At 39.4% G+C, this 230,686-nt stretch carries 205 protein-coding genes, 7 tRNA genes, 2 pseudogenes, 1 riboswitch and 1 other annotated feature (1 of these 216 cut by a window edge); of the genes and pseudogenes, 123 read left to right on the top strand and 91 right to left on the bottom strand.

The window, feature by feature from the left end:
- From fliN to fliF, 9 genes are all read right to left on the bottom strand, one after another.
- On the bottom strand, positions 1–125 hold the 5' end (the start) of the coding sequence (gene fliN, locus PR809_RS01065; protein WP_004255621.1) for a flagellar motor switch protein FliN. The gene continues 292 nt to the left of window position 1, outside the view; 125 of the gene's 417 nt are visible here — the first part of the coding sequence; the start codon lies at positions 123–125; its stop codon lies off the left edge, out of view.
- On the bottom strand, positions 118–1,125 hold the full coding sequence (gene fliM, locus PR809_RS01060; RefSeq protein WP_195698506.1) for a flagellar motor switch protein FliM: 1,008 nt from the start codon (positions 1,123–1,125) through the stop codon (positions 118–120). Before fliM ends, fliN begins: the two co-directional genes overlap by 8 nt.
- Before the next feature lie 5 nt (positions 1,126–1,130).
- Positions 1,131–1,610 carry a flagellar basal body-associated protein FliL gene (fliL, locus tag PR809_RS01055; protein ID WP_206276208.1) on the bottom strand — a complete coding sequence of 160 codons (480 nt, stop codon included), beginning with the start codon at positions 1,608–1,610 and terminating at the stop codon, positions 1,131–1,133.
- Between the two features lie 162 nt (positions 1,611–1,772).
- Entirely contained in the window at positions 1,773–3,140 is a 1,368-nt protein-coding gene (locus PR809_RS01050; RefSeq protein WP_206276207.1) for a flagellar hook-length control protein FliK, read from the bottom strand.
- Complete coding sequence (gene fliJ / locus PR809_RS01045; RefSeq protein ID WP_102139621.1) at positions 3,141–3,584, bottom strand: flagellar export protein FliJ; 444 nt, start codon at positions 3,582–3,584, stop codon at positions 3,141–3,143.
- Positions 3,585–3,595: 11 nt separating this feature from the next.
- Positions 3,596–4,960, bottom strand: coding sequence for a flagellar protein export ATPase FliI (gene fliI, locus PR809_RS01040; protein WP_102139622.1), 1,365 nt, complete (start codon positions 4,958–4,960; stop codon positions 3,596–3,598).
- Positions 4,957–5,685: a flagellar assembly protein FliH gene (fliH, locus tag PR809_RS01035; RefSeq protein WP_102139623.1), complete on the bottom strand. Its 729-nt coding sequence runs from the start codon at positions 5,683–5,685 to the stop codon at positions 4,957–4,959. The genes fliI and fliH overlap by 4 nt, the downstream gene beginning before the upstream one ends.
- A complete protein-coding gene (fliG, locus tag PR809_RS01030; protein ID WP_004255600.1) occupies positions 5,678–6,670 on the bottom strand; it encodes a flagellar motor switch protein FliG in 993 nt (330 codons plus the stop codon). Before fliG ends, fliH begins: the two co-directional genes overlap by 8 nt.
- On the bottom strand, positions 6,667–8,352 hold the full coding sequence (fliF, locus tag PR809_RS01025; protein ID WP_102139624.1) for a flagellar basal-body MS-ring/collar protein FliF: 1,686 nt from the start codon (positions 8,350–8,352) through the stop codon (positions 6,667–6,669). Before fliF ends, fliG begins: the two co-directional genes overlap by 4 nt.
- Before the next feature lie 246 nt (positions 8,353–8,598).
- On the opposite strand from fliF, the gene fliE reads away from it, so the two are divergent.
- From fliE to cspE, 3 genes are all read left to right on the top strand, one after another.
- The gene (gene fliE / locus PR809_RS01020) at positions 8,599–8,910 is read left to right on the top strand and encodes a flagellar hook-basal body complex protein FliE (protein WP_102139625.1); all 312 of its coding nucleotides are present in this window, start codon (positions 8,599–8,601) and stop codon (positions 8,908–8,910) included.
- 454 nt (positions 8,911–9,364) lie between these two features.
- A complete protein-coding gene (locus PR809_RS01015; protein WP_102139631.1) occupies positions 9,365–9,577 on the top strand; it encodes an AAA family ATPase in 213 nt (70 codons plus the stop codon).
- Positions 9,578–9,918: 341 nt separating this feature from the next.
- Positions 9,919–10,131, top strand: a complete 213-nt coding sequence (cspE, locus tag PR809_RS01010) for a transcription antiterminator/RNA stability regulator CspE (protein WP_102139626.1) — start codon at positions 9,919–9,921, stop codon at positions 10,129–10,131.
- 93 nt (positions 10,132–10,224) lie between these two features.
- Here cspE and aes read toward each other — a convergent pair whose 3' ends face one another.
- From aes to PR809_RS00995, 3 genes are all read right to left on the bottom strand, one after another.
- Positions 10,225–11,190, bottom strand: a complete 966-nt coding sequence (gene aes / locus PR809_RS01005; protein ID WP_206276206.1) for an acetyl esterase — start codon at positions 11,188–11,190, stop codon at positions 10,225–10,227.
- A gap of 215 nt (positions 11,191–11,405) precedes the next feature.
- Complete coding sequence (locus PR809_RS01000) at positions 11,406–11,537, bottom strand: entericidin A/B family lipoprotein (protein WP_004255580.1); 132 nt, start codon at positions 11,535–11,537, stop codon at positions 11,406–11,408.
- A gap of 552 nt (positions 11,538–12,089) precedes the next feature.
- Positions 12,090–12,557: a DUF1097 domain-containing protein gene (locus tag PR809_RS00995; protein WP_102139322.1), complete on the bottom strand. Its 468-nt coding sequence runs from the start codon at positions 12,555–12,557 to the stop codon at positions 12,090–12,092.
- A gap of 486 nt (positions 12,558–13,043) precedes the next feature.
- On the opposite strand from PR809_RS00995, the gene PR809_RS00990 reads away from it, so the two are divergent.
- Entirely contained in the window at positions 13,044–13,544 is a 501-nt protein-coding gene (locus tag PR809_RS00990; protein WP_206276205.1) for a hypothetical protein, read from the top strand.
- A 135-nt stretch (positions 13,545–13,679) separates the two neighbouring features.
- On the opposite strand, the gene PR809_RS00985 is transcribed toward PR809_RS00990, so the two are convergent.
- Positions 13,680–14,597 (bottom strand): YadA C-terminal domain-containing protein, encoded by a 918-nt coding sequence (locus tag PR809_RS00985; RefSeq protein WP_241098658.1) that lies wholly within the window; start codon positions 14,595–14,597, stop codon positions 13,680–13,682.
- 735 nt (positions 14,598–15,332) lie between these two features.
- Between PR809_RS00985 and def the strand changes: the two genes are divergently transcribed.
- The gene (def, locus tag PR809_RS00980) at positions 15,333–15,842 is read left to right on the top strand and encodes a peptide deformylase (RefSeq protein ID WP_102139319.1); all 510 of its coding nucleotides are present in this window, start codon (positions 15,333–15,335) and stop codon (positions 15,840–15,842) included.
- A 53-nt stretch (positions 15,843–15,895) separates the two neighbouring features.
- On the opposite strand, the gene fliT is transcribed toward def, so the two are convergent.
- From fliT to fliD, 3 genes are read right to left on the bottom strand one after another with little or no spacing between them, the layout of a single operon-like run.
- Positions 15,896–16,285 (bottom strand): flagellar protein FliT, encoded by a 390-nt coding sequence (gene fliT / locus PR809_RS00975; protein WP_102139318.1) that lies wholly within the window; start codon positions 16,283–16,285, stop codon positions 15,896–15,898.
- Positions 16,275–16,673, bottom strand: coding sequence for a flagellar export chaperone FliS (gene fliS, locus PR809_RS00970; RefSeq protein ID WP_004909969.1), 399 nt, complete (start codon positions 16,671–16,673; stop codon positions 16,275–16,277). The genes fliT and fliS overlap by 11 nt, the downstream gene beginning before the upstream one ends.
- An 18-nt stretch (positions 16,674–16,691) precedes the next feature.
- On the bottom strand, positions 16,692–18,134 hold the full coding sequence (gene fliD / locus PR809_RS00965) for a flagellar filament capping protein FliD (RefSeq protein ID WP_206276204.1): 1,443 nt from the start codon (positions 18,132–18,134) through the stop codon (positions 16,692–16,694).
- Positions 18,135–18,624: 490 nt separating this feature from the next.
- Between fliD and PR809_RS00960 the strand changes: the two genes are divergently transcribed.
- Positions 18,625–19,935 (top strand): FliC/FljB family flagellin, encoded by a 1,311-nt coding sequence (locus PR809_RS00960; RefSeq protein ID WP_195698513.1) that lies wholly within the window; start codon positions 18,625–18,627, stop codon positions 19,933–19,935.
- Between the two features lie 189 nt (positions 19,936–20,124).
- Here PR809_RS00960 and PR809_RS00955 read toward each other — a convergent pair whose 3' ends face one another.
- Positions 20,125–21,303, bottom strand: a complete 1,179-nt coding sequence (locus tag PR809_RS00955) for an MFS transporter (RefSeq protein ID WP_102139315.1) — start codon at positions 21,301–21,303, stop codon at positions 20,125–20,127.
- Between the two features lie 2 nt (positions 21,304–21,305).
- Positions 21,306–22,778 (bottom strand): tetratricopeptide repeat protein, encoded by a 1,473-nt coding sequence (locus PR809_RS00950; RefSeq protein WP_102139314.1) that lies wholly within the window; start codon positions 22,776–22,778, stop codon positions 21,306–21,308.
- Between the two features lie 883 nt (positions 22,779–23,661).
- Between PR809_RS00950 and PR809_RS00945 the strand changes: the two genes are divergently transcribed.
- On the top strand, positions 23,662–24,375 hold the full coding sequence (locus PR809_RS00945; protein WP_272524423.1) for an RNA polymerase sigma factor FliA: 714 nt from the start codon (positions 23,662–23,664) through the stop codon (positions 24,373–24,375).
- A gap of 253 nt (positions 24,376–24,628) precedes the next feature.
- Here PR809_RS00945 and PR809_RS00940 read toward each other — a convergent pair whose 3' ends face one another.
- A complete protein-coding gene (locus PR809_RS00940; protein WP_102139313.1) occupies positions 24,629–25,078 on the bottom strand; it encodes a GNAT family N-acetyltransferase in 450 nt (149 codons plus the stop codon).
- A 209-nt stretch (positions 25,079–25,287) separates the two neighbouring features.
- Between PR809_RS00940 and cbpA the strand changes: the two genes are divergently transcribed.
- The 6 genes from cbpA (at position 25,288) to PR809_RS00910 (ending at position 34,170) form a co-directional block, all read left to right on the top strand.
- Positions 25,288–26,226 (top strand): curved DNA-binding protein, encoded by a 939-nt coding sequence (gene cbpA / locus PR809_RS00935; RefSeq protein WP_094961196.1) that lies wholly within the window; start codon positions 25,288–25,290, stop codon positions 26,224–26,226.
- A complete protein-coding gene (locus tag PR809_RS00930; RefSeq protein WP_004255543.1) occupies positions 26,226–26,519 on the top strand; it encodes a chaperone modulator CbpM in 294 nt (97 codons plus the stop codon). Before cbpA ends, PR809_RS00930 begins: the two co-directional genes overlap by 1 nt.
- Positions 26,520–27,075: 556 nt before the next feature.
- Positions 27,076–32,733, top strand: a complete 5,658-nt coding sequence (locus PR809_RS00925; RefSeq protein ID WP_206276890.1) for a two-partner secretion domain-containing protein — start codon at positions 27,076–27,078, stop codon at positions 32,731–32,733.
- Positions 32,734–33,243, top strand: coding sequence for a contact-dependent growth inhibition system immunity protein (locus tag PR809_RS00920; RefSeq protein ID WP_206276889.1), 510 nt, complete (start codon positions 32,734–32,736; stop codon positions 33,241–33,243).
- Positions 33,222–33,656: a hypothetical protein gene (locus tag PR809_RS00915; protein WP_195698520.1), complete on the top strand. Its 435-nt coding sequence runs from the start codon at positions 33,222–33,224 to the stop codon at positions 33,654–33,656. Before PR809_RS00920 ends, PR809_RS00915 begins: the two co-directional genes overlap by 22 nt.
- A gap of 10 nt (positions 33,657–33,666) precedes the next feature.
- Positions 33,667–34,170 carry a contact-dependent growth inhibition system immunity protein gene (locus tag PR809_RS00910; protein WP_206276888.1) on the top strand — a complete coding sequence of 168 codons (504 nt, stop codon included), beginning with the start codon at positions 33,667–33,669 and terminating at the stop codon, positions 34,168–34,170.
- A 298-nt stretch (positions 34,171–34,468) separates the two neighbouring features.
- Here the strand turns inward: PR809_RS00910 and PR809_RS00905 are convergent, their stop codons facing one another.
- Positions 34,469–35,086: a bifunctional 4-hydroxy-2-oxoglutarate aldolase/2-dehydro-3-deoxy-phosphogluconate aldolase gene (locus PR809_RS00905; RefSeq protein ID WP_206276887.1), complete on the bottom strand. Its 618-nt coding sequence runs from the start codon at positions 35,084–35,086 to the stop codon at positions 34,469–34,471.
- A 12-nt stretch (positions 35,087–35,098) separates the two neighbouring features.
- Positions 35,099–36,058: a sugar kinase gene (locus PR809_RS00900; protein ID WP_206276886.1), complete on the bottom strand. Its 960-nt coding sequence runs from the start codon at positions 36,056–36,058 to the stop codon at positions 35,099–35,101.
- A gap of 209 nt (positions 36,059–36,267) precedes the next feature.
- On the opposite strand from PR809_RS00900, the gene kdgR reads away from it, so the two are divergent.
- Together kdgR and PR809_RS00890 are read left to right on the top strand one after the other, a co-directional pair.
- Positions 36,268–37,050 carry a DNA-binding transcriptional regulator KdgR gene (kdgR, locus tag PR809_RS00895; RefSeq protein WP_206276885.1) on the top strand — a complete coding sequence of 261 codons (783 nt, stop codon included), beginning with the start codon at positions 36,268–36,270 and terminating at the stop codon, positions 37,048–37,050.
- A 175-nt stretch (positions 37,051–37,225) separates the two neighbouring features.
- Positions 37,226–37,585, top strand: coding sequence for a hypothetical protein (locus PR809_RS00890; RefSeq protein WP_206276884.1), 360 nt, complete (start codon positions 37,226–37,228; stop codon positions 37,583–37,585).
- A 52-nt stretch (positions 37,586–37,637) separates the two neighbouring features.
- Here PR809_RS00890 and PR809_RS00885 read toward each other — a convergent pair whose 3' ends face one another.
- Positions 37,638–39,680, bottom strand: coding sequence for a choline transporter (locus tag PR809_RS00885; RefSeq protein ID WP_004255510.1), 2,043 nt, complete (start codon positions 39,678–39,680; stop codon positions 37,638–37,640).
- Positions 39,681–39,889: 209 nt separating this feature from the next.
- Between PR809_RS00885 and betI the strand changes: the two genes are divergently transcribed.
- Genes betI through betA form a run of 3 tightly spaced genes read left to right on the top strand, consistent with a single transcriptional unit; the run spans position 39,890 to position 43,712 of the window.
- Positions 39,890–40,492 (top strand): transcriptional regulator BetI, encoded by a 603-nt coding sequence (gene betI / locus PR809_RS00880; RefSeq protein ID WP_102139328.1) that lies wholly within the window; start codon positions 39,890–39,892, stop codon positions 40,490–40,492.
- Positions 40,493–40,514: 22 nt separating this feature from the next.
- Positions 40,515–41,993 (top strand): betaine-aldehyde dehydrogenase, encoded by a 1,479-nt coding sequence (betB, locus tag PR809_RS00875; protein ID WP_102139304.1) that lies wholly within the window; start codon positions 40,515–40,517, stop codon positions 41,991–41,993.
- 39 nt (positions 41,994–42,032) lie between these two features.
- On the top strand, positions 42,033–43,712 hold the full coding sequence (gene betA / locus PR809_RS00870) for a choline dehydrogenase (RefSeq protein ID WP_206276883.1): 1,680 nt from the start codon (positions 42,033–42,035) through the stop codon (positions 43,710–43,712).
- A 258-nt stretch (positions 43,713–43,970) separates the two neighbouring features.
- Here the strand turns inward: betA and cutA are convergent, their stop codons facing one another.
- Positions 43,971–44,318: a divalent-cation tolerance protein CutA gene (gene cutA / locus PR809_RS00865; RefSeq protein WP_102139302.1), complete on the bottom strand. Its 348-nt coding sequence runs from the start codon at positions 44,316–44,318 to the stop codon at positions 43,971–43,973.
- A gap of 641 nt (positions 44,319–44,959) precedes the next feature.
- Here cutA and PR809_RS00860 point away from each other — a divergent pair.
- From PR809_RS00860 to PR809_RS00850, 3 genes are all read left to right on the top strand, one after another.
- Positions 44,960–46,432 carry an anion permease gene (locus PR809_RS00860; RefSeq protein WP_102139301.1) on the top strand — a complete coding sequence of 491 codons (1,473 nt, stop codon included), beginning with the start codon at positions 44,960–44,962 and terminating at the stop codon, positions 46,430–46,432.
- Positions 46,433–47,071: 639 nt separating this feature from the next.
- Positions 47,072–47,944, top strand: a complete 873-nt coding sequence (locus PR809_RS00855; RefSeq protein ID WP_206276541.1) for a DMT family transporter — start codon at positions 47,072–47,074, stop codon at positions 47,942–47,944.
- A gap of 230 nt (positions 47,945–48,174) precedes the next feature.
- Complete coding sequence (locus PR809_RS00850) at positions 48,175–48,495, top strand: hypothetical protein (protein ID WP_166266955.1); 321 nt, start codon at positions 48,175–48,177, stop codon at positions 48,493–48,495.
- Positions 48,496–48,548: 53 nt separating this feature from the next.
- On the opposite strand, the gene PR809_RS00845 is transcribed toward PR809_RS00850, so the two are convergent.
- On the bottom strand, positions 48,549–49,640 hold the full coding sequence (locus tag PR809_RS00845) for an NADH:flavin oxidoreductase/NADH oxidase (RefSeq protein ID WP_206276542.1): 1,092 nt from the start codon (positions 49,638–49,640) through the stop codon (positions 48,549–48,551).
- A gap of 542 nt (positions 49,641–50,182) precedes the next feature.
- Between PR809_RS00845 and PR809_RS00840 the strand changes: the two genes are divergently transcribed.
- Complete coding sequence (locus PR809_RS00840) at positions 50,183–51,499, top strand: CitMHS family transporter (RefSeq protein ID WP_102139296.1); 1,317 nt, start codon at positions 50,183–50,185, stop codon at positions 51,497–51,499.
- Between the two features lie 108 nt (positions 51,500–51,607).
- Here PR809_RS00840 and PR809_RS00835 read toward each other — a convergent pair whose 3' ends face one another.
- Entirely contained in the window at positions 51,608–52,387 is a 780-nt protein-coding gene (locus PR809_RS00835) for an LEM-3-like GIY-YIG domain-containing protein (RefSeq protein WP_102139295.1), read from the bottom strand.
- Positions 52,388–52,734: 347 nt separating this feature from the next.
- Between PR809_RS00835 and PR809_RS00830 the strand changes: the two genes are divergently transcribed.
- Together PR809_RS00830 and PR809_RS00825 are read left to right on the top strand one after the other, a co-directional pair.
- On the top strand, positions 52,735–53,445 hold the full coding sequence (locus PR809_RS00830; RefSeq protein WP_195698775.1) for an RNA ligase family protein: 711 nt from the start codon (positions 52,735–52,737) through the stop codon (positions 53,443–53,445).
- Complete coding sequence (locus PR809_RS00825) at positions 53,442–54,581, top strand: AAA family ATPase (protein ID WP_206276543.1); 1,140 nt, start codon at positions 53,442–53,444, stop codon at positions 54,579–54,581. The genes PR809_RS00830 and PR809_RS00825 overlap by 4 nt, the downstream gene beginning before the upstream one ends.
- 44 nt (positions 54,582–54,625) lie before the next feature.
- Here the strand turns inward: PR809_RS00825 and PR809_RS00820 are convergent, their stop codons facing one another.
- The 8 genes from PR809_RS00820 to citC form a co-directional block, all read right to left on the bottom strand.
- Positions 54,626–55,678 (bottom strand): 4-oxalomesaconate tautomerase, encoded by a 1,053-nt coding sequence (locus PR809_RS00820; protein WP_206276544.1) that lies wholly within the window; start codon positions 55,676–55,678, stop codon positions 54,626–54,628.
- Positions 55,679–56,132: 454 nt separating this feature from the next.
- On the bottom strand, positions 56,133–57,566 hold the full coding sequence (locus tag PR809_RS00815; protein ID WP_102139292.1) for an anion permease: 1,434 nt from the start codon (positions 57,564–57,566) through the stop codon (positions 56,133–56,135).
- A 250-nt stretch (positions 57,567–57,816) separates the two neighbouring features.
- A complete protein-coding gene (gene citG, locus PR809_RS00810; RefSeq protein WP_206276546.1) occupies positions 57,817–58,707 on the bottom strand; it encodes a triphosphoribosyl-dephospho-CoA synthase CitG in 891 nt (296 codons plus the stop codon).
- Positions 58,694–59,233, bottom strand: a complete 540-nt coding sequence (citX, locus tag PR809_RS00805) for a citrate lyase holo-[acyl-carrier protein] synthase (protein ID WP_206276547.1) — start codon at positions 59,231–59,233, stop codon at positions 58,694–58,696. Before citX ends, citG begins: the two co-directional genes overlap by 14 nt.
- 3 nt (positions 59,234–59,236) lie before the next feature.
- A complete protein-coding gene (gene citF / locus PR809_RS00800) occupies positions 59,237–60,763 on the bottom strand; it encodes a citrate lyase subunit alpha (protein ID WP_102139289.1) in 1,527 nt (508 codons plus the stop codon).
- A gap of 10 nt (positions 60,764–60,773) precedes the next feature.
- Entirely contained in the window at positions 60,774–61,670 is an 897-nt protein-coding gene (gene citE / locus PR809_RS00795) for a citrate (pro-3S)-lyase subunit beta (RefSeq protein WP_102139288.1), read from the bottom strand.
- Complete coding sequence (citD, locus tag PR809_RS00790; RefSeq protein ID WP_102139287.1) at positions 61,670–61,966, bottom strand: citrate lyase acyl carrier protein; 297 nt, start codon at positions 61,964–61,966, stop codon at positions 61,670–61,672. Before citD ends, citE begins: the two co-directional genes overlap by 1 nt.
- Positions 61,963–63,039: a [citrate (pro-3S)-lyase] ligase gene (gene citC / locus PR809_RS00785; protein ID WP_168222830.1), complete on the bottom strand. Its 1,077-nt coding sequence runs from the start codon at positions 63,037–63,039 to the stop codon at positions 61,963–61,965. Before citC ends, citD begins: the two co-directional genes overlap by 4 nt.
- Before the next feature lie 368 nt (positions 63,040–63,407).
- On the opposite strand from citC, the gene dpiB reads away from it, so the two are divergent.
- Both dpiB and dpiA read left to right on the top strand, forming a co-directional pair.
- A complete protein-coding gene (gene dpiB / locus PR809_RS00780) occupies positions 63,408–65,036 on the top strand; it encodes a sensor histidine kinase DpiB (protein WP_210848746.1) in 1,629 nt (542 codons plus the stop codon).
- A 1-nt stretch (position 65,037) separates the two neighbouring features.
- Positions 65,038–65,718, top strand: coding sequence for a two-component response regulator DpiA (gene dpiA, locus PR809_RS00775; protein ID WP_102139284.1), 681 nt, complete (start codon positions 65,038–65,040; stop codon positions 65,716–65,718).
- 113 nt (positions 65,719–65,831) lie between these two features.
- Here the strand turns inward: dpiA and PR809_RS00770 are convergent, their stop codons facing one another.
- On the bottom strand, positions 65,832–66,860 hold the full coding sequence (locus tag PR809_RS00770; RefSeq protein WP_206276549.1) for a tetratricopeptide repeat protein: 1,029 nt from the start codon (positions 66,858–66,860) through the stop codon (positions 65,832–65,834).
- Positions 66,861–67,807: 947 nt separating this feature from the next.
- Here PR809_RS00770 and dtpA point away from each other — a divergent pair.
- Positions 67,808–69,274: a dipeptide/tripeptide permease DtpA gene (gene dtpA / locus PR809_RS00765; RefSeq protein WP_102139282.1), complete on the top strand. Its 1,467-nt coding sequence runs from the start codon at positions 67,808–67,810 to the stop codon at positions 69,272–69,274.
- 75 nt (positions 69,275–69,349) lie between these two features.
- On the opposite strand, the gene glpX is transcribed toward dtpA, so the two are convergent.
- Both glpX and PR809_RS00755 read right to left on the bottom strand, forming a co-directional pair.
- Positions 69,350–70,327, bottom strand: coding sequence for a class II fructose-bisphosphatase (glpX, locus tag PR809_RS00760; protein ID WP_181490166.1), 978 nt, complete (start codon positions 70,325–70,327; stop codon positions 69,350–69,352).
- Positions 70,328–70,488: 161 nt separating this feature from the next.
- Positions 70,489–71,412: an AEC family transporter gene (locus PR809_RS00755; protein WP_102139280.1), complete on the bottom strand. Its 924-nt coding sequence runs from the start codon at positions 71,410–71,412 to the stop codon at positions 70,489–70,491.
- A gap of 595 nt (positions 71,413–72,007) precedes the next feature.
- Here PR809_RS00755 and PR809_RS00750 point away from each other — a divergent pair.
- The 17 genes from PR809_RS00750 to fabV all read left to right on the top strand — a co-directional run bounded on the left by PR809_RS00750 (position 72,008) and on the right by fabV (position 87,545).
- Positions 72,008–74,836 carry a DUF2339 domain-containing protein gene (locus PR809_RS00750; RefSeq protein ID WP_206276550.1) on the top strand — a complete coding sequence of 943 codons (2,829 nt, stop codon included), beginning with the start codon at positions 72,008–72,010 and terminating at the stop codon, positions 74,834–74,836.
- Complete coding sequence (locus PR809_RS00745) at positions 74,833–76,317, top strand: DUF3999 family protein (RefSeq protein ID WP_166266977.1); 1,485 nt, start codon at positions 74,833–74,835, stop codon at positions 76,315–76,317. Before PR809_RS00750 ends, PR809_RS00745 begins: the two co-directional genes overlap by 4 nt.
- Before the next feature lie 167 nt (positions 76,318–76,484).
- Positions 76,485–76,754, top strand: coding sequence for a hypothetical protein (locus PR809_RS00740; RefSeq protein WP_102139277.1), 270 nt, complete (start codon positions 76,485–76,487; stop codon positions 76,752–76,754).
- Between the two features lie 73 nt (positions 76,755–76,827).
- On the top strand, positions 76,828–77,241 hold the full coding sequence (locus PR809_RS00735) for a GFA family protein (RefSeq protein ID WP_166266981.1): 414 nt from the start codon (positions 76,828–76,830) through the stop codon (positions 77,239–77,241).
- 183 nt (positions 77,242–77,424) lie between these two features.
- Positions 77,425–77,832, top strand: a complete 408-nt coding sequence (gene psiE, locus PR809_RS00730) for a phosphate-starvation-inducible protein PsiE (RefSeq protein WP_172412229.1) — start codon at positions 77,425–77,427, stop codon at positions 77,830–77,832.
- Between the two features lie 295 nt (positions 77,833–78,127).
- On the top strand, positions 78,128–79,681 hold the full coding sequence (locus tag PR809_RS00725) for an AbgT family transporter (RefSeq protein ID WP_102139275.1): 1,554 nt from the start codon (positions 78,128–78,130) through the stop codon (positions 79,679–79,681).
- Positions 79,682–79,748: 67 nt separating this feature from the next.
- Entirely contained in the window at positions 79,749–80,981 is a 1,233-nt protein-coding gene (pepT, locus tag PR809_RS00720; protein WP_102139274.1) for a peptidase T, read from the top strand.
- Positions 80,982–81,177: 196 nt separating this feature from the next.
- Positions 81,178–81,864, top strand: a complete 687-nt coding sequence (locus PR809_RS00715; protein ID WP_206276898.1) for a LuxR C-terminal-related transcriptional regulator — start codon at positions 81,178–81,180, stop codon at positions 81,862–81,864.
- Positions 81,831–83,663 (top strand): excinuclease ABC subunit UvrC, encoded by a 1,833-nt coding sequence (uvrC, locus tag PR809_RS00710; protein ID WP_102139272.1) that lies wholly within the window; start codon positions 81,831–81,833, stop codon positions 83,661–83,663. Before PR809_RS00715 ends, uvrC begins: the two co-directional genes overlap by 34 nt.
- 57 nt (positions 83,664–83,720) lie before the next feature.
- Positions 83,721–84,269, top strand: a complete 549-nt coding sequence (pgsA, locus tag PR809_RS00705; protein ID WP_102139271.1) for a CDP-diacylglycerol--glycerol-3-phosphate 3-phosphatidyltransferase — start codon at positions 83,721–83,723, stop codon at positions 84,267–84,269.
- A gap of 166 nt (positions 84,270–84,435) precedes the next feature.
- A tRNA-Gly gene (locus PR809_RS00700) sits at positions 84,436–84,511 on the top strand.
- Between the two features lie 23 nt (positions 84,512–84,534).
- Positions 84,535–84,608: transfer RNA gene (locus PR809_RS00695), tRNA-Cys, on the top strand.
- Between the two features lie 7 nt (positions 84,609–84,615).
- Positions 84,616–84,702: transfer RNA gene (locus PR809_RS00690), tRNA-Leu, on the top strand.
- Between the two features lie 123 nt (positions 84,703–84,825).
- Positions 84,826–84,912, top strand: a tRNA-Leu gene (locus PR809_RS00685).
- Positions 84,913–85,179: 267 nt separating this feature from the next.
- Entirely contained in the window at positions 85,180–85,332 is a 153-nt protein-coding gene (locus PR809_RS00680) for an MbeCy (RefSeq protein ID WP_102139270.1), read from the top strand.
- 125 nt (positions 85,333–85,457) lie between these two features.
- Positions 85,458–86,018: a hypothetical protein gene (locus PR809_RS00675; protein ID WP_206276899.1), complete on the top strand. Its 561-nt coding sequence runs from the start codon at positions 85,458–85,460 to the stop codon at positions 86,016–86,018.
- Between the two features lie 327 nt (positions 86,019–86,345).
- Positions 86,346–87,545 carry an enoyl-ACP reductase FabV gene (gene fabV, locus PR809_RS00670; protein ID WP_195698552.1) on the top strand — a complete coding sequence of 400 codons (1,200 nt, stop codon included), beginning with the start codon at positions 86,346–86,348 and terminating at the stop codon, positions 87,543–87,545.
- Between the two features lie 105 nt (positions 87,546–87,650).
- Here the strand turns inward: fabV and PR809_RS00665 are convergent, their stop codons facing one another.
- Positions 87,651–88,208: a toxin-antitoxin system YwqK family antitoxin gene (locus tag PR809_RS00665; RefSeq protein ID WP_102139267.1), complete on the bottom strand. Its 558-nt coding sequence runs from the start codon at positions 88,206–88,208 to the stop codon at positions 87,651–87,653.
- Positions 88,209–88,428: 220 nt separating this feature from the next.
- Here PR809_RS00665 and PR809_RS00660 point away from each other — a divergent pair, with 220 nt between their 5' ends.
- Both PR809_RS00660 and PR809_RS00655 read left to right on the top strand, forming a co-directional pair.
- Positions 88,429–89,634, top strand: a complete 1,206-nt coding sequence (locus PR809_RS00660; protein ID WP_102139266.1) for a nicotinamide mononucleotide deamidase-related protein YfaY — start codon at positions 88,429–88,431, stop codon at positions 89,632–89,634.
- Positions 89,635–89,640: 6 nt separating this feature from the next.
- The gene (locus PR809_RS00655) at positions 89,641–90,414 is read left to right on the top strand and encodes a nucleotidyltransferase domain-containing protein (RefSeq protein ID WP_195698554.1); all 774 of its coding nucleotides are present in this window, start codon (positions 89,641–89,643) and stop codon (positions 90,412–90,414) included.
- A gap of 5 nt (positions 90,415–90,419) precedes the next feature.
- Here the strand turns inward: PR809_RS00655 and PR809_RS00650 are convergent, their stop codons facing one another.
- Positions 90,420–90,851 (bottom strand): DUF5339 family protein, encoded by a 432-nt coding sequence (locus PR809_RS00650; RefSeq protein ID WP_206276900.1) that lies wholly within the window; start codon positions 90,849–90,851, stop codon positions 90,420–90,422.
- 137 nt (positions 90,852–90,988) lie between these two features.
- Positions 90,989–91,414, bottom strand: a complete 426-nt coding sequence (locus PR809_RS00645; protein ID WP_166265395.1) for a universal stress protein — start codon at positions 91,412–91,414, stop codon at positions 90,989–90,991.
- 326 nt (positions 91,415–91,740) lie between these two features.
- On the opposite strand from PR809_RS00645, the gene PR809_RS00640 reads away from it, so the two are divergent.
- From PR809_RS00640 to PR809_RS00630, 3 genes are all read left to right on the top strand, one after another.
- Positions 91,741–91,947, top strand: coding sequence for a ParD-like family protein (locus tag PR809_RS00640; RefSeq protein ID WP_004910200.1), 207 nt, complete (start codon positions 91,741–91,743; stop codon positions 91,945–91,947).
- Complete coding sequence (gene map / locus PR809_RS00635; protein ID WP_102139261.1) at positions 91,940–92,710, top strand: type I methionyl aminopeptidase; 771 nt, start codon at positions 91,940–91,942, stop codon at positions 92,708–92,710. The genes PR809_RS00640 and map overlap by 8 nt, the downstream gene beginning before the upstream one ends.
- A gap of 810 nt (positions 92,711–93,520) precedes the next feature.
- Positions 93,521–94,807 carry a dicarboxylate/amino acid:cation symporter gene (locus PR809_RS00630; RefSeq protein ID WP_195698558.1) on the top strand — a complete coding sequence of 429 codons (1,287 nt, stop codon included), beginning with the start codon at positions 93,521–93,523 and terminating at the stop codon, positions 94,805–94,807.
- A 78-nt stretch (positions 94,808–94,885) separates the two neighbouring features.
- Here PR809_RS00630 and PR809_RS00625 read toward each other — a convergent pair whose 3' ends face one another.
- Positions 94,886–95,770: a LysR substrate-binding domain-containing protein gene (locus tag PR809_RS00625; RefSeq protein ID WP_206276901.1), complete on the bottom strand. Its 885-nt coding sequence runs from the start codon at positions 95,768–95,770 to the stop codon at positions 94,886–94,888.
- Between the two features lie 120 nt (positions 95,771–95,890).
- On the opposite strand from PR809_RS00625, the gene PR809_RS00620 reads away from it, so the two are divergent.
- Together PR809_RS00620 and PR809_RS00615 are read left to right on the top strand one after the other, a co-directional pair.
- Positions 95,891–96,595, top strand: coding sequence for an aspartate/glutamate racemase family protein (locus PR809_RS00620; protein ID WP_206276902.1), 705 nt, complete (start codon positions 95,891–95,893; stop codon positions 96,593–96,595).
- 282 nt (positions 96,596–96,877) lie between these two features.
- Positions 96,878–97,822, top strand: a complete 945-nt coding sequence (locus tag PR809_RS00615; RefSeq protein ID WP_004263460.1) for an SPFH domain-containing protein — start codon at positions 96,878–96,880, stop codon at positions 97,820–97,822.
- Between the two features lie 164 nt (positions 97,823–97,986).
- On the opposite strand, the gene PR809_RS00610 is transcribed toward PR809_RS00615, so the two are convergent.
- On the bottom strand, positions 97,987–98,730 hold the full coding sequence (locus PR809_RS00610; protein ID WP_206276903.1) for an ankyrin repeat domain-containing protein: 744 nt from the start codon (positions 98,728–98,730) through the stop codon (positions 97,987–97,989).
- Between the two features lie 333 nt (positions 98,731–99,063).
- Here PR809_RS00610 and PR809_RS00605 point away from each other — a divergent pair, with 333 nt between their 5' ends.
- A complete protein-coding gene (locus PR809_RS00605; protein WP_195698562.1) occupies positions 99,064–99,546 on the top strand; it encodes a DUF523 domain-containing protein in 483 nt (160 codons plus the stop codon).
- A 208-nt stretch (positions 99,547–99,754) separates the two neighbouring features.
- Entirely contained in the window at positions 99,755–100,561 is an 807-nt protein-coding gene (locus PR809_RS00600; RefSeq protein ID WP_166265380.1) for a bestrophin-like domain, read from the top strand.
- 52 nt (positions 100,562–100,613) lie between these two features.
- On the opposite strand, the gene PR809_RS00595 is transcribed toward PR809_RS00600, so the two are convergent.
- Genes PR809_RS00595 through PR809_RS00585 form a run of 3 tightly spaced genes read right to left on the bottom strand, consistent with a single transcriptional unit; the run spans position 100,614 to position 102,638 of the window.
- A complete protein-coding gene (locus PR809_RS00595; protein ID WP_036958647.1) occupies positions 100,614–101,870 on the bottom strand; it encodes a PTS ascorbate transporter subunit IIC in 1,257 nt (418 codons plus the stop codon).
- 11 nt (positions 101,871–101,881) lie between these two features.
- Entirely contained in the window at positions 101,882–102,169 is a 288-nt protein-coding gene (locus tag PR809_RS00590; protein WP_102139255.1) for a PTS sugar transporter subunit IIB, read from the bottom strand.
- 22 nt (positions 102,170–102,191) lie between these two features.
- Complete coding sequence (locus PR809_RS00585; RefSeq protein WP_102139254.1) at positions 102,192–102,638, bottom strand: PTS sugar transporter subunit IIA; 447 nt, start codon at positions 102,636–102,638, stop codon at positions 102,192–102,194.
- Positions 102,639–102,997: 359 nt separating this feature from the next.
- Between PR809_RS00585 and PR809_RS00580 the strand changes: the two genes are divergently transcribed.
- Both PR809_RS00580 and PR809_RS00575 read left to right on the top strand, forming a co-directional pair.
- Positions 102,998–104,032: a LacI family DNA-binding transcriptional regulator gene (locus tag PR809_RS00580; RefSeq protein WP_102139253.1), complete on the top strand. Its 1,035-nt coding sequence runs from the start codon at positions 102,998–103,000 to the stop codon at positions 104,030–104,032.
- Between the two features lie 256 nt (positions 104,033–104,288).
- Positions 104,289–105,182 (top strand): endonuclease/exonuclease/phosphatase family protein, encoded by an 894-nt coding sequence (locus tag PR809_RS00575; RefSeq protein ID WP_166265374.1) that lies wholly within the window; start codon positions 104,289–104,291, stop codon positions 105,180–105,182.
- 70 nt (positions 105,183–105,252) lie between these two features.
- Here PR809_RS00575 and PR809_RS00570 read toward each other — a convergent pair whose 3' ends face one another.
- Positions 105,253–105,540 carry a hypothetical protein gene (locus PR809_RS00570; protein WP_102139251.1) on the bottom strand — a complete coding sequence of 96 codons (288 nt, stop codon included), beginning with the start codon at positions 105,538–105,540 and terminating at the stop codon, positions 105,253–105,255.
- Positions 105,541–106,654: 1,114 nt separating this feature from the next.
- On the opposite strand from PR809_RS00570, the gene PR809_RS00565 reads away from it, so the two are divergent.
- The gene (locus tag PR809_RS00565; RefSeq protein WP_229597600.1) at positions 106,655–106,984 is read left to right on the top strand and encodes a hypothetical protein; all 330 of its coding nucleotides are present in this window, start codon (positions 106,655–106,657) and stop codon (positions 106,982–106,984) included.
- 125 nt (positions 106,985–107,109) lie between these two features.
- On the opposite strand, the gene PR809_RS00560 is transcribed toward PR809_RS00565, so the two are convergent.
- Both PR809_RS00560 and PR809_RS00555 read right to left on the bottom strand, forming a co-directional pair.
- On the bottom strand, positions 107,110–108,717 hold the full coding sequence (locus tag PR809_RS00560; protein ID WP_272524433.1) for an FGGY-family carbohydrate kinase: 1,608 nt from the start codon (positions 108,715–108,717) through the stop codon (positions 107,110–107,112).
- 65 nt (positions 108,718–108,782) lie between these two features.
- Positions 108,783–109,511, bottom strand: coding sequence for an SDR family oxidoreductase (locus tag PR809_RS00555; RefSeq protein ID WP_102139248.1), 729 nt, complete (start codon positions 109,509–109,511; stop codon positions 108,783–108,785).
- Between the two features lie 233 nt (positions 109,512–109,744).
- On the opposite strand from PR809_RS00555, the gene PR809_RS00550 reads away from it, so the two are divergent.
- On the top strand, positions 109,745–110,779 hold the full coding sequence (locus tag PR809_RS00550; protein WP_102139247.1) for a LacI family DNA-binding transcriptional regulator: 1,035 nt from the start codon (positions 109,745–109,747) through the stop codon (positions 110,777–110,779).
- Between the two features lie 51 nt (positions 110,780–110,830).
- Here PR809_RS00550 and fetB read toward each other — a convergent pair whose 3' ends face one another.
- Both fetB and fetA read right to left on the bottom strand, forming a co-directional pair.
- The gene (fetB, locus tag PR809_RS00545) at positions 110,831–111,607 is read right to left on the bottom strand and encodes an iron efflux ABC transporter permease subunit FetB (protein ID WP_166265368.1); all 777 of its coding nucleotides are present in this window, start codon (positions 111,605–111,607) and stop codon (positions 110,831–110,833) included.
- A gap of 9 nt (positions 111,608–111,616) precedes the next feature.
- Positions 111,617–112,270, bottom strand: coding sequence for an iron efflux ABC transporter ATP-binding subunit FetA (gene fetA / locus PR809_RS00540; protein WP_102139245.1), 654 nt, complete (start codon positions 112,268–112,270; stop codon positions 111,617–111,619).
- 467 nt (positions 112,271–112,737) lie between these two features.
- On the opposite strand from fetA, the gene PR809_RS00535 reads away from it, so the two are divergent.
- Positions 112,738–113,499: an SDR family oxidoreductase gene (locus PR809_RS00535; protein WP_166265365.1), complete on the top strand. Its 762-nt coding sequence runs from the start codon at positions 112,738–112,740 to the stop codon at positions 113,497–113,499.
- 164 nt (positions 113,500–113,663) lie between these two features.
- Here PR809_RS00535 and tkt read toward each other — a convergent pair whose 3' ends face one another.
- Complete coding sequence (gene tkt / locus PR809_RS00530; RefSeq protein ID WP_272524422.1) at positions 113,664–115,673, bottom strand: transketolase; 2,010 nt, start codon at positions 115,671–115,673, stop codon at positions 113,664–113,666.
- Between the two features lie 36 nt (positions 115,674–115,709).
- Complete coding sequence (rpiB, locus tag PR809_RS00525; RefSeq protein ID WP_102139242.1) at positions 115,710–116,162, bottom strand: ribose 5-phosphate isomerase B; 453 nt, start codon at positions 116,160–116,162, stop codon at positions 115,710–115,712.
- 323 nt (positions 116,163–116,485) lie between these two features.
- Here rpiB and PR809_RS00520 point away from each other — a divergent pair, with 323 nt between their 5' ends.
- The 6 genes from PR809_RS00520 (at position 116,486) to crcB (ending at position 122,751) form a co-directional block, all read left to right on the top strand.
- On the top strand, positions 116,486–117,598 hold the full coding sequence (locus PR809_RS00520) for an MDR/zinc-dependent alcohol dehydrogenase-like family protein (RefSeq protein ID WP_004910265.1): 1,113 nt from the start codon (positions 116,486–116,488) through the stop codon (positions 117,596–117,598).
- A 129-nt stretch (positions 117,599–117,727) separates the two neighbouring features.
- Complete coding sequence (locus PR809_RS00515) at positions 117,728–118,999, top strand: MFS transporter (protein ID WP_206276924.1); 1,272 nt, start codon at positions 117,728–117,730, stop codon at positions 118,997–118,999.
- 11 nt (positions 119,000–119,010) lie between these two features.
- Positions 119,011–120,012 carry a dihydroxyacetone kinase subunit DhaK gene (locus PR809_RS00510; protein WP_102139240.1) on the top strand — a complete coding sequence of 334 codons (1,002 nt, stop codon included), beginning with the start codon at positions 119,011–119,013 and terminating at the stop codon, positions 120,010–120,012.
- Between the two features lie 10 nt (positions 120,013–120,022).
- Entirely contained in the window at positions 120,023–120,676 is a 654-nt protein-coding gene (gene dhaL, locus PR809_RS00505) for a dihydroxyacetone kinase subunit DhaL (protein ID WP_166265359.1), read from the top strand.
- A 158-nt stretch (positions 120,677–120,834) separates the two neighbouring features.
- Positions 120,835–121,797: a sugar-binding transcriptional regulator gene (locus PR809_RS00500; RefSeq protein ID WP_004910275.1), complete on the top strand. Its 963-nt coding sequence runs from the start codon at positions 120,835–120,837 to the stop codon at positions 121,795–121,797.
- 267 nt (positions 121,798–122,064) lie between these two features.
- Positions 122,065–122,134, top strand: a riboswitch (Fluoride riboswitch).
- A gap of 236 nt (positions 122,135–122,370) precedes the next feature.
- Positions 122,371–122,751 (top strand): fluoride efflux transporter CrcB, encoded by a 381-nt coding sequence (crcB, locus tag PR809_RS00495; protein ID WP_102139238.1) that lies wholly within the window; start codon positions 122,371–122,373, stop codon positions 122,749–122,751.
- On the opposite strand, the gene PR809_RS00490 is transcribed toward crcB, so the two are convergent.
- Complete coding sequence (locus PR809_RS00490) at positions 122,737–123,699, bottom strand: sugar-binding transcriptional regulator (protein WP_102139237.1); 963 nt, start codon at positions 123,697–123,699, stop codon at positions 122,737–122,739. The two genes, crcB and PR809_RS00490, sit on opposite strands and share 15 nt — an antisense overlap.
- Before the next feature lie 177 nt (positions 123,700–123,876).
- On the opposite strand from PR809_RS00490, the gene dalD reads away from it, so the two are divergent.
- From dalD to PR809_RS00460, 6 genes are all read left to right on the top strand, one after another.
- Positions 123,877–125,265 (top strand): D-arabinitol 4-dehydrogenase, encoded by a 1,389-nt coding sequence (gene dalD / locus PR809_RS00485; protein ID WP_206276925.1) that lies wholly within the window; start codon positions 123,877–123,879, stop codon positions 125,263–125,265.
- A gap of 11 nt (positions 125,266–125,276) precedes the next feature.
- The gene (xylB, locus tag PR809_RS00480; RefSeq protein ID WP_206276926.1) at positions 125,277–126,746 is read left to right on the top strand and encodes a xylulokinase; all 1,470 of its coding nucleotides are present in this window, start codon (positions 125,277–125,279) and stop codon (positions 126,744–126,746) included.
- A 90-nt stretch (positions 126,747–126,836) separates the two neighbouring features.
- Positions 126,837–128,126 carry an MFS transporter gene (locus PR809_RS00475; RefSeq protein ID WP_102139234.1) on the top strand — a complete coding sequence of 430 codons (1,290 nt, stop codon included), beginning with the start codon at positions 126,837–126,839 and terminating at the stop codon, positions 128,124–128,126.
- A 640-nt stretch (positions 128,127–128,766) separates the two neighbouring features.
- Complete coding sequence (locus PR809_RS00470; RefSeq protein ID WP_206275867.1) at positions 128,767–129,990, top strand: hypothetical protein; 1,224 nt, start codon at positions 128,767–128,769, stop codon at positions 129,988–129,990.
- A 5-nt stretch (positions 129,991–129,995) separates the two neighbouring features.
- Positions 129,996–131,231 carry a Zn-dependent hydrolase gene (locus PR809_RS00465; RefSeq protein ID WP_206275866.1) on the top strand — a complete coding sequence of 412 codons (1,236 nt, stop codon included), beginning with the start codon at positions 129,996–129,998 and terminating at the stop codon, positions 131,229–131,231.
- A gap of 56 nt (positions 131,232–131,287) precedes the next feature.
- A complete protein-coding gene (locus PR809_RS00460; RefSeq protein WP_102139231.1) occupies positions 131,288–132,472 on the top strand; it encodes an amidohydrolase in 1,185 nt (394 codons plus the stop codon).
- 130 nt (positions 132,473–132,602) lie between these two features.
- Here the strand turns inward: PR809_RS00460 and PR809_RS00455 are convergent, their stop codons facing one another.
- Together PR809_RS00455 and PR809_RS00450 are read right to left on the bottom strand one after the other, a co-directional pair.
- A complete protein-coding gene (locus PR809_RS00455) occupies positions 132,603–132,776 on the bottom strand; it encodes a DUF2526 family protein (protein WP_102139230.1) in 174 nt (57 codons plus the stop codon).
- A gap of 67 nt (positions 132,777–132,843) precedes the next feature.
- Positions 132,844–133,449 (bottom strand): helix-turn-helix domain-containing protein, encoded by a 606-nt coding sequence (locus tag PR809_RS00450; protein ID WP_395350123.1) that lies wholly within the window; start codon positions 133,447–133,449, stop codon positions 132,844–132,846.
- A 36-nt stretch (positions 133,450–133,485) separates the two neighbouring features.
- Between PR809_RS00450 and PR809_RS00445 the strand changes: the two are divergent.
- Together PR809_RS00445 and PR809_RS00440 are read left to right on the top strand one after the other, a co-directional pair.
- A pseudogene (locus PR809_RS00445) lies at positions 133,486–134,149 on the top strand (AzlC family ABC transporter permease).
- Between the two features lie 3 nt (positions 134,150–134,152).
- Positions 134,153–134,470: an AzlD domain-containing protein gene (locus PR809_RS00440; protein WP_166265341.1), complete on the top strand. Its 318-nt coding sequence runs from the start codon at positions 134,153–134,155 to the stop codon at positions 134,468–134,470.
- A gap of 200 nt (positions 134,471–134,670) precedes the next feature.
- On the opposite strand, the gene PR809_RS00435 is transcribed toward PR809_RS00440, so the two are convergent.
- Entirely contained in the window at positions 134,671–134,859 is a 189-nt protein-coding gene (locus PR809_RS00435; protein ID WP_004263611.1) for a YegP family protein, read from the bottom strand.
- A gap of 300 nt (positions 134,860–135,159) precedes the next feature.
- Entirely contained in the window at positions 135,160–135,558 is a 399-nt protein-coding gene (locus tag PR809_RS00430; protein ID WP_229597568.1) for a hypothetical protein, read from the bottom strand.
- 179 nt (positions 135,559–135,737) lie between these two features.
- Here PR809_RS00430 and PR809_RS00425 point away from each other — a divergent pair, with 179 nt between their 5' ends.
- Positions 135,738–136,742 carry a luciferase-like monooxygenase gene (locus PR809_RS00425; RefSeq protein WP_102139227.1) on the top strand — a complete coding sequence of 335 codons (1,005 nt, stop codon included), beginning with the start codon at positions 135,738–135,740 and terminating at the stop codon, positions 136,740–136,742.
- Between the two features lie 94 nt (positions 136,743–136,836).
- Here PR809_RS00425 and PR809_RS00420 read toward each other — a convergent pair whose 3' ends face one another.
- The 4 genes from PR809_RS00420 to hxpB all read right to left on the bottom strand — a co-directional run bounded on the left by PR809_RS00420 (position 136,837) and on the right by hxpB (position 140,480).
- Entirely contained in the window at positions 136,837–137,226 is a 390-nt protein-coding gene (locus PR809_RS00420) for a YkgJ family cysteine cluster protein (RefSeq protein ID WP_206275865.1), read from the bottom strand.
- A gap of 247 nt (positions 137,227–137,473) precedes the next feature.
- Positions 137,474–138,865 (bottom strand): L-cystine transporter, encoded by a 1,392-nt coding sequence (locus PR809_RS00415; RefSeq protein WP_125890927.1) that lies wholly within the window; start codon positions 138,863–138,865, stop codon positions 137,474–137,476.
- A 181-nt stretch (positions 138,866–139,046) separates the two neighbouring features.
- Complete coding sequence (locus PR809_RS00410; protein WP_166265338.1) at positions 139,047–139,622, bottom strand: metal-dependent hydrolase; 576 nt, start codon at positions 139,620–139,622, stop codon at positions 139,047–139,049.
- Positions 139,623–139,814: 192 nt separating this feature from the next.
- Complete coding sequence (gene hxpB, locus PR809_RS00405; RefSeq protein ID WP_166265335.1) at positions 139,815–140,480, bottom strand: hexitol phosphatase HxpB; 666 nt, start codon at positions 140,478–140,480, stop codon at positions 139,815–139,817.
- A gap of 294 nt (positions 140,481–140,774) precedes the next feature.
- On the opposite strand from hxpB, the gene PR809_RS00400 reads away from it, so the two are divergent.
- Complete coding sequence (locus PR809_RS00400; RefSeq protein ID WP_206275864.1) at positions 140,775–141,314, top strand: YniB family protein; 540 nt, start codon at positions 140,775–140,777, stop codon at positions 141,312–141,314.
- Between the two features lie 169 nt (positions 141,315–141,483).
- On the opposite strand, the gene PR809_RS00395 is transcribed toward PR809_RS00400, so the two are convergent.
- Positions 141,484–142,353: a fructosamine kinase family protein gene (locus PR809_RS00395; RefSeq protein ID WP_206275863.1), complete on the bottom strand. Its 870-nt coding sequence runs from the start codon at positions 142,351–142,353 to the stop codon at positions 141,484–141,486.
- A 262-nt stretch (positions 142,354–142,615) separates the two neighbouring features.
- On the opposite strand from PR809_RS00395, the gene PR809_RS00390 reads away from it, so the two are divergent.
- Genes PR809_RS00390 through PR809_RS00375 form a run of 4 tightly spaced genes read left to right on the top strand, consistent with a single transcriptional unit; the run spans position 142,616 to position 152,747 of the window.
- Entirely contained in the window at positions 142,616–144,448 is a 1,833-nt protein-coding gene (locus tag PR809_RS00390; RefSeq protein ID WP_229597569.1) for an AAA family ATPase, read from the top strand.
- A gap of 1 nt (position 144,449) precedes the next feature.
- Positions 144,450–145,082, top strand: coding sequence for a 4Fe-4S single cluster domain-containing protein (locus PR809_RS00385; RefSeq protein WP_204162588.1), 633 nt, complete (start codon positions 144,450–144,452; stop codon positions 145,080–145,082).
- Positions 145,083–145,098: 16 nt separating this feature from the next.
- Complete coding sequence (locus PR809_RS00380) at positions 145,099–151,398, top strand: AAA domain-containing protein (RefSeq protein WP_206275862.1); 6,300 nt, start codon at positions 145,099–145,101, stop codon at positions 151,396–151,398.
- A complete protein-coding gene (locus PR809_RS00375) occupies positions 151,395–152,747 on the top strand; it encodes a hypothetical protein (protein ID WP_206275861.1) in 1,353 nt (450 codons plus the stop codon). The genes PR809_RS00380 and PR809_RS00375 overlap by 4 nt, the downstream gene beginning before the upstream one ends.
- A gap of 102 nt (positions 152,748–152,849) precedes the next feature.
- Here the strand turns inward: PR809_RS00375 and PR809_RS00370 are convergent, their stop codons facing one another.
- The 4 genes from PR809_RS00370 to PR809_RS00355 are packed head-to-tail and all read right to left on the bottom strand — an operon-like array spanning position 152,850 to position 156,399.
- Positions 152,850–153,716, bottom strand: a complete 867-nt coding sequence (locus PR809_RS00370; protein ID WP_096863947.1) for a metal ABC transporter permease — start codon at positions 153,714–153,716, stop codon at positions 152,850–152,852.
- On the bottom strand, positions 153,709–154,599 hold the full coding sequence (locus PR809_RS00365; RefSeq protein ID WP_102139219.1) for a metal ABC transporter permease: 891 nt from the start codon (positions 154,597–154,599) through the stop codon (positions 153,709–153,711). The genes PR809_RS00370 and PR809_RS00365 overlap by 8 nt, the downstream gene beginning before the upstream one ends.
- Positions 154,596–155,486 carry a manganese/iron ABC transporter ATP-binding protein gene (locus tag PR809_RS00360; RefSeq protein ID WP_102139218.1) on the bottom strand — a complete coding sequence of 297 codons (891 nt, stop codon included), beginning with the start codon at positions 155,484–155,486 and terminating at the stop codon, positions 154,596–154,598. The genes PR809_RS00365 and PR809_RS00360 overlap by 4 nt, the downstream gene beginning before the upstream one ends.
- A 1-nt stretch (position 155,487) precedes the next feature.
- Positions 155,488–156,399, bottom strand: a complete 912-nt coding sequence (locus tag PR809_RS00355) for a metal ABC transporter substrate-binding protein (RefSeq protein ID WP_206275860.1) — start codon at positions 156,397–156,399, stop codon at positions 155,488–155,490.
- 283 nt (positions 156,400–156,682) lie between these two features.
- Between PR809_RS00355 and PR809_RS00350 the strand changes: the two genes are divergently transcribed.
- On the top strand, positions 156,683–157,336 hold the full coding sequence (locus tag PR809_RS00350) for a transglycosylase SLT domain-containing protein (protein WP_102139216.1): 654 nt from the start codon (positions 156,683–156,685) through the stop codon (positions 157,334–157,336).
- On the opposite strand, the gene PR809_RS00345 is transcribed toward PR809_RS00350, so the two are convergent.
- Positions 157,330–158,034 (bottom strand): MarC family NAAT transporter, encoded by a 705-nt coding sequence (locus tag PR809_RS00345; RefSeq protein WP_102139215.1) that lies wholly within the window; start codon positions 158,032–158,034, stop codon positions 157,330–157,332. The two genes, PR809_RS00350 and PR809_RS00345, sit on opposite strands and share 7 nt — an antisense overlap.
- Positions 158,035–158,501: 467 nt before the next feature.
- Here PR809_RS00345 and fos point away from each other — a divergent pair, with 467 nt between their 5' ends.
- From fos to ihfA, 12 genes are all read left to right on the top strand, one after another.
- Positions 158,502–158,915, top strand: a complete 414-nt coding sequence (gene fos, locus PR809_RS00340) for a fosfomycin resistance glutathione transferase (protein WP_206275859.1) — start codon at positions 158,502–158,504, stop codon at positions 158,913–158,915.
- Between the two features lie 102 nt (positions 158,916–159,017).
- On the top strand, positions 159,018–159,416 hold the full coding sequence (locus PR809_RS00335; protein ID WP_102139213.1) for a hypothetical protein: 399 nt from the start codon (positions 159,018–159,020) through the stop codon (positions 159,414–159,416).
- A 103-nt stretch (positions 159,417–159,519) separates the two neighbouring features.
- A complete protein-coding gene (locus tag PR809_RS00330) occupies positions 159,520–159,969 on the top strand; it encodes a methyltransferase family protein (protein WP_102139212.1) in 450 nt (149 codons plus the stop codon).
- Positions 159,970–160,329: 360 nt separating this feature from the next.
- A complete protein-coding gene (thrS, locus tag PR809_RS00325; protein ID WP_102139211.1) occupies positions 160,330–162,258 on the top strand; it encodes a threonine--tRNA ligase in 1,929 nt (642 codons plus the stop codon).
- A 3-nt stretch (positions 162,259–162,261) separates the two neighbouring features.
- Positions 162,262–162,801, top strand: a complete 540-nt coding sequence (gene infC, locus PR809_RS00320; RefSeq protein ID WP_102139210.1) for a translation initiation factor IF-3 — start codon at positions 162,262–162,264, stop codon at positions 162,799–162,801.
- Positions 162,802–163,222: 421 nt separating this feature from the next.
- A complete protein-coding gene (infC, locus tag PR809_RS00315; RefSeq protein ID WP_071524539.1) occupies positions 163,223–163,762 on the top strand; it encodes a translation initiation factor IF-3 in 540 nt (179 codons plus the stop codon).
- A gap of 95 nt (positions 163,763–163,857) precedes the next feature.
- Positions 163,858–164,055 (top strand): 50S ribosomal protein L35, encoded by a 198-nt coding sequence (gene rpmI / locus PR809_RS00310; RefSeq protein ID WP_004263702.1) that lies wholly within the window; start codon positions 163,858–163,860, stop codon positions 164,053–164,055.
- A gap of 45 nt (positions 164,056–164,100) precedes the next feature.
- Positions 164,101–164,457, top strand: a complete 357-nt coding sequence (gene rplT / locus PR809_RS00305; RefSeq protein WP_004263714.1) for a 50S ribosomal protein L20 — start codon at positions 164,101–164,103, stop codon at positions 164,455–164,457.
- Between the two features lie 89 nt (positions 164,458–164,546).
- Positions 164,547–164,676, top strand: a sequence feature (Phe leader region).
- Positions 164,553–164,597, top strand: a complete 45-nt coding sequence (gene pheM / locus PR809_RS20100) for a pheST operon leader peptide PheM (RefSeq protein WP_136134757.1) — start codon at positions 164,553–164,555, stop codon at positions 164,595–164,597. (Overlaps the previous feature by 45 nt.)
- A gap of 123 nt (positions 164,677–164,799) precedes the next feature.
- Positions 164,800–165,783 (top strand): phenylalanine--tRNA ligase subunit alpha, encoded by a 984-nt coding sequence (gene pheS / locus PR809_RS00300; RefSeq protein ID WP_102139209.1) that lies wholly within the window; start codon positions 164,800–164,802, stop codon positions 165,781–165,783.
- A 14-nt stretch (positions 165,784–165,797) separates the two neighbouring features.
- Complete coding sequence (gene pheT / locus PR809_RS00295; protein WP_102139208.1) at positions 165,798–168,185, top strand: phenylalanine--tRNA ligase subunit beta; 2,388 nt, start codon at positions 165,798–165,800, stop codon at positions 168,183–168,185.
- A gap of 4 nt (positions 168,186–168,189) precedes the next feature.
- Positions 168,190–168,486: an integration host factor subunit alpha gene (ihfA, locus tag PR809_RS00290; protein ID WP_004263721.1), complete on the top strand. Its 297-nt coding sequence runs from the start codon at positions 168,190–168,192 to the stop codon at positions 168,484–168,486.
- A 52-nt stretch (positions 168,487–168,538) separates the two neighbouring features.
- On the opposite strand, the gene PR809_RS00285 is transcribed toward ihfA, so the two are convergent.
- A complete protein-coding gene (locus tag PR809_RS00285) occupies positions 168,539–169,651 on the bottom strand; it encodes a RhoGAP domain-containing protein (RefSeq protein ID WP_206275858.1) in 1,113 nt (370 codons plus the stop codon).
- A 113-nt stretch (positions 169,652–169,764) separates the two neighbouring features.
- Between PR809_RS00285 and btuC the strand changes: the two genes are divergently transcribed.
- The 11 genes from btuC (at position 169,765) to PR809_RS00230 (ending at position 180,745) form a co-directional block, all read left to right on the top strand.
- Complete coding sequence (gene btuC / locus PR809_RS00280) at positions 169,765–170,766, top strand: vitamin B12 ABC transporter permease BtuC (protein ID WP_272524432.1); 1,002 nt, start codon at positions 169,765–169,767, stop codon at positions 170,764–170,766.
- Positions 170,767–170,771: 5 nt separating this feature from the next.
- Positions 170,772–171,545, top strand: coding sequence for a vitamin B12 ABC transporter ATP-binding protein BtuD (locus tag PR809_RS00275; protein WP_229597570.1), 774 nt, complete (start codon positions 170,772–170,774; stop codon positions 171,543–171,545).
- 119 nt (positions 171,546–171,664) lie between these two features.
- Complete coding sequence (gene arnB, locus PR809_RS00270) at positions 171,665–172,810, top strand: UDP-4-amino-4-deoxy-L-arabinose aminotransferase (RefSeq protein ID WP_102140635.1); 1,146 nt, start codon at positions 171,665–171,667, stop codon at positions 172,808–172,810.
- Complete coding sequence (arnC, locus tag PR809_RS00265; RefSeq protein ID WP_102140636.1) at positions 172,810–173,802, top strand: undecaprenyl-phosphate 4-deoxy-4-formamido-L-arabinose transferase; 993 nt, start codon at positions 172,810–172,812, stop codon at positions 173,800–173,802. The genes arnB and arnC overlap by 1 nt, the downstream gene beginning before the upstream one ends.
- Positions 173,802–175,787: a bifunctional UDP-4-amino-4-deoxy-L-arabinose formyltransferase/UDP-glucuronic acid oxidase ArnA gene (gene arnA, locus PR809_RS00260; RefSeq protein ID WP_102140637.1), complete on the top strand. Its 1,986-nt coding sequence runs from the start codon at positions 173,802–173,804 to the stop codon at positions 175,785–175,787. The genes arnC and arnA overlap by 1 nt, the downstream gene beginning before the upstream one ends.
- The gene (gene arnD, locus PR809_RS00255; RefSeq protein WP_166265307.1) at positions 175,787–176,680 is read left to right on the top strand and encodes a 4-deoxy-4-formamido-L-arabinose-phosphoundecaprenol deformylase; all 894 of its coding nucleotides are present in this window, start codon (positions 175,787–175,789) and stop codon (positions 176,678–176,680) included. The genes arnA and arnD overlap by 1 nt, the downstream gene beginning before the upstream one ends.
- A 7-nt stretch (positions 176,681–176,687) precedes the next feature.
- A complete protein-coding gene (arnT, locus tag PR809_RS00250) occupies positions 176,688–178,346 on the top strand; it encodes a lipid IV(A) 4-amino-4-deoxy-L-arabinosyltransferase (protein WP_206275856.1) in 1,659 nt (552 codons plus the stop codon).
- Positions 178,343–178,690, top strand: coding sequence for a 4-amino-4-deoxy-L-arabinose-phosphoundecaprenol flippase subunit ArnE (gene arnE, locus PR809_RS00245; RefSeq protein WP_102140640.1), 348 nt, complete (start codon positions 178,343–178,345; stop codon positions 178,688–178,690). The genes arnT and arnE overlap by 4 nt, the downstream gene beginning before the upstream one ends.
- Positions 178,687–179,094 carry a 4-amino-4-deoxy-L-arabinose-phosphoundecaprenol flippase subunit ArnF gene (gene arnF, locus PR809_RS00240; protein ID WP_102140641.1) on the top strand — a complete coding sequence of 136 codons (408 nt, stop codon included), beginning with the start codon at positions 178,687–178,689 and terminating at the stop codon, positions 179,092–179,094. Before arnE ends, arnF begins: the two co-directional genes overlap by 4 nt.
- An 82-nt stretch (positions 179,095–179,176) precedes the next feature.
- Entirely contained in the window at positions 179,177–179,665 is a 489-nt protein-coding gene (locus tag PR809_RS00235) for a C40 family peptidase (RefSeq protein ID WP_102140642.1), read from the top strand.
- A gap of 63 nt (positions 179,666–179,728) precedes the next feature.
- On the top strand, positions 179,729–180,745 hold the full coding sequence (locus PR809_RS00230) for a lipoate--protein ligase (RefSeq protein WP_102140643.1): 1,017 nt from the start codon (positions 179,729–179,731) through the stop codon (positions 180,743–180,745).
- A gap of 236 nt (positions 180,746–180,981) precedes the next feature.
- On the opposite strand, the gene PR809_RS00225 is transcribed toward PR809_RS00230, so the two are convergent.
- From PR809_RS00225 to ppsR, 5 genes are all read right to left on the bottom strand, one after another.
- Complete coding sequence (locus PR809_RS00225) at positions 180,982–181,353, bottom strand: helix-turn-helix domain-containing protein (RefSeq protein WP_004910390.1); 372 nt, start codon at positions 181,351–181,353, stop codon at positions 180,982–180,984.
- A gap of 757 nt (positions 181,354–182,110) precedes the next feature.
- Positions 182,111–183,160 (bottom strand): hemin-degrading factor, encoded by a 1,050-nt coding sequence (locus PR809_RS00220; protein ID WP_206275855.1) that lies wholly within the window; start codon positions 183,158–183,160, stop codon positions 182,111–182,113.
- A gap of 122 nt (positions 183,161–183,282) precedes the next feature.
- Positions 183,283–185,439 (bottom strand): TonB-dependent receptor domain-containing protein, encoded by a 2,157-nt coding sequence (locus tag PR809_RS00215; protein WP_206275854.1) that lies wholly within the window; start codon positions 185,437–185,439, stop codon positions 183,283–183,285.
- Positions 185,440–185,811: 372 nt separating this feature from the next.
- The gene (locus PR809_RS00210; protein ID WP_102140646.1) at positions 185,812–186,861 is read right to left on the bottom strand and encodes a 3-deoxy-7-phosphoheptulonate synthase; all 1,050 of its coding nucleotides are present in this window, start codon (positions 186,859–186,861) and stop codon (positions 185,812–185,814) included.
- Between the two features lie 123 nt (positions 186,862–186,984).
- Entirely contained in the window at positions 186,985–187,845 is an 861-nt protein-coding gene (gene ppsR / locus PR809_RS00205; RefSeq protein ID WP_272524421.1) for a posphoenolpyruvate synthetase regulatory kinase/phosphorylase PpsR, read from the bottom strand.
- 265 nt (positions 187,846–188,110) lie between these two features.
- Here ppsR and ppsA point away from each other — a divergent pair, with 265 nt between their 5' ends.
- Positions 188,111–190,489, top strand: a complete 2,379-nt coding sequence (gene ppsA, locus PR809_RS00200) for a phosphoenolpyruvate synthase (protein WP_102140648.1) — start codon at positions 188,111–188,113, stop codon at positions 190,487–190,489.
- Between the two features lie 710 nt (positions 190,490–191,199).
- Here ppsA and ydiK read toward each other — a convergent pair.
- The gene (gene ydiK, locus PR809_RS00195; protein ID WP_166265289.1) at positions 191,200–192,315 is read right to left on the bottom strand and encodes an AI-2E family transporter YdiK; all 1,116 of its coding nucleotides are present in this window, start codon (positions 192,313–192,315) and stop codon (positions 191,200–191,202) included.
- A gap of 256 nt (positions 192,316–192,571) precedes the next feature.
- Between ydiK and ydiJ the strand changes: the two genes are divergently transcribed.
- The 9 genes from ydiJ (at position 192,572) to PR809_RS00150 (ending at position 203,416) form a co-directional block, all read left to right on the top strand.
- Positions 192,572–195,625, top strand: coding sequence for a D-2-hydroxyglutarate dehydrogenase YdiJ (ydiJ, locus tag PR809_RS00190; RefSeq protein WP_206275853.1), 3,054 nt, complete (start codon positions 192,572–192,574; stop codon positions 195,623–195,625).
- The gene (gene menI, locus PR809_RS00185) at positions 195,625–196,041 is read left to right on the top strand and encodes a 1,4-dihydroxy-2-naphthoyl-CoA hydrolase (RefSeq protein ID WP_102139710.1); all 417 of its coding nucleotides are present in this window, start codon (positions 195,625–195,627) and stop codon (positions 196,039–196,041) included. The genes ydiJ and menI overlap by 1 nt, the downstream gene beginning before the upstream one ends.
- A gap of 409 nt (positions 196,042–196,450) precedes the next feature.
- A complete protein-coding gene (gene sufA, locus PR809_RS00180) occupies positions 196,451–196,819 on the top strand; it encodes a Fe-S cluster assembly scaffold SufA (protein WP_102139709.1) in 369 nt (122 codons plus the stop codon).
- A gap of 16 nt (positions 196,820–196,835) precedes the next feature.
- Positions 196,836–198,335, top strand: a complete 1,500-nt coding sequence (gene sufB, locus PR809_RS00175) for a Fe-S cluster assembly protein SufB (RefSeq protein WP_102139708.1) — start codon at positions 196,836–196,838, stop codon at positions 198,333–198,335.
- A gap of 45 nt (positions 198,336–198,380) precedes the next feature.
- Positions 198,381–199,127 (top strand): Fe-S cluster assembly ATPase SufC, encoded by a 747-nt coding sequence (gene sufC, locus PR809_RS00170; protein WP_004263776.1) that lies wholly within the window; start codon positions 198,381–198,383, stop codon positions 199,125–199,127.
- Entirely contained in the window at positions 199,102–200,409 is a 1,308-nt protein-coding gene (gene sufD, locus PR809_RS00165) for a Fe-S cluster assembly protein SufD (RefSeq protein WP_206275852.1), read from the top strand. The genes sufC and sufD overlap by 26 nt, the downstream gene beginning before the upstream one ends.
- 5 nt (positions 200,410–200,414) lie before the next feature.
- Complete coding sequence (gene sufS, locus PR809_RS00160; protein ID WP_206275851.1) at positions 200,415–201,653, top strand: cysteine desulfurase SufS; 1,239 nt, start codon at positions 200,415–200,417, stop codon at positions 201,651–201,653.
- A gap of 33 nt (positions 201,654–201,686) precedes the next feature.
- The gene (gene sufE / locus PR809_RS00155) at positions 201,687–202,103 is read left to right on the top strand and encodes a cysteine desulfuration protein SufE (RefSeq protein ID WP_102139705.1); all 417 of its coding nucleotides are present in this window, start codon (positions 201,687–201,689) and stop codon (positions 202,101–202,103) included.
- A gap of 248 nt (positions 202,104–202,351) precedes the next feature.
- A complete protein-coding gene (locus tag PR809_RS00150) occupies positions 202,352–203,416 on the top strand; it encodes a L,D-transpeptidase family protein (RefSeq protein ID WP_206275850.1) in 1,065 nt (354 codons plus the stop codon).
- Positions 203,417–203,512: 96 nt separating this feature from the next.
- Here PR809_RS00150 and PR809_RS00145 read toward each other — a convergent pair whose 3' ends face one another.
- The 6 genes from PR809_RS00145 to PR809_RS00120 form a co-directional block, all read right to left on the bottom strand.
- Positions 203,513–203,749: a major outer membrane lipoprotein gene (locus PR809_RS00145; protein ID WP_004263789.1), complete on the bottom strand. Its 237-nt coding sequence runs from the start codon at positions 203,747–203,749 to the stop codon at positions 203,513–203,515.
- A 411-nt stretch (positions 203,750–204,160) separates the two neighbouring features.
- The gene (pykF, locus tag PR809_RS00140; protein WP_166265271.1) at positions 204,161–205,573 is read right to left on the bottom strand and encodes a pyruvate kinase PykF; all 1,413 of its coding nucleotides are present in this window, start codon (positions 205,571–205,573) and stop codon (positions 204,161–204,163) included.
- A gap of 418 nt (positions 205,574–205,991) precedes the next feature.
- Positions 205,992–206,068: transfer RNA gene (locus tag PR809_RS00135), tRNA-Val, on the bottom strand.
- Positions 206,069–206,099: 31 nt separating this feature from the next.
- Positions 206,100–206,176, bottom strand: a tRNA-Val gene (locus PR809_RS00130).
- Between the two features lie 30 nt (positions 206,177–206,206).
- A tRNA-Val gene (locus PR809_RS00125) sits at positions 206,207–206,283 on the bottom strand.
- Between the two features lie 158 nt (positions 206,284–206,441).
- Entirely contained in the window at positions 206,442–207,815 is a 1,374-nt protein-coding gene (locus PR809_RS00120; protein ID WP_206275849.1) for an MATE family efflux transporter, read from the bottom strand.
- A gap of 276 nt (positions 207,816–208,091) precedes the next feature.
- Here PR809_RS00120 and PR809_RS00115 point away from each other — a divergent pair, with 276 nt between their 5' ends.
- The gene (locus PR809_RS00115) at positions 208,092–208,757 is read left to right on the top strand and encodes a riboflavin synthase subunit alpha (protein WP_102139701.1); all 666 of its coding nucleotides are present in this window, start codon (positions 208,092–208,094) and stop codon (positions 208,755–208,757) included.
- Positions 208,758–208,971: 214 nt separating this feature from the next.
- On the opposite strand, the gene PR809_RS00110 is transcribed toward PR809_RS00115, so the two are convergent.
- The 3 genes from PR809_RS00110 to punC all read right to left on the bottom strand — a co-directional run bounded on the left by PR809_RS00110 (position 208,972) and on the right by punC (position 211,563).
- On the bottom strand, positions 208,972–209,244 hold the full coding sequence (locus tag PR809_RS00110; RefSeq protein WP_102139700.1) for a putative quinol monooxygenase: 273 nt from the start codon (positions 209,242–209,244) through the stop codon (positions 208,972–208,974).
- Between the two features lie 24 nt (positions 209,245–209,268).
- Entirely contained in the window at positions 209,269–210,027 is a 759-nt protein-coding gene (locus tag PR809_RS00105) for a helix-turn-helix transcriptional regulator (protein ID WP_241098593.1), read from the bottom strand.
- A gap of 309 nt (positions 210,028–210,336) precedes the next feature.
- Positions 210,337–211,563 carry a purine nucleoside transporter PunC gene (gene punC, locus PR809_RS00100; RefSeq protein ID WP_272524420.1) on the bottom strand — a complete coding sequence of 409 codons (1,227 nt, stop codon included), beginning with the start codon at positions 211,561–211,563 and terminating at the stop codon, positions 210,337–210,339.
- Between the two features lie 122 nt (positions 211,564–211,685).
- Here punC and punR point away from each other — a divergent pair, with 122 nt between their 5' ends.
- On the top strand, positions 211,686–212,591 hold the full coding sequence (punR, locus tag PR809_RS00095) for a DNA-binding transcriptional activator PunR (RefSeq protein WP_102139698.1): 906 nt from the start codon (positions 211,686–211,688) through the stop codon (positions 212,589–212,591).
- Between the two features lie 9 nt (positions 212,592–212,600).
- Here punR and purR read toward each other — a convergent pair whose 3' ends face one another.
- Positions 212,601–213,626 (bottom strand): HTH-type transcriptional repressor PurR, encoded by a 1,026-nt coding sequence (purR, locus tag PR809_RS00090; RefSeq protein WP_102139697.1) that lies wholly within the window; start codon positions 213,624–213,626, stop codon positions 212,601–212,603.
- 442 nt (positions 213,627–214,068) lie between these two features.
- Complete coding sequence (gene sodB / locus PR809_RS00085; protein ID WP_102139696.1) at positions 214,069–214,647, bottom strand: superoxide dismutase [Fe]; 579 nt, start codon at positions 214,645–214,647, stop codon at positions 214,069–214,071.
- A gap of 488 nt (positions 214,648–215,135) precedes the next feature.
- On the opposite strand from sodB, the gene PR809_RS00080 reads away from it, so the two are divergent.
- On the top strand, positions 215,136–215,483 hold the full coding sequence (locus tag PR809_RS00080) for a Grx4 family monothiol glutaredoxin (protein ID WP_102139695.1): 348 nt from the start codon (positions 215,136–215,138) through the stop codon (positions 215,481–215,483).
- Positions 215,484–215,584: 101 nt separating this feature from the next.
- Here PR809_RS00080 and rnt read toward each other — a convergent pair whose 3' ends face one another.
- Positions 215,585–216,229, bottom strand: coding sequence for a ribonuclease T (rnt, locus tag PR809_RS00075; protein WP_102139694.1), 645 nt, complete (start codon positions 216,227–216,229; stop codon positions 215,585–215,587).
- A 127-nt stretch (positions 216,230–216,356) separates the two neighbouring features.
- Complete coding sequence (gene gloA, locus PR809_RS00070; RefSeq protein ID WP_036958666.1) at positions 216,357–216,764, bottom strand: lactoylglutathione lyase; 408 nt, start codon at positions 216,762–216,764, stop codon at positions 216,357–216,359.
- A 167-nt stretch (positions 216,765–216,931) separates the two neighbouring features.
- On the opposite strand from gloA, the gene PR809_RS00065 reads away from it, so the two are divergent.
- Both PR809_RS00065 and slyA read left to right on the top strand, forming a co-directional pair.
- Entirely contained in the window at positions 216,932–217,171 is a 240-nt protein-coding gene (locus tag PR809_RS00065) for a DUF1289 domain-containing protein (protein WP_102139693.1), read from the top strand.
- A gap of 532 nt (positions 217,172–217,703) precedes the next feature.
- Positions 217,704–218,138, top strand: coding sequence for a transcriptional regulator SlyA (gene slyA / locus PR809_RS00060; RefSeq protein ID WP_094961765.1), 435 nt, complete (start codon positions 217,704–217,706; stop codon positions 218,136–218,138).
- Positions 218,139–218,595: 457 nt separating this feature from the next.
- Here the strand turns inward: slyA and PR809_RS00055 are convergent, their stop codons facing one another.
- A complete protein-coding gene (locus tag PR809_RS00055) occupies positions 218,596–219,063 on the bottom strand; it encodes a glycine zipper 2TM domain-containing protein (RefSeq protein WP_036958672.1) in 468 nt (155 codons plus the stop codon).
- Positions 219,064–219,595: 532 nt separating this feature from the next.
- Between PR809_RS00055 and anmK the strand changes: the two genes are divergently transcribed.
- The 4 genes from anmK to pdxY all read left to right on the top strand — a co-directional run bounded on the left by anmK (position 219,596) and on the right by pdxY (position 223,925).
- Positions 219,596–220,717, top strand: coding sequence for an anhydro-N-acetylmuramic acid kinase (gene anmK / locus PR809_RS00050; RefSeq protein ID WP_181489844.1), 1,122 nt, complete (start codon positions 219,596–219,598; stop codon positions 220,715–220,717).
- A gap of 20 nt (positions 220,718–220,737) precedes the next feature.
- A complete protein-coding gene (gene pdxH / locus PR809_RS00045; RefSeq protein WP_102139692.1) occupies positions 220,738–221,391 on the top strand; it encodes a pyridoxamine 5'-phosphate oxidase in 654 nt (217 codons plus the stop codon).
- Positions 221,392–221,552: 161 nt separating this feature from the next.
- The gene (tyrS, locus tag PR809_RS00040; protein ID WP_102139691.1) at positions 221,553–222,827 is read left to right on the top strand and encodes a tyrosine--tRNA ligase; all 1,275 of its coding nucleotides are present in this window, start codon (positions 221,553–221,555) and stop codon (positions 222,825–222,827) included.
- Between the two features lie 234 nt (positions 222,828–223,061).
- Entirely contained in the window at positions 223,062–223,925 is an 864-nt protein-coding gene (gene pdxY, locus PR809_RS00035; protein WP_102139690.1) for a pyridoxal kinase PdxY, read from the top strand.
- Positions 223,926–223,979: 54 nt separating this feature from the next.
- Here pdxY and gstA read toward each other — a convergent pair whose 3' ends face one another.
- Positions 223,980–224,585 carry a glutathione transferase GstA gene (gene gstA, locus PR809_RS00030; protein WP_166265428.1) on the bottom strand — a complete coding sequence of 202 codons (606 nt, stop codon included), beginning with the start codon at positions 224,583–224,585 and terminating at the stop codon, positions 223,980–223,982.
- Positions 224,586–224,889: 304 nt separating this feature from the next.
- On the opposite strand from gstA, the gene PR809_RS00025 reads away from it, so the two are divergent.
- Positions 224,890–225,756 (top strand): DUF817 domain-containing protein, encoded by an 867-nt coding sequence (locus PR809_RS00025; protein WP_166265259.1) that lies wholly within the window; start codon positions 224,890–224,892, stop codon positions 225,754–225,756.
- Here PR809_RS00025 and PR809_RS00020 read toward each other — a convergent pair.
- Positions 225,753–225,923, bottom strand: coding sequence for a hypothetical protein (locus PR809_RS00020; RefSeq protein WP_195698595.1), 171 nt, complete (start codon positions 225,921–225,923; stop codon positions 225,753–225,755). The genes PR809_RS00025 and PR809_RS00020 overlap by 4 nt on opposite strands.
- 59 nt (positions 225,924–225,982) lie before the next feature.
- Here PR809_RS00020 and PR809_RS00015 point away from each other — a divergent pair.
- Positions 225,983–226,862 (top strand): annotated as a pseudogene (locus tag PR809_RS00015) (IS3 family transposase); the annotation flags it as partial.
- Between the two features lie 180 nt (positions 226,863–227,042).
- Here the strand turns inward: PR809_RS00015 and leuS are convergent.
- Both leuS and PR809_RS00005 read right to left on the bottom strand, forming a co-directional pair.
- On the bottom strand, positions 227,043–229,763 hold the full coding sequence (leuS, locus tag PR809_RS00010) for a leucine--tRNA ligase (RefSeq protein ID WP_206276956.1): 2,721 nt from the start codon (positions 229,761–229,763) through the stop codon (positions 227,043–227,045).
- A 21-nt stretch (positions 229,764–229,784) separates the two neighbouring features.
- Positions 229,785–230,686: hypothetical protein (locus PR809_RS00005; protein WP_272524419.1), on the bottom strand; the 902-nt coding region annotated here is incomplete at its 5' end.

The following is a 230,686-nucleotide window of genomic DNA, read 5'->3' as shown; positions in this document are numbered from 1 at the left end:
TTATCAAAAGCCTGTGCACCAGCTGAGGCGGATTCCGCTTTTTTTTGCTGTTCCAGCGCTTCAGCCCATAGGTCTTCACTGTCGTGATTGGTTGATGCATCAGGAGAGTTCTTCGCCTCACTCATTGGTACTTTCCTCATCTAGAGTGTTTAATACAGGGTTAATCAAATGTTCTACACGCAATGCATACTGGCCATTTTGAGTACCGTATTGACTGGTTAATACGGGAACACCATCAACATTAACGATGAGGCGGTCAGGCTTCTCAATTGGGAGCACATCCCCTTTTTGCAGTTGCAGTAAGCGAGAAATTCGCATTGGAATGTCAACAAAGTTGGCGACCAATTCAAGTTCGGAGCGTTTTACTTGGGTAACAAGATTGGTTACCCAAGTTTCGTTTTCTTGGTGACCTTGTTCCATTGGTGGGTTAATTAAGCGCTCACGCAATGGCTCAATCATAGCGATTGGAATACAAATACTGAATTCACCAACGGTATTGCCTATCTCCACTAAAAACGGTGTGGTGACTACGATGTCATTTGGGGACGTCGTGATATTGGTGAATTTGACTTGGATTTCAGAACGCACATATTCCACTTCAATATCAGCAATGGGTTTCCAAGCATCGCGATATGCCCCTAAAGCGAGCTTGAGCATGCGATTGATAATACGTTGCTCAGTATTGGTAAACTCTTTACCTTCTTGCCGTACAGGAAAACGGCCATCTCCACCAAACAGATTGTCGACAGCGATATAAACTAACGCAGGCTCAAAGGTAAACAATGCTGTGCCCCGTAATGGCGGCATATGAATTAAGTTTAAGTTAGTTGGGACAGGTAAATTACGTGCAAATTCGTGATAAGGTTCGATTTTAATCCCACCCACCGTAATATCTGGGCTGCGACGTAACATATTGAACAAACCCATACGGAATTGGCGAGCAAAACGTTCATTGATGATTTCGAGAGACTGCATTCGTTCTCGAATAACTCGACGTTGAGTATTCGGGTCGTAAGGGCGAACATTATCTTTCCCTTGCGTCTCTGGTACAGGCGTACTGCTTGATGGTGCATCGTCATTAAGCAGCGCATCAATTTCGGCCTGAGATAAAATATTATCGCTCATGAATATTACCGCAGAATAAAAGTAGTGAATAACACATCAGAAATATCCTGATCGGTATCCCCCGGGATCAGGGTAGGGGTGAGGGTTTGCTTAATATCTTTCATTAACTGCAACTTACCTTCATGTGTCTCGATATTTTTTGCTTTTTGCTCTGAAAGCAGCAGTAACAAACGGCTACGTACTTCAGGGAGGTATTCATGAAGCTGTTTACGCGATTTTTCATTCGCGAGTCGTAAAGTCACATGGATATAGAGCACGCGATCAGGCGTATCAGCAGCACCGGTTAAATTGACGGTAAATGGCTCTAATTCCATAAAAATAGGCTGTGGCATATTCGGGCGCTTTTCTTCTTCACTATCCGTTTGTGCGCCTTGTTGTGTCGTCCACCAGGTATAACCCCCAAACCCTGCACTAGCAAGGGCAAGAAGGGCAAATAGAATAATCAACCCTTTGTTGGAACTGTTTGATTTTTTGCTCGACGACATTTAGCTGAATTCCTGTTTCTTGGGTGCTAAACCCAGATGGGTTTTTACGTTATGATCTCTAGCATTATGGCTTGGTTGCCAAGAGTTAAAGGAGTGAAAAACGAAACAAAAAGGCGGTAACTCGGCGCTTTAGCTAGGAAATTACCGCAATTTGTTTATTTTTTACGCAAAAGTGTTAATGCCACCTTGTCGTGATGCTGCTGTTATTGGTGAAACAGTTGTATTCGCTTCGCTAATACCAACAGCTCCCATGGATGGATGTGTTGCTTGAATTTGTCCATCGTGTTGGTGGGTACTTTGTTGCGGGTTATCTGACTGATGGTTCAAATTATCTTGACCGACAGAGCCTTGAGCTAGGTGAATGCCACTTTCTTGTAGTGCGCTACGTAGCACAGGCATCATGGACTCCATTGCGGCTCGCACATGACTATGCGGGGAGACAAAGTGCATCACGGCTTGGTTATCTTCGATACGTAAATGCACATTGAGCGAGCCTAACTCTTCTGGGTGCAAACGAATTTGTGCCTGAGACACCCCTTGGCGAGAGAAAAATAACATATGTTGGCTTAATTGCTGCTGCCACGCTTCGCTGCCTAATTGGCTAGCTAAATGCATAGTTGGTGTTGCCGTGGGCGCATTCATTGCAGCGGCCTGTGCGGTCGTTGCCGTTGGCATCATACTAACTGGCATAGTTGTTGTGTGCTGTGAGGATGTGGTAGTAAAAGCGCCAGTTTCAGTTTGTAGTGTAAATGCGCTTTTCGTGGTTTGGTTTAGGGCCTCGCTGGAAACATTTTGTAGGTTTAATACTGGGTCTTTATCACTCACTTTTTTATTCAATGGCATAAAATCAGCAGTTAAATTTTTGCCACGTATATCGCGTTGGTTATCAAGGGGAAAAAGAGACTGGTCACGGCGTTCTTCTTTTTCATTCTTAATAAATACCCCAAGTTCAGGGCTGTCTTCTTCGCCTGCGATTTGTTGCTGTGAGCTTTCAAGGTGTTTGCCATCATCTTCATTAATGATGCCATTTGTATTATCCGTTAGATGCTGCATTTTTTGAGTAAATGCGCCTAAAACTGGATGGGATTCAGTTTTGATTGCCGTACTCGCCACCGTTTGCACTTGGCCAGTTAATGACTGTTTCAAGTTATTTAGCCATGCTTGTTTGTTGGTATCTTTGCCTGTCAATAACTCTGTATTAAGTGCAGTTTGCACGCTATCGGCACGCAAGTTACGGCTAAAGTTCAGTTGTTCAATTGTGTTTTCAGCATTTTTTTGCCCAACTTGGGTTTGTTCAACAGTTTCTTTACTCGCTATTGCCAGTTTGTTGTCAACAATGTCTTTGTTAAGCGCTTCTTCATTGACTGGTTGATTGGCGGCATTTTGTTTTTCAATCGGTTGCTGGTTATCAAGCATGGCTTGAAAGGGGAGTGCAGGGGCTTGATTTTCATCAGTGCGCGATTCATTTTGTTGTATATTGCCATTTTTAGTCGATGATGCGGCTGGCACATTCAGGGCATTGATGTCCATTTATTGAGGTCTCCGTAAAGTCGCTCGCTGAGCAAACTCGTCCATTTGTTTTTGTTCTAAGCGGTTTTGACGTTGGTATTCAGTATGTTCAGCACGTTGAATTAATGTGTCGAACGCATTGACACGCTGTTGTTTTTCTTGCCAATGACGGTTAGCTTCGCTAACGCGTTGTTCCCATAAATTTAGTTGCTGTTGCTGTTGTTCGATGGTCAGTTCCAATGTGACCAAAAATTGCTGATAATTCTGCCACTTATCCGATTCCATACCCGTATGTAAGGTTTGGTTGAGTTTTTGACGATACTCGGATTGGTAGTTTTCCAACATATTCAGTTGCTGCGCCATTTGTGTATGGGTTTGGCGCACTTGAGCTAACACCTTAGCCGCTTCTTCTGAGGCTTCGACGGCTAAGGTGAGTAATGTTGTTAAGGCATTATTTTTGGCCATTTATCCCCTCGTTATTCGTTGGGAACTACTTGAGTGAGCTGATCACATGCGGTTTGATAGTCACATCGCTCATCAATATCCTGCTGTAAAAAAGTCGACATTCGCGGATAATATTGAATTGCCGTATCTAACATGGGGTCACTGCCCATGGCGTACGCACCCACGTTAATTAAGTCTCGGTTACGTTGGTAACTGGAGGTTAACTGTTTGAAACGTTGAATTTTTCGGTAATGCTCTTTAGGAATGAGCTCCGTCATTGCTCGGCTAATGGATGCCTCGATATCAATCGCAGGGTAGTGCCCTGACTCAGCCAGTGACCGTGAAAGGACAATATGACCATCCAAAATCGCACGAGCCGAGTCGGCGATCGGGTCTTGTTGGTCATCTCCCTCAGTTAAAACGGTATAGAAGGCCGTAATTGACCCACCATTTTTCCCATTCCCCGCACGTTCAACTAAAGCAGGTAATTTGGCGAAAACAGAAGGTGGGTAGCCTTTAGTTGCTGGCGGTTCACCGACGGCTAAAGCAATTTCACGTTGTGCCATACTGTACCGGGTAAGTGAGTCCATAATCAGCAACACACTTAAGCCTTTATCGCGAAAATATTCTGCGATACGAGTGGCATAAGAGGCGCCTTGCATGCGCAATAGAGGGGACACATCGGCGGGTGCAGCAACGACAACAGCACGTTTTAAGCCATCAGCCCCTAAAATATTTTCAATGAAATCTTTAACTTCACGACCACGTTCACCGATCAACCCAACCACGATAATATCGGCTTGAGTAAAGCGCGCCATCATGCCGAGTAATACACTTTTACCTACACCAGAGCCAGCGAATAGGCCCATACGTTGGCCTCGGCCAACTGTTAATAACGCATTGATTGCCCGAACACCGACATCCAATACACTGCTAATAGGTGTTCGCTCCAATGGGTTAATTGGTGGGGTAATTAAGGGGGCGCGTGTTTTTACCTCTAATGGGCCTTTTCCGTCTAATGGGTTGCCTTGGGCATCAAGCACTCTGCCTAATAATTCATTACCAATGGGGAGTAAGCGGCTGGTTTGCCCGTCATCTCCGGTTGATTGTGCATAAACACGCGCACCAGGAGCGATCCCTTCGAGGTCAGCTAATGGCATAAGTAGCATTCTTGGGCCGTTAAAACCGACGACTTCACAGACTACTTCGTCTGAGCCGCCATTAATTGAGCGCTCAATAAAACAAGTTGCCCCTAAAGGCATTTTAATGCCTTCGGCTTCCATCACTAAGCCGGTGATTTTTGTGAGGCGGCCATAACGACGCACCATCGGGATCCCTTTCATCCGCGACTCTAAATCGTCCAACGAGGCAATCCAGCGTCCCAATCGTGCAGTCATGAAAAGCTCTCCGGTGCATATAAACGGCACAACTCTTGCCAGCGTGTCGCTACTGTCATATCAATTTCACCGTCTTCTGCGACGACACGGCAACCACCGAGATGCAATTTAGGATCTGCCACTAAGCGCCAACCATTTAAGTTGAGCAGGGAACCGAGATGCTGTTCAATCAATTCAAAATGATTTGGGTTGACGTGCAGTTCAGGCTGCCCTGCAAAAATTGGCTTTTGCTGCAGTAAGTGGCTGATTTCTTCCAGCAAAGCAGTGCCATCACAAACGGTAGATTGTCCTAACACTTGCTTCGCTGCGGTTAAAGCTATCTGCAGCAGCTTTGTGGTCACCACCGTATCAAAGGTATCGAGTGAATAATTAAATTCAGACAGCAATTTTTGCCATGTTTCAATCACGGGTTGTTGCATAGCGAGCGCTTGCTCACGCCCTTGTTCTTCTCCAGCTCGCAAGCCTTGCTCAAAGCCCGCTTGGTAACCTTCTTGCTGGCCTTTTTCATGCCCTTGTTGGAAACCAGTGCGCTGAGCATCTTCTTTTATGTTATCGAGCAAGTTAATTTGCTCTAACACTTCTTTTGGCTCAAGGCACGGGACTTTTGGCGCATCAGGCTCAGGGACATCGCTTAGTGCGGGGATACCTGAGTTGAGGTCCCATTGATTAAGCTCACGCAGTTGCCAAGGTTGCCATTGGTCATTTGGAATTGTTGACTTAGACATAGACATCGTCTCCACCACCTATAGCGATTTCGCCTTTTTCGACTAAACGGCGAACGATAAGCAAAATGGCTTTTTGTTCGTTTTCCACTTGAGACATACGTACAGGAGAGCGCGATTCCAAATCGTCGCGCACGATTTCTGCAGCACGAGCGGCCATATTGTTGAGGAAGTGGTCGCGCAGAGCTTGGTTGCTGCCTTTGAGGGCAATAACCAGTGAGTCTGTCGAAACATCCTGCAAAATACGTTGAATGCTGCGGTTGTCCACCTCGATAAGGTTTTCGAATAGGAACATTTCGTCAATAATGCGTTGAGCCAGTTCACCATCGTAATCACGCATTGCATCGATAACGCTTTCTTCTTGCTGGCTTTTCATCAGGTTGATGATTTCTGCCGCAGTTCTCACGCCACCCATTTTGCTGCGTTTGAGGTTTTGGCCATCCAGTAAGTTGTTCAATACCTCGGTTAATTCCGCTAATGCAGCAGGTTGGACACCCCCAAAGGTGGCGATACGTAACATAATATCGTTGCGTTGGCGCTCTTCGAATAATTCGAGGACATCCGCTGCAAGGTTGCGTTTCAAATGAACCAAAATGGTGGCGATAATTTGTGGATGTTCATCACGGATAATATCGGCAACGGTTTGGGGTTCCATATAGTTGAGGCTTTCGATCCCTGAAGTCGTTTCTTGTTTTTCAAAGATATCCTCAAGTAAGCTTGCAGCGCGTTCTTCGCCAAGTGCTTTCACCAATACAGAGCGCAGATAGTCATTCGTGTTGATATTGAGAGCCGCGAATTGGATCGCTGACTCTTCAAATTCCGTTAATACTTCTGCCAGTTCGTTATTTGAAATTTGGCGCATGTTTGACACTGCCATACTCAATTGTTGAACTTCTTTAGGATTCAGGTGCTTAAAGACTTCTGCAGCCTGATCTTCACCGAGCGTCATTAACATCACGGCACTTTTTTCTGTTCCACTTAAACTCATTGGGATTTTCCTAACCACTGACGGATAACCATTGCCACGATTTGTGGGTCTTTTTCTGCCATTTCACGTATGCGTTGGCTTTGGATTTCAGCACTAACACGTTGACGAGTCAGGCGACGGCGTGTTTGCTCATCCATTTCTTCATCAATCGCTTCATCAACCACGAGCGGAGTTTTCAGTTGCGTGGCAACAAAAACCTCAGCTTCGGCTTGGGCTTGCTGTGTCTTACGGTATTTAACCCATTGTGGTTTGATACCAAAACGCCACATAAACCAAGCAATAATGGCAATAAGCAGTATTTTTCCGTAATCCAGAAGCTGGGCAATAAATTGTGGGCTTTCAAGTAACGAAGGCACTTCTTCAATAGGTGTCTCATTGGTAAACAATGAATTCGTAATATTGAGAGAATCACCTCGTGCAGTGGAAAAACCCATTGCTTCGCGTGTTAATGCTTCAATTTGTTGCAGCATCTCTGGCGGTAATGGTTTCATTTCTGGGCCATTTTCACTGTCTTGTGAATGGTAATTGACAATAACTGCGACCGAGAGCCTATCGACGACACCAATTTGCCGTTGGGTATGACTAATTTTGCGATCTACCTCGTAATTCGTCGTTTCATCGCTTTGTGAGTTCGAAACGCTATTACGGTTATTTGCAGTTTGAGCGCCATCTTTATTGTCTTTATTGGTTTCAATTGGTGCATTTGGTGCACTAACGGGTTGATTAGAAAGCGCACCAGGCACTCCACCTGTTCCGCCATTGTTATTTTGCATACTTTGGCTGTTTTGGCGGGAACGAATAGCGGCGCTATCTGGTGTTTGGTTGGGTTTATATTCCTCTGAAGTTTGTTCAACTTTTGAGAAATCCATTTGTGCGGTGACTTGTGCGTGGATATTAGCGCGCCCTACGAGAGGGGATAGAATATCTTCGATGCGCTGTTTAAGATGGGATTCCATCTCTTTGGTCATTTTAATTTGTGCGCTGTTCGCCGATTGCTGGCTATTATCGTTATTGGTGAGTAAGCGACCCGCTTGGTCAACAATAATGACATTACTGGCTGTTAGGCCTGTTACGCTACTCGATACCATATGGACAATGGCGCTAATTTGTCCCTCATCAAGCATTCTTCCCGGTAATAAGCCAACCGTCACTGAAGCGGTTGGTAGCTTTTGCTCTCGTACAAATAATGTTGGTTTAGGAATGGCTAAATGCACCCGAGCACTTTGTACTGGGCTTAGTGATTCAATAGTTCGAGAGAGTTCACCCTCTAATGCGCGTTGGTAGTTGATTTGCTCACTAAATTGGCTGATACCAAATTGTTCTTTATCTAATAATTCAAAACCGGTATTGCCGCCTTTGGGTAAACCTGATTGAGCGAGTTTTAAACGTAATTCATGCACTTTATCTGCAGGAACTAAAATAGCGCTACCATTATCAGCAATTTGATAAGGCACATTCATCTGAGTTAGCTGGCCAACAATATCGCCACCATCTTTAGCACTTAAATTGCTAAGAAGTACACGGTAGTCAGGGCTGCGTAACCAGAGGAGAAGGGCGACAATAATTGAAACAGCCGCAGCTGCCGCAATCATTAACGGTATTTTAGGATCAGCTTTAATCCTTTCAACTATAGAGGCAAAACCCTTTTTGGCCTCCCCCGTGTCTTTAGATGCGGCACTCATAAATATTCCCTGCTTGGCAGACTACTAGACGGATGAAAATACTTTTGGTGAAACAATGTTATTTCCCTCTTCGTAACGTCACTTTTTCACTTTGCTATTATTTCTTGTTTTTGAGGGTTCTAATGACGGAATCAGCCTATAAAATTGGTGTTATTTATCGGCTTCAAGTTAAAAAGGGTGTGATAGGGTAAGCTGGCCAATATAGGTTAGTGAAAAATTCACAGTAATTAATAAGAAGAGAATCGAATGACAGTTCAAGCGATTGAAGGGGTTATTTCACAATTAAATGTCGTGGCAACCCAAGCCACTAACCCAATTAAACCAGCAATTGAGCCAGTTGGATTTGCTGACCATCTGGTTGCTTCGGTAAATCAAATTAATAAAACGCGTAATGATTCAGCGAAGCAAGTTGAAAACTTCACTTTAGGAAAGCAAGATATTTCCTTGAATGACGTGATGGTTGATATGCAAAAAGCGAGTTTAAGTTTGCAAATGGGAATTCAGGTACGTAATAAGCTGGTGGCAGCGTATCAAGAGATTATGTCTATGCCTGTGTGATTTAGCTATCAGTTTGAATATGATAAATTGATTGCCTTGCTATTACTCTTTTGGGGAAGTGGTGGGGCATTTTTATTGCCAATAATAATCAGTTCGCATATTGTAATTAGGTACTAAAGCATAGGAAGAACAGTATGAAACAAATTATTGATAAGTGTTTTGTTATGGTTTCATTCGTGATTGTTGGGTTATCATTTGTATTTGCTGGCGGGCTTCCGTTTGATCCAACTGAGAAAAACAGTCAATTATAACTATAATGGATTACAAAATTTGCAAGCTGCGTAATGCGGCTTTTTTGTTATCTTAAATCCTACTTTATATATTGTTGTGAGTCATCAATACTCATTTTATCAACGAAATATCAAAATAATAATTTAGAACACTGAAAAGTATTGGTATGATCAATAAGTACATATACTTAATATTTTATGCGAGAAAAACACAAGCAATCATTATGAAATTAATTACCGCACTATTTTGCCTTTTTTTAATTACAGGCTGTACATTCACGCCTTCCTTTGAACCTAATAAATCAACATGGCCTAAACCACATAAAGACACCCGTTCATCGGAACAAATAAAAGCCGATAGAGAAGCGGTTCATGAACAACAGCGAGCTGTAATGAGAGGTGAAAGACCGGATTACGGTGTTTTTGATAGGTACTAAGCATGACAACGCATATTATAGCGAGGTAACTAACTGCTTGATATTTGTAATATTATTGGATTAAGTGATATCTGTATTATTTACAATTAATGCGTGAAGTATTGGTGTGGCAAATGGATTGCAAAAATAATATTTGCCATTTAGTTATAAGTGTGGCTTAATATGCTCACTGGTTTGGAAGTACAGGCCTATTTATGTTAGTCAGTTTTAAGATGTTCACCATTAAGCGTTATCTCAGATACCACTTCATTGCGAATTCCTTCTAATTAATTCCCATAAGTACCACAAGAAACAAACCGCAACATGCCTTATGGCAATTTTAAAAAATTAAAGGAAATTCTATGTCTAATACAATGACTGGTTCAGTAAAATGGTTTAACGATGATAAAGGTTTTGGCTTCATTACACCTGCAGATGGCAGCAAAGATGTATTTGTTCATTTCTCTGCAATTCAAAGCGAAAGCTTCAAAACTTTAGCAGAAGGCCAACAAGTTACATTCACCATTGAAAATGGTGCGAAAGGCCCTGCAGCAGCTAACGTTATCGTAAAATAACGATAAACTAAAAGCTAAGAATTCAAAACCTCGCCAAGTGCGAGGTTTTTTCGTTTTAACTCTGTGCTATTTTCAATAAATACTGTATGAATATCATAAAAGTTGTTTGATAAAATAATTTGCGCCATCACGAATTGCTTCATCTGAAATTTGCATCATGCGTGAGTAATGTAAGAAGGCATGCAAAGTACCTGGGTACATTTTATATTCACAAGGCATATTGTTAGCGTCGAGTGTTCGGAATAAAGCCAAGCTATCATCTAATAGCGGGTCAAATTCCGCACTAGCAATAAAGCAAGGTGGGATGCCGTAGGTTAAGTTATTATTGAATAAGCAGTAATAAGGGGCACTTCTATCACCATTTTCCCCGAGATAGGCATTATCATAATTTTCTAAATCTTCTTTTTGTAACCCATCCCATTCCCCACCATATAGCTGTCGGCTGATTGAATCCTGCAAGCCATAAAGCCCATACCACAATAAAACGGATTTAATATTAGCATTTTCTATAATGTTATCTCGTAACCAAAGGACAGATGCAAGAGATAACATTGCGCCAGCTGAGTCACCTGCAAAGCCAGTTTGTTGCATATTGATATTATGCTGTGCGGCATTTTGTTGATAATACTGATAAACGGTGGATATTTCTTCAATGGCTTGGGGGTAGCGAGCTTCAGGGGATAATGAATAATCAACTCCAATAACTGTACAGCCCGAATATCGTGCCAGTAAGCGCATAATACGTTCGTGAGTCTGTAAATTACCTAAAATAAACCCACCGCCATGGAGATAAAATAAGGTGGCTGATGGGGATTTAATCGGCTGAAATAGTCGAGTCAAAATATTGCCATATTGAGTTGGTACTTGAATATCGTAAATATTGTGCATCATTGGTGCTTCTGCATTCCAATATTTTCTATCTTCTATATACGCTTGTCGCATTCCGTAATAGCTGGTGTCAATAGGGGAAGGGGATGGGTTTTCTGCATAAAATTGCATTACAGACTGCATTTCAGGTGAAATGTGGTCTAACACATTAATTTTATTTTTCGGGTTCATTATGCTCTCCTAGCTGGATGGTTTCCATTGTAAAAGAGAGATATAATTAAGTTGTGATCCTGTTAGCCAATATTAAAATGTCCTACGTTTTAATAGAGTCGGGTTTAGGAATTTATTGGTACTTCAATTTATATACCAAGCGGTGAAACAGTCACCGGTTGGTATATATACCAGTTTTAGTCGAGGTAGCTAATATTTAAGGATGGCGGTAATCATCATTTGGCTGCTCTTTGTATGGCTTCGCCACCTGCTTCGATATCCTCACCAACACCTTTGGTGGTATTGCATGCGCTTAAAGAGAATACGACAGCTAATGAACATGCTAAAAAACAAATTTTTTTAATCATATCTTCTTCCTTTCGTTATATTCAATTGCAGGTCATAAGATATTTCTTGTTTAAGTATAACAGAAAAATAAGAATACACTTTTAAGCCCCCATAATTTTATGGTTTGATAATGCAAATTCCATTAGCCTATCATTCTATTTTGCCTGTATTTTCAGATTAACAGGCTGGGTTATTGATCATTAAAAGTGAATTACACTGAATTTTAAAGGGTAGGGTTTTAGATATCTTTGATAAAAGCGGAATGCAGAAAAATCCGAATTACATTATATAATTAAATTAATGAATATAGGAGGGGTCGATATTTGACCAGTTACATAAGCTTGGTTAATATAAAATAGAGTTTAATCTTAGGATATTATCATTTTATTAACAATATTGTCGTTATTATATTTGTAAATGTAAGTAAGAATACTTAAAGTGCTGTCTGATTAATTATTATTTAAATCAAAATGTTATATCTTGCCGCTGGGGAAATTTAATGTAATATCGAATTCGTTTGAAATTCCCTTGGTTTCATTGATTTATTTAAACCGCCACATTGGCGGTTTTTTTTAGCCTTTATCCGATGAGAACTTTTCAAATAGCCAAAGTCCACTCTTCTTCATTGCAAAACCAAATAACACACCGATGAGTAATGATTGAATAGTCACCAACCAAGCACCTTCCGTGGCAAAAATAGTACAGGTACCGACAAACGTACCGGGTATATAAGAAAGCCACTGTTTTTTCGCTTGTATACACATCAAAAAGGCAACTATACCGGTAACAAAGTACCCTACAAAGTGAGGTAATTGTTGCAGGTAGTCACCGCTATGCAGGATCACTAAACCCCAAAATACGCCGCTACAAACAGTTAATGTGGTCACACCTAGGCCTTTAAGCCCATTTTTAGGGTAAGCGAAATAAGCCGTACAGCCTAAAAAGCCTGCCCAGCCGATTAACCCTAAGCTATCTGCAACCCAAGCCCATACTCCAGAGAGAATGGCGGTTGTTAAAGAAAGACAAAATAGTAATTTCACAATATATACTTTACGTTATGGTTATTTATTAATAATGCTGTTAATAAATGATTATCTGTAGCCTGTTCATCAGTGACAAAACCATCAGTGACAAAAACCGAGCTGCTACAAAATCAATTCATCATAAAGTGAAGTTGTAACGATTCAGCTATATTATTATTCGAGAGCCTTCTAGGGGTTTTAGGTATTGCTAGAGGGGTAACTGATTAATAATATGATGGTTATCTGTAACTGTCGTGACTCTGGGGCTGTATAAAGCAGAGCATTGTATAGAGCCAGCGGAAATCTGGCAATGAGTATACGCTGAATTATATGTTTTAACTTTATCTTATTGATAATGATTAATTATATGTGAATCTCGTGTTAAACAAATCACTTGAAATTTGAAAATCAATTTGTGAGTGAGTTACTGGTTGACGGTTTTTTTACTTTAATTTAACCCCTTCCCCCTGTAGCATAAAGTAAATTGGCGAGTGAGGTGAGAGTATGAAATGGATGATAGCTGGGACTGCTGCGCTGTTGTTGATTGGGTGTGATGATACATCGACCGCACCATTTGGCTTAAACTGGGGTCAAAGTATGGATAGCATCAGCTTTATTAAGGCGGGGGATTGCCAAGTAAGTGGCAGTAAAACTGTTTGCACTTTTGGGCAACAAAAGCCGTTTAATGATTGGAGCTATGAAAACCAACTCACTTTTGATGGCGGTGTACTCATTCAAGTTGCAACCACACTTGTTGGGGTCGAGGATTATGCTTCACCCAAACCCGATTTTGCTAACTTTCAACAAAAGCTAGAAAATGAAATGGGCTATTTGACAAAACTGGGCTTTAACTCGCAAATTACCAGTGAAGTTCTCACTCAATGCCAGTCTGAAACCAGCTGTAATAAAGTGAGTGAGTCATCGAACACGCGTATCGGCATGTCTAACCTTTGGGTTACTATTAACTCAACACCAATCGCGATTGTGACTTATCACCAAGGTTAATTTTAACTCAGAGATTGTTAATTTAGATATTGGCCGATTAAGGCAATTAAAAATAGTACCAATATATCATTGGTACTATTGGTTAATGTTATATAAATAATTTATAAGGTTATATGAAAAATAGGCGTTAGAGAGTTACCAACCGAAGGCGACACCTGCTCCGATAACGGCAGCATCTGAATTATTCCAAGAAACAGAACTGCGTAAGTTGATATTTTCTTTTAGTTGATATTGAGCCCCGGCAGCGATCGCTGAGCCATTTTTGTAATTCCCCACGCCAACCCCGGCACTAAAGCGGGTATTTGTTGCGTAAGGGATATTGCTCATTGCAGCAACGGATGCAATACCCGCATTTGCTTCTTGGGCACGCTTATCTATTTTGCTATCAAGCTGGCTGACCCCATGGTCAAATTTATTTTCTAACTTTGTGAATTTAAGTTCGTTCGCTTTTTGCGTTTTTGCGGCATCACTTTTTAGGGTCTTGATTGACGAGATATTTCCAACGACTTTTTTATCGAGATCCTGAATGTTAGTATTTAATTGTTCAGTGACTTGGTCGGCTGCATTTACACCAATTAATGCACCTTGCACATATAATTCGACTTCTTTTAATTTTGAGTCAAATGCATGGTGTTTTTTTTCTCTATCTTTGTTTATTGAGGTAACTTGGTCATTAATTAAATCAGTGTTACTTTGTATTTTTTCAGCGTTTACATTGTAATAATCAAGTATAGAATTATCTACGGTATCTCGTAAATTTGCTAACTCGTTTCGTATATTCGTAGTTTCTGATTTAAGCCTATTGTTATTATTTTTCTTTAATCTATTAATGCTATTATTAAAACTTGAATCCATCTGGCTTATTTGGTTATCAATATTATTGATTCTTTCATTAATACCAACAATGCTTTTAACGTTGTTTTTGATGTCATATGCGTTGATATCACTTAATGTTGGTGCGGGCTTTGAAAATGAAGTGTTGGCTGCTGCATTATAAGACAAACCGCTGAGTAATATAGCCACTAAGTGACGAGCTAATGCTTTCTTTTCCATGTGTTAATTTCCGTATTATTTAAATTGTTATCTAAAGAAGAGTGAAGAGGGGATTTGTTTTTCTCAACTTATTTATAATAGGGGCATTTCTCTGGCGGGTAAAATCGATTTTTTAAATTATATTTGTTCGGAATATTCGTGTTTGACTGGAATAAATACAGTGCTATCTATTTTACATATGGAATATAGGGTTGCTTATTTGAATGAATTATAAAATGCAATGCTTATTATTTTTTATGTATTAATTCAATTGAAAATAACTTCAATGTGGCCTAAATATATTCTGATGAGGAAACTGTAAAATGCAAAAATAGTAAAACGTTAAAATAGTATAAGCAAAGAAATGCCATCAGAGGGTGAAGCTAAAAATGGCAGGAAGCCTACAAAGAAGCACCATTTTTTCTATTTTAGATGTTTTTTTTCAAATAACGTGTTATTTTTCTGTAAAATTTTATGTGTCTTGTGTTGCTTAAGCAGATAAGTTAAGTAGGCTAGCGCTAATTTATTGATGTTTAAAGTAAAATTATCTATCTGGTTAATAATGCCACTTTTTGCATGTTGTTGATGAAATAGAAAGACGATAATATTTTGTCTGTTCGCCATACTTTACTGGCAGGGCTGTGACGGCAGTTAACGGCTTTAAAACCGTGGTTATTGCATGTCGTCACTGTAGTTTAAAGTATTTTGAATTATTGATATTTGAATAAAAGCAATCGAATTTATAGGGTTTAAATTATGGCAGTAAGAGAAATTATTGAAATTCCAGATGAACGACTGCGCATTAAATGCAGCCCAGTGACAGATTTCGCTGCAGTACAAACCTTAATCGACGATTTGTTAGATACCATGTACAGCACCGATAACGGCATTGGCCTCGCTGCTACGCAAATTGCTGAAACTAAATCCATTATGGTGATTGATATTTCAGAAAACCGTGATGAGCCGATGGTATTTGTTAACCCTGAGATTGTCGAAAGTGAAGGGGAAACCAGCTACCAAGAAGGCTGCTTGTCAGTACCGGAAATCTACGCGGATGTAGAGCGTTTCCTGCGCGTTAAAGTGAAAGCGTTCGATAGGCACGGTAAAGCGTTTGAAGTGGATAGCGACGAGTTCTTAGCGATTGTCATGCAACATGAAATCGACCACCTACACGGTAAAGTGTTTCTTGACCATTTGTCTCCATTAAAACGCAATATGCTGTTGAAAAAACTGAAAAAGCAGCAACGTTTAAAACAGCAACAGTAGGCTGTGATCCGAAAGGGAAGAGGGTGTCAGGTTTGTTGGCCTGACACTTAAATTCATTCCATGGGACGAACGACTAACGGGGTGTCTGGCTCATCAAATTGGCCATAGCTATTATTGAGTACCCGTTTTTGGTCTAATTGCTTAATTTCTTTGCTTAAAAAGTTTAAATGCTGTTGTAAATATTCTTTAGTAACACGTTCATTTTCGATAATTTTATGCAGTAACTGAATAAACTCTTCAGTGATGGGCTGCTGTTGTTCGAACGCTTGCGTTAACTCGGTGAGGTTTTCCACCGCAAGGACATATTCTGTCTCTCGGGAGACCAACGTCTCCCATTCCCCGGATTGCGCTAAGGCAACTAAATTTTCACTTAATACTAAGACATTACGGTATATTTCTTGTAAATCGATAGGATTTTTATTGTCCACCTGATTATCTTTCATCCACATTTGCACCGATTTGTTGCCACGCAGAGGCGATATCGGAGAGTAACTGGTAAACTTCTTGGACATAAGCCACGTTGTTTTCGAGGTTGGCGCGAAGTAACTGCATTGTCATGTACTCATACAAACTTGCTAAATTTTCTGCAAGTTCGCCGCCAGCTTCATAATTTAACGACTGCTTTAACCCTGTGTCAATGATGTCGATAGCTTTTGAGATTTCTTTACCTTTTTCCGCCACCTTACCCTGCTGCATAAAAATTTCCCCGCGTTTTAGGGCACTTAGCGCCCCTTTAAACAGGATTTGGATCAGTTGGTATGGGGTCGCGTTGGTGATTTCACTCTCCAAGTCGACCTGCTGATAGGCTTGCTGTGCGTGTCGTTGATACATGTTTTTAACCTAAAAGTATTAGCCTAATAATCGGCCTAATGAATTACTGGTGCTGTTCAGTGACGTCATCATTTTGTCCAAGTTTTGGAACTGACGGCGGTGTAAATCCATGGTGTTTTCGATTTGTTTATTGGTCTGCTCAATACGTTTGTCTAAGCTTTTCTTTTTCTTTTGGATACCATCGGTGGCGTTGTGCAGGGTGCCTTCTTTGCTGTCCAAGGTGTCTTTCAAGTAGTTAAAGTTTTCAGTACCAAAACCGGTTTCTTTACCGTCACCAGCAAAAAATACTTTGACGCTCGATGGGTTTTCTTTGAGCACTTTATCCAGCACTTTATTATCAATTTCTAAGGTGCCATCCAGTTTTTGCTTAATCCCCATTTTGCTCAGAGTGTCGATGTCCCCGCTTGCTTGAGGAGCCCGAACTTGCGTGCGCAGGGTGCTTTGGATCATGCGTAAAGTGGAATCACCAATCAGTGGACCATTGGTTTTATCTGGCGCGGTGCCTTTTTCCGTTGGCGTGTATTTGGTGAGTTCTTTGGCTAATGTTTGGAATTCGTTATAGGCATCCACCCACGCTTTAATTTTACCTTTGGCGGGTTCGATATCTTCAGAAACGATTAGGTGGTCAGCTTTACCGTCTTCACTTTCTTTTTTCAGCGTTAAGGTTAAACCGGGAAACAGGTCTTTGGCTTCATTGGTTTGTGACTCTAATTTGAAACCATCGATTTCCAGTAAGGCGGTTTGTGGGGCTACTTTTTGCACCATACCATTATCTGCATCGGTATTTAAGGTAACCACACCTTTATCATCAATAACTGACTCAACATTAAGAATAGCAGCCAGTTTGTCATCGCCATCCACATTGATGCTAATACGGTTTTCACTACCTTCTTTTTTAGAAGTGACAACAAGGTGGTAAATATTGTCTTTGTCTTTAATGACCGATGCGGAAACACCTTTATCGGTTTTATTGATGGCATCCGCAATTTCTATCAATGAAGTGTGCTCGTTATCCAGCTTGATAACGATTTTATCTTTCTCTTCTTTTTGTGACGGTTGCGTGATGGTAATGGTTCGCTCAGGTGCACCATTGCCCAGCAATTCTTTATTGCTATTGTTTGGTGTGCCTTTGGTGGCGATAGTTTGTGCTTTTGCTAACTGAGTGACTAACACATCATGTACACCCGCTACCGCTTTACCATCGGTTTTCACATCAAAGGCTTTATATTCACCATTGACTTTAGTGGTACTGATATCGCCGTATTTCTTTAAATCTTCAGCCGCTTTTTTGAGTTTTTCTAAGGACGATTGCATTTTGCCAAAGGCGCTAATTTGCGCATCATAACTGGCTTTTTGCGTGGTCAGTGGCTCTAAACGACGGCGCTCCATCGCTTCTAACTGGTCCATTTGGACGTTTAAATCTAAGTTTGACCCGATACCGAGTGTGGATATTCCTGCCATGTTTTCTCCTACGCTATTCTCGTCATCCTTCAAGCTGCAGGGGTGTTGACTTCGTTCAGCTAGCCGAATCACATACTTGTGTATGCTCATCGGTCTATCTTCACTTGTCGCCTACCTGCAACCCGAATGATTTAGAGCCTATGCCTGTGTTATTAACTCTGAAATAAAATTTATTTACAGTCTTATCGGCAAAACGGAGCAAAATTTTAGACTATTCTGAAAAAGAGTGATGGTGAGAGCTGACACTGGAAAGGTAGGTAATTATCCCTATTGAAATTAAATAATAAGAAAATTAATAAAAATAAATGGATGTGTTAAAAATAATGGCATTAAAAGCGGGCTGTAAAGCCATTTCTAACCTTGCAGATAAAAATTTTCATCAAAAAGCCTAAAGGGGACTTTTTTGTAGCCGATAACCTAGTTGCTGACGAAATTCATCAAGTTAAGCATTTTGGCTTAACGCATTAATTTGAATAATAAGGATCACATCATGGCACAAGTTATCAACACTAACATTCTGTCTCTGACCACTCAGAACAACTTAAACCGTTCACAAGGCGTACTGGGTACGGCAATTGAGCGTTTATCATCTGGTTCACGTATCAACAGCGCAAAAGACGATGCAGCAGGCCAAGCAATTGCTAACCGTTTCACTGCAAACGTTAAAGGTTTAACCCAAGCTGCACGTAACGCCAACGACGGTATCTCTATCGCACAAACCGCGGAAGGCGCGGTTAACGAAATCAACGATAACTTACAACGTATTCGTGAGCTGACTGTACAGGCAAGAACGGGTTCAAACTCAGACTCTGACATTCAATCAATTAAAGATGAAGTTAAGTTACGAATGGATGAAATTAACCGTATTTCGGAACAAACTCAATTTAATGGTGTTAAAGTCTTGCAAGATACAAGCACATTAAATATTCAAGTTGGTGCTAATGATGGAGAAACAATAGGTATAAACTTGCAAAAAATCGATAGCTCGACATTAAATATTGATAAATTAGATTTAAGCGTGAAAAGCCGCCTTGGTGAACAAGTTAAAGACCTTGCTACAACAGCAGTTAAAATTGATGGTGCTCCAGCTGCAGCTGTGAAATATGACGACACAGGTTCTACTGGTAAGGTGTTTGCAGATAATAATGGTGATTTATATTATGAAGAAAGCACTGGTAAGTTTAAAAAATTATCTGAAGATAATTTCAAAGATAATGGCCAATTAGATATAGCAACGACAACAAACCTTAAATATTCTTCTCCAGTAGGAACTCCAGTGGCAGCAACGAATGCAACTGAAGTTATAGCTGAAAAGAAAGACATGAATGCTATCAAATTGGGGGCCGGTGAAGAACTCATTCAAAAAATGGATGAAAAAACAGGACAAGCTATTAAAGGTGAGTTTTATCTGAAAAAAGATGATAAATATTATGAAGTTAAACGAACTGATTTTGATTCAAGTACAGGAAAGTTAGATCCTGCTAAAGTAGATTTATCAACCGCTACTGACGTTAAAATGGGAATTTCCGATGAGCCTCTAGCTGCTATTGATGATGCTTTAAAACAAGTTGACTCATTCCGTTCTTCTTTAGGTGCTATCCAAAACCGTATGCAGTCTACTATCAATAACCTGAACAACTCTGTTAACAACCTGAGTGCAGCACGTAGCCGTATTCAAGATGCTGACTTTGCGACAGAAGTTTCTAACATGAGCCGTGGTCAGATCCTGCAACAAGCGGGTACTGCTGTGTTAGCACAAGCTAACCAAGTTCCACAAGGTGTTTTAAGTCTGTTACGTTAATTTAGACTTGTATTCCTGATTAAAGGCCAGCAATGCTGGCCTTTTCTTTATCGAACGGTCGTCATACTTCAAGTTGTAGATGCGTTGGCTTCACAAGGTCACCCGAATCACATACTTTAGTATGCTCATCGGGATAACCTTGATTGCCGCCTTCCTACAACTCGAATTATTTAGACCTTGCTTTAGCATTCAGTTAAAGTCTGCATGTATTTTAGTGTTAATTTTGACACAGCTGTAAATTAATATATTTGATAACAGAATAAAAATAATAATAGCGAGAGGGGTGTTGACCAGAAAACCAGACTCATAAGCATAGGGTAGGGCAATTGCACCAAAGATATCCCCTGTCAAAAATGCGGTTTGTATTAAACCAAAAATATGCTCGGCATTTCCTTTGCGGGCGATCTCCATCTCAACCAAATTAATTAATAGTGAGCAAACGGTTCTAAACATATACATGGCAATAACCGAGATGGCGAAAACAATCGGGGAACTAAATTTTATTGACCAAAACATACCATAGAGCATCAGCATACATAAACCAGAAAAAACGAGTAATGAGATAGGTTTATCTTTGTCAGAAAAAATAAACATAAAAAGGTTCTTGAGTACTAGCCCGGTGATCACACCTAATGATAGCACTAGGCCAACATTTGTATCTGAAAAGTGCATGTTTTTTAAATACACCGGAATAATGGGTAAGATCAGTGCCCAACTGGCGCCACTGATAATAAATGCAATAAATAAAATTAAATCTGCTTTACTGAAAAAAGGGAAAAATGAAGTGGTTTTTTGGGGGGGATTCTTAGCTAATGGTGTTTTATTCAGTGGTATTTTTAATGACGGGATGGCAATTATGGCGATTAGTACCATACCTCCACTAATTAACAAAGCCGAACGATAGGGGGATTGATCTATAATCGATAAAATTGTGACTAGCCCCCCAGCAATAAAAGCCCCAAGGCTTTGTGCTACTGTGCTTAAATTATCAGTGTGCAGCAGGACTTTATTTTGTTCCTGTTTATCAATATTAAAAATCAGTGATTTTAGCGCAATAGCGATAATACTCGCACCCATCCCTGCCATCAAACCTGAAGTCACGGCGATAGCCATCCCTGTGGGATAGGCTCTAAGAACAAGGCCACATCCATACAGTAAAAAGCCCACAATTAAACCAGTCTTAGTACCAAATCGGGATAGCCCTTTGGCATAAAGTAGTGAGCACGCCCCCGCAACCGCCATCATTACGTATGAAATTGAAAATAACTTCAATTGCGCTTGCTGTTCCCAATAGATGGGTTGTAGTGTTTTGGATATCCACATCGGGAAAAGAAAGAAAAAATAAAAGAAATATATTTTGTATGTCATGCTTACATACTCAACATTTTAATATTTTCCTTTACTAAAGGATTGTTTGGAAAAATATGTTGGCATTTTAAGAGATAATTGTAGGCAGCTTTCTCTGAACTTTGAGCAATTTTTTCAGCTTGTAAAATTAACCATTCCGGGGTCATAAAAATACCTGTTCTTTGCATAAGATGATCCAGGATTTTATAATTGCTATTTAATGAAAGAATATAAGCATAATTATAGGCTGTAAGATTATCTCCTGAAATTTCCCAAGCAAGGCGAGCATGCTTTTCTGCTGAAATATAATCCTCAGATGATAAAAATGCTATGCTCATATGATAGTGGCTATCGCTATGCATTGGACTAACAGATAATGCTCTTTGAATATTTTTTATATAGCTTGTTATATTTCCTTTATCATAAAAACATATTGCTAATTCAAGATGATATTCAGGAAAAGCATAATCAATTTCAATTAATTGATTGAGATATGTTATCGCATCATCATATTTACCTAATTGTTTATAGCACAGGCATATATTATAAATAATTACGGAACGATGCATGTAGTGCATACTATGTTTGTCTGATAACTGTTGAAGTCCCCAATTAAGTAACCTTATTGCTTCATCAGCATTTCCTTCTCTAAAAAGAATAAGTCCATATCCATTTCGGTTGAACACGGTGAAAAAATTCTTTTTATCTTGTTCTAAATAATCCAACTTACCTGTCTGAATAATGTTATAAGCTTCTTGTAAGAATTGACGTCCTTTTTCGATATTACGCTTATTCGATTTATGGTGGCGAAGATATAGCATTGATAATGTATAATTCGCCTTAATAATGCTTAACGGGTTTTCCGACTCTTTACTTTTAATGTAGTAATATTCTGCCTCAATAGGTTTATTGATACAGTTTTTGATTGTGCCGATTATAAGTGCTTGTGATTTTTCGTAATTATCAAAGTACTCTAAACAGTGTTCTATCAGGTGATCTGCACTGTATATATCACCAGAATTTATAATCATCAGAATATAGGGCTGAATAATATCAATATCACCAAATTTTTCTTTTATTAATTCATTAATTAGTTTGGTTTCATTTTCAGTTAAATATATTTCTTCATTTTTAGCACAATCTACAATCAGGTTAACAGAAATGTTCATTCGATATAATGCTTGAATGAAACAATTAATCAGTGGGTATGATGAGAATTTAGCTGTAATATTGATTGTTTTAATTTCCGATGTGGCTATTTTTTTAGCTAACTCTGCAACTTTCCTAAACACCTTATCACTTAGATAGTATCTAATTTGGTCATCAGGGCTAATTCTATCTGTTAAGGACAGTTTACTCTTATCAAAATTTTCTAAGGGATAAAGAAATTTTTTATCATTGATAGTTAGTTGCTCTTGTGAAATATATCTAAGTAATATATTCCGAATGATAAGATATTCCAAAGGAATGCTTGCTGCTAGTTTGAAGTAATCCATATAATATAACCCCCTAATAAAAGGAGGTTATAACCTCCTTTTTATCAAATTACTTAGCGTTGTACATTACAGAGAAATCTATGCGTTTAGTACTTGGTTTATGTTTGATCATTTTCATAATTAACCTCTTTAATAAAAAATTTAATTTGTGATTAAACTAATGCACCGTTGCATCAGTAAATTTAAAATTACATTTGTTAAACAATTTCGTCAAATGTAAAATAGTTTGGTTTATTTCTATGAGGTTACTGCATTAACATGCTTATGGGGAAATATTAAGCTAGAATGACAATGTATGGAAAAATAAATAACTAAGAATTGGTTTGTTTTTTTGAATAAAATAAGTTTTAAACTTTTATATATTCTAATTTTTTTCATATCAGTGAGTTAATATTAAATGATCAATTAACTGAATTATTGATTTTTTAATTTAATATTTTAATATTTAATTAATGTTGAACTAGCTTGATAATTATATTCTTTAAATATAATTTATTGGACGGATTATTTTTATCACTATTATTATCCATGTCCCATACTATGTTCACATTTAAGGCTAAGCTAGCTTGTTGATAACTTCATTTTCTTTAAGGGAAATTTAACGTTTTCTAACTAAAGCTACAATCAATAACAAAGTCTAAAGCCCAAATCTGCAATTTAATGACAAAATCACCTTTCAATAAAACAACTTCTCTCACTTGTATTACCAGTAAAACTCCCTAAAAATTGTGTTAAAACAATCATTAACGTTGTGGTTATTCAAATTTTACCTATTTAGGATAAGGCAAATAAAGCTATATTTAGTGCCTTACTCTACGGATTGAATTCAAAACCAACACAGATAATGAATACCTTTTATAGAGCTTGAAGGGTGATTCAGGTTGTGAGTGATTTGTATACTGCCGAAGGTGTGATTAATAAAAATAGCCTATGGGAGCGTTATTACCCTCTAATACGCCATGAAGCCCTGAAACTGCAAGTCAGACTACCCGCCAGTGTTGATATCGACGACTTAATTCAAGCGGGGGGCATCGGTTTACTGCATGCATTGGAACGTTTCGATGTGACCCAAGGGGCGTCATTTGCCACTTATGCGGTGCAAAGAATTCGGGGTTCGATGCTAGATGAACTGCGTAGCCGTGACTGGGTGCCGCGCAGTGTGCGCCGCCAAGCGCGTGAAATGACCAAAGCCATTGGTGCGCTGGAACAATCGTTAGGGAGAAGTGCGACTGAGCCGGAAATCGCCAAAGCGCTGGATATTCACCTTGCGGAGTATCGCCAAGCATTACTGGACACCAATAATAGCCAACTGTTTTCTTATGATGAGTGGCATGAAATTCATGGGGAAAGCTGTGAGCCGCAAATGGATGAGGACGATGGCGGTAACCCGTTGAGTCTGTTGTTAGATTCCAGCTTGCGTGACCAAATTGCGGCGGCAATCAATCAGTTACCAGAACGCGAAAAAATGGTGCTGACGCTGTATTACCAAGAAGAGCTGAACCTGAAGGAGATTGGGGCGGTGCTGGAGGTGGGGGAGTCGAGGGTGAGTCAGCTTCATAGTCAGGCTGTAAAACGCCTCCGCGGCAAATTGAAGTGATGCTCGTCATACTTCGCACCACAGCGTTGTTGGCTTCACTAGTTCACCCTAGTCACATACTGATGTATGCTCCTAGGGCTAAACTAGCTAGCCGCCTAGCTGTAGCACGAATTATTTAGAGCATCAGTATTGAGATATTTTAATACTCATTTAAATTAAATTTGTTTTTATGTGTCTATGTCAGTCTTTTACTAACGAGATGAGTTGCTTATCACTCTATCATTTTCTACGTTTTTAGTAATTTTACTTTCTATTATTCATCCAGTTCTGCCGATCTAACCAAAAAATTCTCTGCCGTGGTGTGCCATGCTCTTGGGGATTGGGTGAAGCCCAGTTTTAAATATTCGGTGAGGTTGCTGTCGGTGGAGAAAAATAAAATCTGGCAATCAGCGGGGAGCTCTTCAGCGACGAGGCGCATTAATTGGCGGTCGATGCCGTGTTTTTGATACTGAGTATCAACGGCCAGTTCGCAGATATAACAGCAAGAACTAAAATCCGTTACCGTGCGGACAAAACCGACCACCTGTTCCTCATCCCATGCACTAACTAATAAATCCGCGTTATTCAGCATTGCATCTAATTGAGTAAGATTATCGGTTGTCACCATTTCTTTAAATGGTGATTGGCGAATCAATCGAACAAAATCCTCAATAGAGATGGCAAAGTTGACTTTATAGTTCAGGCGATTGGCAAGCGCATCCATAGAGTTCCCCTATTAATCAAACGACACTCTTATAGGTTTAGCCTGAAATAGCGTAAATTTCCTGTTTTTTGTGGAATTTTATCATGGCCTAGCTATTCCAATTACTGCGTAAATGTCCTAAGTTAAATTCAAGGTCGTTGTGATGTTTAACCCAATTGGGTAAATACCATAAGAATTCTATTCAACAGATAAGTGAACGAGATATGACTATGGAACTAAAGGATTATTACAGCATCATGGGTGTTAAGCGCACCGATGATTTAAAAACCATTAAGACCGCGTATCGCCGTTTAGCGCGAAAATATCACCCCGATGTCAGTAAAGAGCCAAATGCAGAAGCGCGATTTAAAGAAATTGCAGAGGCGTGGGCGGTACTCAGCGACAAAGAAAAACGCGCGGAATACGATGAAATGTGGGAGCACAGAAATGATCCCTATTTTAACCAAGCCAACCAAGGTCAACAAAGCCACACATATTCTCAGCAAGGGTTTGATGCGGGTGGTTTTGATGACATTTTTTCATCGATGTTTTCCCAACGTGCACGTGGTGGCACAAGGCAAGCACATAGTCACCGCGGACAGGACTTAGAAGTTGAACTGGCTGTTTTCCTTGAAGAAACCCAAGAACCCCATAAACGTACCATTAGCTATAACTTACCTGTCTATAACGCTTTTGGTTTTATCGAAAACGAAGTCCCTAAAACACTTAACGTGACTATCCCTGCAGGGGTGATTGACGGGCAACGTATTCGCTTAAAAGGGCAAGGCACTGCGGGGGAGAATGGCGGTGAAAATGGCGACCTATGGATAACTATCCGCATTGCACCGCATCCATTATTTGATATCAAAGGCCATGATTTAGAAGTGGTCGTGCCGCTTGCGCCATGGGAGGCAGCCCTCGGAACTAAAGTCACCATTCCAACATTAAAAGACCCGATTGTGATCACCGTTCCTGCTAATAGCCAAGCTGGCCAAAAATTACGCCTTAAAGGCAAAGGGCTGAAACATAAAGGCACAGCTGGGGATCTGTATGCGATTATAAAAATCGTGATGCCGAATAGCAGTAATGCAGAGTCGGATGCACTATGGCAGAAGTTGGCTGAGAGCCATACGCACTTTGACCCGCGTAAAAATTGGGGAGGAAAATAATGGAACAGTTAACCACATTAACCGTTATTGATTTTTGCGTTCATACCGGTATTGCTGAAGATGAATTACAGGAAATTGTCGGCCTTGGGATAATTCAACCTATTGAAACGACTAATGAATGGTTGTTTGACGACCAAGCGGTAGTCATTGTGAGAAGAGCCGTGCGTCTTTACCATGAATTAGAAATTGACTGGCCGGGCATCGCAATGGCGATGAGCCTAATGGATCAAAATGAAATACTCCGACGCGAAAATGAGATGTTGCGTTTACAGTTAAAACGTTTTATTGGTTAGTTAGCCAATAATTTAATTATTCACCACCACAAGCCTTAATAAGTAAATTAGGTTTGTGGTGGTTATAGTTGCTATTTGTTTTTTAAACTAATCATGTTTTTAATTTTTATAAGACATATAATAAATTTGATGCTTGTTTGATATATATGTCACTGTTATTTTTTCATGTTGGAACACATAGGGATATATACATGAGAAAATACTATTATCATTTTTATGAAAATAATAAGCTTGATATTCACTTTTAATAAATATGCTTATTCTTTTTTGACGTCACTATCAATTTTCAGGGATATCCATGCTCAAGATAAAAATCCAAGATTGATATCAGAATTAAATCAAAGAAAAGAATTATAAAACCAGCCGTTAAAAAAGAAGGAAGAAATGAAAATAGTATTAAAAAAATGGAATTAAACTCATCATATTTTTTAGTTAATGAAGTTAGAACACAAGGAATTCTAGCACTCCCTTGTATTATCCATCGAAATTAAAGGTAAATAATTGGTCATTACATTGGAATATTCAAGTTAACTCATAATCTATGTAGGAGAAGTTTATGGTTGAACATAAAATACCACGTTTGAAGCGTTTTATTATCTACTATCTGATGTGTTTTTTTATATTATTTCCGATTAATCCATCTTGGGGTGGTAATATTTTAGTTTCAGGGAATGACTCTTCAGTTTATCAAAAAAACAGCACCACTATTGTTAATATAGCTACTCCAAATGAAAATGGTATTTCGCATAATAAATACCAACAATTTAATGTCCTTGAAAAAGGTATTATATTAAATAATTCAAAGAATACAGTAAAAACTCAACTCGCAGGGGACATAAATGGAAACAATAGGTTAAGAGAAATTAATGCAGAACTGATTATTAATGAAGTTGTAGGAAATAGTCAGTCCCAGTTACTTGGAAAATTGGAAGTGGCGGGAAAATCTGCGAATGTGATTATAGCAAACCCAAATGGAATAACGTGCAATGGATGTAGCTTTATCAATGTTCCCGCGCTCACCCTAACAACAGGAAAACCATTTCTTGGTAGCGACGGTCAATTATCTGCTATTGAAGTAAAAAAAGGGACGATCACCATTGGCAATAAAGGAATGAATACCGAAACCCCAAATTATACGGATATTATTAGCCAAGCAATGGTTCTTAATGGACAAATTAAAGGGAAAAATGTCTCATTGATGCATGGGAATAATCGTATTGATTTCCAAAAAGGAACTGTAACATCAATTAATGGCGAAATACAAAGCCCTATTATTGCTATTGATACAAAAGCACTTGGAGTCATGTATGCTGGCCAAATAAAATTAACGAGTACAGCATCAGGTATAGGAGTCAATTTAAATAACATTCACACCACACATGGAAGCTTAATACTAACTACTGATGGAAAAATTACAACAAACGGTAATATTCAATCAAAAAATGAAATTAATGTTAGTAGTAAAGAACTCTATATTAATAAAAATTCAAAACTAAATGCGAAAAATGATATTACCCTTGCGACAAATTCTTTAGTCAATGAAGGCGAGATTATAGCAGGTAAGGATATGCGTATTTTTTCTGAAACAATTAAAAATACGGGTGAAAAAGCACTTATTCAAGCGAAAGAAAACTTGTGGATACAGAAAAATGCAATTGGAGATTTAAGTCAATCTATCGTAAACAAGTCCGCAACGATTAAAACAGAAAAGGGAGACTTGGTTGTTAGAGCGAAAGAGGTTGCAAATAACCGAAGCTTAGAGGGACTATATTTTACCGCTCAAGGTAGTGATGATAAAAAATCTGTTTTTTCCAATGATGCAGTGGGTAAGGAATTTAAAAATCCCATTATTTTAAACCCGATAAAAGAAGGAATAATAGATGATGGAGTTCTTTATTTTCTGACACATAATTATGATGTGCCCGCCTATGATTTTAGAGACTGGCAAAATAGTTATTTTGTCAATTCTGGGATTAGTGACCCAAAAAGAAACTTGGAGTTTTTAAATAGATTGCTTGGTGGTACAGTTCCCATTTCTTCCCTACCTGTTATTAACCTAGGAAATTATAAATATGCCTATAAAACCATTGGTAAAACAGGTGATATCTTGGCTGGTAAGAACTTATATATATCCGCTAATGAATTATTAAACTATGGTAGTAATATAAAATCAAAAGAAAATATGATATTGACAGGGAGGAGCTTCATAAATAGTAGTTTATTAGTTCAAAACGAACATGAGCGTTATTATAGGTTTACACCAAATGCCATGCGGAATGAATTAACATTCACAGATAGCCCTGCCATTAGCAATCAATTTATAGATTATAGTATTACTGGGTATAGACTACCTGATGAGACTTTTGCATTACGCCAAATAGACTACCCTATTTATGCTCCTGCCAGTATTTTCGCAGGTAATAATTTTATGAGTGATTTCTTAGAGGATGTGGATTTTAGATATACATCCAATGATAGAATATCACTAGGTAATGGCTTTGTTAAAGGCATTATTAATAAACCTGATTATGGCAACTCAAAAGCAAGTAAGCTATATCCATCTAATCGCTATTCTCACCTTGATTATTATGATGATGAACCTTTCATCGTTCTACCAAAAGATAAAGAAATCATTCAGGATGTACCTAATATTGTTACTGCTAAAAATGTTTTTATCAAGGGGGGGAATGTTAAAATTAATCATGGGTTAAAATCCGAACAGGATGTATATATATTTTCTAATACAAATGTTGATTTAGAAAATGCAGAAATAGATACAAAACACGATTTTATTCTTTCAGCTGATAGAAATATCGAAGTAAGGAAAAATAGCCAAGTAAATGCAAATAATGCGTTTATAAAATCTTTGCAAGGCAGTGTGTTGATTTCAAATGACACGCCTGAAAGATATTACAATAAAAATGGGAAAGCATATGAAGGAAATATTTCAGTTAAAAATGATATCTTAGTGCAAGCAAAAGGAAATGTAATTTTCCTCGATTCAGTGATAAAACCTCTAAATAATTTCTCTGTAAATGCAGGTGAAAATATATTGTTTTTGGAAAACGATATAAATACCCCTAAGATACGAGTTAAAGAGTTATGGGATAGTGAAAAATATAAAACTAACTTTAATAACTTTCTTAACAATAGAGGGAAAATACAAACAAATAAAGACTTATTGCTTCAAGCGGGTGGTAATTTATTTTCATCAGGTTATGGTTTTTATTCTAATAATAACATTAATTTTATAAATGGCTCTGAGCTTTCAATTAGACCTCGATTCTCGTCTGGTGAATATGATGCTGTTCTTACGGACACACTAGATGCATATTTTTTACCAGAAAAAGCGAATGAATTAACGCGAGTATTATCTCATTCACAAATACAGAAACTAATTGCTCCCATTTCCGCTAAAAAAGATCTCACTATGATGAGTGGTGAAGATATGGGGATTATTTCAGCTAACCTTTCGAGTGGGGGAAACATCACACTATCAGCGGGCAAACAACTTACTCTTGATTCTACATCATATTCCTTGACTGACTTTCCAACTAGGAATTTTTATGAAAGGAAAAATTTAGTCACTTCAATAGAGAGTGGTAAAGATATTGTTTTAAGTTCTGCTGGAGATTTTGTCAGTCGAGGCGCTAAGTTAGAAGCAGGTAAAAATATCACAATTACAAGTGATAATAATATCAAGTTTGAAGCATTAACAGAGGAAAGTCGAAAAAATAATACAGATAAAAGGGAACAACGTAGATCAGAAATTCATAGCGGGAAAAATATCACTTTATTGTCAAATGGTAGTACATTATTTCAAGCAACAAAACTTGCAGCGAAAGGCTTTATTGATATTGCAGCTAAGGGGGGGATCCTTTACGCACAATCTATGATTGAAACGACTAAGTGGGAGGAAGAGCGCAAATATTGCAATCGTTTTTTAGGTATAAAATCATGCTTCTGGGGTTCGACCCATGAAATAAAAAACTTTCAATCTGCTACGAATAAAGTCTCTGAATTTGTCGCAAATAAAGATATCAACTTATTTGCCAAAGACGATATCACATTAGAAGCTACAAAACTCAACACCAGACAAAATGCAAAGATAACTAGCCAGACTGGTAAGGTGAATTTTAAAGCAGTTAAAAATAGTAAGTTTGAGCAAGTCATTTCTAATTCAACTGGCTTTTATATTACTCACCGGGATAAGGGATATAAAGAGGACTCATGGGTATTACCCTCATTACATATTGGTGGTGCGTTGACTGTTGGTGCCGCGAATGGTGTGAGTGCAGATGTTAAAGCTAAAAATGCTCAAAATTTAGAAAGTGTCCTTAATGAATTAGGGAAAAGGGATGAAACTAAATGGCTAGCCAGTTTAAAAGATCGTAAAGATATCCAATGGGATATTGTTAAAGATGCTTATGAGCAATGGGATTATGAAAGTCAGCATTTAAACCCTGTAGTGTCAGCATTGATTATGATTTCAGTTGCAGCAATGACTCATGGAACGGCAACCGAGTTTGCAGCTTGGGCATCATCCGGATCTAGTGGTGTGACAGGAGGTGCAATATCCGGAGCGGCTTATAGTGGCGTGATGGCTTTATCAGCTCAAACAGCTAATGCATTGGTTGAAAATAAAGGAGATTTAACAAAAACATTTAATGCATTAGGCCGGAGCGAAACGGTTAAATCGATTATTACCCAGATGGCTGTTTCCGGCGCACTCAGTGGTTTAGATGTTCATATGGAGTGGGGAGCAGGAACTGGGGCTGAAGCGAAGCTACCTTTATTGAGTGATGGTGATTGGAGTAATGTGGCACAACGTGTTGCGGCACAATCTGTTGTTAGTTCAAGCATTAATACATCAATTCAAGGTGGCAGTTTTACTCAAAATTTAAAAAATGCATTTTTAGGTAATGTCGCTAATCAACTGAATGCAGAGGGTGCTAGGCTAATTGGCGATAATGGGCAAATTTTAGGTCAATCAGGGAAAATGCTCAGTCACGCTGCTGTGAGCGGGCTTGCTGCTGAGCTTTCAGGTAACAATACAAAAGGTGCTGTTGTTGGTGCTCTCGCTGCGGAATTTGCAGCGATTGCTCTAGATGATAATTTAATTCAGGCGCATGAATGGAAAAAGAAAGCAGAACAAAAAGCTCAAATGGCGAAAGCTTTTGGCGGATTTGCAGGTGCGATATTTACTGGCGAACCTGGAGGGGTTTATAGCGCAGCAAATAGTGCTGAGAATACTTTTCGTTATAACTATTTATCTCACAAGCAACGTGAGTTAATGGAAAAAGAGCTAGCTGCTGAGCCTAATCTTTTTAAGCGTGCTGGGATCCATATCAAATGGGGATTAGCCAGTAGTCATCAGGATGGTATTTTTGCTGCCGGTTTCGTTGCGGGAGTTCCAGCAGAGTTATGGGATACATTAAAAGATGTTGTAAATGGAACAATAAATTATGAAGAAACATGGGATGGGATACGTGCTTTATTAACAAGTGAAACAATGTTCAGTGATATAGCTGAGGGTGAAAAACAAGATATTCTAAATCGAATTAATAAAATTGAAATCGAATATCAGAAAGCTGGAGCTGATGGTGCGTTTAATGCGGGTTTAGAAACTGGTCAACTATTTACTAAGGTAGCAGGATATATTGTTACTGTTAAAAGTGCTGCTAGCATATCAGCGAATTCAGGCCGATATGTTGATGCGCTATTGAATGGTAAAAAATCTTGGCCTATTATAGATATCAAAGAAATATATAGAATTGAGCCGGACGGTAGAAAAACCTATATGGCTTTTGGAGAAGGCGTTTACAAGCAAGGCTATCCATTTGAAGATTATATTGGTGTACATAGAAATTTTAAGAAAGCAGAAAGAATGCCATATGGGTTTGAAACTTTCGATTATTTTTCAAAGGGAGAAGCTGTAAGTGTGAAAACCTTAAATACCAGTGCCAAGACATACCAAAAGCAGAATGAAATAAATCGAGTACTTAACAGCTACATTAATAAAGTAAATGATTTTAAAGGTGCTAGTAAGTCCGGCGTTGAATTGAAAAGCTCAGATATAAAAACTAAAACAATAGAGCTAGGAGTTCCAGATAAAACAACAGCATCACAATGGCTGGAAATCAATCAGTCAATAATATATGCAGCAGAAAAGAATATAAGTCTTAGAGTAATAATTGTAAAGCAAGGAGGATAGGTGAGTAATTCTTCTACTAAAGAGTCTTGGGTAAGCATTTACTTTAATGAGGAGTGTTATTTTATACATACCATTTCGCGTTATAATCTCCGTGTTTTGGACTATAAAATGCCTATTTATCATTTTTCGAAAGAGGTTGACACGCGGGAGTTAGGCAAAACAATATTTTTAGCGCTGGATAATAGTAGAATAATTGATATAAATACGCCCGAGGATATTTTTAGTCGTGATGGTGTATCTTTGGCCTATCAAAAATGGATTGATGATGGAAAAAAAATATGCAAGTCGAAAAACCGTAAAAGTTTTTTATTAAAAATGATGTTATGCCACATTTGTCGAGAGGGTGATCATATAATAATTACGCCAACACTCCATAAAAAACTAGAAACATGGACGGGGGATGGGTTTACTGAGGATGACTATATTGTTTTGTCGGATAGTGTTTCTGATGAAGAACTCGGTGAGGCCATAAAGGAAGTACTTTCTCGTTGCCGAAGTGTGGTCAAGTAAAATGTCTAGGCTGTAGTGAAGGTGTTAACAAGCAAGGCTATCCATTTGAAGATTATATTAGTAAATCTAGAAAACTAGCGGATAGTGAAAGGTTACCTGCGGGGACGGAAACATTTGACTATTTTACAAAAAATAAAGAAGCGATAAGTGTAAAAACATTAGATACGGGAGCTAAAACATATCAAAACCCAGTTAAGATCAGTTCAAAAATAAACGGATATATAAATGATGTGGTTAATTTCAAAGGAATAAACAGCATTAAATTTAAGCTTGAAAAGTCAAGTGTAAAAAATAAAACGATAGAGTTAGCTATACCGTGTAAAACTACTCCAGCACAATGGATTGAAATTAATAAATCAATAATTTACGCTAATGATAAAAACATAAAACTTAATATAACGGTTGTTAAGTAAGGAAAAATATATGTTTGATTATGATTCCGGGGATAATGTATCAATCCGAGTTAACGAACGATTTTATTTTATATTTGTTCTTTCGGGATATCATTTTTTTGTTAGAGATAATGAGACGCCCGTTTATTGTTTGGAAAAAGATACTACTGAAGAAAAGTTAGGTGAAATGTTAAAGTTAGCATTAAGTCAGTGTCGAATTATAGATCCGTATGAAAATTCTGATTTTTTTGATAGAAAGAGGATTGATGAAGACTATAAAGAGTGGGTTGGTGATGTGTTAATTAGATGTAAGTTTAAAAGTATAAAATCACTTTTTTTAAATATGATGTCATGCAGTATTAAACGAATTAATGGTAACATTATATTGCAACCTAGTTTGCATAAAAAACTAAAAGATTGGACGAGAGATGGATATAGTGATGATGATGATATTATTTTACCGGATACAGTAACAAACGCAGAATTAGGTGAAGCCATAAAGGAAGTACTTTCTCGTTGCCGAAGTGTTATTTGAATTTTATATTATTAGATAGTTAATAAGATTTTTAATGGGGTATATAAGTAGTATTAATAAAATAAACTTTATTGGTTTTCTTCTGCGAAAATAAAATGTATGCAGTTTCATTCAACTCTTATTTATTTGTAAATTATTTAAATAAATCTAAAAGCTAAGTTATTAGTAAATTGTATTATATTCTTTGACTAATTTGATAAAGCTAATAATTAAACAATATTTTAATGAACACGAACAACAAAAAAGCCCTTACCATCCAGTAAGGGCGCAATAACAACAACGAGATTTTTATTGTTAATTAAATAGTTGCGGCTTCGGCAATGAGTTTGCCGAGCTCTTGCCAGTTTTCACTGTCAATTAATTCATTCGGTACCATCCATGAACCGCCGCACACTAATACAGAAGGTAATGCGGTGTATTCTTTAATGTTTTTCACACCGATACCGCCAGTTGGCATAAATTTAACCGGGTAAACCGCGCTGAGGGCTTTGAGCATGGCAACTCCGCCAGAGGCTTCAGCTGGGAAGAATTTTAATGTGGTGAGGTTAAATTCAAGGGCTTGCTCTACTAAGCTTGGACTATTGACCCCAGGAATGATAATCACGTTCTTTTGTTGGCAATAAGCCACAATTTTCGGGTTAAAGCCCGGGCTGACGATAAAATCCACACCCGCTTCAATGGCTTGGTCAACTTGCGCTGTGGTTAATACCGTACCTGCGGCAATCAGTAATTCAGGGTAGGCCGCGCGCATATTTTTAATTGCTTGTACCGCTGCAGGGGTGCGGAAGGTGACCTCTGCACATGGCAGTCCATTTTCCACTAAAGCTTTTGCTAATGGCGCACCATGCTCTGCATTATTAATGGTGATAACAGGAACAACATTGAGTTTCTTAATTCTTTCAAGTAATTGATTCATGGTTAAAGCCTCTTAACATTTTACTAAAGCAGTGGTTGGCATGGCCTCGGATGGAATAATCGCTCCCCGGTGTTGGATGACGGTTCCAGCCAGTAAATGACCTGTTTTTGCTGCTTCACATGGGCTGCCACCGACGATGCGACAAGCAAGGTAGCCGGCACTAAAGGAATCCCCTGCGGCAGTGGTATCAACAACATGGCTTATTTTATTCGCAGGGACTTCAATACGTTCGTTATCAATAACGACGAAGCAAGCCTCAGCACCGCGCTTGATCACTATTTCGTTCACGCCATATTGTTGGGTACGTGCAATTGCATCATTTTCATGAATGTCACCATAAAGCAACTGTTCGTCATCAAAGGTCAAAAAAGCGATGTCGGTTAAAGTGAGAATTTGCTGATAAGCTTGTTGAGCGGCTTGTTTTGAAGGCCAAAGCGCAGGGCGATAGTTATTATCGAAGACAATTTTAGCGCCGTGTTGTTTAGCATGTTGTAACATTTCAAATAACAACTGACGTGAGGCGTCAGGTAAAATGGCTAAGCTAATGCCACTTAAGTAGATAAATTGTTGTGAATTAAGTACTTGCTGTGTGTGGGCTTTGCTATTGCTATCAAGACAGACGGCATCAAGCCAAAATTTTGCCGCGGCATTATCTCGCCAATAGAAAAAGCGACGTTCGCCATCAGCGGAGGTTTCGATTAAATACATCCCAGGCAAATGTTTGTCCGAAATAAAGACTTCTTCAGTATTGATGCCTTCTTGTTGCCAACTGCTTAGCATTTGCTGGCTGAATGGGTCTTTACCTAAACCGGTGATGTAACGGGTTGTCACGCCATGGTCTTTTGTTAAACGAGACAGGTATAGTGCGGTATTGAGTGTATCCCCACCAAACGTTTGTCTATAAAGTTCACCCGATTTTTGCAACTCAACCATGCATTCACCAATAACGGCAACTTGCGGATGTGTATTCATTTTCACCACCTGCGCGATTACGACTTAATAAACTATTGCTGACTTAATGATGCTATTAAAACCCATTTCAAATAGAACTTCAATGAAAATGAAACGCCGTTTTAAAAATATTAAATCACCGTTCTTGTTTTTATCATGATAGCCACTTATGCTATCCGCTGGGGTGTAATGTCGATATCAATTTATAGTTATAGGATGATGGAAAAGTAATGGATAAAACGACTCAAACGGATGCTGTTTCAGCAGTGGTTAAGGTATTTAGCATTCTTAGCGCCCTTGGTGAGCAAAAAGAGATTGGTGTATCTGAGCTTTCACAGCGTTTATTGATGTCAAAAGCCACGACATTTCGTTTTCTGCAAACGATGAAACAGCTAGGCTATGTGGATCAAGAAGGTGAAGCGGATAAGTATTCCCTAACATTGAAATTATTCGAGTTGGGAGCGAAATCCCTTGAGTATGTGGATTTAATTGAAATTGCAGATACAGAAATGCGTCGTATTGGCCAATTAACCCATGAAGCGGTGCATTTGGGCGCTTTAGATGAAGATGCCATTATTTATATCCATAAAATCGACTCGAGTTATAATTTACGCATGTATTCACGGGTTGGGCGTCGTAACCCATTGTATTGCACAGCAATCGGTAAGATTTTACTCGCTTGGCAAGATGAAGGAGCCATTCGTTTAGCATTGAAAAACGAAACTTTTAGCCAAAAAACGGCAACAACGATTTTAACGTTAGAAGACCTGCTGGTGGAATTAGCCACAGTTCGTGAATGCCATTATGCGCAAGACAGAGAAGAGCAAGAGCTAGGTCTGCGCTGTATTGCTGTGCCAGTGTATGACCGGTTAGGCCATGTGGTTGCAGGGCTATCGATTTCGTTCCCAACGATTCGTTTTGATGAGCAGCGTATTGGTGACTACGTCCAATTACTGAAAACAGCGGGTCGTAATATTTCAGAGAAAATGGGCTATCACCAATATCCATTATAGGGGTGATATAACAGGATTAAGCCAGTTTTAATGATGTATCAATCAATTGATTTAATAACCTATGTAAATTATTTATTTGAATATTAAGGTGTTATAAATTTCACTTATTATTATCCAACACCATGTGTTGCTGCTGACATATAATATTTACTTATGAACACAGTAGGAAATAGATATGTTTAAAAAGGTTATTGTTGTTATTTTTCTTTGTTTCACTTCTTATGGCTTTGCCAGCGACTTTACATTTAAAGAAAAGTCACCCGCTGATCGCGAGTTTAGTCAAGACTACCAAGGAATTAAAAAATTACAGACACAACAAAAGTTTGTCTTTGATCCCAAAAAGAAACTTCCACAAGGAGAACAAAGTTATCAAGCTTTGTTAGAACAGCGAAATGCAGATGAAAATGCGTTTTCAAAACATTTTAATGTGTGTGATGTTAACCCGACGGGAGCAGGGTGCCCTAATTCAATGGCTTGGATGAATGACCGCCAGCAAATGAAAAAAATGCTAGAGCAAGCGGGCCGCCCATATTGATGCGTTGTTCATCTGTTGACTCTAAGGGAGCATCGCCCCCTTAGAGTTCAAACTAGACAGATTCAGGGAATGTTAAGGTTGCACCGGGGGCTTCACGGCTTAAATGAATGAAATTCATATGTTTTTCATATTGGTCTAGAATATCGCTAATCACTTGTTCTTTGGTGTAATCCATTAAATCATTCCCTTGTGAGCCTTCCCATAAGAAGGTTTCTAAGCGGTAATAATGGGATTTCCCTGAACGTGCGCGATAGGTAAAACCGGGAACTGAATAGCGCTGTGGCCACACTTGGTAAATAAAGCTTTGTTCTTCACCTAGGTCGACTGTTAATTCTAAATGGTCTAATCGCTCATCAGCAATGGGTGGTAAGGTGTTAAATTCCACTTTTGCTCCCCTTAAACTGAGCTCTTTTGCCACTTCTTGCATGGCAGGAATGCAGACCAAATCAAGCATCCGCTGGGTATAAGTCGTTCCCGGGAAATTCATCACTCGTCCCAAACGCTGTTTCCAATTCAGTGTTCCGTTACCATATAGTGGTGCAGGGGCATTGGTATTTAGCGAACTAACGCGTCTAAAGTCCTCAACTTTTAATGACTTATATAGCCCAGCCATAATAAAGAAGATAACAAAACTAAAGGGCAAGCCCATGATCACCGTCGTATTTTGTAACGCAGCGACGCCATCCGTCATTAACATCCCTAAGGTAAGTAAGCCAATTGCGACAGACCAGAAAATTCGCAACCAATTAGGGGCGTCATTGTTAATATCACTGAGTTTTGAGGTGAAATTGCCTAATACTAATGAGCCGGAGTCAGCAGAGGTGACATAGAACAACAGCCCAGTAATGGTTGCAACAGAAGCGGTTAGGCCAAAGCCGGGGTAAAGTTCAAGTAGTGAATAGAAGCCTTTTTCGGGGGCGTCGAGGACGGTTTTTGCAAGTTCACTATTGCCGTGAATGATTTCATACAATGCACTATTACCAAAAATAGATAGCCATAATAGTGTGAAAACAAATGGAATAATTAATGTGCCAATCACAAATTGTCGAATAGTCCGGCCGCGAGAAATACGAGCAAGGAATAACCCAACAAATGGTGACCATGCTACCCACCATGCCCAGAAAAACAGCGTCCAGCTATTCATCCAATCCGTTGGGCGGTCAAAGGCAAAGCTATTGAGGGTCATACCCATAAAGCGGTTGATATAGTCCCCCACATTCAGCACTAAGGCATTGAGTAAGAACTCAGTATCGCCGACAAATAAGATAAATAAAATCAAACCAAATGCTAACAGCACATTGAGCTCGGATAACACCCGAATGCCTTTATTTACCCCTGATGTGGCGGAGATCACGGCCATAATCACCGATAGCAGGATCAACCCACTTTGCACGGGGAGCCCTTGAGGTAAGTCGAATAATACTTTGAGGCCATAATTCAGCTGAACAACCCCAATCCCCAACGTTGTTGCGATACCAAAAATCGTCCCTAATACCGCAGCAATATCCACAGTATGGCCAATTGGGCCGTCAATTCGTTTACCAAATATTGGATAAAGTGCAGAGCGAATGGTCAGCGGCAAGTTATAACGATAACTGAAATAACCCAGTGCAATTCCCATTAAGGCATACATAGACCAGCCCGTTAGGCCATAGTGGAACAGTGTCCACACCATCGCCTGACGAGCTGCTTCTAAGGTTTCGCCTTCGCCTGTTGGCGGCAGCATATATTGGGTGACCGGCTCAGCGACGGAGAAAAACATTAAATCGATACCAATTCCTGCGGCGAATAGCATCGCAGACCAACTGAGTACGCTAAATTCAGGTTTAGATTGTTCAGGGCCGAGTTTGATATTACCAAAGCGTGAGGTAGCAACGAAAATGACAAAAACAATATAAAGCGTTGCTGCTAGCAGGTAATACCAACCAAAGGTTTTAGATACCCAGCCAAGGGCGGCAACGATCCACTGATTTGCTGTTTCGGTCATCAAGATGGTGAAAAAAGAAAACGCCAGAATAAGACCGGCGGAAGTAAAAAAAACCACAGAATTCAGTTTATCCTTCTGCTTATTCTTTGGACTATTTTGAGTTGTCATTGGACATTCCACATTTTTATTTATTTAACAGGTTAAAATTACTTTCTAAGCTAATTGATTGATTTATTAGCCAAGATTTGGTTTTTGTTATCTTCTCTCTTATGTTAATTGTGAATGAATTGTTGTAAACAATAGTTAATATTGATTGAACATTCAATCAAAAAAACGTTTAATACAAGGGATCAATGTATTTTTTAGGTTCAAATACCATGCCGAAGATAGGAATGCAGTCGATACGTAAACAACAGTTAATTCAAGCCACATTGGCTGTGATTAATGAAGTTGGAATGCAGGAAGCTAGTTTTGTGTTAATTGCCCGTAAAGCCGGGGTCTCTACAGGGATCATTAGCCATTATTTCCGTGATAAAAATGGCTTGCTTGAAGCCACTATGCGCCATATTCAATACCAACTAGGGTTTGCGGTTGCAATACGTTTACGGATGTTGACCGGAGCGGAGCCAAAACTACGAATTCAGGCAATTGTTGAGGGCAACTTCGACCCAACGCAAACCAGTGAGGCCGCGATGAAAACGTGGCTAGCCTTTTGGGCGAGTAGTATGCATCAACCGAATTTAAACCGTTTACAGCAGGTTAATGACCGACGCTTGTATTCAAACTTAAGCTATGAGTTTGGGCGGGTGTTAAACAAGGCGGATGCGCGGATGGCAGCGAAGGGGCTGGCGGCTTTAATTGATGGCCTATGGCTACGTAGTGCTTTGAGTAATGAACAATTCCCTGTTAAGGATGCACTCAAAATCACTAACGAATATATCGATATGCAACTACAACGTGCTGAGGTTTTAGAAACCTAATAACCAATTCAGAGGAGATAATATGCAACATCCACCGATACATAAGCTTTATATTCATGGTGGTTATGTCGACAGTTCACAACCTGAATGCGGGCAATTTCCTGCAATCAACCCTGCAAATGGCGAAACTATCGCAAATCTGCAATCTGCGACCCTTGAAGATATTCAATGGGCGGTAGAAAGCGCCAAACAAGGCCAGAAAGTTTGGGCGGCAATGACCGCGATGGAACGCTCACGTATTTTACGCCGTGCGGTGGATATTTTACGGGAACGTAACGACGAGTTGGCTTATCTCGAAACTCTTGATACGGGCAAACCGCTTTCTGAAACTCGTTATGTGGATATCGTCACAGGGGCAGATGTCCTTGAATACTATGCAGGTTTAATCCCTATGCTGGAAGGGCAGCAGATCCCTTTGCGTGACAGCGCATTTGCTTATACCCGCCGTGAACCGCTGGGTGTTGTGGCAGGGATTGGCGCATGGAATTACCCTATCCAAATTGCGCTATGGAAATCAGCACCTGCTCTGGCTGCGGGTAATGCCATGGTGTTCAAACCCAGTGAAGTCACGTCGTTAACCGCATTAAAGTTAGCTGAAATTTATACTGAAGCGGGTGTGCCAGCCGGGGTGTTTAACGTGGTGACAGGCCAAGGCGGTGAAGTGGGGCAATGGTTAACGGAGCACCCTGATATTGCCAAAGTTTCATTCACTGGGGGGATCGCAACGGGTAAAAAAGTGATGGCGAATGCGTCAGCCTCTTCTTTAAAAGAGGTGACGATGGAACTAGGCGGTAAATCACCTCTAATTATTTTTGATGATGCAGATTTAGATAAAGCTGCAGATATCGCCATGATGGCGAATTTTTATAGTTCCGGCCAAGTGTGTACCAATGGAACACGGGTTTTTGTGCCAGGATCGCTCAAATCACAGTTTGAAGACAAGATCACTGAACGTGTGGCGCGCATTAAAATAGGTTCCCCCATTGACGATAATACTAACTTTGGGCCATTAGTCAGTTTTGCTCATATGGAAAATGTGTTGCGTTATATTGCGTTAGGCAAACAGCAAGGTGCGAAATTATTGTGCGGAGGTGAACGCTTGATGGATGGCGATTTCGCTCAGGGAGCGTATGTTGCACCAACGGTATTTACTGATTGCAATGATGAAATGCAAATCACGCAGGAAGAAATTTTTGGTCCTGTCATGAGTATTTTAAGTTATCAATCGGAAGATGAAGTGATTGCCCGTGCAAACAACAGTGTATATGGGCTTGCTGCAGGGGTTGTGACACAGGATCTAACGCGTGCGCATCGTGTTATCCATCAATTAGAAGCTGGGATTTGCTGGATCAATACATGGGGTGAATCACCCGCTCAAATGCCAGTAGGGGGATATAAGCATTCCGGTGTTGGCCGTGAAAATGGCGTAATGACATTGCAAAATTATACACAAGTGAAATCTATTCAAGTGGAATTGGGGGAATTTGCATCCGTTTTTTAATCACATCATTTTAATTTGACTGAAACAGAGGAGATAACAATGGTCTATGACTATATTATTATCGGTGCTGGTTCAGCCGGTAACGTTCTTGCTACCCGCCTGACAGAAGATCCAGATGTTACTGTGCTGCTCCTTGAAGCAGGAGGACCGGACTACCGGTTCGACTTTCGCACACAAATGCCAGCGGCATTAGCCTACCCGTTACAGGGGCGACGTTATAATTGGGCTTATGAAACTGATCCTGAACCGCATATGAATAACCGACGAATGGAGTGTGGTAGAGGGAAGGGGCTCGGAGGCTCATCATTAATTAATGGGATGTGTTATATCCGAGGGAATGCCCTAGACTTTGACGGCTGGGCTGAAGCACCTGGCTTAGAAGACTGGCGTTATCTCGATTGCTTACCTTATTTTAGAAAAGCAGAAACGCGTGATATTGGCCCTAATGATTACCATGGTGGAGATGGCCCAGTCAGTGTGACAACACCGAAGAATGGCAATAATGTGCTATTTCATGCGATGGTGGAAGCCGGTGTACAAGCAGGGTATCCACAAACAGATGATTTAAATGGGATCCAACAAGAGGGTTTTGGCCCGATGGATCGCACAGTCACTCCTCAAGGGCGACGAGCAAGTACAGCAAGAGGGTATTTGGACCAAGCGAAAAAGCGCCACAATTTAACTATTCTTACGCATGCCACTACGGATACCATTGAGTTTGAAGGGAAAAAAGCGGTTGGTGTTAAATATTATCAAGGTAATAGCACTACGCCTACGGTAGTGAAGGCGCGCAAAGAGGTTCTTTTATGTGCAGGCGCGATCGCATCTCCACAAATTTTACAGCGTTCTGGTGTTGGGCCTGCGGATGTTTTGGCTGAGTTCAATATTCCAGCTGTGCACGTTTTACCTGGTGTAGGGCAAAACTTGCAAGATCACCTTGAAATGTATTTGCAATATGAATGCAAACAACCAGTTTCACTATATCCAGCCTTAAAATGGATAAATCAACCCAAAATAGGCGCTGAATGGCTATTTAAAGGGACAGGAATTGGCGCAAGCAACCAATTTGAAGCCGGCGGGTTTATCCGCACCAGTGAAAAATTTGCTTGGCCAAATATTCAATTTCACTTTTTGCCTGTGGCGATTAACTATAACGGTAGTAATGCCGTTAATCAGCATGGTTTTCAAGCCCATGTAGGTTCAATGCGTTCGCCGAGCCGAGGGCGAGTTCGTTTGAAATCATTAGACCCAAGGCAGCATCCGAGTATTTTATTTAATTACATGTCATCGGAGCAGGATTGGGAAGAGTTTCGTGCTGCTATTCGTATTACCCGTGAAATTATGGCTCAGCCAGCACTTGACCCATATCGTGGGGAAGAAATCAGCCCCGGTAAACAGATTAGTACTGATGAAGAGCTAGATACATTTGTCCGTGAGAGAGCAGAAACCGCTTTTCACCCCTGTGGATCCTGTAAAATGGGGCACGATGATATGGCGGTAGTGGATGGTGCAGGGCGAGTTCATGGTATTGAAAATTTACGAGTTATCGACGCATCAATTATGCCGCTGATTATTACGGGGAATTTAAATGCAACGACTATCATGATCGCGGAGAAAATCGCCGATAAAATTCGAAATCGGTCTCCGTTGCCCACAAGCGATGCAGATTATTATGTCGCAGGTGGTAGGCCAGTGAGAAATCAGCCCTTAAGGGGCTAGTTTTTCCACGAAGATTTCACGTACAAAGCGATTGATATTTATATCAGTCGCTTTTTTAGCTAGACAGAATATGTGTTAGCTAATTTTTAGACAAAAAAAACCTCCAAATATTAAGGAGGGAAAATAAATATAAAGCGAGCTTATTTATATAGCATTAATTTACGGTAAACCATAGCCGACCAGTTGAATTTATTTATACAAAATGATTCTAGCTCACAATTTATAACGTTATAGTTATTAAATTCAGATTAATACCTATTATTTAACGGAGCTAATCAGCCATTGTAGATAATTATCTTCAATTTGGCTTGGGTCTAAGCGAATGAGTTCTGGAGTTTTATATGGGTGTACTTCTTTTATTGCATTAAACAAATTGAGTTGATTCCCTTGGGTTGTTTTGATCAAGAGTAAGATCTCCTTATCTTGCGTGATATTACCATGCCATAGATAAACAGATGTTATTTCAGGGAGTAAAGAAACACATGCAGCTAAACGATTGGCTAGTAAATGTTGGGTAATTTTAATTGCACTTTCATGGCTATTAGTCGTGCATAACACAATACATGGGCGTTGAGCATTTGTGGAGTAAATTTGTTCAGTAGACATTTCATTTCCTTCTTAGTCATATTTGGATGTGTTTTATTGCTCATATTTATAGATTAGGAATAAAAATTGTATTGGGAAAAAGCATAATCACTATAAGTGTTTTTTAGCATGATCAGATTAGATAATAACTAATGATAATTAAGTAGAAGGTATTGCTTCAATAGTGGGTTGCTCGTTTTTTAAGCAAAAATTACCATTGTTATAATTTTTTATATATTCAATATAATTTAGAATATTTCTTGGTTTTATTTTATTAATTCGATTCAGCAAGCATAAATTGAGGGTAAACTATAAAAATAATTGAAATTTTAGTATATTAAGAAACAAATTAGATTATGTGATAAATGTGAGTGTATGTGTTGCTAGCCTAGTAATAGAACAAATAATAAGCCCAGTTTTATTTTTACCCTTATTAATATAAGTGTAGGCTTACCTTTTTGTGCGAAAAATATGAAAGGTTAATCACTGAAATAATATATTACGTTTAGTTACAAAATAAATTACATTTTTTTATAAAAGAATCTACGTACTGATAAATATCAAGGTTTTTGAGCTATATATTGTTAATCTAAAGATAAAATTAGAATATATAACTGAAATTACTCTGTATTTCCATCTTTAAACGTGTATGGATGAACCCTATGAATAAGCTGACACCTTTAAAACCTGTTCCAACGTTAATCGCAGTTGCAATAACATTAATTATTTGGTTTTTAATTCCTGTTCCTGAAGGTGTTAATCCAAATGCGTGGCATCTTTTAGCATTATTTGTAGGCACAATCGCTGCGATTATTGGTAAGGCTTTACCAATAGGTGGTGTTTCTATTGTCGCTATCTCATTAGTTGCAGTTACCGGGGTGACTAATCCTGAATCAACTAAAGGGGCAATTGCGGATGCATTAAGTGGTTTTTCTAATGACTTAATTTGGTTAATTGGTATTTCTATCATGGTTTCCATGAGCTTGAACAAAACAGGTTTAGGGGCAAGGATAGGTTATTATGTCATTTCTTTATTTGGTAAAAAAACATTGGGTATTGCTTATTCATTGGCAATAGCAGAAACAATATTGGCTCCTGTGACACCAAGTAATACTGCACGAGGTGGGGGAATTATTCACCCAATTATGCGTTCTATCGCTGATAGTTTCGGGTCTAAGGCAGATGATGGTACTGCTGGGAAAATCGGTCGTTACTTGGCTTTGGTCAATTACAATATTAACCCGATTACGTCTGCAATGTTTATTACGGCAACAGCCCCCAACCCACTGATAGTCAGCCTGATTGTAAGTGAATTAGGGCAAAAAGGGGAGCTAACTTGGGGAATGTGGGCTATTGCAGCATTTGTGCCTGCCATTATCTCCTTGATTTTAATGCCTCTGGTCATTTATTTGATGTACAAGCCTGAAATCACCTCTACGCCGGATGCGCCTAATTTTGCCAAAGAACGTTTACAGCAATTAGGGCCAGTTTCATTACCTGAAAAATTAACATTAGCTGTTTTTGGGTTGTTATTACTGATGTGGGCAGGTGTACCTGCAATGATTTTTGGACCTGCATACAGTGTGAATGCAACAACAGCAGCATTTATTGGCTTAAGTATTTTATTAGCAACAGGTGTCATCAATTGGGATGATGTCTTAAAAAATAAAGGGGCTTGGGATACGGTAGTTTGGTTCTCCGCTTTGGTGATGATGGCATCTTTCTTAGGAAAATTAGGCCTAATTAAATGGATGTCAGTTTCAGTCGAAGGTGCCATTGCGAGTATGGGAATTAGCTGGGTATGGGGGATGTTGATCCTTGTTCTTATCTATGTTTATTCCCACTATTTCTTTGCTAGTACAACTGCACATATTACCGCAATGTATGCTGCATTTTTAGCCGCGGGCTTATCTCTTGGTGCACCGCCAATGTTGTTAGCTTTAACGCTTGCTTTCTCATCATCATTAATGATGTCATTAACTCATTATGGAACAGGTACTGCACCCATTATTTTTGGTTCTGGCTATGCCACATTAGGCGAGTGGTGGAAAACCGGTTTTGTTATGAGTGTCGTTAACTTAGCCATCTGGTTCTTTATTGGTAGCGTTTGGTGGAAGTTCTTAGGTTACTGGTAATTAGCTAAATTAGAGATTGAAGATATTTAATAGAAATCGGGCTAACAGCTCGATTTCTTCTTTTAAAACCCCATGCTATAAATAAGTGGCTATTGTCACAACCAAACCACTAATTATCGAAATCAGCATCACTTTTCCCCAACTGAAGACTGACGACGATTTTAATGCGTGTTGCCATAACAAACTTATCTCATCCGCATGCGCATATTTTCTCTTATTGATCGCAATCTTAATTTTTTTGATTGTATCGTTATCTATCGGTAATGTTTTTTGAATAACCATGCTATGACCTTCCATTAAGTTGAAGATGCAACTTCAATCAGTAAGACTGGTACTTGTTTGCCTACCTTGATTATCTCAGGTCATGTAAAAAGAAAAATTGATGAGCTTGTATGCAAACTTCCTCATTTATCGTATTTGAAATGAGACTTAATCTATTTAATAAGAAAAAAGGCGGCTTGGAAGTAAACTTATCGTTATTAAGAGGAAATGGCTCTTAATTTAAGGTCATATTTATCATTTTTTACGAAACATTATTATTTGGAGCGGTTGGAGATAAAGGCCATAAATGTGATTGGTTTAGATGAAAAAGCCAGTATGATGTAGCAGAGAGTCTTTTTAATTTATCCAGAGGAACACATGTATTCGCAAAGAAAGGCAGAATTTTTCTTGGTGCTTACCACGATAATTGCAGCTTGGGGATGGGTATTTTCCCGAGAAGCAGTGCAGGGAATGCCAATATTTGCCTTCCTAGGTAGCCGTTTTTTATTCGCGGCCATCATTTTAGCCCCTTTTTGTCGGGGGAAAAAAAATAGAATAGCGGTGAAGCAATTACCCAAAATATTAATGACAGGCGGTTGGATGTCATTAAATATGGTGCTTTGGATCCACGCAGTTGCGATAACAGACTCAATTGGCGAAGGGGCTTTTATCATGAGCCTGGCGATGTTGTTTGTTCCCTTAGTCGCATGGGTGATTTTAAAAAATAAACCTGTACGTTATTTCTGGGAGGCACTTCCTGTCGCTGTATTAGGGCTGGCATGTTTAACACTATTCAAGGCTCAGCTTGAGTTTAAAGCAAGCCAACTTTGGTTTCTTGGCGCCGCAATTGTTCAGGCTATCTATTTTTGTTATACCAGTTTATATACTCGAACAATTCCTCTTTTACCGTTAACGACCATTCAACTTGCCTGTACTGGAATTACAGGACTAATTTTGTCACTTTTTTTAGAAGAGTGGCCAAGTAGCATCACGATACCCACTATGATGTGGTTTATTGCTAGTGTGGTGATAGCAACGAGTTTACGGTTTGTATTACAGCTTATCGGCCAAAAAAATACCACCGCAGGAAATGCCGCAATTATTATGATCCTTGAACCTGTTATGACCGTATTTGTAGCGGCTATTTGGTATAGTGAAAGAATGCCTTTTATCCAAATTGTTGGCTGTGTGCTAATTTTATCATCATTATTCTATTATCGATGGCGTTGTTCTAATTCATTACCTAAGTAAAATACAGATAATAAAAGATGGGGCAATACAGATTTTTTATAAGAAAACAGCTATGATTAATATGAATAGTCAGTGATAGGGATATTAATCTTAATAAGAACGTCTTATTTGGTGAATTAAGATTAATGGTATTGAAAACATAAACGAGATATCCAAAATAGCGTGAACTAGGAATAATAGGGGTTTATTATTATCATCTTAGTTAAAGCTAAATAGGAAATGGGCATAAAATGAAAAAATTAGCATTAATATTAGGTATGGCGGGAGCGATGGCTGTGCTGTCTGCATGTTCTGATGAAAAATCAGAAATTGCTGAATACAAAGAAAATTTTGTAAATACTTGTGTGGTTGCATCTGGTAATCCTCAAGGTGAAACGGCAAAAGCAGTGACTGCAATTTGTGGTTGCGCCTACGACAAAACAATTGAAAAATATGGTTTGGCCGAGTTTAAACGTATGGATGCGGAGCTAGAAAAATCAGGTACTGCAGAACCTGAATTCCAAAAAACGATGATTGAATTTGTGCAACAGTGTTCGACTAACGCGCGTTAATTATTTATTACTCGCAGCTATTATCAATTAGCAATAGCTGCGAGTTTATTACCTTACTTAAATAAGTGCTTAAATTGATGTGGGGCACAGCGCCGGTATTGTGGCGCAACGTCTATTTGTTCATTCAATTCACTCGCTGCTCGCCAAGGCCATCGTGGCTCAAATAAAATCCCCCTACCAATAGCGACAAAATCAGCTTGATGGGTTGCAACAATGGCTTCTGCTTGTAAAGGTTCGGTAATAAGGCCTACTGCAATAACAGGCACCATGGTGTTTTCATGAATAGCTTGGGCTAAAGGGACTTGATAATTTGGACTTAATGGTATCTGTTGCTCAGTTGATAAGCCACCTGACGAAACGTGGACATAATCACAACCCAAATCCTCTAATAATTCTGTTAGCTCAATTGATTCTGGTACATTCCAACCCGATTCAAGCCAATCTGTTGCGGAGATCCGCACGCCAATTGCAACATTAGGGTTAATTATTTCTCTCATCTCATGAAAAATATTAGTAAGTAAGCGGGTACGCCCTTTAAAGCACCCACCATATTCATCTTGTCGTAAGTTTGATGCCGGTGATAAGAATTCATGCAGTAAATATCCGTGAGCAGCATGGATCTCAATAACGTCAAAACCGGCTTTTTCAGCACGAATTGCAGCGTCAATAAATTGCTGTTTGACCTGTAGAATTTCATCAATAGTTAATGCATGTGGGATTGCATTCTCACCAAAAGCGATTGCTGATGGTGCAACGGTTTGCCAACCATTTGGTTGTGTAGGATGGATACTTTTACCCCCTAACCAAGGTAACTCGGTTGATGCTTTTCTACCTGCGTGGGCGATTTGTACCCCTAAATGCGCATCTGAAAAATGTCTGATATCGCTGAGCATTTTCTGCATGGCTACCATTTGTTCGTCATTCCATAAGCCTAAGTCTTTGTGGGTAATACGTCCTTCAGGAACAACGGCACTGGCTTCTACAATCACTAAGGAGGCCCCTGACAAGGCAAGGTTCATATAGTGGGCGTTATGCCACGCTGTTGGCATGCCATTTTCTGCAGAATATTGACACATAGGGGGAACAATAATTCTATTTTTCAGCGAAACTTGGCCTATTGATGCAGGTGAAAAAAGGCGGCTCATTGGAACATTCCTTATTAGCAAACTTAAATTACTTTAATATTATACTTAGTTCTCTAAATTTTTTTTGTGAGATGGTGTGGTATTACGGGCTAAATTTTGTTTTTACAGCGGATCGGTGATAGAAAATCAAGTAAATTTTTGCATATTTGGCCAAAAGCATAAAAAGTATATTTCCCTAGCAACATGATGAAAAAAGAGGGAAAAAATATAAAAAAATAAGATAAAAAATAAAATATTATAATAGTTATTAATTTTTGATTGTTATAATTCTGTAACTTATAAATAAAATTAATATTCACCATTGTGGAGTGGCGTTAATTTCCTCTTATGGTTTTAATGGTTCTAATAGAGAATAAAGCTATTTTTTTATTTTAAATGATAATTTAAATAAGAATTAATGCATTGTTTGTGAAGCAAAATTATAAAATATTCCTTGCGGTTATATTAAATGGTTTATATAAGAAACATGCTTATTAAGCTAATGCGAGCCAAGCTGAATTTTGTGTTCACCTGAAAAATATAATTCTAAGAAGGAAGTTGATGTGCTGACAATTATTGGTATTTTAATCATTATATCGATAGTAACATTATTGATGATGGGGAAAGTTAGCCCAATTATCGCAATGTCTTGTATTCCCTTTATTGGTGCTTTATTTGCTGGTTACTCTGTTGCTGAAATTTCAGTATTCTTTGAAAGCGGAATTAATAAAGTTTCAAAAGTCGCAGCTATGTTTTTATTTGCGATTTTATTTTTTAGCTTAATGAAAGACCTGCATATTTTTGATCCGTTGATCCGTTTAATGGTTAAAATGACGCGTGGGAATATTATTGTTGTTTGTATTATGACAACGTTAATTGCAGGAGTTGTCCATTTAGATGGTTCAGGCGCAGCGACATTCTTAATTATCATTCCTGCACTATTACCTTTATACCGCCAATTGGGGATGAGTCCATACCTTATGTTGCTGCTGATGTGTGCCAGCATGGGGGTTATGAATATGGTACCTTGGGGCGGGCCATTAGGCCGTGCTTCGGCTGTCACTGGAATTGATGCTTCTACCTTATGGCAGCATTTGATCCCAGTACAACTCATTGGTATGGGTGGAGCAGTGGTATTTGCTATCTTGATGGGATTACGTGAGAAAAGACGTATTGCCGCAGCAAGTTTGAAAGGAACAACGCCATATGAAATGGATTCTTTGTTACCTGTCAGTGACGACACTGCAGATATAGCGGAAACGGTTCATAAGCCTAAAAAACCACTCATTAATGGTGGGTTAATTGTTGCCTCCGTTGTGTGTTTAGCATTTGGTTTATTATCTGCACCTTATGTTTTTATGATTGCCCTTTCCATTGCCTTGATGGTTAACTTCCCTAACCCTAGAGACCAAATGAAAGTTTTGGCAGCCCATGCTCCGCAAGCATTGGGAATGGTTGCCATTATCTTAGCGGCGGGAGCATTTTTAGGTATTTTATCTGAAGGTGGCATGCTTGAGTCAATCGCAACAGACTTAACCGCTATTTTACCAACAGAATGGGTTTCTAAAGTTCATATTTTTGTTGGTATTTTAGGTGTGCCAATGGATATTTTTACCAGTACCGATGCTTATTATTTTGCACTATTACCAATAATTCAACAAATTGCAGGCACAGTTGGTGTTGACCCATCTTCCGTTGTTTATGCCATGGCGATAGGTAACAATGCAGGAACCTTCGTGAGCCCGTTCTCTCCAGCAGCATGGTTAGCAATGGGATTAGCTGGAATTGATATGGGGCGCCACTTACGTTATTCGTTCGGTTGGATTTGGTTGTTTAGTTTCTTTTTATTAGCGGCTGGGGCGGTACTCGGCTTGTATTAAATACTCTTAATCTGAAGTGCTTGGGAATATTGAAGGTGTTCTCAAGCACTATCAAAAGATGATTATTGCTTTTTCATCTTGAAGACTATTCGTGATATCTGTAATAGATTAATATCCAACCTTAACGAAAGGTGTTCCATAGCTCCTATCTCTATTAATTACTTTTCCTACATAAAGTTTACGAACAGAATCGTCAGCTTTACGTCCGATAAATTCCCACCTATCACTATCACGTTTAATATTGTCTCGAGTAAAATATTGCTGTGTACCTGCTTTTACCCATCCATGCACTTCATAAACTTCTTTAATGATATTGTTATATGTTGCATAGGCGTATTTGATATTACTGTCATTTCTTGGGATATTAGCCCAAACCCCACGGGTTACTTCAAATAAAGAAAGTTCATCCATACCTGATTTATAGAGTTTGTTCAAAAGAAAGGCCAAACCGGAATGTTCTTTTTTAATGTCAACTTGTTGTTCAGTATGTAGATCATGTATCTCGTTTAAACTCAATCGTCCTAGTTTAGTTGTTTTGCCTCTCACTTTATTTGTTAAGCTGTCGACACCCAGTAGATCGATACAAGTAGCTTCCACAACAAATGCGGTATCTTCATCCATGCCATGTCGTAAAATATCAATGCCTAGTTTATTTTGCTTGTGTAATTTCTCTATTTTTTCTTTTTTCTCATTTAATTCTTCAACTAGATCTTTATCTATTTCTTCTGAGTTTATATCAATAGCTTGGTATATGTGTTGTAAGCAACGATCATTCACTCCTTTTCCTATATAAAAAGGGCGACGCTCTTCATCTGTTAGCTCGCATAATGCGTATACGTAGTATTTTAACTTTTTCAAGGTTGTTTTATATTTATCAAAATCAGTCATTAAGTTACTCCAATATTTTTGAAAACCACGTTATACAGGTTAATAAGTGGTTTCAATTCACTGATAAACTAAACAAATAGGCTTATTTGGGCTTCTAGATTAATAGGGAGTAGGTGATTTTTGTGTGTAGAGCTAAATTAGGAATAAATTGATAGCCTTTTTCTTGACAAATAGACTAAAATTCAATTGTTTTCCTGCAATTTCGCTAATTTTAACCATTAGCCAAGTAAAAATGAGGCCGTCACTCGGAATAGATATGTAATACCTACACTTGATTTCTCAACAATTAAAGACGCAAATCTAGCAAAAAGATTTGTGGTTATTTCTATTTCTTTAGAGAAAGCATGATGAATATGCAATCAAGAAAGTATGGTAGAACGTATCACTATCCGTTCTCCCCGGGTACGACGAGTGATGATCGCATCAATAGCGATTGGTGGTCGCACATCCAAAATATAGACAAACTGGTTCATACAGAAAAACTGGATGGTGAAAATAATTGTTTAAACCGTCACGGGGTTTTTGCACGCTCTCATGGAGCGCCAACCCAATCAGCATGGAGCCAGCAAATTCGCCAACGTTGGCAGCTGATTAAAGATGATTTAGGGGATATTGAACTATTCGGTGAGAACCTTTACGCAATACATTCCATTGAATATCAACATATTGAAGATTACTTCTATGTATTTGCGGTGAGGCAGGGGGAGTATTGGCTCAGTTGGGAAGAGGTGCAATTTTATGCGGCTCTATTTGATTTTCCAACCGTCCCTCAATTAGATTTATCACTCAGTAAACACATGAGCAAGCAAGAATATGCAAGTTCATTAATTACTGCAGCATCATTAGATAGCCAATTTATTGCGCGTGATACTCACACGGGTAAATCTTGTAGCATGGAAGGTATTGTGAGCCGCGATAGCCAAGGCTTTCATGTGGATGATTTTATGGCGCATGTTTTCAAATATGTGCGTAAAAACCATGTTAAAACGGATATCCACTGGAAGCGGCATTGGCAGAGAGCCAAGCTGGCCTTTGAATTACAAGGAGAACAACCATGAGTTGGCAATTAACCCAATGTCGTGATTGGACACAGCTTGAAAAACAGTTCGATTTTGTGCGTGATATGCAGTATGTGCCGCAAGACCGCTTGCACCATGCGGAAGGTAACGTGGCTATTCACACCCAAATGGTGTTAGCTGCTTTAGAAGGTTTGTCTGAATATCAACAGCTTCCTGAGCTTAAACAACAAATCGTTTGGGCTGCAGCCTTGCTGCATGACATCGAAAAACGCAGTACGACAAAAGAAGATGAAGAGGGGCGGATCCATTCACCTGGACATGCCAAAAAAGGTGAGTTATCTGTACGAAATATATTATTTCGACAAATAGAAACTCCTTTTGCTATTCGCGAACAAATTGCGGCTTTAGTTCGATTCCATGGTTTACCGCTTTGGTTAATGGAAAAGCCAGATCCTGAACGCACGTTATTTGCCGCATCTTTACGGGTTGAAATGTCTTTATTGTGCATGTTAGCGAAAGCTGATGCGATAGGGCGTACGTGTGAAGATAAAGCAGAATTATTGGTCAGAATCGAGCTATTTGAGTTGTTCTGCCGTGAGCAGGGCTGCTGGAACCAACCTAAATTATTTGCGTCAGCGGCTGGGCGCTTCCAGTATTTTCATCATCAAAAAGGCACCACGGATTACCAGCCTTTTGAAGAGGATGGAAGCGAAGTGATTATGTTATGTGGTTTACCGGGGATGGGAAAAGACCATTTCATCAAACGGTTTTACCCACAAACGGCAGTAGTTTGTTTAGATGATATTCGCCGAGAACATAAAATCAACCCAGCAGATAAAAATGCACAAGGGTGGGTCGCTCAGCAAGCGAAAGAACAAGCGAAACAGTTATTACGCACGAAAACCCATTTTATTTGGAATGCGACGTCACTGAGTGCCTCATTACGGGGAACAATGATCAGTTTATTTGAACGCTATCAAGCAAAAATCCATTTAGTTTACTTGGAAGTACCATTTAAACAGTGGCGGCAACAAAATCAACAGCGTCAATATGCGGTACCGGAACAAGTGATGGAAAAAATGGCCGGGAAGTTGGAATTGCCGACGCCAGATGAAGCTCATCAAGTTTCCTATTACATTGATGGCAATTTTGAACCGTTACTTGCAGAAAAATAAAATTCATCACCTGCCTCTAGATAAGAGGCAGGCTATTATTAGTTTTAAGGAACGTATACGTTGCCTTCAAACAGTTTTCTTGCCGTACGAACAATTGAAGCTTGAAGCCCTTCCGGTGAGTTGCCTTGCGGGCTTAATGATACCTCAAATTTACCACTTAAATGCTCAATGGAAATGTTGCTCATATCAACAGGCTGAATGTATTGCTGAGTAATACTGTCCGGGATCATAGTGCTTGTGGCAATGGCAATAGCACCCGTTACGGCAAGCGCACCATGGCATTTATGTGGCATAAAATAGCGGACATTAATTGTTCCACCGTGAATGGCAGGTGAAATCAATATGGGTTTAGGAATGACTTTTTTACTTACATCACCAAGCCCCATCATTGCACCCGCTTTTATACGAATAGCCTCTAGCTTTTGCATAAACTCGGTATCTGCTTCAAGTTGTTCCGCGGTTTCATAACCTGTTTTGTTAAGCTGAGGGGCATCAATTAATACCACTGGCGTCGCCATATCAATGCAGCTGACATCAATACCTTCAATAGTATCAATCGCATGGCCTGTAGGGAGCAATTTCCCTGTTTTTGTTCCACAAGCATTTAAAAATGTCAGTGCAACAGGCGCTGCATGGCCGGGTACGCTAGCAATTTCGGTATTACCATCATAAGTTACATGGCCATCAGGGGTTTGTACTCTAGAGTTGATGAAAGTATTCGTATTTACATTGCGGATCCTAACCGTGGTTGTTTCACCCGTGATGGGCACCAATCCTTTTTCAATAGCAAAAGAACCCACTGCACAAAGAATATTGCCGCAATTCGGTGCTGTATCAACAAGACGTTCAGTAATAGAAACCTGAGCAAATAGGTAATCAATATCGGCATCAGGGTGGGAGGAAGGGCTAATAATAGCGACTTTACTGGTCTGTGGGCTGCCTCCACCAATGCCATCAATTTGCAAAGCATGGCCAGAACCCATAATAGCGAGGATCAGTTCATCACGTTGTTGAATATCAGTGGGAAGGTCATCGGCTAATAGAAATACGCCTTTTGAAGTTCCGCCACGCATTAGTGTGCAAGGGATTTTTTTCATCTGTTTACCCGTCATATTTCGCGCTGTAGCTGTGTTGGCTACACTCAGCCACCCAAGTCACATACTGATGTATGCTCCTTGGGATGTCTTTGTTTTGCCGCCTTGCTACAACGTGAACTATTTAGGGTAAACCCGTGAATACAATGAGGGTGAACCAACCCGTTAAGTATTACGCTGTAGCTGTGTTGGCTACACTCAGCCACCCAAGTTACATACTGATGTATGCTCCTTGGGATGTCTTTGTTTTGCCGCCTTGCTACAACGTGAACTATTTAGGGTAAGCTGGGCTAATATTATTAGGTAAATCTAAGAAAAAATTAAGCTTGCTCCAATAAAATTCACGTTATAGCGCCAAGACTGCAAATAACTCTGGAACAGCGAGAAATTAATCATTTTGTTGTTAAGTAGGGCACAATCATGATGGTGCCCGTCGTGTCGATTTATTGACTAAGAATTAAATTAATCCAGTACTGATTAAAATTTCCCACCAACCTAAACCGATAGTCATGTGAACGAATAAACTAATGAAGGCAACTAACCCACCGATGATCCACCAGGAACGGATATCGTTATAACCTGCACCGAATACGATAGGTGCTGCCGCGCCGCCATAGTGAGTAACGCTTCCGCCGTAGGCATTTGAGAACAATAATCCCAGTGCGAGCAACATCGGAGGAGCCCCAGCAACCATACCCACAGTGGCAAATACCGGAACCATGGCTGCAACGTAGGCACCACCAGAGGCGAATAAGTAGCGAATGGCAACACTGATGAACATGATGACAAAGAACGCTAGCATTGCTTGGTCACCGAAAGAAAGGTATTGGCTCATGGTATCTGCGAGCCACTTGAAGAAACCTGCTTTTGTGAGTACGCCTGACATACTGATAATACCACCGTACCAAATCAGGGTATTCCAGCCGCCTTTATTCTTCAGCACGTCATCCCAAGTTACAACACCGAGGATCAGAGTTAATGCCATAACCGCAATCGCGACGCTAGAAGCGCTGACCCCGATAAGATCAGAGAAAATCCAGCCGCACAGCGCGATAATGAAGACAATACCTAGCAATTTTTCACGCATAGTCATTGGGCCTAAATCTTCAAGGCCTTTGGCTGCGATCTCTTTATTGTTCACCTTTTTCAACTCAGGTGGATACAGTTTGTAGATCATTAATGGCGTCAAAATCAGCATAATTAAACCAGGTACAGAGGCTGCAAGCGCCCATCCGCCCCAACTTAAATGGATGCCCATAATGTCACTCATCATGGCAAGGGCGAGTGCATTCGGTGCCATTGCGGTTAAGAACATATAGCTGGTGGTTTTGGTCACCATATAGACGTTGACGAGGAGGTAGTGACCCGCTTTTCGTGGGCTTTTCTCTGGATCAGACCCTAAAGCAACGGCCACACTATTGATGATTGGGAAAACAATCCCTCCAGCACGTGCGGTATTAGATGGCGTCGCAGGCGCGATAATTAAATCAAGGATTGCGGTTACATAACCGAGCCCTAATGTTGTACCGCCTAACTTGCCAATCAAAATATAAGAAAGACGTTTACCTAAACCAGTAATAACAAAGGCAGCACTCAGAGTAAATGCAGCAAATACAAGCCATGTCGTACCGGATGCATATCCGCTTAAAACTTCACTTGCTTTGACATCTTTAGTCCCTGTTACCCCAATAATTACCGCACTGGCAGCAATAGTGGCTAATAAAATAACAGGCTCTGAATAGGGTTTAAGTACCAATCCAACAATAGCGGCAAGGTAAAGACCAAATAGCAACCATGCAATATGTGGTAGCCCCGCAGGTGTTGGTATTAAAGCAATAATAATTGGAATGGCTATTAAGACTAATAGCTTCCATATTTTTTCTTTTTGCATAAGCCAATTTCCTTGATTAAATCAATATTAAATTTATTTAATATTAAATTGAATGAACTTTAATATTAGGAATTTGTTAAAATGACAATGTTTTTAATATGGCTGTATCTTGAATGAATATAATGAATCTTATTTTCATTACTCATTCATTCTAAGGTATATAATTTATTTAAATAATTAATTGGTTTTTATTTGGTTAATTTGTTTTTTATTTTTTAAATTATTCCTGTGTTAATTGATATTAAAATAATTACTTCATGTTAATTAAAGACTGGCTGGGTAATCGGGCAAAAAACCAAGTCAAAATTAATAAATCCGCACTTCCTCCTGGACTCATGTTTAGTTGAATACATTCACTGTCGAATTGTTTAACCTTAACTAAGTCATCATGGGTATTAATACCAGTGACTAATAGCTGTTCTGCGCGTTGCTTTACCCATGTTAATCCGTTGACGCCACCACGATTAACAATATTTGTATCATCATTCAGGCTCATGAGTAGAATTAAGGTATCGAGTAGGGCGATATCGGCTAGTTTACCTTTAGCAAGTTGTTGCAAATAATAAGGAAGTGAATGTTTGATTACTAACGAATAACCGCCTTCCGCTTCACCTCTTGCGCCTGTTAACCCATGTTCCTGATATAAGCGGCGGCCTGCGGTAGGGTTTTCGGTTTTTTGTTTAAGTTCATTGGTAATTCCCTTACACATACTGGCAACCAATAAGCTTACACTTTCAGGTGAAACAAATTGTTGTTGTGCAATCAAACGGCCTATTGCGGTTAAAACTAAACCCAAGGAAAAAATACTGCCTTTATGGGTGTTAACCCCTTTAGTCGCGCGGAACATCGACTTCTCGCAATCTATGCCGATAGGACGAATGAGGGGTAATAGTTGATCGATAAGACAATTTTTATATTGAGCACCTGCCTGTAAAAATCGAGGAAAATGTACCGCGATGGCATTGGCACTTAAATGAAAGTCAGTGAGTGCCATATCTTTATGAGCGCCGGTATTGTGTTTATCAACTAATCCAGGTTTAGGTGTCAAATTCACTTCGGCTAACATCGCTTGCCATGCTAATTGGCTGTAATAGCGAGTTAATTTCTCACTTATATGGCTGAGCTGTTTAATAGGTTGCATTCGCTAGCTCCTCAATACGATTAAGTATCTCTACCAATGAATGTGTCCGTTGACGAGCACAAATTTTCGCTTCATTTTCACAAACTAAGCATTGCCTTGGTGGTAAATTTAACTGGGAGCGCGAATATTGCTGCCCATTCGCATCAAATACATCAAAATCCCATAATCGACCAACGGGGGACGACTCTTCTAGGTGAATTAACGCCTTTTTAATCTCGATAGCATCGCCATCAACAGCGACCAAACATTCCGGCCCAGTTTTTAGCGACCACGATTGTTGTGATAAAAACACCCACTGCCCGCATGAAGCAATTTGTTTAAGCGCATTTAGGCCCTGATTAAACACATGTCTAACAAGAGAGTTGTCTTTGACAGCTCCTGGAAAAACGACAGTAAATGAAATCAAGGTTACCTGATGGAGACCAATCCATGCTTGTTGACGAGCCAGACGGGCATCTCGGCTATCCAACAGTTCAGGTAAAGAAATTTCAAATTGCTCTTGAGTATCAGGCAGTGGGCAAAACATAGTTTACTCCTTCACTTGATGTACAACATCAATGACTGAGCCATCACGATAACGCACAACAGCAACGACTTTATCTGTAAATTCAATTGGGTTAGGCGTTCCAGTGAGTAATTGTGCACGCTCTCTTAACCAGCTCATTGAAACGGTTTTGATACCTTGGTTTTCAAGTTGCTGTTTTAATTCAGGGCGAGCAGGGTTAACGGTGATCCCATGGTCAGTGACCAAAATATCCACACTTGATCCCGGCGTTACGCAAGTGAGCACTTCGTCCACTAAAGTTGGAATGCGTCCACGCACTAGAGGGGCAACAATAATAGACAGTTTAGAGGCAACGGCAGTATCGCTATGGCCACCAGATGCACCACGAATAACACCATCAGAACCCGTTAATACATTGACATTAAAGCGTGTATCGATTTCTAACGCACTCAACACAACGACATCAAGCATATCAACAGATGCACCTTTTGAATCAAAACAAGCGTATTGATTTGCACTGATTTCAATGTGATTTGGGTTGCGAGCGAGCGACTCAGCCGCTGCTTTATCGAAGCTTTGAACGTCTAATAATTTGCGAATTAAGCCTTTTTCATGCAAGTCGACAATGGTTGATGTGATGCCACCTAAGGCAAATCCTGCAGTAATATTATGGCGTCTCATTTTATCTTCAAGGAAACGAGTAACGGCAAGAGAAGCACCACCCGTACCGGTTTGTAGTGAAAAACCCTCTTTGAAGTAGCCCGACTTTTCGATAACATCAGCAGCAGTACGAGCAATCAGAAGCTCACGAGGGTTTGACGTCATACGAGTCGCATCTGCCCCGATTTTATCCGCATCACCCACACGTTTAACTTTGACGATATAATCGACTTCATCCTGTTTAATACTGGATGGGTTGTGGGGGTAATCGAGTATTTCTTCCGTTAACATCACCACTTTTTTTGCAGTTTCTGCATCAATTTTGGCGTAACCTAAAGAACCACAGCAAGCCGTTCCGGTATATCCGTTTGCATTACCGTATTCATCACATGATGGTACGCCAATAAATGCCACATCAATAACGAGTTCACCGCTATGAATCAAATTAGCTCTTCCACCATGTGAATGAATTTGTACAGGTTCTTCTAATTCGCCGCGTGAAATGGCTTCAGCGAGTGGGCCTCGGATACCAGAGGTATAAATCTTACGAATAACGCCATGACGAATATGTTCAACAAGTGGTGAATGGCAAGCACTCAATGAACTGGATGCAAGTGTTAAGTTGCGAAAGCCCATCTCTGCAATAACTTGCATTACCATGTTGACGGTAAGATCTCCACCACGGAAGGCGTGATGGAAAGAAATTGTCATACCGTCTTTAAGGCCAGAACGACGAATAGCGACTTGCAAATCATCACACAATTTGCGATTTCTCGGTTTTTGCACCTGCTGCTGTACTTTACCGATATCTTTAAATTCACGTAGAACATCGTCAATATTTGGTTGTAAGTAGGCTGATACGCGAGCCTGGCGCTGAGTATTATTTGTCATTTTTATTGCCTCACTCTTCCCTAATTCCTGATAATGCTGCTCGTGATAACACGAGGCGAGCTCTGTCAATAACTGGGCCATCGACCATTTTTCCGTTCAATGAAACTACGCCTTTACCTTCAAGGGCTGCAGCATCAGCGGCTTCAACAACACGCTGTGCATGGTCGACTTCTTTTTGAGTTGGTGCATATAAATTATGAAGTAACTCAATTTGTCTTGGGTTAATTAATGATTTGCCATCAAAGCCGAGTTGTTTAATGTGAGCGGCTTCGCGTAGGAAACCTTCTTCATTATTCGCATCAGAATAAACGGTATCAAATGCTTGAATACCTGCTGAGCGAGCGGCTTGTAAAATGGCGCACCGAGCATAGAGGAGTTCTACGCCGTCTGGAGACCGCTCGGTGCGCAAATTGCGGACATAGTCCTCGGCACCTAATGCGATGCCTATAAGTCTTGGTGATGAATGAGCAATATTCACTGCTTGAGTGATGCCCATTGGTGATTCGATAGCCGCTAACAAACCTGTACTACCTTCTTCACGGCCACAACTTTTTTCTATACGTAAGATTTCACTTTCAATATCAATCACATCTTGCGCAGTATCCGTTTTAGGAAGACGGACGACTTTCGCACCACCGCGAACAACCGCTTCAAGGTCAGCAACACCAAAAGCGGAATCTAATGCATTGACCCGTACAATGGTTTCAATATCTTGATAAAGTGGATGTTGCAATGCATGGTAAACTAAGCGACGAGCGGTATCTTTTTCGCGTAAAGTGACTGAGTCCTCAAGGTCGAACATCAAAGCGTCGGCTTTATAAATAAAGGAATTGCTCAACATCGCTGCATTGGAACCGGGAACAAATAGCATACTTCTGCGTGTACGTGATTTTTGTTCTGGAGTCATTATTTATCCTCCCAAGGCAGGTAGTCGATATCACAGGCGCGAGCCAGTAAAGCTTCTAAACGGGCTTTAAGTACACATTCCAGAGCACCTTTATCATCTACAATGATTTGTGCCCCTTGGATATCATGTTGTTGGATAACGTCTTGTACGATTTTTGCGATAGCATCTCCAAACTGTTTTTCAACGCTACTGGTAATTTGTATTGAGACCTCTTGAGTGTCTTCTAGCGGTTCTATGCGAACCATGACATCACTTGATTCAAGTGTGCCAGCTACTGCTGCGTGCTTTATCTTCATATTTCACCTATGGCTAATTCAGAACTTTCGGTGTGGCTTTGAGCTGATGCGATTTGGTTGGCAACCATTTCTTGCAAATATTGATAGGTTGCCTCAGGCACAATCGGCTTAATTGCCGCAAGATCTTTTTTAACGAGCAATCGTCTCACTTGTGAGGCAGAAACTGCCGTTCCATTGATGATTGTTCGCGGAAATTCAACGAGTTCTATAGGTGGAAAATTCATAGCATCGGTTTTTAACCAAAAGCGCATGTCTTGGTTATATTGGTTGGTGACTTGGCAAAAAGGTTCCGAGCCTACGAATCGATGGGTTATCCCCAGAGCAGGGGCGATATATTGGCGAAATATCTTAATGTCTATTTCGGTATAACAGTTATTAGCAACCGTTTTGTCTTTAATAAAGTAGCAAGGAAAAGTCGCCCGAGAAATAATATATTCGGAGCCTTTATGAATAGTGAGGTTTTCTATTCCTTTGGTTCCTGCTTCGATTAAATTTAATCTTACTTTATAAGGAAAACGCGATGTGTCTTCTTTGACAACAAATAGGTGTAGCCAATCACAGGCTTTCGCAGCTTGCTCTATTAAATAGCGGTGGCCTAGGGTGAAGGGATTGGCATTCATGACGATTGCACCAATCTTTTTTCCTTCTTTACGTTGTGCTTTTAAACTTTCGATATAACGCTTTAGATAACAACAACTGTTTTCCATCAACACCATAATATCAGGAACAGTGGCAATGGTATGAAAACCACATTGTTGAAATAGGTTTTCATTTTGAAATTTGGTATAAATAAATAAATGAGTTGTATTATTTTCGTAAGCAAGATTAACCAGTTCTGTTGCTAATTTTAATGCAAGGCCTTCACCTCGAGCTTCATCACTAATAGCAACGCACTTAATAACATTTTTGGCTAACCCCCCACACGCAATTAATTTTTCATTGCGAGAAATCGTAATGAAAACGTCAATGCTTGAATCAAGCTCTAAATCGTTTTCCTTTAAAAACTGAGTTATTTCAGCAAGTTTCCTGTTCTCATGACGTTTTACTTGGTTAAACGTTATGTTTTCGAACATAATAGTATCCTGCATCTCATTTAGAGATGTTTTTAAAATGTTGCTAATGTTAAAGTTAATTAAATAAATTCTCTTTTGCTTTTCTTATAATAACAAATAGATTTTCTTATTTAATTACCCTCTTTGATATTTATATTAAAGGTACTGTATTTAATATATTTGACCTATTTCATGTTTCTCAAATGAGATTGTATTTGTTTAATGGTTTTAAAGTTTTTAATTACTTGATAAGTTTTTTATTGCTTGGTTTTAATGTGTTTAATTATTAATATGTGTATTATACCTTTGGCTTGAATCTGATTTATCGGTTATCCTATCATTATTGAGTTAACAAAATTTTTACTTTTCAGCCAGTAACGAGATATAACATGAAAAAAGAATATGCGCTCTCTTCATTGAAAAAAGTAAATTCAGTTTCATTTTCAGTACGAGTATTTTTTCTGTTATTGATAGTTTCTGTTTTTTTAACTCTCGGGTTGGGTAAATATTTTACGGATACAGCTGAAAATCGATTGATTGCGAACATTCAATCATTGGCGATGAGCCAAGCAAAGCTGATTGCTTCTATTGATGGTGTTGTGCAATCAGTAAAGAATAGAGATATTCCGAGGCTGAAGGTTATTGCTGACAAACTAAACCAAGATTCTAACTACGATTATGTGGTTATTGGTGATGAAAAATCAATTCGCTTATATCATCCAAATAGCCAAAAAATTGGTTTTCAAATGCAGTGGAACAAGCCAGGAGCCTTAGAGAAAGGGGAAAGCTATTTCATTAATGGTGAAGGATCGATGGGAAATGCGGTTAGAGCAAAGACGCCTATTTTTGATGAACAAGGCAAAGTGATTGGCGTTGTGTCCATTGGTTACCTATCCAACAAAATAGACACATCACGTAGTGAATTGTTCGTACAAACAGGTGCTACCTTTTTAGGGATACTGATTATATTGCTCTTCTTATCGTGGGCATTTTCACGTTTAATTCAAAAACAAATGCTGGGTATGGAGCCTGAAGAAATAACGCAATTAGTCTTAGTGCAAAAAGGGATATTTGATGCTGTTTTTGAAGGTATTATCGCAGTAAATATTCAAGGGAAAATAATTAATATTAACTCTAATGCTCGGAAAATGTTATCTCTAAGCAAGCCATTGGGCCAGTTAACGGGCACTTTTGTGTCGGAGCATATTTCGCCAGTTGATTTTTTTATTACTGATATTGAAACGACCAAGCATGATGTAATTTGTGAGTTTAATGGCCTAAATGTGATTGCAAGCCGTGTGGCAATTCGTGATGAAGAACATCTTGTGGGGGCGGTTATTAGCTTTCGTAGCCAAAATGATATTGAATCGTTAAACTCTCAGTTGACCCAAGTTCGTCAATATATAGAGAGTTTACGGACTTTACGGCACGAACACCTTAATTGGATGTCAACACTTAGCGGGTTATTGCAAATGAAAGAGTATGACCAAGCGTTGGCACTGATTAAAGGAGAATCAGAATCTCAGCAACAATTAATTGATACACTCCGTGGGCAGTTTTTTGATAAGCAAGTCGCTGGTTTATTATTTGGTAAGCACCATCGAGCCAAAGAGTTAGGGTTACAATTAAAATTTACTGCAGGTAGCCAGTTACATGAATTACCTAATTCATTAAATAGTACTGAATTTTGTGCCATATTGGGGAATCTACTTGATAATGCATTTGAAGCAAGTTTGCAAAATAATCAGGGTAATAAACAAGTGGAATTATACCTTTCTGATGAAGGAAGGGAGATTGTCATTGAAGTCGCGGATCAGGGGTGTGGTTTCCCGCCAGAAATTCAAAGTAAATGGTTCGAGCGCGGTGTGACAACCAAAACTGATGTGGCAGATAACCATGGTATCGGGCTCTATCTTGTTGCGTCTTATGTTAAACGCTGTAATGGTGCGGTTCTTATTGAAGAAAACCAACCGCATGGTACAGTATTTTCAATATTTATTCCGAAAGTGAAGATATAAAATGATTAAGATAAAAATCCTCATTGTGGAAGATGAGTTGCTGCTTGCCGAAATGCACAGTGAATATATAAAAGCCTATCCTGCATGTGACAAAGTTTGGCTTGCTGGTAACCTTGCAGAAGCAAGAAAAATGGTTGAATACATGAAACCAGACCTGATCTTGTTAGATAACTATTTACCTGATGGAAAAGGCATTGATCTGGTTCACGAATTAATACAAGAAAGAAATAATGCAGACATTGTATTTACTACGGCTGCAAGTGATATGGATACAGTCTCTGAAGCGATTCGTTTAGGCGTTTTTGATTATTTGGTGAAGCCAATTGCCTACGAGCGCTTAGGTCAAACGTTGGATAGATATATTCAACGTAAATCTGTTTTACAAGACAGCAGCAAAACGAATCAAAGTAAAATTGATGATATGTTTAATACCTATGCACGTGGGGAATCTAAGGAAGAACTTCCAACAGGTATTGATATTATTACACTCGAAAAAATACTCGCTTTATTCACAGAGCCTGATGTGCAGTTTACGGCAGAAAGTATTGCTGAAACAATCAAGCTCAGTCGTACCACAGCAAGACGTTATTTGGAGTATTGTTTAGCGAAGGATAAAATCGAAGCTGAAATTGAGTATGGTAAAGTTGGCCGGCCGCAGCGGATTTACCGTAGCAAATTGTGAGTGTTTGTATTCATAGTATATGTCGATAGACGCCCTGCATTGGTTATTACCAATGCAGATTTTCTTTACCTTGTTTATATTGGTGTTACAACAGTAAGCTTGAGAAATAGAATTTATTGCTGTTGATGCTCTAAAATTAACACTTTCTTTTCAGCTCTTTCATGGCCTTTAGCCGCTGCAAGCTGATACCAGCGTAGGGCTTTTTTATCATCAGTTTCAACACCCATGCCATATTGATAACAAGCTCCTGCTGCATATTGCGCATCGGCACTATTTTGCTGGGCAGCTTTTATAAACCAATGGCATGCTTTCGCTTGGTCAGCTTTGATACCATCACCGCGTGCATAGATAAGTGCAACATTAAATTGAGCTGACATTTCACCTTGTTCAGCCGCTTGGGTTAGCCATTTTATGGCGGATTGGATATCTTTTTTAGTGCCTTGTCCAGTTAAGTACAACATACCTAAGCTATTTTGGGCGGGTGAAAACCCTAATTCTGCGGCGCGGGTAAAATATTGAAAGGCGAGGGGGTAGTTTGTTTTATCATACATACCTACTGCAGCTTGATAACCCAATAAATAGAGTGCTTGAGGGTGGTTTTTCTCAGCGAGAGCAAGGTATATTTTTTGTGCCTTTTGTGGGTCTTTTGTGATGGCCTTTCCTTCTTCATACCAATAGGCTAGGGTGAGCATCGCAGGTTGAAAATGTTGCTCAGCCGCTTTTTTTAGCCACTGTTCGGCTTCTTCTGGGTTTTTCTCTAATAAATTATCAAGGCCGTATAAGGTGTATTCGGCCATATTCATCTGGCCAATAGGGTCACCATTTTCGGCTGCAGTTTGCATCCAATGCAGCATTTGTTTTTCATCGAGTGCAACACCGGTTCCTTGCTGGTACATTAAGCCAAGGTTAATTTGAGCTTTTGTAAACCCTTGATTGGCAGAGAGAAGGTACCAGTGTAAAGCCTGGTCAAACTGTTGATGAGACTGATAAAACATTCCTAAATTAAATTGAGCTTCAGCTTGCCCTTGTTCTGCAAGTGCGATTAGCGCTTCTTCATTGATGAGTGGAGCGGTCTCTTCTGCGAAAGCCTGGGGGGAAAATACGTTAATAAAGATAAAAAATAATAAAAATATTTTTTTCACATGACATCCTTTCGACTAAGCGCTCAATGGCTAAGTTATCTTGTTAGGTAAGTTCCTGCAACGATTGATAGATATTTTATATTAATTCTACTAAATCAAATGGTTAATTGTTGCTATTAGCACATTGGGCAAAAAACACATAAAAAACTTTAAAAAAAGATGAACTTTTTTCCGTTATAACCACTCTTAGTAGTATCTATATACTGTTTGCTTGCGTAAACATTCATATATTTACCCTCATCATTCATTTCTTTACATGAAGTAATGTAATAATGCATCTACGTAGTGATAGTTTGAATTTAGCAAAAGATCCTTGAGTAGAATGCATTATGCCCAGTTTACTACTGGGCTTTTTTTTATCCAAAATTCCAATCTGCATGTACCTTTCACCGCACTCCTTTAAAGTTTTTCCTACCAGTAAAATAAAAAGCGTCTGGTTGATATGGATGATTTTTGTTTCACATAATACTTACAGCAATAAATCATAAGGTTATAAATCGCGACATTATAGTTTCAATGCAGAATAATGTTCTTAACATTTAATGAACAAATGACTAATTAGTAATCGATAATAATTTGGTAATTTTGTAAAAAATTGAAGTTAATCACGATTAAATTCAATTGATGTAGTAATTAATACTAGCTAATTCTTTAATTTTGGTGCATAAATACCGTATATGGCTCAATTGATTATTGGGTTCTTGGCGGGTTATCTACCGGTTAATGTTGAATAAATAATCAAATGTGCTTTAACTCATTGAATTTATGTTTGAGATCCATAAACAAGCCTACACACAGTTTTGTTTATTTTGAGGTCAGGGAATGATACTCCTCCTACCAAAAGTGAATCTTTTCAACTTTGAATTCTTGAGATCATAACAATGCGAGAGCGTATAGAGCGTTCCGTGGTTTTTTTGCATATGTACAGGTTGTACTAGAGGTAACTTGTGTCCACAACAAATAACAAAGAGGAAGTTAGTCTTAACGCGTTTAAGCAACCTCGCTCATTCTATCTTATTTTTTCTATCGAACTCTGGGAACGTTTTGGTTACTACGGTCTTCAAGGGATCCTTCCAATATACCTAAGCCAAGTGCTGGGTATGTCAGAAAAAGAATCAATTACACTTTTCTCAGCGTTCGCAGCGTTAGTTTATGGCTTTGTTGCGGTAGGTGGCTGGTTAGGGGATAAAGTCCTTGGCACAAAACGTGTGATTGTTCTTGGAACAATCACTCTGATTGCAGGGTATGCATTTGTTGCTTTCTCAGGGCATGATGTGTCGATGGTCTATGTTGGCTTGGCGACTATTGCGGTTGGTAATGGTTTATTTAAAGCGAATCCATCATCACTCTTATCGACTTGCTATGAAAAAGATGACCCACGGTTAGATGGCGCATTTACCATGTACTATATGTCCGTGAATATTGGTTCATTTTTCTCAATGATTGCAACGCCATGGTTAGCGAAACATTATGGTTGGGATGTTGCGTTCTCTCTTAGTGTTGTGGGCCTGATTATCACATTGATTAACTTCTATATGTGTAAAAAATGGGTTTCTCAACATGGCTCAAAGCCTGACTTTGCACCTGTCGTTATTTCAAGGTTAGTTGCTACAGTTGCAGGCGTTATTGCATTAATTGCGATTTCTACATGGTTATTGCATAACCTTGGTATCGCACGTGCAGCATTAGCGATTATTTCTTTGGGTATTTTAGTTATCTTTATCAAAGAAACATTAGCACTAAAAGGTACGGCTCGTCGCCGCATGATTGTTGCATTGATTTTAATGCTTGAAGCGATAGTATTCTTCGTTCTTTATAGCCAAATGCCTACCTCATTAAACTTCTTTGCATTACATAACGTAGAACATGAAGTTCTTGGTTTTTCTATTGAACCTGCGCAATATCAAGCTCTGAACCCATTATGGATTATGATTGGAAGCCCAATTTTAGCCGCGATTTATAATAAAATGGGGGATAACTTACCAATGCCACATAAGTTTGCGATTGGTATGTTGCTATGTTCAGCTGCATTCTTAGTTTTACCACTAGGCGCTAAATTTGCAAATGAAGCCGGTATTGTTTCCGTTGAATGGCTGATTATTTGTTACGGCTTCCAAAGCATTGGTGAGCTGATGATCTCTGGCCTTGGGCTTGCGATGGTGGCTCAGTTAGTTCCGCAACGCTTAATGGGCTTCATTATGGGCGCATGGTTCCTAACCAACTCAGCAGCTGCATTTATTGCGGGATATGTTGCCTCAATGGCGGCGGCACCAGAAGGTGAACTTACCAGCAAAGTCGAATCTTTGGCTGTGTATAGTGACGTATTCTTGAAGATTGGTTTAGTGACTGGTGTGATTGCAATTTTGATGGTTTTAACCGCTCCGATGTTAAATCGTATGACTCTTGAGCGTTAATTTTCATCTTAAGTTGCAGTAATCAAAAGGGCTAAGAAGCCCTTTTGATATATGTGACATACGGTAATAGACGTATTAATTAAAATAGCGGTTATTAATCAGTTTTAGCGAGCGGTCACGGCCATTAACCAAAATGGTATTCGAAATACGGCTGTACGCATCTATTGATACGCCATCCATCAAGATTGTTGGTGTGATGGCTGTGGCGGCAAAGATAACATCAGAAGTGCTGACCATCTGGTCTAAAGATAAAACCTCACCAATTTCTAACCCCATTTGTTGGCAACGCAAAACTTCTTGTGCCGCGAGTTGTTTGTTTTCTTCGCTATCTCCTTTAGCTTTATCTCGAGAAACTAGCCTTGCTTGCATGTCACCACCTAAAGCGCGTGCGATGGCTGCACTGATAATACCTTCAGGAGCACCGCCAGTTCCATACATCATATCAATTGGGTGCTCAGGAAGGATAGTCAGTAATGAGGCGAGTACATCACCATCAGGAATGGTAATCACATTTGCACCAAAATTACGGATAGTCTTAATAATATGTTGATGGCGAGGTTTATCAAGCACTGCGATTGAAAGACTTGAGATTGGTTTATTCAATGCAGAGGAAAGGAACTCTAAATTTTTCTCTAGGGGATTGGCAAGGTGTACGGCCCCTTTAGCTGCGGCCCCAACAACAAGTTTTTCCATATACATATCAGGTGCTTGAAGTAGTGTTCCTGTTGGTGCCGCCGCCAGTACGGCAATGGCATTTTTTTCATTGCAAGCGACCATGCGAGTTCCATCGATAGGATCTACCGCAATATCTAATCCAACAGAACCAGATTGTTTACCAACTTGTTCACCAATATATAGCATGGGAGCATCGTCGATTTCACCTTCACCAATGACAATTTTGCCATGAAAATCAATTTCATTTAGGCGATTTCTCATCGCTTCTACCGCGGCTTTATCTGCAGCATTTTTATCTTGTTTACCCACCCAATCGAAGGCAGCAACTGCAGCGACCTCGGTAACGGAAGCGATAGCAGAAGCTAACTCATCACTAATTTTCATTTTTTGTTTGTATCCCAGATGTATAAAAGAAAAGTATTTATCACTATGATACGTTTTTTGTGATCTATCTGGCAAATAATGGGTGATTAAATCGACAGAGAATTTGGCGGCAGAATGTAATGGTAGCCTAAACATCGGCTACCATTAATTGAAAATTAAAGCATCTCGACGATAGTGATACCGCCAATAATCGAAATTAAGGCAGCTAATGTACTTAATAACACGGTTCCTGCTGAGGTTTCAGTATAGGCTTGGTTGCTAATGGCCAATGCGGGCACTGCGGTCGCGGTGGGTAATACACCAATAATAAATGCAGCTTTCAGTAAATCATCTTGTAAACCTAAAGCGAGTCCAGTTCCTAAAATTAGGGCTGCTTGAACAAAGTTTTTAATAAAAACGTTAAATACAATTTCCTTACTAATTGTCAGTTTGATCCCAGAAAGGAGTAATCCAAGGAAGAATAGGGCGACTCCGCCTGCTGTTTTCCCTAATTCATTGACTGAATTTTGTAATATCTCCGGTAATTTAACGCCCAAAATAGCCAGTATTGCCCCTAGAATAGGAAGAAAAACTAAGGGTTGGGCAATGGCTTTACCAACAGATTTTAAGATACTGTTTCCTTGTTGTGACCCGCTGATCATTAAGAGAGTAAATGGAATAATAATAACGGTATAAATAAGGTTACCTAATACCATTGCTATTAAGCCTGATGACCCGACAGTTGCAAGTAATACAGGTGGCCCACAGTAGGCCATATCAGGAAAAGATACCGACAAGGCTTGCATAGCTGCATCTTTTTTATTATGGCGAAAAATAAATTTACCAAAAATAAAACCAATCACGTATGTTGCAATTAATCCTACGGCCAATGCTAATAAATAGTCAATATTGAGTAATACCGAGGGTGGTGCTTGTGCAGCAGCAAGAAATAGTGCAAACGGTAATGCTATTTTAACAACAAAGTCAGCAAAAGCTTGGGAATACTCTCGTTTGATGAACCCATATTTACCCGATAGCCAACCAACGGCTAATCCAAGAACAATGGGCCCTAAAGCAGCAAGTATAATGTGAGTTAGCATTAAAAAATTCTCCCGATAATATGCGGTAGGCCTTATTTCATAAAAATTCAGTTAAATGACAGTTAACACTTTCCCTTGCGATTAATCTCAGTCTAATTAAAAAATTTATACATTTCATCAATGTGTAATAAAGAAAATAATTAATATTATCTTTAAGTGGCTATAGTCATTTAAGGATAATAAATATTAGAGTAAATATTTTAAAATAAATATATTATATAAATAACATAATAAAAATAATTGTACTAATAAAATTTTCATTATTAATTAGTTAAGTATCTGAAAATGAATATCGAAAAATAGACACTCAATCACTTATCTATTTTCCATGAATTAAACTATCATTAAATGATGATTAAGGGTTTTCTTAGTTACTAAAATAACGAATGAGAGTATTAATAAGTCATAAAAAACGGGTGAGGGTATTGCTTCTTTTTTGTTCAGAGTATAGCTAAAAGTAGAGTGTAATGAATTATTTTGTAACAGTTTATTACATTTGGTTGGCAAGGGGATCAATGCTATCTACACTAGCAGTAATCGTGGTCTTTATTTTCCAGATTCTAAATTGTGAATTTTATTATGAGGAAACCTATTTGTGGATACTTGGATACTAGTAGGACTCGTATTAGTTTTTCTGCTAGTGCTAGCTCCGATACTTGCTATCATTGCCATCAATCGAACTGGTCGGTTGCAGTATCAAATTTCGCTATTAAATCAGAAGGTTTCCTCATTAGAAGCTCTCCTTTCTAACTCTAAACCCTCACAAAGTGTATCTGTTGATGATGTAACGGCTCCCCAACCAAGCTTCGATGAAAAACAAGATGTCTTCTCAATGAGCCATGCTACTTATCAGCAGGCTGAAAAAGAACATGGTTTATCTGATCATGCTTTATCTAGTAATGCGAGCTCGGTTCCCATTACGGAACAAACTGTTTATGAAGATCCTCTCGAACGCTCTCCAATTAATGAAAACATCAACTCAAATAGGTTTGATAACTCGACAGCACCGCAAATAGACCCAAATCGGTTTAATCATAATGAACGTAAAACAGATCAAAATAATCAAAATGCGGTTAGTCATGATAAATCAATATTCAGCCATTTCTTTAGCTGGTTAATAAAAGGAAATCCTGTTGCGAAAATAGGTATTCTGTTGTTATTCCTAGGTGTGGCGTATTTACTGAATTATAGCGTGCAAAATGACATTATTTCACCACAAATGCGTTTAATTTTCAGTGCAGTAGGGTGCTTAGGCTTACTTGGCGTTGGCTGGTGGTTACGGAATAAAAAGGCATTATTTGGGTTGATTTTACAAGGGGGAGCAATAGGCTGCTTGTATATCACTATTTTTGCTGCCTTTAAATTATATACGATGGTGCCATATGGAATGGCATTTGCATTTATGTTGCTTATTTGTGCTGCAAGTATTGCTTTGGCCTTATTGCAGCGAACGATTAGCTTAGCGGTTTTGGCATCAATAGGCGGGTATTTAGCACCTGTATTACTATCGACTGGTGGTGGAAGCCATGTTGTTTTATTTTCTTATTACCTGATGCTATCTATTGGTATTTTAGTTATTAGTGTGTGGCAGGCTTGGCGCCCTTTAAATTTAGTCGGTATGGTGATGACTTATGGCGTTGCCGTTTTATGGGGGGTAGATAATTACCAGCCAGACTATTATTTATCCTGCCAACTCTTTATTATTGCTAATTTAGTCGTATTTAATGCTTTAACTCAACTATTTTCACTACGTTTTGAACATAGCAAGCAACTTATTGTTGATAATACGCTTCTGTTTGTTCCTCCCTTTGTCAGTATTGCTCTTCAATTCTTTATTTCACAAGGGGAAGGTTTGCTGCCGGCCTTTATTTCTCTGATGATAGGCTTGTTATATCTGGTTACTGGTTTGCAAGTGCATAAACGCTATAAATCTGCTGGCAAGAATATGGCATTAGCAAATATTATTATTGGTGCTGGATTTATCACGTTAGCTATTCCACTAGCGTTAACATTTGAGTGGACCTCCATTATTTGGTCATTAGAAGGTCTGTTAATCCTTTGGTTTGGTTTACAGCAAAACCAGAAAAAAATGGCGGCGATTGGCTCTTTATTGATAGTTATTAGCGCAATTACTTTATTAAGTGATTATCCTTATCTATATTGGAGTCGCAGTAGTACTTATATGGTTCCAGTGCTATTAGTCGCATGTTTTATGGCGGGTGGGCTTTTCCATACTCGCCGTAAAGAAGATAGTAACTTTACTTTATTTAGTTATGGTTTCTTAATTATAGGGTTGGTAACGTGGTTTTGTTGGTTACCTTTATTTACCGATATTTTATCGTGGAGCCGTGAATCTGAAGGCTTTATTATTTTAGTCTTGGTTGTTATTTCTGTTTGGTTTTGGCGTTTATATGCTATCCATATTAATTGGGTGCCGTTGTTACTGTGCCAATCTATCTTGTGGATTGCGGGCTATTATTATCTTAGTTTAGATTTCGTTAACGACCAAAACCCAATGGGACGTGGCGAAGGTTCTCTTATATGGCCAGTTGTTTTGGGCAGTTCTGTTTTATTTGTTATTCATGCATATAAGCTTCGTGACCCCTGGATGCAAAGATGTCTCCATAGCGCTAATTTATGGTTAATTCTTGCGTTTATTGGTACTCAAGTAAATTGGTTCGTTTCTATTTTACCTTGGGGAATGCACGAAGTCGGGTATTTTATGTATATCATGGCCATAACACTAACCATTATTGTTCTGTATTGGCTACAACAAAGTAGAATGCCACCGATGAAACGAAATGGTCTGATTTATTGGTATTCGATGCTTCCTGTCGCTGTCGGGCTAATTATATTGTCTAGCTATGCTAATTTAGAAGATGGCAAACTGACGTTTTGGAGTTATATACCATTAATCAATCCATTAGATGAAGCTGGGTTATTTAGTATAGCGGCGCTAGTTTTGATACGTAGAGGGTTCACGCAGAAAATACGTAAAGTGACAGCGGTTAATTTTTGGGTTCTGCGTAGTTTATTAGTGGCCACTATTGCACTTTCTGCTTATTGGTTTAACGGTATTTTAATTCGTGCAACAGCAGATTTCGCAGCACTGAGCTGGAATTATGAAACCCTCTATGATTCGCGCTTAGTACAAACTGTACTTTCTATCAGTTGGGCATTGGCTGCATTAGCCTGCATTATTGTTGCCGCTCTCAAGAAAAACCGTATTTGCTGGTTTATAGGGGCAGGTATTTTTGCATGTGTTATTGCCAAGTTATTCTTAATTGATATTTATGGGCAAGGTGGTATTTCTCGTGCAATTTCCTTTATTGGTGTTGCATTGTTAATTTTAATTGTTGGGTATTTTTCGCCATTACCACCAAAAGAAGCAAAAGGGAAAGTCGAACAGGAGATGCAACCATGAGTTTAATAAAAAACACAAGACTAGGAAAGTTTATTGCTGTCCTCTCTTTATCATTATTTTCTAGTTACATGAATGCAGAGACAGTAGAAGAGACGACACCTTATAGTTTTTATCAAGGCTCAGAAATAAATGTGCTTGATACATCGACCCCTTTTTATTGGTTAGAGCTTCCCGCAAATGCGTATATTAATTCAGCGTACCCTAAAACGTTGCAAGATGTTCGAGTTTTTAATGGCACTGGTAATGAAATGCCTTCCGTATTATTTTCTGATACTGAAAAATCCGTCTCTAATGAAAAAGTGGTTTTTACACCACAACGTTTAGTGACCCAAGTTGACAGCGTTAATTCCGATGATGATGTGCGTAGAGAAAGGCAACATCTACTAGTCGAATCTATCCCAGGTAAAGTGAATAGAATTGAGTTGCCTAGTATGCAAGTGAAAGATAATGTTGCTTATCAGGCTTATTTATTAACGAGAAATCAAAACCAAACTAAAGATGCCCCCGTTAAGAGCCTGACATTAGACTGGGCTAAAAGTGAGAAAGAGTGGCAGGCAAAGGTATCTATTTTTGCTAGCGATGATAAAGAAAATTGGTTAAATGTAGCATCGAACCAGCCAATTATGAATTTAAAATTAAATTCTGAAACTATTGTAAGTAATAATATTGAATTATTGAATGGTAATTCAAAAGCATTAAATGCACCTTATCTTATGGCTGTAATTGTAAGTGCTCCAGATATTGTTATACCCGATTTATTAAAAGTAGATGCAACTTCTAGCGTATTCAATTCAACTCACCGTCAAGAACTATTTCATTTTGAGATGACGAACGATGGAGTTTCAAAAGATCATATAATCTATCAGTTACCTAGAGCACTGCCGTTAAGTGAATTACAAATACAGTTGCAACAACCAAACCGCGTGATCCCCTTAAAAATCGAGTATTCATCTGATCGCGGTGAAAGCTGGAAATTACTCACTAATATTGTCGCCTATAATCAAACAATAGATGGTGATTTAGTCAGTAATCCAAGCACTGCACTTTATGGCGAAATGGTAGGGAAAGTAAAAATTTCTGCGCTCAAAGGCAGTTGGGAGGATCAACCGCCAAGATTAACGGGAAAACGAGATGCTTATAACCTTATTTTTAATTTACAAGGTCCCTCGCCATATTTGCTTGTTTGGGGAAATAAACAAGCAAGCTTTGATAAATTAACCACAAGTCAGCTTGTAGGAAAACCAGATAGTATTGATGAATTAATGACGAATTACCCCCAGTTATTTCTTGATAACACAATCATTGAGTTGGGAGGGGTAGATAGATTAACTTCAGTAGAAGAGGCTGATGATAATTTTAACTGGTTGACAATTACTTTATGGATACTGTTATTTATTGGTATCTTAGTATTGATCTATTTTTGCTGGTATTTATTAAGAGAAGTTAATTCTTCAGATAAAGCTAATCATGAAGAGTTATAACTAGATATTTTTATTAGCCAAATAGGGAATAGTACCCTATTTGGTTCCAATTTACGTCTTTGACAATTCTGACATCTCTTTACTCAAGCATGAGCACACTTACCTTTAGTCTGTTTTTTCTGACAAGGATTTGCGCTAAAACAATCATAACGAAATAGGAGATAATGATGGAAAGAACATTACTGGCTCGTATATTTATTGTGATTGTTATTTTGACCGGTTCTTCAATAGTAGCTCAAGCTGCAAATAATACCGTATTAACAGAATTTATAGCACATAATCAAGTGACGTATGAGTATGTGTTACAAAATACAAACCAAAGTGAAGCAGACATAGAGTTTGAACGAGAAACAAAAGAGCTTGATAGTTCTCAACTGCGTAATATTATTAATGATAAACGTTTTACTGGTCGGCAATTTAGAATAGATACAAAGTAAGTAATAACTAAATTTTTACTGTGGTTATATTCATATTGAGTAATAAATCAGCTATCTAAATAAAGGAAATTCTATGCATCAAGGCCAATGTTTATGTGGTTCTGTAAAAATCACAACAGCAAAAGATATTAGCCATGTCAGTGTATGCCATTGCGGAATGTGTCAAAAATGGAATGGTGGCCCAGGTTTTAGTGTTGATTGTGGTAACGATTTAATAGTAGAGGGGCAAGAAGCTGTGACGATCTTTGCATCATCCGAATGGGGAGAGCGTGCATTCTGTAAGAATTGTGGTTCACACCTTTTTTACCATTTACTTTCACCGTCAACATACTATGTATCAGCAACCTTATTTAAAGAGAGTAAAGATGCGCAAATGAGTATGCAGATTTACATAGATAGTAAGCCCCAATATTATAATTTTGTAGAAAAAACGCCCATGTTGACAGAGAAAGACATTATGGAAATGATGTCACCGTCATCGGATTAAAATTTCTAATTATTACGTTAATAGTAAGCCATAAGGGGTTTAACGGTAGCTGTTCAGACTGTATTTTTTGATACTATTCGTTAAATTAATTTCTTGTTTGTCATGCGAGTGATTTAAATTTGTTTTACAATTAAGAAAATAACTAGGTTTAAACGTTGTTCAGAGGGATAACAAATGAATAGTATGAAAGGAATGCGTCATGCGAGTAATATTGCGTGGGTACTACAATGGATACTAAATATTGGCTTGATCTCACTCGCTGCTGTACTTGTATTCTTTTTAGCTAAAGAAACGGTAACAATGGCCTCATTAATGTTTGGTAGCTCAAAAGGGGCAACGGCCTATGAATTATTAGAAGGCATTGTCATTTATTTTCTGTATTTTGAGTTTATTGCCTTGATTATAAAGTATTTTATGTCAGGGTATCACTTCCCATTAAGGTACTTTATATATATAGGTATAACGGCAATAATTCGTTTAATTATTGTTGACCATAGTGACCCAATGACAACGCTTTTGCATGCAGGAGCAATTTTAGTACTTGTTGTTGCACTTTATATTGCAAACACTGAAAAATTAAAGCGTGAATAGCATACATTAATATAATTTACTGGCATGCAAAAAAAGGTGTAATTATTATTCCTTTTTTTGTATGTGTGACATCGAAGGCAAATACTTAAGCTATATATTCTGCATCTAAATCTATAAATTAATAAAATTTAAGATATGTGATATTTGGTAATTAAAATTAATATAAAAATTTCTAATATTTTATTTTGAAACTGGTTTATCCTGTTAAAACTAATCACAAAAGTATTTTACTTTTATATATAGGTTATTTACTGTTATAAAGTTTCTATTCTAATAACATAAGTAGCTTGTAAATATGACAACAAAAACACTCCCCAAGAAGAAAGGGTTTTTAAACCGTGTTGAGCGCATTGGTAATGTTATGCCTGATGTGACTATGCTGTTTGTTTATGCCCTGATTATATGTTGGTTTTTATCTTATCTGCTTTCTTTCGTAGATTTTAGTTATTACCATCCTATTTCAAAAGATAAAATCGCTATAGTTAATATGTTTCAGTATGAGGAAATAATATTATTTATTACTGCGGCAGTTAAAAATTTTATTAACTTCCCTCCTCTTGGTATAACGATAGTGGCAACGTTAGGTATTGGTATTGCGGAAAGTAGTGGTTTTATTAATACTGCATTGAAAAAAATGCTGTCGTTTATTTCACCTAGAATGCTAACGCCTACAGTAGTATTTGTCGGGATCGTTTCTCATATTGCTTCGGATTCTGCCTATGTCATTTTAATGCCAGTTGCAGCGATGATGTTTTATGCGAGTGGTCGTCACCCGTTAGCTGGGATTGCTGCTGCATTTGCAGGTTTAGCAGGTGGATTTACTGCAAGCTATACACCATCAATTATTGACCCAATAATGCAAAGTTTTACGCAAGATGCTGCGCAAATGCTAGCGCCAGGTTATAGCGTGAATGTTCTATGTAACTATTTCTTTAGTTTGGGCGGAACATTTGGTGTTATTTTTACTTGCTGGTTTATCACTGAAAAAATTGTTGAGCCATGGCTGAATAAAAACTGCCCGATCAGTTTAAATGAAGTTGACACTGATTCTGAAAAAGATTTAGGTAAAATTACTGTTGCTGAAAATCGTGCTTTTCGAATTGCAGGTTTAGTGCTAATTGCTTTAGGTATCGGGTTATTTGCATTGTTATGGCCAGAAAATTCACCATTACGTGGGCCTGACGGTAGCTTAACTAGCCCGAAAGCACCTATTATGCAAATTGTTGTGCCTTTACTGTTTATTTTCTTTGCTTTGCCAGGCATTGTTTATGGCTACATGACGAGATCTTTTACATCAACAAAAGATGTTGTTAAAGCAATGGAGAATATTACTAAATCACTTATCCCATTTATTGTTTTCGCTTTTTTTGCTGCCCAATTTTTATATTCATTTCAACATTCTAATTTAGGCACATTATTGGCGCTTTCAGGGGCTGAGTTATTACGTACACTCGATATGCCATCTGGAATGACTGTTTTTGGAGTAATTCTATTAACCGCTATTTTAAATATTATGATTACTTCAGCGACGTCTAAATGGGCAATTATGGCGCCAGTATTGGTACCTATGCTAATGGCTGTGGGAATTTCACCTGAATTAACACAAGCAGCATTTCGTGTCAGTGACTCTGCGATGAACGTGAGCACACCGATGTTTCCGTTTTATCCGTTAATTCTGATGTATTGTCAAAAATATTATAAAAATGCAGGAATAGGAACATTGTGCTCAATGATGATCCCATTCACTGTTGGGTTATTAATTATTTTGACTTCAACATTATATTTGTTCTGGGCTTTTGATATCCCAATTGGTTTCGATAGCGGTTACACGTGGCATCCTGCACAATAGGTAGAGCCAATACCCTGTCTATTAAATAAATAGATAGGGTAAGTATAGTTAATGCAAGGAATATAAAATGAACGAATTAGGTAAACAATTAGAGCAGCGTTTTTACCGCTACCTCGCGATTGAGAGCCAAAGTGACGCAGCAAGCACGATTGTTCCAAGTACAGAGGGGCAACGTGAACTAGCAAAATTATTAGCGCAAGAGCTTGAAAGTTATGGTCTCAAAGATGTTTATATTGATGACCATGCCATCTTATATGCAATGCGCCCAGGAAATAAACCTTCAGCACCAAAAATAGGTTTTGTAACTCATTTAGATACGGTCGATGTTGGTTTATCTCCCATCATTAAGCCTCAAACCTTGAAGTATGAAGGTCATGACTTATGTTTAAATGAAAAAGAAAATATTTGGTTTAAGGTAGCAGAGCATCCAGAAGCAGCTCCTTATGTTGGTGAAGATATTATTTTTAGTGATGGAACCAGCGTTCTGGGTGCCGATAATAAAGCCGCTGTAACGGTTGTTATGGAATTAATGAATAAGCTGCAGCATGCTGATTTTGATTGTGGCGATATCTACGTTGCGTTTGTACCGGATGAAGAAATTGGCCTGCGTGGCTCTAAAATTATGGATTTATCCCGCTTTAACGTTGATTTTGCTTATACCATTGATTGTTGCGCACTTGGTGAGGTTGTGTATGAAACGTTTAATGCCGCTTCTATCGAGGTTTCAATTAAAGGTATTACCGCACATCCCATGTCAGCTAAGAATGTATTGTTGAATCCTATTCGTGTTGCACATGATTTTATTGGTTGTTTTGACCGCTTTGATACCCCAGAACACACAGAGCATCGCGAAGGCTATTTTTATGTCACAGATTTAATCGCAAACCCAGATAACGCTAAAATTAAAATGGCGATCCGTGATTTTGACCGCCATAGCTTTGCGGCACGGAAACGTTTTATAGAACAAGCGATTGATTTAATAAAAGCTCGTCATCCGCGTGCAAAAATTGAGTGTAATATTGTTGATGTGTATAGCAATATTAGTGACTCATTGGGAGATGACCGTACAGCGATCGATTTAATTTTTGAAGCACTGAAAATCCAAGAGGTTGAGCCTAAGGTAATTCCGATGCGTGGTGGTACTGATGGTTCTGCTTTATCGGCAAGAGGCATTTTAACTCCCAATTATTTTACGGGAGCACTTAATTTCCACTCATGCTTTGAGTTTCTACCTGTCCGTTCTTTTGAGAAAAGCTATTTAGTATCAGAAACCATCTGTCGTTTAGTTGGAAAAAAATAGCGTATCATTTTATTTTTAATATTAAGACCACTCAATAAGGTGGTCTTTAATTATTAATCACCACGAATCATTCCTTTAAATTATAATTTAATGTTATTTTTAATAAAACAAAGATAAACAAAAAAGTGTATATAATTTTTTTATTTATTCATTTATTATTTTTGCAATTAATTTAAAAGTCCAATAGGGGAATTAATTGATTAATATAATAATAATTGACGATAATAATATTGCAATTCGTGGTTTTGAAGCGTTTTTTTCACGTCATATACGCTATAAAGTTGTTGCTTCTTTTCCATCAGTGGAACATGTGGTTACATGGAATAGATGCCAAAAAGCAAATATGATTTTAATCAGCAGTGATAGTTTCCGCTATGACTCACTAAAAACCATACAAACACTCCGTCGAACTCAGCCGGATGTCGGGATCATTATTTACAATGTCAGAAATAATCCTTCGTTTTTTTTAAAAGCGTTAGATCTCGGTATTTTCGGTTTACTAAGTATCAATGTGACAGAAGAGGATATCATTGAAGCTATCCAAGTTGTGAGTGTTAAACGACGGATTATATCTCCAGATATTGCCCAAGACCTTGCTCTTCAGCGGTTAATCTATAGTAATCAACAAGATTTATATGATTTATTATCAGGGCGTGAATTAGAAATTATGTTGATGATCACTCAGGGAATGCCTATCAAGCAGGTGGCAGAGTCACTTTCCTTGAGCCCTAAAACAGTCAATACCTATCGATATCGAATGTTTAGTAAACTTAATATCTGTAGTGATGTAGAATTAACTCATATAGCCATCAGTTATGGTTTAATTACAGCAAAACAGGGTTTATTCGAGTGTCAGAACAGTTCGAGCCAAAGGCTTTTTTAAAAACAGTGACTAATCAACCTGGTGTATACCGTATGTATGACGCTGGGGAAACGGTTATTTATGTAGGAAAAGCAAAGGATCTTAAAAAGCGCTTATCAAGTTATTTTCGTGAAAATGTGGGGAGCCGCAAAACAGAGCAGCTGGTTAAGCAGATAGCCTCTATTGATGTGACGGTGACTCATACTGAAACAGAAGCACTATTACTTGAACACAACTATATTAAGTTGTACCAACCACGTTATAACGTATTGTTACGCGACGATAAATCATATCCTTATCTATTTTTAAGCAGCGAAGCTCACCCTAGAATTTCGATGCACCGAGGGGCGAAACATGCTAAAGGTGAGTACTTTGGTCCTTTCCCAAGCTCTTATGCAGTAAGGGAAACATTGGCATTAATGCAGAAGTTATTTCCAATACGTCAATGTGAAGATAGCATGTATCGAAATCGCTCAAGGCCTTGTTTACAATATCAAATTGGCCGTTGCCTAGGCCCTTGTGTCAAAGGTTTAGTTTCCGATGAAGACTATAACCAACAAGTTGAATATGTCCGTTTATTTTTGACCGGAAAAGATAAACAAGTTTTGGCTGGCTTAGTTGACCGTATGGAAAAGGCAAGTTTAGAGCTACGTTTTGAAGATGCAGCGCGTTTTAGAGATCAAATTCAAGCAGTCAGGGCAGTCACTGAGGAGCAATATGTATCGGGTGACAGCGATGATCTGGACGTTATTGGTGTTTCTTTTGAATCTGGCCTTGCTTGTGTGCATGTACTTTTTATTCGCCAAGGGAAAGTGCTTGGAAGTCGCAGCTATTTCCCCAAAATTCCAACAGATACACAGCTTGAGGAAGTGGTTCAAACCTTTTTAGGTCAGTTTTATTTGCAAGGTAGTGAAAATAGAACGTTACCTGGCGAAATATTATTAGATTTTGCATTAACAGAAAAAGAATTATTAGCGGAGTCTCTTTCAGAGGTCGCTGGGCGCAAAATTAATATTCAAAGTCAGCCTCGTGGTGTGAGAGCTCGTTACTTAAAACTAGCGAGAACGAATGCATCGATTGCACTTTCAACTAAACTTGCACAACACTCGACGGTGCAACAGCGCATGGAAGCGCTTGCAAAAGTGGTTAATTTAGAAAATATCAACCGTATGGAGTGTTTTGATATCTCGCATACGATGGGGGAGCAAACCGTCGCTTCTTGTGTTGTGTTTGATAAATCGGGTCCAGTGAAATCTGAATATCGTCGTTATAACATTACTGGTATCACTCCTGGTGATGATTACGCAGCAATGCACCAAGTTTTAACGCGCCGATATGGTAAACACATTGATGAAAGCAAAGTTCCTGACATTATCTTTATCGATGGCGGTAAAGGGCAACTAGGGCAGGCAAAGGATGTATTTAATTCACTTGAGGTTGATTGGGATAAAAAACACCCATTGTTAATTGGTGTTGCTAAAGGTAGTGACCGCAAAGCAGGGCTTGAAACGTTATTTTTAAAGCCTGAGGGCGAAGGTTTTTCACTACCACCTGATTCTCCCGCTTTGCATGTTATCCAACATATCCGAGATGAGTCACATAATCATGCGATTACGGGGCACCGGCAACGAAGAGCAAAAGTCAAAAGTACGAGTGCATTAGAGTCAATCGAGGGAGTTGGGCCAAAACGTCGGCAGATGTTGCTAAAATATATGGGTGGGTTACAACCTTTACGTAATGCAAGTATAGAAGAAATCGCAAAAGTGCCCTCGATCTCATACGCCCTTGCAGAAAAGATTTATAATGCATTGAAACAGTGAGTGTCTTAGGGCAACATATTCATAATATCCAACTTGGTCAAAAAGTTAGTGAGCGTGATGAAATTAAACATACCAACGTGGTTGACATTATTTCGCGTCATCCTAATACCGTTTTTTGTATTAGCCTTTTATCTCCCTGTCGCTTGGGGGCCGTTTGCATGTGCGCTTATTTTTGTTATTGCAGCGGTAACTGATTGGTTTGATGGTTTTTTAGCAAGGTTGTGGAAGCAAACTACAAAGTTTGGTGCTTTTTTAGATCCTGTTGCCGATAAAGTTATGGTTGCAACGGCGTTAGTATTAGTTACAGAAAGTTATGATGTTTGGTATGTAACTTTGCCTGCAGCAACGATGATTGCACGTGAAATCATTATTTCGTCTTTACGTGAATGGATGGCAGAGATTGGTAAACGCAGCAGTGTGGCCGTTTCTTGGATTGGTAAATTTAAAACAACTGCTCAGATGATGTCATTAGTCGGTCTATTGTGGCGTCCAACGCCATTAATTGAAAATCTTTCAATTGCACTAATGTATGTTGCGGCTATCTTAACATTTTGGTCAATGTTCCAATATTTAAAGGCTGCATGGGCCGATTTGAGCGAAGCGTGATCGAAATGATTGAAAAAACAGCGAACGATCCAATTATTTAAATAATTGTATTGACTCGATAGGTGAAATCAGTAGAATGCAACGCATCGAACGGCAACATGGTTTACGAAAATAAATAAGTAAATCAGCCAGTTTGAAAAGCATAAGCTGAAAAGTGAAGCTTTATGCGGGAATAGCTCAGTTGGTAGAGCACGACCTTGCCAAGGTCGGGGTCGCGAGTTCGAGTCTCGTTTCCCGCTCCAAATTTCGAAAGAAATTCGGATAAGGCGCGTTAGCAAAGCGGTTATGCACCGGATTGCAAATCCGTGTAGCTCGGTTCGACTCCGGGACGCGCCTCCAAAATTTAGCCCAGGTGGTGAAATCGGTAGACACAAGGGATTTAAAATCCCTCGGCCTTTAGGCTGTGCGGGTTCAAGTCCCGCCCTGGGCACCATCTTAAAGTAATCTAAACACGATTAAGTGTTTTATTTTAAGTTTAGCTGACTACAATATATCAAATATATGGGTTAGCCGGGTAAGTTAATAATTTATCCAAGTTTTTGAGAACGAAAATTTAGCCCAGGTGGTGAAATCGGTAGACACAAGGGATTTAAAATCCCTCGGCCTTTAGGCTGTGCGGGTTCAAGTCCCGCCCTGGGCACCATCTAAATTTAAATCAGTTATGGTTTGAAATTAGCAATTAACCACCTCTAGGTGGTTTTTTTGTATTTACTTCCTTTCAAGTATTTTATACCAGCTCAATTAATATCGATTCTTTGTAATGTTTCCTATTTATATTCAATGGTTTATTAAAAAATGAAGCTGTTGTTTCATTGTGTCAATTAACTCGCTATTCGTGTAAAAAACCGTAAGTCAGACCGTTCCGTTAGTATTTTATGTCACTATTCTGATCCTTGAAGAGGAACGAGCTATGTCTAACATGAAAACTGAAGTTGTAGTTGTACGATTAACCAAACACGAACGAGCATTATTAGATACAGTGAAAACAAAACCTTTATTAGCCGACTGGTTGAAGGAAATTGCCATGGCAGAGGTTAAGCAGCAGGAAAATAAGAAAGAGTAAGGCAGATTTAATTATGCAGAAATCAATCGAGTCATTTAATGTGCTTATAGAAAAGTTAATTTTTTGATTAATTATTCGTTTTTGATAGTATCAAATTAGATGACTTAATTGGAATTTGAGAAGTGATGATAAAAGGAATTTTGTTTACGTTAATACTCGTACTCGTTTCTGGTTGTACAACGAAAAAACTAGATGCCCCTTATGGTTTTAAGTGGGGGCAAACCCCCGAGCAGATACGAAAACTGCATTTAAAAGGATTGCAATGTACTGAATTTCAAGAAGGAGGTGCATTATGTTCATCAACAGACTCCCCTCAAATAGTAAATAAGCTGTTTTTATTGATGTTTTCTCGGGAGAATAATACGTTAATGCTAGTTTCTTCCCAAGGAAAAGATAGTCGAGACCAATCAGCCATTTTGGCTGAGTATGATGCAATTAACCAGAAAATGTTTGAAGTTTATGGTTTACCAATGCAAACCATTGAACGCTATAAACGGGATGTTTATTTCTTAGATAAAATATCGGATGACGAAACAACGCCATTTAAGCGGGTTTATGAAAAAAGTGGCATGCAGATTATGGTCGGTATTGTTAGTAATGCCCATTTTCGTAAAATCCACGATAAAAAAGACATTGTTTACTCAGTGATGGTTATCCATAATTTAATACCAACTATGCCACAATAAGCAGCTATTAAGCTATTTCATACTCGTTAATGCTATTTTTTCTTTCGTTTGGCAATGCGTTTTCATCTATGGTTTTGTCTCTAGATGCACTCTTCAATGGCTGTCGAGTAGGCGGAAATACGCGTCGATGTTGGACAGGTACAATAGCGCGGGAATTAGATCCGTTACGACGTGCTATTAAAGTTCTACTGGTTTTAAATGAGCAATTAATGGGAAAGTCATCAGTAAACTGGTCTGTTCTCCTTATTTATTGTCACTCTGTCTTAAGTAAATGGATAATATCAGGTATATTAGAGCCTGATTGTTAGCTACCAAGAAAAAATTACTATGATTATCAAACCTAAAATTCGTGGTTTTATCTGCACTACAGCTCATCCAGCAGGATGTGAAGCCAATGTGCGTGAGCAAATTGCCTACGTGAAATCACGTGGCGAACTGAAAAATGGCCCTAAGAAAGTTTTAGTTATTGGTGCATCCACCGGTTACGGTCTTGCCTCTCGTATCAATGCTGCATTTGGCAGTGGTGCGGCTACCATCGGCGTATTTTTTGAAAAGCCAGGCAGTGAAGGTAAAACAGGCTCTGCGGGTTGGTACAATTCTGCAGGTTTTGACAAAGCAGCAAAAGAAGAAGGCCTGTATGCGAAAAGCATTAATGGTGATGCTTTCTCTGATGAATGCCGTCAAACTGTCATTGATTTAATTAAACAAGATTTAGGCCAAATTGATTTAGTTGTTTATTCACTGGCCTCTCCAGTGCGTAAAATGCCTGAAACGGGCGAAATTGTACGCTCAGCATTGAAACCTATTGGCGAGCCGTATAAATCTGTTGCGTTAGATACCAACAAAGATGTACTGATTGAAGCGGTTGTTGAACCTGCAAATGAACAAGAAATCGCAGACACAGTAAAAGTCATGGGCGGCCAAGACTGGGAACTGTGGATGGACGCATTAGATGAAGCAGGCGTTTTAGCCGATAATGCACAATCCGTGGCTTATTCTTATATTGGTACGGACTTAACATGGCCAATTTACTGGCATGGTACATTAGGCAAAGCGAAAGAAGATTTGGACCGTGCGGCTTATGCAATCAACCAAAAATTGCAAGCTAAGGGTGGAGCCGCTTATGTCGCAGTACTAAAATCTGTTGTAACTCAAGCCTCTTCTGCAATTCCTGTCATGCCTTTATATATCTCTATTGTCTTTAAAATTATGAAAGAGAAAGGGATCCATGAAGGTTGTATTGAACAAATTCAGCGCTTATTTGCTACTAAATTATTCAATGGCTCAGTGCCTGATACTGATGAAAAACATCGTCTACGCTTAGATGATTGGGAATTACGTGATGACGTACAAAATACATGCCGTGAAATTTGGCAGCAGCTGAATGATAATAACATCAATGAGCTAACGGATTATCAAGGCTATAAAGCTGAGTTTCTCCGTTTGTTTGGCTTCGGCTTAAATGGTGTCAATTATGATGCAGATCTCAGCGGTGAAGTAAATTTTGAAGTGAAAGAGCTGATTTAATCATATTGGTCATTATGTAATATTTCTTAGAAACCCGCTATTTGCGGGTTTCTATTTTTAGCTATATTTATAAATCACATATTTTATTTTGTCTTGTTAGCTGAATTATTGTAATACGATAATTTCGCCATCGCGGATCACTGCTTTAGAAATAACAGTTCCATTTTCATCAAATTCGGTGAGTGTGCCAACGAGATCTCCATTTTTAAAAGTGCCAGTAATATTTGGCTTATTACTTGGAGTATTGTGGTAAATTTTAAATGGTCCTGATAATTTGCCTTGTAGCGCGGTTAATTCAACATCAATACGGCCATTTTCATGATAGTTACGGACAGTCCCATCTATCTTGCAGTTTTTTAGTTGAATTAGGGATTCTGGTTTGCCATTTTCATAATAGGTTTTGATGTATTTATCCAAGCATCCTTTAGATACCCATGCTTTGAATTTTGGCTGACCATTGTCATACTCAGTTTCAAATGCCCCTTCAGCAAGGCCTTTCGGTGCCTCTGTGGAAGGAAACTCCATCGTTTTTAACTCACTTAATTCTCCAAATTTTGAATCTGAGTTTGAATTGGAATTTGTAGAGCCTCCAAGTTGGCATCCAGAAACTAATAAAATTAAAGACAGTAATGCAACAGATTTAATTGGTTTTAGCTTGAACATGTAGCCCCTATTATTGCTGTAAAAAAATAATGTATTCAATTGCATATAAAACTATAGCCTTTTTATGACTATATATTGTGAGAATTATCCTAAACTATTTGCTTTAATGAATTATGAGCGATTTTTAGGATGTGGGAGTTGAACAAATATTGATGTTAGTCATCTTGATAATAAGGTAGTTTAGTAAGTTAATACGATTTGTATATTCAGGGAGTCATGAATGTTAGTTGTTGAAATGTTGAGTACTGGTGATGAAGTTTTGCACGGACAAATAGTTGATACAAATGCAGCTTGGTTAGCAGACTGTTTTTTTCAGCAAGGTCTCCCTTTGAGTAGCCGAACCACTGTTGGCGATAATTTAGAAAGTTTAGTAGCTACTTTTCTTGAACGTAGTTTATCTGCAGATGTTCTGATTGTGAATGGAGGGTTAGGGCCAACGAGTGATGATTTAAGTGCTTTGGCTGCGGCTAAAGCTGCGGGAGTCCCATTAGTTGAGCATTCGCAGTGGATTGAAGTTATGGAGCGTTATTTTATTGCTAGAGGGCGAGTTATGCCTGAAACAAATCGTAAACAAGCGCTACTTCCTGCCAATGCTGAATTAATTGACAACCCTGTAGGGACGGCTTGTGGCTTTTCCTTAGTTTTGAATGATTGTCTGATTTTTTTTACTCCAGGGGTACCTTCTGAGTTCAAAGTCATGGTAAATGAGCAAATTTTGCCAAGGTTACGTGCACGTTTTACTTTGCCAGAGCCGCCAATTTGTTTACGCCTAACGAGTTTTGGCCGCAGCGAAAGTAGCCTTGCGAAGCAATTTGATAGCTTACCTTTACCTGAAAATTGTGTTTTAGGTTACCGTTCTTCAATGCCTATTATTGAATTAAAATTAACAGGCCCTGCGTCACAAAAAGAGTTGATGGAGAGGGATTGGCAACTCGTGAAGCAAGGAGTAGGGGATAATTTGATATTTGAAGGTACTGAAGGTTTAGCTCAAAAAATTGGAAAATCCCTAAAAGAAAAGAAATTACATGTAGTCGTCAGTGAACAATTTAGTGCAGGGTTGTTAAGTTGGACATTAAATTCTGCAGGAATAGTCATGTCTTCCAGCCAAATCCTGTCTCTTGATGCGGGACAAACATTAGAAACCCTTGTGCAAAGAGCTCAAAAAATAGCGGCTAATCATCCGTTATCTATTGCTTTAGTCGTTGGTGAATATCATGAGCAATATTTAAACGTTGTATTATCAACACCTGATAAGTGTTATGCGCAAAGAATTCACTATTTACCAAACAACCATTCACAGAAAGAAAAGCAAGAAGTCAGTGTAATGTTAATATTAGATATGCTGTCTCGTTGGTTAAATGGTCGAGAGGTTATTGGCTATTATGAATGGTTAGTACAAACTGAAACACTTATCCTTGAGAGTTAGCAGGTTATGAAGTTAAACGATTATGAGTATATTCCTGTTCTTGAAGAGAAACCGTTTCAATCGGAATTTAAGTTAATTATAACTGAATCTATTAATTGGCTTAGGTGCATATTAAAAGAAAAACTCCATAGCGTTTATGTGTATGGCAGTGTGGCAAAAGGCTGTGCAAAGCCACAACAATCAGATTTAGACCTGTGTATTATACTGTGTGATGGTCTTACTCAATTAGAGGCTACCAAACTTAATGAATTACAAATTCAATTAACGATTAATCACACCGAAGTCAGCAAAATTGATTTTGATATTGGTATTATTACGGATGTGATGAGTGAGGCTAATTTATATAGTTGGGGGTATTGGATTAAGCATCACTGCCGTTGCATTTATGGGGGTGATTTAGCAACATGTTTTAGCCAATTTACCCCTTCACGAGCAATAGCCGAAGCTGTTAATGGTGATTTTGTTGATGTGCTTAATGCTTATGTCGACCAAATCAATAATTGTAATGATGACGCTGAGTTAAAGTTATTATATCGGGCGGCATCGAGAAAGCTTATTCGTTCGACTGATATTTTACGTTGGAAAAATGATAATGACTGGCCAGAAACATTATCTGAATATACACAGAAATTCGTTCAACGTTATCCAGAACGACAAAATGAAATAAATTATTTTTTATGTCAAAGTTTACAGCCTTTTGTTGATGAGCAATTCTTGGAACATTTAGTCCAGTTTATCTGCTGGTTGGATGTTGAACATTCAAATATTATTAATAAATGAGCCAATTATGGCTCATCCGGTTGTAGTGCATTAATGATGTAATTAATACTTGAAACCCCTTTCTTGCAGGCTTTGTCTTTTAAAACTGTCGGAGTTTTATCAATGGCCATTTTTACAGAAGACAATTGATCTGTGTAGGTTTGTGCTCCAATAATCTCAGGATTATTATTTAAGTATTCAATAACCTTATCGACTCTTTGATAAAATTGCTCACATGAGTCACCATCAGTTTCTAAGGCTTTTAGTTCATTAAGTGCGTTTGGAATAAGCTGTTTCGTTTGCAACTGTACTTGTTCGATATACTTCCCAGACTTTACTTGCTCAACTATAGTCATTACCTGATTTTTCATGTTAAAAAACAAAGTAATAGCTATAACTAAAGCAATGGCTAGAATAATATTGATGCTAATACTGATCCAAAGTAAGTATTTTTTCATTACATTCCTTGAGCGAAAAATAAATCTGTAATATCAATATATAGTTTAGTCTTGTGATTAATACTTGTATTTAAGATTAACACGAAAAAAAAGGTAACCGAACAATTGGCTACCTAGATTATTATAGTTGATAGAGGTTATCGAACAGTCAAAACAGAAATTTTTGAATTCTGAATAACCATCGATGCGGTTGAGCCTAAAAAATATGTGGACATGCCAGGGCGCTTTGAGCCAATAACGATTAAATCTGCTGAAATTTCTTCAGCAACACGTAAAATCTCATCCCTTGGTGTTCCCATTAAAACTTGTGCACTGTACTTATTACTAGGAATATTAAATTCTTTAATTATCTCAGCCAGCTGCTTCGTGACATTTTCATGTTCACTATCCGCTTTTTCAGCAAAACCAAACCCCATTGTGGTATAGAAAGGAACAGTAGGAATAACCGCTAGAAAATGAATATGTGCTTTTTCATATTTAGCAAAGTATTGAATATGAGCCATAACTAATTGTGCTAAGCTTTTTTCTGTTATATCAATAGGAACCAAAATATTATTGTACATGTTTTTCTCCGGCTTTTATTTATTGAGTCCATGCAGTAATCGGGGTATTGGTTTATAAGGAGTAACTCAGTTAAATCAGTAAATGGCCTAGTTAATTAAAATAAGGTTAATTTACGTATAGGACTTACATTATTCGGAATTTATGATAGCAGATTAATATGATAAATACTTTGACGGCGGATTCAACTTAGGCAACTTAGTGGTGTTGTTTGTAGGCTGTTTTTCATGCGCTTTGTGCTATGCAAAACTTGAGTACTTTGAATCATCATCTTCCTGTTATATGATCTATACATGGTTTGTATACATATCATATTGTTGAGGTTATTTTGGGTATCGTAAAAATTTCAGATGAACTGCATGATTATCTACGCCATGCGAGCCAGGTTATGTCCCGTTCAATTAATTCACAGGCAGAATTTTGGATTAAAATTGGTATGCAAGCTGAACTAAACCCGAATAAGACATTTACTATGTTAATCAATGAAATGTTAGAGAAAGAGTCAATTGAATTAAAAGGAAAGGTTCATGAATAATATTACAATTAAAACAGCAGAAGAAATTGAACTGATGCGTGAGTCTGGACGACTTTTGGCTAGTGTTTTCAAAATGTTGGATTCATTTATCGTACCGGGTATTTCCACGATGGAAATTAATGATAAAGTTGAAAGCTATATTGTTAATGAGCTAGAAGCAAGGCCTGCGAGTAAAGGCCAATATGGCTACCAATATGTTTTGAATACATCGTTAAATGAAGTTGTTTGCCATGGTGTTCCAAAAACAGATGAAATTTTAAAAACAAAAGACATTATTAATGTTGATATTACGCTAGAAAAAAACGGTTTCATTGCTGATTCAAGTAAAATGTATGTGATGCCTGAAGCTTCACCACTGGCACGTAAATTGGTCAAAGATACTTATGCTGCTATGTGGGAAGGCATAAAGCAAGTTAAACCAGGCGCAACGCTAGGTGATATTGGTTCTGCTATTCAACATTATGCGGAATCTAAAGGTTATAGTGTCGTGCGCGAATATTGTGGGCATGGTATTGGGCGTGAAATGCATGAAGATCCACAAGTTCTTCATTATGGCGTACGAGGAAAAGGGGTTGAATTAAAAGAAGGAATGACATTTACGATAGAGCCAATGATTAACCAAGGTGGAATGAAAATTAAAACAAAGAAAGATGGCTGGACGGTCGTAACTAGAGATAAAAAATTATCTGCACAATCCGAACATACGGTATTAGTCACTAAAGATGGATACGAAGTTTTAACATTACGTGATGAAGAAAAATAGCGTTAAAAATAGACTTTATAAGCTTGTTACCATAAAGGTAACAGGCTTTTTTTAGATTAATTTTTACTATTGTCTCAATGCTACTGCTATACGGTTAAACGCACTCATTAAACCAATAGCAACAGATAGCTAGTCAATTTATTCATGATGGACACTTTTGCGACATTTACGAAAGATGTGCAACTTATATCGTCAAAAAAATACGTTCTAATAGAGAACATTTCAGAGGTGCTACTCAATATATTTGAGGCTCAACCTGAAAATGGAGTAATGTATATTTTAGTTAAGCTAATCAATAGTGAATTAGCAGGGGATTATGTGATATTGGCAAACGAATACGGGCTAAAAATAGAGTATTGAATGAGTGGTGGATAAAAATAAGAGATCACTATTTTTATTATTGGAATTCATCAATGTCAAAAGTAAATTAGAAACCATAAACCTTTGTGGATCAGCTAAAGACAATTGATAGTAAGCTCATCTAATTTAATTATAGAGCTAAGTGTTTTTTATCTGTTGAATTTTATAAGTGTAGGTGATTTATAATTAAATAAATTATAAATATTAAAAAATATTGTAACTTATAAAAAATACATATGGACTAAAATAAGTCATATTTAAGATAAATGATGATATCTTATTGTATTTAAATGAAATAAATGGTTATGCATTTTTTGCATGGCTTTTCGCCCATTTGCATTTCTCTTTAAGTTAAAAAAATGTAACTATCGGCTTCAGGCTCAAGAGTCGCATCCAATAAAGAGTTATAGTTTATTTCTATAACGATAAATAAATAAAATAGGGGTACGAATGAATAGACATAAACTTATGAAACAAATAATGATAGCGATTGTTTTAGGTATCATATTAGGTTGGGGTTGTCATAATTATGCTGCATCGGTAGAAGAAGCGAAAGACATTGCTTCTTATCTAAATATCATTACTGATGTTTTTTTACGTCTAATTAAAATGATAATAGCACCATTAGTATTTGCGACAATTGTTTCTGGAATTGTCTCCATGGGTGGCTCTTCATCGGTGGGCAGTATTACAATTAAAGCTATGGTTTGGTTTATTTCTGCGGCAGTAATTTCATTATTAATAGGTATGATCTTTGTTAATGTATTCCAACTAGGTGTTGGATTAAATTTAACGGCCCCGGCAGTTGCTGTAGATAGTGGCTTAAATACATCTGGTTTTACCTTAAAGGCATTTATTACCCATATTTTCCCGAAAAGTTTTGCGGAAGCGATGGCAAATAATGAGATTCTACAGATATTAGTTTTCTCCATTTTCTTTGGTTCAGCTCTCGCATATATTTGCAAAGATAAAAAAAGTCCAATCGTTACATTAATCGAAGATTTATCACGTATTATGTTCCGTATTACTGACTATGTGATGAGTTTTGCTCCAATCGCAGTATTTGCCGCGATTGCTTCAGCAGTTACCGTCGAAGGTTTAGGGTTGCTTTATGATTATGGCAAACTTATAGGGCTTTTTTATGTTGCATTAGCGGTATTATGGGCGGTGTTATTCTTTGCAGGCTATGTCTTCTTAGGAAAATCTGTATTCAATTTAGGGAAGCTTATTCGTGAACCTGTTGCACTTGCATTTGCGACTGCAAGTAGTGAGTCTGCATATCCAAAAACAATGGAAGCCTTGAATCAGTATGGTGTACCTAAAAAAGTGACCAGTTTTGTACTACCACTTGGATACTCATTTAACCTTGATGGCTCAATGATGTATCAGTCTTTTGCTGTGTTATTTATTGCGAATGCTTATGGTATTGACCTGAGTATTACAGAACAAATTCTTATTCTGTTAACCTTAATGGTGACGAGCAAAGGTATGGCGGGCGTGGCTCGTGCTTCAATTGTAGTTGTTGCAGCAACGTTGCCGATGTTTAGTTTACCGGAAGCAGGTATATTATTATTACTAGCAATTGATCAGTTCTTAGACATGGGAAGAACTGCAACAAATGTCGTTGGAAATAGTATTTCTACCGCTGTAATATCACGTTTAGAAGAAAGGAAAGGGCGTATTAATTCAGAGCCAGAAGTTACACTGAATGATAAAGTAACACCTACACTAGAATAATTCACAGCTATAGTAATTAATACTCGGTATACCCCTTCTTATAGCAATAGAAGGGGTTTCTATACAAAATGAAACATATTAAGTTGTTTGATTACGCATAAATTGCCAAAAACGCTCTGAGGAAATATTTAATCTAGCTTCAGTACGATAAATATAAACTCCCATATTTATCGATAAGCTGGGGTCGAGAATGGCGAGTTCATTCTGCTCAATTTCATTTTTAATTGAGTAATCGGGTAACCAGCCAACACCGCTACCATTTAATACCATACGTTTTAATACATCACTCATCGATGAAACAAATGAGAGTTCAAAGGGCAGATGGGCTGATTTATTCATTAATTGATTAACCTGCCTTCCCATATAACTTTCATCGGTATATTTCATTAAGGGAAGTATTGAACCATCAAGAGTGTAAATGGATTTTTTCTCTTTATCACATAGAGAGACTAAGTGTAATTGACTGTCTAATATTTTTGCATGTAAGAAAGGTGATGACATCAGTTCTTCATTATAAAATGATAAAATAAAATCACTTTGTCCTTCTTTTAGCTTATGAACAGCTTCATCGACATTTATTGACTCAACAAAGAAAATTTTATCAATATTTTTAGAGAACTGAGATATAAAATCAGGGAGTAAAAATACAGAAAGTGAATGAGCTGCCGAAATATTTACCCTCTGTTTTTCATTATCAACCCCTTTAATTCTATTTATTTGGAAGTAAATATCATCAAGTAAATTTCTTGCATAGACAATAAAGCTTTTTCCCTGAAGTGTGAGTTGTAGTGGGTTAGTATTTCTATCGAATATTTCAAAACCAATAGAAGATTCAATGGATTGAATTCTTCGACTAAAAGAAGATTGAGATATATTCCTTTTTTCTGCCGCCAATGTAAAACTGCGACACTCTTCCAGTACAACAATATCGTGCAACCATTTAATTTCAAGATTACTGATCATTGTGTCCTCTTGTATCATAATTATTAATTTTGCTATGCAAATTTAGCATAACTTATAGAAACTCTGCAATTACGAAAGGAAAACATTATGTCATGATATCATCAATTTGAAGGAGGTATTATGAAAAAAATATTAGGTATGTTAGGGGGGATGGGTCCCAGTGCAACCGCAGATGCTTTTTCAAAACTCATTAATAATACAGATGCAAAAAAAGACCAAGAGCATATTCCTGTTATTATTGTATCGATACCTGATATTCCTGATAGAACGGAAAATATTATTCATAATGGCTCTTCACCTTTGCCAGCAATGATAGAATCCCTAAAAATACTGGAAAATGCAGGTGTGTCTTGTATTATAATGCCTTGTAATACGGCTCATTTCTGGTATGAAGATTTAATCAAAGAAACAAAAGTTCATTTTATTAGTATTATAAATGCGGCCTGTAATAAAATTTTAAAAGATAATATAAAGAAAGTTGCTTTATTAGCAACAACAGCAACTATAAAAACAAAATTATATCAGAATAAATTAAGTTTACATGGTGTTGAATGTATCGAACCTGATGAAATGAACCAATATAAAATAATGCAGAGTATTGTTTCCTATAAATCAGGGGATTTTATAAAAGCAAAAGAGCTTATTTACCCTTATATAAATCAATTAAAATCAATAGGGGTTGATAAGTTTGTTATGGGATGTACAGAAATCCCTTTAATATTAGAAGATATATCAAAGGATAGTCCAGAACAATTTATTGATGCGACAGAAGCGTTAATAAATGAAGCTATTGATTGGTATAGTTATAGTAACGGCTTTAAATAAATAGGGAATAATCAGTTAATTTAATTAGATAGTTAAATAAGATCAGCACTAGGGAATTTAATTGTTTTATAACAACTATTCATTAAATTATGAAGGTATAAGCACACATGAAAGTCATATGTGTGCTTTTTACGTTTGCATTAGATAAATGAAGTTTGATGGTATTTTGAACGATTCTTCCATTGAACAGCTAAAATTTAGGAATGTTAGACTTGTAGTTAGAAAATAAGTGGTGACAATAAGGCGCTTTACTATAATTATTAATTTGATAGGGATTAACTCATGCAATTTAAATCAATGATTAAATTGGTTGTTGGCGCTGCATTACTTCTAGTTATTGGTCTCGTAGGCATTAATTCATACACTATTGTACAAGATGGCTCGGTTAAGGTGGGAACATTTTTAGGAAAAGTTGATCCAGTTGCCTATGATGCAGGTTTACATTTTCCAATTAACCCGTTTACAACGTTTGATACATACTCGACAAAAGATATCCGTGTATCACTTAAAGAACTTAGAGTACCTTCTCAAGATAAATTAAAATCTATTGTTGATATTACAGTGATGCTTCAGTTTGATGGTGCTAAAGCTCCGGTATTACGTATTAATGGTGGTACCGAAAGTGAAGCTTTAGATAAATATGTACGCCAAAAATTGATTTCAACTATTTTGGAATTTGGTAAAGATGTCGCTAATGCGCAAGATCTTTATACTGCAGATACACAAAGAAAATTACAAGAATCTATTCGTGATGCTATTCAAGGTTACGCTTCCCCTTATGGCTATACAATAAAAGAAATCATGATCCAAGATATTACTTTGCCTGAAGTTGTTCAAGAGCAAGTGGTTAATACTAAAATGCGTCAAGAGCAAATTAACCAAGCAAAAGCGGAGGCAGAAAAAGAGCGTGAATTAGCTCAGAAGAAGGTTGTTATTGCTGAAGCGGAGAGAGAGTCTGCGGAACAACAAGCCATCGCTAGAGAGCGTAATGCACAAGCAAGCTCATTTGCTATGCGCCAAGAAGCTGATGCAAAATTGTATGCTGCACAGAAAGAAGCTGAAGCTAATGCAATATTGCAACGTACTATCACCCGTGAAATGATCAATTGGAAACAGTTAGAGATTGAACAAATTAAAGCACACAAATATAAAGGTGAGGTACCTAATATTGTTGTTGGTGCAGATTACGATGGTAAAATGATTATGGATATGCGTAATAGCCAGTAATATTAATTAAAATAATTACTGTATTTAAAGCTCGTTCTATTAAGCTTGAAGTGGCACACACAAAGTTGTGTACTGTTAGTCAGCGGGTTGTATGGCCTGATTTCGATATTTAATCGGAATCAGGCCATTTAATTTATAGAATGGTACACCTAATTTTTTATAAATTAATCACAAGATGGTTTACCGGTACGATGATTCAACGCGCCGTTATCAATAAGGAATTTTTGCATTTCTGGAAGATTATTCTTACATGCATAAGTTAATGCACTTTGGTCATAAGAAAACATGGTCACATCATCAGTCGTTGTACTTCGGTTAATATCTGCACCTTGCGATAATAAGTATTTAACCGTTTCCATTCTATTATTACTCGCAGCTATCATGACTAATGTTTCACCATCACTTTCAATTTGTTGATTATTCAAATCTACTTCATTTTTCATTAGCTGATGGACTTTTTTTACAACATTGACATTATTACCAAGCACTGCTGATTTTAGTACGTTATATACGTCACCTGTATCGGTAGCCCAAAGATTTGCATTTTGCGATATAAGATAATCAACCATTGCTTCATCGCCAATAAAAGCAGCCGATCCCAGAGCCGTTTGGTCTAAGCTACCTGTGTCTTTGGCTTCTATATCTTGCCCCTCAGTAACCATTTGTTTTACTTTATCTAAATCTCCCTGCTTTACGGCATCAAACCATTCGGCATTGGCGCCTTCGCTAGGACTTTCATAGAAGACTCTCCAAGGTAAGCGTTCTTTATTCGCGAGTTCAAGCATTGTGGCGTAATCTGTTTTGAACTGCCTATATTTTAAAGGATTATTATTATTAATAACTTGGGCTTGAGATACTGCCCCAAAAGTAATTAATGAAAAAGCAAACATAAATTTTTTAATATACATATTGAAGCCTTATTAATATTTGGTTATGTATTAGTATTGAAAAATAAACGATACAAAGCAATACAAATCATACTCATTATACTTTTATGTGGTTATTCTGGTTTATTTGAATATATTAATTTGTATCTTGATCTCAAGGAACGATGACATAATCTGGATCTGCGATAGCAAATAACCCATTTTTTCTAGCTCAGGTGGATATATCTACTAGGGATTAATTTCTTGTTTTATTTATTTTGCGAGCACTATTAGCGCGAAGTATTTTGTGAACTTATAGTCTAATATAATCGTGCGAAACGCCTTAAAGAGTTAGAACTACTAATAGGATTGGTCATGATTGCGGTAAGCGCTTGTTTATTAGGGTATTGTGTAAGATATGATGGGAAGCATCAATTATATACCCCTTTGAAAAAACTCTATGAGGATGGTCTAGTCATCAGTATTTGCCCTGAAGTTTTTGGTGGGTTACCAACACCAAGAGCATCGGCAGAAATAATGGGGGGAAATGGTGATGATGTACTCGCTGGTCGAGCTAGTGTGGTCGGTAGCGATAATGTCGATGTCACGCAGGAGTTTATTCGCGGTGCGCATATTGCATTAGAAAAAATCCAACTAATGAATGTGCGATTAGTTGTACTTAAAAGCAATAGCCCCTCGTGCGGTAGTCAGCATATCTATAGTGGCCAGTTTGATGGTAATTTAAAAGTTGGCATGGGTGTTTGTGCCGCACTATTTAAACGGCATAATATTGATATATTGGATGAAAACTCACCTGATTTAATCATGAAAATTAACGGTTATTTAGAAATATTGTAATGAAAATATCTATAGATAATCAACTTAGGGTTAATTTAGGGGAGTACTGCATTAGTGAGTTTGTGCTTTATTGTTAGCTAATTGGGTGTCGTATTATGATACCTAATTGCTGTTATTATCTGAAATTTAGTAAAAAAATAGTACTGCCTAGATAATTGTATTGTTCTTGTGCTATATCATTAGTAAATAAACTTTATGAGCTAATGCAATGTTCAATATTTCTGAGTTGATCAATGACTCTCCAATCGATTCCATTCTTTTATTTGTGATCACATTTATCTTGTTAGTTATTTCCGCTTATGTCGGTAAATATATTTTCAAGCGTAAATCAGCCCACGAAGAAGCGACAGATGATGAAGCTAAAATTATTTTAGGGGCGATTTTATCTTTATTGGGTTTATTGATAGGGTTTGTTTTATCAATTTCGATTAATGGTTATAACAACCGCCAACAAACAGAAGAAAATGAAGCTATTGCTATTGGTACAGCATACCAGCGAGCACAGCTATTGAGTACAGATGATAGAAGTAAAGCCTCACAGCTTATTCAACAATATTTGGAAGCTCGGATTGAGTTTTTTAAGTCGGGTATCAGTGACGAAAATAACCAATGGCGGATGACTTCTTTGGAGAAGCAAAGCCAGTTGTGGGAAATAGCAGTAAAGGAAGCCAGCCAAACACCAAACCCGATTGTGGCTTCTGTATTAAGTGCATTTAGTGACCTTTATCTTTCTCAACAAAAGACGATGGCAAGTTGGCGACACCAAATTCCAAATGCCACTTGGTTTTTACTGATCTTTTTTGCTATCTGTTCAAATATCCTTATTGGCTACAATATACGCGGAACAAAAGGGAAAAATTGGTTGATACTCATATTGCCTTCATTAACCACGTTGGCTCTATTTATGATTGCTGAAATTGATGTTCCTGGTGAAGGTATGATCCACGTGACACCGGATGATTTGATTTTATTACAGGAATTCTTATTTAGGGATGGTGTTTGGTTGGGAAAGTAGGGTAGCTGTAAAAAAACTCCCCGCTAGCAAATTTGCCATGGGGAGTTCTGTTTTAGCGGACGATAATACCTAATAGAATTCCGATCGCGCCAAAGTCAGCGTCACTGAATGTAGTATTAGCAATACCAATATCCCCAAGAACAGGTAACAGGAATACGGGTAGGAAGGTAATCAATAGTCCTTGAGCGAATGCACCCAAGATAGCGCCACGACGACCGCCTGTTGCATTACCAAATACACCAGCAGCTGCACCTACGAAGAAATGGGGGACAACGCCTGGAATAATAACCGTCATATTTAATGCATATAGAACGAACATTCCCAAAACACCCGCAGCAAAACTACTTAAAAAGCCGACTAATACTGCGTTTGGTGCATATGGGAAGACCACTGGGCAGTCTAAAGCAGGTTTTGCGTTAGGGACTAATTTGTCAGAAATACCTTTAAATGCAGGGACGATTTCTGCAATAACCATACGCACACCTTGCAGGATAATGTATACGCCCGCAGCAAATGTAATAGATTGCATTAATGAGAACATGAACCAATTCTTACCACCACTGACTTCGCGAACGAAATCACCGCCTGCGAATAAGCATGTAATGATAAAAATAATGAACATGGTGAAAGAGATAGCGACAGGTGTATCTCTCAAAAATAGTAAGCTTTTCGGGACATTCATATCTTCTGTTGAATGTTCTTTATTACCGAATTTGCTTCCAATGAACCCTGCTAGGACATAAGAAATCGTTGAGAAATGGCCAATCGCAACATCATCTGAACCCGTCACTTTTTTCATGTAAGGGTGGGCAATGGCTGGGAAAAATACCATACAAAAGCCAACAATCAGTGAGCCAACAGTGACTAATAGTGTACCTTCCATTCCCGCGGTGGCTAAGATAACCGCAATCATCATGGACATGAATAAAGTATGATGCCCTGTGAGGAAAATAAATTTCCAAGGCGTTAAGCGGGCAATCAAGATATTGATTAGCATCGCAAAGAACATGATCATGGCCATTTCACGACCGAAGCTTTTTTGTGCAATAGAAACAATAGCTTCGTTATTTGGTACCACACCATTAATACCAAAAGCATGTTGGAAAATAGCTGAAAAATCACCTAGCGAGCTGACAACTAATCCAGCACCAGCACCTAAGATCACAAAACCCATGATGGTTTTGATGGTGCCTTTAATACATTCAGTTACTGGTTTTTTCTGCGCGATCAAACCAATAAGTGCGATTAAACCTACAAGAATGGCTGGCTCAGATAAAACATCCTGCATCAGAAAACGAAAAAATGACATAGTGCCTCCGCTTACATTGCACCAAGTTTTTGTAAAGCAACAGTCAGGCGTTCTTTCATTGCTACTTTATCAATCATATTTTCGAGAGCAACGATTTCGCCACCAACTTGTTGTGCAACTAATTGTTCTGCAATATCGCTTGTCCCAACAAAGATGTCACTCACAGTGCCTTTTGCAGATCCTAAATCGACATGGTCAACATCAGCGTTAACTTGCAAGTCTTTCAAGATATTTTTGATGCTCATTTCCATCATCAGACTGGTACCTAAACCATTCCCACAAACAACAGTAATTTTCATAATGTTTACCTTAATATTGAGTTTATTCGTATTTAGCGATGATTTTTAGAATGTCATCGACGTTTTCTGATTGCATGATGTTATCTACATCTTCTTGATTATCAAATAGTTCAGCTAATTTTGCGATAGCACCAATATGGCTATTGCTATCAGTTGCTGCCAATACAATTAATAATCTGATTGGGTCATTGCCTTCGGAACCAAACTCAACGCCTTGCTTAATAACGGTTAGTCCAAGAGATAGTTGGTTTACTCCGTCTTCTGGGCGTGCGTGAGGCATGGCAATACCAGGGCCTAATACATAGTAAGGGCCAATTTTTTCGTGTGATTGAATTATTGCATCAATATATCTCGGTTCGATGAATTTATTATTAATTAATGGATTACAGGCGATTTTTATCGCTTCTTGCCAATTACTGGCACTGTCGACGACTTGAATGACGTTAGGGGTCAGTAATGTCGTTAGCATCGGGTTGCTCCTGGTAGAGTGAAATTATTATCTTTGTAATGGTTGAATGAATAGTAGTGCTCTATGGTAGCGCTATCTAGTTGAATATTTCATTTTCGTGATAGCGCTATCATTTTAAGAAAATATAGCGAACAAATATGAAATGAGTACACTTGTCGGCTGATTAACAAATTCAACCTGTGGTAAGTTAACCCGAGTTGGTGATTTTTACTGTTTCTTTAGATTTAAGACAATCATATTGGCTGTTTTTAATGTATTAGTTTGAAAACACGAGAAAAAGTAAAAGTACAGGGTAAATGGCCACCAAAGATCTGAATATCTTAGGGTTAATAATAGTTTAGGCTAAGTAAAAGTATTACATGCAAAAAATACGAAAAAGAAAAAATACAGGGCGAGTCACATTGCAGGATGTCGCAAAATACGCAGGTGTTGGATCCATGACGGTATCTAGGGCTTTGCGCACACCTGAATTAGTATCCGATAAGTTACGTGAAAAAATTAATGCTGCAGTTGAAGAGCTTGGTTATATACCTAATTCAGCGGCAGGTATTTTAGCTTCAGGCCAAAGCCGTACTGTTGCTGTTTTAATTCCGTCTTTGCGTGATCATGCTAGTTCAGTTTTTCTGCAATCTTTACAAGAAGCGCTGAACAAAAATAGTTATCAAGTCGTTATTGGTAGCCATGATTACCAGCAAAAAAAAGAGTCTGAGGTCTTATCAACACTATTACAGAGCAACCCTGCAGCTTTGATTGTTTTTGGGGCGATAAACTCAGAAAGCGTTTCGAATTATTTGAAGAATTTAGATATCCCTGTGGTCAGTGTTGCGGGGGAATCTAATCATCCAGTCACGTTGAATATCAAAAGTAATGTTGGAGACGCGGTTAATTTTTTAACCAACTATATGTTACAAAAAGGGTATAAGAAGATAGGTTATATTGGTGCTCAAATGGACAGCAAAATGCAAAGTCAGCAACTAAGTGGCTGGAACCGAGCAATGCTGGCGTATAACCAAAGTGCAGACCAAAGTATTACAACTCCGTATGTTGCAACGATGGACTTTGGTCGCCAAGCAATTAGTGAGATGCTGACCCGCCAACCTGAGCTTGAAGCGGTGATTTGTAGCCATGAAATGATCGCGCTTGGTGTCATTTTTGAGTGCCAAAGGCGTTTAATTCAGATACCTAAAATGTTAGCGATTGCCTGCGTCGAAGGCTCTTCAAATTGTGATCACATCCACCCATCACTGACTTCAGTACGGATTGATTATAGTAAAATGGCTAGAGAGACAGCGAAAAGATTACAAAAATGGCTTGCTGATGCCGATTGTGATTTCATTGAACGTAAAGAAGGGGTTGTTTTCCCCTATAAATTTGAAGCAAGGCAAAGTGCTTAAATTTAATTTATCGTTATTGATCACGTTTTTTTGAATATCTTGCTTGTCCTTAGTAAATAATGGTGAATTTGCTCACTATTTCGGGGGCTGAAAAGTGGTTTTTTTTTCTCTCGAAATAAGATTGTCGGCTTGGTCACTATATCTTTTCTATTCTCTGTTAATGTATGAAAACTGCAGGTAGATGAATTCGGTTCAGCTAGGATTTTATTGAATGCTTGCACTATTTTGCCGTATTAGATATTAACAGGGGAAAATTATGAAATTACTAAAAACAGCTATCTCCAGCGCAATTTTATTTTCTTGTGGTGCGATGGCTACGATGACGGGTTCTGAAATTCTGAAGGTACAGGATGGGGGAACGCCGAATAAAGTTTACACTTCAGACAAACCAACCATTAAAGTAGCCACTTATAACATTGGTAAAAATGAGTTGGCATCAGATGTCAGTGACCTTGATGGGCTGAATAAAGCGATTGCAAAAATAGATGCGGATGTGATTGTTTTAACTGAAATTGATAACAAAACAGCTCGCAGTAAAAAAGTTCACCAGCTAGAAGAAATAGCTAAAGCCAATAAGATGGATTTTGCTTTTGGTAAGGCTCTGGATTTTGATGGTGGAGAGTACGGTGTGGGAATTTTATCAAAATATAAAATCGATAAGTCTAAAGTGATTAATTTACCCTCTGGTGATGCAGAACAACGTGTTGTATTAATATCCCAGATATCAAAACCAGGCTTTGATGCGCCAATCATTGTAATGGGTACACACCTTGATTGGCAGAAAGATCCAACCATTCGCATTGGGCAAGTGCGCCATATTTTAGATGCGAGTATTGGGGATACGGATACGGGATTTGATAATATTGCGGCCTCAATAAAAATATTAGCGGGAGATTTTAATTCAACAGCTAATGAACAGCCTATCCAAGAAATTCGTTATATGTGGAACCCAGTTGAGTTAAAAGGTGTTGATTATCGTAGTTGGCCAGCTGTGAACCCAGCCATTGATATTGACCATATTTTTACATTTAAAGGCCAAGTTTGGGATGTGAAAAAAATGGAAATCCCAACGGATAGTAAAGAGTTTCAATGGTCCAATGTTAGTGACCACCTACCTATAATTGCTGAATTAGAGCTACAAGAGCAATGAACACTTAACAGAAAAATTTTCGATAAAAGGCCTCATTTAGTTTGTAGGCCTTTCCAACTGTAATGATAAGTTAATTGGCTAGTATTTTTTTCCTTTCAATATAGCGTTTTTCAGCTATGCCTAAATAATACTCAACTGTTGAGTATATCTGCTGCCGCTGCTCAGTTAATTGTTGTGATGTATCTAATGTTGCACTCGTCTGCTGTTTAAATACGGTAAGGAATTTTTGAATGCTATCGAAATGACCGACGATATTAGCATAGTAAAATTGATATACATAAGACTCTTGAGAGTGGCTTAGCTCTGTGTTGTTTTTGATGTTATTAGTTGCAAGTAATAGTAATTGAATATTTGTCATGGTTTACCCTTTTCTTTGGAAAGCAATGCTACATGAGATGGAAAAAATATTTTGTCAAATTTAGCCGGATAATTTTATGTATTGGCTAAAAGAAGCAATTCTTTCTAGGAATATTCTGTAATTTGATTTGGTGGGATATATCAAAAATTGGGAAAAAGTAGGTATATATAAGAGTCTAATGGTAAATTACTATATAGATATTGTTAGAAATTCTTATGTTTTTTGGGCTCGTTCATTATGATTAACTTTTTAATATCAAAAAATTAACATTTTAGTAATTGATTTGTTTGTTATTTTGTTTTTATTAATCAATTGGTTAAAATCTATTGCGCTTAAGGGAAAGCGGCAATTTGGCTAATTTATTCTAAAAAAAATGCAAGATAACGAGACGTTAAGAATAAAGATGGAAGATAATTTAAATCAATGTGAATATTTTCATTTAATTGAATTTAAAGTATTTTTTTGTTTTTGGCTGCGAGAGTAGGCCAAGGGGGACTTATTTGAAAATAACGAATAAATTATTAATTAATTCAAATTTACGCTTATATTGAGTTAAATCACCTACCAAGTGAGTTAATTAATATTTCGACATAACTATTATTGAATTGAATTATTTTATTACATATTCCAGCTCATTTTTGTTAAGTTATGATGAACACTTAAATCTTATTATTGTTTTCTGTTTTTGGTAAAATAATTTTTTTAATTAAAAAATACAAATTGAAACAGTTAATGTTTTAAGTACTATTTATATTCATAGTTTAATATTGACGTTTTTAATCTTCTGGGGCGTGAAGTAGAGTATAAATACGGATGGTTATATAAAACTAATTGTATTTTTTTACTCTGCTGGTGGTAGCTATCGAGGGTGATAATTAGAAAAAGCAGGTCATCTAATAAGGTATTCTTATATAGATAGGGTTAACCATTATTAAAAAAATTATTATTTACTTACAACTGACTCAAGGTAACTATTTAAGTCTATTCTTGGGGCAAAATTTTTAGGTCATTTTGGTCAACTGGCTTGTTATTGAATAAATGAGAGCTTAAGAATATGAATATCATAAAGTTGCTCACAATTTTATTGTTAGCTGGGAGCTCTTTTATATTAGGAGTGACATTGAACTACTCCCCTAAACCTGATCTTGTGAAAATGGCAAAGAGTAGTGTTGAAGACTATTTATCTTTCCCAGAGTCTGCTTCATTTAGAAATGTGAAATATAATTTTATTCGTCAAACTACGGATAAGGGGGAGTTAGGTTATGTCTGTGGTGAAGTGTTTCGAATTAAAAATGCAAGGTTAGAAGGGTATAAAAAATTCATTATGAAAGCGTATAGTGATAAACAAGGGAAAGTATCCTTGTCTATTCCAATGGTTGAGGGAGATTACGATTTGATGCCAAAGGAAATGGTTGATTCGTTATGGACAAGATATTGCTTTTAAAAGTGAGTTATAACACCCATCTTCTTATTGAATTAAACTTGATAGGTCATACGCGTTTTAATTAAAGAAAGCCGGTTTACGGCTTTCTTTAGTCTAAATATGGCTTGAGTGTTGTATCTACGTGATTAACCTTTTAACTCTCTAGCACATTGTTGCAAATGTAAGAAAGAGGCGAATCTTGCATCATGACGAGTCTTATAAGCGTTATTTGCTTGGTAGGTTAAGTCAATCGCACTAAATTGATCCATAGCCTGTGCGACATCCTCACAGACTTTCCCTGCAACTGCTCCAAGGATTGCAGAGCCAAGCAATACAGGCTCACTGGCTTGTGTTGAAATCACTGGGACACCACACGCATCAGCAAGTAGCTGGCGGATCAACGGGTGTTGACCAGCACCGCCACTGACAACAATATTTTCAATCGCAGCACCAGAATTTGCTTGTGCTTCAATGATTTGTCGTAATCCATAGCCAATTCCACACACACCAGCAACATAGAAAGAAAGTAAATTTTCCATGCTGTTATCCATGGTTAATCCAGCAATGACGGCTCTGGCATGAGGGTCGGCAAAAGGTGCTCGGTTCCCTAAAAACTCAGGAACTACGTGTATTTTTTCAGCTAGCTCAACAGACTGTGATGGTGAAGATGCTTTTTCTAATACTAAATCCGCTAACATAACAGGCAAAGGTTTACCTTGCTCTTTTGCCGTGAGTTTTGCTTGTGCAAAAGCGGGATGCAAGGAAAGTAGCTGGTCAATTGCTGCGCCAGCCGCACTTTGGCCACCTTCATTTAGCCACATACCCGGTACCATTGCACTGAAATAGGGCCCCCATACACCCGGTATAAATACAGGTTCTTTGGTGGTTGTCATTGTGCATGAAGAGGTACCAAATACATATGCCATATTGGCGGTTGCATCGCCATTAACGCCAACAGTACCAATACCGCCTGCGTGAGCATCTATCATACCAGCGGCGACAGGAGTTCCTGCTAGCAAGCCCATTTGTTGGGCCGCGGCTTCAGTTAAGCCTTCACCACAAGGCGTTCCTGGTTCCACAATAAGCTGGCCAATACGTGAGAAATTTTCATCTGCCAGTTCAGATAAACCAATCTGTTGAAAGTAACCCTCATCCCAGCGTTTCTCATGGGCAAGATATGTCCACTTGCAGGTGACAGTACAGGTTGAGCGAGCTAAGGAGTTAGTCGATTTCCATGTTAAAAAATCGGCTAAATCAAAAAATTGCCATGCGTTATCATAGGATTGACGTAAATTTTCTTTTAGCCATAAAATCTTAGGCGTTTCCATTTCAGGCGAAATCTTACCGCCAACATAATTTAGAACAGGGTGTTTTAATTGATTAATGCGCTCAGCTTGCTCTGTCGCACGGTGGTCCATCCACACAATAATGTTGCGCTCAGGGTCATTCGATGGGCTAACAGTAATAGGCTGTTTATCTGAACCAATGACAACCAGTGAGCAGGTTGCATCAAAGCCAATACCTGCAACTTGTTGTGGTTTTACTGTTGATGATGCTATTGCTTGCTTGACACAATAACAAACAGCTTCCCAAATTTCGTTACTTGATTGCTCTGCAAAATTGGCATTGTCACGAAATAGCGTAATATCACGTTTGGCAGAGGCTAACATATTGCCTGACATGTCAAAGACACCTGCGCGAGCGCTGCCTGTGCCAACATCGATACCAATAACGACTTTATCGTTATCTTTTATTTGTGTATGTAAATTATTCATTTTCCCTCCAAGGTGCTAACTGCAATGAATTGCGAGATGACAAGTTAGAGATCAACACTGTTTGGCACAATAACAAGGTCACGAATAGTGACATTGCGTGGGCGAGTTAACATAAATAATACGGCTTCAGCGACTTCAATCGGTTGCATTAAGCTACCATTTGCTAAGGCTTCTTCCATTTTTTCTTTTGGCCAATCATCGAGTAAGGCAGTGACAACAGGGCCGGGTAATACTGCACCAACACGAACACCATGTTCAGAGACTTGGCGGCGCGTTGAATGGACGAAGGCTTGAACAGCAAATTTTGATGCGGTGTAAATCGGTTCCCAGATCACGGGGACAACACCTGCAATTGAACTGGTGAATAATACATCACCGGATTTTTGGGCAATAAAATGAGGTAACACCGCGCGGACACAACGGAAAGCCGCATTAATGTTTAAATTTAATACCTTATCCCACACATCAGGGTCACCCTCAGCAACAGGGCCGCCAATATAGGCACCGGCGTTAGCATGGAAAATATCTAAACGGCCTGCTTTTTGTAAGATGGCATCTAACATTCCATCAACTTGTTCTGGTTTCATTAGGTCGACAACTAATGGGATCGCGTTTTCACCTAATTCTTCAACAAGTTGGTTTAATCGCTCTTCTGCGCGGTCAATTAAAACGACTTTTGCGCCTGCTTTAATTAGTGTACGTGCACATTCAAGACCGATACCTGAAGCAGCTCCGGTAATTGCTGCGACTTTGTTCTCAATAGAAATGGCCATAATTTACTCCAATCGGATATTTTAGCGAAATGTAAGAATAAAAAGCGTCTGAAATTAATGAAACAGCAATGAGTCACAGGGATGGATAGGTGGCTACATGCGATGGTTGATAGTATTTATTTTGCAGTCTATCAACTCAGGCATCATCAATTTCAATGTTGCTCAATCGATGTAGCAGTATTGCGACTTTTCGACTTTGGTGTCAAGCTAGTAAAAAATGGAGATGAGAATCTGTGACAAAGATCAGACAAAATAAGAAAACAACGATCTATGACCTTGCTGAATTAGCCGGAGTTTCAGCGAGTGCAGTGAGTGCAATACTTAATGGTAATTGGCAAAAAAGGCGAATTAGTGCACAGCTTGCTGAAAAAGTGATCCGCATCGCCGAAGAACAAAATTATGCAGTCAATAAGCAAGCTAGCTTGTTGCGCAGTAATAAATCCAAAATAATCGGTATGTTAGTCCCGAAATATGACAACCGCTACTTTGGCTCTATTGTCGAACATTTTGAGGAAATGGCGCGTGAAAGAGGGCTGTTTCCAATCATTACCTGCACGCGACGTGACCCTGAGTTAGAAATAGAAGCCGCGCGCGCAATGATCTCTTATCAGGTGGATTGGTTGATTTCAACGGGGGCAACGAATCCAGATAAAATTACCGAAATTTGCCAAGCTTCGGGGGTTTCAACCTTAAATTTAGACTTACCGGGCTCGTTGGCGCCTTCGGTTATTTCAGATAACTATCTTGGTGCAAAAAATTTAACTCAACGTATTTTAAGTAAAAATAAGCCTCAAACATCAATAAATGAAGCCTTAATTTTCATTGGTGGTCGTGAACATGACCACAATACACGTGAACGTATTCGTGGGTTTATTGATGCACATAATGAAAAAGGTATCACGGTTCCACAAGAAAATATTTTGGCTTGTGGTTATGCCCCCGAAAAAGCAGAAAAAGCGCTTTCTCAGTTTTTTGAACAGAATAGTAATGATCCACAGAAAATAGTGAAATGCGGTTTATTTATTAATTCAACCATTTCATTAGAAGGGGTTATTGATTGGTTAGGTAAAAAGGGGTATATCGGTTCGCACCAACCTCATTTAGGCTGTTTTGACTGGGATCCCTTTGTTGCACTTTTAGGTAATGACATCGAAATGGTCAAACAGGATGTGCCAACGATGCTAAATCATATTTTTAAGTTGATAGATAATGAAAATAGCAAAGCACAATTAATTGAAGTGCTACCTGTGGGGGTGGTCAAAGGGTGATATTAAGAAAGTACCGCTTATCGTTGATGACCAATAAGCGGTGGGAGGTCATTATTTATTCAGTGTTGTAACCAATAATTGGTGGCGTTGGTTATAGAATTTTGTATAGGTCATATACCCAGCTAGTATGGTCGAAAGGCTGGCTGTGCCTAACAGCATAAAAGTCACCATAATCTGGTACTTAACGGCTTGTAACGGGTCAACTCCAGCAAAAATCAGCCCTGACATCATACCCGGTAAGCTAACAATTCCGACTGTTTTGGCTGAGTCCACCGTTGGGATCAGTGATGCACGAATACTGTCGCGAATTATAGATGCGGAAGCAATTTTTGGGGTCGCCCCCAAACTTAACATTTCTTGAATTTGTTGTTGCTGGCTTGAAAACCGCTGACCAAGGTTATTAAAGCATAGCCCTACAGCAATCATGGCATTACCCGCAATCATTCCCGTTATAGGAATGACCTGCATAGGCGTAAATGCGATGGCATTGGTTAATATCAGAATTAACAATGTAAGAAATGTACCAGAGCTAATGGCTATTAATGCAGTAACATAAATTTTATCAATATATTTACTTCTTTTCTTGGCGTTCCACGCGGCATTGACGCAAATAAACATCACCAATGCAATCGTGAGCAATTCGTGATCCACTCTAAATATGTATGTTAGAATATAGCCTGCGATCAACAGTTGAATAATCGCTCGGCAAGTACTCCAGATAATATCTTTTTCAAGGGACAGTTTTTCTTTATGGCTAATAAAAATAGCCACTAGGACTAACAGGATAGAAAAGGTTAGTGATTCATTGGAAATCGTTGGTTGATGCACAGTGGTATCCTATGATTCGGTGTGGTGAACAGGAAGCGTAATAATTTCATTGGTATGAGCGATTTCATCTTGGTCATGAGTTACCCATAGCACCCCTATTTTTTTGTCACTTGCTAAATGATGAATAAATTCGTTCACTTTAATTTTATTTTCTTCATCTAGGGCACTGGTGATTTCATCTAATAGCAAGACTTGTGGAAGAAATTGTAAGTTTCGAATAAGTGACACTCGCTGTTTTTCCCCTCCAGAGAGCTCATTGATCCCTTTCTCTAAAATAGAAGGATGCAGAGAAAACAGCTGTAAATCACTGATGACTTTGTCTTTATTAAATGGCAATTTTCGGATTTGATACGGAAAAACGAGGTTGTCATACACGGTTTGCCCAAATAAAGTAGGCGTTTGAGTACAGTATGAAACCTGCTGACGATACGTCTCTGGGAGGATGGTAGTGATATCTTTCCCTTGAAACTTGATTGTTCCTTGAGTGGGGGAAATTAACGAGGCCACTATTTTTAATAAGGTACTTTTACCACAGCCAGAAGGGCCCGTAATCAGCTTAAAGTCGCCTGCCTGTAAGTTAATCTGCACATTATCAAGAATTGTTTTTTGCTCAATACTATAGCCAATGTTATTCAGTTGTAATAGTAAGTTACTTTCTTCCATATTATCAATAACCTATAAATTAAATGTGCAGTATTTAGTGTAAATGATATTCATTCCAATATCTTACTCAATAACTCACGGTTGATATTGTTCAATATCAATTTAGATATAACTAATATTATGCGCCAATTAACAGGAAAATTATAGGGGAAGAAAAAATACACTTTCGACGGGGTGTTACAACGTAAATGAATTTTTCGGAGGGTTTTCACAGTCAAAAATAAAGTACAAATATTCATTTAAATTATTATTTTGAACATATGCCCATTTAGAATTTAATGAGATATTTAATTTGAGAGATATCTCTTTTTTTTAGATGAATAATATAGAATTTAACCAGTGATAATATTATATTAATAATACCAAGTAATTTAACCTTCGCTTAATATTTTGTTGTCTCTCTAAGGCAACCCTATATTTATTTCACCTATATATTGAATATCACATCATGATATTAAGGAATTGAAATGAAAAAATTTAGTGGCTATAGCACCAACTTTTCACTCGATGGCAAAGTTGCATTAATTACAGGGGGAGCAGCAGGTATTGGTTTCGCGATTGCTCAATTGTATGTTGAAAAAGGGGCTAAAGTCGCCTTAATCGACAAGTCAGATAAAGTGATAAAAACTGCGGAAAAATTAGGGAATTCAATTGGTATTCAATGTGATATTACAAATTCTGAAGCGGTTTCTCAGATGGTAAAACAGGTTGTTGAGCATTATGGTACGTTAGATATTGTCGTCAATAGTGCAGGGATAGTCGCACTTGCTCCCGCGGAAAATTTAAGTGAATCAGACTGGGACTTAACTATGAATGTGAATTTAAAAGGGACTTTTTTGGTTTGCCAGGCTGCAGGTAATGTAATGATTAATAATGGAAAAGGGAAGATTATTAATATGGCATCTCAAGCTGGGGTGATTGCCTTAGACCAACATGCAGCCTACTGTGCCAGTAAAGCAGCGATTATTGGTTTAACCCAAGTATTAGCACTTGAGTGGAGCCCAAAAGGTATACAAACCAACGCCATTTCTCCAACGATTGTCATGACTGAACTCGGTAAAAAAGCGTGGGAAGGTAAAAAAGGTGATGAAATGAAAGAAAAAATTCCTGCAAGGCGTTTTGCGGAGCCATCTGAAATTGCCGCATGTGCGTTATTTTTGGCCAGTGATGCATCTGATATGATTACAGGTCATAATTTAGTAATTGATGGTGGTTATAGTATCCAATAAGGATATTAAATTAATAATGAATAAAGCGAGTATGGATAGGTACTCGCTTTTTTATTGTTTATGATTTTATTTAGATAAAAATAAGCCAAATAACATAGATATTATTTGGCTTGTAATAGGAAATTACAATGTAGGATAACAGATATTAATTATTGCTATATCAATTAATCATTAGGTTTTAATAATGAACGTGACATAGTAATAAGCTTTTCTACGGTAAAACCAAAATATTCAAACAATTTACTTGCAGGGGCTGATTCTCCAAAACTGTTCATTCCCATAACTAATCCATCAATCCCTACATATTTACGCCAGTAATCACTAATACTGGCTTCGATAGCAATACGATGGCGAACATGATTTGGCAAAACGCGCTGCTGGTACTCTAAGGGTTGTTGGTCAAAGGTATCTGTTGATGGCATCGAAATAACATTTACATGAAAACCTTGTTCAGTCAGTTGCTTCCATGCTTCAACCGCTAATGTGACTTCAGAGCCAGTAGCAATTAATAGTAATTCAGGCGTCTCACTATTGCTGCGCAAAATATATCCACCACGCGCAATATTAGCGAGCTGTTCGGCTGTTCGTGAATATTGAATTAGATTTTGGCGGGATAATACAAGTGCAGTTGGCTTTTGTTGATGAATGATAGCCTGTTTCCAAGCCACAGCGGTTTCTACTTGGCAACAAGGGCGCCATACCGACAAATTAGGCGTGGCACGCAGCGAAACAAGTTGCTCAACGGGTTGGTGTGTTGGGCCATCTTCACCTAAGCCAATTGAATCGTGAGTATAAATAAGAATTTGTGGCAATTTCATTAACGCAGCCATTCTCACGGCATTTTGTGCATATTCAGAGAACATCAAGAAAGTTGCCGTGTAAGGGCGAAAGCCGCCATGCAATGCAATGCCATTGGCAATGGCGGTCATACCAAACTCTCTGACGCCATAGTGAATATAGTTGCCTGAAGGTTGTTCATTAATTGGCTGTGACCCAGACCAATAAGTCAGGTTGCTTGGGGCTAAGTCTGCGGAGCCACCGATTAATTCAGATAAAACAGGGCCAATAATATTGAGTGTATTTTGTGACGCTTTACGTGTAGCTATCGTTGCCGGGTTATCATTTAATTGTTGAATGAAGTTATCAATGATATCTGTAAATTTTTCAGGGAGTTGATTGGATAATCGTTGCGTTAGTTGCTCTGCGAGTTCTGGGTATTGTTTGGCGTATTCTCGTAGTGCTTGTTCCCAACGTAATTGCTGTTCAGCACCACGTTCTAAGGCATTCCAAGGTTGGTATATTTCATCAGGGATCACAAAAGGCGGATACGTCCAACCGAGTTGTTGGCGAGTCAGTGTTATTTCATCTTGTCCGAGAGGCGCACCATGAGAATCTGCGGTACCGGCTTTATTGGGCGAACCATAACCAATCGTGGTTCTGCAGATAATGAGTGTGGGTTTCGAGGTTTGTTGGCGTGCTTGTTCGATAGCCGCTTTAATCGCAGGGCGCGAATGCCCATTAATTGATCTAATTACATGCCAGCCATAGGCTTCAAAACGCTTTGCGGTATTATCGGTAAACCAGCCTTCCACATCCCCATCAATAGAAATGCGGTTGTCATCATAAAACGCAATGAGTTTATTGAGTTTTAATGTTCCTGCTAATGAACACACTTCATGGGAGATCCCTTCCATTAAACAGCCATCACCTAAAAATGTATAGGTATAGTGGTCAACAACGGGGAACCCCGAGCGATTAAACGTAGCCGCTAGGGTTTTTTCTGCGATTGCCATACCAACCGCATTGGCAATGCCTTGCCCCAGCGGGCCAGTCGTGGTTTCAACACCGGGTGTATAACCTAATTCGGGGTGACCCGGTGTTTTGGAATGGAGTTGTCGGAACTGTTTTAAATCATCAATGGATAACTCATAGCCTGTTAAATGAAGCAAACTATAGAGCAGCATTGAGGCATGGCCGTTTGATAATACAAAGCGGTCACGGTTAGGCCAATGTGGGTCTGCGGGGTTGTGCTGTAAATAATCTCGCCAAAGAACTTCAGCAATATCAGCCATTCCCATTGGGGCTCCAGGGTGGCCTGAATTGGCTTGTTGTACGGCATCTATTGAAAGAAATCGAATGGCATTGGCTAATTTATTTTGTGGTTGAGTGGACATTACAAAGCTCCCAAAGTAAAAGCGCCTAAAGTAAAACTAACGTTCCCCATTTTCATACTCACTGATTCGAGCCACTTTCGGCGCTGACCGTCCCCCTTCATAATGGGAAGCTAGCCATGTGTCGACAATGGTTTTAGCCAGTTCAGGGCCAATCACTCGTGCCCCAAAGGTAATAATTTGCGCGTCATTACTTTTCTGAGCTCGCTCAGCGGAGTATGTGTCATGGCACAGTGCTGCACGGATCCCTGTAACTTTATTGGCAACAATGGACATACCAATTCCGGTACCACAAATTAGAATACCGCGCTGGTGCTTACCTTGTACGATTGCAGTTGCAACCGCATGGGCAACATCAGGGTACATTTCATCTGCAACCCCTGTATTTAAACAGTAATCAGTCACTTCAATGTTTAATGCTGCTAAGTGAGCCTTAATCAAATCTTTCATTTCAAATGCAGCGTCATCTGCGCCAATAGCAATAGATAGCATGATAGAGATCCTTATTGTTGAACAAAAGTTCATTAGTCAATCAAATGTGCTACTTAGAAAATAGGATCTTATGAACAAATAATCAATAGGTGAACATATGTTTTTATTTTTATGATGATGAATTCTGTGATCTACAGCTTCAAATTTAATTTTTTTTGCCAAAAATGTAAAAAACAGGCGTTTTAAGACGATTTTATGAGAATTTTTGCACTGAATCACACTTTCACACTCTCACTATGGGCAAGGATGAAGAAAAGAGGGTATGGTTAATTTGTATCTTCATTGAACTTATGTTCATTTTGCAAACCGCCGAGGATAGAACTATGTGTGAACACTGTGATTCAAAAGCAACGATGAGCGCAGGCATTCCAGAAAAAATGAAAGCCGTGGTTGCTTATGCACCAAAAGACTACCGTTTAGAAACTGTCGATGTCCCTAAAATTAGTGAAGAAGAAATTTTGGTTCGCGTAGAAGCTTGTGGTATCTGCGCGGGTGATGTGAAGGCTTTTGAAGGTGCTCCTAGTTTTTGGGGGGATGCAGAACAGCCCGCTTATATCAAAGCGCCAATGATCCCAGGGCATGAATTTATTGGCCATGTTGTAGGCTTTGGCTCAAAAGTTGAAGGTTTTGCATTAGGTGACCGTGTTATTTCTGAGCAAATCGTACCTTGTTGGGAATGCCGCTTTTGTAAACGCGGCGAATACTGGATGTGTGAAAAACATGACTTGTATGGCTTCCAAAACAATGTGAATGGCGGTATGGCGCAATATATGAAGTTCACCAAAGAAGCCATCAACTACCATGTGCCTGTTGAGATGCCAATCGAAGATGCTATTTTGATTGAACCTTACGCCTGTTCTTTACATGCCGTGCAGCGCGCTAATGTCAAGTTGGGTGATGTTGTCGTGCTTTCAGGGGCGGGAACATTAGGTCTCGGTATGATTGGAGCGATTAAAAAATCGGGTGCTGGTAAGTTAGTCGTTCTGGATTTATTTGATAAACGCCTTGAATTAGCAAAAGAATTTGGTGCCGATATCGTATTAAACCCTAAACGTGATGATGTAGACAAAATTGTCAAAGAGATGACTGAAGGTTATGGCTGTGACATTTACATTGAAGCGACTGGGGCGCCTAAATCGGTAGAGCAAGGCCTTAAGATGATCCGTAAATTAGGTACTTTTGTTGAGTTTTCTGTATTTAAAGACCCAGTGACCGTGGACTGGAGCATCATCAGTGACCGTAAAGAACTGGATTTATTAGGCTCTCACCTTGGCCCATATTGCTACCCATTAGTGATTGAAGGTATTGGTAATGGCGATTTCCCAACCAAGGGGGTTGTGACGGATATTTTACCTTTAGATAAATTTGCGGAAGGTTTTTCGATGATGGCGAAAGGCGACCCGCACATTAAAGTGGTTCTCGACCCGAACCTGTAGAGCTGTCGTGGGTTGAAAAAAAGACGAAATTAAAAATATAACGATAAAAATTGGACCTGAATAAATGTCACCCTTCCAAGGCTTGTTATTCAGGTCCTAACCCAGCGAACAAGCACTGAGGTCAACAATATGATAATCAATAAACTGTCTAAAGTAACGGGGTTTTCACCAAAGTTACTACTTGGCTATTTTGGCGTCCTGATCTTTATGATGGGGGAAGGCCTAGAACAAGGCTGGCTGTCACCTTTTATAATTAGCCGTGGAATGAGTATTGAAGAATCATCATTACTATTTAGTGTGTATGGTTTTTTTGCTGCTGTCGCCGCGTGGTTGTCCGGTGTGTTGGCTGAAATTTATACCGCCCGTCGTGTGATGATTTTTGGTTTTGTGATGTTTGTCATTGGCTCGATTATTTTCTTGTCTGTTGGCTTACCGAGTAACAGCCTGTCTATCATGATCCCAACCTATGCGCTGCGTGGTTTTGGTTATCCAATGTTTGCCTATGGTTTCTTAGTTTGGGTAGCCTATGAGGCGCCAATTAAAAAACTGGGCTCTGCAGTCGGGATCTTCTGGTTTGTTTATAGTGGCGGACTCGGTGTTTTAGGCGTGATGTATTCAAGTTATGCGTTGCCAGTTTTAGGTGAAATGGCAACGTTATGGAGTGGACTGATTTTTGTCACTATCGGGGCATTTATTGCTATTGCGCTTAACCGCAACAAAGCGGGAGATACAACGGACTCACAGAAAGAAAAAGTATCGCTCAGCTATGTATTTAAAGGGATCACCATCGCGTTTGAAAACCCCAAAATTGGTTTAGGTGGCATTGTTCGTACTATTAATACCTCTGCAGCGTACGGTTTTGTGATCTTCATGCCAATGTTTCTTGCTGACTTTGGTTTTTCCCGCACAGAGTGGTTACATATCTACGCGGCACTTTGGACAGTGAACATCGCTTTTAATCTGATCTTTGGTGTTGTCAGTGACCGTATTGGTTGGCGCAATATTGTGATTTGGTTTGGTTGTGTCGGCTGTATGGTTTGTACCTTAATGTTTTACTACGTGCCTTATTATTTTGGGCACAATTATACCCTGATGATGATTGCCGCTGGGTTATTCGGCGCATGTCTTGCCGGATACGTACCGCTTTCAGCCATCATGCCGAGTTTAGCGCCTGAAAATAAAGGCGCTGCAATGTCAGTCCTTAACTTAGGTGCAGGCTTAAGTACTTTTGTCGGACCTGCATTAGTTGGGCTCTTCATTAGTAGTGTTGGAGCCTTTGGCGTGATTTGGATCTTCTCAGGGCTCTATTTATTTAGTGCGATATTGATGAAATTTATTACTGTGCCGGAAGAATTACTTGAACAGACGGCAAAGATGCAGCTAACACCAGAAAATAAGTAAATGAGGGAATTATGAATAGAATCATTAATGAACCTGATCTCGTTGTTGAAGATGCGATTCAAGGTTATTTGAAAGCGCACCCTGAATATTTTGCACAAACTGATAACGCGCGCGTTCTAAAATACCCAAAAGCCCCAATACAAGGGAAAGTGGGCATTGTCACTGGTGGTGGCTCAGGTCATGAACCTGCGTTTTTAGGCTACGTGGGTGAAAACATGTTAGATGCGGTGGCCATTGGGGAAATTTTCTCCTCACCCACTGCGGGCGCTTTTTTAGATGCGTTTAAAGCAGCCGATAGCGGTGCGGGTGTTGCCTGTTTATATGGTAACTATGCGGGCGATAACATGAACGTCAAGATGGCGATGAAAAAGGCAGAAAAAGCGGGTATGCAAGTCAAAACCGTGGTTGCTACCGATGACGTCGCTTCAGCACCTGCGAGTGAAAAAGAAAAGCGCCGTGGCGTTGCTGGCGAAATTCTCATGTGGAAAGTGGGCTCTGCCGCAGCAAGCAAAGGCTATGATTTAGACGGTGTTATTAATGCAGCACAAAAAGCGATTAATAACTGCCACTCTATTGGTGTTGGGTTAACGTCTTGCACCATTCCAGCAGTGGGTCATCCAAATTTTCATATTGAAGACGGGATGATGGAGCTAGGCATTGGCCATCATGGAGAGCCAGGCATTGAAATCATGCCAATTCAATCGGCCGCGCAAATGGCACAAACCATGTTAGCGCCAATTTTAGATGATATGCAGGCAAAACAAGGTGATGAAGTTGTCGTCTTGGTTTCAGGGCTAGGTGCGACACCAGTTATGGAGCTGTACATCTACTATGCAGAGGTTGAAAAACAACTCAGTGAGAAAGGTGTGCGGATTGTTCGTAACTATGTTGGTAACTATTTTACCTCACTAGAAATGATGGGGGTCACACTGACATTAATGAAAGTGGATGATGAATTAAAAACATTGATGGATGTCCCTGCATATTCATTGGGTTTAACACAGGTTAAATAAGGAGACAATTATGCAAGTTATTTCAACGGGCAACGGCAAGGAAATTACCCTTGATTTAGTGAACATTATTGTTTCTAACCGTGAATACCTCAGTGAAATTGATGGCGCAATAGGGGATGGAGACCATGGCATTAATATGGCTAAAGGTTTTAATCTATGCGCTAAAGCAATTGCAGGCCGTGAATTATCACTCAGTGAAGGGTTTGAAGAAATTTCAGACGCCTTGATGGAAGGCATAGGTGGTTCGATGGGGCCACTTTATGGCAGCTTCTTTATGGGAATGTCAGACAGTATTTCAGGAAAAAATATGTTATCGCAACAAGATTTTCTCGATATGCTGAAAAATGGTTTATCTGAGCTGCAAGACATCAGCAGCGCGACAGTGGGTGATAAGTGCTTGATGGATACATTGATCCCTGCAGTTAATGCTTTTGAAGAGGCGACAAAAGCAGGGGAAAACTTTAAACAAGCGCTTGATGCGATGCAGGCAGCTGCTGTTGCAGGTCGTGATTCCACAGTAGATTTAGTGGCTAAAATTGGCCGTGCAAGCCGCCTTGGTGAACGTTCAAGAGGGGTATTGGATGCAGGTGCCACTTCTTGTTGTTTATTATTGTGTCAATTAGCGCAGAGTATTGAAAAACAGGATGCATTAGCTAATGCATAATTGTTTTATATAATTCTTTCGTGGATATATAGTCAAATATCATTGCTATATATCCACTCTCTTTTATAACTCACTTATTAATTGCCACTAGAAACGCTATACTAAAACCTTATCACCCTTGTTGCGATTAACACCAATAAAGAGGAAACCACTATCTTATGGATAGATCACAAACATCTTCCGAAATCGAGCTACTGACTGAAATTGCGATAGCTTATTATCGTGATGAAATTACTCAGGAAGAGATCGCCAATAAGTTTGGTATATCGCGAATTAAGGTAGGCCGCTTACTCAAGCGGGCAAAGGAAGAAGGTATTGTAGAGATCAATGTTCGCTATCATCCTATTTTTAGCACTCAGTTAGAACAACAGTTACTTTCTCGCTTCCCGATTTCCCGTGCATTGATTGCCCTCGATCATCCCGACGAAGAAGAGCAACGTTACCAAGTCGGCACTCTCGTCGCTAACTATTTATCAACAACGTTACGAGACAACATGATAGTCACGGTCGGCCAAGGTCGCAATGTTGCGGTAGTGGCTGATAGCGGTGGAGCCGTCCCTGAAAAAGATTGCCGTTTTATTTGTGGAATAGGCGGAACCCATCGCCCAGGTGATTCCATCAATGCGGATCATATCAGCCGTCGTTTAGCCAAAAAGTTTGGCGGAACCAGCGAAACCTTATACGCGCCTGCTTATGTCGAAAATAACGAATTAAAGCAATCATTTATGAAAAATGGCACCATTAAGGAAACCTTAGATCGTGCCCGTAAAGCGGATATTGCCTTAATTGGTATTGGCGATATGAATGAAGATAGCTATATGGTCAAGCTAGGCTGGTTTACACCGCGTGAAATTGTTGATGCGAGTTTGAATCAAGGGGTGATTGGCGATATCGCAGGTTATGATTTTTTCAATGCGCAAGGGCAACATGTTGATACCGTGATGAATGACCGCGTGATAGGCCTAAGTATAGACGAACTCAAGAAAATTCCTTGCGTAATAGCGATTGCCTCAGAGTCATCAAAAGCGATGGCGATTATGGGGGCCCTGCGTACGGGGGCGATTGATATTATTGCAACGAGTGCGAGTAATGTGCGGACGATTTTAAAGATGTCCCAATAGCTCGTCATACTTCAAGCCGTCGCGTTGTTGACTACGTTCATTCGCATTAGTCACATACTTGTGTATGCTCCTAATGACTCATTCACTTGTCGCCTAGCGACAACTAGAATTATTTAGAGCTATTATTTGTCATACTTCAAGCCGTCGCGTTGTTGACGACGTATACTCAGTCATTGGTTCATTGTTTGACTATGACTCTAATTATTTAGAGTATCTATCATAAAATAGGTTTACATCACATAATTAGTTACCTTATTATTTTTATATAAATCTTTGGGAGATGGCATTCCTCCTCATGTAAAACCGCCCGTTGAGGGCTGATGATGCCTACGTTAACCTTTTCATTTGATGGGGTACGTAGGTATTATGTGCCCTAATATAGGGCATAAATGATCTATACTCGTCATACTTCAAGTTACATGGTTGTTGACTGCACAGCACTAGCCAAATCACATACTTCTGTATGTTCATTGGACTATCTTCGCTTGTCGCCTACATGTAACTCGAATTATTTAGAGTATAACAGGGAGACTTTCCTTTCGTTTATCCCGCCAGACATTAAAGGAAGTTTCTATGTACGCCTCTTTATTTGCAATCGCGATTGGTTCTGTTCTTGGTGGATGGCTAAGATGGTTTGTTAGCCTAAGACTTAATCACCTTTACCCCAACATTCCCCTTGGTACGGTTGCGGTCAACTTAATTGGCGGCTTTGTTATTGGTTTTGCCATCTCTTACTTTGCCAATGCAAATATTAGCCCTGCCTATAAATTATTCATTGTGACGGGTTTCTGTGGTGCATTTACCACCTTTTCGACCTTTTCACTTGAAGTCTTGGTATTGATCCAAGAAGGTAAATTGGGCTTCGCCATTAGTACTATTGCGATTCATGTCATTGGCGCCTTAATATTTACCTTGCTTGGAATGTTATGCCATCACTGGCTAGCACAGGGGTGATTTATTAGCTAATAAATGATGTGCAGTAGCTTCATCGGTCACTAAACCTGTTACCCAACCACCATTCATAACGGCTTGAATGGCTTTTGTTTTGTGCGCGCCACCCGCAAATGCGATCACTGGTTTATTCGGGGAAGGGAAAAGCGGAACACTGGTGTGCGTGTCATCTAGCGCGGTAGAAAGCCGCTCTCCGTTAGCTTGGATAAAATGTCCCAATAACTCTGCGGCTACACCCTTTTCTAACAACATTTCCAATTGTTCATCCGTGACAAAACCTTCAGAATTGAGTGGGCATCCTTTGCCGACTTCACCAATACCAATGAAGGTAATATCTGCATTTAGGGCTTTTTCCGTGACTTCTTTATACACGCGATGTTGGCACCACATTGCTTTATCTTCAGGGCTATCGGCATAAAGCGGTGCAGGTAGAATGTAGTGCCGGCATTGTAATTTTTCTGCAAAACGTAATGGAATATCATAGCGTGTTGCTGAGCTATCACGAGCAATCGCACCTATTAGTGAAACACACTGGTGCTGGGCGGTTTCTAGGTAAGGAAGGGCATCAATAATACTGCGTAATGTTCTACCTGAACCGATACCAATAACTTGAGGTTTATCGGGGTCGATTAATTGCTCCATAAGCTCAGCACCGGCCACCGAAATCATATCGAGCGTCGCTTCTGTATCAAGTTGGCCTGAAGGGACAACAAAGCAATGTGTTAGGTGATACTTTTGCTGGATATCATTAGCGAGTCTTAAACACTCCGTAATCGGGTGCGTGATTTGCACCTGAACCATACCTTGTTCTTTTGCTAGTGAAATAAGGCGTTGGGCGACTTGTCTCGACAGCCCAAGTTCATGCGCAATTTCCTGTTGTGTTTTGCCTGCCACAAAATATAGCCATGCCGCACGTGCAGCTTGTTCCATTTTTTTTAATTCTTTCTGCATGGACATTCTCCTGCTGGTTTCGCTTATTGTAATTCTGGGCAATTGTTTATTAAAAGGGCAAAAGTTAATACTGTGAGCATTATCGCAGTAATTGTGATCGGATTGAAACTAAAATATAACAAACGGGCATATGCCCAAAAAAATAGCAATTATTTAATTTTAGGGTAAGGAGTCACAATGCTAAAGCAGAAATCAGTGTGGATGCACATCGGTGCTGGGTCATTTCATCGTGCTCACCAAGCGTGGTATTTGTACCGCTTGATTCAACAAGGGGATGATAGTTGGTCAATTGCCTTAGGGAATATTCGCAATGATGCGAATGCATTGCTTGATAACCTAACCAAGCAAAATGGGGAATATACCCTTGAAACAGTTTCACCTGAAGGTGAGCGCCATTATGAAAAAATCACTTCAGTGCGTAAAGTATTACATTGGGACGAGAATTTAAGCCAGTTAGTCGAACAAGGCCGTGATAAAGCAACACGCGTTATTGCTTTCACGGTCACGGAGGCGGGCTATTATTTAACCCCACAACATGAATTAGATGCAGAACAGCCAGATGTTAAAGCAGACTTAACGGGCAAAATGAGCACCATATATGGTGCATTAACACAAATTTTACGTGCACGTTTAGCGGCTCATGGTGAACCTGTGACCTTGTTAAATTGTGATAATTTGCGCCACAATGGCGAACGGTTTAGACACGGCTTTTTATCGTTTTTACAATTAAAAGGTGAAACTGAACTGTACCAATGGGTGAAAGAAAATACGCGTTCGCCGAACACCATGGTCGATAGGATCACGCCTCGTCCAACCCCAGATGTGGCTGAACGTGTAAAACAGCATACTGGTTGGGATGATAAAGCACCTGTTATGGGAGAGGCATTCATTCAGTGGGTGATTGAAGATGACTTTATTAATGGACGCCCGGCATTAGAAAATGTCGATGTAGAAATGGTTGAGTCCGTTTTACCGTGGGAAGAAGCGAAAATTCGTATTCTGAATGCGAGCCACAGTTGTATTGCTTGGGCAGGCACCTTAATTGGTTTGAGCTTTATTGATGAAAGCACCCGCCAATCTGCTATCAAACAAATGGCATGGAATTATGTCACACAAGACGTGATACCGTCATTGTCACCGAGTCCTCTCGATTTAGAACAATACCGTGATGTGGTACTTGCACGCTTTAGTAACCCTTATATTCAGGATACTAACCAACGTGTTGCCGCTGATGGTTTATCAAAAATTCCCGGTTTTATCACGCCAACACTGCAAGAATGTTATCAGCGCCAGCAGACTCCGGCTGCGACGGCTGTGCTGCCTGCTTTATTCTTCGTGTTTTTACAGCGCTGGGCTCGTGGTGAATTACCGTATGAATATCAGGATGGTGTGTTAGATGTGCCGCTATATCAAAAAATGATGAATAGCAGTGACGCATTGTCGCAATTTGTCTCAAGTGAAATGTTGTTCGGCTCACTCGCTCATTCTACTGAATTCCACGAATTGATGAGCAACACGGTTGAAAAAGTTGAAAATTGGCTCAAGTCACCTCAACAACCTCTGTAAGGAGAAAGGCGATGTACCTCGGAATTGACCTAGGCACTTCAGAACTTAAGGCTGTATTAATTAATGCTCAGGGCGAAATTGTTGCCTCAAGCCATATGGCATTAACCGTACAAAGGCCACATTCTCAGTGGGCCGAACAATCGCCAGATAGTTGGTGGGAAGCCACCAACGCGGTTGCGGCGACCTTGCGCCAAAAAGCCCCAGAAGCATGGGCAGCGGTGAAAGCGATTGGTTTATCAGGCCAAATGCACGGTGCAGTATTATTAAACAGCGAGCACCAAGTTCTTCGCGACTGTATTTTATGGAATGACACCCGCAGTGCGAAGGAGTGTGAATGGTTGATGGAAAATCACCCTGAGTTTCTAACGATTGGCGCTAATTTAGTCATGCCAGGTTTCACCGCACCCAAATTATTGTGGGTTGCACGCCATGAACCTGAAATATTCAAACAAGTTGCCAAGGTATTGCTTCCTAAAGACTATTTACGTTGGAAAATGACGGGGCAATTTACTAGTGATATGTCTGATGCGTCGGGGACATTGTGGCTGGATGTGGCTAAGCGTGATTGGTCCGATGAATTATTGGCTGCAACTAATCTAACTCGTGAACAGATGCCTTCTTTAGTTGAGGGTGCTGAACAAAGTGGTGTGTTACGGGCGGATTTAGCATCGCAATGGGGGCTGAATGCCAATGTGATTATCGCTGGTGGAGGCGGTGACAATGCAGCCTCAGCAGTGGGCGTTGGCGCAATTAATGACGGTGATGCCTTAATTTCTCTGGGCACCTCTGGCGTCATTTTTGTGGTTAATAATCAACTACAAGCAGCACCACATCAAGGTGTCCATGCATTTGCTCATGCATTGCCAAATCGCTGGCACCAAATGAGTGTGATGTTAAGTGCTGCCAACTGTTTGCGTTGGCTTTGCCAGCTTCTTTCCACAACTGAAAATCAGCTGATGGACGAAGTGGGTCAATTGAGTGATGACCAGAAGAAGCAAGCTCCAGTATTTTTGCCTTACCTCTCAGGGGAAAGAACGCCCCATAATGACCCTTATGCAATGGGCTCATTTTTTGCGTTAAGAAATGAAACAACGCGAGCCCAGCTTGGTTATGCGGTAATTGAGGGAGTGACCTTTGCTCTGGCGGATGGCATGCAGGTTTTAACACAAACGGGAACGCAAATTAGCCGGTGTAGCTTAACAGGGGGAGGAGCGCGTAGTCCGGTTTGGGCGCAGCTGATTGCAGATGTGATCGATATACCGATTGTGACTCACCCTGCGAGTTCATCGGGGGCTTTAGGTGCAGCTCGTTTGGCATGGTTGGCAGAAGGAGGCAATACAGAAATTGTGTGCCAGAAACCAGAAGTATTGAGTACTTATTTACCGCAAAAACAGTACCAAGTTTGGTTAAATCAACGGCTTGATGTTTTCCGTTTATTATACCAACAGCAAAAACAAACAAGGGAATTATTGCCACAGTAGGCGAGTGTGGCGGTGTTTCCCTACACATCACCGCCACAGTTATCTCTTCGCGATTGATTAAAATAACAAAATTACAATGAGGAAACTGCAATGGAACAGAAGCAGTATTGGCTTGGTCTACCTAAGCATTTGTTCTGGGGTTTTATTGCCATCGCTATTTTTATGAGTGGTGATGGTTTTGAAATGGCTTTTTTATCGAAACATATTACTGATTTAGGGTTTACACCGGCACAATCAGCGATGGTATTTACTGTCTACGGCTTAATGGCAGCTGTTGCAGCATGGGCATCTGGCGTCGTAGCTGAAATTATCACGCCCCTAAAAGCCATGATGATTGGGTTTATTCTCTGGATTGTCATGCATGCCTTATTTATGGCATTTGGCTTAGGTATGAAAAGCTACAGTATGATGCTGTTATTTTATGGTATTCGTGGATTAGCTTATCCATTGTTTATCTATTCATTTATGATGATGTTGGTGCAAGTCATCCCTCGAGCGCATCTTGCTGCGGCTACCGGTTGGTTCTGGGCAATGTACTCGGTAGGTATTGGTGTTATCGGCAGCTATCTGCCTAGTTTCTCAATCCCAATGATGGGGGAAACAGGAACATTATGGATGGCCATCGGTTGGGTTGCACTTGGTGGTGCGATTGCGTACTTTAGCCTACGCAATGTTCCAGTTGACCGCTCTAAAGTCAATTTACCGATGAAAGATAAAATGGCCGAATTATCGCGGGCTGCCACCATTTTATTTACCAACAAAAACATCTTTATGGCGAGTTTAATCCGTATTATCAATACAATCTCATTGTTTGGTTTTGCGATTATCATGCCATTACTGTTTGTTGACCGTTTAGGGTTCACCATTTCTGAATGGTTACAGATTTGGGCTGTTTTCTTCTTTGTCACTATTTTTACGAATATTTTTTGGGGAATTGTTGGTGAACACATTGGTTGGGTTCGCCAAGTTAGATGGTTTGGTTGCCTAGGTATGGCAGTATCTAGCCTGATGTTCTATTACTTACCGGTTTATTTTGGCCATAATTTTGCGATTGCGTTAATACCTGCGATTTTACTGGGGATCTTTGTGGCGGCTTTCGTACCGATGACAGCCGTTTTCCCAAGTATTGAACCTCACCATAAAGGTGCTGCCGTCTCAATTTATAACCTTTCCGCGGGATTAAGTAATTTTGCCGCACCCGCAATAGCCAGTTTAGTATTACCTTTCTTTGATATTGTGGGCGTTGTTTGGGCATATACAGGTTTGTATATCTTTGCAGGAATACTGACATTCTTTATTAAAGTGCCACAACCTGGGTTTGAAAATAATCGCAAAATAAAACCAGCCAAGGTAGCGACTGAACAACAAACGAGTCATTAAATTATTTTCTCTATTACTCATTACGCCCCGTAGGTAGTTAATTATCTATGGGGTTTTTCTTTATTTAAATAAACTTTATTGCCAAAACAAACTAAATTGGAGAGGAAGGGGTATCATCCTTTTCAACGGCAATATAAAGAGAAACGGTTTAAAAATAAAATAAAGTAGAATATTTTCTATAAATAGAAATATTGGTCATCTTTATAAGGCGATTTTTCGTCATATTGCGATAATTATTGAAAATACAGCCATGGACAATAGAATATAATTTCATAGATTAAAAAATCAACTACAGTTGATTTGTTTATAAAAAATAACTTAAATGACATAAAATATTAACTTATAAACCTGCATTTAGAGAATATTAAGGGGCTTGGCCCCTTTCAATGTTATATCTGACTATTTAGTTCACTGCATAGCTTTATTCCAAGCTGTTTAAATCCGGTTTAACTCTCTATACATCTGAATTTTCGGTGTTATGATGAATTTTGTTGCAATTTCGTGTATTTGCAGCGAAATACTCTCTATATTGGTGTTTTGTTGTGCTAAATAAAATTTATAATCTAATCCTAATTAAAATTAATAGTTTTCAATACCAAAAAATAATCTAATAAAAAAAGATAAGTGCGGGGAAAAAGTTATGTCACAGATGTTAGCTCTGTTTCTGATAGTGGGAATATTATATATCGGGGATGCTATAGCCGTTAGAACTAAGGCTTGGATCCCCTCCGTATTTGTATGCGCAGTGCTCTTTCTTTTAGGTTATTGGACTATTTTCCCGAAAGATATTGTAAGTATTGCCGGTATTCCTCAAGTAGTTGCGGTTACCTTGATGTATTTGTTAATTACAAATATGGGAACCTTATTATCGTTAAAAGAATTGTTGCGCCAATGGAAAACCATTCTTATCTCCTTAGCTGGGATTTTAGGCATCATTTTCTTAACCTTTATCATTGGGGTTGCCCTATTTGATTTAAATACTGTATTAGTTGCAGTTCCTCCGTTAGTTGGCGGTATTGTATCTTCGTTAATTATGTCAAAAGGTGCGGCTGAGGCTGGTTTAGTCGACCTTTCAGTTTTCGCTATTTTAATTTACGTCATGCAGGGGTTTGCGGGCTATCCATTAACAGCCATCATGTTAAAAAAAGAAGGGCGCCGAGTTTTAGAAAAATATCGCAATGGCCAATGGCAAGAAACCTTATCGGTAGACGGGGCAAAAGAGGTTGAAGTTAAAACGATGGTATCTGAAGATGAAATGCCACGTATGTTCAAAAAAATCCCTAATCACTATAACACCAGCTATTTTAAATTCTTACGCTTAGCTGCGGTAGGGTATTTGGCTTATTTAGCCTCATCTTTTGCTGCTCCTTATGTGAGTATTAGCCCATTTGTGTTGTGTTTATTATTTGGTGTTATTGCCTCTTCATTAGGTTTCTTAGAAAGACAGCCGCTACAAAAAGCCAATGGCTTTGGGTTCGCTATTATGGCCTTAATGTTGTTTATCTTCGATACATTAAACCACGCGACCCCAGATATGTTATTGCGCCTAGTTTATCCGATGGTGGTGTTAATTTGCGCTGCGGTTATTGGGATGTACCTTGCATCATGGGTGGTTGGTAAAATATTAGGCGTCACCAAAGAAATGGCGTTTGCTGTTGCTCTAACAGCGTTATATGGCTTTCCAGCTGACTACATTATTACGAATGAAGCGATCAACGCGTTAACAAAAGACGAAAAGGAACGCCAAGTATTAACTAGCCATATGTTAGGGCCGATGCTAGTTGGTGGCTTTATTTCTGTGACCATGGTTTCTGTTGTATTAGCAGGTATTATGGTGGCTTATATTGTTCCAATTGCAGGGTAAAAATAATGGAAACAAGTACTTCAAGAATTCAGCGCCACTTAGAACAATTGGCAGAATATACCGCAACACCGGGTCAAGGTACTACGCGGATGAGCTACAGCGAACAAGATAAACAAGCGCGTGATTACCTAAAACAAGAAATGCGAGTCCTAGGTTTACAAGTCCGTGAAGATGCTATTGGTAATATTTATGGGCGCTTAGAAGGCCAGCAACCTGATTTGCCTGCGGTGATTGTGGGTTCTCATTTTGACTCTGTTCCTCATGGCGGGGCATTTGATGGCCCCGCAGGGATTGTCACCGGTTTGGATGTTGTCGCGCGTATTCGCGAGCAAAACTTAACACCAAAGTACCCCTTAGAAGTGATAGCCTTAGTTGAAGAAGAAGGTACCAGTTTTGGCCGCGGTTTGATGGCTTCAAGTGTAATAACGGGTTTGATTGGTACTAAAGAATTATACCAACTCAAGGATAGCCTGGGCGTGAGTGCTGCAAAGCGTATGGCAGAGGCAGGGTTCAATGCAGACAATGCATCCCAAGCTGTGCTTGACCCTAAAAAGGTTAAAGCATTTTTAGAGCTACATATCGAACAAGGCCCGGTGTTAGAACAGGCCAATGAAGATGTAGGGATCGTAGAAACCATCGTCGGTATCAGCCAGTTAGAAATTAAACTGACAGGTAAAGCTGGCCATGCAGGTACTACGCCAATGAATATGCGGGCCGATGCATTAGTGTGTGCTAGCCAAATTATCAGCCATATCCCTGAACTCGCAAAAGCGGCAGGGGATAATACAGTTGCGACCGTGGGACGTTTAGCTGTATTGCCGAATGGGGCGAATGTCATCCCAAGCGAAGTCACCTTTAGCGTCGATATTCGTTCTAAAAATGATATCGCATTACGTAAAGTGATTGAGCAAATAATTGAATTAACAGAAGAAATTAGTAATTCATTAGCAATTTCAAGCGATATTGTTCAGCCGTTATATGTTCAGCCAACGGAGCTCAATAGCGATATTCATCAACTGATGCGACAGCATGCCGGTGACCAAAACTTACGTTTTCGTTCAATGGTCAGTGGTGCAGGGCATGACACAATGATTTTTGCAGGTATTACTCAAACAGGGCTGATATTTGTGCCAAGCCGCAATGGATTAAGCCATCATCCAGATGAATGGACGGATTATGCACAAATTGCACGAGGGGCAGATGTGATGTTTGCTACTGTTAAGTCATTAATAGAATGCTAATTAATAAATAAGCCAGATACAGTATCTGATTGAGCAATAGGGTAAAAGGTAGAAAAATGATCAACAAAATAATTACAGCCGCAATCAAAAAACACACACCTGAAATGATTGCTTTTCGTCGTGACCTACACGCTCATCCTGAACTACCATTTGAAGAAATACGTACCACAAAACGTATTGCTGAAGAATTAGACAAAATTGGAATAGCGTATCGATTAACCGAGCCTACAGGCGTTATTGCTGAAATTAAAGGCGGTAAACCGGGCAAAACGGTAGCTTTACGAGCAGATATCGATGCATTACCCGTTTTGGAATTGAATGATTCATTAGAATATAAATCAACAATTGAAGGTAAAATGCATGCTTGTGGCCATGATGCACACACAGCGATGCTATTAACCGCGGCCAAAGCGCTGTATGAGGTGCGTGAAGAATTAGCCGGTAATGTGCGTTTAATTTTCCAACCCGCAGAAGAGATCGCTCAAGGCGCATTAGCCATGATCAAACAAGGCGCAATCGAAAATGTCGATAACGTTTTTGGCATGCACATTTGGACAACGACACCATCAGGAAAAGTGTCTTGTAATGTGGGAGGGTCTTTTGCTTCCGCTGATTTACTGAAAGTTACTTTTAAAGGTCGTGGTGGGCATGGATCAATGCCAGAAGCGACCATTGACGCTGCGGTTGTTGCTTCTGCATTTGTCATGAATTTACAAGCGATTGTGTCCCGTGAAACCTCATCTTTAGACTCAGCCGTGGTCACGATCGGTAAAATGGATGTCGGGACACGCTTCAATGTTATCGCAGAAAATGCAGTATTGGACGGTACGGTACGTTGTTTTGATATTGAAACTCGTAACCGCATCGAAGCCGCTATTCGCCGTTATGCAGAGCATACTGCGGCTATTTATGGGGCGACTGCACATGTTGATTATATCTATGGGACATTACCTGTTATCAATGAGGAACGTAGCGCGTTATTGGCGCAATCCGTGATTTCGCAAGCTTTTGGTGAGCAAGCTCTGATCCACGAAAGACCGACACCGGGCGGTGAAGATTTCAGCTTCTACATTGAAAATATCCCAGGGTGCTTTGCTCTGCTAGGTACAGGAAATGCCGAAAAGGACACTCAGTGGGCACATCATCATGGCTGCTTTAATATTGATGAAGACACGATGGCGACAGGCGCTGAGCTTCATGCACAATATGCATGGAGTTATTTACAGCAACAGGAGTTTTAATTGAGCCTGTTAATGCTATTAGGGTTAGTTGTTTTACCAATACCGGGATTACCACTAACCCTACTGCCTATTTATTTTGGTTATTAAGATAAGTTAAGAGCGCGAATAGCGGCGAGTTGTGTGGCCGCTATTAATTATGATGAATAAAAATAGCGTCTCTTAAACGCTGTTGTTGTTCAAATCGTTGCTCTTGGTTGAGCTGTGGGTCATGGGATAGCTGCATTAGCATTTCATTCATATTATGAACTGAGTTTTCATCAATCAATTGATTCACTTTTTCAACAATTTCATCATAGTAGGACATCACACAGCCTCCAATTAATATTCACTAGAGCTATCATAACGCAAAATCTATTGGGCTAGATAGGCGATTAATTCTGTTTATCGATCACCATAACCGCCATCGTATTCGGTTCTAAGGCTCGCATTATATGCGGCTCATCTCCAGGGTAGTGAATATAGTCCCCAACTTGTAATTCAACAGGGTTATCCAATGGGCCGACTAATGCTCTACCAGACATAATAATGATGTGCTCGCTAACGCCACGCATATGAGGCTCTGAAATACGGTCACGGCCGGGCTGGGCAATCACAGTATAAATATCCCGTCGCGAATCAGCAGGGGCAGATGAGAGCAAAAAGGCCAAATAATTTGCGTGCTCAGCACTAACAGGTATTGCCTCCCCATGGCGGATCACTGTGATAGTTTCTTGTTTCTCTTCAATTAATCGAGCGAAAGGAATATCTAACGCGACACAAAGTGCCCATAAGGTTTCAATACTTGGGTTACCACTACCAGATTCCAATTGAGAAAGTGTCGATTTAGCGATACCCGCTTTGCGAGATAGCTCTGATAGTGATAGCCCACTTTTTTGTCTTTCACGGACAAGGGCTTTCGAAATCAACTCAATGGGAGGAGAAGGTAGATTCAATTTTAATTTCCTATTTAGATTGCACTTTATACTGCGTATCGACATAATGAACGAATGTATTATATATAGAACGGTTTAGGAATGCTAACGTCAATAAGCTCAACATTAAATCATAGCACAGTGAAAAACATAGCTCTTGTCTGTTTTGCTGACTTAATTGTCGGCATTTCTTATGGCGCATTGGCGCTTTCACAAGGATTTGACTGGTGGGTACCACTCACTTTATCTATTTTAGTGCTCGCAGGGGCGTCTGAGTTTTTGTTTATTGGTGTTATTTTTGCAGGGGGAAGCCCACTTTCTGCTGCACTTGCGGGGTTGTTAGTCAATTCACGGCATATCCCTTTTAGTTTTGCGACCAGTGATTTAACGGGTAAGGGAGCAAAGTCATTACTGGGCTATCACATTATGAATGATGAGAGTGTTGTATTTGGTTTAGCTCAAGAAACTGAGTCAGAAAAACGTGCGGCTTTTTGGTTGTGTGGAATAGGTATTTTACTGTGTTGGCCAATAGGTGTTGTGATAGGTGAGGTATTGGGCAGCTTTATTAGTGATACATATATATGGGATGGATGCGATGTTTCCTGCGATTATTTTAGCGCTTTCATTACCTGCGTTATCGGATAAACGGCTTAGATTAACCGCCATTATCGGTGCAATCATTGCGGTTGCGACCACACCGATACTACCAGCAGGGATCCCCGTATTACTCGCACTATTGAGCTTGGTTATTTATATAAGGAAATAAATAATGACAAATAACCCATGGTTAATTATTAGCGGTATCTTACTGCTGGCGATTGGTACTTATTTAATGCGAGCGTCAGGCGCTTTGCTGCGCGGTCGAGCAGTACTTTCTGAAAATAGCAAAATGTTATTTTCAGCGGCAGCTATTGTTATTTTATTCTCAGTTGCGGCAACGTCTACGTTATTTTCTGGTGATGAAGTTTCTGATTGGCCTAAAATTGTAGGGGTGCTAGTGGCAGGGGTACTAACGTGGTTTAAAAAGCCATTTATTATCATTGTCTTGTCAGCTGCGATTGTGACTGCGTTACTTAGGTTAATTTAAGGGGTTAATTTAAGGGGTTAATTTGAGCTGGTTAATCTAAAAAAAGTCAATATGAACAATGGACTGGCCTGAGCCGTAGCTAATTGAATAGCGCTGATTTATGTAAATTATATAGTCAACAGCTAAAAATAGTGAACAGATAGGAATAGCTAGCAGATAAAAAAGTAGCCCCGACTTGAAAGGAGTGGGGCCACTGAAATTTACTCAGTTAGATCTTTTATTGTTTCAGAAGAGCCATTTTTTTGGACAGAGGCAATCCCTTTAAGCGCAGATTGCTTAGAAGCATACATTTCACTTTTAGCAATCACTTCGTGATTCGCTGCTTTTAAAACGAAATAGTAAGGCTGAGCAACGTCTTTAGTGGATTTTTTTAATTCAAAATACCCCATGATAAGCTCCTGATTTTCTATTGAAAGGGTGTCAAACAAAGTGTTAATAAGTCGCAGTTATTAACAATCTGCTTGAATTAAGATTAGTCGCTATTAGGTGTTATTACTAGGGGAAAGGGTTCAATTCAGATAAACTTTTTTTCTAAAAAAAAAGCCTCTGGATACAGAGGCAATCGTAGGATATATAGAACTCTTTATTATTTAACTAAAATATCGGTTTTTTCTCTCAACAGCTATCTGGTTGTACATATCAATATAAAAGGTTTTGCCGATAACTTAATTAATATTCATTAATATTAGCTATTGATTTGCTGCTGGAGTACGCATTGGTTCCGGTGTTGGCATCGTATTCATTGCTTTAAATTCAGGGGCTTCCATCACTGTGACTTTGACCACATAGCGTTTGCCATCTTCAATTTTTGGGGTGCTATTGGCCAGTTTTTTTACAGTTTCATTTGGTGTCGTCGTTTGTTCTGTAACGCTATATACCATATTGTGGTGGTTACCCATGTGCTGACGAGGCATTTTGTGGTTAACGCCATTTGCTGCCGCAGTAAAACCGACGGTTAATAATGCTAATGCTAATAAACTGGTATTTAATTTTTTCATTTCAATTTCCTCTGTATTGGTGATGAGCAAATCATTCACCAATTCATTTTGTCTCGCAATCGCTTTTACCTCCCCTGACGGAAGCTTCATAATTACTGCACTTTTTATTCAAGCTTGTTCCATAATTTTTATAAAACAGTGGGTTAGTAGACGATAATTTACATTTTTAGACCACTTGTGCTAATGCAAGTTTCAGTGCTGGAGACATCAAAGAGGATAGTCTAGGATGGTAAGTTAGGTTCAATAAAACTCTTACAAAGTGAGTGTGTATGTCAGATAAAAAAATCCCCCTTTCTTTACTCGATCTTGCGCCAATTATTGAGGGTTCGACAGCGAAAGAGGCCTTTGCTCATTCCCTTGACATCGCCCAACTCGCAGAAAAACTGGGTTATCACCGCTATTGGCTAGCGGAACACCATAATATGACGGGGATCGCCAGCGCCGCTACGTCGGTATTGATTGGCTACCTTGCTGCGAATACGCAATCACTACGACTCGGTTCTGGTGGTGTTATGTTACCAAACCATTCACCGTTGGTGATTGCAGAGCAATTTGGCACATTAAATACACTTTACCCTGAACGTATCGACTTAGGTATCGGGCGTGCGCCAGGAAGTGACCAACGAACGATGCAAGCTTTACGCCGTCATATGAATACGGATATCGATAATTTTCCACAAGATGTGGCTCAAATTGTAAATTGGTTTGATGCAACTAACCCAGAGCCAGCCGTGCGCCCCGTTCCGGGTTTTGGTGAAAAAATTCCTGTTTGGTTATTGGGTTCAAGTTTATACAGTGCAAGGCTAGCCGCGCAAATGGGGCTACCATTTGCCTTTGCTTCCCATTTTGCCCCTGATTTATTGTTGCAGGCGCTGGATGTTTATCGTGTTAATTTCCAACCATCACAGAGACTCTCTAAGCCGTATGCGATGGTATGCATCAACATTATTGCCGCGGACACTCAACGTGAAGCGGAGTTTTTATTTACCTCGATGCAGCAAGCGTTTGTCATGTTACGTCGTGGCCAGCCTTCTCAATTGCCTGCACCGGTCGAGAGCATGGAAAATATCTGGTCGCCTGCCGAGGAGTTTGGTGTTCAACAAGCACTAGGTATGTCATTGGTAGGGGATAAAACCAAAGTACGTCATGGGTTGGAAACGATATTGCGACAAACTCAAGCAGATGAAATTATGGTTAATGGCCAAATTTTTGATCATCAAGCTCGTTTACACTCTTTTGAGTTGGCAATGCAGGCCATGAACGAAATTATGTAGTGTATATAGTGGAATGCTTAACACCAATGCAAGGACGCATTTTCAGGCTGGGTTCAAAAAAGAGATAACCCAGAAAAATCTGGGTCATTGACGGCTAGCAAGCTATTTGTGGTTGATGAGGCTCTAAAGGGGGTAAACCATGAGCGGCACGTGCTCTATCGCAGGCCTCATTGTAAATACCATCCTGCCAAGATTGTTCGAACTCACGACACGGTGTGGGTCTTTGTGCATAAATCGAACAAGAGACACACTCACCTATCGTGCCTTCTAAGGCCTTACAGCGAGTATTTTGTTTTTGATTAGTCCCCTGCATACAACTCATAAAGGGGGTGACCTGCTCGGTTAAATGTTGGGGCACAATACCGCCTCCGCTCTCTGCTTCAGCCCAATAAAAAGAGACACGAAAATAGGCACAACACGCACCACAGCTGACACAAGGGGTATCTGAAGGATCAGTTTTTAGGATATGGACATTATTAGTCATATTAAAAAACCATAAATGATTGTTGATAAATCCCCATAGGAAATGGGGTGACGCAACACAAGCAGGAAGCTCAAGAAAACGTTGCTCAGATTTTATTATCTTACGAAATTCCAGTTTATTGCAATATTACTTAGCACAAAAAACTGGTTTTTTTGACATTCTCCAAGGTAAATAAAATCAGCATGTTTATAACAACGATAAAAAAACCTGCCGAAGCAGGTTTCTAATATAGGCGTCAGTTTAATTATTAAACATGTTTTAAATCTGCATCATCATTTTGATTGAATATTGCTTTATCTGTTTCACCCATCAACTGGCTGGTCACTGTACCTGCTGTCATTGAACCACTGACATTCAATGCAGTACGGCCCATATCAATTAACGGTTCAACTGAAATTAACAGGGCAACTAATGTGACAGGTAAACCCATCGCAGGCAGTACAATTAACGCTGCGAAAGTTGCACCGCCACCGACACCAGCAACACCCGCTGAACTGATAGTAACGATACCAACGAGTGTCGCTATCCATAGTGGGTCGAATGGATTAATACCCATTGTTGGCGCGACCATCACGGCTAACATTGCAGGATAGATACCCGCACAACCATTTTGACCAATTGTTGCACCAAAGGATGCAGAGAAACTAGCAATCGATTCAGGGATACCAAAACGACGTGTTTGTGTTTCAATATTCAGTGGAATACTTGCAGCACTTGAACGGCTAGTGAATGCAAAGGTTAAAACTGGGCCTGCTTTCTTAAAGAACTTAATCGGGTTCAAGCCTGTTGTCGCAACTAAAATGCCATGTACAACAAACATAATGCCTAATGCAACATAGGACGCAATAACAAAAGTTCCTAGGTTGATGATGTCATGTAAGTTTGAACTTGCTACGACTTTAATCATCAGCGCCATCACACCATACGGCGTTAAACGCATGACTAAGCGAACTAATTTCATTGCCCAAGCTTGCATAACATCAATCGCTGCTAAGGCTTTTTCACCACGTTCTTTATCGTCTTTAAACAATTGTAGTGCGGCAACACCCAGGAAGGCGGCAAAAATAACGACACTAATAATTGATGTTGGGTTTGCACCCGTTAAATCCGCAAATGGGTTTTTTGGAATAAACGATAAAATTAGTTGAGGTACGGTTAAGTCAGAAACTTTCCCAATATAGTTGCTTTCTATTGCAGATAAACGTGCTGTTTCGGATTGACCTTGAACTAAGCCTTCCGCAGTTAAGCCGAATACATTGGCAATTAAAATACCCACTAACGCTGCAATAGCTGTGGTAAATAACAAGGTGCCAATTGTTAAAAAGCTTATTTTACCTAGCGAAGATGCTTTATGTAGCCTTGCCACTGCACTTAGTATTGAAGCAAATACCAATGGCATAATCACCATTTGTAATAGCTGCACATAACCATTTCCGACAATATTAAACCACAGAATGGAGTCTTTTACCGTTTGGTGGCCACTACCATACACGAGGTGCAGTACTACCCCATAGGCAACACCGAAAACCAGGCCAACTAACACTTTTTTAGATAGGCTCCAGCCTTTAGCCCCTAGTTTTGCTAACAGTATTAGTAGTGCTACAAAGCCGAGCACATTAATAATTAGAGGAATATTCATTCCGAACTCCAAATCATATTTTTATAAGGTATGTTACTTGCCCTTTAGTCCTTATTGGTTATAAGGATTTAGTTGCTTCAAACAACTGGTTATATGTTATCAGCTGATAAAACACATTTCTTATATCAAAAAGTAATAAGATAGTATTATTCATACTTACATTATATTACAAAACTATAATTTATGTGGGGAGATATGTATCTATTTGATTATGAATATATTTTATGATCACATCAACATGACTATAAAAATCGAATTGATAACCAGCAGGTAACAAGCAGGCACAAACAGTCAAAACAATGGCGACAAAGCGTTCTCCACGTTGGCTATTTTTACCGCGGATCATGGGAAAACAAAAACGCTGGGGGAGTGGCCATAGTAACGGTACTCCCGAAGGCGTGAGCATATCGGCGACGAGATGACTGATATAACCCAATAAAAAGGCTTGGATAATATCAGCTGGGATTGCCCATTCAGAAGGTAGCCATTGATAACAAGAAATCATCAAGAGAAACCATGCAACTAGGCTATGAGTAAACCCCCGGTGCCCACACAGTTTGGATATGGGTAATGAAAAAATCCGCAGTAGTCGACCAGGAATTGAAGAAGGGTGGTCAATATCGGGCAATAATGCGCCTAATAAGGCCCCTGGAACCATGTGCAGCCAATCACCATGAGCAATCTCTGGGGTGATTTGAAGTTTATGAGCCATTATCAAAGAGGCGACGGAAAAAAGCAGATGCCCTTCAGCTGTCATGGTGGATAAAATACCATCTGTTTATCTATACAGTTGATTGGCAGTATAAAGTGTTTGAAAAGAATATGATAGTAGTAGAAAGGTAAAAAAACTCTTATTTATTAGCAGATAAGGGAAGAGTTTTATAATTTCACACAATTCCCCTACCTAAGTTAGATAGGGGAGAACACTTATTAGGCACACAAAGTGTTTTTAACGTAAATGTTCAGCTTTTAAGTCATTCAATGAGGCTAATTTGATATCCGCTAAACCAAAGCGCGGGTCATTAAAATGCTTGCTATCAGGCACCACAATTGAACGCATTCTGGCGGCTTTTGCAGAAATCATACCGTTAAATGAATCTTCTAATGAAACGCAATTGACTGGTTTAGTCAATAACTCAGCTGCTGCTTTAAGATAAACTTCAGGATGAGGTTTACTCAAAGGTAAGTCAGACGCAGAAATAACCGCAGAGAAATAGTCACGAATATCCAGAAGGTTTAATACTTTTTCCAACATATACAAAGGAGAGGCGGAAGCCAGTGCAATTTTTAAATCCATTGAACGGCAAAGTTCCATGGCATGCTGCACGCCAGGTAGAATAGGGCGAGTTTCTTCAACTAAGCCAACAACACGGTCAATGATACGTTGTGTGGCTTCTTCTTGGCTACATCCTTGCCAAGGGGAGGCGTGGTACCAAAGCTCCACCACATGGTCAATACGTAAACCTAAAGTATCAGGCAGGGTATCTGCAATTGAAACGTCGACACCCAATTGTGAAAAAATCTCAAGTTCAGCCTGTGCCCAAAACGGTTCCGAGTCGATCAGTAAACCATCCATATCAAAAATGACCGATTGGATGGGAAGATTATGGTACATGTCAAAACTCCATTCATGTCGTATCTATTAACGAAGGAGCAATGATATCAGTAAACTGACCTCAAGCGTATTACTTGAGTTAGTATTAAAACAATATTGAAGGATATTCGGACTGCATGAAGTAGAAATATCATGATAATGAATAACCACACTATTTTGATTAGTCTGAAAGTCTAAACATTGTTATCAATTATGAATTGAAATTTGGAGGCAATGAATATTTTCAGCTATGATTAGCCTTGAGAAATCATTGTAAAAACTTATCAAAAATAATAACGCTGAGGAAAAGCAGTAATGAATTACCATAATGCCAATTATGTCGCAGTCGGCAAACGTATTCTGGGTTGGGTTGTTTTTCTGTTAGCATTAATTTCGACATTGGTGTCTTTAATTAAATTGGCTGGCATGAAGGGGCTCGCAGGTGAAGGGGGCAATGCGGTCGCTAATGATTTTATTAAATTAATGGCGGAAATGACTCGTCAAACTACACCATTCCTAAATTTCTTTTGGAATAATTCACCAGTACCTCAAGTCGCTAATGGGTTTTCCGGCAGTAATATCAGTTTTATCATCATCTTTATTTTTATTTTTGTTGGGCTGGCGCTTAGTGCATCAGGTTTGCGCATGTACCGACAAATTAAGTTTATTCGTGAAAGTTTAGAAGATCACGTGATCATAGAAAAAGCAAAAGGCGTAGATATCTCGAAAGAAGAGCTTGAAGCTAAGGTGACTATTCCACGCCATACGATATTCACTCAATTTTTTCTTCTTTATTTTTGGCCAATTGTATTGGGGGTAGGGTTGTATTTTCTTCTGCGTTTCCTTAATTGGTAATTTTCGAATTTTCGTCATACTTCGAGCTGTAGCTGTGTTGGCTTCTTTCGGCTACTTGGGTCACATACTTGTGTATGCTCCCCAAGCTATCCTCAATCGCCGCTTTGCCACAGTTCGAATTATTTAGAAAATTAATTATTTGTCGTGCTAAATGCTAAAAAACAGGAGCTTATTTTTCGTTGAGTAGATTATCAATAATCGAGCGTGCTTGGTGGTAGCTTTGTTCGTTACCAAAGATATGGGCTTGGTTGAGTAGGTAATAGAGCTGATATATTGGCTGTCTATCTAAAAAGCCATTGGGAAGCGGCCAAACGCTTTGGTAGCCATCAATAATTTGGATCGGAAGATCTTGATATAATGGCAGCATCGCAATATCACATTCCCTATCGCCCCAATAACATGCAGGGTCATATAGCACCCCTTCAAGATTTTGAGTAATAGCACAGTTAGCTGGCCATAAATCACCATGTAATAAAGAAGGCTGTGGTTGATGTCCAGCAAGTTTGTCCTTAACAATATCGACAATTTGCTGAATATCAGCAAATACCATCCCTTTTTCAGAGGCGAGTTGTAATTGTAAGCCAATACGCTTTTCTGCAAAGAATGAATTCCAGCGCTTTTCCCAGCCATTAGGCTGCACAATTGTGCTTAGCATGGTATCAAAATCAAACCCGTAACTAGGCTGTTCTTCCCATTGATGTAAACGCGCTAATTGTTGACCAAAATGCCATGCATTGGTGTTATCGAAAGGTTTGAGAGGGAAATATTCGAGCAGAAGAAAACTGTGGTGCTTATTGCTGCCAACACCATAAACCTTAGGAACGGTTATCGTTTGGCTTTTAGCGAGCATTTCAAGTTGTTCAGCCTCTTGTTTAAATAAAGGCAAAAACTCACGCCGATTTTGTTTAATGAACACGGTGTGTTCGCCATAGTCAATTCTTAACGTATGGTGAATATCACCACCAGACAGAATGACTTTGTTACGTAGCTCTGCCTCTCCTAAGTGTTCACTTAATAAACGACACATTGCTTGCCACATGACTCACCTCGCTCTGCTTTGGTCTTCATTAATACAATACTATAGCGACAGTTTAGGAATTAACAGTGATAATTGTTTAAAAAGAAGAGGCTATCACGAAATTATAGAACAATTATCAGGTGAATAAACATTAATCTAGCCTATATTCAGCCAAATGAGAATGTTCAGATAATTTAGTCGGAGTGCAAGATCTTGACGCCATCTGTGAGCAATTTCAGGTAAACTGCAAAAAATACTTTCATACTTAAGGGGTGCTATGAACATGGATTTTCAAAAACCGCGTTGGTTAAGAGACTTACTGCGATTTATTCCACTGAAAAGCCAGTTTGTCCTATTTGGTAATGTTCGTGACTTACAAGCCAGCGAAATTGCGCCGACGGTAGTGACACCGCTGCCATTTAACCAAGCACTCTTTAATAACTTATTTCAGGCTGGATATGCCTATGTGATCACCTACACACCACTTATTGGCTTCCAATGCGTGGCAAACTCCAAAGAAAACCCACAAGCGACTGCCACATTGATGCAAAACTTAGGTTTGCATATGGCTGATGATAAAGCCGCTGGTGGTATTGATATGCTAAATCATTTGCTGGAAAAATTTATTAACTACAAGCAGCAGCCAATTGCATTATGTATTGATTTCGCCTCTTGCTTGATTTCCCATCGCGATAATCTAACTCCGGCTGAGCACAGCTTATTTACTCGCGCTCTGGTGGTTTCTCATCAAGCCAAAGCGCGACCAACCGGGGAAAATAACCAGCCGTTCTACAATTCTATTTTTTGGATTGTGGAGAAAGAGACCGACCTGCCAGATTGGTTTTTAGTTAATAACCCACGAATAAGAGCCATTCCCGTGGCGAAGCCTGACAACCAAGTTCGTCGGGTCCTTACGCCAATGTTGCTTGCTTCCTTGGCGGATATTAATGGTATAGAACAGGCTGATAAAGATAGCTTATTTAATGATTTCATTGATGAAACAGAAGGTCTCTTATTATTAGATTTAACGGCAATAGTACAGCTTGCACGGATTGAAAATGTCCCTGTGACACGTATTAGTGATGCGGTACGGCGTTATAAAGTCGGCATAACGGAAGACCCATGGAAAAAAATTGATAAGCAGAAAATACATAACGCACCAGAGATTATTTCTCGCCGAGTTAAAGGCCAACAACACGCTGTCACCCATTTATTGGACATTATTAAACGTGCAATGACGGGAGTGGGGGGGCATAAAGGTGGTCGGCCTCGAGGCGTTTTGTTTCTAGCGGGGCCAACGGGGGTTGGGAAAACAGAGCTGGCGAAAACGGTCACTCAATTGCTATTTGGTGATGAAAGTGCCTACATCCGCTTTGATATGTCTGAATTTAGCGCTGAACATGCAGACCAACGCTTAATTGGTGCTCCTCCTGGCTATGTCGGTTATGACTCTGGTGGTGAATTGACGAATGCCATTCGTGAGAAGCCATTTAGCGTGGTGCTGTTTGATGAGATAGAAAAAGCGCATCCGCATTTAATGGATAAATTTCTACAAATTATTGATGATGGCGTATTGACCTCCGGCCGTGGAGATCGCGTCTATTTCTCGGAATCTTTAATTATTTTCACGTCAAATCTCGGTATTTATCGCTTGGATGCGAATGGTGAGCGAGTGGCAAATGTGCAACCCAGTGAGCCTTTTGAAACGGTGACACGCAATGTGAAAAGTGAGATCGAACGTCACTTTAAATTAGTTCTAAATAGGCCTGAGTTACTCAATCGAATTGGGGAAAATATTATTGTTTTTGATTTTATTCGCCCCGATGTGGCACAGCAAATATTCGAACAAATGGTGGGAAATATCCTTTCTGGTTTGGAAAAGCAATCACTGACTATTTCAATCTCACCACAAGCCAAAGAGACGTTAAAACAACATTGCTTAGCCGATTTATCTAATGGTGGTCGAGGTATACGTAACCAATTAGAAAGCTATTTAATTAACCCGTTATCTCGTGCTGTTTTCGACCAAGATTTGCAACCTAATTCAGCTTATCAAATTGTTGAAATTGCCACAGGCGAAACCACGCAAATCACGTTAGCCGTGATGAGTAATTGATGTGGTGAATATTAGTATTTCACGGATCCATTTCCCAATTACGGCCTTAGGCCCCGGAAAACGTATTGGTATCTGGTTTCAGGGATGCTCATTACGTTGTAAAGGCTGCCTTTCTCCTGATACATGGCAAGTGAAAGACAATAACATCACGGTAGAACAATTGTTGGAACAGATCACTGAGTGGCTACCGTTGGCAGATGGCATCACGATTTCTGGGGGAGAGCCATTTGAGCAACCTGAAGCCTTATTCGCATTAGTTAGTGGGATTAAACAGCTAACAGACGCGGATATTTTAGTCTATAGCGGTTATCAATGGGATGACATCGAAAAGCGTGTTTCACAAATGGCTCCCTGTATTGATGCCTTGATCAGTGAGCCATTCAAAGTGGATCTTCCGCAAACCCAAATGCTCAAGGGTAGTGATAATCAACAATTACATATGTTGACACCATTAGGAAAAGCACGATTTATGGCATATCAGCGCTCGACGACACCAGAAGATAAAGTACTGGATTTAGCGTTTGACGAGACTGGGCGGCTATTTTTGGCGGGTGTCCCTGAACGTAACGATATGTTGCGCCTACGTACCTTGATTGAGCAGCAAGACCAGTCTTTGCAACAACTAAAAAAATAATTAATTGGATGAATGGATGACCATGATACGTTTTTGCCCACATTGCCAAACAGAGAGACCATTAACTGAAATTTTTTGTGCGGGGCAAATTAGAACACCACAAGGAGATAATCAGTTTTGTGGTTGGGATTTAACCCTTGAAGCCATTCATGAATCTGGCTGGCGTCCTATTGATGAGCCCAATACATCGATTGAGCGTCCACAACTCAATATTGCTGAAAATAATCAAATTATTGAACAAAGAGTTTGTGTGAATGGGCATACCATGGATGAGGGGGATTTTATCTGCCTCGAATGTGGGGAAGATGCTGCGGTTGAGCCAAGCAATGCTGAGGAACAATCTCAACAACTGATAGGCAATTGGCGGCTTGAGCGACGTATAAATCAAAATGATAGTCTACGGGAGCGTTACTTAGTCACACATATTGAAAGTGAAAAAAGTGGCGTACTTACCTTATATCAAAAAGGTGAAGAACCTGATCCAACTATTTACCAAGTACTTCAATTGCTCCCAACAGACCACGTACCTGAATTTTATGAAACAGGCCGCTGGGAAAACCGTGCTTGGCATGTGACTGAATTACTGGAAGGTGGTTCACTCAGCCAATTTATTCAGCAAGGGGATTTTTGGCAACTTCATGAAATTCCGAAATTAGTTGAGGAAATGGGGAAAGCGATAGCAGCATTTACTGGACATGGTTTGCGCCATCGCAACCTATGTCCCGCTAATTTATTGATCCGCAGCCGTGAGCCTTTAGATATCGTTGTTATTGAATATGGCTCTGCGAGTTTGTCTGAATTTGACCTTGATATCGTGACCCCTTTGGATATTTCCCGTTATAGCGCACCAGAAACTTTAGCAGGCGGTGTAAGCGCTGCATCAGACTGGTGGAGTCTCGGGGTTATTTTATTAGAACAGCTAACCCGAGGGCAGTGTTTCGCTCAAGTTCATGATAATGCGTTTTTAATCCAAGTCATGACCAATGGCATTGATTTACCTGATGATTTAGACCCTAACTTACAATTATTATTACGTGGATTACTGTGTCGGGATCGTTTTATACGTTGGCAATGGCCACAGGTGTCAGCATGGCTAGAAGGGAAAGCCGCCCAAGCCCCACAAACCGCGATAGCAGGCTCGCCAGCTCAATACCATCAAGTCCAGTTTGCAGGTCAGCAATTTTCTCAGCCAGATACTTTTGCCATGGCTGCTGGTGAACAAGCTCATTGGGATGATGCTGTGCAATTTTTGTTACGCGGGGAGTTAACATCATGGCTCGCAAAATTTGATAATAGCCAGGAGCAGTTAAAGCAACTTCAGGGCTTTTTAGATAGTGAAAAATCGCTAGATGGATCCGTGCAAAGTGAAATTAATCAAGATATTAAGCTAACTTTAGCCTTAAAAATCCTCAACCCGAATATGCCATTTATTTATCGTGGCGAAATCATCACACCAGCGTGGTTATTAGAACAACCTATTCTTGCTTATACCCTCATTAGTGAACCATTAACTCAACATATTCAGAATATTGACCCACAACATTGGTTAGTGCAGCTCTACCACCGCCAGTGTTTAGTACGCCAACGCGCTGAACAATTGAATATATTACTCAATGAAGAAAGCTTGAAACTGTATTTGTTGATCACGTCAATAAGCCAGCTCGCTGCGCGTTGGGAATTGCTGCATAGCCAGTTTCCTGACGCTCATAACGAAAGCCTACAAGCCTTATTAGATAGACAAAATCGACAAGAAATTGATTATATTTTATTGCTAAGTGCTGATATTGGGCAATTTGTTTCACTGACCGCATTAGTCGAGCAATCTTTTGAATTAGCAAAACAAAATGATATCCACAGTTTTGATAGCGAAATAGCCAAAAACCAGCTTTTGTTACCAAGAGGGGAGCTATACCAGCTCATTAACCTCCGAGTCAGTGATTTTAAACGAATTGGGCTTCCTGAACTCGATAGTTGGGTGGATAACTTTTTATTAACGCGTCGCTTGCCATTAGAAAAAATACTTGTTTTGCTCGCTATTCCATTCGAACATTGGCAAGTCCCCGAGTCACAAAAATATGTTCTTGAAGTTCTAAGGTTTTTTACACAAAAGCTCACGTCAGTGACACAACGTGGAAACCTAGTGCGCATGCGTTTAACGCAAAATACTGGGCGAGTCGATTTAATGGAATGTGATAGCCCGGTTCGCCGTGCGAATATGCTACTCGAACACTTATTGAACCGTAAAAAAAGTGCGGTTAGCATTGATAGTGATTTATTATTGCAGCATCGGGGCGTCAATAGCCGATTACGGATCCTACAATCAGATACGCAGTTATATCAACGGGATACGGGTATTGATGGCATGTATCTTGGTTTCCCATTCTTATTATTGCACACACAGCCGAACCAAATTAAACCGCGAATAGCGCCTTTATTTTTATGGCCGGTTTCGTTGCGTACTTCTTTAGCTCAAAATAGCCCCATTCAGCTTAGTTTTGATCAGGAGCGGGGGGCAATACGCTTAAATCCAGCACTCGCAAGCTTTGCGGGTATACCTTCAGTGACTGAATGGCAAACAGTATTAGATAATTTATTATCTAAAGCGGGTTTAACCATTGAAGATATGATGGAAACACTTGCGCCTTTATTACCGATACAAGGTACGGAACTGACGCCACTTCCGTCGATCACGACCCCAATTGCAGAGAACAGTGCACAAATCTGTTGTTCAGCGGTACTCTTCCATACCTCGTTTATTGGCCAGGCGATGAGTAGCGATCTACAGCAAATTGCTGGGCTACCTATTTCCCAAACAGCCTTAGCGACAATGCTAAAAGTCTCACCGCTCAATAGCACGAGCGAAACGCAGCCAGATAATTTACTTAACCAGTATGCGTTGTCATTGGCCGATCCATCACAAGAACAAGTTGTTCAAGCTGCACAAGCGAACACGGGGCTGCTGATTGAAGGGCCGCCAGGGACAGGGAAAAGTCAAACCATCGTGAGTTTGATTGCGGATGCAATAGGATGTCAGCAAACCGTTTTAGTGGTATGTCAAAAACCTGCGGCATTAGAGGTGGTCTATAAGCGTTTGATTGCTAATGGATTAGGAGATAGAGCGCTATATATCAGCCAAGGCCAAAGAGGCCGTGACACTATTTTGGCAGTGAGGGAGCAAATTGAGCAACTTTGGGAACAAGAAAAAAGCCAGCTCAGTGAGCGTGATTGGTCAGGAGAAAGAATTCATCTTGTTAATCGCGTTCAGCTATTTGAACGAAAATTAGACAGCTACTTTCACTCGATGAATAATATCGACGAAAAGTTTCAAGTTTCTTATAAACAAGTATTAACTCAATTGATTGAACTTGAAAAGCTTCCTCATTTTGATATTGATGAACAGAAAATTAAGCCATTATTAGCGCAACTTGATAGCCATACGATTGAGCAACTAACGGATGACTTGAAGTTACATGCATATACTTGGTGGCAATTGGATTATGAAAATAATGCACTAAACGCCTTAGCACAGTTTACGGTAGAAGAGCCTCAATATTTATTGTTTAATCAATCTATTACAAGGTTGATTGATACTGAAAAACAGCGTGATGAAGCTTACCAAACACAATATCAGCAAATCACGTTGACTCAATTATCGACTCATGAGCAATGGCTAATACAGCATGAAGCACAATTTAACCAATTAACGGCTGAACAATGGCGGGACTTCTCCCGTTGGTTACCTCTATTTAGCAGTGAAACGGGAAATTCCATTATTCGCCAACTTGAGCTGTTGTATCAGCGATTATTATCGATTAATGCAGAAAATATCGACCCGTTATTATTCCCTGTGTTTAGGGGGCTTGATAATCAGCATCTTGCCCAATTATCGCGAGCATTGATGGAAACAATGCAAGGGTCATGGTTACGTTTCTTGAACCCGTATTACTACCGTCGGCAAAACCAATTGCAGTCATTTATGGCAACGAGTGGCTTAGCGTCGACGACTGAAAAACAGACGTTAGTGCTTGACACCATTGGTGTTGAGCAACAATGGCGCTTACTTGAAAAAGAATTACAACCATTATATCAACAGCTTGGTCTTGAACTTCAGCCAAACCACCAGTGGCGTAGCACATTGCAACCGCTGGTCATGCAATTAAAACGAGTGGCAGATATGGCTGAGCTTCTCGCTCAGTATCCTGAACCTGTGCATTTTATAGACGCGATTATTCAGCAACAAAGAACGGGGTTTACTCATCAATGCTGTGAAATCAGAGCGGCAATAGCCAAATTACGCGCAAGAACGGAAAGCTTGAACCAACTGAGTGAGCTAGACAGTGTATTTTCACCAGAAACAGTTGAACGGTTTAAAGTGGCCGTGGCAAACGGCGAGTCATATACGGCTGAACTGGTGAAAATAGAGCAACAAAAAGAAAATTTATTGCGTTACCAATCATTTAGGTCGGATACGCAACACTTTTCACAACAGCATTGGGGGCTCCTTGTGCTATTAAAACCGGCAATCAAGCAGCTTATTGCCACTGACGGTTTCACAACGCAATGGCGAGAACAATTAGTCCAAACTGTTAACTATTACTTCTGTCTGTTCACTAAAGCGCAGTTAGTGGCAACATTGCCTGCATTAAGTACCAACCACGACCAGCTGATGTCGGATCTAGCCGAACTAGAGAATGCCCAAAGACAATTACAACAATTCAATAAATTGGCATTGACGGCGAATATAGATATCAAAATGTTAGGAAACCGCCGTGAATGGGAAGAAATTACTCGTTTAGCAGGGCCAAGAGCTCGACGTTTGAGGGAGTTTATACAAGAAGGTAGAGATATTGGGTTAATGCAACTACGGCCGGTTTGGTTAATGACACCCGATGTTGCGAGCCAAGTACTTCCACTTGAAAGCGCTATGTTTGACAGCGTAATCTACGACGAAGCCTCACAGATGCCAATTGAATTTGCATTATCGACCTTATTTAGAGCCAAACAGGCTATTGTGAGTGGCGATGAAAAGCAAATGCCGCCATCAAAATTTTTCACAGGTAAGCTAATTGAAGACGACATTGATGACGAAGACGATGACCAACAAGAATTGGCGGGAGAGCAATGGGATTATCGGCAAATCAGTGATTGTCCTGATTTATTGCATTTAGCGCGAACCGTATTACCTATTCATACATTGGATATTCATTACCGTTCTGCCTATCGAGAACTAATCAATTTCTCCAATTTTGCTTTTTATGAAAATAGGCTCAACATCCCAGCACAATTTTCTGCCAAAATGGTCAGTGAAATTAAGCCATTACAGCTTATTCCAGTTAATGGTACCTATGTTAACCAAAGCAATGAAGCTGAAGCTAACGCCATCGTGGAACATTTGGCTTCAATGTGGCAACGGCCTTTCGAGCAGCGGCCTTCTGTGGGGGTCGTCACGTTTAACCAAAAACAAGCAACATTAATTAACCAAATAATTCAATTACGTGCAGCACAGGATGAAGGCTTTCTTCAGGCGTATACGCAGGAAAACCAACGCACTCATGATGACGAAGATATGTCATTTTTTGTGAAAAATGTGGAAAATGTACAAGGTGATGAAAGGGATGTGATTTTATTTTCTACCACATTTGGTCGTAATGCGCAGGGGACATTCAGGCGTAACTTCGGGGTACTAGGGCAAACTGGTGGAGAACGGCGTTTAAATGTCGCTATCACTCGTGCTCGCCAGCAAGTTGTGATTATGACATCGATGCCAATAGATGAAATTTCTGATTTATTAGCCACTTACCGCAAACCGGAAATCCCACGAGATTATTTACAAGGCTATCTGGCTTATGCATTAAATGCATGCAACCCATTGATGAAAAAAGAAAATGAAAAACTACTCCACCGCATGTGCCATACACAGTCTGCGGTTGGTAGCGAAGCACTCCCACAAAATGCGTTTGTCGATTCGGTCATGGGCTTTATTCGGCAAAGTGGCTGGCAGGTGACCACCTCAAGCCAAAATGGGGTATTCCATTTTGATGGAGTTGTTGAGGAGCAAACCAGCGGCCGTTTGCTCATCGGCATTGAATGCGACATGCCATCACACCCACTATTGAAAACAGCCCGTTCTAGGGAACTGTGGCGTAGCACTGTTCTGACGCGTGTGGTACCCGCACGCTATCGAGTGTCTATTATCGAATGGTATCAAAATCGCGATTTGGCACAGCAACAACTGCATGATGCCATTTCACAGGCTTTATTAACCTCACCACTCTCTCAAATAGAGAGCCAAAATCCGCAAGAAGGTGCGTTATGAGTTCATCGGTTCATCGTATAACTGTTAGGGAAATGAATGAAATTCAGTGCCGGCGTCAGCTTGCGGTAGCTAAACGTCGATTTAAACAGTGGCAAGTATTGGCAAATAGTAGCCAATATCATCAGTCGCGTATTGCACAAATCACGCAAGCTTATCAGCAGCTAATGGAAAATGCTGCTCAGCTTGCCACATTGTCATCACGCAATTTAAGCTTGTTGAATAACCAATTGGTTGAGTTCACTGGGACACTGAATAACGAAGTACAGGAAGTTCGTGAGCAACAACTTGAAAAACAAGCGCTATTAGCCCGGACAAAAAAACATAGAGAACATAATTTGGCTGAGTTAATCACATTGGTTCGTGAAAAATTGCCAAATGAAGCTGAACTACTTACACAATTAGTTTCGGCAAGTGAACAGGATGAAAGCCAATCTAATAAACTGATTTTTAAAGCATTAGCTATATTGAGCCAGCAATCAATGGTGCTAGCGCCAACAGCAGCGGCATTATTGGAACAGCTAAAAGCACAATCTGAAGGTGTAAAACAATTTTGGCAATCAGGCTTACCTCAAACACCGTTTGCCAAACAATGTGAACAGATCCTATTGATGATTGAAAAGCTGAAATTGATGACCTCAATTGATGATGCTCAACGTGCTGAGCAACAACTGGTTGAGCTTTGGGAGCTTAAAGAAGGCACACAGCGTCATTTACGTGCCGACTCATTGATCATGACATTGGCGGAGCAATTAAAGTTAAGCCAGCAACGCGTCGAACTTATCGATAAAATTGAACAGCTTTGTGATGAATTGGCTATTTTTGCGAGTGACGAAAATGAAGCCATGATTTCGAGTGCGTTAGCGAGTATACAATCAAGCTCGATAGAAGCGTTAACCACATGGGTCGATAAGCTAGGCAGCGCAGTGAGTATAGCCGAGCAACAAGTTGTTGCTGCTGCACAAAGGAAAACGGTCTTAGATGGGTTAGGGAAACTCGGTTATCAAGTTCAAGATACGGATGTTAAAGCATGGCTTGATGATGGCAAAGTGGTTGTCACACATCCTGCCACGCCGGGATATGGGCTTGAATTAGGCGGGAAACAAGCGCGTTTTCAAGCGCGTACAGTGGCTTTTTCTGCAGGGCGAGATAATTCACGAGACCAGGATGTTGATGCAATTTGGTGCAATCAGCACCAACAATTACAAGATATTATTGCCCAAACAGATGCGGAACTTGTTGTTGAACAGGCGATACCAGCAGGAAGTGGCGAAATGAAAGTGTATGAAACTCAATCTGAAGAGCAACGTCGCAATATTGCTGTAAACCACCCCAAAACACGCAGTAAGTAAATATGGCTAAAAAAGCTTTAGTCGCATATTAGGAAATTATTTAAAATAAAAAGCTGAATTCGTTAGGCGCGAATTCAGCTTTTTTGTTATGTCTGCCATTTATTATGCGGTATGCATACTTTGTGGGTTTGTTTGACTTCTTTTACGTGCCAGTACTAGCTTGCTATAGAGCAGGGCTATTACGAAATAAACCGCTTGAGTAACGACTATGGTTGGCCCGGTTGTCGCATTGATGTGAAAACTCAGGATAGTCCCAATAACACTCGATGTTACCGAAGCGATGATGGCGACGACGAGCATTTTGCCGAAGCTCCGACATAGAACAAATGCAATAATCCCCGGTGAGATCAGCATGGCAATAACTAAAATGATCCCAACCGCTTGCAGTGAAGCGACAATGGTTAATGCAAGTAAAGACAGTAAACCATAATGGATCAGTTTGACGGGTAGGCCAATCACACGGGCTTGGTTTGGATCAAAACAATACAGCATGAAATCTTTACGTTTCAGTAAGATAATTGCAATAGTTACCCCAGCAAATAACAGAATTTGCTTAAACTCGCTATCCGTGATCCCTAAAATATCACCAAATAAAATATGCGTAAGGTGCTGCTCGGTATCTATTTTAGCAAACATCACCAAGCCAATAGCAAACATTCCTGAAAAGACGATACCCATTACGGTATCTTCTTTTATCCGACTATTTTCTTTTAAATACCCCGTTGCGACAGCGCAGAATAAGCCAGAGGCAAACGCACCAATAGCCAAGGGAATACCTAATAAAGAGGCAATGATGATCCCGGGTAACACTGCGTGGGAAATAGCATCTCCCATGAGTGACCACCCTTTTAATACTAAAAAGCACGATAAAATGGCACACACAGTCCCACTCACAATTGCGGTGATCAAAGCTTTTTGCATAAAAGGAAATGCAAACGGAGCCATCAATAAGTCAATGAAATCACTCATGAGATGCTCCTTGTTGGTGTGATTGATGCAGCCGAGCTACTTCCTTTTTTGCTTTACGTTTTGAGGCAAAAATACCGTGTTTAGGCGCAAAGAAAAATGCTAGCAGGAAAATAATGGTTTGTAGGGTGACAATTAACCCTCCTGTAGCACCATTAAGGAAATAACTGATATAAGCGCCAACAGCACTGGTTACGGTGCCAATTGTGACGGAGATAATGAGTAAGCGTTTAAATTGGTCAGTTAATAAATAGGCGGTTGCACCTGGCGTGACGACCATTGCGATAACAAGAATAGCGCCAACTGTTTGCAAGGCAGCAACGGTACAAGCACTTAATAATGTGAAGAAAATTATTTTTAGGCGTAATGGATTCAAGCCAATTGACCGTGCGTGACTTTCATCGAAAAAAACGGCTAATAAATCTTTCCATAAACACAACAGAATAATAAATGAAACGCCGATAATAATTTCTACTTGTAATACGTCAGAATCCGCAATACCTAAAATATTACCAAAAATAATACTTTGTACATTCACAGATGTTGGGTTCAATGAAACGATCAACAAACCTGCCGCAAAAAAAGTAGAAAATATAAAGCCAATAACAGCATCTTCACGCAAACGAGTTAGATGTTTTATTAATGTCATGGCAAGTGCTGCAAGGATCCCGGTAAAAAAGGCGCCTGCCGCATAGGGTAAACCTAAAGCATAAGCACCAGCCACCCCAGGGACAACGGAGTGGGAGAGCGCATCTCCCATTAATGACCAGCCTTTTAGCATCAAATACGCTGATAAAAATGCACAGACAGCACCAACAATGGCGCTGACCCAAATGGCTTTTATCATGAAATCGTATTCAAAGGGCTGTAATAACATCTCAATCATTCGGAACCCTTAGCTTGGTTTTTTCGAACGGGAGCATCATGGTCATGACCATAGAATACAGCCGCTCTTTCATCATCGGTAATGACGGTGACAGAGCGTGGGTCATCGTCGTCATGAAGCTCTTGACCTGACAGGTTAATATGACGCAATACACCACCAAACGCGTTTTGTAGATTACGCTGTGTAAACGTGGTTTCGGTTGGGCCACTGGCTAACACCGTGCGATTGATTAAGATAACATGGTCGCAAAACTCAGGCACACTACCCAAGTTATGAGTTGAAACGAGGATCAGATGGCCTTCGTCACGCAAACTACGCAGTAGGTCTATAATGGCATTTTCAGTTTTAACATCAACCCCAGTAAAGGGTTCATCAAGGAGTAAAACTTTACCTTCTTGTGCGAGCGCTCGAGCTAAAAAAACCCGTTTTTTCTGGCCACCTGAAAGCTCGCCTATTTGGCGATGTTCAAGCCCTGCAAGGTCAACCCGTTCTAATGCCATTTTGACCGCATCTTTATCGGCTTGTTTAGGGATGCGAAAAAAACCCATTTTGCCATAACGCCCCATCATCACAACATCAGAAACGAGAACGGGGAAGTTCCAGTCAACTTCTTCCGTTTGTGGGACGTATGCAATCACGTTTTCTTTCAGTGCCGTTTTTATTGGCTGATCATTTAATGTCACACTGCCTGAAGATGGGGTGACAAGCCCCATAATGGTTTTAAATAGCGTTGATTTGCCACTGCCATTTACGCCAACTAAGGCACAAATAGAGCCACCAGAGATAGTAAAGCTTGCGTCGTAGATAGCGGTGTGACCATTATTATATGTTACAGTCGCATCATCGACGATAAGATTCGGGTGTTCGAATTGACTTGAATGATTCATATTACTGTGAAAATCCTTTCGCTATCGTGTCTACAGTCGTATTTAAAAGATCTATATAGGTTGGTACTGGGCCATCGGCAGTTGATAATGAGTCAACATATAATATGCCGCCGTATTTTGCCCCGGTTTCTTTACTGACTTGGCGAGCAGGCTTATCAGAAATTGTACTTTCACTGAATACCACAGGGATGTTGTATTTGCGGACAGTATCAATCACTTTTTTCACTTGTTGAGGAGAGCCTTGCTCTTCTGCATTGATTGGCCATAAATAGACTTCTTTAAAGCCGTAATCTTTCGTTAAATAGCTAAATGCGCCTTCACTTGAGACTAACCAACGTTCATTTTCTGGAATACGGTTTAAGCGTTCACGTAAAGGGGTATCAAGCTCTGCAATTTGCTGCGCATATTTTTTCGCATTGGCATTATATGTTTCTGCATTTTCAGGATCATATTTAACTAGAGCTTGGCGAATATTTTCAATATAAATTTTAGCATTAGCAGGAGACATCCAGGCATGTGGGTTCGGGTTGTCTTTATACTCACCTTCACGGATTGGCATTGGCTCAATACCTTCAGTGACTACGACAGCAGGGACATTCTTAAAGTTTTCAAAGAAACGTTGGAACCAAACTTCCAAATTCATCCCATTCCATAAGATTAAATCTGCGTCATAGGCTTTCATAATATCTTTAGGCGTCGGTTGATAACCGTGGATTTCTGCTCCAGGCTTCGTTATAGACTCGACAATTGCCGCATCTCCAGCTACATTTTGAGCGATATCTTGGATAATGGTAAAAGTGGTAACGACTTTAAATTTTTTAGCAAAAGCCGGCTGACTAAAAAAGATGACTGCTATCAAAGCAAACATACTGGTTAGTAAAGGTGCAGATAATCGAGATACGTTCTTCTTCATAAAAGTTGACCCTGATATTATTGGTTTAGCGTTTTTTAACATACAGTTGTTAAGGTTTATAACAATTATATTTTATATCTCAATTGATAATGATTATCAATATCAATTGAGGAAAATAAACATAAAAAATGTGGAATAGCATCATTCGTCATTATGGGCTTCTAAGTCCCATGGTTATTTGTATGACTAAAACACGTCCTGAAGTAAAAGTTAAGTAAAAATTATTTTATTTTTCTTAGGATTAGTTATTCTGCCATCGGCTTCCATCGTAGAGGATTCGACAGTGAAAAAAATAATTGGCGGCACTTTTGCGCTACTGCTACTTGCAGGTTGTTCAAGCGAGCCAGATAGGCCTGTAACAAAACAGCGGATGCTAGAGCCTACAGGGCCTGTAACAGCACAAAATACGACATTCCCAAGAACGCCTTTTGATGAGTTTATTCGTGAGTCTGCGGCTCGTTACAGTGTTGATGAAGCTTTAATTAGGGCCATTATTGAGGTCGAATCCAACTTTAGGCCTGAAGTTGTCAGTAAATCAAATGCAATAGGTTTGATGCAGATTAAAGCTTCGACAGCGGGGCGTGACGCATATCGTTATCAGGGAAAGTCGGGGGAGCCGAGTTCTCGTGACTTAAAAGATCCACAAAAAAATATTGATATTGGTACAACTTATATTCGTATTTTAAAGGAGCAACATCTTGCTGGAATTAGCCACCCTCAGACATTATATTATGCAACGGTTGTCGCTTATGTGAACGGGGCGGGGGCATTATTAAGAACATTTGATAATGATAAAGGCCGGGCGATTGCAATGATTAACAGCTTATCGCCGGAAGAATTTTATCAACACGTACAAACAAAGCATCCTGCACCGCAAGCCCCACGCTATTTGTGGAAAGTTAAAAATGCTTACAATGCATTAGCGATGTCTTATTGATATTCCTTCATTAAATATGGGAGCTGCGCGACAATTTCAACAATGCCGTTGATAACAAATTGCACTCCCATACAGATTAATAAGAACCCCATCACCCGAGCGATTGCATCAATACCGCTATTACCTAACCACCTCATAATCGAAGTTGCGCCTTTTAAACCAATCCAAACGATAAAGCTTGCAATAAAAAAGGTGATAACGGGGGCGACTTTTAAAACCCATGGAGCGAAACTAACATTACCTTGTAATGATGCAGTGGAGCTGATGATCATGGCGATAGTGCCTGGGCCAGCAGTACTCGGCATCGCAAGGGGAACAAAAGCAATACTAGGGGATTCTTGGCGTTTTTTGGGAACATTCGGGTCATCAAGGGCATTGGTAGTCGGGTCTTCCCCAACATCACTGCTAGGAAACAGCATGCCAAAGCCAATAAATGCCACAATTAACCCACCTGCAATTCTAAGACCTGGTATTGATATTCCAAATGTATTCATAACTAACTGGCCTGCATAAAAAGCGATAGTCATAATTGCGAACACATAAATAGAAGCCAATAATGATTGATGGTCACGCTGCTCTTTTGTCATATTAGCAGAAATACTTAACATGACCGCAATAGCAGTTAAAGGGTTGGCAAGAGGAAGTAGTAGCACAAGACCAATACCAACGGCTTGAAATAGTTCAAAAAAATTTGTCATGGAAGTTTGATTCAAGCTCCTGATTAATGTAAATAAAACACCTTATCTCAAATGATAGCAAAATTTCTTATAGATCTGTAGGTTAGCATTTATAGCTAGAGGGATACTTTATGAAAGGGGACGATTACAGTACTGATGGGTAAGAATTAATATCAACTATCATTTATTAGCTTGAAGATAATTGGAGTTGTTCACATTAACTGTGGATAACAATGGCCTTCATCTGTGAATAACTTACTTTATTTATTAAATAACAATGGGATATTGAGTTGTGGTAAAAGTATTCAATTTTTACAGGCAAAAAAAAACCTTTTTATAGGGGGATAAAAAGGTTAAGGGCATTTCGTAACAGGTTGTCTTTAAGTTGATATGGAATGTAGTATATCTGCTGCAATGTTATTTACTGATAATTTATGTAAATTCATTAAAAGAATTCAATGTAATAGGCAACCAAAGAGTAAAAAAATATGTTAAACGGAATCAACCACTTAACGTTAGCTGTAACTGATTTGGATAAAAGTATTGGTTTTTATCAATCACTACTTGGTATGAAGTTACATGCGAGTTGGAAAAAGGGCGCCTATATATCCTGTGGCGATTTATGGTTATGTCTATCATTAGATACAACTCGCCAATTCTCGTCCCCAGAAAAAACGGATTACACACACTATGCCTTTAACGTTGATGCGAAAGACTTTCTTATCGTTGTTGATTGGCTAATGCAAGCGAATGTCATTGTCTGGAAAGAAAATAAAAGTGAAGGAGATTCTTTTTATTTTCTTGATCCAGATGGCCACAAATTAGAATTACATGTAGGCGGTTTATTACAACGCTTAAAGAGCTGCCAAGAAAAACCGTATGAAGAAATGAAATTTTATTAAAAAAGTCATGGATTTCTTTACAAAGGATTTTTAATTTTAAAAATAGCTTTACGCAGAGTTGTATATCCTATTTTCAGTTAATTTTGAGTAATAGGAAAAAGAATGAAAAAACTTATAGCGACATTAGCCGGGGCGTCTATGCTATTAGTTTTGGCAGCCGCCATGTTACTAATCGTTTTTCCTCAGCAGTGGAAGCAAAGTATTTATCCGAATATATCCCAAGCCTTACCAACATCGCTCAGTGCTATTTTACCGCAGGGTTTAGCCAGTAATGATATTTGTAATAGCTTAGAGGATAACCTGCAAAGTTTTACGGATTATCTTAAAGTGAATCAGGACATTGTTGATGTTAAGGGAATGAATAGCTTAGATGAACAACTTGCCAATATTCAAACCAGAATTGATTCTATGCCCAGTGATGTGCGAAATTTAGTTTGCCAGCAAGAATATAGTAAACTAGAAGGTTTAAAGAGTGTGTTTTCCTTAAGTCCCAATAACTAATTATTTTTGTCGTTAATATCATTCCTCTATATGTTCCTCCACTCAAATTTATATATTCATTTATGGTATGTTAATAGCATCATTTTGGCTTGTAGGTAACATGATGAATATATTTAAATTACCATTATTGAATTGGTTAGTCGCTAATGGGGTAGCTGTATATTTTCTTTCCAAGCAAGGTCTTTTAGATTGGACGTTTTCTGGTTGGATGGGGATCTTAGGTATCTTAGTGGCACTTGAAAGTGTCAGTTGGGTCGCGACAAGCCTTTATTATTTTTATAAACATAAAACATCACCAAATCCTACTGTAAAGGCAACGCATTTAGTGACTAACGGGCCTTACCGATTTTCACGTAATCCAATGTATTTAGCTTTCACATCAATGAGCTTGGCTTTAGCTTTCTTCTCGCACTCTTCTTATTTCTTGATAGCGGGTTTGGTCTTTTGGTTAATTACCGACTTGTACACTATTCCGCAAGAAGAGCGATTTTTAGCGGAAAAATTCAATGAAGAGTGGGAGCGTTATCGCAAGCAGACACGACGTTGGCTATAATGACTAAAGAATTAGTCGTATCCAGTGGATCGCATTGGTATCGGCTTTCTTTCGCGAAAAAAGAGAAACTATTTCCTGCATTAGATAGCTTATTCGCCATTTAATCGGGAAGGTGTTGATTTTTCAGATGAAGAATAACAATTAGCGGCATTACGCTATCGCCATAAAATAGGTCTGTGTTATCATTAGTAGTTGAGTTACTCACGATGTAACGAAATAGGGCGCTTAAGCTGCCCATATTTGTGTACATATCTTGCATAGTGAAGTGAGAAATCGTTAGTAACGTATTGATTTATAACTTTGGAATAATCAAGCAAGTGATCTTTCGTGTGGGTCACCACTGCTGATAAGGATTTTTTAATGCCTGTTATTACTCTTCCTGATGGAAGTCAGCGTCAGTTTGACCATCCCGTTTCAGTGATGGATGTTGCTCGTGACATCGGAGCGGGTTTAGCTAAAGCCTGTATCGCGGGTCGAATTAATGGTGAACGTGTTGATGCATGTGAAATAATTGAACATGATGCAAACGTGTCCATTATTACGAGCAAGGATGAAGACGGACTCGAAATTATTCGTCACTCTTGTGCTCACCTGTTAGGCCATGCCATCAAGCAATTATGGCCAAATACGAAAATGGCGATTGGTCCTACTATCGACAATGGTTTTTACTATGATGTCGATTTAGACCACATGCTGACGCAGGAAGACTTGGAAAAGCTTGAAAAGCGTATGCTTGAGCTTGCCAAAACAGATTATGAGGTGGTGAAAAAACGTGTTTCTTGGAGCGAAGCTCGTGAAACTTTCGTTGCCCGTGGCGAAGACTATAAAGTTGAAATTTTAGATCAAAATATTAGTCAAGATGACCGCCCAGGTTTATATCATCACGAAGAATATGTTGACATGTGTCGCGGTCCACACGTACCAAACATGCGTTTTTGCCACCATTTTAAATTACAGAAAGTGGCTGGCGCATACTGGCGTGGTAACAGCGATAACAAAATGCTGCAACGTATTTACGGCACCGCATGGGCTGATAAAAAACAATTAGCAGCCTATTTATTACGTTTAGAAGAAGCAGCTAAGCGTGACCACCGTAAAATTGGTAAACAATTAGATTTATACCATATGCAAGAAGAAGCGCCGGGTATGGCTTTCTGGCATAATGACGGTTGGACAATTTTCCGTGAACTGGAAACCTTTGTACGCACTAAACTGAAGGCCTATAATTATCAGGAAGTGAAAGGGCCATTTATGATGGACCGCGTATTATGGGAAAAAACAGGTCACTGGGATAACTATAAAGATGCCATGTTCACGACTTCATCTGAAAACCGTGAATATTGTGTCAAACCAATGAACTGCCCGGGTCACGTACAGATTTTCAACCAAGGTTTGAAATCATATCGTGACTTACCATTGCGCATGGCAGAATTTGGTAGCTGTCACCGTAATGAGCCATCAGGTGCGTTGCACGGCTTAATGCGTGTGCGTGGCTTTACTCAGGATGATGCACATATCTTCTGTACTGAAGAGCAAATCTTAAGTGAAGTAACCAGCTGTATTGAAATGATTTATGATGTTTATGCAACTTTCGGTTTCGAAAAAATTGTTGTAAAACTATCAACTCGCCCTGAAAAACGTATCGGTACTGACGATATGTGGGACAGAGCGGAAGAAGATTTGGCTAATGCCCTGAAATCAAAAGGTATTGAATTTGAATACCAACCAGGTGAAGGCGCATTTTATGGTCCGAAAATCGAGTTTACACTGTACGACTGCCTTGACCGTGCATGGCAATGTGGTACTGTCCAGTTAGACTTCTTCTTGCCAGGCCGTTTAACAGCTTCTTATGTAGGTGAAAATAACGAACGTATCGTTCCTGTGATGATCCACCGTGCAGTGTTAGGTTCACTAGAACGCTTCATTGGTATCTTAACAGAAGAGTATGCGGGCTTTTTCCCAACATGGTTAGCACCACAGCAAGTGGTCGTAATGAACATTACTGATAGTCAAGCAGACTATGTTCAAGAATTAGTTAGCAAGCTGCAAAGTGTTGGCATTCGTGCGAAAGCGGACTTACGTAACGAGAAAATCGGCTTTAAGATCCGTGAACACACGCTGCGTCGCGTCCCTTACATGTTAGTATGTGGTGATAAAGAAGTTGAATCAGGTAAAGTTGCTGTACGTACCCGTCGTGGTAAAGACTTAGGTAGCCTTGATGTCAACGAATTCATGACAAAACTACTTGAAGAGATCCGCAGTCGTCAACTCAATCAGATGGAGGAATAAGGTATTAAAGGCGGAAAAAAACTCCCAACAGCGCGTCCAAATCGTATTAACGATGAAATTCGCGCAACAGAAATCCGTGTCACTGGTTTAGACGGTGAACAACTTGGCGTAATGAGTGTGCGTGAAGGCCTCTTTAAAGCAGAAGAAGCTGGTGTCGATTTAGTCGAAATCAGCCCAAATGCCGAGCCGCCAGTTTGTCGTATCATGGACTACGGTAAATATCTTTATGAGAAGAGTAAGTCTCAAAAAGAACAAAAGAAAAAACAAAAAGTTGTTCAAGTGAAGGAAATTAAATTCCGTCCAGGAACAGACGAAGGCGACTACCAAGTTAAACTACGTAGTTTAATTCGCTTTTTGGAAGATGGTGACAAAGCTAAAGTAACACTGCGTTTTCGTGGTCGCGAAATGGCTCACCAACAGATTGGCTTAGAAGTGCTTAACCGCATCAAAACCGATCTGGATGAACTGGCATCAGTTGAATCATTCCCATCAAGGATTGAAGGACGCCAGATGATCATGGTATTGGCACCAAAGAAAAAATAATTAAGCCAGTATGGTTATAGCGAAGTATTGCTAGAGTCTAGCAGCGCTCATTTGGGCGCTGCTTCTCTGTTTTATTCGTGATGAAAAATTTTATTATTGATGAAAGTAATGCCATACCAGCTAAGGTAATCGGTATATTTAACGTCTTGTTATTTTCTTCATTAATGAATCAAAGTAATTGTGTCAAAGCGATAATTGGCCTCAAAAGCCAAGTTTTCAAACAGTTCAGAATGATTTATTGCAAGAATTACTTGAGTAATCCAGCAAGAAGCATTAAAATCCGCGGTCGAATCACTTTGTCAGCGCATAGCGCATTAGGGCAAACTAAGAATATCGTACATGCGTCAAGTAGTAACTATTGAGTGACGGGTGTATTTGCTTGAGAGAAGCAAATCTCTTTATCCAATTGGAGGAATGAAGTATTAAAGGCGGAAAAAGAATCCCAACAACACGTCCAAATCGTATCAATGATGAAATTCGTGTTCCAGAGGTCCGTTTAACAGGTTTAGACGGTGAACAGTTAGGCATCATGAGCGCACGCGAAGCGCTTGAAAAAGCTGAAGAAGCAGGTGTAGACCTCGTTGAAATCAGCCCAAATGCTGAACCGCCAGTTTGTCGTATCATGGATTACGGCAAATTCCTTTATGAGAAGAGCAAATCTCAAAAAGAGCAAAAAAAGAAACAAAAAGTTGTTCAGGTGAAGGAAATTAAATTCCGCCCTGGTACAGATGAAGGTGATTATCAGGTCAAACTACGCAACCTGACTCGCTTTCTAGAAGATGGTGATAAAGCTAAAGTTACGCTGCGTTTTCGCGGTCGTGAAATGGCTCACCAGCAGATCGGTCTGGAAATGCTTAACCGCATCAAAGCTGATCTGGAAGAGCTGGCATCCGTGGAATCTTTCCCTTCAAGAATTGAAGGACGTCAGATGATCATGGTGCTGGCACCGAAGAAGAAATAATTAGGCCTGCAAGTAATATTCGTTTATAGCAATATAGATGTTATTCGCCTAATTAATTCGTAGTTAATCACAATGCGAAGTTGGAAATAAAAGAAATGCCAAAGATTAAAACTGTACGTGGCGCAGCAAAGCGCTTTAAAAAAACTGCAGGCGGTGGCTTTAAGCGTAAGCATGCAAACCTTCGTCATATTCTGACTAAAAAGTCAACTAAGCGTAAACGCCATTTACGTCCGAAAGGAATGGTATCTAAGGGCGATCTGGGTCTGGTAGTAGCCTGCCTGCCTTACGCATAAGTAAACAATTTAGTTAATTAAGATAAAAGACGATAGGAGATAGCTATGGCTCGCGCAAAACGTGGTGTAATCGCACGTGCACGTCACAAAAAAATTCTGAAGCAGGCGAAAGGTTACTATGGTGCACGTTCACGTGTTTACCGCGTAGCGTTTCAGGCGGTAATTAAAGCTGGTCAATACGCTTACCGTGACCGCCGTCAACGTAAACGTCAGTTCCGTCAACTGTGGATCGCACGTATCAACGCTGCGGCTCGTCAGAACGGTCTGTCTTACAGCCGTTTCATCAATGGCTTGAAAAAAGCTTCAATTGAAATCGACCGTAAGATCTTAGCAGACATCGCAGTTTTCGATAAAGCAGCATTCACTGCTTTAGTAGAAAAAGCGAAAGGCGCTTTAGCTTAATTGTTTGCTTGATAAGAGGAGGGTAACTTCCTCTTTTCATTTATAGTTATTTGTGTTAATACTTTAGATACAGTCAGTTATTGAGAGTTAGTTACATGCATTCTGTTATTTTTCGTTTCTTTTTTTACTTTAGCACCTGAATATCGGGGGCTTTTGCGCGTAAATAGAAAGAAGAAATGAAAGATTACGCTAAAGCCTCCTTAGGGAGGCTTTTTTGTTTCTAGTTTTAGATTAAGTAAAGTAAAATCAGTTAAGTATTCATTCATTACCAAATGGAATGTGAAGCTTAATATATATAGTGAATAACTAGCAAAAAGACCAATTGGTCATAAAGGGGAAACAATGCCACATCTCGCTGAGTTGGTTGCACAGGCAAAAGCAGCCATTGAACAGGCCCAAGATGTTGCTACGTTGGAATCAGTGCGTGTTGAATATTTAGGCAAGAGCGGCCATTTCACACTACAGATGAAAACGTTGCGTGAACTGCCTGCTGAGGAACGTCCAGCAGCAGGGGCTGTGATAAATGAAGCTAAAGTACAGGTTCAAGATGCTCTGAACGCCCGTAAGGACGCGATGCAAGCTGAAATCCTTAATGCACGTCTGGTATCAGAAAAAATTGACGTGTCATTACCAGGGCGTCGAATGGAAAATGGTGGGTTACACCCAGTGACCCGTACAATTCAGCGAATTGAAGAATTTTTTGGCGAATTAGGTTTCTCTGTTGAAACAGGCCCAGAAATCGAAGATGACTACCATAACTTTGATGCGCTAAATATCCCTGCTCACCACCCTGCGCGTGCAGACCACGATACTTTTTGGTTTGATGCAAAACGCTTATTGCGTACGCAAACATCAGGTGTACAAATCCGTACAATGAATGGTCAACAACCACCGATTCGTATCATTGCCCCGGGTCGTGTATATCGTAATGATTACGACCAAACGCATACACCTATGTTCCATCAAACAGAAGGCCTGATTGTTGATAAAGATATCAGCTTTACCAATCTAAAAGGCACATTGCATGATTTCTTGAATAACTTCTTTGAAGAGGAAGTTCAAGTACGTTTTCGACCATCATATTTCCCATTCACCGAACCTTCAGCGGAAGTTGATGTTATGGGTAAAAATGGTAAATGGTTAGAAGTATTAGGCTGCGGAATGGTTCATCCAAATGTATTGCGTAATGTAGGTATTGACCCTGAAGTCTACTCTGGATTTGCCTTTGGTATGGGGATGGAGCGCTTAACAATGCTACGTTACGGTGTTTCTGACCTACGTGCATTCTTTGAAAATGATCTTCGTTTCCTCAAACAGTTTAAATAAGGCGGGTCTATCTCATGAAATTCAGTGAACTATGGTTACGCGAATGGGTAAACCCGGCGATCAGTAGTGAAGCATTATCAGACCAAATCACGATGGCGGGTTTGGAAGTTGATGGTGTAGATGCAGTTGCTGGCCAATTTCACGGCGTTGTTGTTGGTGAAGTGGTTGAGTGTGGTCAACACCCAAATGCAGACAAACTGCGCGTTACAAAAGTTAACGTAGGCGGTGAGCGTTTATTAGATATCGTCTGTGGTGCACCAAACTGCCGTCAAGGCCTAAAAGTTGCTGTTGCAACGGTTGGTGCGGTATTACCGGGTGATTTTAAAATTAAAGCGGCAAAACTACGTGGCGAGCCTTCTGAAGGTATGCTGTGTTCTTATTCTGAGCTGGGTATTTCTGATGACCACAGCGGAATTATTGAATTGCCTCTAGATGCCACTATCGGTACCGATATTCGTGAATATCTAAAACTTGATGATAATGCGATTGAAATCAGCATTACACCTAACCGTGCAGATTGCTTAAGTATTCTTGGGGTTGCACGTGATGTCGCTGTTATTAATAAATTAGCGTTGAATGAGCCTGCTATTAATACAGTATCCGTGACCACAAAAGACACTTTCCCAATTCGAGTAGAAGCACCTAATGCGTGCCCACGTTTCTTAGGCCGTGTGATCAAAAATATTGATGTGTCAGCGCCAACGCCATTGTGGATGAAAGAAAAGTTGCGCCGTGGTGGCGTCCGTTCTATTGACGCGGTTGTGGATATTACCAACTACGTCTTATTAGAATTGGGTCAGCCTCAACACGCTTATGATCTAGACCGTTTAGATGGTGCTATTGTTGCTCGCATGGCAAAAGAAGGGGAGAAACTGGTTCTCCTTGATGGCAGTGAAGCAACGTTAAAATCAGACACATTAGTGATTGCTGATGAATCAAAAGCACTGGGGATTGCAGGTATTTTTGGCGGTGAACACTCAGGTGTTAATACGGAAACCAAAAATATTTTATTAGAGTGTGCATTCTTCGACCCATTATCGATCACAGGTCGCGCACGTAACTACGGTTTGCACACAGATGCATCTCACCGTTTTGAGCGTGGTGTTGACCCTCAATTACAGTTTAAAGCGATTGAACGTGCTACTGCGCTAATTGTTGAGATTTGTGGTGGTGAAGTCGGTGAAATTATTGATGTAACCAGTGAACAGCATTTACCAAAAGCCGCAAATATTAAACTGACGCGCAATAAATTAGACCGTTTGATTGGTCACTTTATTGAAGATGAGTTAGTTACTGATATTTTGACGCGTTTAGGGTGCAAAGTCACTGTTTCTGCTAATACATGGGATGTTGTCGCCCCAAGTTGGCGCTTCGATATGCAAATCGAAGAAGACTTAGTGGAAGAAGTCGCTCGTGTTTATGGTTATAACAGCATCCCTGATGTGCCATTACGTGCTGATTTGACCATGACTAATCACAAAGAAGCTAACCTACCTTTAAAACGTATTAAAGCAATGTTAGTTGACCGTGGTTATCAAGAAGCAATCACTTATAGTTTTGTTGACCCTAAAGTTCAAGCTTTACTGCACCCACAACAAGATGCGTTGCTTTTACCTAACCCGATTTCTGTTGATATGTCAGCGATGCGTTTATCGTTACTGACTGGTTTATTAGGAACCGTTGTCTATAATCAGAATCGTCAGCAAAATAGAATTCGTTTATTTGAGACAGGTCTGCGCTTTATTCCTGATAATCAAGCAGAATATGGGATCCGTCAGGAACCAATGCTTGCAGGGGTGATTACAGGCAATAGATTTGAAGAACATTGGTCATTAGATAAACAAGTTGTTGACTTCTTTGACTTAAAAGGTGATCTTGAAGCTGTTTTTGAATTGACTGGGAAACTAAATCAAATTACATTTAAATCTGAGGCACATCCTGCATTGCATCCAGGTCAAAGTGCTGGGATTTATCTGGAAAATGAACACATTGGCTTTATTGGTGTGGTTCACCCAGAATTAGAACGCAAACTCGATTTAAATGGTCGTACGGTGGTGTTTGAGGTTCGTAGTGATGCGATAGCACAACGTGTTATTCCTGAAGCTAAGGCGATTTCGCGCTATCCATCGAACCGCCGTGACATCGCTGTTGTCGTGCCAGAAGATGTGGCTGCTGCTGAAGTTTTAGCAGAGTGTAAAAAAGTTGGCATAAATCATATAGTTGGCATAAACTTATTTGATGTGTACTGTGGTGAAGGAATAGCAGATGGCTATAAGAGCCTTGCTATCAGTCTTGTCTTCCAGGATACCCAGCGTACTATGGAAGAAGAAGAGATCACTGCTACCGTTGATCTGTGTATTGCTGCGTTAAAACAGCGATTCCAAGCCTCCTTGAGGGACTAAACCTATGGCGCTTACTAAAGCTGAAATGTCAGAAAATTTGTTTGAAAAACTGGGTGTTAGCAAACGTGATGCTAAAGACCTTGTCGAAACTTTCTTTGAAGAGGTTCGCCTTTCCTTAGAAAATGGTGAGCAAGTAAAATTATCTGGATTCGGTAACTTTGATTTACGTGATAAAAATCAACGTCCCGGACGTAACCCAAAAACTGGGGAAGATATTCCAATTACTGCACGCCGTGTTGTTACTTTCCGCCCAGGCCAAAAATTAAAAAGCCGTGTAGAAAAAGCAACGCCGAAAGAGTAATTATATCGTTTGATATGAAAAAAGACCGCCTAGGCGGTCTTTTGTTTTTGGGTCACACAAATTGTTTTAGTTCTCTATCTATTAGCGTCGTAAGAAGTTTATTCGCGTAATCATGAAGAGCTTTTTCTTCCATCATGAATGTAGTTTGTTTCGCTTTACTTAATTTATTGAAATTATTTTCTTCATCAGCTGTTCTTTTATTTGATGACAACCCTCCGCCAATAGCTATGGCAATATTCTCTGGTTCCATTTTGTTTTCTTTTGAATGCATAGCAATTTTAACAAACAGTGGCATACAAATTTGTAGATGCAATGGTAGTTCTTGCTGCTCAGGTAATCTTTCATCCGCATTGTTTTTGGCTATCCGTAAAATTTTATCTCGCTTGTTCGGCGCCATATTTTTAACATGTTCTTTTGTTTCATTTTCTTGATGGATTGATTCCTTATATTTATTTATTAATTCTTTAAGTTTGTGTTCTTCATTTGGCTGCTTGATTAATATTTTGTTTCGTAATGCTTTAATCGCACCAGTAAGTTCATCTTGCGTCAAGTGATTATCTTCTAGTGCTTGTTGACTAAAGCTTGGGTTATTGGTGAGTTTCACTAAAAGATTAGATATCTTAGTACTAGCACCGCTCTTCCTGAAGATACCTTCTTGTTTAATATGTGTCGGGCTACTTAGTAAATCAAAAATCATCGTATTCATGGAATGAAATTCTGTTTTTTTATCCTCGGGTACGTCAGGATACTGGTTGATTAATTTCTGATTTTTTAAGTAGATCCTTTCGGCATCACAAGCCTCTTTTTTAACTGAGCTATGGTTTGACAAATTACTTATTTTAAGTTCGCTGTATTTCTGGGGCTGCTCAGTATGAGTTGGCACAAGATGTTGATTTACAGAGTTGGCAAGGGGGGGGTTATTGACAGATAGTGGTAAGCTTGTAGTATTTTTAACGTATACTGGGTTATCTATAATCTCAATTTTGTCAAACATATGTCTTAGCATGAATGTGAATTTTTGATAAGTAGATATAAAAAAATTCATTCCTGTATTTTTAATGGCCTTTATCGAATGAGTAAAAGACGTATTTTTTCTTTGCTCAGACGATTGTGCTTTATTAGGGGGTATAGTATTTGCATCATTATTTATTTTAGAAAAAATCATATGTATTACTCCAAAGTAAAAAAAATCAAAATGAGTTTAGATTCATTCATATGCTATCTCTTACATAAAAAGCTATAATTCCTTAACCTAATGAAAAAACATTTATTATCATGATAACTAACCAACTGGAGCGTTTGAAAAATATACAGAAGGTAACAGATTTACGCTTGATTATTATGGTGGTTATCAGTCTGTGTATCGTATCCGTTTTTTACCTTTGTGTTGGGGAAATATGGTATTGGCCAAACCAATTGGTAGGGGAAAGTGCCCAGCTTTTTGTTTGGCAAATTCGTTTTCCGCGCCTATTAGCCGTGATAATTGTCGGTGCTTCTCTTGCAGTCACAGGCGCTATCATGCAAGCCTTATTTGAGAACCCATTAGCCGAACCAGGATTATTGGGAGTAAGCAATGGTGCGGGTGTTGCTGTGGTATTTACGGTACTATTGTCTTCAGGCGTGACGCATTATTGGCTATTAAGTATTAGCTCAATTATGGGAGCACTATTTTTTACTTCCATATTGCTCTATTTTGCTCGTCGTAAGAACTTGAATAACTCCAGTTTATTGCTTGTCGGTGTTGCACTCGGTGTGATTAGTGGTGCCTGTATGACATGGATGGTGTATATGAGCAGTAATCTTGATTTGCGACAGTTATTGTATTGGATGATGGGAAGTTTTAGTGGGATTGGTTGGCATCAAATTGGCCTTGTTATTGGCTGTTTACCATTTTTAATTTGGGCACTTTTTCAAGGAAATATACTAAATTATCTTTCATTGGGAACGGTACAAGCCTATCAATTAGGTATCTCAATTCATAAATGGCGCGTTATATTAATTATTATTAGTGGTGTATTAATTGGTCTTAGTGTGGCGATAGCAGGGGCAATAAGTTTTATTGGTTTAGTTATTCCTCATGTATTGAGATTAAGCGGTTTAACAGATAACCGCGTATTATTAATTGGTTCTGCTGTGGCGGGGGCGTTAGGGTTATTAACTGCAGATTTACTGTCTCGGTTATTAATTGCCAATGCTGAAGTTCCTATTGGTGTTATTACGGCAACGCTAGGGGCACCGATATTTATTTTCTTGTTAATTCGTCACCAACAATGGCGGTAAAAGTGATGGATAATAAACTGATTATTGATATTAAAAATATTACCATCGATACTCGACTAGTTAATGTTTCAACTCAAGTGCTGGCTGGACAACAAATTCATCTATTGGGTGCTAATGGTGCGGGGAAAAGCACATTGTTAGCTGCAATAAGTGGCTATTTACCTGTGGATGGCGATATTTTAATAGGTGGAAAAAGTATACGGCAGTATCGTATTGCTCAATTGAGCCAACAACGTGCTTATCTTTCACAATTGGTTAACTCCCCCCCTATACTTAAAGTTTTTCAATATGTTGGCCTGTTTTCGCCTAACACTATATTTTCTACAGGTATTTTTGAACGATTATGTACAGACTTTCAACTCACATCACTATTAAGTAAGCCTATTAGCCAACTTTCTGGTGGAGAATGGCAGAGAGTTCGAATTATAGCTGCATTTTTGCAGGTCTGGGACAGCCAGCAATGCGAAGGAAAATTTATATTATTGGATGAGCCAACCAATAATTTAGACATTATTCAGCAATCAATGCTTGATAAATGGATTAAATATTTTTGTGATTGCTTAGGAACCGTTATAATGAGTGGTCATGACCTTAGTCATTCGTATAAAAATGCATCTTGTATTTGGATGATGAAACAAGGGCAGTTAGTTGCAATAGGGAAACCAGAGTGCGTCATGACAGAAAAAAAATTATCTGACATATTTATGTCTGAAATTAAGTTAGCGCACAGCACATCTCACCGAGTATGGCAGGTTATAAATTTAGTCGATGCGCAATGAGTTGTTTGTATCACACCTTTTTGCGTGATAATACCGCAATGTTTGCAGGTGTTGAGGTTCGGTTAAAGTATAATTAACTAGAATATTCTATTCACAATGAAAACTAGGCTATAAACAATATGAGCAATTTCTTACCATTTTCAAAACCGGCAATTGGTGATGAAGAGGTCAAAGCAGTAGAAAACGTTCTGCGTTCAGGCTGGATAACAACGGGCCCACAGAATCATCAGCTAGAAGACGATTTTTGTAAGCGCTATGGCTGCAAACATGCAATTGCATTGTCATCAGCAACAGCAGGTATGCATGTTGTATTAATGGCATTGGGTATTGGTCCTGGTGATGAAGTTATTACACCTTCTCAAACTTGGGTGTCAACAATCAATATGATTGAGTTGCTTGGGGCAACACCTGTCATGATTGATGTTGATCGCGACACACTGATGATCCAACCTGAAGCGGTGGAAAATGCGTTAACGGAAAAAACCAAAGCAATTATTCCAGTACACTATGCTGGGGCACCTTGTGATTTAGACGCGTTACGCTTAATTGCTCAAAAAGCGGGTGTGGCTTTAATCGAAGACGCTGCGCATGCCGTTGGTACACGATATAAAAACGAGTGGATTGGTGAAAAGGGAACGTCTATTTTCTCATTTCACGCGATTAAAAACGTGACCTGTGCGGAAGGTGGGTTAGTTGCAACAGACGACGATGAGCTTGCTCAGCGTGTGCGCACACTTAAATTCCACGGCCTAGGCGTTGACGCATTTGATAGGCAAATGCAAGGCCGCAAACCACAAGCTGAAGTTGTTGAGCCCGGTTTTAAATATAATTTGTCTGATATCCATGCCGCAATAGCCGTAGTGCAGTTATCACGAGTAGAGCAATTGAATCAGCGTCGTGCTGAGCTTACGGCTCGTTATCGTGAGTTACTGAAAAACTCCCCTTTACAAATGTTGAGTGTCCCTAGTTACTCACATTTACATGCGAATCACTTATTTATGGTACGTGTTGATAAAGCCGAATGTGGCATTGATCGCGATACATTCATGGAAAAATTGAAAGAGCATGATATTGGAACAGGGTTGCATTTTCGCGCTGCACATACTCAAAAATATTATCGCGAAAAATATCCTGAATTAGTTTTACCAGAATCAACATGGAATAGCGCCACATTGTGTTCGTTACCTTTATTTCCCGATATGACTGATGCAGATGTTGAACGGGTTGTTAAAGCTGTAGAAGCAGTTCTTTTGGAGTCAAAATAGTGTCACACGCAGATGAATTTGATGAGATTAAAAAAGTCTCAGTAGTAATCCCTGTCTATAATGAAGAGCAGAGCTTACCACAGTTATTGGAACGTACTATTAAGTCATGTAAACAATTAACTCAATCCTATGAATTAATTCTAGTTGATGATGGTAGTAGCGATCGTTCAGCACAAATGCTTACAGAAGCAGCGGAAAATCCTGACAACCACGTCATTGCAATTATTTTAAACCGCAATTACGGTCAACATTCTGCTATTATGGCGGGCTTTAACCAAGCTGATGGCGACTTAGTGATTACTTTGGATGCAGACTTACAAAATCCACCAGAGGAAATCCCACGTTTAGTCCAAACTGCAATGCAAGGTTATGATGTAGTTGGTACGCGCCGTGCGAATCGCCAAGACTCTTGGTTTCGCAAAACAGCCTCTAAAATGATTAATGCGATGATCACGAAAGCAACTGGGCGTTCAATGGGCGATTACGGTTGTATGCTTCGTGCATACCGTCGTCATATCATTCAAGCGATGTTGCAGTGCCATGAAAGAAGTACATTTATTCCTATTTTAGCAAATACATTTGCACGTAGAACCATTGAAATTGATGTAGCGCATGCAGAACGTGAGTTTGGTGATTCTAAATACAGCTTTATGAAGCTGATTAATTTAATGTATGACTTATTAACTTGCCTAACTACGGCACCACTGCGTTTATTGAGTGTTGTCGGAAGTGTTATCGCGATTGGCGGTTTTTTATTAGCGGTATTGTTAATTGCATTGCGTTTAATTTTTGGCGCAGAGTGGGCTGCAGATGGCGTATTCACTCTGTTTGCAGTACTCTTTATGTTTATTGGTGCGCAATTTGTTGCCATGGGGCTACTGGGCGAATACATCGGTAGGATCTACAATGATGTGCGCGCGAGACCTCGTTATTTTATTCAAAAAGTCGTTGGAGCAGATGCGAAATCCGACAAAAATCAGGAAGAAGACTAATGAAAGCTATTGTTTTTGCCTATCATGATATTGGCTGCGTAGGGCTAAAAGCGCTTGAAAAAGCAGGTTTTGATATCCAAGCAGTGTTTACACACACTGATGACCCAAATGAAAACCACTTTTACTCCTCAGTTGCGCGTTTAAGTGCTGACATGGAACTTCCTGTTTTTGCGCCTGAAAACGTTAATCACCCATTGTGGATTGAACGTATTCGCGAAATGAAACCCGATGTCATTTTCTCTTTCTACTATCGTGATATGTTAAGTGAAGAGCTGTTAGCTATCGCGCCTAAAGGTGCGTTTAATCTACATGGCTCATTGCTACCTAAATATCGCGGCCGTGCACCTATTAATTGGGCATTATTAAAAGGTGAAAGCGAAACAGGTGTAACCTTACATAAAATGGTCGCTAAGGCAGATGCTGGCGATATCATTGCTCAAGAAAAAGTGGTTATTACCGATACAGACACTAGCCTGACTTTACATGCGAAAGTCCGTGAAGCAGCGGAAGTTTTATTGGATAAAACACTGCCATTAATCGAAGCAGGTAGTTACAAAGCCGTTGCACAAGATGAAAGCCAAGCAACGTACTTTGGTCGTCGTACCGCTGAAGATGGCTTGATTAACTGGAACAACAGCGCAAAAGAAGTTAACTGCTTGATTCGTGCAGTGACTGAACCTTATCCAGGTGCGTTCACTTATTTAGGTGCACGTAAAATGGTTATTTGGCGCGCACGCGTTTTAGATGACAACCAAGGTAAACCGGCAGGTACGGTACTTTCGAGTGACCCACTGCGTATCGCTTGTGGCCAAGGTGCTATCGAAGTTGTTAGCGGTCAAAGTGAGACCGGTTTATATATGCAAGGTAACCGCCTTGCTAACGAAATGGGGATTGTGACTGATGTCCGCGTTGGTGCGAAACCAACAGCACAAGTTAAGCGTCGCACACGTGTTCTTATTTTAGGTGTGAATGGCTTTATTGGTAACCATTTAACAGAACGCCTGTTAAAAGATGGTAACTACGATATCTATGGTATGGATATCGGCTCTTCTGCAATTGAGCGTTTCATTGGTAACCCACGTTTCCACTTTATTGAAGGTGACGTTAGCATCCATACAGAATGGATTGAATACCACATCAAAAAATGTGATGTTATTCTCCCTCTGGTTGCGATTGCGACGCCAATTGAATATACCCGTAACCCACTACGCGTTTTCGAATTAGACTTTGAAGAAAACTTGAAAGTTGTACGTTACTGCGTGAAATATAACAAACGTATCATCTTCCCATCGACATCTGAAGTTTATGGTATGTGTGATGATAAAGAGTTTGATGAAGATGAGTCACGTTTAATTGTTGGTCCAATCAATAAACAACGTTGGATTTACTCAGTTTCTAAACAATTACTTGACCGAGTGATTTGGGCATACGGTGCGAAAGAAGGTTTGAAATTCACCTTATTCCGTCCATTCAACTGGATGGGACCTCGCTTAGATAGCTTGAATTCTGCACGTATTGGTAGCTCACGCGCTATTACTCAGTTAATTCTAAACTTAGTTGAAGGCTCGCCAATTAAACTGGTTGACGGTGGCGCACAAAAACGTTGCTTTACAGATATTAAAGACGGTATCGAAGCATTGTTCCGTATCATCGAAAATAAAGATGGTAAATGTGATGGCCAGATCATCAATATCGGTAATCCAACAAATGAAGCGAGTATTCGTGAATTAGCAGAAATGTTGTTGGAAAGCTTCGAAAAACACCCACAACGTGGAAAATTCCCTCCATTTGCGGGCTTCCGTGAAATCGAAAGCAGCAGCTATTATGGCCAAGGGTATCAAGATGTTGAACACCGTAAACCAAGTGTTGAAAATGCACGTCGTTTACTTGATTGGGTTCCAACTATCGATATGAAAGATACCATTGAAGAAACATTAGATTTCTTCTTACAAGGTGCAGTTGAAGAGTTAGGTAATAAAGACTAATGAAAAAAGTTGGCTTGAGAATTGATGTGGACACCTACCAAGGTACTTTAAAAGGGGTTCCACAGTTACTCAAAGTGCTCAAAGAGCATAATATTCAGGCCAGCTTTTTCTTCAGTGTAGGACCCGATAATATGGGGCGCCATTTATGGCGCCTTTTGCGTCCTAAATTTCTGTGGAAAATGCTTAGGTCGAACGCAGCATCCCTTTATGGGTTAGATATCTTATTAGCGGGCACAGCATGGCCGGGTAAAAAAATTGCTAAGGATTTAGGCTACTTGATGAAACAAACTTTGGATGCTGGCCATGAAGTTGGCTTACATGCATGGGATCATCAAGGTTGGCAGGCTAAAGTTGCCAAATGGAGCAAATCACAGCTGACTGAGCAAGTTAAGTTAGGTGTTGATGCGTTAGAGCAAGCCATTGGGCATCGTGTGACTTGTTCGGCCGTTGCTGGTTGGCGAGGTGATGAGCGAGTGTTAGAAGTTAAACAAATGTTTAATTTTGACTACAATAGTGATTGTCGTGGTAAATATCCATTTAGGCCAATTTTAGCCGATGACTCACTTGGGACAGTTCAAATCCCTGTCACACTGCCGACTTACGATGAAGTTGTAGGAACAGTCGTGAGTGATGACGCATTTAATGATTTTATTCTTCAAGCAATTAAAGAAGATCAAGGCGTTCCAGTTTATACTATCCACACAGAAGTGGAAGGAATGTCCAAATCGGAACAATTTTCACAATTATTGGAACGAATTACTCAAGAAGAAATCCAATTCTGTACATTAAGTGAATTACTGCCAGATGATTTGAATTCATTGCCAAAAGGGCGTGTGGTGAGGGCACCATTCCCCGGACGTGAAGGCTGGTTAGGCTGCCAAGAAGAGGAATAAGCAACCTATGTTGAATAACCGAGCGAGCAAAGTAGGAGCCTCTCTGCTGGCTCTTTTTTTTATCTTAACCTATTTGTTGCCGTTAGATAGCCGTTTACTTTGGCAACCAGATGAAACACGATATGCAGAAATTAGCCGTGAAATGTTACAGCGTGGAGATTGGGTTGTTCCTTACATGCTGGATGTGCGTTATTTTGAAAAGCCAGTAGCAGGTTACTGGATAAACAATATTAGCCAAATGATCTTTGGTGAAACTAACTTTGCTGTTCGTTTTGGTTCGGTTTTTTGTATTCTTCTTAGTGCATTACTTGTCTATCGTATGGCAAAAATGATGTGGCGTAATAACCACGTTGCTTATGTTGCAAGCCTCATTTATATCTCGATGTTCTTAGTGTTCTCCATCGGGACCTACAGTGTGCTCGACCCAATGTTGTCCTTATGGATAGCAGCAAGTATGTTTTGTTGCTTATGGGCAATGAAGTCGAGGGAAGTCAAATCTAAATTAGCAGCATGGCTTTGTCTTGGGCTGGCGTGTGGCATGGCATTTATGACTAAAGGCTTCTTAGCCCTCGCTATTCCAGTGATTGTCATGCTTCCTATCACAATCTACCAAAAGCGGTTCCTTGAGTTACTTAAGTATGGGCCTCTCGCAATCATTTCTGCGGTTATTATCAGCTTGCCATGGGCCTTAGCAGTTGCAAAACAAGAGCCTGATTATTGGCATTATTTCTTTTGGATTGAGCACATTAAGCGTTTCACGGCAGATGACGCTCAGCATATAGCACCGTTTTGGTATTATATTCCAATTATTATTCTTGGTGCGATCCCATGGGCAGGCTTGCTACCGGGTGCGATCATGAAAGGCTGGAAAGAACGGAAATCTAGCCCTGATATGTTTTTCTTGCTGTGCTGGTTTGTTGTCCCAGTCATCTTTTTCAGTATTTCCCGTGGTAAATTACCCACGTATATGTTGCCGTTTATGGCACCACTGGCATTGCTTATGGCGAAGTATGGGGTTGACTGCGTTCGTAATGGTAAAATGAACGCATTGAAAGCCAATGGGATCATTAATGTTGTATTAGGAATTGCAGCTGTTATAGCGGTAATTGTCGTGAGCACGGTGATCAAAAAGCCACTGTACGAACCTGATGAATGGTCAAAAATGGTATTGGGGGTTGTGGCATTTTCTATCTGGGCGATTATTGGTTACCTATGTACAGTATTAAATGCAAAGTATTGGCTATGGGCAGCATCATGTTCTTTAGCTGTAAGCTTGTGTATTGGTAGTGCTCTACCGAACAACACCATTGATTCTAAACTGCCTCAAAACTTTATTCATCAAAATCATGATCTACTGATGAATAGCAAATATTTGATGGCGAGTAATGTTGGGGTCGCAGCAGGCCTTGCGTGGGAAACGCAAAATTCCAATATCTATTTATACAATAGCAGTGGAGAGCTAAGGTATGGTTTGGAATACCCAGATAGCCAACATCGCTTAATTAAACCAGATCAATTTGCACAGTGGTTAGAAAAAGCACGCAAAGAAGGGCAGGTAACCGTTGTCTTTTTATTAGGCCGTAAAGAAGGGTTACCGGACATTCCTAAACCAGATGAAGTCATTAAAAATTCACGTATGGCGATTGTGGTATACCATCAACAATGATTGCACAACTATTGCTGTTATTGCTGGTTAGCGTTTTGACCTGTGTTGGGCAAGTGGCTCAAAAGCAAGCTGTCGTCAATTGGCAGAGTAATAAAACCAATAAAACAGCATCAGCCCTTCGGTGGCTGGTGCTGGCAGTTTTCATGCTAGGACTTGGCATGTTGTTTTGGCTGAAATTATTGGAAACCATGCCGTTGAGTATTGCTTATCCAATGCTAAGTATTAATTTTGTATTAATTACACTAATTGGCCAGTTTGTGTATAAAGAGCAAACAGGGCTTAACCACTGGTTGGGGGTTGTGGCCATTATGTTTGGTATTTTGCTAATGAGTATCAGCGTATGAATAAGGGGTATTTATGGGTGATTGGCAGTGCGTTATTAGTCACAGTCGCTCAACTGAGCTTAAAAGCAGGGGTAGTTGAACTACCCTCATTCACACTTGGCTGGCATTGGCTACAATTTGATTGGTTACTCGCTAATATTGCTAGTTTAGGAATTATTTTTTTAGGGTTAGTTTGTTATGCGTTATCGATGTTATGTTGGCTATTAGCATTAAAATACATAGCATTGAATAAAGCTTACCCGCTTATTAGCCTAAGCTATGTTTTTGTTTATTTATTAGCAGTTTTCTTACCTTGGTTTAATGAACCCGCTACAGGGTTAAAGGCCACTGGTATTGGCTTTATTTTATTAGGGGTATGGCTAATTAGCCGGCCCAATAAATCATCAAGTGATAGAACAGAATAATTTCTTAGTTGCTTATATTATCGTCATCACGCACTATAATATAAGCAAGTTATCGTAATGAGATAGATAAATAAGGTGCTTTATGGTTATTAAAATACAACACCTACCACTATTACTGTGTTTAGTTTTAATTGGTTGTTCATCAACGCCTGTTAAAAGAACGCCACCACCACCGTTAAAAACACAGTTATCAGATCCAATCATGACGATAGCACAATTAAAAGACCAGCTAGAGCAGTGGTATGGCACGCCTTATCATTATGGTGGAATGAATCAAAACGGTGTCGATTGTTCCGGCTTTGTCTATCGCACATTTAATGATCGCTTCGCCATTCAACTACCTCGCACAACGGTGGATCAAACTCAATTAGGCACACGTATTGATAAATCTGATTTGATGCCAGGGGATTTAGTCTTCTTTAGGACGGGCTCAGGAGAGAATGGGCTACATGTGGGTATTTACGATACCGATAATACATTCATTCATGCGTCAACGAGTAAAGGGGTGATCCGCTCATCAATGGATAACGTTTATTGGCGAAAAGTGTTTTGGCAGGCAAGGCGCATCTAAATTCACTATTTTATTCAGTGATTATGTTATCTTAAGAGCAAGTTTTGTTTTAAGGATAGCTTAATGTCAACAGTACGTTTACTCATCTCTGGATCCTACGACCCTTGGTTTAACCTTGCGGTTGAAGAAACTATTTTCCGACAAATGCCAACTGACCAACGTGTTATGTTTCTCTGGCGAAATGCTGACACGGTAGTTATAGGGCGTGCGCAGAATCCGTGGAAAGAGTGTAATACTCGAAGAATGGAAGAAGATAATGTCCGTTTAGCCCGGCGTAGCAGTGGTGGTGGCGCTGTTTTTCATGATTTAGGTAACACGTGTTTTACGTTTATGGCAGGAAAGCCGGAGTATGACAAAACGGTTTCTACACAAATTATTGTTGATGGGCTAGCACTTGTCGGTATTAACGCAGAAATATCAGGTCGTAATGATTTAGTCTTAGATACTGAAAGTGGCCCACGAAAAATTTCGGGTTCTGCATACCGAGAAACGAAAGATAGAGGTTTTCACCATGGAACCTTACTGATTAACGCAGATTTAGGTCGCTTAGCAAATTACCTGAATCCGGATCCTAAAAAATTACAGGCAAAAGGGATCACATCTGTACGTTCTCGAGTGGCTAATTTATCTGAGCTTGTCCCCCATATCTCTCATGAAATTGTTTGCGAAGGAATAATTAAGAGTTTTTTTAATTACTTCGGTGAAACGGTCGAAGCAGAGTATATCTCCCCTGAAAAATTACCTGACTTGCCAAATTTTGCAGAAACCTTCGCTAAACAAAGTAGTTGGGAGTGGAATTTTGGACAAGCACCCGCTTTCTCTCACTATTCTGATACCCGTTTTCCTTGGGGAGGAATTGAGTTTCATTTTGATATCGAAAAAGGTGTGATAAATCGCTGCCAGTTTTTTACAGATAGCTTAGACCCATCCCCTTTGGAGTGGTTAAGTGAGCAATTATCGGGTAAAGCCTATCAAACAGAAACGATACGCTCTTTGAGCAAAGAGATGGCCGTTAAATGGCCACAATTGCAGGAGCAGTTAGCTGATTTGGAAAACTGGCTAGTCCATGAGTTAAGTTAAAAAAAGAGCCGATATAATCGGCTCAGACTGGCGACAAACATTTATGTTTAGCGGCAGTCTAATAGGTTATTGAAAATAAAAGAGGAAAATCAATTTGTTGATTTTCGACTGATAACACAAAGCGGGAAAAATCACACTTTTATCTCGCTTTGTCAACAACCTTGAGCCGATATAATCGGCTCAGACATAGACTACAAAATTGCAAATAACTAATAGGAAGGGACGTTCTAAAATAATCAGTTATGACAGCTACAAGTCATAAAGTTTTTGCATTCAGGTAATTCACCCGATTGGCGAAATTTTGCAGGCGTTGTATCAAAGTGCTTTTTAAAGATACGGGTAAATGTTGCCTGTGAACTGAAGCCATATTGCAATGCGATATCAAGAATAGGTAAGTTGCCTTCACGTAATGATTTGGCCGCTTCTAATAAACGACGTTTACGGACGTATTCGCCAAGCGTGCAACCTTTCATTTCTTTGAAAACACGCTGTAAATGCCATTTTGAATAACCGCTTTTATCGGCAATTGTGTCGATTTTGATGCCTTCATTGCGCTGCAACTGGCTTTCAAGCCATTTAACAATATCGTTGACTACACTTTCTGACATATTTACCTCCTACTCAAGTAGGCTATTGTTCATTAATAACTAATAATAACTCACGAAATTAGGGTCTATTCTTCCTGTTTTTCCGATATATCGATAGGCTAAACGTGCGGTTTTTTAATGAGAATAACTATCAGTACAATAGATGTTGAAAAAATTAACATTTTAAACATTCATCATTGTATGTTTAAAGTTGTTTTAATTCAAGTGATTATATTATTTTGGTGTTTTGTTTAGGTGATGACAAGACAGACGTCTTATTACGTTCAAGAAAATTGATTAAGCCATTCGAAATTATTAACCAAGTAAATAATTGAAAAATTATTGTTTCATTTATAATCATTTTTCTATAACAATAAACAGGAAATTCCGAGGTAATTGTTTTGGTGGGAGAAGACCATAATTGTATTTCGGGGAGTAATAATCAATAGAATACGGTAAGTATGATGTACTATACTCGTCATATTTCAAGTTGCAGCGTTGTTGACCGCGCTCAGCTCGCCGGATCACATACTCATGTATGCTCATCGGTCTCTCTTCACTTGTCGCCTAGCTGCAACTCGAATTATTTAGAGTATATGTGAGTAGTAGACAATGATGTTATTTCTATACCACAAAAGCGGTTTATATTGTTGCTATGAATAAATCAGGTAAAGGGTTCTATGGCAAATTTCATCTCTAGCTTAATCCATTATCTCTGATAGGAAAGGATCCAGAAAATTACCATTAGAAGCCCGTTTATCTTTTTATTATTCTTTTATCAAATACGTGATATAGAAAGAATTTGTTTGCTCCATTCTATTTGTTCTGGTGTGCCTTCTATTCGCTGGCCATACATTTGAATAATTTGGTTACCTTGGGTATCAAAGACCTCAAGGCTTGTGACAAAGCCATCTTTAGTTGGCTTACGTGTGACCCAGCACTCAGAAATACCGCTTTCAATGAGATGAAGTTTAAAGTTTGTACTTGAAATATTTAACCAATCAGTTTGAGAGCTTTCAACAGAGAGTGATGATAGTTCATTTATTTTTCCTGTAAATATTTGCACGCATCCACGGTTTCCTACAAAGAGCATCACTTCATTTTGTGCTTGGTATGCAAGGGAAAGCAGATCAGATAAGGCCGTTGAAGGTACTTGCCATGCTAATTCTTTGCTAACTACACGAAAAACTTGCTGACGACTTAAATTGTGTTTCTTTAATATGCCAAAAAACTGATGAACATTTGTCATCTCACGCCATTGTTGTTCTAATTGAGAGGCGAGTTCTTCGCTGATTTTCTGTTCTGAAAATGGCGGAATTGTTTTAGGTTCGATAGGCGGATTTTCTGATGTGTTGTAGCGTTCTATTATGGCTTGCCAAGCAGCCATATCCGTGTTGTCGATAGAAAAGACTTTGTGTAAAGAATCACCATATTTATCGAAAAATTGAATACTGTGGCGAGTTCCCTCTGGCGTTTCTTCAGTGAGTGCAAAAATTGAACTCCACTGCGCAAAGAACATACGTAAGTCTAATGCTTTAGGGTTTAGAAATAGCCCACCATGGCTGCTAAATTTCGGGTTATTATATGCGCCCGTTTGAATACTAACAGCATACTGATTGCGAGTGATCCCTATAGCTTTCCCTATCGTGGTTAAACCTTGCAAGATATCAACGGGTTTGCTGACCAATCGTTGAACATTATCTTTACCGACACGACAATGAATTAACTGGGCTTCAGATACGCCAAGTAAGGCCGCTATTTCTTGGGAGTGCTTATGAGTGTACGTTTTTTTAGCTTGTAGGTAATCATGATAGAGGTTTGAATTCACAAATTTTTCCTTTTTTCCTTAATGAAATGACAAGACACAGTGAAGCGTTATCAACTGATTTATTTTTATACTGTTGATAAAATTAATAAAATCAGTTGATAACATGTTTTTTTACTACTTAACTACCAGTTGTAATTCATGTTGATATAAAAGTTTCGGCCTTCTTGAGGAACTCCCATAGAAGAAACATACGGCTTATCAAATGCATTTTTCATTGTGAGAGTTGAACTTAATCCTTTAATGAACTGATCTGCTTGGTAATTCACATAGAAATCATGAATGCTATAGCCAGCATGCTGAATGACTTCTTTATGATAACGATCTAAACCTTGGCCTGATTTGTGATGCCACTTTTTATATTTATCATTACCTTGAAGTTGCGTTCTTGCAGAGAATTCCCCTATCCAACCTAGAGTAAAGCCAGTACTAGCAACCGGTACATTGAATCGAGTCGTTAGTGTTTCAGGGCGTATAGACGAAAGAGAATAATGAGAGCCGTCTTCTCTACCTGTGGTTTTATTGTGATTGATATTTAATTCAAACCACGGTGTTCTGTAGCTTATAAAGCTATCGATGCCATAAATGGATGCGCTGGGGATATTGATATAATAAAGTTCATCGGGGAACCATTGGCCATACCTTGGCGTATAGAGGCCTTCAAGGGCAATATGGTTTTTAGATTTGGTCTTAAAGTAGGTTGAACCAAATTGAAGGTCGCTATTATCAATAAGTACCCCATCAAAACTGAATTTTACGCCTGTTTCGAGGGTTTTATTCGTTTCTGGAAGTAAATCAGGCGATGGGCGAAAGTTCGAGGAAGTACCAAAAAAGGGTATAGTGAAATGGTTTGAATTGTTATAAAGCTCGGACATACGTGGGGTACGGTATGCTTCAGCGTATGATGAAAAAAGATTGAGCCAATGGGTTGGAGTAATACTAACAGCCATACGGGATGACAAGTTGGTATGTTTACTTTCAGGGAAATTATCCCTCGATGCACGGTATTGTGTAAAGCGTGTTCCAATTGATAAAGTTAACGGTAATTGATGCAATGTCATGTCATTGACCAACCAGCCTGACATGTTGTCGAGTTCTGCCGGTGGATAACTTATTGCATACTGATTCGACGTTTGCTTTTGCTGATAATATTCGAAACCACTTTGAATATGATGATTTACCCAGTTATACATAGGTAACGTGAAGCTATTAGTAAATTTAGTCCCATAGGTATATTGATTTCGCGCTTCAGAACCATACTCTTTTGGTTTGCTCTTGACCTTAATTGTATCAGTTTGATCTAAATATAAATCTGTATAATAAACATCCCACTGAGCTTGCCAATTTATCTCATTTTTGGGTGTAAAAAATTGGCTAATGGCAATATCTCGCTGATGGCTTTGTCTTTCATGCGGTGTATTTGGATATCTATTTTTTTCTGAAGGTTTAGCGGGTTGTTTTACCCCTAAACTGTTGTTGCGGTATTCTTTTAATTGTAACGTCAAGTTATATGAAGGGTGGGCAAGCCAACTACTTTTGAGCATCCAGTTGCTTAGCTGTTCAGTATTATCAACTTCTTCAAATTCGGGTGAGCCGAGTAGGTACTTTTTACGTTGACTATAGCTGAATAGGGTATCCGTTGCTTCAGTTCTGCCCAACAGCGTTGCACCTGCATAGTAACCGTGGTCATTACGGTTAATACCGCTGAATACCTGGCCACCGAGTTTTTGCCCTGGTTTTAATATGTCAGCTGCATTTATTGTTTTGAATGAGACAACTCCAGCTAATGCACCGCCGCCATGATGTACAGATGATGCGCCTTTATGGACGTAGACTTTTTTTATTAAGGTGGGGTCAATAAATATGGCTTCATATAAGCCGGAATAAAAGTCTTGGGTGATATTATCAACAGTGACTTTAACACCTCGTGAATCATAACCTCGCATTTGAATGCCCTGGCCATAAGTGCTATTGGAACCAGAAACAAATATCCCAGCTTGGCCTTTTAGTAAATCTAAGGCGGATGTTGCAGATTGATATTCAGGTGCTTTTGCATCAATTACATCGACTTGTTCTGCTACAGCGATATTCTCTAAACTAAGAGGCGAGGTTGAAACGTGAATAATGTCGCGGGTATCCGTTTTTGACATTGCTTTTGGAGTCGATGAATTTTCAGCCAAGACTGTGTGGCTAAACCCGGTCATTACGACAGTAGCAGTAAGAGCTGAGAGTGATATTCTATGATTTTGATGGAGTGATGCAGGCATCGATTTAAACAGCATAGGAAATCCTTTCCTTTGGTTTCAGAATTTGCTGGCTGCCTGGATAAGTTATCTGGGTGGCATGCAATGAGTATTTGTACAGCGTATTTGTTTATTTGAACTAGTTGGCTCTGTAATGTTGCAGCGAATAGCAAGGGCTAGGCTACGGGTTACCTGACGGATAAATTAGTTCGTAGTGAGAATTATTATCGTTAGTGAGAGGTGGGTCAAGAATTTTTTAGATTAAAATGCTGTTTTTGTTTGAATGATTAAATTATTATATCGTTTTGGTTATATTTAAATGAAAATTATATTTATTATAAAATATAAAAGCCCTTTAGTTTTTACTTCACTAAAAGGCTTATTGTAAGAAATAGATTGGCGTTATTAAGCTTATTTGAAGCGTGACTCAACAGCTTGAGCAAGAATTTCAATAAGTTGTTCGGTATCTTCCCAACCAAGACATGGGTCGGTAATAGATTGGCCATAAACTAACGGTTGGTCAGAAACCACTTTTTGTGTGCCTTCAACTAAGAAGCTTTCTGCCATCACTCCACTGATAGCGGTCGAGCCATCTTTTATTTGCTCCGCAATATCTCGTGCAACTTCGAGTTGGCGACGATGAATTTTTTGACAATTACCATGGCTGAAATCGACCACTAAATGCTCTGGTAATTCAAATTTACGTAGTTTGTCGCAAGCTGCGGCTAAGTCACCGGCAGTGTAATTAGGCTGTTTACCGCCACGCATAATTATATGCCCATGCGGGTTACCACTGGTTTGGTAAATCGTCATTTGCCCGTTTTTATCTGGTGATAAAAACATATGCTGTGCTTTTGCCGCTCTTATCGCATCAATAGCAATATTTATATTACCGTCAGTCCCATTTTTGAAACCAACAGGGCAAGACAGTGCGGATGCCATTTCACGATGGATTTGGCTCTCTGTTGTACGGGCTCCAATAGCTCCCCAACTAATGAGGTCTGCAATATATTGTCCAGTAACCATATCAAGAAATTCGGTTGCTGTAGCTAGCCCTAATTGGTTAACTTCAATCAGTAACTTGCGTGCTAAGCGGATGCCTGTATTGACTTGGCAAGAATTGTCGAGGTTAGGGTCTGAAATTAACCCCTTCCAGCCAACGACAGTACGCGGTTTCTCAAAGTAAGTTCGCATGACAATTTCTAAACGGTCTTGATGACGTTCTCTTAATACATTTAATTTTTTCGCGTATTCAATAGCGGCATCGATGTCATGAATCGAACAAGGGCCGACAATGACAAGTAGACGAGGGTCTTCACCAGATAGAATCTGTTCAATTCGTTTACGTGACGTTGTCACGTTGTCAGCAACTTTTTGGGAAATAGGAAATTCATCAGCGAGAGTTTGTGGGGTAATTAAGCTATCCACTCTCGCAGTACGTAATTCATCAGTTTTGTGCATTTTCTTTCTCAAAAAACTTTAATAGGCATATGCCCTATAAGTGATTAAGATCACAATAAACGAATGTGGCTTAATTTCAACCTCCAACTTAGCAGGAATGAATATTTTTTTTATTAGTATTGATTAAAATATTCGTCTTTGTAAGCCCATGGTATCAATCACTTTTGCAGAAATCTCTTCAACAGAATAGTTCGTTGTATTTAAGTAATTGATTTTATTTTGTCTAAATAAAGCTTCCACTTCCGCTATCTCAATACGACATTGCCTGATGGATGCATAACGGCTATTTTCACGGCGCTCTTCACGAATGGCCGCTAACCGTTCAGGGCTGATAGTTAAACCGAATAACTTATGAGTATATGGGCGCAACGCTACAGGTAACTGTAAGTTATCCATATCATCAGCCGTGAATGGGTAGTTTGCGGCTTGGATACCAAATTGCATCGCTAAATAGAGACTTGTTGGCGTTTTACCACAACGTGAAACACCAATGAGTATCACTTGGGCTTGGTCTAAATTACGTAAAGAAATCCCATCGTCATGAGCTAGAGTGTATTCAATGGCAGCTATACGTGCATCATATTGATTCATATTCTGCATAGACAAACCATGAGTTCGGTTGAGTTTTGGCTCGGGTTCTAGGCCAACTTCCTTTTGAATTGGGGCGACTAAACTTTGGACGATATCTTGGCAAAATCCGGCACTTTGGGTGATGATTTGCTTTACTTCAGGGGAGATAATCGAATAGAACACTAAAGGGCGCAACTGGGTTTCTTGGAAAATAATATCAATTTTTTGTTTAATTTCCTGGGCGCGGGCTTCGCTTGTCACAAACGGCAAAGTATAAGAAATAAATGACAGAGGAAATTGAGAAAGTACGGCGTGCCCCAAAGTTTCAGCGGTGATTGCTGTCCCATCAGAAATAAAAAAAACAGTGCGTTGAACTTGGCTTGCCATATTATTCATTGTTCCTAATTCGGTCATCTTTATTCGTCTCTTATTGTATTTATCACTGGATATTGGGAGATATTATCTTTGTTTAAAGTTTAAAAATTAGTTTATAGGGGGAACTATAGCCATTTTTTGAACGATTTTTAGAACAAAAAAGTTTTCTTCAGTGATGGAACGATTCACCAGTCCATCTTCTCTTATCGTCTGTGCTAGTCTATTTCACGAGGCGAATTTTCGCCAACGAGATTTTTTACGATTTGTACTCTGTCACTAAATTGCTATAAAAGGATCGCTTTCAATGTCCACAAATGGCCTCACTCCGTGTAATGTACTTTGGTATAACCAATTAGGGATGAATGATGTTGACCGTGTAGGAGGCAAAAATGCTTCTCTCGGTGAAATGATCACTAACTTATCTGATCTGGGAGTATCCGTACCTAACGGTTTCGCGACAACCGCACAGGCGTTTAATGATTTTCTGGAGCAGAGCGGTGTAAATCAGCGCATTTATAACCTGCTAGATGAAACGGATATTGATGATGTGAACCAACTGGCTGTAGCAGGTGCTCAGATCCGTCAATGGGTGATTGATACCCCACTGACGAAGGAGTTGGAACAAGATATTCGTGATGCATTCGCGCAATTGTCAGAAGGTGAAGCGGAAGCCTCATTTGCTGTCCGTTCATCGGCAACCGCTGAGGATATGCCTGACGCTTCGTTTGCAGGGCAACAGGAAACATTCCTTAACGTTCAAGGGATAGACGCAGTATTAGTTGCGATCAAACACGTTTTTGCTTCACTGTTTAATGACCGTGCGATTTCATATCGTGTTCACCAAGGTTATGACCACCGCGGTGTAGCGTTGTCCGCGGGCGTTCAACGTATGGTACGTTCAGATTTAGCCTCATCGGGTGTTATGTTTACGATTGATACTGAATCGGGTTTCGACCAAGTCGTATTTATCACCTCTGCGTATGGTTTAGGTGAGATGGTGGTGCAAGGCGCTGTGAACCCAGATGAATTTTATGTTCATAAGCCAACACTAACCAATAACCGTCCCGCGATTGTGCGTCGTACACTGGGCTCTAAAAAATTACAAATGGTGTATGCCAACAGTAAAGAGCACGGTAAACAAGTACAAATCGAAGATGTGCCAGAAGCGCTACGCAATCGTTTCTCTTTAACTGATCTCGAAGTGGAAGAGCTTGCACGCCAAGCTATACAGATTGAAAAGCACTACGGTCGCCCAATGGATATTGAGTGGGCAAAAGATGGTCATAATGGGCGTTTGTATATTGTCCAAGCAAGGCCAGAAACCGTTCGCTCTAATCAACAAGTGATGGAGCGTTATCAATTAAAACAACAAGGACAAGTTTTAGTTGAAGGACGTGCAATTGGTCATCGTATTGGCTCTGGGGTTGTTAAAGTCATTCATAACTTGAGTGAGATGGATAGAATTCAGGCCGGTGATGTACTTGTTACCGATATGACTGACCCTGATTGGGAACCTATCATGAAAAAAGCCGCTGCGATTGTCACAAATCGTGGTGGACGTACCTGCCATGCCGCAATTATTGCTCGCGAATTAGGTATTCCAGCTGTTGTAGGATGTGGTGATGCAACTGACCGTTTGCACGAAGGCCAAGAGGTGACCGTTTCTTGTTCAGAAGGTGATACGGGCTTTGTGTATGAAGGTAAACTGGCGTTTGAAATTCACAGCTCTGAAGTGAGTGATATGCCAAATCTAGATGTCAAAATCATGATGAACGTCGGCAACCCTGACCGTGCATTTGATTTTGCTTGCTTACCTAATGAAGGCGTGGGTTTAGCGAGACTTGAGTTTATCATCAATCGTATGATTGGTGTTCACCCAAGAGCGCTGCTGGAGTTTGATAAGCAATCTCCTGAGCTACAAGCAGAAATTCGCCAAATGATGGCAGGTTATGATGACCCAATTGAGTTCTATATTGGCAAATTAACCGAAGGAATTTCGACTCTAGCCGCGGCTTTTTGGCCAAAACGCGTTATTGTTCGTCTATCTGACTTCAAGTCAAATGAATATGCCAACTTAGTTGGTGGGGATATTTATGAGCCTGAAGAAGAGAACCCAATGCTAGGTTTCCGTGGTGCTGGTCGTTATGTGTCTGACAGCTTCCGCGCCTGTTTTGCATTAGAGTGTGAAGCGGTTAAACGTGTTCGTAATACTATGGGCCTAACGAATGTTGAAGTCATGATCCCATTTGTGCGGACAGTTGCACAAGCGGAGTCAGTGATAGCAGAACTGGCGAAACATGATTTAAAACGTGGTGAAAACGGCCTAAAAGTCATTATGATGTGTGAAATACCATCAAATGCTTTACTGGCTGACCAATTCCTCGAACATTTTGACGGGTTCTCTATCGGTTCGAATGATATGACTCAGTTAACATTAGGCCTTGATAGGGATTCAGGTGTTGTTTCTGAATTATTCGATGAACGAAACGATGCAGTTAAAGCGATGTTATCCATGGCAATACAAGCTGCAAAACGCCAAAATAAGTATGTAGGTATTTGTGGTCAAGGGCCATCCGACCATCAAGATTTCGCCCAATGGCTGGTCGATGAAGGTATTGATAGCTTATCTTTAAACCCTGATACTGTCGTACAAACATGGCTAACAATAGCTGAAAATCAATAGTTATCTCGTTTATTAATTATCAGGCTGAATGTGAATTACATTCAGCCTTTGCATTTACTTGATTAAAACTGCCTATTATAGAAATTGATAAATACTATTATAAGTAGATTAATATTAAACAGTTCTGGATAACTGTCTGCATAATACTTTTTAGGTATAAGCTAAGCGTAAATAAAATATAATTACTCTCATTGTGAGTATTAAGTTTTAAAAGGATAGCATATCCTAAATAAGTGTAACGAAGATTAATTAATAATATAACGCTAAAGGAGTAAGATTACTGATAATAATGTCAGAAATTGATGTTAATCAATAATTATAAGCTGATATTCTGATTGGGACATGAATAGTATTCATATTAAATTAAGATAAAAAAAAAGCCTATCATGGGCTGACAGGCAAAGACTACACACAGCAATTCAGTTAATAAAACCACGCCTAAAAGGGGATGGCATAGCTTTGTAGATCTATATGATTGAATAAGCAAATGTTAAACTATTCATATTATACAATCATTAAGAACACTCTCAATATTAATATTAATCATTGTTACTTAAAGAGAATTAATTCAATAGATTTATGTTAACATAAATTAGCCTAAATACTAACGTTAGAATGTTAAATATTGTTTCTAAATATTAATGAAACGGGATTTATTAAGTTAGCAGGCATGTATTGCTTGAACATGCCTGCAACTAATTAGTGGTATGCTACTTTTTAATCAAAAACTCTTCTTCTAGAAACTTTTCAGTTTCTGTTAAGTCTTCATTTGGAACCGCGACTTCGTTCATCCAAGCTTTTAGTAAGCTATATGAAACTGCTAATACAACTGGACCAATAAACAAACCAATCATACCAAATGATAGGATCCCACCAATAACACCAATAAGGATCAGAACCATTGGTAAGTCTGCGCCCATTTTAATTAACCATGGGCGTAGAACACCATCCATGGTAGCAACAACAGCGGCCCATATCGCAAGAATAATTCCCCAGGTTGTATCACCCGTCCAAAACAGCCAAATGACAGATGGCACCATGATGAGTAGAGGCCCCAACTGTGCCACACAGCAAATAAACAATAAGACAGTCAAAATTGCCGCATAACCGATACCTGACAGGGCGAGGCCAATTCCACCGACTATGGCTTGAATTAGTGCAGTCACGACGACACCAAGGGCAACAGCTCGAATAGATTGTGCTGCTAATACGACGGCAGCATCCCCACGGATCCCTGCGAGACGAACAGCAAAGTGACGTATGCCAACCATGACAGATTCGCCTTTAAGGTAGAGCAAGCCACTAAATAGCAACATTAGCATCAAGTGAAAAATAAATCTTCCTGCGCTAATGGCCTGCGTGGCAAACCACCCCGCAGCTTGGCCAAAGTAGGGTTGAATTTTAGCCAGTAAAGCATTACCACCACTAGCGACTAAACTATGCCACGCATAGTAAATTTTCTCACCGACCATTGGGATGGTATTTAGCCATTCTAAATCAGGTAATGTTAGGCTTGACGGTGATTTGGCTAAATCAATGAGTGGGGTGCTATTTTCAATAATACTGCCGATTAGAATACCTAATGGGATAACGAATAGCAGTAATATAAGAAGAACCATCACTAATGCCGCTAGCCAGCGCTTGTGCCATAAGCGAGCTTCTAGTCTTAATAATAGTGGCCAAGTAGCAATGACCATCATTCCAGCCCATACAAAGCCAAGAATAAATGGATTAAGTACCCAAAAGCAGGCTGCTATCATTAAAACGATGGATAATAGGCCGAAAATAAGTTTGGGAAGATCCAAGCGTTTTTGCGATTTTTCCATTAATGATTGATCCTTTACAAATGAAAATTCTGCGTGTGTGGCAAATTTTTAGGTGAAAATAACGTAATTATTTTTCACGGTTAAAAAAAACAATATTGTGGTATGGTTCATGATGGCAATGTCATCAGCGGCTGTACTGTCTTTACAGGCTGTGAGGGTAATTCATCATAGACCTCAGACACTATTGTGCAACTTAAAATAAAGATAGTACATAACGAGTAATGCGAACACTAAACAACAAGAGTCATCGTTAATAATGATCCCGCGTATATCAGAAGCTCCTCATCTTAGTCATTTAGTCATTGAGTTCTTGCATGAGCTACAAGAACAGGGTTTTACTGGGGATAACGGCACCAGCTATGCTGAGCGTTTATCCATGGCGACAGACAATAGTATTTACCAATTATTACCTCAAGCGGTTGTGTTTCCACGTTCGAGTGCAGACGTACAAATTATCACTCGCCTTGCAGGGCAAGCAAAATTTCGTGAGCTTAGCTTTACACCTCGGGGAGGGGGAACGGGAACCAATGGGCAGTCCTTAACCGAAGGGATTGTTGTGGATATGTCCCGTTATATGAACCGCATTCTAGAAATAAATCCAGAGCAAGGGTGGGTTAAAGTTGAGGCTGGGGTTATCAAAGACCAATTAAATCAATACCTCAAACCTTACGGTTATTTCTTTTCACCTGAATTATCCACTAGTAACCGAGCAACATTAGGTGGGATGATCAACACTGACGCATCAGGCCAAGGCTCATTAGTTTATGGAAAAACGTCTGATCACGTATTAGGCGTCAAAGCCATGGTGTTAGGTGGGGAATGCTTAGATACACGCGCTATGCCTATCGAACTCGCCCAAACGATTGCGTCAGAAGATTCTACGGTGGGACGCATTTATAAAACGGTGTTAGAACGCTGTTTAGAACAACGTTCATTAATTGAAGAAAAATTTCCTAAGTTAAACCGTTTCCTAACTGGTTATGATTTACGTCATGTATTTAATGATGCATTAACTGAATTTGACCTTACCCGTATTTTGACTGGGTCTGAAGGGTCTTTAGCTTTTATTACCGAGGCGACACTGGGCATTACACCTTTGCCAAAAGTACGGCGCTTGGTAAATGTAAAATATGACTCTTTTGAGTCCGCATTGCGTAATGCACCTTTTATGGTTGAAGCGAAAGCATTGTCTGTTGAAACCGTGGATTCAAAAGTACTTAACTTGGCAAAAGAAGACATCGTTTGGCATTCCGTCAAAGCCTTAATTACGGATGTGCCAAATAAAGAGATGTTAGGGTTAAACATCGTTGAATTTAGTGGTGACGATGAAGATGAAATCAATCAATTGACTGAAAGCTTGTGCCAACGCTTAGACGAATTAATGGCGAATAATCAAGCCGGAGTGATTGGCTATCAAACTTGCCATGATCTTGAAGATATTACGCGTATTTATAATATGCGTAAAAAAGCGGTTGGGTTGCTGGGGAATAGTAAAGGCGCAGCGAAGCCAATCCCATTTGTTGAGGATACCTGCGTTCCCCCTGAGCATCTTGCTGACTATATAGTAGAATTTCGTGCATTATTAGACAGTCATAACTTGAATTATGGCATGTTTGGTCATGTAGATGCAGGTGTCTTACACGTTCGTCCTGCACTTGATATGTGTGATCCGCAACAAGAAGTATTGATGAAACAAATTTCTGATGAAATTGTGGCATTAACCGCGAAATACGGTGGACTACTGTGGGGGGAGCATGGGAAAGGTTTCCGTGCACAATATAGCCCTGAATTTTTTGGTGATGTGTTATACGCTGAACTGCGTAACATCAAAGCCGCTTTTGACCCCGATAACCGCTTGAATCCAGGTAAAATTTGTCCACCTGCGGGGCTGGATGCACCGATGAAGCAGGTTGATGATATCAAGCGAGGAACGTATGACCGGCAAATTCCAGTCCAAATGCGCCAAGAATTCCGTGGTGCAATGGAGTGTAATGGCAATGGGCTGTGTTTTAATTTTGATGTGAAAAGCCCGATGTGCCCGTCGATGAAGGTGAGTGGTCAACGAGTCCATTCCCCGAAAGGCCGCGCGACACTTGTTCGCGAATGGTTAAGGTTACTAGCGGAACAAGGCATTACACCAGAACACCTTGAAAAAGGTATAACACAAAGCCAACCATCATTGCGTGGTCTTATAGAGAAAACACGTAATACTTGGCGTGCGAAGCAAGGCGATTATGACTTCTCTCATGAAGTGAAAGCATCAATGGCAGGGTGCCTTGCCTGTAAAGCCTGCTCAACGCAATGCCCGATCAAAATTGATGTCCCTTCATTTAGAGCGAAATTTTTAGCGCTGTACCATGGGCGCTATTTACGTCCTATTCGGGACCATATTGTTGCAAACGTTGAAGCGAGTGCGCCATTACTTTCCAAAGTACCGGGGGTATTTAATTTCTTTTTACGTCAACCGATGGTGCAAAAATTGAGTCAACACACGATTGGCATGGTAGATTTGCCGTTGTTTTCTCAACCAACGTTGAAACAAGAACTTTCAGGACATGCCGCGGTTTCTGTCACGCTTGAGCAACTTGAAAGTATGACGAGTTCACAGCGTGAAAAGTATGTGCTGGTGGTTCAAGACCCTTTTACCAGTTATTACGATGCCAAAGTAGTGGCAGATTTTGTCCGCTTAATCGAAAAATTAGGCCTTAAACCTGTATTGTTACCGTTCTCACCGAATGGAAAAGCACAACACATCAAAGGTTTTTTAGCGAAATTTGCGAAAACAGCGCGTAAGACTGCGGACTTTTTAAATCGAGTGGCAAAGTTACAGTTGCCAATGGTCGGTGTTGACCCTGCACTGGTACTTTGTTACCGCGATGAATATCATGAAATTTTAGGCAAAGAGCAGTGCCAATTTACGGTGATGTTGGCACATGAGTGGTTAATGACATTGCCTGAACCACACAATGTGCAAACGGCTTCGGCACAACCGTGGTATTTTTTCGGTCATTGTACGGAATCAACGGCTTTACCTAATAGTGCGAACCAATGGGCAGCGTTATTTGCTCGCTTTGGGCAAACATTGAATAATGTTAGTGTTGGCTGTTGTGGCATGGCAGGGACTTATGGACACGAAGTGGCCAATCTTCAAAATTCAAAAGGTATTTACGACTTATCGTGGAAAGGCGCGATGTCTTCTTTGCCTAAAGATCGCTGTTTAAGTTCAGGTTATTCTTGCCGTAGCCAAGTTAAGCGAATGGAAAATGTATCGATAAAACATCCGATTCAAGCCCTGTTGGAGATAGTTTAATGATTTGGAAACGTCAATTTAATTTGCAGCAACTCGCTGAAATGTCAAAAACCTGCATGTTAGGGCATCTCGGTATTGAAATCACGGCAATTGGAGATGATTATTTAGAGGGAATAATGCCTGTTGATCATCGTACCAAACAGCCTTTTGGGTTATTGCATGGCGGCGCTTCTGTTGTGTTAGCCGAATCTTTGGGTTCAATTGCGGGTTATATGTGCTCGGAAGGGGAACAAAAGGTGGTCGGGTTGGAAATCAATGCCAATCATGTTCGTGCTGCTCGCTCAGGGGTTGTGAGAGGTATTTGTAAACCGATTCATTTAGGACGTCGCCAGCAAGTGTGGAATATTGAAATTTTCAATGAACAAGGCAAATTGTGTTGTACTTCTCGCCTGACAACTGCGGTATTATTTGAATAATAACCATTCTAACTGTAGGGTTTTTTGGCTAATCAAAGGCTAAAATGCCCTATAAAACCCTTGTATTTATGTGGTTTTATGACCGTTCTTTCTATAAATTCATTTTTATCAAGTTAATTAAGTTGTATAATAAATGCACCTTTATTAATTTGTGTCATTTAAGTGTATTATTTAGTACAAATTTAAATAAAAAATACAACTCTATTTATTTATTGCTTATCAATGAGTTAGACTTGTTTTTCTAGGGCGTTGTTTGTTTTTTAATCTAGTAGTGAGCAAGAAAAGAGCTAAAATAGCTATAACCTCTTAAAACAAATGGTTGAAGTCAATTAGCTAATCATTACCATAGGGTAGGCAGAGTTAATCTCTTGATAACAGGCTGAAAAGCCATAAGAAATGTGGGGTCAATATGACTGACGGTGTAGAGACATTTTCATTTGATGAAAACAATTGGCAGGGAGTTAACCTGACACAAAGCGCTGCAAAACAAATCAAAAAATTGATGGTGCAAAACCCAAACACAAAAGGGCTTTCACTCGGCGTAAAACAGTCTGGCTGCGCAGGTTTCGGTTATGTGTTTGAGATGATCGAAAACCCAACAGACCAACACCTGTTATTTGAACTCGATGGCGCACACCTTTATGTGCCAAAAGAAGCAATGCCATTTATTGATGGCACAGTCGTTGATTTTGTCCAAGAAGGGCTGAATCAAATTTTCAAATTTAATAACCCGAAAGCCCAACATGCCTGTGGGTGTGGTGAAAGCTTCGGCGTTTAACATGTGAAGTCAGATTATGTCACAGAGCAATGTAGAAGTTGGCGATGATGTTCAAAGCTGGCTTGATGACCAGCGTTATAAAGAAGGCTTCTTTACTGAAGTCGCAACTGATGAAATGGCGAAAGGTATCAACGAAGATGTGATCCGTGCCATTTCAGCAAAACGTAATGAGCCTGAGTGGATGCTTCAATTCCGTCTTGATGCCTTTAATCACTGGAAAGGCATGGAAGAACCTCATTGGCTGAAAGCGAATTACCCAAATCTCGATTATCAGGACTACAGCTATTATTCTGCGCCATCTTGTGGTTCATGCGATGATACTTGTGGTTCGCAAACTGGTGCGACACAAGGCACTGGTGTGGCTGAAACCAATAACTATTTAACAGCTGAAGTTGAAGAAGCCTTTAACCAGTTGGGTGTTCCTGTCCGTGAAGGGAAGGCCGTTGCGGTTGACGCAATTTTTGACTCGGTCTCGGTATCAACAACTTACCGTGATGACCTCGCGAAACATGGGGTGATTTTCTGCTCATTCAGCGAAGCTATTCAAGAGTACCCTGAACTGGTACAGAAGTATCTAGGGTCAGTCGTTTCGAGCCATGATAACTTTTTTGCTGCATTGAATGCGGCAGTGGCTTCAGATGGCACATTTGTGTATATACCAAAAGGTGTACACTGCCCAATGGAGCTATCAACGTATTTTAGGATCAACGCAGCCAAAACAGGCCAATTTGAGCGTACGATTTTAATTGCCGATGAAGGTAGTTATGTCAGCTATATCGAAGGGTGTTCTGCACCTGTTCGTGATAGCTATCAGCTCCATGCAGCGGTTGTTGAAGTGATTATTCATAAAGATGCTGAAGTTAAATATTCAACTGTCCAGAACTGGTTCTCTGGTGGGGATAGCGAAGCGGGTGGGATCCTGAACTTTGTGACTAAACGCGCATTGTGTGAAGGTGAAAATTCAAAAATGTCATGGACACAGTCAGAAACTGGCTCTGCCATCACATGGAAATACCCAAGCGTCATCCTTAAAGGGGACAACTCAGTCGGTGAATTTTACTCCGTTGCATTAACAAACGGCAATCAGCAAGCGGATACCGGAACGAAAATGATCCATATCGGGAAAAATACCCGTTCCACGATCATTTCTAAAGGTATTTCTGCGGGTAAAAGCCAAAACAGCTATCGCGGTTTAGTGAAAATTTTACCAAGTGCACATAATGCTCGTAACTTTACCCAATGTGACTCTATGTTAATTGGTACACAGTGTGGTGCACATACTTTCCCATATGTGGAAGTGAAAAATAATACGGCACAGCTCGAACATGAAGCAACAACCTCACGTATTGGGGAAGACCAGTTATTTTACTGTTTACAACGTGGTATCAGCGAAGACGATGCAATTTCAATGATTGTAAATGGTTTCTGTAAGGATGTGTTCTCGGAGCTTCCATTAGAATTTGCCGTAGAAGCACAAAAATTACTGGCGATCAGCTTAGAGCACAGCGTTGGCTGATCCTAATCGAGTTTATTTGCGCTAAAGCGCTAAAGGCATGTAAATATGTTAAGTGTTAAAGATTTACACGTGAGTGTAGAAGGTAATGAGATTTTAAAAGGGTTATCTCTGGAAGTAAAACCAGGGGAAGTTCATGCCATCATGGGGCCAAATGGTTCAGGTAAAAGTACATTATCAGCCACACTTGCTGGCCGCGAAGAGTATGAAATTGATAGCGGTGAAGTGACGTTTAAAGGTAAGGACCTGTTTGAATTAGATCCCGAAGAGCGTGCAGGGGAAGGTGTTTTCCTCGCATTTCAATACCCAGTCGAAATTCCAGGGGTCAGTAACCAATTTTTCTTGCAAACAGCCGTTAATGCGGTCAGAGAATATCGTCAGCAAGAAGCATTAGATCGTTTCGATTTCCAAGATTTTATTGAAGATAAAATTAAATTATTAGAAATGCCAGAAGATTTACTTGCTCGTTCTGTCAACGTAGGTTTCTCCGGTGGTGAGAAAAAACGCAATGATATCTTGCAGATGGCAGCTCTAGAACCTCAATTGTGTATCCTCGATGAAACTGACTCCGGTTTAGATATTGATGCACTGAAAATTGTGGCTAACGGGGTGAATTCATTACGCTCGCCAGAGCGTTCATTCATCATCGTCACTCACTATCAGCGTATTTTGGATTATGTAAAACCTGACTTTGTCCATGTGTTATATCAAGGGAAAATCATCAAATCAGGTGATTTCAGTTTAGCGAAAAAACTGGAGGAGCAGGGTTATGGCTGGCTTATTGACCAACAGTGAAAGAGCACAAAAACGTGCAGAAGTTGCGAAGCTTAATGAGCAAGCAATGTCACGTTTTTCTGAATTATTTGAGCAACGACACGGTGCGAATTCCCAACATGCTAAAACGCATTGGGAAATGGCAAAACAAGTTGGCTTACCTGTGTTCCGCCATGAAGATTGGCACTATACACCACTAAATACGGTACTTGAGGCTCAGTATCGTTTTAGCGATAGTGATATTGAAGCAAAAGAGTGTGAAGCATTGGCTCTGCCAATTGACGCATATCGCCTTGTTTTAATTGATGGGCGTTATAGTTCAGCACTAAGCTCCATTGATATGGGGCCATTCCAAGTGTCTTTGCTTGATAACCAAGACTTGCTGCCTTCGCCTGTAAATAGTGAGATTTTCTTGCATTTAACAGAAAGCTTGGCGGTACAACCGTTAGTTGTTTATCTTGCAGCAAATAAAATAGCAGAGAAACCATTGTATTTGCTGAATATCTCAACGGGTAGCAACGATAAGCAGGCCACGAATATTAGCCAGTATCGCTACCATTTAACGTTAGATGCAAATAGCAAAGCCCAAGTCATTGAGCATTATGTTAGTTTGAATGACCAAATGCACATGACTGGCAGCCGTTTAACAGTTGAAGTCGGTGATAACGCAGACTTTAGTCACTTTAAGTTAAATGTTGAAAATGGTCAGTCTCAGCATTTTGCTCACAATGATATTGTTATTGGTCGCGATAGCCGTGTGAAAAGTACGAGTTTTTTACTTGGCGCATTATTAACGCGTAACCATACAAGTGCTCGCCTTGATGGTGAAAATACTGAGTTTGAACTTAACAGTATATTGCTGCCTAAAGGCAATGAAATTGCAGATACGCGTACGTATTTAGAGCACAATAATAGCTACTGCAATAGTCGCCAATTACATAAAGTCATTGCAATGGATAGCAGTAAAGCTGTCTTTAATGGCATGATTAAAGTGGCACCGAACGCATTAAAAACGGATGGCCAAATGACTAACAACACATTGTTGTTAGGTGAAAAAGCAGAAATTGATACCAAGCCTCAGCTTGAGATTTATGCTGATGACGTAAAGTGTGGTCACGGTGCAACAGTCGGTCGTATTGATGACGAACAGTTGTTCTATCTGCGTTCAAGAGGAATTGAGGGGAAAGCAGCAAAACATATGATTATTATTGCATTTGCTGCAGAACTTACAGAATCTATTGAATCGGAAGAATTAAAACACGCTGTGATGGCAAACATCCGCCAGCGCTTAGCGGAGGTTTAAAATCCATGCCATTCAATGTCGCATCAGTCAGGCAGGATTTTCCTGCCTTATTTCAGTCAGTCAATAATCATCCGCTGGTCTATTTAGATAGCGCAGCAAGTGCGCAAAAGCCTTTGCAAGTTATTGAAAAAGAAAGTGAGTTTACACTACATCAATATGCCGCGGTTCACCGCGGTATACATACTCTTAGTGCAAACGCGACGACAATGATGGAAGAAGTTCGTCAAAAAGCAGCGGCTTTTATTCATGCCGCTTCAAATGAAGAAATCGTGTTTGTCAAAGGTACGACGGAAGGCATTAACCTTGTTGCAAACAGTTTTGGCCGGAAGTATTTCCATGAAGGGGACAATATTGTCATCACTGAAATGGAACACCATGCGAATATTGTACCTTGGTATATGTTAGCTGAGGAAATTGGCTTTGAAATCCGTGTTATCCCAATTTCTGATGATGGTAGGCTGCAATTAGATGTATTAAATGATGTCATTGATTCACGTACGCGATTGCTGAGTTTTACACATATCTCTAATGTATTGGGAACAGTTAATCCAGTACAGGAGCTAATCAAGCAAGCACGAGCAATTGCTGCCTCAAAAGGCGGTGAAATTACGGTATTGGTCGATGGTGCGCAAGGTGCAATGCATCAGCAGGTTGATGTGCAAGCCTTAGACTGTGATTTCTATGTGTTTTCAGGTCACAAGTTATATGGCCCGACAGGTATTGGTATCCTTTACGGTAAAAAAGCTATTTTGGATATGATGCCACCATGGGAAGGCGGTGGGGCGATGATCCGCCAAGTTAGCCTGACCAAAGGGATCACTTTTGCTGATGCACCATGGCGCTTTGAAGCAGGAACACCGAATGTAAGCGCAATTATTGGTTTAGGGGCGGCATTCGATTATTTAAATGCACTAAATTTATCTGATGTATTTGCTCATGAAGCTGAAGTGATGGCTTATGCGTCTAAGAAATTACAAGAAATACCTTCAATTATATTATATGGCAATGACCAACGGGAAGGTGTTCTGGCCTTCAATCTAGGCCAGCACCATGCTTATGATGTGGGGTCTTTTCTTGATAGGTATGGCATTGCAATCCGTACTGGGCATCACTGTGCTTTACCATTAATGGAACATTACCAAGTGCCCGCTATGTGCCGTGCTTCTGTGGGGATATACACGACTAAGGAAGAAGTTGATTCCTTATTCAATGCGTTACAGCGCATCAAAAAATTGTTAGGCTAAGCACATAAGAAACACATAGTAAAGGAAATGAGCATGCCCGCATTACCCGATGAAAATAAGTTATTACGTAATTTCTCTCGCTGCCAAGACTGGGAAGAACGCTATCTTTATATGATAGAACTAGGAGGGCGTTTACCTGAACTCTCTGCGGTGCAAAGAAGCGATAATAATTTAATCGCCGGTTGCCAAAGCCAAGTGTGGATTGATATGCAAAAACAAGCAGACGGTACCGTTACGTTTGCCGGTGACAGCGACGCTGCGATCGTTAAAGGGTTAGTTGCTATTGTGATCATTCTTTTTCAAGGTAAAACTGCCCAACAAATATTAGCACTGGATGTTAAGTCATTTTTTGAGCAATTAGCATTGGAGCAGCATTTAACACCTTCACGTACTCAAGGCTTAAATGCAATGATCCGTACGATTTTATCGCGCGCGGCACAGTTCGTGTGATCCTACCGAGGGAGCGTTATGCTCCCTTACCTATATTTTACTTCTTGGGTATTATTCTTTATCTGAGTAATCCATTAAAGCCATCGTGTTTAACTATATCTAACTATATTTAATCATCATAAAAAGACTGACTTCATATTAATACTTAATAAAAATATTTATTTAGTATTAAAGATATGAAAGATAGTTGCTATTATGAACAATAATTATTGAATTATTGTAAGAACATTATTTTCCTTGGAGTAGATATGAAAAGAGTTTTGACGGTGGCAAGTTTGTTTGTCATGAGCGCCTTATTAGCGCCAGCTCAAGCAAAAGAATACCCATTACCTGACAGTAACACTCGTCTTATCGGGGAAAATTACACGTATATCGTCCCCAATGATGGGCGGCCGTTGGAGGCCATTGCCAGTGATCACCAAATTGGCCTACTTGGTATGCTTGAGGCAAATCCAGGAACAGACCCGTATCTTCCCGAAGCGGGTAAAGAGCTTATCATTCCAGCACAAATGTTGTTACCGTCAACGCCAAGAACCGGAATTGTAATTAACTTAGCAGAGCTGCGTTTATATTATTATCCGGCGAACAGCGAAGAAGTGATTGTTTACCCTATAGGTATTGGCCAATTAGGTCGTGATACACCTGAAATGGTAACTTCAGTAAGCCAATCAATTAAAGATCCAACATGGACGCCAACGGCGAACATCCGTAAAAATTATGCTAAAGAAGGTATAACGCTTCCTGCAGTCGTTCCAGCAGGTCCTGAAAACCCAATGGGTTTGTATGCATTACGACTAGCATATGGGCGTGGTGAATATCTGATTCACGGTACTAATGCAGATTTTGGTATTGGTATGCGGGTGAGCTCCGGTTGTATTCGTTTACGTCCTGATGATATTGAAGCGTTATTCAAGACAGTACCAAAAGGAACTCGTGTCCAAGTTATTGATCAGCCTGTAAAATACTCCAAAGAAACTGATGGCAGTTATTACATTGAAGTACATCAGCCATTGTCACGGACAAACAGTGATGATCCTCAAACCATGCCAATCAAGCTATCTGACGATTTCAAGCGTTTTCTGGAAAATGAAGGGGTTGATAAGGCTTTAGTAGAAAAAGAGCTAGCAAGGCGTTCTGGGATGCCTGTGCGTGTGAATAATGATCAGGGTAATAGTTCTTCAGACTCTGAAACGCAGCACGAAGGGTTAGTGCCTATTGAACCTTTTACTATTTCACAGCCACAGCCTATCTATGACCATAAAGTCAGCGCAGTGCTTCCTACTAAATATCGCTCTTCCTCTGTAGTTGAATAACTACTCCAAATAATAAGGGCCTATTTTCATAGGCCCTCATAAATACTATTAGCTTCAAAGAAGCGTCGTATCAGCTAGATAACGACCAAATTGAACTTATTTTTTGTAAGTACGAACTTGGTTATCTAAACGCTGGTTAGCGCGCGCTGCTTCTTCTTGAGCTGTCTGTACGTCAGAACGCAGAGACTGAACGTCGTTGCTCAGTTGATCAACTTTACCATTCAGAGTTTGCACGTCTGAAGAGAGTTTTTGCACTTCAGTGCTGTTAGAACAACCCGCTAGTAATGCTGAAGCTAATACGATAGAGCCCAGTACAATTTTAGTACGAATCATTATTTTACCCTCTAGATTGATTTATCTTGAAAATATAAAAAAGCAAGTCACCAAACAATAGAGCTAAGCTTGTTATCTTAAAGCTTGCTATATCCCTTTAAAACAACCTAATGAAAATTAGGGTATGGCACTTACTATGTCTTATGCTAGTACTAAATATAAAGTTTTGCTAGAAATACTTTATATTTAGTACTAGGAAAAAGGAGAAAAATTTAAATTAAGATTAATAAAGGTTGTTATTTGACCAATCTGAGCGTGTTTTATGATATTACTCTTAAATCGCGATAAGATATTTACTAGAGAAAAGGAAATAAAGGAATAGTTACATCAAGGCAGCACTTAATGTTAAATCTAAATAAAAAGGCCGATAGCTAAAATAGTCACTATCGGCCTCTAGAAGACAATTAAAAATTAAAGTACATGAACTGAAGATGTGTTGGTTGTACCGCTTTGTACTAATGCACCAGAAACCATCACAACAGCATCACCAGAAACCGCTAAACCACTTTCTAGCGCTGCGCGTTTACCTTCACGGTAAAAATCATCTGTGGATGTAAAACCACCGACAATCATTGGGATCACACCTTTGACTAACAGTAACTGGCGTGCAGTTTCTTCATTGGTAGTCAATGCTAGGATTGGTGCTGTAGGGAAATATTTACGTACAGATTTAGCCGATTTACCACCGTAGGTTGCAACAACGATCAATGGAACATCTAATTTTTCAGACATTTCCACAGCACCACGACATACAGCTTCAGTGACACGTAAGCGTTGGCTTGGTTTTTGGTTATCAATGCGAGTTTGCATGACACGGTCTGTACGCTCACAGATAGTTGCCATAATGGTAACGGCTTCTACTGGATATTTACCTTTAGCACTTTCACCAGACAGCATAACTGCGTCTGTGCCGTCTAAAATAGCGTTGGCAACGTCGCCTGCTTCTGCGCGGGTAGGGCGTGGGTTTTTGATCATTGAATCTAACATTTGCGTTGCAGTGATCACGACTTTGCGTGCTGCGACACATTTTTCAATCATCATTTTTTGTGCAAAAATAACTTCTTCAACTGGGATCTCAACGCCTAAATCACCACGAGCAACCATGATGCCGTCTGAAGCTTCTAAAATCTCATCAAAATTATTTAAACCTTCTTGGTTTTCAATCTTAGAAATAATTTGGATGTTCTCGCCACCATGTTTTTTCAGGTGAGCACGAATTTCTTCAACATCAGAGCGCTTACGGATAAAAGAAGCAGCAACAAAATCAACACCTTGTTCGCAACCAAAGACTAAGTCTTCTTTATCTTTTTCAGCTAACGCTGGAAGGCCAATTGAAACGCCTGGCAGATTAACCCCTTTTTTCTCACCGAGGTCACCGTTATTTAAAACTTCACAAACGACTTCAGTAGCAGTGACATTAGTCACTTTCATGCCAATTAAGCCATCATCAACTAATACAGTATTACCAACTTTTAAATCTGAAGTTAAGCCTGCATAGGTCACTGCAACTTTATCTTTGTTACCTACAACTGAAGTGTCGGTAGTGAATGTAAAAGTTTGACCCGCAACGAGAGAAACGTCGTTACCACCTTCCAATTTCATGGTGCGGATTTCAGGACCTTTAGTATCTAACAGAATAGCTGCTTGTTTACCCGTTTTTGCACAAACAGAGCGAAGGTTTTTGATACGTTGACCATGTTCTTCATAGTCACCGTGAGAAAAATTGAGGCGCATGACGTTCATGCCAGCATCAAGAAGTTGAGTCAGTTTTTCTTCTGATTCGGTTTTTGGACCGATAGTACAAACAATTTTGGTTTTTTTCATGGCAGTCTATCTAATGTTATAAAGGAAATCGGAATTGCCGCCGATGCTTAGTACATTTAATAAATCGTGCGCATGAAAAATTTTGTTGCGCAACTCATTTATAAGAATAGGCGACAGTCTGGTGTTTAATGCATTTTTACACTTAAATTTGTCACATTTTGATTCTTATTATAGTGTAGATGACAAATTGAATTAAAGCTAACGTATTGATTTGCTACTGTTGAAACCTTTCAGCCAGCGCGAGTATTATAGACAACAAAAAACTGTGAGACAAATCAAATTTTATAAAATTAAAAGAAGAGACCGTTCAGATCAAAAATTCAGTTAATATTAAGTCATTTAATTTGTTGCGCAACAAGGTAAGGGAATAATAATAGACAATCAAGAGAAATTTTAGCGGGTGGGAAGATAAATAAAATGGTGCGTCCGAGTAGACTCGAACTACCGACCCCCACCATGTCAAGGTGGTGCTCTAACCAACTGAGCTACGGACGCACTGAGAAACTTGGCTTGTGTTAATTTGAAATGGTGCGTCCGAGTAGACTCGAACTACCGACCCCCACCATGTCAAGGTGGTGCTCTAACCAACTGAGCTACGGACGCGCTGAAAATTAACATTGTGTTCACTAGAAATGGTGCGTCCGAGTAGACTCGAACTACCGACCCCCACCATGTCAAGGTGGTGCTCTAACCAACTGAGCTACGGACGCATTTAAAAGTTATCTAGGTGACAACGGGGATGAATATTAACGTTATGAGGTTCATCTGGCAAGGGGAAAATGTATTTTCGTGATAGTTTGCTCGTATTTAAAACTATCTGGTGCGAAATACATCTTCCCCCATAATAAAAAGCTTAAAAAACCGTCAATTAGCGGGCAGAGCGAAGTAGAATAACATCCTCTGTTTGCTTATGGATCCACATAATCCGTGTCGCCATTCCTACTGCTGCTGCGCTTAAACCAATAATAAAGCCAATCCAAAAGCCTTTAGGTCCCATGGCCGGTGCGATAATATCAGTTAATGCTAAGATATAACCGGAAGGTAAGCCAAGTAACCAATATGCCGTGAAGGTAATAAAGAAAATAGAACGTGTATCTTTATAGCCACGTAAAATTCCCGCACCAATAACTTGCACAGAGTCTGAAAGCTGATAAATAGCGGCATATAGCATTAAACTACTCGCTAAAACAACCACCTCTGGGTTTTTGTTATACATCATCGCAATTGGCTCACGGAAGACCGCGGTGAGAACTGCGGTAAAACAAGCGACCATTAAGCCAACAGCAATACCAGTATAAGATGAAACTTTAGCGGCTTCAGTTGAGTTCTGCCCTAAGTTATAACCTACGCGAATGGTTGCTGCTATTCCTAATGATAATGGGAACATAAACATCACAGAACTGAAATTCAACGCAACTTGGTGACCAGCTACTGCGACAACACCTAATGGGGCGACTAGCAGTGCAACGACAGCAAATAAAGTGACCTCAAAGAAAAGTGCCAGACCAATAGGGGTACCTAATACGATAATTCGCTTTAAGATTAATGGATTTGGCGATGTGAAAGAGAGTGTAGGGCGAATATCGCGCTGCGCAGTAGCACGCTTCACATACCATCTCATCATCAGACACATAGCCCAATACACTGATGCAGTGGCGACACCACAACCCACACCACCTAAAGCAGGTGCACCAAAGTGACCATAAATAAAGATATAGTTAATAGGAATATTAATCATTAGGCCAAGAAAACCAATCACCATCCCCGGTTTGGTTTTTGAAAGCCCTTCACATTGGCTACGATACACTTGATAAAATAAGTAGCCCGGTGCTCCACACATAATGGCATGTAAAAAACGGACAGACTTATCCGCCAATTCTTTATCAATATGGGGCATATTGCTAATAATAAGTTGGCTATTATAAAGAAGGCACATAATGCCTAAGGCTAAAAGTAGCGCTAACCATAGCCCTTGTTGAATTTGGTCGCCAATTAAGTTACGACGGCCTGACCCATTCATTTGTGCAACGATTGGGGTTAACGCCATCAAAATGCCTTGGCCAAAAAGAATAGCTGGCAGCCAGATGGAAAAACCAACTGCAACTGCGGACATCTCAATTTCACTAACACTTCCAGCCATAACGGTATCCACAAACCCCATTGCAGTTTGTGAAAATTGAGCTAAAACGATAGGAATACCAAGTGCCAACAAGCTACGCGCTTCTGTAAAATATTTCTGCACGCATACACCTTTGTAATAAAAGCAAGTAAGAGGAAAAAAATTAGAAAAATAAATGAGTTACTAAAATCTCATTGATTATTAAAAACCGCCCATTCTATCCCTTTTCTATATGGATTCCAATAATGATATGGTAACAAACTATAAAAGAGCATTTTAGAACCTAAAATATTGCTAAATACTAGGTTTATTATCGCTTTGTTTACCACTCAAATAGGATAGATCTCTAAAAATTCTGATGTAAACTGAGTCTATTAATCCACTACACTGAGAATCATTATGTTTACAGGCATTGTTCAAGCGACTGCTCCTATTATTGAAATTACAGAAAGAGCCAACTTTCGAACTCATGTAATGAAATTTACCCCAGAATTACTTAAAGGTTTAGAAACAGGGGCTTCCGTTGCACATAATGGTTGTTGTTTGACGGTAACAAACATTGATGGTGAAAGAGTCAGTTTTGATCTAATCAAAGAAACTCTAAGATTAACTAACTTAGGGGAATTACAAGAAGGTGATGTTGTTAATATCGAACGCGCCGCAAAATATGGTGACGAAATTGGTGGCCATGTTGTTTCTGGGCATATTATGACAACAGCTGAAATTAGTAAAATCTTTACATCTGAAGATAACCACCAAATTTGGTTGTCAATTCATGATAAGGCTTTGATGAAATATATTTTGCATAAAGGCTTTGTGGCGATTGATGGTATCAGTTTAACGGTGGGTGATGTAATCAATAATCGGTTTTGTGTCCATCTTATCCCAGAAACATTAGAAAGAACAACATTAGGTAAAAAACGCTTGGGTGATAAAATAAATATTGAGATAGACCCTCAAACGCAGGCAATTGTTGATACGGTTGAACGCGTTTTAAATCAAAAAGAACAAGAAAAATTATTACAGCAAGCAGAAGAGTTGGCTAATGTAGCGAAAACAGAGTGAATAGGCATAAAAGCTAGCAATTGCGTTATTTATGTTAAAGATAAATAGCGATATAAGCAATCAGGTAGGCTATAGCAATGGTAGTTTATGCTATAGCCTGAATAAAGCATGGTTGGATTTTGTTTATTGGATGTAGGTTATGGAGTTCTATTAAATAAAGAAGGTTAAAATTGCTTAAAAAATACAATGAGCTCTAGTTTTCATTATTAATAGATCATTTTTCACTAAAATTGACAGAAAAGCTAGCGTTATCACGTTCAATTGCTTCAACTAATCGCTTGAAATGTGGGCTGTTTTTATGCATCTCTAATGCCTGAGTGTCTTCCCATTCCTCGAAAACAATGTAACCATTTTCTTTAGCCATAAGATCATATTGAATGCATCCTTTCTCTCGGCGGCTTAGTTTTGCTAAGTCACGAACGATTTCTTTCGTTAAATACCCATCCGTCCTTTCTGTTGTAATTTGGGCATACACAACAATACTCATTCCGTTCTCCTTATGTATTAAGAACTATCTTAATGGGTACTTAGTTTTTGTATTGTAAAAAAGCGAATAACTCGATTTTAAAAATGCCGACGGCGTCATAGTAAAGTATCTTTTAAAATCACGGTAAAAGTGGGATTGATCATAATAGCCTGTTTCAAACCAACGGTAGGTATCTGGTTCTACTACCATACTTTTTAAAACGTGCTCTAAGCGGCAATTGATCTGGTATCTTTTTGGCGTAATACCGTATTCTTTTAAAAACTCTTTTTGAATGACTCGGAGGTGTAAACCTGTCTCTTCGGCAATTTCAGTGATTTTTTTAGTTGGGTTACGATATAGCAACTCTAAAATTTCATCTGTGAAATGAGACTTTTTCTTGGCTTTTGTCCTATTAAAGCAATCCAACAACTCTTTGAATGAAGAATTAGCTAAAGCTTCAAACCAACGGTCTTTCCATATGTCATTCAGAGCGATGGGGTCATCAGTATAATTTAGTGTTCTTTGAGGCAGAAGAAAACGCAATGCATCATGACGAATACGTAATACCATGACTTTTGAATCATTAGGGCTAGCGGTAAATGTATTGACTCTAGGAATAATGAGTTGATAAGGGTCTACGACTGAGTTGCTTTCAGTTGTCATCTGAAATGTATCTGATGAAACCCAGATTTCAGCACCCGTTCCAGGAAAAATTTTAATTGCCTCTGTAAACTCTTTGATTATTAAAATAGAGCTAACAAAGGATTTTAATTCATCTGGTGGATAATACTGTTTTAACATCATTCTTGAGCACTCATTATTTAATGTCGCAATGATAACGTTTTTTAACAAAAAAATTAACCATGAAATATCTATATCTTAGTAGATAACAAAATAAAAGCCTTATTTATTAGTGAAATCCGCTTTGAATAAAGAAACGTGATAAGAAAGTTCAGGTTTTGTGAGCTAAGAATAATGGGCGATATAGAAAAATACTTAATAAGTATTACGGTATAGTCACAAGTGCTATACACTGGAAGACGTTTTTCTTGAATTTATTAAATAACAATCATGCCGATAAAATACGGCATGATTGATTCGATAAACTACATTTTATGAATTCGCCTGGCAGTCGACCTGCTCAAGAGTTTGACTGTTTTTTTTGTCACAGCGTTGCATAAAATAACCAATAGCCATTGGGATAATTGTAACTGCCATTACACCAGTTGTGGCTAACAATGGGTCGAAGGGCAGGGCAGAAACAAGCAGGCTTGCTAAAAAACATAGGCCTAACTGTAAAGCATTTTGCAACGCAGCTGCTTTACCACTCGCACTAGGAAATGTATTTAGTGCTTTGGATACTGCAATAGGGTAAGAGGCCCCGTTCATTGCCGCCATAAAGCAGAATGGGATCAATATCATGGTTAATGATGGCGTGGTATAGATGGCCATGATGAATAAAATAGACATGCTTACCGCGTAACCAATCAGTAACAATGGAAATAACGTTTCTGCACGAATTTTTGCTAATAAAATACGGCAGCCATATCCACCAACAATAAAGGCTAAAGTTTGTGGAATATAACTCAGACCAATATCAGCAGGGTTGAACCCCATGTTACGTAAGATAAAAGGTGACCCTGTTAACCAAGCGAAGAAACCCGCACTACAGGATGCATAAACCAGCACGTTACCGCTGAAAACAGGGGAACTGAGTAAGTTTGAGAAAGAAATCTTAGCCTGCGGTTGGCTGTCATCAGTGATTGTTTTAACTGAGACATTTTTCAAAAAGAGTGTTGGTAATAAAAGTAATATGCCCACAGCCATTAGGATCAGGAAAATTGCTTCCCATGTTTGGTGCTCTAGAACCCATGCACCTAATAATGGCGCTAAAGCAGGGGATAGCGCGACTAGCGGCATAATAGAAGCAAAGACTTTTTGGGTATTTGCTTCATCATAGCGGTCGATAACAAGCGCTTGCCATAAAACCGCAGCGGAGCAGACACCAACAGCCTGTAAAAAACGTAGAGTTAACAGCTGTGTTGCGGTTTCTACCCAATAAATGGCTAAGCTACTTATAATGAAAATAGTTAAGCCCACAATGAGCACAGGCTTACGGCCAAGTTTGTCTGATAATGGCCCCCACAACAGTTGAGCGAAGGCAAAACCAGCTAAAAATATACTGAGAGAAGCACTGATAGCGCCTTCAGATGTATGCAAGGTGTTTTGCATAGCACCAAATGCAGGTAAATACATATCAATGGCTAAAAACCCTAGCATGCTAAGTCCTGCAAGGTAAACCATAAAACCAGGGGAATTTTTTTTCACAGTATTCGACATAATTATTACTTATCTGATATTTAAAAAAATGTTAATGATGACTCCATTGTATAGGCTATTTTTTTAGGTTGTGAAACGGTAATATTTGGATCTTGCTATCAAAATTTTTGAAAGGAGAAGTTATGTGGTCTGCGCATGCACTCGAAGTGATTGATGCAGTTGCTCGAACTGGGAGCTTTAGTGGTGCTGCTGAAGAATTGCACCGTGTACCTTCTGCAATCAGTTATACCGTAAAGCAAGTTGAAGAATGGCTTGCGGTTCCTCTATTTGAACGCCGACATCGTGATGTTGTTCTGACAGAAGCAGGAGCGATATTTATTAAGGAAAGCCGTTCTGTTATCAAAAAAATGACAGATACCCGGCATCAGTGCCAGCAAGTTGCAAATGGCTGGCGCGGGCAATTTAGTATTGCCGTTGATTGCATTGTTAAACCTCAAAGGACGGAACAGTTAATTATTGATTTTTATCGTCATTTTCCTGATATTGAACTTTTTATTCATCCAGAAGTGTTTAATGGAGTGTGGGATGCACTGGCTGACGGGCGCGTAGATGTTGCGATTGGTGCGACTCGAGCGTCCCCGATAGGTGAAAGATACAGTTTCCGTGATATGGGGTTTATGCCGTGGATGTGTGTCGCAAGCCCGGAACATCCATTAGCAAAAATAGGTGAAAAACTGACTGATGACCAAATGAGAGAGTATCCGAGTTTGTGCCTTGAAGATACCTCTCGTAACCTTCCCAAACGTGATACTTGGGCACTTGATAACCAACGTCGGCTTGTCGTGCCTTACTGGGAAAATGGTCTAGCTTGTTTAGTTAACGGGTTATGCGTTGGAATGGTACCTGAGCATCGAGCAGCTCCGCTTTGTGAAAAAGGCCAATTGGTTGAGCTAGCATTAGCCCAGCCATTTCCACCCAGTCCTTGCTGTTTAACTTGGGTGGAAAATAACACATCACCCGCGCTCCGTTGGTTATTAGATTACCTTGGCGATAACGAAACGCTCAACGCAGAGTGGCTTTCAACTTAACTATTTGTCTTATCGACGGTAATCGATAAATGGACCGTCAGCGACAGAACGACGTTCTACAAGGCGAGGGTGGACTTCAATTGTTTGAGCATCTTCGCGCTTATTTACGATACGATCGAGCAGCATAGTGAAGGCCATTTGCCCTAAACGCTCTTTTGGTTGGTGGATAGTGGTCAATGCTGGGGTAAAATAACGCGCATTTCGCACATTATCATAACCAATGATTGAAATGTCTTGTGGAACACGTAGCCCCATTTCATCAGCCGCACAAATGGCTCCCATCGCCATGATATCGCCGCCACAAAATACCGCGGTAGGGCGTTGTTTATGGCTTAAAATTTGCATCATTGCTTTATAGCCAGACTCAGGTTCGAAATCACCTTGCACTATCCACTGGTCTCTCAGTGTGATCTTTGCCTCTTCCATTGCTTTTTGGAAGCCTGTTAAGCGGCCGATACCTGTGTTTCTTTCGAGCGAACCTGGGATCACACCAATATCACGGTGCCCACGATCAATTAAATAGCGGCCTGCAAGGTACCCACCATGGAATGAATTATCAATAATACTGTCTGTAAAATCACCTCGGGAGGTTCCCCAATCCATCACCACCATTGGGATATTGCGATAATCTTCAAGCATACTAATTAACGTATCTGGATATTCAGAACACATCACGAGTAGGCCATCAACGCGCTTTTGCGCTAACATTTGCAAATACGCTTTTTGTTTTCCCAAATTATTATGGGAATTACAAAGTATAAGCGTGTAACCTTTTTCATAACAACTATTTTCAACTGATTCAATGACTTCCGCAAAGTAAGGCGCTTCACTTGAGGTTGCGAGTAAACCAATCGACTTTGTATGATTAACTTTTAAACTACGGGCAACTGCACTCGGTGAATAATTGAGCTCTTTAATCGCAGCCCAGACCGCTGTCTTAGTATCATCGGCCACAAAGCGCGTTTTATTAATAACATGGGATACAGTCGTGGTAGATACGCCAGCGCGTTTCGCCACATCTTTAATCGTTGCCATGGGGAAAAAAAACTCCTGACCAATAACCGGTCTCAATAAGAATTCTTGTTAAAAAATTACCTGCATATTGATGCATTGATCCTTTGCTGGCAATAATTTAGCGATTTGTTGTCGATTTTGTCTGATCTAGCGCAAAAACGAAAGAAATAATTGATGTTATAACATGTGATATAGACACTAGTTTTACTTTTTTGGATATGTATACTTAATAACCTTAATTATTGCATGGTTATTTGTTAATTCAATTACATTAGAATGAGAGGAACTCATGGATACAGATGTTAAATATGGATTGCTTGCTGCATTGGGCTCATTAGCAATGATTATCTTTCTTGCTGCACATATTTTCTGATTTTATTTCAGCCTCAAGTAGGGTGAAATAAAAGGGCGAGTGTATCTCGCCCTTGTCTATTTATGCTTTGTTTCAATACTTGCTAGGTGACTATGCTAAGTTTTCTTCCACAAATTTCCAGTTAACCAGTGCCCAGAAGTTTTCTAAGTATTTAGGGCGGGCGTTGCGGTAATCGATATAGTAAGCATGCTCCCAAATATCAACGGTTAACACGGGTTTATCATCACCAGAAATTGGGGTCGCAGCATTCGATGTATTTACGATTGCAAGGCTACCATCTGCTTTTTTCACTAACCAAGTCCATCCAGCACCGAAGTTTTTGGTTGCTGCATCAGTAAACTGAGCTTTAAATTCAGCAAAAGAACCGAATGCTTTATTAATAGCTTCCGCAACTTTTCCTGTCGGCTCGCCACCAGCGTTTGGCGCTAAGCAATTCCAATAGAAAGTGTGGTTCCAAACTTGTGCCGCGTTGTTAAAAACCCCTGCTTCAGAAGTTTTGATTATTTCTTCTAAAGATTTTCCTTCAAAGTTAGTACCTTTGATGAGGTTATTTAAGTTAACAACGTATGTGTTGTGGTGTTTACCATAGTGATATTCTAAGGTTTCTGCAGAGATATAAGGTTCTAAAGCATCTTTTGCATACGGTAAAGCGGGTAGTTCAAATGACATTGCGTACTCCTTGATTGCTTTTATATCAAAATACTCAGGGTGTTTGCTCTTAAAGTGAGCGAAATAATATGTCACAGCTTATCATTAGAGTTTCACCTATTGGCGATATGATACTTAATATATTAATGATAGCACGATCAACCTTACAAAGGTAAGGTAATGAGACGACTAAGATGCTAACAGATAAATAGAGAAATTACAGATAAAAATCATATAGATATTGTAGGTGAGGAACCTAAGCACATTAAATTTCAGTTCTTACTTAGAAATAGCTACTTGTTTGACTTAGGTAAAGAGAAGATAGAAAAGGTGCCTTTTTACTTTTTGGGATGCTATAGTAATGCCCCTATAAAACTGGCATATTGTATGAAACAATTCAGTTTCTTATTATATCAGTCAATCAGTCAATGTATTCTGTTAAGTTGCGGTAGACTCTCAGTTACCGGCTGACTGCAAAACCTGCATCTTTGTTTTAAGGAAGTTAAAAAATGACAACTATTGAAAGAATTGAGCGCCAAATTAAAGAAAACCCAATTTTATTATATATGAAAGGCTCTCCTAAACTTCCGAGCTGTGGTTTTTCTGCTCAGGCAGTACAAGCTCTGTCTTCTTGTGGTGAACGTTTTGCCTATGTTGATATCTTACAAAATCCAGATATTCGTGCGGAATTACCAAAATATGCAAATTGGCCAACTTTCCCTCAACTGTGGGTTGATGGTGAGCTGGTCGGTGGCTGTGATATCATCATGGAAATGTTCCAGCGTGGTGAGCTTCAATCTCTAATTAAAGAAACGGCTGATAAATACCGTTCAGCAGATGAAGCTAGTGCAGACTGAATTAAGCCATAATTAAAAGACTGAAAAACCGTATTTGGTGAAAGCATTGATGACTTTCTACTAAACACGGTTTTTTTATGTCATGACTATTGATAAAAAGATTATTGAGAGTCTTCAATAATTGGCCAACCACCCAATTTCTTCCACTTATTAACAATTTCGCAAAATAGCAGAGCCGTTCGATTCGTATCATACAAAGCGCCATGAGCTTGTTTGCCATCAAATGGGATACCTGCGGAAACACACGCTTTTGCCAAAATGGTTTGACCAAATACTAAGCCACTTAATGCCGCTGTATCAAAGGTTGCAAATGGATGGAAAGGATTACGTTTTAAACCTGCTCGTTCGGCAGCATTCATGACAAAGCTGTGATCAAAATTTGCGTTATGAGCGACAATAATTGCGCGATTACAATCTGTATTCTTCATGCCCTTGCGGATGACTTTGAATATCGCATGAAGAGCCTCATATTCGCTAACAGCACCGCGTAGAGGGTTAGTTGGATCAATTCCCGTGAAGGCAAGAGCGGATGGCTCAAGATTTGCGCCTTCAAAAGGTTCTACATGAAAATGTAATGTTTCATCCATGGAGAGCCAGCCGTCTTTGTCCATTTTTAAGGTGATGGCAGCAATTTCTAACAGGCCGTCAGTTTTTGCATTAAACCCACCTGTTTCAACATCAATAACGACAGGATAGTATCCCCTGAAGCGGTTCACTAGGGCATTTGGATTGTTTTTTTCAGACATTAGGACTTTCAGTTTTAGTTTTCTGGTTGGGTGACATTATGCCAAAACCAGTAAAAATTTGCAGGTAAACGGTGATAAAAGTTTAGGCGATGAGTTAGGCGCCTAAACTTTTAAATTATATCGCTAATTAATGGCCTAGGCCTTTACTTGCGCTTTTGTTTTCGATCAGCTCAATTTTATAGCCATCTGGATCTTCGACAAATGCAATCACAGTTGTTCCACCCTTAACAGGGCCCGCTTCACGAGTTACGTTACCACCCGCACTACGGATATCATCGCACGTTTTTGCAACATCATCGACGCCTAAGGCGATATGACCATATGCGTTACCCATGTCATATTGGTCAACACCCCAGTTATAGGTTAACTCTATGACAGCGCCTTCACTTTCATCGCTGTAGCCAACAAATGCGAGAGAGTATTTATACTCTGTGTTTTCACTGGTTCTTAATAAGCGCATGCCTAACACTTTTGTGTAAAAGTCGATAGAACGCTGCATATCAGTAACACGTAACATAGTATGGAGTAAGCGCATTTTTAAACCTCTTGGAATCAGCCTGAATCGATTTACCTATTAATATAACGTGCTTAAATTAATAAATACAATGATTACAGTTTGTTTTTTGAACAAATAATGGTAATACTCATTTCTAGGAGTATATCATACATTTATGGTGATTTTTTCTTTTGAAGGGGAAAGTTATGGCTGAACAACTTGAATTTTTTGAGATCCCCAGCCCTTGTCGTGGTATTTGCCAAAGTAATGAACAAGGCTATTGTCGAGGTTGTTACCGCACTCGTGATGAACGCTTTAACTGGTTAAAATTTTCGGATAGTGAAAAACGAAATGTCCTTCGTTTATGTCACCAACGTTATTTAAGAATATTAAATAAAAAAATAGCTCAAGAGAAAACCATCGATACACAACAACAACTTTTCTAGTCTCCTGTTTAAAAATAATGATAAAAAAATCAAATGTTTTATTTTTAATGAAAATTAATCCATAATAAATTATTAGCATGCTATTTATTTCTGAGTTTATATTTCAATGAAATTTTATTTATTCAAAATTATTATAGATTAAATTTAAATGACTGTAATTAACATGATTTTAAGATTAACTATATTTGTTTGTTTTTTAAAGGTTTATGTGACATTGTTTTTTTTATTGTTATTCATGACTGCTATAAGAGCTAAAATAGATAGATCAAAAAGGAGAGTGCGGCTATTCTTATTAATAAGATAATTGATAGGTTATCTTATTAAGCTTAGGTTGAGAAAATGTATGAATCAACGACATATTAATTAGAGTTATATCGCATAATAAATCAGCTATTGTAACTAGATATAGGTATTTAATAGCTAATATATAAATAAAAAGTTGTAAGTATAAAGGGAAATTAATATATAATTCAAAAAATAATATGAAGATGGTATATTTTTTTGACATTATAATTATATAAAGGAGGGTAAATTGGAATCACAAATTGGGACAGAGTTATCACGTGTTGTTCGCATGTGGAGAGCATTAATCGACTATCGTTTGAAGCCTCTTAAACTTACACAAACACATTGGGTTACATTGCATAATATAAGTCAACTACCGCCTGAGCAATCTCAAATACAGTTAGCAAAAGCGATTGGTATTGAACAGCCTTCACTAGTAAGGACTCTAGATCAGTTAGAGGAAAAAAAGCTTATTTCCAGACATACTTGTACAAATGATAGGAGAGCTAAAAGGATAAAGTTAACGGAAGAATCTGAACCCTTTATTAAAACGGTAGATCAAGTCATAAACAATACGCGTATAGAGATATTGAACAATATTAGTAAAGATGAACTTTATCAATTATCACAGTTACTTATGAAACTTGAAAAAAATATTTTAAGATTACAAAATGATTCTTGATATGAAAATAATATACCTAACTAATAAATGGTGTGCTAATCATTAAACTAGCAATTAAGTAATCGGGCTATGTAATTTGTATGATGGTGATATAGGAATAGGTCAATGGAAATAATAATTACACCCAGTTATGATTCTTGATAAGTCATTACCTTTAAATATAATTAATGCTGTTAATTATATTTACCTACGGTATTTCTAATTGTTAGCTGGCTAATTTATTAGTGCGTATTAATTAATAATAAACAATTTATTAAAGGGGGGAAGTTAAGTGCCTTTTTGAGCTCGAAAGCAAGGCATTTATTTTTAAGCAAGAAACTGTATTACCTAAAAGCTATGTATGATGAATATAAAATATAATTATATATCATAAAGTAACTATATTATTCAGCAATATTATTTTAAGGCATACTCACCGGCATTGGCCAGTGAGTATGCCTAATTTCGTATCGTAAGATTACCGAGGAGACACAGTCACTGTATTTCCGCTATTTGCAATCATAACACGTTGGCCATTACGGAAGGTGCTAGGGTCTTGTTTTTGAACAACAACAATGTTTTTGCCGCTATCGAGGCGGATCTCTAATTGAACACCTTGGCTTCTATTTAATGCGCCTTGAGCTTCCTGACCGGCTAAACCACCGGCAATAGCACCTGCAGCTGTTGCTAATGTGTTACCTGTACCACCACCGATGGTGTTACCTAATAACCCACCAAGTACAGCACCACCAATTGCGCCAATTACGTTACCGTCTTCACCAGCTTGAATAGTCACAGGGCGAGCATTCAGAACAGTACCATAAGTCACAGTCTGTACCTGTTTCGCATCCTTGGCAGAAATAGTATCACCAGAAAGCGTACTGGTATTGACACAGCCTGATAAGGCTGCAACTGCTACAACACCTACAAAAACTTTCTTAAGCATAAGAACTCCTATGAGATTTGCTGTCTGTGGCACTAACATAGCATCGTATATTTGTTTTCACCATAAATACAACAAGTATCAAAATAATGGTATTAAAAAGCGATGGTTAGATTACCGATTCTGATTTAAATAGAGCGTAAACACTAGGTAAAATATCTCAAATTCGTGATTATTTCATTCAATAAGGCACTCTTTGTTAAATATTCACATAGGGTAGTCAATTCATGAGCATCATTTCGCACAAGTTGCCAAACAGGGTAAGGCTTTAAACTTTAACTGAAGCGCGAAACAGTTATGCTGAGCTGATCAATGCATTATGTACCATAATATTGAAAATGAAAATTTCAGACATTAAAAAACGACTTTTTTATTTGGTTTGTCTAGCAATTTTTAGTTTTAAAGTACTTATTTATTATTCCTGCGAAGCGCTCCGAGAAATTGCATCGAATTGTTGACAAAATTTGTCATCAAAGCACAATCTTTTGTAGCTGAATATTGTAAAGTTAATGTGCACTCTGAAGGAACAAGAATAATGATGAAATCGGGTCGTTACATAGGCGTTATGTCAGGAACTAGCCTAGATGGTGTTGATGTCGTTCTTGCCGCAATCAGTGACAAATTTGTCGCAGAGCAATCCAGTTTGAGTGTTGCGTTTCCCATCGAGTTAAAAAAACGAATTCTAGATATATGCCAAGGGCAGGCAACAACGCTATCAGAGGTTGGTAAAATTGATAGAGAGCTTGGCTCTTTATATGCAGATGCGATAAACCAACTTCTTATTCAAACAGGGCTAACAGCCGAAGATATCATTGCGATTGGTTGTCACGGTCAAACTGTTTGGCACGAACCTGATGGCGAACAGCCTTTTACTATACAGTTAGGTGATAACAACCGTATTGCAGCTTTAACAGGGATCACAACGGTAGGGGACTTTCGCCGAAGAGATATGGCTTATGGTGGGCAGGGAGCGCCTTTAGTTCCCGCATTTCACTTAGCTGTTCTAGGGCATTCTACAGAAAAGCGAATTGTACTGAATATTGGTGGAATTGCTAATGTGACAGCTTTATTACCAGGGGCTTACGTCAAAGGCTACGATACAGGACCGGGAAATATGTTAATGGATACCTGGAGCTGGCGTATCCAACAAAAAGCATTCGATAAAGATGGTGAATGGGCAAGTCGTGGTCAAGTTAACCATGTATTACTAAAAGCCATGTTAAGTGACCCATATTTTAGACGTTCCTCGCCGAAAAGTACGGGGCGTGAATATTTTAACATGCAATGGTTAGAACAGCATTTAGTTCATTTTCCATCAATCTCAGCGGATGATGTGCAAGCAACTCTGTGCGAATTGACTGCGGCCTCTATCGCAGAGCAAGTATTACTATGTGGTGGTTGTGAGCGCTTAATAGTCTGCGGTGGTGGAGCAAAGAATACTTTTTTAATGCAACGAATGGCCGCTTTGCTCCCGGGAACTGAAGTGGCGCCAAGTGATAAGTTTGGTTTAAGTGGGGATGATATGGAAGCTTTAGCATTTGCATGGCTAGCAGCACGAACGATATCAGGTCTTCCTGGAAATTTGGCATCCGTTACTGGAGCAAGTCAAGAAACTGTGCTTGGGGCAATATACCCTAAAAATACCGATAAAAAATAACAGTGGTGAAGGATATAAAAATGAACGAGCTAGGTGAAATAGATCTTGCATCGGTACGTCGTGAATACACCAAAAGTGGGTTGAGACGTAATGACTTAACACCAAACCCACTGACGCTTTTTGAACTATGGATGAAGCAGGCATGTGAAGCTCGATTGAGTGATCCAACAGCCATGTGTGTTGCTACTGTAGATGAAACCGGGCAGCCCTACCAACGTATTGTACTATTAAAACATTTTGATGATAAAGGCTTGGTATTTTATACCAACTTAGGTAGTCGAAAAGCACAACATTTAGAGAAAAATAATAAAATTAGCCTACATTTTCCATGGTATCCATTAGAGCGCCAAGTTAATTTTACTGGGGTTGCTGAGCGTTTGAACCCTATTGAGGTTGTCAAATATTTTCATAGTAGGCCGAAAGACAGCCAGATTGCAGCATGGGCATCAGCGCAATCTTCTAAAATTTCAGCGCGTGGTATTTTAGAAGGGAAATTTTTAGAACTAAAACAAAAATTTAAGAATGGCGATGTCCCATTACCGAGTTTTTGGGGGGGGTATCGAGTGGTATTTGATAGTGTTGAATTTTGGCAAGGTGGGGCGCACCGTCTACACGACCGTTTTTTATACCAGCGAGAAGGCGATGGCTGGAAAATTGATAGATTAGCCCCTTAGGATCATGTTTTTTAGCTGGCACTTAATTGATATGCGCTTTATGCTATAGCTTCATTTAAGAAAATTGACAAATTACACTGGTGAGTTTTTGACAAGCCTCTCAAACTTACTGGTCATTCAAACTAATATAGATAGACAAAATACAACTGATGGAGTCATTGATGTCTAGCAATAACCTGATTAAACAATTGCAAGAGCGGGGCCTCGTTGCCCAGGTAACGGATGAGGATGCGTTAGCAGAGAGACTGGCGCAGGGCCCTATCTCTCTCTATTGTGGCTTCGATCCTACCGCAGATAGCTTGCATTTGGGACATCTGGTTCCTTTGCTGTGTTTAAAACGATTCCAACTAGCCGGGCACAAGCCTGTGGCGTTGGTAGGTGGCGCAACGGGCCTTATTGGCGATCCGAGCTTTAAAGCTACTGAACGTAAATTAAATACCGCAGAAACCGTTCAAGAGTGGGTAGGAAAAATCCGTAACCAAGTTTCACCGTTTTTAAGTTTTGATTGTGGTGATAACAGTGCACGCCTTGCTAACAACTATGATTGGTTTGGCAAAATGGATGTACTGACTTTCTTACGTGATATTGGTAAGCACTTTTCTGTTAACCAAATGATTAACCGTGAGTCTGTTAAGCAACGTTTAAATCGTGATGACGTTGGTATCTCTTTTACTGAGTTTGCCTATAATCTTTTACAAGGTTATGACTTCGCAAATATGAATAAAGAGATGGGTGTAGAACTGCAAATCGGTGGTTCTGACCAATGGGGTAACATCACTTCGGGTATCGATTTAACTCGTCGCTTACACCAAAACCAAGTATTTGGTATGACGGTTCCTCTGATTACTAAAGCAGACGGTACTAAATTTGGTAAAACTGAAGGTGGCGCAGTTTGGTTAGACTCCAAAAAAACCAGCCAATATAAATTCTACCAGTTCTGGATCAACACGGCAGACGCTGACGTTTATCGCTTCTTAAAATTCTTCACATTTATGGAAATAGATGAAATTAATGCACTGGAAGAAGAAGACAAAAATAGTGGTAAGGCGCCTCGAGCTCAATATGTATTAGCGGAATTGGTTACTAAACTAGTACACGGCGAAGAAGGGCTAGCAGCAGCGAAGCGTATCACAGAAAGCTTATTCTCTGGTGCAGTATCTGATTTAACTGAAGCTGATTTTGAGCAATTAGCTCAAGATGGTATGCCTTGCATTACATTAGAAGCAGGCGCTGATTTACAGCAAGCCTTAGTTGATTCAGAGTTGGTTCCTTCTCGTGGGCAAGCAAGAACGGCTATTAGCTCTAATGCGGTATCTATTAATGGCCAAAAACAAACAGAGCCAATGTATGTATTCTCTGATGCAGACCGTTTGTTTGGTCGTTATACATTGATCCGTCGTGGTAAGAAAAACGACTGTTTAATTAATTGGAAATAGCTCTGACTAACCTTTGTAATATCAGCCCGGAATTTTCCGGGCTATACTCGTCCTATTTCAAATTGCATAGGTGTTGATTGCGCTGAGTTCTCCGCATTACATACGGATCTACGCTCGTCGGGTCATCTTGCCATGTTACTTACATGCAATTCGAATTATTTGGAGTGTATTCATATTTGCAACGGGTAATCACTGATTTCTCTTCATTCGACATAACAATTCTTTGGGTTCTCAATGAAAAGCGTATTATCAATTCAATCCCATGTTGTTTTCGGCCATGCAGGAAACAGTGCCGCCGCATTTCCTATGTGCCGGATGGGCGTAGATGTGTGGCCACTTAATACCGTACAATTTTCGAATCACACACAGTATCCACAATGGACTGGAAGTGTTTTTCCTGCCCAGCACTTAACTGATATCGTTGATGGATTAGCTAAAATCCATAAATTAGAGATTTGTGATGCTGTATTAAGCGGTTATATCGGCTCAGCTGAGCAAGGAGATGATATCCTTGCGATCGTGAAAAGAGTGAAGGCAGCCAACCCGCAAGCCCTCTATTTTTGTGACCCAGTAATGGGGCATCCTGAGAAAGGTTGCATTGTGGCACCTGGTGTTGCTGAATTCCTTTGTGAGCGAGCGCTGGCTGCTTGTGATGTCATCGCACCAAATTTACTAGAGTTAGAAACATTAACGAGTAGAACAATTAAAAGTGTAGAAGAAGCCGCTCAAGCTGCTCGCGAATTGTGTCACAAAGGCCCTAAAATTGTTCTTGTTAAGCATTTAAGTCGTGCAGGGTATCGTGCTGATCGTTTTGAAATGATCCTTGTAACAGCAGAGCATACTTGGCATGTTAGCCGTCCTCTCGTTGATTTTGGTGAAAAGCAACCTGTCGGTGTTGGTGATTTAACCAGTGGTTTAATGTTGGTTAACTTATTGAAAGGTGAGCCCTTAGATAAGGGGCTAGAGCATGTTGCAGCAGCAGTATATGAAGTGATGATAAAAACCAAAGAAATGGGCGAGTATGAGTTACAGCTCGTTGCGGCTCAAGACAAAATGGTTAACCCTGAACATAATTTCTGTGCAACACAATTAGATTAAATTGATTTGTATTATCGAAAATAGCGCTCTATTGGAAGAGCGCTATTTTACCGATTAAATTAAACCTTCCGCTTTTAATGCATCTTGAACATTAGGGCGTTTAGCGATTTTAGCAATGAAATCTTGCAGGTGAGTCAGGCTAGTTAAATCAAGCCCTACGTGTTTTGCCCAGTTACTCACAGTGAATAAATAGGCATCTGCGACACTAAAAGTATCACCAGCAAAGAAAGCTTGCTTAGCGAGTACGCTATCAACATACTCAAATTTATTAAACAATACCTTACGTACAGTATCTTTATACTCTTCTGGCGTTCCTGGTGTGAATAAAGGTGAGAAAGTTTTATGGAGTTCTGTCGAAATAAAATTCAAAGCTTCTAACTGGTGATAACGTTTCATCGAACCTGGAAGCGCGATTAGGTTACGATCTGGTTTTTGATCTGCAATATATTGAACAATAATTGCACCTTCTGTAAGTTGTTCACCATTATCCAGCACTAAAGTGGGTACTTGACCTTTCGGGTTTATCGCTAAAAAGTCTTCACCTTTCTCTGTTTTTTTCTCTTTTATATTCACTCGTTCAATACTGAAATCTAAACCAGTTTCACGCAGAATGATGTGGGGAGAAAGTGAGCAAGCACCGGGAGCGTAATATAATTTCATCATAAAACTCCTAAATTATTGAGTTAGCATTCATATGGCAGATAAACACATATCACTTAAGTATATCATCACTTTCTGTTAACGAATTGCCATCAAGTGTGAGTTAAAAAATAAAACCCAAAATCGGACTGAAATTATCGTTAATATAAACAAGCAGAGTACAACCAGTGTTTAAAACTATAAATGATAAAAATACATAAATCTAAGATAGTTACCTTATGTAAGGAAATACTATTTTGTTAGACTCCTCGCCTTGTCTTATGAAAAAAATAAACCGAATAATAAGTAACAGGTGAGTAAATAAATGACCAGCTTGTGTCAAAAATTGAATTTTTTAGGAAAACTAGACCAAATTTTAATGGCTCATCAGCCAAATAAGAGCCATGGGATTAAACGTTTTCTATTAGAGTTTTGGTTTTTCGGTTTAATTAATGCTCGTTCCTGTTTATTCGCTGGATTTTTCTTTTTAGCACTATTCTTGGTACCCGCTAAAGGGCTAATTGGCATACCTCGCTATGATGTGCTACTAATTTTTGCGGTTATTTTTCAAGGATTGTTGGTTTGGTCAAAACTAGAAACTTGGGATGAATTAAAAGCGATTTGTGTTTTTCATTTAGTCGGTTTTATGATGGAACTGTTTAAAACATCAGCAACAATTGGTTCATGGCAATACCCGGATGAAGCCTACACAAAACTTTGGGGGGTTCCTTTATTTACTGGCTTTATGTATGCGGCAGTAGGGAGCTATATCATTCAGTCTTGGCGGTTTTTTAAAGTAAGAATTGAACACTACCCACCTTACTGGATGGCAACAGTAGTCGCTCTGGCTATTTATATTAATTTTTTTAGTCATCACTATATTGATGATTATCGCTGGTATTTAGCTGCATTTATTATGGGATTGTATGCACGTAGTATGGTTTTTTATACTCCGCTTGATAAAGAACGAAAAATGCCATTATTGCTCGCATTTATGCTAATTGGCTTTTTTATTTGGCTGGCTGAAAACTTTGGGACATTTTTTGGTGTTTGGCAATATCCAAACCAAATTGGTGCTTGGTCAATGGTACATGCAGGTAAGTGGGGGGCCTGGTCATTGTTAGTGATTGTCACCTTTACAATTGTTGTGCATCTTAAACATATTAAAGCCAATGTGACGATAGCACGTTAATATTGGGGGCAGTTTTCTCGAATATAAATATCAAAACGGGTAAAGCCATCGATAGGTATTAGCATTTCGTCGCGTTTAAAATGGGAACTTAGGATATCCATTACGCGGCGAACTTCCTGTTGTGGGTTTTGATCTAAAATAGCGTCGATGACGCCCTCACGTAACATTTGTATGCGTCTATCTGATAATTCATGAGTAATTAATGTGACTGCATTATGTAATTGAGGACGTCAGCCTTGAAAATCAAGCGATGAAGGAGCTTTTCGTAAAAGAAGTTGGTAGTGACTGAAAAGAAGTCCTGTACTCAGGCTTTAAAAGAGGCCGGTTTATCAGTCATTAAAGCGTGCCAATTAACCTCATTTCCATGGGCAACATTTATCGTCAGTCGCTAAATTGGGGTGAAAGAGATCGTGTTGTAATTGATGCTATTCAATCTGTTTTAGAGAAATCACCACAATCTGGATTCTTGGAAAAGCTATTTTCGACTACGATTCTTTAATCATAAACGAGTGTATCGCGTTTATTGTCGATTAGAATTGAATCTGAAACTATAAGTTAAAAAGGTACTTCCGATGCGTGAAAAAAGACCATTAGTAATTGAAAAAACTAATATTCAATGGGCATTGGATTTTATGCACGACAGTTTATATTGCGGCAAGCGCTTCAGAACCCTCAATATTATTGATGAAGGAACACGTGAATGCTTAGCGATCGAGGTTGATACATCATTACCGGCTGAACGTGTCATCAGGGTGCTTGAACGTTTAAAAGCCGAAAGAGGGTTGCCGAAATAGATCCGAGTCGATAATAGCCCTGAACTTATTTCAGTTAACTTATTGAATTATTGTGAAGATAACCAAATTTCGTTGTGCCATATTCAACCTGGAAAACCGCAACAAAATGGGTTTATCGAGCGTTTTAATGGTTCGTTCCGTCGTGAATTTTTAAATGCGTATTTATTTGAATCGTTGAGCCAAGTTCGAGAATTAGCGTGGTTTTGGCTGCAAGATTATAACCAAAATCGAACTCACGAAAGTTTAAATCACCTTCCACCGGAGGCCTATCGTAAACAGTTAGAAAACTCTAAGTTGGTGTGTCTTAATTAAAGGGGAGTGGACAATGTACGAAAAATTATCCGCTATACGCGCAAAAAATGAGGAGTTCGTTCTGATACCTCAGGCATCAGACTTTCTGACCATGAATGTTGTTTCCATACTCTCCTATATGATGGTTAGGATTAAAATTCCTAACCATCTAGACGTTATAAAAATTAATTGCTTAAAAATTTAAATAACCACATTGACAATTTTACCCTTAACCAAAATTACCTTTTTTACAGGCTTATCAGCTATCCACTTTTTAACTTTCTCATTTTCAAGTACTAGGGGGGTTACAGATTCCTCTGACGCATCTAAATCAAAAGTGATATTTGCACGAACCTTTCCGTTAATCGAAATCGGGTAGCAATAATTAACTTTCTTAAAATTAGCTTCATTGAAAATAGGCAGAGCCTGCTCAAAAATATTACCGGTTTGTTTTAAAGCACCCACCCATAGCTCTTGCGTTACATATACGATAAAGGGAGATGCTATAATTGCTAACGGGATAAGAATTTCGCATTTATGACACTTCTCTTTTATTAAACCATTGACACATATCATTAAAGCAGCAATAGCAGTGTTGTGATTTAGCTTTTCTATATCCTCAGAAACTTTTTTTATAGCAACATGCAATAGTTCTAACTCAGATTGAGTTGGTGCCTCTTGAACAACCTTTGATATCCCTGTTTCAGTTTGGTAAATAGATATAAACCTTTTCAAAAAACGACTTAAACCATCAATACCACTAATTGACCATGGCTTTGACTGCGTAATCGGACCAAGATACATCTCATACATTCTGAAAACGTCTGCACCATAGACACTAATAACATCATTTGGGTTAGTGACGTTGTGCTTTGATTTAGACATTTTCTCTATTTTGTGTTCACAAAGAAATGTATCGCCATTAAAAATAAATTCGGAATCTAAAAAGTCTACTCTCCAGGCTCTTAGCTTATCTACTAAGACAGTTGAGCCATCAACAAGATCGCTACTAATATGAATTTGGGAAGTTATGTAGTTATCACTAATGTCTGACGATACATACTTGTTTTCACCCACGACTCTATGAATTAATGCTGATTTACCCTCGATCATTCCTTGGTTAACAATTTTTTTAAATGGTTCTTCAAAAGATACACAACCTAAATCGTACAAAAACATATTCCAGAATCGAGAGTAAAGAAGGTGTCCTGTTGCATGCTCGCTTCCACCCATGTACAAATCAACACTAGCCCAATAGTCAGAGCTATTTCGTGAAGCAATTTCCGTATTACAATCAGGTTCCATGTATCGTAAAAAGTACCAACTAGAACCTGCCCATCCAGGCATCGTAGACAGTTCGTAGGGGTACTTTCCTTTGAATAACCAGTCTGCAGCGTGACCCAATGGAGGCTGGCCAGTAGAAGTGGGCTTATAATTTTCAACCTCAGGTAGTACTACAGGGAGCTCTGACACAGGAACTAGTTTCGGAATACCATCATCGTAATATACTGGAATTGGCTCCCCCCAATATCGTTGCCTACCAAAAACGGCATCTCGCATCTTGTAGCTTGTCTTTTCATTACAGATGTTTGCTTTAAGCAGTTTATTAAGAATATTTTTCTTACCTAGAAAAGTTTTCATTCCTGTAAACTCTAGAGAATTAACTAAGGTGTTAGACTCATCGATAACAGTAACTTGCTCTAGGCCGTATTTATTTGCAAAACGACGATCTCTATCATCGTGAGCAGGTACTGCCATAACTGCCCCAGTCCCATACGTAGCAATAACGTAATCTGCTACCCAAACAGGAACCTGTTTACCATTTATCGGGTTTATAACCCAAGAACCTGTAAATACACCATTCGTATTGTTTAAATCGGCTAATCGATCTCGCTCACTTCGCTTAGAGTTTAAACTTAAGAACTCTGTGACTGCATCAACACGATCGGGCGTAGTAAATTCATCAACCAATGGAGACTCGGGAGAGACAGCTAGAAAAGTTACTCCACAAATAGTTTCTATTCTTGAGGTAAATACCTCAATATGATTTTGAACACCATGAACTTTAAAGTTCACCGCCACGCCTTTTGATTTGCCTATCCAGTTTCTTTGGAGTTCTTTTAACGACTTAGGAAAATCTAATTTATGTAAATTATCAAGTAAACGATCTGAATAAGCGGTAATCCTCAGCATCCATTGCTTCATGCTTTTTCTTTCAACAGGAAAGCCTCCACGCTCAGAATATCCATTAATGACTTCGTCATTAGCCAATACAGTCCCAAGTTTTGGGCACCAATTAACTAATGCTGAAGATAGATAGGCAAGGCGGTACTCCATAAGAATATCCAATCGTTCTTTCTCATTAAACGCCTCCCATTCGTGGCGAGAGAACTGAGTCACACCAGACGAGTTAATACCGTTAGAGCCGTTAAGTTCAAATAATTGTATTAAGTAATTAATTGGTTTTGCTATATTTTCCGTAAAGTCATACCAAGAATCAAACAACTGACAAAATATCCATTGAGTCCACCTGTAATAGTCAGGAGAAGATGTTCTGATTTCTCGTTTGGGATCAAGTGACAACCCCATCCGATCCAACTGACTTTTGAACATTGTAATATTTTTGTTGGTAGTTTTTTTCGGGTGCTGCCCAGTTTCAATAGCATACTGCTCTGCTGGCAAACCAAAGGAATCAAATCCCATACAGTGGAGGACATTGTAACCTTGCAATCTCTTAAAGCGACTAACAACATCTGTTGCGATATAGCCCAGCGGGTGACCTACATGTAAACCGGAGCCTGAAGGATAGGGAAACATATCCAAGCAATAATACTTTGGCTTTGATGAGTTAATTGAAACTGAATACGCGTCTGTTTTAGACCAATGCGAATTCCATTTTTTTTCTATTTCTGAATAGTTCATTAAGTTACAGTTTCCTATACGCTACAGGGAAAGGTCTTGTCTGGAAATAGACTCGGTTATAAACCAGACGGGTAAAGCAAGTTTTTTTGTGCCATATTTAAAAATCGAATCACTAGATTTGTTGTGGCGCTTCGAATACCTGATGTAATCAACTAACTTTTTATATTTCTCATACACTCTATCGTAAGCACGAGATAGTCCAGAGACGAAATCAGTATTATGCAAGTTTTGAAGCTCTCTTGTTGACAAATACCTTTTTGTAATATTGAGGATAGAGTTTAATGAAACGGCATTAATAATACATTGATACATTAAGCTATTAAGTGCGCCTCTTAACACAGAACTTCTTTTACTGCGACCCTCACAAACTCCTAGGTGTAACAAATACACAGAAACCATAAGACTATCTAATAACTTTCTGTTATTTGGTATCAGTGAGTGATCGCCCCCCATCTCACTGATAGTATATTCAAAGGGCGAGTCAAAATAATTTAAGCGTGCTAAAAGTGTTTCCAAACCAAAGCCAAATTCAAAACCTACTGTTTCTTTGTTTAAATTTAACTGAATGATATTTCCTATATCTTGAAATTCGTCATTTATATCATTGTAAATAGCAATTGTTGCACCAACCCCTGATAGACCAGCAACTCCATAACTCCAGTTATAATATGATTCATCTCTACTGTTTAGTTCGAAACAAGCTGATGAGAATTCGTTTTCTATTAATCTATTCCACTTTATGGAGCTTGATGTTCTTATTCTAAAAGCGGACTCAGGAACCATTAAGCCGTCAAAGAAAAATGTCTTAATAAAATCTAGCATGCTAACCAGTGAGTTTTCATCTCCTAGCAATCCTAATTGCGAAAATACACTCATATATTTGAGTTCTTCACTAGGATCGCTGTAAGTTTTGAGGTTATTGT

It is taken from the genome of Providencia sp. PROV201, from assembly GCF_028479545.1.
Lineage (GTDB): Bacteria > Pseudomonadota > Gammaproteobacteria > Enterobacterales > Enterobacteriaceae > Providencia > Providencia huaxiensis.
Note: the sequence above shows the minus strand (reverse complement) of the source record. Positions and strands in the feature narration are given on the sequence as shown.

Excerpts from the sequence above, each read along its gene's own strand:
- fliM (WP_195698506.1), bottom strand. The coding sequence starts at position 1,125 with ATGAGCGATAATATTTTATCTCAGGCCGAAATTGATGCGCTGCTTAAT.
- fliL (WP_206276208.1), bottom strand. The coding sequence starts at position 1,610 with ATGTCGTCGAGCAAAAAATCAAACAGTTCCAACAAAGGGTTGATTATT.
- PR809_RS01050 (WP_206276207.1), bottom strand. The coding sequence starts at position 3,140 with ATGGACATCAATGCCCTGAATGTGCCAGCCGCATCATCGACTAAAAAT.
- fliJ (WP_102139621.1), bottom strand. The coding sequence starts at position 3,584 with ATGGCCAAAAATAATGCCTTAACAACATTACTCACCTTAGCCGTCGAA.
- fliI (WP_102139622.1), bottom strand. The coding sequence starts at position 4,960 with ATGACTGCACGATTGGGACGCTGGATTGCCTCGTTGGACGATTTAGAG.
- fliH (WP_102139623.1), bottom strand. The coding sequence starts at position 5,685 with ATGTCTAAGTCAACAATTCCAAATGACCAATGGCAACCTTGGCAACTG.
- fliG (WP_004255600.1), bottom strand. The coding sequence starts at position 6,670 with ATGAGTTTAAGTGGAACAGAAAAAAGTGCCGTGATGTTAATGACGCTC.
- fliF (WP_102139624.1), bottom strand. The coding sequence starts at position 8,352 with ATGAGTGCCGCATCTAAAGACACGGGGGAGGCCAAAAAGGGTTTTGCC.
- fliE (WP_102139625.1), top strand. The coding sequence starts at position 8,599 with ATGACAGTTCAAGCGATTGAAGGGGTTATTTCACAATTAAATGTCGTG.
- PR809_RS01015 (WP_102139631.1), top strand. The coding sequence starts at position 9,365 with ATGAAATTAATTACCGCACTATTTTGCCTTTTTTTAATTACAGGCTGT.
- cspE (WP_102139626.1), top strand. The coding sequence starts at position 9,919 with ATGTCTAATACAATGACTGGTTCAGTAAAATGGTTTAACGATGATAAA.
- aes (WP_206276206.1), bottom strand. The coding sequence starts at position 11,190 with ATGAACCCGAAAAATAAAATTAATGTGTTAGACCACATTTCACCTGAA.
- PR809_RS01000 (WP_004255580.1), bottom strand. The coding sequence starts at position 11,537 with ATGATTAAAAAAATTTGTTTTTTAGCATGTTCATTAGCTGTCGTATTC.
- PR809_RS00990 (WP_206276205.1), top strand. The coding sequence starts at position 13,044 with ATGAAATGGATGATAGCTGGGACTGCTGCGCTGTTGTTGATTGGGTGT.
- PR809_RS00985 (WP_241098658.1), bottom strand. The coding sequence starts at position 14,597 with ATGGAAAAGAAAGCATTAGCTCGTCACTTAGTGGCTATATTACTCAGC.
- def (WP_102139319.1), top strand. The coding sequence starts at position 15,333 with ATGGCAGTAAGAGAAATTATTGAAATTCCAGATGAACGACTGCGCATT.
- fliT (WP_102139318.1), bottom strand. The coding sequence starts at position 16,285 with ATGAAAGATAATCAGGTGGACAATAAAAATCCTATCGATTTACAAGAA.
- fliS (WP_004909969.1), bottom strand. The coding sequence starts at position 16,673 with ATGTATCAACGACACGCACAGCAAGCCTATCAGCAGGTCGACTTGGAG.
- fliD (WP_206276204.1), bottom strand. The coding sequence starts at position 18,134 with ATGGCAGGAATATCCACACTCGGTATCGGGTCAAACTTAGATTTAAAC.
- PR809_RS00960 (WP_195698513.1), top strand. The coding sequence starts at position 18,625 with ATGGCACAAGTTATCAACACTAACATTCTGTCTCTGACCACTCAGAAC.
- PR809_RS00955 (WP_102139315.1), bottom strand. The coding sequence starts at position 21,303 with ATGACATACAAAATATATTTCTTTTATTTTTTCTTTCTTTTCCCGATG.
- PR809_RS00950 (WP_102139314.1), bottom strand. The coding sequence starts at position 22,778 with ATGGATTACTTCAAACTAGCAGCAAGCATTCCTTTGGAATATCTTATC.
- PR809_RS00940 (WP_102139313.1), bottom strand. The coding sequence starts at position 25,078 with ATGGATGCGCTTGCCAATCGCCTGAACTATAAAGTCAACTTTGCCATC.
- cbpA (WP_094961196.1), top strand. The coding sequence starts at position 25,288 with ATGGAACTAAAGGATTATTACAGCATCATGGGTGTTAAGCGCACCGAT.
- PR809_RS00930 (WP_004255543.1), top strand. The coding sequence starts at position 26,226 with ATGGAACAGTTAACCACATTAACCGTTATTGATTTTTGCGTTCATACC.
- PR809_RS00925 (WP_206276890.1), top strand. The coding sequence starts at position 27,076 with ATGGTTGAACATAAAATACCACGTTTGAAGCGTTTTATTATCTACTAT.
- PR809_RS00910 (WP_206276888.1), top strand. The coding sequence starts at position 33,667 with ATGTTTGATTATGATTCCGGGGATAATGTATCAATCCGAGTTAACGAA.
- PR809_RS00905 (WP_206276887.1), bottom strand. The coding sequence starts at position 35,086 with ATGAATCAATTACTTGAAAGAATTAAGAAACTCAATGTTGTTCCTGTT.
- PR809_RS00900 (WP_206276886.1), bottom strand. The coding sequence starts at position 36,058 with ATGAATACACATCCGCAAGTTGCCGTTATTGGTGAATGCATGGTTGAG.
- kdgR (WP_206276885.1), top strand. The coding sequence starts at position 36,268 with ATGGATAAAACGACTCAAACGGATGCTGTTTCAGCAGTGGTTAAGGTA.
- PR809_RS00890 (WP_206276884.1), top strand. The coding sequence starts at position 37,226 with ATGTTTAAAAAGGTTATTGTTGTTATTTTTCTTTGTTTCACTTCTTAT.
- PR809_RS00885 (WP_004255510.1), bottom strand. The coding sequence starts at position 39,680 with ATGACAACTCAAAATAGTCCAAAGAATAAGCAGAAGGATAAACTGAAT.
- betI (WP_102139328.1), top strand. The coding sequence starts at position 39,890 with ATGCCGAAGATAGGAATGCAGTCGATACGTAAACAACAGTTAATTCAA.
- betB (WP_102139304.1), top strand. The coding sequence starts at position 40,515 with ATGCAACATCCACCGATACATAAGCTTTATATTCATGGTGGTTATGTC.
- betA (WP_206276883.1), top strand. The coding sequence starts at position 42,033 with ATGGTCTATGACTATATTATTATCGGTGCTGGTTCAGCCGGTAACGTT.
- cutA (WP_102139302.1), bottom strand. The coding sequence starts at position 44,318 with ATGTCTACTGAACAAATTTACTCCACAAATGCTCAACGCCCATGTATT.
- PR809_RS00860 (WP_102139301.1), top strand. The coding sequence starts at position 44,960 with ATGAATAAGCTGACACCTTTAAAACCTGTTCCAACGTTAATCGCAGTT.
- PR809_RS00855 (WP_206276541.1), top strand. The coding sequence starts at position 47,072 with ATGTATTCGCAAAGAAAGGCAGAATTTTTCTTGGTGCTTACCACGATA.
- PR809_RS00850 (WP_166266955.1), top strand. The coding sequence starts at position 48,175 with ATGAAAAAATTAGCATTAATATTAGGTATGGCGGGAGCGATGGCTGTG.
- PR809_RS00845 (WP_206276542.1), bottom strand. The coding sequence starts at position 49,640 with ATGAGCCGCCTTTTTTCACCTGCATCAATAGGCCAAGTTTCGCTGAAA.
- PR809_RS00835 (WP_102139295.1), bottom strand. The coding sequence starts at position 52,387 with ATGACTGATTTTGATAAATATAAAACAACCTTGAAAAAGTTAAAATAC.
- PR809_RS00830 (WP_195698775.1), top strand. The coding sequence starts at position 52,735 with ATGAATATGCAATCAAGAAAGTATGGTAGAACGTATCACTATCCGTTC.
- PR809_RS00825 (WP_206276543.1), top strand. The coding sequence starts at position 53,442 with ATGAGTTGGCAATTAACCCAATGTCGTGATTGGACACAGCTTGAAAAA.
- PR809_RS00820 (WP_206276544.1), bottom strand. The coding sequence starts at position 55,678 with ATGAAAAAAATCCCTTGCACACTAATGCGTGGCGGAACTTCAAAAGGC.
- PR809_RS00815 (WP_102139292.1), bottom strand. The coding sequence starts at position 57,566 with ATGCAAAAAGAAAAAATATGGAAGCTATTAGTCTTAATAGCCATTCCA.
- citG (WP_206276546.1), bottom strand. The coding sequence starts at position 58,707 with ATGCAACCTATTAAACAGCTCAGCCATATAAGTGAGAAATTAACTCGC.
- citX (WP_206276547.1), bottom strand. The coding sequence starts at position 59,233 with ATGTTTTGCCCACTGCCTGATACTCAAGAGCAATTTGAAATTTCTTTA.
- citF (WP_102139289.1), bottom strand. The coding sequence starts at position 60,763 with ATGACAAATAATACTCAGCGCCAGGCTCGCGTATCAGCCTACTTACAA.
- citE (WP_102139288.1), bottom strand. The coding sequence starts at position 61,670 with ATGACTCCAGAACAAAAATCACGTACACGCAGAAGTATGCTATTTGTT.
- citD (WP_102139287.1), bottom strand. The coding sequence starts at position 61,966 with ATGAAGATAAAGCACGCAGCAGTAGCTGGCACACTTGAATCAAGTGAT.
- citC (WP_168222830.1), bottom strand. The coding sequence starts at position 63,039 with ATGTTCGAAAACATAACGTTTAACCAAGTAAAACGTCATGAGAACAGG.
- dpiB (WP_210848746.1), top strand. The coding sequence starts at position 63,408 with ATGAAAAAAGAATATGCGCTCTCTTCATTGAAAAAAGTAAATTCAGTT.
- dpiA (WP_102139284.1), top strand. The coding sequence starts at position 65,038 with ATGATTAAGATAAAAATCCTCATTGTGGAAGATGAGTTGCTGCTTGCC.
- PR809_RS00755 (WP_102139280.1), bottom strand. The coding sequence starts at position 71,412 with ATGCTAACTCACATTATACTTGCTGCTTTAGGGCCCATTGTTCTTGGA.
- PR809_RS00745 (WP_166266977.1), top strand. The coding sequence starts at position 74,833 with ATGAGTTTAATAAAAAACACAAGACTAGGAAAGTTTATTGCTGTCCTC.
- PR809_RS00740 (WP_102139277.1), top strand. The coding sequence starts at position 76,485 with ATGGAAAGAACATTACTGGCTCGTATATTTATTGTGATTGTTATTTTG.
- PR809_RS00735 (WP_166266981.1), top strand. The coding sequence starts at position 76,828 with ATGCATCAAGGCCAATGTTTATGTGGTTCTGTAAAAATCACAACAGCA.
- psiE (WP_172412229.1), top strand. The coding sequence starts at position 77,425 with ATGAAAGGAATGCGTCATGCGAGTAATATTGCGTGGGTACTACAATGG.
- PR809_RS00725 (WP_102139275.1), top strand. The coding sequence starts at position 78,128 with ATGACAACAAAAACACTCCCCAAGAAGAAAGGGTTTTTAAACCGTGTT.
- pepT (WP_102139274.1), top strand. The coding sequence starts at position 79,749 with ATGAACGAATTAGGTAAACAATTAGAGCAGCGTTTTTACCGCTACCTC.
- pgsA (WP_102139271.1), top strand. The coding sequence starts at position 83,721 with ATGAAATTAAACATACCAACGTGGTTGACATTATTTCGCGTCATCCTA.
- PR809_RS00680 (WP_102139270.1), top strand. The coding sequence starts at position 85,180 with ATGTCTAACATGAAAACTGAAGTTGTAGTTGTACGATTAACCAAACAC.
- PR809_RS00675 (WP_206276899.1), top strand. The coding sequence starts at position 85,458 with ATGATAAAAGGAATTTTGTTTACGTTAATACTCGTACTCGTTTCTGGT.
- fabV (WP_195698552.1), top strand. The coding sequence starts at position 86,346 with ATGATTATCAAACCTAAAATTCGTGGTTTTATCTGCACTACAGCTCAT.
- PR809_RS00665 (WP_102139267.1), bottom strand. The coding sequence starts at position 88,208 with ATGTTCAAGCTAAAACCAATTAAATCTGTTGCATTACTGTCTTTAATT.
- PR809_RS00660 (WP_102139266.1), top strand. The coding sequence starts at position 88,429 with ATGTTAGTTGTTGAAATGTTGAGTACTGGTGATGAAGTTTTGCACGGA.
- PR809_RS00655 (WP_195698554.1), top strand. The coding sequence starts at position 89,641 with ATGAAGTTAAACGATTATGAGTATATTCCTGTTCTTGAAGAGAAACCG.
- PR809_RS00650 (WP_206276900.1), bottom strand. The coding sequence starts at position 90,851 with ATGAAAAAATACTTACTTTGGATCAGTATTAGCATCAATATTATTCTA.
- PR809_RS00645 (WP_166265395.1), bottom strand. The coding sequence starts at position 91,414 with ATGTACAATAATATTTTGGTTCCTATTGATATAACAGAAAAAAGCTTA.
- map (WP_102139261.1), top strand. The coding sequence starts at position 91,940 with ATGAATAATATTACAATTAAAACAGCAGAAGAAATTGAACTGATGCGT.
- PR809_RS00630 (WP_195698558.1), top strand. The coding sequence starts at position 93,521 with ATGAATAGACATAAACTTATGAAACAAATAATGATAGCGATTGTTTTA.
- PR809_RS00625 (WP_206276901.1), bottom strand. The coding sequence starts at position 95,770 with ATGATCAGTAATCTTGAAATTAAATGGTTGCACGATATTGTTGTACTG.
- PR809_RS00620 (WP_206276902.1), top strand. The coding sequence starts at position 95,891 with ATGAAAAAAATATTAGGTATGTTAGGGGGGATGGGTCCCAGTGCAACC.
- PR809_RS00615 (WP_004263460.1), top strand. The coding sequence starts at position 96,878 with ATGCAATTTAAATCAATGATTAAATTGGTTGTTGGCGCTGCATTACTT.
- PR809_RS00610 (WP_206276903.1), bottom strand. The coding sequence starts at position 98,730 with ATGTATATTAAAAAATTTATGTTTGCTTTTTCATTAATTACTTTTGGG.
- PR809_RS00605 (WP_195698562.1), top strand. The coding sequence starts at position 99,064 with ATGATTGCGGTAAGCGCTTGTTTATTAGGGTATTGTGTAAGATATGAT.
- PR809_RS00600 (WP_166265380.1), top strand. The coding sequence starts at position 99,755 with ATGTTCAATATTTCTGAGTTGATCAATGACTCTCCAATCGATTCCATT.
- PR809_RS00595 (WP_036958647.1), bottom strand. The coding sequence starts at position 101,870 with ATGTCATTTTTTCGTTTTCTGATGCAGGATGTTTTATCTGAGCCAGCC.
- PR809_RS00590 (WP_102139255.1), bottom strand. The coding sequence starts at position 102,169 with ATGAAAATTACTGTTGTTTGTGGGAATGGTTTAGGTACCAGTCTGATG.
- PR809_RS00585 (WP_102139254.1), bottom strand. The coding sequence starts at position 102,638 with ATGCTAACGACATTACTGACCCCTAACGTCATTCAAGTCGTCGACAGT.
- PR809_RS00580 (WP_102139253.1), top strand. The coding sequence starts at position 102,998 with ATGCAAAAAATACGAAAAAGAAAAAATACAGGGCGAGTCACATTGCAG.
- PR809_RS00575 (WP_166265374.1), top strand. The coding sequence starts at position 104,289 with ATGAAATTACTAAAAACAGCTATCTCCAGCGCAATTTTATTTTCTTGT.
- PR809_RS00570 (WP_102139251.1), bottom strand. The coding sequence starts at position 105,540 with ATGACAAATATTCAATTACTATTACTTGCAACTAATAACATCAAAAAC.
- PR809_RS00555 (WP_102139248.1), bottom strand. The coding sequence starts at position 109,511 with ATGGCCATTTCTATTGAGAACAAAGTCGCAGCAATTACCGGAGCTGCT.
- fetA (WP_102139245.1), bottom strand. The coding sequence starts at position 112,270 with ATGGAAGAAAGTAACTTACTATTACAACTGAATAACATTGGCTATAGT.
- PR809_RS00535 (WP_166265365.1), top strand. The coding sequence starts at position 112,738 with ATGAAAAAATTTAGTGGCTATAGCACCAACTTTTCACTCGATGGCAAA.
- tkt (WP_272524422.1), bottom strand. The coding sequence starts at position 115,673 with ATGTCCACTCAACCACAAAATAAATTAGCCAATGCCATTCGATTTCTT.
- rpiB (WP_102139242.1), bottom strand. The coding sequence starts at position 116,162 with ATGCTATCTATTGCTATTGGCGCAGATGACGCTGCATTTGAAATGAAA.
- PR809_RS00520 (WP_004910265.1), top strand. The coding sequence starts at position 116,486 with ATGTGTGAACACTGTGATTCAAAAGCAACGATGAGCGCAGGCATTCCA.
- PR809_RS00515 (WP_206276924.1), top strand. The coding sequence starts at position 117,728 with ATGATAATCAATAAACTGTCTAAAGTAACGGGGTTTTCACCAAAGTTA.
- PR809_RS00510 (WP_102139240.1), top strand. The coding sequence starts at position 119,011 with ATGAATAGAATCATTAATGAACCTGATCTCGTTGTTGAAGATGCGATT.
- dhaL (WP_166265359.1), top strand. The coding sequence starts at position 120,023 with ATGCAAGTTATTTCAACGGGCAACGGCAAGGAAATTACCCTTGATTTA.
- PR809_RS00500 (WP_004910275.1), top strand. The coding sequence starts at position 120,835 with ATGGATAGATCACAAACATCTTCCGAAATCGAGCTACTGACTGAAATT.
- crcB (WP_102139238.1), top strand. The coding sequence starts at position 122,371 with ATGTACGCCTCTTTATTTGCAATCGCGATTGGTTCTGTTCTTGGTGGA.
- PR809_RS00490 (WP_102139237.1), bottom strand. The coding sequence starts at position 123,699 with ATGCAGAAAGAATTAAAAAAAATGGAACAAGCTGCACGTGCGGCATGG.
- dalD (WP_206276925.1), top strand. The coding sequence starts at position 123,877 with ATGCTAAAGCAGAAATCAGTGTGGATGCACATCGGTGCTGGGTCATTT.
- xylB (WP_206276926.1), top strand. The coding sequence starts at position 125,277 with ATGTACCTCGGAATTGACCTAGGCACTTCAGAACTTAAGGCTGTATTA.
- PR809_RS00475 (WP_102139234.1), top strand. The coding sequence starts at position 126,837 with ATGGAACAGAAGCAGTATTGGCTTGGTCTACCTAAGCATTTGTTCTGG.
- PR809_RS00470 (WP_206275867.1), top strand. The coding sequence starts at position 128,767 with ATGTCACAGATGTTAGCTCTGTTTCTGATAGTGGGAATATTATATATC.
- PR809_RS00465 (WP_206275866.1), top strand. The coding sequence starts at position 129,996 with ATGGAAACAAGTACTTCAAGAATTCAGCGCCACTTAGAACAATTGGCA.
- PR809_RS00460 (WP_102139231.1), top strand. The coding sequence starts at position 131,288 with ATGATCAACAAAATAATTACAGCCGCAATCAAAAAACACACACCTGAA.
- PR809_RS00455 (WP_102139230.1), bottom strand. The coding sequence starts at position 132,776 with ATGTCCTACTATGATGAAATTGTTGAAAAAGTGAATCAATTGATTGAT.
- PR809_RS00450 (WP_395350123.1), bottom strand. The coding sequence starts at position 133,449 with ATGTCGATACGCAGTATAAAGTGCAATCTAAATAGGAAATTAAAATTG.
- PR809_RS00440 (WP_166265341.1), top strand. The coding sequence starts at position 134,153 with ATGACAAATAACCCATGGTTAATTATTAGCGGTATCTTACTGCTGGCG.
- PR809_RS00435 (WP_004263611.1), bottom strand. The coding sequence starts at position 134,859 with ATGGGGTATTTTGAATTAAAAAAATCCACTAAAGACGTTGCTCAGCCT.
- PR809_RS00430 (WP_229597568.1), bottom strand. The coding sequence starts at position 135,558 with ATGAAGCTTCCGTCAGGGGAGGTAAAAGCGATTGCGAGACAAAATGAA.
- PR809_RS00425 (WP_102139227.1), top strand. The coding sequence starts at position 135,738 with ATGTCAGATAAAAAAATCCCCCTTTCTTTACTCGATCTTGCGCCAATT.
- PR809_RS00420 (WP_206275865.1), bottom strand. The coding sequence starts at position 137,226 with ATGACTAATAATGTCCATATCCTAAAAACTGATCCTTCAGATACCCCT.
- PR809_RS00415 (WP_125890927.1), bottom strand. The coding sequence starts at position 138,865 with ATGAATATTCCTCTAATTATTAATGTGCTCGGCTTTGTAGCACTACTA.
- PR809_RS00410 (WP_166265338.1), bottom strand. The coding sequence starts at position 139,622 with ATGACAGCTGAAGGGCATCTGCTTTTTTCCGTCGCCTCTTTGATAATG.
- hxpB (WP_166265335.1), bottom strand. The coding sequence starts at position 140,480 with ATGTACCATAATCTTCCCATCCAATCGGTCATTTTTGATATGGATGGT.
- PR809_RS00400 (WP_206275864.1), top strand. The coding sequence starts at position 140,775 with ATGAATTACCATAATGCCAATTATGTCGCAGTCGGCAAACGTATTCTG.
- PR809_RS00395 (WP_206275863.1), bottom strand. The coding sequence starts at position 142,353 with ATGTGGCAAGCAATGTGTCGTTTATTAAGTGAACACTTAGGAGAGGCA.
- PR809_RS00390 (WP_229597569.1), top strand. The coding sequence starts at position 142,616 with ATGGATTTTCAAAAACCGCGTTGGTTAAGAGACTTACTGCGATTTATT.
- PR809_RS00380 (WP_206275862.1), top strand. The coding sequence starts at position 145,099 with ATGACCATGATACGTTTTTGCCCACATTGCCAAACAGAGAGACCATTA.
- PR809_RS00375 (WP_206275861.1), top strand. The coding sequence starts at position 151,395 with ATGAGTTCATCGGTTCATCGTATAACTGTTAGGGAAATGAATGAAATT.
- PR809_RS00370 (WP_096863947.1), bottom strand. The coding sequence starts at position 153,716 with ATGAGTGATTTCATTGACTTATTGATGGCTCCGTTTGCATTTCCTTTT.
- PR809_RS00365 (WP_102139219.1), bottom strand. The coding sequence starts at position 154,599 with ATGATTGAGATGTTATTACAGCCCTTTGAATACGATTTCATGATAAAA.
- PR809_RS00360 (WP_102139218.1), bottom strand. The coding sequence starts at position 155,486 with ATGAATCATTCAAGTCAATTCGAACACCCGAATCTTATCGTCGATGAT.
- PR809_RS00355 (WP_206275860.1), bottom strand. The coding sequence starts at position 156,399 with ATGAAGAAGAACGTATCTCGATTATCTGCACCTTTACTAACCAGTATG.
- PR809_RS00345 (WP_102139215.1), bottom strand. The coding sequence starts at position 158,034 with ATGACAAATTTTTTTGAACTATTTCAAGCCGTTGGTATTGGTCTTGTG.
- fos (WP_206275859.1), top strand. The coding sequence starts at position 158,502 with ATGTTAAACGGAATCAACCACTTAACGTTAGCTGTAACTGATTTGGAT.
- PR809_RS00335 (WP_102139213.1), top strand. The coding sequence starts at position 159,018 with ATGAAAAAACTTATAGCGACATTAGCCGGGGCGTCTATGCTATTAGTT.
- PR809_RS00330 (WP_102139212.1), top strand. The coding sequence starts at position 159,520 with ATGAATATATTTAAATTACCATTATTGAATTGGTTAGTCGCTAATGGG.
- thrS (WP_102139211.1), top strand. The coding sequence starts at position 160,330 with ATGCCTGTTATTACTCTTCCTGATGGAAGTCAGCGTCAGTTTGACCAT.
- rpmI (WP_004263702.1), top strand. The coding sequence starts at position 163,858 with ATGCCAAAGATTAAAACTGTACGTGGCGCAGCAAAGCGCTTTAAAAAA.
- rplT (WP_004263714.1), top strand. The coding sequence starts at position 164,101 with ATGGCTCGCGCAAAACGTGGTGTAATCGCACGTGCACGTCACAAAAAA.
- pheS (WP_102139209.1), top strand. The coding sequence starts at position 164,800 with ATGCCACATCTCGCTGAGTTGGTTGCACAGGCAAAAGCAGCCATTGAA.
- pheT (WP_102139208.1), top strand. The coding sequence starts at position 165,798 with ATGAAATTCAGTGAACTATGGTTACGCGAATGGGTAAACCCGGCGATC.
- ihfA (WP_004263721.1), top strand. The coding sequence starts at position 168,190 with ATGGCGCTTACTAAAGCTGAAATGTCAGAAAATTTGTTTGAAAAACTG.
- PR809_RS00285 (WP_206275858.1), bottom strand. The coding sequence starts at position 169,651 with ATGATTTTTTCTAAAATAAATAATGATGCAAATACTATACCCCCTAAT.
- PR809_RS00275 (WP_229597570.1), top strand. The coding sequence starts at position 170,772 with ATGGATAATAAACTGATTATTGATATTAAAAATATTACCATCGATACT.
- arnB (WP_102140635.1), top strand. The coding sequence starts at position 171,665 with ATGAGCAATTTCTTACCATTTTCAAAACCGGCAATTGGTGATGAAGAG.
- arnA (WP_102140637.1), top strand. The coding sequence starts at position 173,802 with ATGAAAGCTATTGTTTTTGCCTATCATGATATTGGCTGCGTAGGGCTA.
- arnD (WP_166265307.1), top strand. The coding sequence starts at position 175,787 with ATGAAAAAAGTTGGCTTGAGAATTGATGTGGACACCTACCAAGGTACT.
- arnT (WP_206275856.1), top strand. The coding sequence starts at position 176,688 with ATGTTGAATAACCGAGCGAGCAAAGTAGGAGCCTCTCTGCTGGCTCTT.
- arnE (WP_102140640.1), top strand. The coding sequence starts at position 178,343 with ATGATTGCACAACTATTGCTGTTATTGCTGGTTAGCGTTTTGACCTGT.
- arnF (WP_102140641.1), top strand. The coding sequence starts at position 178,687 with ATGAATAAGGGGTATTTATGGGTGATTGGCAGTGCGTTATTAGTCACA.
- PR809_RS00235 (WP_102140642.1), top strand. The coding sequence starts at position 179,177 with ATGGTTATTAAAATACAACACCTACCACTATTACTGTGTTTAGTTTTA.
- PR809_RS00230 (WP_102140643.1), top strand. The coding sequence starts at position 179,729 with ATGTCAACAGTACGTTTACTCATCTCTGGATCCTACGACCCTTGGTTT.
- PR809_RS00225 (WP_004910390.1), bottom strand. The coding sequence starts at position 181,353 with ATGTCAGAAAGTGTAGTCAACGATATTGTTAAATGGCTTGAAAGCCAG.
- PR809_RS00215 (WP_206275854.1), bottom strand. The coding sequence starts at position 185,439 with ATGCTGTTTAAATCGATGCCTGCATCACTCCATCAAAATCATAGAATA.
- PR809_RS00210 (WP_102140646.1), bottom strand. The coding sequence starts at position 186,861 with ATGCACAAAACTGATGAATTACGTACTGCGAGAGTGGATAGCTTAATT.
- ppsR (WP_272524421.1), bottom strand. The coding sequence starts at position 187,845 with ATGACCGAATTAGGAACAATGAATAATATGGCAAGCCAAGTTCAACGC.
- ppsA (WP_102140648.1), top strand. The coding sequence starts at position 188,111 with ATGTCCACAAATGGCCTCACTCCGTGTAATGTACTTTGGTATAACCAA.
- ydiK (WP_166265289.1), bottom strand. The coding sequence starts at position 192,315 with ATGGAAAAATCGCAAAAACGCTTGGATCTTCCCAAACTTATTTTCGGC.
- ydiJ (WP_206275853.1), top strand. The coding sequence starts at position 192,572 with ATGATCCCGCGTATATCAGAAGCTCCTCATCTTAGTCATTTAGTCATT.
- menI (WP_102139710.1), top strand. The coding sequence starts at position 195,625 with ATGATTTGGAAACGTCAATTTAATTTGCAGCAACTCGCTGAAATGTCA.
- sufA (WP_102139709.1), top strand. The coding sequence starts at position 196,451 with ATGACTGACGGTGTAGAGACATTTTCATTTGATGAAAACAATTGGCAG.
- sufB (WP_102139708.1), top strand. The coding sequence starts at position 196,836 with ATGTCACAGAGCAATGTAGAAGTTGGCGATGATGTTCAAAGCTGGCTT.
- sufC (WP_004263776.1), top strand. The coding sequence starts at position 198,381 with ATGTTAAGTGTTAAAGATTTACACGTGAGTGTAGAAGGTAATGAGATT.
- sufD (WP_206275852.1), top strand. The coding sequence starts at position 199,102 with ATGGCTGGCTTATTGACCAACAGTGAAAGAGCACAAAAACGTGCAGAA.
- sufS (WP_206275851.1), top strand. The coding sequence starts at position 200,415 with ATGCCATTCAATGTCGCATCAGTCAGGCAGGATTTTCCTGCCTTATTT.
- sufE (WP_102139705.1), top strand. The coding sequence starts at position 201,687 with ATGCCCGCATTACCCGATGAAAATAAGTTATTACGTAATTTCTCTCGC.
- PR809_RS00150 (WP_206275850.1), top strand. The coding sequence starts at position 202,352 with ATGAAAAGAGTTTTGACGGTGGCAAGTTTGTTTGTCATGAGCGCCTTA.
- PR809_RS00145 (WP_004263789.1), bottom strand. The coding sequence starts at position 203,749 with ATGATTCGTACTAAAATTGTACTGGGCTCTATCGTATTAGCTTCAGCA.
- pykF (WP_166265271.1), bottom strand. The coding sequence starts at position 205,573 with ATGAAAAAAACCAAAATTGTTTGTACTATCGGTCCAAAAACCGAATCA.
- PR809_RS00115 (WP_102139701.1), top strand. The coding sequence starts at position 208,092 with ATGTTTACAGGCATTGTTCAAGCGACTGCTCCTATTATTGAAATTACA.
- PR809_RS00110 (WP_102139700.1), bottom strand. The coding sequence starts at position 209,244 with ATGAGTATTGTTGTGTATGCCCAAATTACAACAGAAAGGACGGATGGG.
- PR809_RS00105 (WP_241098593.1), bottom strand. The coding sequence starts at position 210,027 with ATGATGTTAAAACAGTATTATCCACCAGATGAATTAAAATCCTTTGTT.
- punC (WP_272524420.1), bottom strand. The coding sequence starts at position 211,563 with ATGTCGAATACTGTGAAAAAAAATTCCCCTGGTTTTATGGTTTACCTT.
- punR (WP_102139698.1), top strand. The coding sequence starts at position 211,686 with ATGTGGTCTGCGCATGCACTCGAAGTGATTGATGCAGTTGCTCGAACT.
- purR (WP_102139697.1), bottom strand. The coding sequence starts at position 213,626 with ATGGCAACGATTAAAGATGTGGCGAAACGCGCTGGCGTATCTACCACG.
- sodB (WP_102139696.1), bottom strand. The coding sequence starts at position 214,647 with ATGTCATTTGAACTACCCGCTTTACCGTATGCAAAAGATGCTTTAGAA.
- PR809_RS00080 (WP_102139695.1), top strand. The coding sequence starts at position 215,136 with ATGACAACTATTGAAAGAATTGAGCGCCAAATTAAAGAAAACCCAATT.
- rnt (WP_102139694.1), bottom strand. The coding sequence starts at position 216,229 with ATGTCTGAAAAAAACAATCCAAATGCCCTAGTGAACCGCTTCAGGGGA.
- gloA (WP_036958666.1), bottom strand. The coding sequence starts at position 216,764 with ATGCGCTTACTCCATACTATGTTACGTGTTACTGATATGCAGCGTTCT.
- PR809_RS00065 (WP_102139693.1), top strand. The coding sequence starts at position 216,932 with ATGGCTGAACAACTTGAATTTTTTGAGATCCCCAGCCCTTGTCGTGGT.
- PR809_RS00055 (WP_036958672.1), bottom strand. The coding sequence starts at position 219,063 with ATGCTTAAGAAAGTTTTTGTAGGTGTTGTAGCAGTTGCAGCCTTATCA.
- anmK (WP_181489844.1), top strand. The coding sequence starts at position 219,596 with ATGATGAAATCGGGTCGTTACATAGGCGTTATGTCAGGAACTAGCCTA.
- pdxH (WP_102139692.1), top strand. The coding sequence starts at position 220,738 with ATGAACGAGCTAGGTGAAATAGATCTTGCATCGGTACGTCGTGAATAC.
- tyrS (WP_102139691.1), top strand. The coding sequence starts at position 221,553 with ATGTCTAGCAATAACCTGATTAAACAATTGCAAGAGCGGGGCCTCGTT.
- pdxY (WP_102139690.1), top strand. The coding sequence starts at position 223,062 with ATGAAAAGCGTATTATCAATTCAATCCCATGTTGTTTTCGGCCATGCA.
- gstA (WP_166265428.1), bottom strand. The coding sequence starts at position 224,585 with ATGAAATTATATTACGCTCCCGGTGCTTGCTCACTTTCTCCCCACATC.
- PR809_RS00025 (WP_166265259.1), top strand. The coding sequence starts at position 224,890 with ATGACCAGCTTGTGTCAAAAATTGAATTTTTTAGGAAAACTAGACCAA.
- PR809_RS00020 (WP_195698595.1), bottom strand. The coding sequence starts at position 225,923 with ATGTTACGTGAGGGCGTCATCGACGCTATTTTAGATCAAAACCCACAA.
- leuS (WP_206276956.1), bottom strand. The coding sequence starts at position 229,763 with ATGAACTATTCAGAAATAGAAAAAAAATGGAATTCGCATTGGTCTAAA.